This window comes from Pseudomonas sp. H1_D04, assembly GCF_054683855.1.
Genome location: NZ_CP162826.1, coordinates 4,961,532 through 5,190,429 on the forward strand (window position 1 = coordinate 4,961,532; position 228,898 = coordinate 5,190,429).

The window sequence follows — 228,898 nt, forward strand, 5'->3', positions numbered from 1 at the left end:
CAGCATCAGCGCCGGCAGTGACGATGCCAATGACACCCTGCAACGCGCGTCCTGGTTTGACACCGCGACCTATCCGGTCGGGGTGTATGAATCCACTGGGGTCAAGGCGCTGGGGGATAACCGCTTCAGGATCAGCGGCAACCTGACCATCAAGGGCACCACACGCCCGGTTGATGTAAAGGTGGTGCTCAAGGAGCTGGATGGCATTGGCGTGTTCGACGGCGAATTCATCCTCAATCGCGGCGATTTCAAGATCGGTGAGGGTGAATGGGCCGGCAATAGCGTGGTTTCCAACGACATCCATATCAAATTCAAGATGGTCGCACCGCAGCGTTAGCGGGCGAACTTCTTCGCACCGGCCACGCAGCCGATCACCGCCACCGTCACCAGCACCATGCCGAGACTGACCTGTTCATGCAGCAGGCCCGCCGCCAGCGCCAGGCCGAAGAACGGTTGCAGCAACTGCAACTGGCCGACGGCCGCGATGCCACCTTGAGCCAGCCCGCGATACCAGAACACAAAGCCGATCAACATGCTGAACAGCGCCACATAGCCCAGGCTCAGCCAGGCTGTCAGGCTGATGCCGGCAAAGTTTGGCGGAGCAAGGAGCAGGCCTAACGGCAGCACCACCGGCAGCGACACCACCAGCGCCCAGCAGATCACCTGCCAGCCGCCCAGGCTGCGCGACAGTTTCGCGCCCTCGGCATAGCCCAAGCCGCACACCAACACCGCCAGGAGCATCAGCAAATCGCCGGCCGGTGCGGCGCTCACGCCCTGGGCGAAGGCATAACCCATCACCAGGGCACTGCCCAGAATCGAAAACACCCAGAACACCGGTCGCGGCCGCTCGCCGCCGCGCAGTACGCCAAACACCGCCGTGGCCAGGGGGAGCAGGCCGATAAACACAATGGAATGGGCGGAGGTTACGTATTGCAGGGCCAGCGCGGTGAGCAGGGGGAAGCCGATTACCACGCCGAGGGAGACGATCAGCAGGGGCACCCATTGAGTGCGCGCGGGGCGTTTTTCCTTGAACAGCCACAGCAGAAGCAGCCCCAATGCGGCAGCGATGGCGGCGCGAATCATCGTCAGAAACACCGGATCGAATTCCATGACCGCCAAGCGCGTAGCGGGCAGTGAGCCGCTGAAAATCACCACGCCGATAAAGCCATTGATCCAACCCTGAGTGCTGTTGTCCAGGGCGTTGAGGGGAGACGTACGTTCCATGGGGGCTGTCCCGAAAAAGAGGAGTTGCGTGGTGCCCATCCTAGGATCGAGAATCAAGACAATCAAAAAATTGTCATGGATACATCGCCAATGCCCCGCGCCCGTTACAAGTCACTGGTCGACACCTTTGCCGAAGACATTCGCAGCGGAAGACTGCCCCCTGGTATGCGATTGCCTACCCATCGCCAATTGGCCGCGGATCATGGCTTGGCGCTGGTCACCGCCAGTCGGGTGTATGCCGAGCTGGAGGCCATGGGTCTGGTCAGCGGAGAAACCGGGCGCGGCACCTTCGTGCGCGAGATTGCGTTGCCGCCAGGGCAGGGCAGTGGGCAGATGACCATCGCGGCGGGCATGCTCGACCTCAACTTCAATTACCCTTCGTTGCCGGGTCAGGCGGACTTGCTGCGCACTGCGTTGCGCCAATTGGCGCTGTCCGGTGACCTCGAAGCGCTGCTGCGTTATCAGCCCCACGCCGGCCGCCTGCATGAGCGCGCCACCATTGCCCGCCACCTGCTGAGCCGAGGGCTGACGGTGCAGGCCGAGCAGGTGTTGGTGGTCAGCGGCGCCCAACATGGGTTGGCGGTGGCGATGATGGCGTTGCTCAAGCCGGGGGAGGTGATCGCGGTGGACGCGTTGACCTATTCGGGGTTCAAGGTGTTGGCAGAGACCCTGCATCTGGAAGTCGTCGCGATTCCCGTCACCGCCAGCGGCCCGGACCTGGAATATCTGCATAGCGTGTGTCGCAAGCGTCCGGTTCGCGCGGTTTACAGCATGCCGACCCTGCACAATCCGCTGGGCTGGGTGATGGGCATGGCGCAGCGCGAGCAACTGGTCGCCATCGCCCGCCAGCACAACCTGATGATCATTGAAGACGCGGCCTACGCGTTTTTAGTTGAGGACGCGCCACCGCCCCTGGCGAGCCTGGCACCGGAACGTACGGTGTATGTGGGTGGGTTGTCGAAGAGTGTCGCCACAGGGCTGCGCGTGGGATTTGTCGCGGCGCCTGTCGCGTGGATGAAGGCGTTGGAGCGCACCATCATGGCGACCACCTGGAACGTGCCCGGGGTGATGAGCGCGATTGCCGTGGCCTGGATCGAGGACGGCACCGTTGCCCACTTGGAAGCACAAAAGCGCCAGGATGCCCGGGCTCGGCAAGCCTTGGCTGCGCAGGTGTTGAAGGGGGTGGCCCACACCAGCCACCCGTCATCGTATTTTTTGTGGCTCCCGCTGGCGGAAGATGCCCGCGCCGATCAAGTCGCCATGGCCTTGCAGCGCGAGGGCGTTTCAGTGTCCACCGCTGAGCCCTTTGCCGTTTCGGCCCAGGTGCCCCATGCGCTACGCCTGGCGTTGGGGTCGGTGGACATGCCGTCGCTGCGCGAGGCGTTGCTCAAGGTGCGCAACGTGGTGGCGTGGTGAGCCACCGCTAGCCATCAGAATTTAAAGGCCTGGCGACCGATCAGCAGCCAGTGGCCTTTCTGCTTTTGCCAGACCTGGAAGTTTTCGATGTCGGTAGGCACTTCGACGCCACTGTTCACCGCCTGTGCGTGAAAGTGGTTGCGCACCAGTGCCGTGTCGCCTTGCAGAGTGATGGTTTGTTTTTGCATTTCCAGAGTCTTGAAGCCGCTGCGACCGGTCTCGATATCGGCGATGAATTCCTGTTTGTTCTGAATTTTGCCGCTGGAGTGGCCGTAGGTGAGTTGCTCGGCGGTGAGGGCCTGGAGCTGCTTGATGTCTTTGTGCAGCATGGCTTGGGTCAGGTGATCGACCGCTTGGGCTACGTCGTTGTCGGCGGGGGCTGCGGCCACGTAGCCGCTGAACAGGCACAGAAAACCGATCAGCACTTTGACGTTTTGCATGGGTGTTTCCTTATTGTTGTTGGGGTGTGTACGACAGCTATAGTCGTCGTACAACCATGCAATATTTGCCGGGTCTAAGGAAAGTAAAATTTTGAAATACCCTGACAAGTTTGGTGTTTGTAGGTTTTAGCGCCTTATACGATGTCCCAACACGCGGGGTACTCGTACACGGCAGGTTTTGGCACTTCCTGGGTAGCTGGCACATCGCTATGCTAACGCCGACCCAACACCTGCCCGAGTGACAAAATGGATTTTGACTGGCACAGCGACCCCATCACCCGCGCCACCCCGGTGACCGCACACTACAAAAACACCCAGAACGTGCGGCGCTTCATGCGTGAGCACTGCGGGCCGACCTTCACGTTCGATCGTCCCTTCATGGCCTGGATTCGCAACGATATCCCCAAGACCCTGGGCGACGTGGTGGATGAATGGCAGCGCTTGAACCATGACACCCGCCCATGATCACCCAGGGACTGGTGGTACTGATCAACTACGGCATTCACCTGGCGTCCGGCCTGTGGTTCGCCTTCACCCCCAAATCGCTGCCAGGTGCCGCTGTGTGCTGCCGGCATTTGTCGTTAAAACAAAGCCGGTAACTGACACGATGAGGATCAAAATGTGGGAGGGGACTTGCTCCCGATGGCGGTGGTTCAGTTTGAACAGCTTTGCCTGATACACCGCCATCGGGAGCAAGCCCCCTCCCACAGGGTGAATCGTTAGTTTGTGATCAGTGGCGGGGTGCGCGGGGGAATCAATCGCTTGCTGCCGGTCGCTTCATACGCCGCCGCCAACCGCAGCAATGCCGAGTCATCATAAGCGCGCCCGGCAAATGTCAGCCCTACCGGCATGCCGATGTCCGCCATCACGCCCATCGGCACGGTGACGGTTGGCACGCCCAGGTGGCGGATGGCGAGGTTGCCGTTGGCCACCCAGATACCATTGCTCCAGGCGATATCGGCGCTGGCTTCGTTTACATCGGCATCCGCCGGCCCTACATCGGCGACGGTGGGGAACAGCACAGCGTCGAGGCCGAGTGTTTCCATCCAGTCTTCCAGGTCGATCCGCCGGGTTTGCTCCAGGCCGCGCAGGCCATCGGGCACGGTGCTGATTTCATTCCAGGGCGTGATGCCGCGCTGGGCCATGCGCACGTATTCGTCCATGCCGGCGGCGAGGTCGTCTTCACGGTTGGGCAGGGTGCCGGGGTCGTGGGGGAAGATTTTCGGGCCGTCCACATCCGCCAGGCGGTTGAGGGTTGGGTCGTTGTTGGCGCGCAGGAAATCATCGAAAGCCCAGGCGGACAGTTCCCATAACTCGTCGTGCAGGAATTCCTTGGACACCAAACCTCGGGTGAACACCGTCGGCGCGCCGGGGCGATCGCCTTCGCAGTTGGACACCAGGGGGAAATCCACTTCGATGACTTCGGCGCCAGCCGCTTCCAGCGCCTTGCGGGCGTCTTTCCACAGGTCGATCACGCTGGCGCGGGTGTTGATCTGTTGCCCGGTCGGGCCGCCGATGCCGGGTTTTTCGCTGGTGCCGGCGTCGGGGTCGGCATTGATGTACATGCGCGGTACACCCAGGCGTTTGCCCGCGAGGGATTCAGCCGTCGCAGCCAGCTCAGCGTAAGACGCCGGGCGCACCGAGGCGACGCTGGGGATCGGCACCCAGGGTTGCAGGCGCCATAGGTCGCCACGGGTGTCGGGGTCTTCGGCGACCACCACATCGAGGACTTCCAGCAGGTCGGCCATGGTGCGGGCGTATGGCACCACCACGTCCATGGTTGGCGTCAGCGGCCAGTTGCCGCGCACCGAAATCACCCCACGGGAGGGGGTGTAGGCGCACAGGCCATTGTTGGACGCCGGACCGCGTCCGCTGGACCAGGTTTCTTCTGCAAGGCCGAATGCCGCGAAACTGGCGGCGGTTGCAGTACCCGCGCCGTTGGACGAGCCGGAGGCGAACGGTGCGGTGAGGTAGTCAGCGTTATAGGGGCTTTCGGCGCGGCCATATACGCCACGCTGCATGCCGCCATTGGCCATCGGCGGCATATTGGTCTTGCCCAGGCAAATGGCGCCACCGGCGCGCAGGCGTTCGATGGTGAACGCGTCGCGCTGGGCGGTCAGTTTGGCAAATGCCGGGCTGCCGGAGGCCGCAGTCAGGCCTTTGACCAGGTAACTGTCCTTGGCGGTGTAGGGAATGCCATCCAATGGCCCAAGCGTTTCGCCCTTGGCCCGGCGTGCATCGGACGCCTCGGCTTCTTTGAGCGCTTGTGGGTTGCGCACCACCACAGCGTTAAGCGCGGTGGCGGTCTGCGGGCCGTCGTACGCGTCGATCCGTGCGAGGTAAGCCTGGACCAATTCAACGGCAGTGGTCTGGCCGGATTCAAGCGCCGCGCGCAATTGGGCAATGGAGACTTCGGTAACTTGCATGACGTTTTCTTCGCCGCCTTCAGATGGAGGTATGGCCGCAGTCTACGTACAGATATTTCACAAAACCAGCGCCGAATAGTCCGCGAAGGCAGCGCGCATCACCTGCCAGGTCGCCTCGTCAGCCGGAATCAGATGCTCGATGCGCAGCGAGGTGAGGGTGATGTCCTGGGGCATGCCGAACGTGGTGAAGGTCGACAGAAAGTTCAGCTCGCCTTCGAGTGAGCGGATGCGCGTGAGCACCAGCGGCGGCATTTCGGTGGGTAATTGGGTGTGAGTCGGCGCTGGCAAACTCGCCATCAGCGCAGCCAATGCCGGATTGTCCAGCGCCTCGCGGGTTGCCCGTTGCCAGGCCAGGGTGCGGATCTCTTCGGCGTTGATCAGGTGATCGCCCAGGCCACCGGTTTGCAGCAGGGTGGTCAGCAGGTTCAAGCCATCGGCTGCATCTGCTTTGATGCCCACCCGTTCAAACAGCAGGCCGGTACTGACATTCGCCGCCAGCACTTGCCACTCGCTGCCCAGCAGAATCGCAGGCGCGGGGTTGTTGGCATGCAGCACATGGTTGACCGCTTCGCGAACCGCGGCCATGGCCGGTGAGGCAAGCGGGGTCGCGGTGTAGCGCGGGGCGTAACCGGCGGCGAGGAACACGCGGTTGGATTGCTCCAGCGGTGTCTCCAGCGCCGTCAACAGGTTGTGTAGTGTCCCCGGGCTAGGTGTGGCGCGACCGGTTTCGAGGCAACTGAGATGACGCTGAGAAATCCCGGTGATCAGGGCGAGGTCCAGTTGGCTCAACTTGGCCTGTCGGCGCAGTTGGCGCAGGTGTTCACCGGCGCTAGCAGGGTTTTCCATGACGTGTTCATGACCTCCGAGGTCATTGCGAGGGGCCAAACCTTATCACTAAGGTGGGCCTCGATCACCTCAAGGACGACACCATGCACAGACCTTATATTGCCCTGGCCGGCTTGCTCGGTTTTTCGCTGTACACCCTGGTTACGATGCTGACTGCCGAGCAATCGCTGCTGGCCTTTGGGCGCGAGCTGATGTCTCGACCGGACACCGCGCAAGTGGTGATCGACCTTTACCTGATGGCGGTATTGGCGTGTGTATGGATGTATCGGGATGCGCGCGGGCGAGGGCGGTCAGTGCGTTCGGTGGTGCCGTACTTTTTATTGACGGCGGTGTTTGTGTCAGTGGGGCCGCTGCTCTATATCGTGGTGCAGGGAGTCAGGGATGAATGACCTCCTGAGAGTCTATGCCCTGTGTGTACTGGTGCTATGCCTGAAGATGTTTGCGGTTTCCTGCTACCAAGGGTATTTCCGCATTCGAGGCCTGGCATTCACCAACGCTGAAGATGCGGCTTTCTTTAAGCGCGCCAGGCATTCGATAGAGCTGCCACCGGTTGGCCGAGCGAGCAGAGCGTGGGCCAATGATCTGGAAAACATCCCCATGTTTTTTGTGCTGGGAGGGCTGTGTGTTGCGCTGGAGGCGCCCGCTGTGGCGAGTGCGTGGTTGTTTGGCGGTTTTACCCTGGCCCGTCTGGCGCATACGGTGACGTATCTGGCGGGTTGGCAACCTTGGCGAACGCTGGCGTATGGGGTCGGGGTGATCTGTTTGCTCGGGCTTGGCGCGATGACTTGTTGCAGGCTTGTCTGAAATTCAGCGGCATCCCGCTTACTTCTGTAGTGAGCGAGCTTGCCTCGCGCGGGGCAAGCCCGCTCACCACAAAAGCGCCTCACTGACTCAAGCCCATCGCCTGCCTTTGGTTGTCTTGATACGCCGTGACCTGTGACTGGCCTTGAAGTCTTATGGGGTCGGGGTGATCTGCTTGCTCGGGCTTGGCGCGATGACTTGTTGCAGGCTTGTCTGAAATTCAGTGGCATCCCGCTCACTTCTGTAGTGAGCGAGCTTGCCTCGCGCGGGGCAAGCCCGCTCACCACAAAAGCTCGTCACTGACTCAAACCCATCGCCTGCCTTTGGTTGTCTTGATACGCCGTCACCTGTAACTGGCCTTGAAGTCGTATGGGGTCGGGGTGATCTGCTTGCTCGGGCTTGGCGCGATGACTTGTTGCAGGCTTGTCTGAAATTCAGCGGCATCCCGCTTACTTCTGTAGTGAGCGAGCTTGCCTCGCGCGGGGCAAGCCCGCTCACCACAAAAGCTCGTCACTGACTCAAACCCATCGCCTGCCTTTGGTTGTCTTGATACGCCGTGATCTGTAACTGGCCTTGAAGTCGTATGGGGTCGGGGTGATCTGTTTGCTCGGGCTTGGCGCTATGACTTGTTGCAGGCTTGTCTGAAATTCAGCGGCATCCCGCTTACTTCTGTAGTGAGCGAGCTTGCCTCGCGCGGGGCAAGCCCGCTCACCACAAAAGGGCCTTACTGACTCAAACCCATCGCCTGCCTTTGGTTGTCTTGATACGCCGTGACGTGTAACTGGCCTTGAAGTCTGCGGCGCCACCGGCGTACTGCTCACACCGAAGCGTTGGAGTCGGTCAGGACGGGCCGGAGTGTGGGGGTTAGTTACGATCTCTAACCGTAGGGCGTGGCGCCCCTGCGATCCACCAACCGGATACTGTCCCGCCCACCCCGCTTGGACTCATACAGCGTGGTATCCCCTTGCTCAATCAACGCCGCCAGGCTCTCCGGCGGCTGATCGAACAGGTTGGCGCCAATGCTCAGGGTCACCGGTTGCGGGGTGCTGAAGCTCTGCGAGGCCAGTTGCTGAAACTGGTCGCGCAGGCTGCTGCCCAGTTCGACGATCTGCTCAGCCGACGTGGGATTGAGCAGGATCACAAACTCATCGCCGCCCAGCCGTGCTGCCAGTGCGCCTCGGGGCACGACGGCGCGGATCATTTCGCTCAATGCGATCAACAGGCGGTCGCCGGCGGTGTGGCCGTGGAGGTCGTTGACGCCTTTGAAGTTGTCGATGTCGATCAGCAGCAGGGCGCCGGGTTGGGTCGAAGATACCTGGGCCAGCAGGCGAGGGGCGCGCAGGTCGAGGGCGCGACGGTTGTAGAGGGCGGTGAGTGGATCGCGGGCGGCGAGGCGGGCGATCTGTTGTTCGCGGCGGTAGCGTTCGGAACCCGTCATGGACAAGGCAATCAGCATGATTGCCATGGCGCCTTCCACCAGGGAGATCTGGATGATCTCGCCCTTGAAGGCGGCGAGGTCGATCAGGGTGCCGGGAATGACCACCGACAGCGTTTTGGCCACGTAAAAGGTCCCGTGGAGCAGCAGCACGAAACGCAACTGCACCGCGCCGACGCTCAGGGACCGGCCATGGGGCCGCAGCAGGAAACTGGCGCGCAGGGTGGGCAGGGCGACCAACAGCGATTGCACCGCCAGCATGGCTTTGGACCAAGATTGGTCCGTTGGCAGCGCGAGCATGGCGAACCAGATCACGGGCATCAGGGCCCAGGCGCGTGACACGCGTACTTGGGTAAACCGCGCCACGCCGAGCAGAAACAGGAAGTGTGCGGTCACCAGCAAACCGTTGGCGAACCAGATACCGATGACTAAAAAGCCATTAATGCGCAGCAGGGCCAGGAGCGAACCGATGGTGATGGTGGCGAAACCGCTGCTCCACAACAGCAGCGAGGGTTCGCGCACGCTGCGCCATTCGACCAGCAGGTAAAGGGCGGCAGCGGCTGCCAAGGCAACGGTGAGTGCCAAAATCGTGGGAGGGTCGAGCGTCATTTCTTGCTGGGTCTGCCTGGTGTGCGTTTAAACCGGGATTGTAAGCGCACACGCAGGTTTTTCAGAGCATTCTGTGTAGTGGCACACAGCCAGCCGATGATCGGCGGGTCAAACGCCTTTGGTCGACGGCAGCAGAATCGTCAGGATACCCACCAGCGGCAGGAACGAGCACAGTTTGTAGACGTACTCAATGCCGTGGTTATCCGCGAGCAAACCGAGCAACGCCGCGCCAATCCCGCTGAAACCGAACATCAGGCCAAAGAACACACCCGCGATCATCCCGACATTGCCCGGCACCAGTTCTTGGGCAAACACGACAATGGCCGAGAACGCCGAAGCCAGGATAAAGCCAATCACCACACTGAGTACGGCGGTCCAGAACAGATCGACGTAGGGCAGGGCCAGGGTGAAGGGCGCGGCGCCGAGGATGGAGAACCAGATGACTTTCTTGCGGCCGATTTTGTCGCCGATCGGGCCGCCCGCGAAGGTGCCCACGGCCACCGCACCGAGGAACAGGAACAGGTACATCTGGGAACTCGATACCGACAGGTGGAATTTTTCAATCAGGTAAAACGTGAAGTAGCTGGTCAGGCTGGTCATGTAGAAGTACTTGGAGAACACCAGCACTGCCAGCACCACCAGGGCAAACGTCACGCGGCCTTTGGACAAGCCGTGGGTGGCTTTGCCGCCTTGCTTGAGCTTGAACAGCGCGAGGTGGTTGCGGTACCAGCGGCTCAAGCCATACAGCACCAGGATCGCGAACACCGCGAACAGACCGAACCAGGCGATATTGCCCTGGCCGTAGGGAATGATGATCGCCGCTGCCAGCAACGGGCCGAAGGCGCTGCCGGTGTTGCCACCGACCTGGAAGGTCGATTGCGCAAGGCCGTAGCGTCCGCCGGAAGCCAGGCGCGCCACGCGGGAGGTTTCCGGGTGGAAGGTCGATGAGCCTACGCCCACCAGACCCGCCGCCAGCAGGATCGCCGGGAAGCTGCCGACAAACGCCAGCATCAGGATGCCGATCAATGTGCACACCATGCCGGCCGGCAGCAGCCAAGGCTTGGGATGACGATCAGTGTGGTAGCCGATCCACGGTTGCAGCAGCGAGGCGGTCAGTTGGAAGGTCAGGGTGATCAGCCCCACCTGGGCAAACGTCAGTCCGTAATTGGCCTTGAGCATGGGGTAGATCGACGGCAGCACGGCCTGGATCAGGTCATTGATCAGGTGCGCCAAAGCGCAGGCACCGAGGATACGCATAACTAATGGGCTTGCTTGGGGCGCACTGGTAGCAGTGGCGGGTGACGCGGTGAGTGTCGACATGCAGGCATTCCATACAAGGCAGCGAACAGGGGCCGCCAATACGTGGCTGGCGGCCCATTTCAAATTGTGTCGGGCTTTATGCTAGATTCAGTAAAAATGTCTGTCTCACGAAATTCGGGCAGTAACTGTCGCAAAAAGGGCTAAATGATCAAGTCACTGGATAAATTCCTGCAGGAGATCGACGAAGGCGAGTGGGCCGTGATCAGTTCGGCCACCGACTATCCTGAAAACTGGGTGATCCCCGACCACAGCCACGAGAAGCATCAACTGCTCTACGCGACCGAAGGAGTCATGGTAGTGCATTCGGCGCAGAACCAATGGACAGTGCCGCCCAATCGCGGCTTCTGGATGCCCTGCGGGCACGTGCATTCCCTGCGCTGCGTAGGGCCGCTGAAAATGCGCAGCGTGTTTGTGCGCCCCGACAGCTTCCCCAATCTGCCCACCGAAACCAAGGCTGTGAGCATCTCGCCGCTGCTGAGCGAGCTGATCAAGGCCTCGGTCAGCCTCAAGCCGCCTTATGCCGAAGACTCGCGGGATGCGCGGATCATGCACCTGATCCTCGACGAACTGGCCATCCTGCCCGCGTTGCCGTTATCTCTGCCACAGCCTGCCGACCCGCGTATCCAGCGGATCTGCCTGGCGCTGCAACAGAATCCGGGCGATGCCTCGACAGTGGCGCACTGGAGCGAGCGCCTGGGCCTGGATCAGAAAACCATCCAGCGCCTGTTTCGCAAGGAAACCGCCATGACCTTCGGCCAATGGCGCCAACAGGCGCGGTTGCTACTGGCCCTGGAGCGCATGGCGATGGGGGAAAAGATCATCGACGTGGCGTTGGAGCTGGGCTACGAAAGCCCCAGCGCCTTCACCAGCATGTTCAAGAAACAGTTCGGCAAGACGCCGAGCCTGTTTTTCAAACCGGGCCCAGCAGCCGGTTGAACGCGTCGATATCCAGCGGGCGGCTGAGGAAGTAGCCCTGGCCTTCATCACAGGCCACGGCCTTGAGCATCGCCAGGTGCTCGGCGGTTTCGATGCCTTCGGCGGTCACCGTGAGTGCCAGGGCACGTCCCAGGCCGACGATGGCATGGATGATGGCTTGGTCGTCCTCGCTGTCTTCCAGTCGGGTCAGAAAGCTGCGGTCTATTTTCAAGCCATCGAACGGGAACGCGCGCAGGTAGCTCAGTGACGAATACCCGGTGCCAAAGTCGTCCATGGCGATGCGGATGCCCAGTTGTTTGAGGGCGCGCATCACGTCCAGCGCACCGACGGCGTCTTCGAGCATGACGCTTTCGGTGATTTCCAGTTCCACCCGCGCCGGTTCGATACCCGAGGCCTGTAACGCGTGACGCACGCGCTCCATCAGGTTGCCGCGCTTGAACTCGGTCGGCGACAGGTTGACCGACACAAACAACGCATCCGGCCACTGGGCGGCACAGGCACAGGCGGTTTCCAGCACCCAGTCACTCAGCGACAGGATCAGGCCGGACTCTTCGGCAATCGGGATAAAGGTGTCCGGCGCAATCAGGCCGCGCTCCGGGTGTTGCCAGCGCACCAGCGCTTCGGCGCCGACCATCTGCCCGTCGGCTATGCGGTAACGCGGCTGAAAGTGCAGGCGCAATTCCCCATGTTTGATCCCATAGCGCAGGTCGCTTTCCAGGCGTCGACGCTCGATGATTCGTGCATTCATCTCGCCGGAGTAGAAGCGCCAGGTATTGCGCCCGGCGGACTTGGCCTCGTACAGCGCGATGTCCGCGTAGCGCAGCATTTCGGTGACGTTGCCGGCGTCGTTGGGCGCCAGCGCAATACCGATGCTGGCGCTGATAAACACTTCCTGCTCATCGATCCGGATCGCGCGCTCAAGGGAGACGATCAAGCGTTTGCAAAAGTTTTCGACGTCGTCCTGGGTGCCGGCATCGCTGAGGATCAGCACAAATTCATCGCCGCCAACCCGCGCCACCAGGTCACCGTGACGCACGCAGTCGGTCAGGCGGCTCGACACTTCATTGAGCACCCGGTCGCCGGCGGCATGCCCGAGCAAGTCATTGACCGGTTTGAATCGGTCCAGGTCCAGGCTGAGCATGACCAAGGGTTGCTCAAGGAGGGGCAGCGTCTTGAGCTTGGTGTCCAGGAAGGCTTGCAGACGCGTGCGATTGGGCAACCCGGTCAGGGCGTCATGCTGGGACAAAAATTCAATGCGTCTGCGCGCCTCGACTTCTTCAGTCACGTCGGTGGCGGTGCCGCGAAACCCGCCGCACGGCATTTTCCGCGCCGATAGCCGGGTGGTGCGCTCTTGCCCTTGGGCATCCACATATAGGCATTGCACGCTGAGGTCCGGGCGTCGGCCGGGCGTGCACAACCACTGTGACAACAACCCGTCTTCGGTGCCCAGCAGGTCATTCATGGCCGCGCCGATCCAGGCGTCGCGGGTCAACCCGGTTACGCTTTCGAAACGCTCCGAGAGGTAGGTAAAGCGCCAATCGCCGTTGATCTCCCAGACCCAGTCGGAACTGGCTTCTACCACATCGCGAAAGCGCGCTTCGCTGGTGGCCAAGGCGTTCTGGCTGGTTTGCAGCGAGCTATGACTGGCATCCAGCGCCAGGGCGGCGGCTGTGCTGCGGCGCAAGATCATCCACGTCATCAGGCACACCAGCAGCGCGGCCAGGCCCAGCAAGGGCAGGCCGACGCCAATGAGGCGTCGGCCGGGCTGTTCCGGCTGCCAGTACAGGCTACCGGCGCTGCCGTTGTCGCCGAGGGGTAAAAACACGCCCTTGGCGATGTCTTCAGGGGTGGCGATGTGCAGGTTGCCCACGCCGAAGTCATCGCCGATCCGGCCCAATTTGGCGCTGTCGAGGATGTCGACAAAGACCAGCACCGAGGCTGGCCTACCGTCTGCAACCACCGTGGGGTCGGTGCCCGGCGTAATGGCTGCGGCAGCCACCAGTGCGGGGCTGCCGCGTACGTTGATGAACGTGCTCACCGGGGTTTCGTTGTCTACGCCGGCGCGGGCCTGTTCGAGCAGTTGGGTGAGGGGCTGATCGAGCCATTCGCTGAGCTCAAAGGTTTGCAGTTCGCCTTCGACCACGGTGTACACCGTGCGATTGGCATCGTTGACCACAAACAGGCCCTGAAAACCGAAGTCTTGGAACAGTGTGGGCCCGATATTGCCGCGCTCGAAGGCCCAATCCTTGTCCACCTGTACATGCAGGTGCTTGTAGGCATCGCTCCAGAACGCGTAGTCCTTGACCGTCACCCGCATGGCTTTTTCCATGGACTGTATGGCTTTGCGGGTATGGAACGCGCTTTCGGCCTGCTCGGTGCGGTCCAGGTCATGGGCGATGTAAAGCAGTGAGTAAGCCGCTGCCGCAAACACAACGGCCAGCAAGGCCATGAAATTGAACAGTGACGTGCGTGCCAGTGACAGGCTGGTGCGGGTGGACAGCGAGCGGACGATTGGAGCGAGAGAGTTGGGCATTATTTAGCGCAGGGCCTCGCTGCAAGTCAGGGGTATGACAAGTTATCGGCGGCCCTTGGAAAAGATTGAGTGCGTCAGGCTGTGCTCAAGTGTTGTGCGCGAACACTGACGCAGCGTGTTGCCCACGCAAGCAACGCCGCCCCGCACAGCAGCGCCGCACTCAACTCAAACGTCGCCCGATAGCCACTGAAGTCAAACACCACACCGCCCACCGTGGCGCCTGAAGCAATCGCCAACTGGATGATCGCGACCATCAGGCCGCCCCCTGCTTCGGCATCCTTGGGCAGGGTGTTGGCCAGCCACGTCCACCAACCCACGGGGGCGGCGGTCGCGACCAGGCCCCAGAGCCCCAGCAACAGGGTTGTCATCGCCGTCGAGCTGCCGAAGGCGACCAAGGCCAGGGCGATCAACGCCATCAGCAGTGGGATGGCAATCAGCGTGGGATACAGGCTGCGCTTCAAAAAACGCTCGATCAGGAACGTGCCCGCCAGACCGGCCATGCCCAGTACCAGCAGCATCAGCGACAACAGGGACACGCTGACCTGGGTGACGGTTTCCAGGAACGGTCGCAGGTAGGTGAACAGCATGAATTGACCCATGAAAAACACACTGACCGCCAGCATGCCCATGATCACAGGCGGCTGTTTCATCAGGCGCAGCACGTTGGTGGTCTTTGCCTCGCCCTGCGACTTGATCGACGGCAGGCTGATCAGCAGCCACACCACGGCGATCACCGCCACCGGCACCACGCAGAAAAACGCGCCACGCCAGCCGATCATTCCGCCCAGAAAACTGCCCAGTGGTGCAGCAATCACCGTGGCCAGAGCGTTGCCACCGTTGACCACGGCCAGGGCACGCGGCACTTGGTCGTCCGGTACCAGGCGCATGGCGGTGGCGGCCGACAGTGACCAGAACCCGCCGATGGCAACGCCGATCAGCGCTCGCCCCAACATGAAGACCATGTAGTTCGGCGCAAAGGCCACGACCGTTCCGGACACGATCATCAGCAGTGTCAGTGCCACCAGCAGGCGCTTGCGATCCACCCGCGCCGCCACGGCGGCAATCACCAGGCTGGTGAGCAAGGCAAACAGCCCTGACACCGAAATGCCCTGGCCGGCCTGGCCTTGAGTGATGTTGAGGTCGGCCGCCAGTGGCGTCAGCAGGCTGACCGGCATGAACTCCGAGGCGACTAATGTAAAGGCCGCCAGGGACATAGCGAACACCGCGCCCCAGCGCGGTGCATTCGGGTTTTTGGTCATCACTTGAGGTTGTTCTTGAAGAAGGTGGTGAGGTGGGCAAACGGAATCAGATTGACCCGGTCGTACAGGTCCACATGCCCCGCGTTCGGGATGATGAGCAATTCCTTCGGTTCGGCCGCACGCTGGTAGGCGTCTTCGCTGAACTCGCGGGAGTGCGCGTTGGCCCCGCTGATCAGCAGCAGCGGACGCGGAGAGATCGTCTCGATGTCGTTGAACGGGTAGAAGTTCATGAACTTCACGTTGCTGGTCAGCGTCGGCATGGTGGTGGTCTGCGGCGACGCACCGGCAGGCGTGACCTGGCCACGTGGCGTGCGGTAGAAGTCAAAGAACTCGTCCCCCACCGGGTTGCCCGTCAGCTTGAGCGGCGTGCCGCTGGTGTAGAGGGTCTCGCCGCCCTGGAATTCCACATAGCGCTGGTTGGCCGCTTGCAGCAGGATATGCCGGCGTTGTTCCAGGGTGACGCCGTGCTTGAGGCCGTTGCGGTTGGCCGCGCCCATGTCGTACATGCTGACGGTGGCGATGGCCTTGAGGCGGGGGTCGATCTTCGCCGCCGCGATGACGAAGCTGCCGCTGCCACAGATACCGATCACGCCAATGCGTTCACGGTCGACCATCTGCCGGGTGCCGAGGAAGTCCACGGCGGCGCTGAAGTCCTCGGTGTAGAGGTCGGGCAGCACCGCGTTGCGCGGTGTACCGGCGCTGTCGCCCCAGAACGACAGGTCCAGAGAGAGTGTGACGAAGCCCTGTTCGGCCATTTTGGTGGCGTACAGGTTCGCGCTCTGTTCTTTGACGGCACCCATCGGGTGACCGACGATAATCGCGGGGCTTTTAGCACCCGAGCTCAGGTTTTTCGGCACGAACAGGTTGCCGGCAACCTGCAGGCCGTATTGGTTGTTGAAGGTGACCTTTTCGACCGTCACCTTGTCGCTTGTGTAGAAGTTGTCAGCACTGTTGGACATATCGGCTCCCAGAGCAGTTAAAGACGTCACCAGCAAACCAAGGGCAAGCAAGAGGCGTTTCATGGGCGGATCCTTGAAAGGGTTGGTCCGCACATTTTCCCGGTGTGGCGGTGGCATCTGTAGTGCGTTCCGCTGGATTACTTGCCTGATGCTCTGAGTCTGGTGGTTTACGGGGGACGCCATGGACTGCGCGGGGTAGAGTTCGCGGATCAACAAAAAGGGCAGGTTATGAAGAACAATCTGGACGCGCTGGTCCACGCCATTGCATCGCGCATCGCTGCGCCTGGGGACTGCCCCATGCCGATCCCGGGCCTGGGGTTCTATCGGCGTGAGCAGCCGTGCACGCCGGTGGTGTGCATGGTCGAACCGAGCATTGTGCTGGTGGCCCAGGGGCAGAAGCAGCTGTGGGTGGGCGGCGAGGGGTATCCGTATGACACGTCACGCTTCCTGGTGACATCGCTGGACATTCCTGCCAATTCCGAAGTGCTGCAGGCGAGCCCCACGCGGCCGTGCCTGGGGCTGACCTTTAAGCTGGACCTGCGCATATTGGCCGAGCTGATCGCCCAGAGTGAGCTGCCGCCCAAGCGCGAGCGTTCAGTGCTCAAGGGGGTCGGCATCGGGGTTGTCACCGACGGCATGCTGGCGTCGTTTGCGCGGCTGGTGGCGTTGCTCGATGAGCCCGAGGCGATCCCGGTACTCGCACCACTGATCCAGCGCGAGATCCACTACCGCTTATTGCAAAGCGACCAGGCTGGACGACTGCGGCAGATTTGTTCAGTGGACGGGCAGGGCTACCGTATCGCCAAGGCGATTGACTGGCTCAAACTCAATTACGACGCAGTGCTGCGCGTGGAAGACTTGGCGGCGCGGGTGCAGATGAGCGCGGCCACGTTCCATCATCACTTTCGCCAACTCACGGCGATGAGTCCGTTGCAGTATCAGAAGTGGCTGCGTTTGAACGAGGCGCGCCGGTTGATGCTTAACGAGCATCAGGATGTCTCCAGCGCGGCGTTCAAAGTGGGCTATGAAAGCCCGTCGCAGTTCAGCCGCGAATACAGCCGGCTGTTTGGCGTGCCGCCCAAGCGCGACATCGCCGGGTTACGCGGCAAGCCGAAATTTAACGATCACTCTGTGTCAAGTTAGCGAAAAAGATGCAGCCAATCAGTCGGGCAAACAGGCTCAGGGTTTCCGGCAGGTTGGGGTCGTCAAACAGCATCGCTTGTGAATCCAAGGCACACAGCGCGCCGAACAGGCGGCCATCAGGCAGGAAAATCGGCGCGCCGGCGTAGCTTTCGATAGCGAACTGCTTGACTACCGGGCGTGAAGCGAAGCGGCCGCTTGCGCTGACCTGCGGGATGAACAAGGTCTGTGGATTAATGCAGAACTCGCTGCACAGTGTGGTTTCCAGGGTAAGCACGTCATCCACATTGATCCCCATTTCCATAGGGTCGTGGACCGAGCAGACCACCCATTCCAGGTCGGTGAACTTGGCGATGCCGGCAAAGCGCATCCCGGTCAGGCGGGTGACCAACTGCAGAATGCTGGTGGTGGCTTCTATTTCGGCGATGGCGGCGCGTTCGTCTGCGCTCAGTAGCGAATGTGCTGCGGTGAAGCTGGGAAGCATGCTGAGCTCTCCAAAGGCGTGGTGGCCGGGGCCACCACGCACGGTCAAGTCTTAATTAATTCGCGGGTGCTGTTGCACCAGATTCTGGCGCTTAGCTTCCAATTCCGCAATTTCGGCGTCGATGTCTTCGATCTTCTGCTCGATATTGTCGTGGTGTTCCTGCAGCAACTCCTTGGCTTCTTCCATGTCCGAAGCTGCCGGCGCCGCGCCACGCAGAGGCTTGTTGGCAGTTTCCTTCATCGTCAGGCCGGTGATCAAACCGACCACGGCAAACACCATCAGGTAGTAGGCGGGCATGAACAGGTCGTTGGTGCTTTCCACCAGCCACGCCACGGCCGTCGGTGTTACACCGGCGATCAGTACCGAGACGTTGAACGCACTGGCCAGCGCGCTATAGCGCAGGTGAGTGGGGAACATCGCTGGCAAGGTCGAAGCCATCACGCCGATGAAGAAGTTCAGGATCACAGCGAGGATCAAGAGGCCGGCGAAGATCAGGCCGATCTTGCCGCTGGTGATCAGCATGAACGCCGGTATCGATAGAAACAGCAAGCCAACACTGCCCGCGATGATGAAAGGCTTGCGGCCGATCTTGTCACTGATAAAGCCAATGAACGGTTGCACGAACAGCATGCCGACCATGATCGCGATGATGATCAGCACGCCGCTGTTTTCTTTGTAATGCAGGTTGTGGGACAGGTAGCTCGGCATGTAGGTGAGCAGCATGTAGTACGTCACGTTGGTGGCCGCGACGATACCGATGCAGGTCAGCAGGCTGCGCCAATGCTTGGTGGCGACTTCCTTGAAGGAGACCTTGGGACCGTGGGTCAGGCCTTCGCGGTCGCCTTGTTCGAGCTTGTCCATGTGTTGCTGGAACGCGGGGGTTTCTTCCAGCGCATGGCGCAGATACAGGCCAATGATGCCCAGAGGCAGAGCCAGGAAGAACGGCAGGCGCCAGCCCCACGATTCGAATTCAGCTTCGCCAAGCACGCTGGAGATCAATACCACTACGCCGGCACCGAGCACAAAACCGGCAATCGAGCCGAAGTCCAGCCAGCTACCGAGGAAGCCGCGCTTGCGGTCCGGGGCGTATTCGGCGACGAAGATCGACGCGCCGGTGTATTCACCACCCACCGAGAAACCCTGGGCCATCTTGCACAGCAGCAGCAGGATCGGCGCCCAGATGCCAATGGACGCATAGCCGGGAATCAGGCCGATGGCAAAGGTGCTCAGGGACATGATCACAATGGTGGCGGCGAGGACTTTCTGCCGTCCGTATTTATCGCCCAGCGCGCCGAAGAACAGGCCACCCAGCGGACGAATCAGGAAAGGCACGGAGAACGTACCCAGCGCGGCGATCATTTGTACGCTGGGGGAGGCGTCCGGGAAGAACACTTTACCGAGCACATAGGCGACAAACCCGTAGACACCGAAGTCGAACCATTCCATGGCATTGCCAAGGGCGGCGGCGGTAATTGCTTTGCGCACCTTGGCATCGTCGACGATGGTGATGTCCTTCAACCCGATGGGTTTGACGCTTTTTCTACGTAATTTCATGCGAACCACTCTAAAACAGAACAGGGGTGGTGCTATCACTGCGATAGCACCGCTCTGTCACTTCAGATACAAGCGGACACGAAAAAATTCACCCGTTGCTGTACTTTTTCTCGACTGGCAGCAGATCTACCTGTGAAAAGCGCTATTTCACGACCCCGCTACCCCTGTAGTGAGCGGGCTTGCCCCGCGCTGGGCTGCGAAGCAGCCCCAAAACCACACAACCTGGTTTGTTTGGAAAACCGGGTTGGCGTTGATGGAGCTGCTTCGCAGCCCAGCGCGGGCGGTGCGACGATTCGACAAGCCCGCTCACCACAAAAAAGAGCGACATCCTTGAGAGAACCACCCCAATGCCCACCTCACGCCTGATCTACCGCCCACCAACACTCGAGGATCTGCCGCGATTGTTCTCGATCTTCGGCGACCCACAGACCAACCGGTTCAATCCTTCCGGTCCCTTGGCAAGCCTTGCCGATGCGCGGCGGCTGCTCGACCACTGGCTCGCACAATGGGCGCGCGACGGTTATGGCTGGTGGGCGATTGCCCGGCGTGAATCCCCAGAGCACCTTATCGGCTTTGGCGGTATCGCACCGCTCAACTACCTCACTGAGCGGCGCATCAACCTCGGCTACCGTTTTGCCGTGGAGGCCTGGGGGCAGGGCTATGCCACCGAGCTTGCCCGCGATGCGCTGGTGCTGGCGTTTGAAACCCTGAACCTGCCCGAAGTGTTCGGGCTGGTCCGGCCCGATCACGCCGCCTCGATCCGCGTGTTGGAAAAGGTGGGCCTGCAGCACATTGGCGTCCTCGATGATGTGCCCGGTCAGGCACCGAGTCTGGTGTTACGCATTTGTCATCCTACAACTACCTCTCTCTGAAACTTCTCGTAACTACGTAGTCCCTAGACAGGCGGCAATCTTTCAGATTGACACCGCTCATGGGTCTCGATATAAAAGTCGCAGTTGTACGACGACATATGACGTTACATATGTCCTACCTAACAAAAATAAAAAGTGATGCCATGAATCTGAACGAGCCCATCAGCGCCCAGCGCGTTGGCCAGGCGGTAGGCAACTATCGCTGGACCATCTGTGCGATGTTGTTTTTCGCCACCACCGTCAACTACCTCGACCGCCAGGTGCTCAGCCTGTTGGCACCGCAGTTGTCCACGCAATTTGGCTGGAGCAATACCGATTACGCCAACATCGCGGCGGTGTTCCAGTTCGTGTATGCGATTTCCATGCTGTTTGCTGGGCGCTTTGTCGACAAGATCGGCACCAAGGCCGCTTACGTGGTCGCCATCGCCATTTGGTCCACCGGCGCCGTCATGCATGCGTTCTCGGTGCAGATGGGCGAGGGCATTGCCGCTGTCAGCAGTGCGATTGGGCTGGCGGTGATTCCGGTATCGATTGCCGGGTTCATGCTCTCCCGAGCGGTGCTGGCGATTGGCGAGGCGGGTAATTTCCCGATCGCGATCAAAGCCACTGCCGAATACTTCCCCAAGAAAGAGCGCTCCTTCGCGACCGGCATCTTCAACTCCGGCGCCAACGTCGGCGCGATCCTGGCGCCGATCTGCGTGCCGCTGATTGCTGGCATGTGGGGTTGGGAAGCCGCGTTCATGGTGATCGGCATGCTCGGTTTCCTGTGGGTAGCGGTGTGGGCAGCGGTGTATGAAAAACCCGAGCAGCAAAAACGCCTGTCGGCCGAAGAACTGGCCTATATCCGCAGTGACCAGACCGTACAGCCGTTCACCAAAGCCCCGTCTGGCGCGCCCGAAAAGAAAGTCTCCTGGTTCAAGTTGCTGACCTACCGCCAGACCTGGGCCTTTGCCTTTGGCAAGTTCATGACTGACGGCGTGTGGTGGTTCTTCCTGTTCTGGCTGCCGACTTACCTGTCCGCGCAATACGGCATGAAAGGCGCCGATATCGTGATGCCGCTGGCGGTGCTGTACAGCATGACCATGGTCGGCAGCATCGGCGGCGGCTGGTTCCCCAGCTACTTTATGGCGCGCGGCGATGCCCCGTACGACGGCCGCATGAAAGCCATGCTGGTGATCGCGCTGTTCCCGTTGGTCGTGTTGTTGGCGCAGCCCCTGGGCTATATCAGCTTCTGGGTGCCGGTATTGCTGATCGGCGTGGGCGCGTCTGCGCACCAGGCGTGGTCGTGCAACATCTTCACTACCGTGTCCGACATGTTCCCGCAGAAAACCGTGGCCTCGGTGGTCGGTATCGGTGGCATGGCCGGTGGGATCGGCGGCGTGGTGATGACCAAGATCGGCGGATGGGTGTTTGACTATTACAAGTCAATCAACGACATCCACACCGGCTACATGATCATGTTTGCTATCTGCGCCCTGGCCTACCTGGTGGCGTGGAGCGTGATGAAGACCTTGGTACCGCGTCACAAGGAAATCACCGACCTGTGAAAACCACAGGTCGCGAGGTGCACTTGCGCCTCACACCCGTTCAGCACCCCCGCAGGTGCTGGCGGGGTCTGCCCTGGTCAGGATGATCCGCACCGCCATCACCACACCGGTTAGCACAGCGGCCAAGCCTGCGGTTTCCATCGGCGTTGGCCAGCGCCCGTGAAACCCCAGGCCGAGCAGGGTGGCGAAGAGTGATTCAAGTGCGATCAATTGGCCGCTCAATACCATAGGCAAGCGCTGTGTTGCGGCGTTCCAGGCCCAGGCGCCGACCACGGTCGACATCAGCGCGATGGTCAGGCTCCAGGCATACAGCGGCCCAGCGCGGGAGAGCTCAAGGCCCAACGTCGGAAGCTTGAGCAGGCCGAAGCTCTGTATCAGCGGCAGCAACCCCAGTGTGGCGGTGCCTGCACCGAGCAGCATCAACGCGCTCCAGAGTCCAATGCTCGACGCGGGAAGGTGCATCAATTGCTTTTGATTGATCACGCTGAAGCCCATCCACAAGCCAACCGCGCTCAGCGAAAACAGCAGCCCCAACCACCAGGAAGCAAGGCTCAATGAAGGCTGGTGCAGGCTGCTCAGATTGGCCAACAACAGCCCCACGGTCAGGCACGTCAACGGCATCGCCAGCCTGCGCCACTGCACGGTTTTGTCCCTGGCGTTGCCGAGCAGAGCCAGCAACACGGGGACCATCCCCACCAGCGTCGGCGTCAGCACCGGGCCGCCGAACATGACTCCCGCAGCGATGCACGCGCCGTATCCCAGGCAGCCCAAGGCGCCGAGGGCTGCGGCGAGGCAGAGCTGGCCAGGCCGCAACAAACGCAGGTGCGCCCGCCACAGAATCACGCCCAATACACCCAGCGCGCCCGCGATCAAAAAACGCACCACCATCAGGTCGTAGAGGGTGTATTCGCCACTGACGTAAGGCGTGATGAAGTTCAGCGCCCAGCCCAGGGTCGAGATGACCGCCAGGGTTACGCCAACAAATATCGAGCTCTGCGGTAAGGTCATCAGGGTTATCCATCAGGCGAGAGATCCATGGTGCCTAGCCGCGAGGCTGTGCTACAAACGAGTTCTCGGCCCTGAATGCATAACTTCAGATTATGAATACGCTCGGTAAAACCTTGCCGCCTCTTGCCAGCTTGTTGCCCTTTGAAGCAGCAGCGCGCCTGTGCAGCTTCTCCAGGGCGGCGGATGAATTGCACATCACACAGGCGGCTGTCAGCCGACAGATTCGTGGGCTTGAAGACAACCTCGGGGTGAAGCTGTTTTACCGGCGCAACCGCGCGGTATCCCTTACGCAAGAAGGGGGTGACCTGGCGCGGGTGGTTAGCGACGCATTGCACAGCATCGCTGACAGCGCAGCCCTCTTGCGCGCCGCGCAACGCAGCGACCGGGTGGTGCTGCTCTGCCAACTGTGCGAGGCGTTCTATTGGTTGATGCCGCGTCTGTCGAGTTTCCACCAGCAATACCCGCATCTCGATATCCAGGTCGTGACCTCAACCCGGCCGCTGACGGAGTTCAATGCGCACTTCGACGTTGCTCTGCAAAGTTCGCGGCGACCCAGTGGCCCACATCCCTTGATGTTCACCGCTGCTGACGAAGTGTTCCCGGTGTGCAGTCCGGGCTACTTCGATGCGCGACAACCGCTGTCGCTCACCGAATTACAGTCGGCCACTTTTTTGCACCACAGCTCCCAGCCTCCGCACTTGATGGAGTGGGACAGTTGGTTGCAGGTATTCGGGCAGACAGTGGCCGTCAATGCGCGCAGTGCCACATTCGACAGTTATCCATTGATGTTGCAGGCAGCGGTGGAAGGGCATGGAGTTGCCATGGGCTGGCGCCGTACGGCAAGCAGGCTGATCGAGAGTGGGGCGCTGGTCAGGCCCTGTGTGGAGAGCGTGCATTTACCCGAGGCGATTTCGATTTATCGTCATCAAGGCGCGGGCGACCGCCCAGAGATCGCGGCGTTGTTGGGCTGGTTGCAGGAGCAATTAAAGGGCGACAGCTGACGGCTGATCAGCTGTCGCACACTCAATGCGCTGTTATTGGTTACGCGTCACGCGCCACACCGTGTTGGCCAAGTCATCCGCAATGATCAGCGCACCTTTGGGGTCCACCGTCACGCCCACCGGGCGGCCACGGGTCTTGCCGTCGTCGCCACGGAAGCCGGTGGCGAAGTCAACCGGCTCACCCGCCGGTTTGCCATTGCTGAACGGCACAAAGATCACCTTGTAGCCCACCGGATTCTCACGGTTCCAACTGCCGTGCTCGCCGACGAACACGCCGTCGGCGAATTTTTCGCCCATGGCCGGGATGGAAAAGTCCACACCAAGTGCCGCCACGTGAGAGCCCAAGCTGTAATCCGGCTTGATCGCAGCAGCGACTTTGGCTGGGTTCTGTGGTTGCGCGCGCGGGTCGACGTTCTGGCCCCAGTAGCTGTAGGGCCAACCGTAGAAGGCACCTTCACGCACCGACGTCAGGTAGTCCGGCACGAGGTCGGGGCCGAGTTCATCGCGTTCATTGACCACTGTCCACAGTTGCCCGGAGTCGGGTTGAATGGTCAGCGCCGTGGGATTGCGCAGCCCGGTCGCGTAGGGCTTGTGCGCGCCGGTGGCGGCGTCGATCTGCCAGACCATGGCGCGGTCGATCTCCACTTCCATGCCGCGTTCGGTGACGTTGCTGTTGGAGCCGATGCCCACGTACAGCTGGCGCCCGTCGGCACTCACGGCCAGGGACTTGGTCCAGTGGTGGTTGATCTGTGCCGGCAGGTCGGTGACTTTGACCGGCGCACCGCTGGCCTTGGTCTGGCCGTCGGTGTAGTCGAAACGCACCAGCGCATCCTGATTGGCGACGTAGAGCTTGCCGTCCGCAAATGCCAGGCCATAGGGCGCGTTGAGGTTGTCGGCGAACACGGTTTTCAGCTCGTAGGTGCCGTCACCGTCGGCATCGCGCAGCAGGGTCAGGCGGTTGCCGCTCTTGACCTTGGTGTTGCCCTCGGCCTTGATCAGGCTGGCGATCACATCCTTGGGCTTGAGCTTGGCCGCACTGCCGCCACGGCCTTCGGCGACGAGGATGTCACCGTTGGGCAGCACCAGGGTCTGGCGCGGGATGGCCAGGTCGGTGGCGATGGCCGTGACGCTGTAGCCTTCGGGCACTTTGGGTTTCTGATCGCCCCATGGCGCGGGCTCGGCGATCTTCATGCTCGGCAGCAGGCTGCTTTGTTGTTCCGGCAATTTGGGATCAGGGCCGCGGGCCTGGGTTTTATCGCCTTCGCCACCGCAGGCGCTTAACAGCAGGGTGGCACTCAACAGGGTCAATGTGCTGGAGGTTTTCATTTCACACCTCCCGAACGCAGGCCGGTCCAGGTCGCTGCGAGCGTCAGCAGCATCACGATCGCCGACAACACCAGGCCGGTCGGCATGGAGGCGTAAGCGTCCTTGGCGTGTTGGAACGCGTTGACCAGACCGAGTATCCAGGTGGCCAACAACAGCAGGACATACCGAGTAGGTTGCCCGGCCTTACGCTCGGCGCGCAGCAGGTTGACCAGTGCAAACAGCAGCGCAAAACCACCGAATACCAACGCACCGGCGATCAGCCAGGAGGCGAAGTTCGCCCACTGGATCTGGTAGGTCTGGGTGTAGGCGATGTCACTGAGCAACGCGCCAAGAAACAGCGGCACGGTGCCGGCGAGCAAGGTCGCATGCAGCGGACCTGGCGTGGGGCGATAGGTGGAGAGGGTAGTCATGGGGGGGCGGCTCCTTTTTATCCAACGCCCCTGGGCGGGGCAGCGCATAGGAAATGAGCGCGGCGCTTGTCGGAAAGTTCAGGTTGATTGGTGTCTAAATATTATGAGCCCGCTGCCAGAGCCCATGCATAAGGCCGTATCATCGTGTACTTTCCTTTCGCCAGGCGCCTCTATGACACACCCTCGCATTGGCTTCGCATGCCAGTACAAGCACCCCGAACGCCTATTGTCGCCCAGCGCCCTCAAGCTGATCGAAGGCCCGTTCAACCCCCGCACGACCACCTTGCGCTGGATGGACGGGGTTACGCCGCAGGTCGCCCGCGAAAAATTGGTCGAAGTGGTCACCCATAATCTGGCAGCGCAATTGCGCCTGTTGGCCTATGTCGCCCAACTGCCGCCAACCTTGCGCATGCTGCGCTTGAGCAGCGACCTGCTGCCGTTCTACAGCCATCCGAAAGTCGCCGACGTCTATAAAGATCCCGCCATCGAGCGCCAATTGATTGAAGGTTTCGCCGCCATCGGCGAGCTGGCGCGTGCCTCGGATATTCGGCTGTCGTTCCACCCTGGCCAATACTGCGTGCTCGGTTCGGAAAACCCCGGCGTGGTTGAAAACAGCCTCGCCGAATTCGAATACCACGCCGACATGATCCGCATGATGGGCTACGGGCGGCAGTTCCAGGACCTCAAGTGCAACGTGCACATCGCCGGACGCCTGGGCGTTGAGGGCACTCGCGCGGTGTGGTCGCGCTTGTCTGAGGTGGCGCGCAACTGCATCACCTTCGAGAACGATGAAAAGACCTACGGGCTCGACCACTGCCTGCAAGTCGCCGATCTGGCGCCGGTGGTGCTCGATATTCACCACTGCTGGATCAACGAAAACGAGTACATCGATCCCAGCAGCGAACGCGTCACTCGCGTGATCGACAGCTGGCGCGGCGTGCGGCCGACCATGCATTACTCCCAGCCCCAGGAAGTCCTCCAGGAACTGGGCTTCGACGCCGAGCACAAGTTGGAAATGGACGCGCTGTTGCAGGTGGTCTCCAAGCGTGACCTGTATGCCCACAGCGCGCAGATGTGGAACCGCTGGACCAACAACTACGCGCTGCAGTTTCTGGAGCGCTTCGACATCATGTTGGAATCCAAGGACAAAAACGTGGCAGCGCTGGCGTTTTATGAGCACTGGAAGAGACAGTCGTGATGATGTCGAACAGCTCGGGTATTGACCCGGATGGCTATATCCTAAGCGTCCCCCACAACCCTATGCAGCCTGAGTTCCAGGCATTGCTTGAGGATGTCTGCGCTTCGCTGTCGCCGGATGATTTGGGGCTGGACAGTCTCTATCTGTACGGCAGTGTCGCAAGGGGAGACGCCACGCCCGGTGTCTCTGACCTGGACCTCACGCTGGTGCTGCGCGAACCGCCCACCGCGCCGCTGCTGGCGCGTCTGGAAGCGATTCGCCGGGCGTTGGAGCAACGGCACCCGCAAGTCATTAAGGTCGATTTTGACATCGGCAGTCGTGGGCAAGTGTTAGCGGCTGACAACAGCAACAGTTGGGGCTTCTGGCTCAAGCACCATTGCCGCTGCCTGTGGGGCAATGATCTTTCCCTGCATTTCGAGCGGTTTCGGCCGTCCCGCGACATTGCCGTGGCGTTGAATGCCGACTTTGAACACGTGCTGGCCGGCTACCTCACGCGTATTGCGCAAGCCGCTACCCAGCAGGACCGATTGCGCTTGCAGCGTGAGGCGTCGCGCAAGGTTGTGCGTGCCACGCATGTGTTGCGCTCGGAAGATGCGACAACGTGGCCACAGACACTCGAAGAGCATGTTGCACTGTTCGTCAGACGTTATCCGACGATGATCACGCAGGTGGCGTTCTTTCTGTTTGAAGCGCGAAATCCTGAAGCCGAAGTCGACAACTTCACGATCCGGCTGCAGACATTTCTGGGTTGGATGGCCTCGCAACAGCAATAAAGGTGTTGGCCGTGAGGCCGCCACTGCAGCATGGCCATCTCCACACTTTCTAAAGACCAACACATGACCCAGTAGTGAGCGGGCTTGCCCCGCGCTGGGCTGCGAAGCAGCCCCAAAACCTGGCAACGCGGTTTTACTAAGAAATCACGGCGGTCTTAGTGGGGCCGCTCCGCAGCCCAGCGCGGGGCAAGCCCGCTCACCACAAGAGCGTCGTTTTGTCAGGTTATGTATTCACCACAGATGTGTAGATGCCCACGGCCATTGCAGCATGGCCATCTCCATACTTCCTAAGACCAACACATAACCCTGTGGTGAGCGGGCTCGTCCCGCGCTGGGCTGCGAAGCAGCCCCAAAACCTGCCAACGCGGTTTTACTAAGAAATCACGGCGGTCTTAGTGGGGCCGCTCCGCAGCCCAGCGCGGGGCAAGCCCGCTCACCACAAGAGCGTCGTTTTCTCAGGTTATGTATTCACCACAGATGTGTAGATGCCCACGGCCATTGCAGCATGGCCATCTCCACACTTCCTAAAGGCTGACAGATAACACTTTGTGGTGAGCGGGCTTGCCCCGCGCTGGGCTGCGAAGCAGCCCCAAAACCTGGCAACGCGGTTTTACTGGGCCAACGCGGTGGTCTTATTGGGGCCGCTCCGCAGCCCAGCGCGGGGCAAGCCCGCTCACCACAATAGCGTCGTTTTCTCAGGTTATGTCTTCACCACAGATGTGTAGATGCCCACGGCCATTGCAGCATGGCCATCTCCATACTTCCTAAAGGCTGACACATAACACTTTGTGGTGAGCGGGCTTGCCCCGCGCTGGGCTGCGAAGCAGCCCCAAAACCTGCCAACGCGGTTTTACTGGGCCAACGCGGTGGTCTTATTGGGGCCGCTTCGCAGCCCAGCGCGGGGCAAGCCCGCTCACCACAAGAGCGTCGTTTTGTCAGGTTATGTCTTCACCACAGATGTGTAGATGCCTACGGCCATTGCAGCATGGCCATCTCCATACTTCCTAAGACCAACACATAACCCTGTGGTGAGCGGGCTTGCCCCGCGCTGGGCTGCGAAGCAGCCCCAAAACCTGGCAACGCGGTTTTACTGGGCCAACGCGGTGGTCTTATTGGGGCCGCTTCGCAGCCCAGCGCGGGGCAAGCCCGCTCACCACAATAGCGTCGTTTTCTCAGGTTATGTCTTCACCACAGATGTGTAGATGCCCACGGCCATTGCAGCATGGCCATCTCCATACTTCCTAAGACCAACACATAATCCTGTGGTGAGCGGGCTTGCCCCGCGCTGGGCTGCGGTTGATCAATGTGCTTGCCAAGCCTCAGGACTTGAAGCGTCCCACCAAGCCATTGAGCTCATCCGACAAATTCGACAAGCGCCCCGAGTCGTCCTGCGCTGAGTTGGCCAGGCTTTCCACCAGGCGCGCTTCGTCGTAGATCTGCTGGATATGCCGGTTGATTTCTTCGGCCACGCTGTGTTGTTCCTCGGCGGCGGCGGAGATTTGCAGGTTCTGATCGCGGATCTCGTTGACCGACAACTGGATGCCTTCAAAGCTGTCCCGCGCGCTTTCAATGGACGACACACTGGCCCGTGACAGGTCTAGGCAACTGCCCATTTTTTGCGTGACTTCCTGGGTCTTGTTTTCCAGGGTGCCCAGCAGGTTTTCGATTTCGCCGGTGGAGTCGGAGGTGCGCTTGGCCAGCGCCCGTACTTCATCGGCCACTACCGCAAAACCACGGCCCTGATCACCGGCGCGGGCTGCTTCGATGGCGGCGTTGAGCGCCAGCAGGTTGGTCTGTTCGGCAATCGCGCGGATGGTGCCGATGATCTGGTTGATGCTGCGGCTGCCGGCTTCGAGTTCGACCATGGCGTCGGACGACTCGGTCAGACGGCGGCCTAGGCGGTTGACGTTATCGGTGGTGACTTCGATCTGTTGCTTGCCCTCGGCCACACGGCGATGGCCGTTCTCCGCCGACTCTGCCGCGCTGCTGCAGGAGCGCGCGACTTCGTTAGCGGTGGCGACCATTTCGTTGAATGCAGTGGACACCAGTTCCACGGCCTCGCGCTGGCGCCCGGCGGCTTCGTTCATGTTGTGCGCCACTTCGCTGTTGACCTTGGAGGCGTTGTGCAAATTGGCCGAGGCCGCGCCGATGTGCTGGATCAATTGGCGGATGGCGGCGAGGAACTTGTTGAACCAGCCAGCGAGTTCAGCGGTTTCATCCTTGCCCTGCACGTGCAGTTCGTGGCGCAGGTCGCCTTCACCCTCGGCAATCGACTGCAAACCGGTACTGACCTGGCCGATGGGCTTGACGATCACTTTGGAAAACGCCGCCGCGAGCACGCCGAAGATCAGCACCAGCACGCCGACGATGACGGCGGTGAGGTAGGTCATGCGCGTGGCTTCGGCCATGACTTCGCGGTGTTCGATCAGGCCGATATAGCGCCAGCCCAGGCCGGGGGAGGTCCACACGTTGGCCATGTAGCGCACGCCGTTGATTTCCACTTCGGTAGAACCCTGGGGTGTCTCGGCCAAGTGCGCATAGGCGGCACCCAGCTCCTTGAGCGGCTTGAAGCTGTGGGCGGCGTCGCGCGGGTCGACCAGCACCACACCGTCCTCGATCAGCATTACGTAGCCGCTTTCGCCGAGCTTGATGCTCTTGACCAACTCGGTGAGGTTCTTCAGCGACACGCTGACCACGAACACACCCTTGGCCTTGCCGGCGTTATCCAGCAATGCCCGCGCGGTGCCCACCAGGGCCACGTCGTCTTTGTCGTAATAGTACGCCGGGGTGCGCACGGTCTTGCCGGGGCTGGCCATCGCGGCCTTGTACCAGGGGCGTGTGCGTGGATCGTATTTAGCCAGTTGTGGATCATCGGGCCATTTGACGTAGGTGCCGTCTTCCAGGCCGATGGACAGGATGGCCGCCGCCGGATGGGTGGCGCCAAACCGGGCGAATCGGTCGATCACCTCTTGCGCGGCCGCAGGCATCGGTTGGCTGGCGGCGTCGGCGGGTTGGTAATTCTTGAGGGTGTTGACGGAGGTGTATACAGGATCCGTGGCCATTTGATCGACGTTCTGCAGCGTGCCGTCGAAGAACTGACGGATATTGCCATCGATCTGGCGGATTTCGCGGGTGCTACCGTCGATGAATTGATCGACCGCCTGGGTCCGCGTGTTCATGACAGAGATCACCGCCACCAGGCTGACCGGGATAAACGCGACAGAGACAAACGCCAGTACAAGCTTATTTTTTATTTTCATCGAGACGACCATCAGCACGGAGGGTGGTGAAACCGTCGCATTCTGCACCCGCAGCGCGGCGATTTGCTATCACCGCTGTTTCGGCTAGATTCCGGCAAATCTTTAGGGTTTTTTGTACACAATACAATCGGCGATTGTTCTGTATCCAATCAGTAGACATCACGCAGATAACGCTTCTGCTCACTCAGTTGGCGCCAGTACTCCACGGCGTCCTCTACGCCCAGTCCGCCGTGGGTATTTGCGACCTGGCGCAGTGCTTGGTCAACGTCCTTGGCCATATGGCTGGCATCCCCGCAGATGTACAGCTTGGCGCCGTCCTGCAACCAGCGCCACAGCTCGGCGCCGTGTTCGCGGATGCGGTCCTGCACGTAGATCTTCTGCGCTTGGTCGCGGGAAAACGCCAGGCTCAGATGAGTGAGTAGGCCGTCGCGCTGCATGCCTTGCAGTTCGTCCTGGTAATAAAAATCGCTGGCGGCGTACTGCTCGCCAAAAAACAGCCAGTTACGCCCCTGATGCCCCAGGGCCCGACGCTCCTGCAAGAACGCACGGAACGGCGCCACACCGGTGCCGGGACCGATCATGATCATCGGCACGTCACCGTCGTTGGGCGTGCGGAAGTGTTTGGACGGCTGCACAAACACCGGCACTTCGCCGTCGCCGACGCGGTCGGCGAGGAAGGTGGAGGACACGCCTTTGCGCTTGCCATAACGCACGGCGGCCACCGTCAGGTGCACTTCGTGGGGATGGGCCTTGGCACTGGAGGCAATCGAATACAGACGCGGTTGCAGACGTTTGAGGGTGCCCAGTAGCTCGTCCGCCGAGCAGTCGATGGGATATTGCTGCAGCACATCCGTGAGCTGTCGGCCCCATAGCCAGTCTTTGAGTTCAGCCTTGCGCTCGGGCCGCAGCAGTTGTTCCAGGCCCGGATTGGCACTGCGCTCGGCAATAAAGGCCAGGGTCTCGCTGCCAGGACGGGCGATCTCGAAGTGCTGGGTCAGCGCCTGTTGCAGCGATACCTCACCAAAGGTGTCGATGTTTACCGAGGCGCTGGCGCTCAGGTGGGTCAGCTCCAGCAGTTCGCTCACCAGTTCCGGGCAGTTGCGCGGCCGCACACCGAGGGCGTCTCCGGCTTCGTAGGTCAGGCCGGAGTCCGCCAGGTCCAGGGCGAATTGGCGAGTTTCCTTGTGGGCGTTCTGGGGGTTCAGGTGCCGGTTGAGCAGCAGGCGTGATTGATGCAGTTTGGTTTTGCCGGCGGGTGTGGCGGCCAGTGTGACGGGCTTTGCCGGGTTGAGGGTTTGCTGCAACTTCGTCAGCCAGGCATCGGCGCGTTCTTCGAATTCGGTATCGCAGTCGACGCGTTCCAGCAGGCGTGTGGCACCCAGTTCCACTAGGCGCTGGTCAAGCCTTTTGCCGTGCTTGCAAAACTGGTCGTAATTCGGATCACCCAGGGCCAGTACGGCAAAGCGCAGGGACTCCAGGCGCGTGTCGACGGTGCTGAGGCTGTGCCAGAAACCTTCGCCATTGTCCGGTGGGTCGCCGTCGCCAAAGGTGCTGCTGATCAGCGCCAGGTTCCGGGTACTCGCCAGTTTGCTCGTCGGGAAGTCCGCCATGGCGCTCAGCTCCACGCTGATGCCCGCTTCGCGCAGGCGTTTGGTGAAGCGCTCGGCCAGGGCTTCGGCGTTGCCGGTCTGCGAGGCCCACAACAGGGTGACGTCCGGGGAGGGGAGCGGTGCAGCGCCTGTGCGACTGAACAAACCACCGAGCAACCCGTCCAGCCACAAGCGGGTGTCCTGGGCCAATGGCGCGCTTGCCGGCATCACCGGGACGCCAGCGTCCTGCCGCGTGGTGCTGGAGTGCAGGCCACTGAGGAAGCCGGCGAGGTAGGTGCGTTCACTGTCGCTCAGTGACGGCGCCGGCCTGTTACGGATACCGGTGAGATCAGCGAAGGCGTCAAGGCGCGACATGGTGAGGTCCTCCGGAAGGTCATGGGAAGTGGGCGCCGGTTGGTCGAGGAATTGATGGTCGATCAGCTCGACTCGGGCCAGCGCGACCGCGCAGCACTTGAACTCGGGCTGCAGGGAAATCGGGTCGACGGCATCGTTGGTCACCGCATTGATCGCCAAGTGCTCGCCAAACACATCGTTCCAGTGGAAGGGCGCAAAGCAGTTGCCGGGCCGCACGCGGTCAGTGATCACCGCAGGCAGCACGGCACGCCCACGCAAGGAGCGCACCTCCACCGGATCCTTGGCCGTGATGCCGAGGCGCGCGGCATCGTCGGGATGGATCTCCACGAACGGGCCGGGGTTGAGTTTGTTCAGGGTGGCGACTTTGCCGGTCTTGGTCAGGGTGTGCCACTGGTGCTGCAGGCGGCCGGTGTTGAGCACGAAAGGGAAGCGGTCGTCGGGCATTTCCGCAGGCGGCATATGGGGGCGCGGAAAGAATTGGCCTTTGCCGCTGTCGGTGGCGAATCTGAGCGTGCCGGTATTCAGGTAGCGGATCGGGTTTCGGTCTGCGCCGTCGGCTGAAGGGCAAGGCCATTGCAACGGTTGTTCACGCAGGCGCGCATGGCTGGCGCCGCGCATGTCATAGCCGGTCTTGGGGTTCCAGGCGCGTTTGATTTCTTCGAACACGTCGGCTGCGCTGGCATACGTGAACGCGTCGGCAAAGCCCATTTCACAGGCGACACGGGCGATGATCTTCCAGTCCGGCAAGGTTTCACCGGGTGCATCGACGGCCTTTTGCATCAGGGTCAGGTTGCGCTCGGAATTAATCATCACCCCTTCGGCCTCGGCCCACAGCGCGCCGGGCAGCAGGATGTCGGCGTAGCGGTTGGTCTCGGTGTCGAGGTAGGCGTCCTGGGTGATCACCAGTTCTGCTGTGCGCAAACCGTCGATAGCGGTTTGGCGATTGGGCACGCTGGCCACCGGGTTGGTGCAGATGATCCAGCAGGCTTTGATCTGACCGGCGGCCATCTGTTCGAACATCGCCACGGTGCCGTTGCCGGCTTCGCGCGGCAGGTGGCCAGGCGGGATTTGCCAGAGGTCTTCGATAAATGTGCGGTCGGCGTCGACCATGACCGAGCGCTGTCCTGGCAGGCCCGGGCCCATGTAGCCCATTTCGCGGCCGCCCATGGCATTGGGTTGGCCGGTGAGGGAAAACGGCCCGCTGCCCGGGCGGCAAATCGCGCCGGTGGCCAGGTGCAGGTTGCACAAGGCGTTGGTGTTCCAGGTGCCATGGGTGCTTTGGTTGAGGCCCATGGTCCAGCAGCTCATCCACTCGGCGGCCTGGCCGATCCAGTCGGCGGCTTGGCGGATATCCGCTTCGGCCAAACCCGTGATGGCAGCGACGCTGTGGGGCGGGTAGTCCTCAAGAAAACCGGGCATAACCTCCCAACCTTCGGTGAACGTGGCGATAAAGCCGGGGTCGGTGTGGCCGTTTTTCACCAGCAGGTGCAGCAGGCCATTGAGCAGCGCGAGGTCGGTGCCGGGTTTGATCGGCAGGTACAGATCAGCTTTGTCGGCGGTGGCGCTGCGCCGGGGGTCGACCACGATCAGCTTCGCCCCGGCCTTGACCCGGTCCATCATGCGCAGGAACAAAATCGGATGACAGTCAGCCATATTGGCGCCGATCACGAAGAACAGGTCGGCGCGGTCAAAGTCTTCATAGGAACCCGGTGGCCCGTCGGAACCGAGGGACAGCTTGTAGCCGCTGCCGGCACTGGCCATGCACAACCGCGAGTTGGATTCGATATTGCTGGTGCGCACAAACCCCTTGGCCAATTTGTTGATCAGGTACTGCGCCTCCAGGGACATTTGTCCGGACACGTAGAACGCCAACGCATCGGGGCCGTCACGGTCGAGGATATGGCGCAAACGGCCGGCGGTTTCGCTGATGGCGGTGTCCATGGCGACCCGCACCGGGTCGTGATCGCGCTGCTCACGCAGGTAAGCGTTTTCCATGCGCCCGGACTCGGCGATGGCTTGGCCGCACGTAGTGCCTTTGGTGCACAGGCGGCCAACGTTGGTGGGGTGGGCCTTGTCGCCGATCACCTTGACCACCTTATTGTTTTCCACTTGCATCACGATGCCGCAGCCGACGCCACAATAAGGACACACGCTACGTACGCTTTGGTTTGCCATCCGTCACCCTCTAAACTTTTTTACCCGCCAACAAAAAAAGCGCCCTGCAACCCTCCGTTTGGAAACGGGGGTTGCACGGCGCCTTTGTCGTGAATGGGCAATCAGCGTTGACTGCTTTATGCAGGTGTTCCTAGCAAGTCACGCGCCAGGTTTTTTCGAACGCTGCAATGGGTGCTTTTTTGTGAAGAACCGGGTTGTTCTGGTGACCTGGCTGTTGGGGTGTGCGGGCTAGTCGAATCGTCGCACCGGCCGCGCTGGGCTGCGAAGCAGCCCCAACACTCATCAGCCAGGAAATTGATGATGCAAGTGCGCCTTTTTGATGCAACACGCACCAGTTGGATGCGCAATCCACGCTGTCCAGGCAACGCGACGGGACTGCAGCGGCGCCACGTACGGCTCCGCGGCCGATTGGCACAGAGCCTGCAAGCTCCCCGTCAACCCCACTCGGTCAACGACGATCGACAGGCCATTGAGGTCATGGGCATAAAGCGATGGATCCGGCGAAGTCGTCCGAACAGATCCCGCATAAGAACAGGCAAAGACGCCTGGAACCGCAAGGTTTCAGGCGTTTTTTTTTGCTTTTTAAACCGTGATGAATGTTGTCAGGTGCTGATATGAACAAACCGATGAAAACCCTGATCGTCGTTGGCAATGGCATGGTCGGTCACCATTGTGTGGCGCAACTGATCGAGCGCGGCGCGCTGCAACACTACCACCTGCATGTGTTCAGCGAAGAGCCGATGCGCGCCTATGACCGTGTGCACCTGTCCGAGTATTTCACGGGCCGCGATGCCGAATCGTTGGCACTCTCCGAGGCGTCGCTGTACCAGACGCCGGGAGTGACGTTGCACCTGGGCGTGCCGGTGCTGGAGATCGACCGCGTTCGCCGTGAGGTGATCACGGCTCAGGGCTGCGTGGCCTACGACACATTGGTCCTGGCCACCGGCTCCTATCCGTTCGTGCCGCCGATCGAAGGCGCCGAAGGGGATTCGCGGTTGGTGTATCGCACCTTGCACGACCTTGATGCCATCCGTGCAGCGGCAGCCAATGCCCGACGTGGTGTGGTGGTGGGCGGTGGCCTGCTGGGCCTGGAAGCCGCCAACGCCCTGAAAAGCTTGGGGCTGGAAGCCCATGTGGTGGAGTTCGCACCGCGCTTGATGCCAGTGCAGTTGGATGATTTCGGCGGTCTGGCGCTCAAGGCCCAGATCGAACGGCTGGGCGTCGGTGTGCACCTGTCCCGTGCCACGCAGTCGATCAGTGCGGGCGAGCAGTACCGCTATCGCATGAACTTTGCCAACGACGAATTCCTCGAAACCGACCTTATCGTGTTCTCCGCCGGCATCCGCGCACAGGACGCCCTGGCGCGCCAGGCTGGCCTGGAGATTGGTCCGCGTGGCGGGGTGGTGATCAACGATGAGTGCTTGAGTTGCGATCCGCACATCTACGCGATTGGCGAGTGCGCGTCGTGGAACGGCAGCCTGTTCGGCCTGGTCGCGCCGGGGTACCAGATGGCCCGCGGGGTAGCCGCGCTGTTATGCGGGCAGGTCGCCGAGCCCTTTGTCGGTGCCGACATGTCCACCAAGCTCAAACTGCTCGGCGTGGACGTGGGTTCCATCGGCGACGCCCATGCCCACACGCCGGGTGCGCGCAGCTATCAGTTCATCGACGAGGCCAGCGCCAGTTACCGGCGCCTGGTGGTGGACGCATCGGGCAAGCATGTGATCGGCGCAGTGCTGGTTGGCGACAACAGCTACTACGACACGTTGCTGCAATACATGCAGAACGCGATTGCACTGCCTGCGGAACCGGCCAGCCTGATCCTGCCGTCGTCCGCCGGTGCACCGACTCTCGGCCCAGGCGCTTTGCCGGAGTCGGCCACGGTGTGTTCCTGCCACAACGTGACCAAAGGCGCGATTTGCTCGGCCATCGACGGCGGCTGCAGCGACCTCGGCCTGCTCAAATCCCAGACCAAGGCTTGCACCGGTTGCGGCGGTTGCGCGGGCTTGCTCAAGCAAGTGTTTGAACACGAGTTGATTGCCCGTGGCGTCAGCGTCGACAAGAGCCTGTGCGAACACTTCGCCTACACCCGTCAGGAGCTCTATGCCCTGGTGCGTGTGGAAGGGGTGACCACCTTCGAAGAACTGCTGGCCAAACACGGCCGTGGCCACACCGGTTGCGACGTGTGCAAACCGGCGGTCGGTTCGATCCTGGCGTCGTGCTGGAACCAGCCAATCATGGACGCCTCGTTGGTGCCGTTGCAGGACACCAACGACACGTTCATGGCCAACATGCAGAAGAACGGCACCTACTCGGTGGTGCCACGGATTCCCGGTGGTGAAATCACGGCCGACAAGCTGATCGTAATCGGTGAAGTGGCGAAGAAATACGACCTCTACACCAAGATCACCGGCGGCCAGCGCATCGACTTGTTTGGCGCGCAGTTGCATGAGCTGCCGGATATCTGGGCCGAGCTGATCGCCGCTGGCTTTGAGACCGGGCACGCGTATGGCAAATCCACGCGTACGGTGAAGTCCTGCGTGGGCAGCACTTGGTGCCGCTACGGCGTGCAGGACAGCGTGAAAATGGCGCTGCTGATCGAGGATCGCTACAAGGGCTTGCGTTCGCCGCACAAACTCAAGTTCGCGGTGTCCGGCTGCACCCGTGAATGCGCCGAAGCCCAGAGCAAGGACGTGGGCGTGATCGCCACCGAGAAGGGCTGGAACCTTTACATCGCGGGCAACGGCGGCATGCGTCCGCGCCATGCCGAACTGTTCGCTACTGACCTCGACGACGCCACGTTGATCCAGTACATCGACCGCTTCCTCATGTTCTACATCCGCACCGCCGACAAACTGCAACGCACCTCTGTGTGGCGCGAAAGCCTGGAAGGTGGCCTGGATTTCCTCAAAGACGTAATCCTGCACGACAGCCTCGGCCTGGGCGCGGAGCTGGAAGCGCAGATGCAGCTGGTCGTCGACCGCTACGAATGCGAGTGGGCCAACGCCCTCAAAGATCCGGAAAAACTCAAGCGCTTCCGCACCTTCGTCAACGACAAACGCCCCGACCCGGACATCCACTTTGTCCAGGAACGCGGCCAGCGCCGGCCGATCATGGCCACCGAACTCAACCTGATTCCCGTCATCGAGGAGATTGCCTGATGAGCCAGCCTGACACTCAGCACCACCTGTCCACCTGGAAAGGGGTGTGCAGTGAGCAAGACCTGGTGAGCAACTCCGGCGTAGTGGTGTGGTTGGACGGCGCTCAAGTGGCGCTGTTCTACCTGCCGGGTGCGCAGGAACAGACGCTGTTCGCCATCGACAACCATGACCCCGAGTCGGGGGCGAATGTAATTGGCCGTGGATTGGTCGGCAGTATCAAGGGCGATTTGGTGGTGGCTGCGCCGATCTATAAGCAGCATTACCGCTTGCAGGACGGCCAGTGCCTGGAGTCGCCGCACCAGCGATTGCAGGTGTGGCCTGTGCGATTGAATAAGGGCGTGGTGGAACTCGCAGTGAGCTGATTCACCTCGGCCAAAATGTGGGAGGGGGCTTGCTCCCGATGGCGGTGTGTCAGTCAACGTCTGTATGGCTGAACCATTGCTATCGGGAGCAAGCCCCCTCCCACATAAAAAACTGCATCGCAGTGGAGAAATCTTACTGCTCTAGTTGCTGCAATCACGCTGCGTAATGCCTTTCTCCCTCGCGTACTAGGACGGCCAGTGCCTGGAGGCGCCACACCAGCGATTCAAGTGTGGCCGGTGCGATTGAATGAGGGCGTGGTGGAACTCGCAGTGAGCTGATCGACCTCGGTCCAAGTGTGGGAGGGGGCTTGCTCCCGATGGCGGTGTGTCAGTCGACATCGGTATGGCTGAACCACCGCCATCGGGAGCAAGCCCCCTCCCACATAAAACTGCATTGCGGTGGAGAAATCTTACTGCTTTTTGCTGCAATCACGCGGCGTAATGCCTTTCTCCTTTGCGTACTAGGACGACCAGTGCCTGGAGGCGCCGAACCAGCGATTGCAGGTGTGGCCGGTGCGATTGAATAAGGGCGTGGTGGAACTCGCAGTGAGCTGATCGACCTCGGTCCAAGTGTGGGAGGGGGCTTGCTCCCGATGGCGGTGTGTCAGTCAACATCGGTATGGCTGAACCACCGCCATCGGGAGCAAGCCCCCTCCCACATAAAACCGCATTGCGGTGGAGAAATCCTACTGCTCTTTGCTGCAATCACGGGGGGAAATGCCTTTCTCCCTCGCGTACTAGGACGGCCAGTGCCTGGAGGCGCCACACCAGCGATTGCAGGTGTGGCCGGTGCGATTGAATGAGGGCGTGGTGGAACTCGCAGTGAGCTGATACACCTCGGTCAAAATGTGGGAGGGGGCTTGCTCCCGATGGCGGTGTGTCAGTCAATATCGGTATGGCTGAACCACTGCTATCGGGAGCAAGCCCCCTCCCACATAAAACCGCATTGCGGTGGAGAAATCCTACTGCTCTTTGCTGCAATCACGCGGCGTAATGCCTTTCTCCTTCGCGTACTGCGCCGCCGAGGCTTCGATGATCGGCCGCAGCAGCGCGCGGTCGGCTTGTACCCAATCGCTGATCAGGTTCCAGCGCTGGCCATCCCACTGCTGGAAGCGCACCGCGCCGCCGCCTTCATGGTCGGCGCAGGACAGTTTTAGCGGTTGCACCAGGCCTTTTGCGCCCAGGGCCTGAAGACGTGCATCGTCCAAGTTCAGGTGTTCGAAACCCCAGCGCACTTGTTCGCCAGTGAGGGGCTGGTGGCCGTATTTTTCCTGGGCCAGGCGCACGGCTTCGACGTTGAGAATGCCGTTCACCACACCGAGGTTGTAGTACACCGTGCCGAAGCGCTTCGGATCGGCCAGGTTGCCTTTGCCCGCGTCCACCACGCTTTGCTTGATGCCTTGCAGCACTGGGAAATCGGTGCCGGACGGGTGGGTGGTGATGGAGATAAAACCCTTGGCTGCGTTGCCGGCCGGCAACACGTCTTCTTCCGAGTTGCTCCAGATATTGCCGATGATGTGATCAGCCGGGTAACCGACTTTTTGCGCAGATTTGAGCGCCACCGGGTTCATCACGCCCCAGCCGCGCAGGATCACCCAGTCCGGCTTGAGACGGCGAATGTTCAGCCACTGCGATTGTTGCTCGTTGCCAGGGTGTGGCACTTCCAGCAGGGTCAATTCGAAGCCGGCATTTTTGGCCAGGGTTTCCAGTACCCCGTTGGTTTCCTTGCCGTAGGGCGAGCCGTGGTAGAGCACGGCGATTTTCTTGCCCTTGAGTTTGTCAGCGCCGCCTTCGCGCTGGCCGATGTAGTTGATGATCGCCGAGACTTCCGAATACGGGTTGAGCTGCAACGGGAACACGTAGGGGAAGACGCTGCCGTCGGTGGAGTCGGTGCGCCCGTGGTTGATGGTGATCAGCGGTAGTTTGTCGGCGGTCGAGCGATCCAGCGTGGCGTAGGCGATGCCCACCGACAGCGGGTTGGTGGCTGCTGCGGGCGCACCGTTGAGACCGCCCTTGAGGCGCTCGTAGCATTCGACGCCTTTTTCCACCACGTACTCGGTCTCGCATTCGCTCCAGGTCAACTTGACGCCGTTCACGCCGCCGTTGGCGTTGATGTATTGCAGGTAGTCGATAAACCCACCGAAGAAGCCGGTGCCACCGGCGGCATAGGGCCCAACCCGATAGCTTTGCAACGGAAAGTATTGTTCGTTGGCGGCCTGGACGGTGCCCGTGAGCGTGGCGGTGATCAAGGCCAGGCCCAAGGCCAGGCGGCGCAGCGGTGCGGGGTGTCTCATGGAGGCAGTTCCTCGGGGTTCAGCTCGGGGGTTAGTAAGTTAGTAACGCAGCGGCCATACCCTGGCCCGTTGACGAAAGCGCTGCCACAGTCGGGCCAGCCCCTCCGGTTCCTTGATCAGGAAGGTGATGATCAGTGCACCGAACAGCATCTTCTGAAGGTTTTCCAGCTGGCCGGCGTCCATCAATCCGGCCGGCAGCAACGCGAAGAGGTTGCCCAGCAGGATCGGGAACAACACGATGAAGGCCGCGCCGAGGACGTTGCCGAGCACACTGCCCAGGCCGCCGATAATGATGATGAAGAGCACCTGAAATGAGCGGCTCAGGTCGAAGCCGTGAGGCTCCACCGTGCCCAGGTAGGCGAAGGCCCAAAGCGACCCCGCGACACCCAGGTAGAAGCCGCTGATGGCAAACGCCAGCAGCTTGGCCTTGAGCAGCCGAATGCCGATCACGGCGGCGGCGGTGTCCATGTCGCGCACGGCCATCCAGTTGCGGCCCAGCTCACTGCGCACCAGGTTTTTACCGAGCCAGAACAGCGCCACGACCACGCTGAGGGTCAGCAAGTAGCGGCCACATGGCGAGCTGAAATCAACCCCGGCGATCAGCAATGGCGGCGAGGTGATGACCCCGGATGCGTTGTCGTTGGTAAACCAACTGAAGCGGGTCAGCACCCACTCCACCACGAACTGGGCGGCCAGGGTCGCTACCAACAGGTAAAAGCCCTTGATGCGCAGGCTCGGCAGACCGAAGAACACCGCCACCAGCGCAGCGATCACGCCGCCCAGGCCAAAGCTCACCAGCAACGGCAAACCGGGTACGCGCAATTGCAGGTTGTAGGCGGCAAATGCGCCCACCGCCATGAACGCCGCCGAGCCCAGAGAGAGTTGCCCGGCGTAGCCAGTCAGCAGGTTCAGGCCGAGGCCGGCCAGGGACAGCACCAGCAGCGGCACGAGGATCGCGCTGAACCAGTAGTCGTTGCCCAACCACGGCATCACCACAAAGGCAAAGCCCAGCAGTAGCCACAGCGCGATGCGGTCCTGGCGCAGGCGAAAGGTGCGGCGCTCGGCCGCGTAGGAGGTGCTGATTTGACCGACTTCTTGATACAGCATGCAGGCATTTCCTCAAAAAACGATCAGACCCGTTCGATGGCGCGCTCGCCGAACAACCCGGCAGGGCGCACCAGCAAGAACAGCAAGGCAAGGACGTAAGGCACCCAGTTTTCAATGCCGCTGCCGATGATCGGGCCGAGGTAGATCTCGGCGATTTTTTCGCTCGCGCCGATGATCAAGCCGCCGACAATCGCGCCGCCGATGGACGAGAAACCGCCGATGATCAGCACCGGCAGCGCCTTGAGCACCACCAGCGAGAGCGAGAACTGCACCCCCAGGCGTGCGCCCCAGAGCAACCCGGCCACCAGGCCGACGAACCCCGCCACGGCCCACACCAGGGCCCAGATGCGCGGCAGGCGAATGCCCACCGCCATGGACGCCAGCGGGTCGTCTGCGACTGCACGCAGCGACAGGCCGATACGGGTTTTGTTGAACAGCAATGACAGGGCGAGCACCAACGCGGCGGCGGTGCCGGCAGCGAACAGGTCGAACTGCGAGAGCAGCATGCCGCGGATTTCCAGCGGCTCGTCGGCAATGCCCAAATCCAGGCCATGCACCTGCGCACCCCAGAGGAATTGCGCGAAGCCTTCGATCATGTAGGACAGCCCAAGGGTGGCCATGAACAGGATGATCGGCGGGCGATTGACCAGGGGCCGCAGCACCACTTTCTCGATCAGCAGCGCAAGCACCACCATGCTCACCAGGGTCAGCAAAAACGCGAAGACAAACGGAAAGCCGCGCTCCAGCAGGCTGACAAAGGTCAGCGCGGCGAACAGCACCATGGCGCCCTGGGCGAAGTTGAAGACGCCCGAGGCTTTGTAGATCAGCACAAAACCGATCGCCACCAGGGAATACATCACGCCCGCCAACAGGCCGCCGATCAGCACCTCAAAGAAAAATTCCATGCTCAAGTTCCCAGATAGGCGGCGATGACATCGGGGTTGGCGCGCACTTGCTCGGGTGTGCCGTCGCCGATCTTGCGGCCGTAGTCGAGCACCACTACGTGGTCGCACAAGCCCATGACCACACCGATATCGTGCTCGATCAGCACCACGGTGGTGCCGAACTCGCGGTTGATGTCGCGGATGAATTGGCTCATCTGGGCTTTCTCCTGAGCGTTCATACCGGCCATGGGCTCATCCAGCAGCAACAGGGTCGGCTCGGACGCCAGGGCGCGGGCCAGTTCGACACGCTTTTGCAGGCCATAGGGCAGGGTGCCCACCAGCACGTGTCGCCAGGGATGGATCTGCAAAAACGCGATGACTTTTTCGGCGTGCAGGCGGTGCGCGTCCTCCTCGCGCGGGGCTCGGCCCAGGCGCAGCATCTGCTCGATCCAGCTGCTGCGGCGCTTGAGGTTGCGCCCGGTGAGCACGTTGTCGAGCACGCTCATGCCCTTGAACAGCGCGATGTTCTGGAAGGTTCGCGCAATCCCGCCTTCGGCCGCCTGATGCGCGCGCATGCGCCGTCGGGTGTGGCCGGCGTAGTGGATGCTGCCGCTTTGGGGGTGGTAAACGCCGTTGATCACATTGAGCAGCGAACTCTTGCCGGCGCCGTTAGGGCCGATCAGCCCGCAGATGTCCCCGGCCTTGACGTCGAAACTGATGGAGGTGATGGCCTTGATGCCCTTGAACGACAGGGTAATGTCATCGAGCCGCAGTAAGACCGCTTGAGTGGTTGCATGCATGGTGGGGCTCGTCAGACAGCGTGAGGCAGTCGTTGGTCGGCGGGTTGGTGTTGGGGCGCTGGCTCTTGCCAACGGCCGGGATCGATGCCCAGGGCGGTAAAGAACGCCGCACTGTCCGGGCTCAACGCTGGCCCTACCAGCAAGGGCACGCGCAAGCGGCTCATGCCCAGCACATCGAGCAATGGTCGACGCACCAGCCAGTGGCCCAGCCAGCGGCGAATGATCGATGGGGTTGGCTGCATCGCCCAGCGGTACAGGCGATGACTGAATGTGCCCGGCAGCGGCAGGCGCTCACGTGCCCACTGTTCCAGACGGCCGTAGGATTCACGGGTGCCCAGCACCAAGGTTGGGCCTAGCTCGCGGCGGTCGGTGTCACGGGTGGCCAGGGCTTCGGGGAAGTTCAGGCGAAAACCAGCGTGCAGCCAGGGCGCCAGCAAGTAGCGCGCCTGCCCGCTGGCGGCGAAAACCCGCGCGGCCAGGGCTTCCTCATTGGCGTCGAGGTGTTCGCGGGCCACCAAAGTGCGCGCGTCCATGAGCAACTGCCCGTGGGTCAACTGCACGCGGGTATCGGCGTGGAACACAAAGGCGAGGGCGGTTGACTGAGTGGCGCACGCCGGGGCAGGGAGGTCCGTGCGCAAGTCCGCATAAGCGACCAAGTGGGGGCCTTTGTGTTGATCCAGACCGCGCCCATCGAGGTACACCACCACACCGGGCCCACTGATTGACGGAATCGCCTCGGCGTTTTCGGCGAGAACAAATGTCGGCCGCAGTTGCACCAGCAGCGCACGATTGTCGCGCTCGGGATCGAGCAGCGTGACGCTCCCCCCCAACCACTGCGCGGCCAGTGCCAGCAGCAAGGCTTCGGGGCGCGCCTGACTGATGATCAGCAGATCATCGTCAGGCCCGAAGTCGCGCTGGTGAAGGGCTGCGGCGAGTTGGCGTATGTCGTCTGCCAGCTCGCTCCAACGTCGCTCTTGCCAGATGCCCAGGCGCTTGTAACGCAAGGCAATCGCCGACCCTCGGGTGTGGGCTTGATGCAGCAGCGCCTGGGGCAGTGTCTGGGGCATGGGTGTGTCCTTTGGGTCGATGCAAAGGTGATTGCACGCGCCATGCCAGGGGGATAAATGCTTTTATTTCAAAGGGATACGTTTAATTTTAAAAGGGAGAGCCTGTTTGGATTCAGCACAAGCTGTGCAACTGCTGTTGGTGGGGCAACAGGCGTTTCCTCAGGTGGCCTGTCAGGTAACTCCCTTGGACTGTTCCCGTTGCTGAAAAGCAGGGGGCAAGCGTTAAAATGCCGCCCGCATCTTGCCCCCATCAAGGACCCTACATGCCACTGATCACGGAACGCGTAGCCCTGGCCCGCATCGGCGCCAATGAGAAGGTTATCTGCCGCATGGCCTCGGGCTGGGCGGTGATGGGGGATGTGCAGTTTCTGCCGGGCTACTGCCTGCTGCTGCCCGATCCGGTGGTCGCGAGTTTGAACGACCTGGATACCGAAGCCCGCGCGACTTACCTGCTGGACATGGCGCGCCTCGGTGATGCGGTGTTGCACGCCACCGACGCCCAGCGCATGAATTACGAAATCCTGGGCAACTCCGAGCCTGAGTTGCACTGCCATATATTCCCGCGCTACGCCTCGGAACCCGACGACAAGCGCCGGATGCCGGCATGGTTTTATGACTGGAAGAATGCTGTTCCTTATGCCGAAGAGGTGCATGGGGATTTGCGCAAGGCCATCGAGCGGTTGCTGCGTCAACCCAGTTGAGAGGCGAGAGCGTGCAGCCGCATTGGCGTCAACTTTTATTAACTTTCGCGTGAAGAGTGCAGTTAGAAATATGAATCTACTCGATCCGTTGACTGGAACAGAAGCGTTGACTCAATCGGGGAGACCCATAGAGCCTGGGTTTCTAACGGCTTTCTGGGGCTGGGGCTTTTCAGCATTGGATAACCCCCTGCTACGAGGTTATCTGGCAGAGTTTTTGGTGTACCGGGCGCTGTTCAACATGCCTAGCCCCGATTTCCAGGTACCCACATCGCATTTTTCAACCAAGATGGAAGGCGATGTTCATGACCTCGTGTTTTTCATGAATGATGAAAAATTCACTATTCAAGTTAAATCGAAAGACTCCTATAGCAAATCTCAGGTGTTCGATACCTCCTTCGCTGAAGGATTCGATTGTGTCTCCAATAGTCCGCTGCCCGCTGAGCATTGGTCAGACTTTTACATCTTCGCTTATCTGGCATTGGATAATAAAAAGTGTCAGGAGAACGAGCGTCTTCATGATAAGTGGAACCCCAATCCATCTCGTGCACTGCCGAGGGAGAAAGCGCGGTTCAAGCTCAATAAGCAGGCGTTGGTGAAATCGGTGTTGGAACTCGATAACTGGAGCTTCTACATTCTTGACCGAGAGCAATTACGTGGGCAGAAAAGCATCAACTTGAACAAGCTGCGCAGTAAGGTCAATAAGGGGGAAGCTGTGTGGGTACAGCATGGCGGTATTGCAGATGCGTTGGTGGATTTCGCCCTCGAACGGCACGCTAAACGCTGCGATGAAATGCTTTAGGTTCCCTTCGCTCGTGGGGTACGTCACATAGCCGCCAGCGAAACCGCTACACTGCCGCCCCCGAATTTCAGCAAGGATGCTTTGAATGCGTTCGCTCGTCAGCGCTGTGCTCCTCTCCATGACCCTGGCGGCCCCGGCCATGGCCGAGCCTCGTTCGTTCTCGGTCAATGACCCGAGCGGCAAATACCTGGTCGAAGTGTTGTTCCCGCAGGTGCCGCAGGACTTGCAGTACCTGGCGCGAGCCCTGATCACGATACGCGACGTAACTACCCTCGAAATCCTCCAGCAATTGCAGACTCCGGACGCCCAGGTGCCGCTGGACCAGAATGGTAAAACCGTCGACTGGCGTTTGATGGGCGAGAACGGCGTGGTCTACTTTGCCGACATCAATCAGGATGGCCGCCAGGACTTGGCGATCCGCAATGGCACCGGCGCGGATAAAGACTTCCAGTCCAGTTACGATGTGTACCTGCAAGACCCGCACAAGACGCAGTGGGTGCTCAACGGCCCCCTGACCGATCTTGCGAACGAAACCTCCGGCGGTATGTTCTCAGTCAATCCCAAGGACGGCGTTATCCATTCGCAGACCGACCAGGGTTGCTGCTGGACCCGCGCCAGCCGCTATCAGATGCGCGACGGTGAGTTGGTGAGACTCAGCGCGTACACCCAGGCCCAAGTGCCTGCGACGGACGATGACGCCAACAACAGCATGCCCAGCGGCTACATGCTGCGCACCACCGGTGAGTGGAAGGACGGCCAGTGGCTGGAAACCCCAAGGCTCGAAGGGCCGGTCAATGAGGATCCTGAGTTCCTGGCCGGCACCCTCAACGGCAAGATCCCGGTGCAACTCTGGTACCAGCAACAGGGCGCGGTGTTGATTGGTGAATTGCGCTACACCAAAAGCGGCAGCGGCAAGCCGATCAAGCTGGTAGGCGAGTTGGGTGAATACGGCGAGCAGTCGTTTGTCTATCTGCACGAATATGCCGACGATGGTCATCAAACCGGCATCTGGCGCATCACTCGGGAAACCGTCGAGCCCTATGCTTACTCCGGCACGTGGGTCAGTGGCGCCCAGGGTGACAAGCCGGAGTTGCAAATCCAACTGCATCGCGAGGACCGTGAGCCTGAGTACAAGAAACTCGGTGACGTTGCCCGCGATCAGCGTGACGGTCACTACCAGATGCGCAACGACTTCCTCGACCGTGACGGCGACCTGGACCTGAAGATCCTCCCCGACCGCGATGCCCAGGGCCGTGAAGTGGCGGAGTTCACCGTAACGCTCAAGGAAACCGGTACCGACAAGGTCATCGTCAGCGCGCACCACAGCGTGCCGATGGAAACCGAGAACCTGATTATCGTGCGCGAGCCGTTGGCGACCCGGCGCGCCGGCCCGTATCACATTCAACTGGTGAAGGGTTTTGCGGTGATCAACCACAACTCGGCGCCGGACTTTCCGGATTACTTCACGGGGATGTATCGCAAGCAATAGCGCAGATGCTGAGCCAGCCGCTTAACATCGATGGGTGATTTGAATGCCGGAAACTACCCAGCGAACAACCTAAAGCAGTGCCGCCCGACAAGCGAGCGGCCTTGCCGTGCGCGCGGGTCAGTCGGTGGCTTCAACCCATTCGCAGTTTATGAGCGGCGTTCCATCCCCGACGCGCATGTAATAGGCGTCTGGAACCGCGATCCGTTCATGGGAGGTGCCCACCGGCCCGTCGTGGTAATCGGTGAACAACTGCCCACCGGTAATCTCCCAGCGCACGGAGTACCCCTGCGTTGACCGATAAAGCCAGAGGCGCGGCGCCGCGCGGCAGGACAGGTAGTTGCCGTCCTGAAGCTGAAGCTGCATGCGGTTGCCGTCGCTGGAGACATTTTTGAACTTGGCTTTGTCGCCGTTGGACGGCGTTGCGCTGATGTAGTCCCAAAAGCTCCAGCTGGCCTGGTTGCCTACGAAATAGGCAAAACTATCCTGCACCTTGCCGTTGTCATCGACGTATTGAAGCTTGAGGTAGTACCACTTGTTTTCTGGTAAAGCCTGGCTGCCGCTGCGAGGGGGCAGCGGCCCGCCCTTGGGTTCGAAAGGTTTGTCGTCCTTGGAGGGGCTGATTGAGTCGCTCATGGGTTCATCCTTTAGAAGAGAAAGTCGAAATGAAAACTCGCCCGGGCCAAAGCCATAATGCGGATAGGTAATGCAGGGGAGGAACGCGGGAATACATCAGGTTGCGCCTTGCGCACAACGGCTTGGGACTGTGCTACGACATTGGGACGATCACCCGTTTGCGTTACGGCTTGTCCTTCTCTCATCCATGATTTCAGCAACCGATGGCTCAAGCCATCGAGGCGTTTTGCAAGGTTAGGTCATGACGGCGGATTCGTCGAAAAAAAAACTGCGGCATGGCGCCCGCCAGGCTCAATGACTGGCGCCATGCAGCGGCTGATCAGCGGTTAAAGCGTTCTACCAACGCATATTGAGTGGCCGCCGTATTGGTCAGCTGCTTGCTAAGGTCGGTGGATTGATGGGCTTGTATCGACGTCTGGTCAGCCAGCTCCGCGATAGTGGTGATGTTGCGGCTGATCTCCTCGGCGACCGCGCTTTGTTCCTCAGTGGCGGCGGCGATCTGGGTGGTCATTTCGGTGATATGAGACACCGCTTCGCTGATGCCGACCAACGCCTGGTCTGCTTCCAGCACCCAGGCTACGCCTTCCTGCGCCTGGCGTTGGCCGTTTTCCATGCTTTGCACGGCATTGTTGGACGATGCCTGCAACTGAGTGATCAGCGCATGGATTTGAGTGGTGGATTGGGAGGTACGCTGCGCGAGTTGGCGCACTTCATCGGCCACCACGGCAAACCCGCGGCCTTGCTCACCGGCGCGGGCCGCTTCGATGGCGGCGTTGAGGGCGAGCAGGTTGGTTTGATCGGCGATGCCTTTGATCACGTCCACCACGCTGCCGATTTCGTCACTGTCCTTGGCCAACTGCGCCACGGTGGTGCCGGTTTCGCCCACGACGGCGGACAAGCGCTCAATGGCCAGGCGGGTATCACGCGCGACTTCACGGCCACGTCCGGTCAGCACGTTGGCCTGCTGGGTGGCGTCGGCGGTGCGCTGCACATGGCTGGCGACTTCCTGAGTGGTCGCAGCCATCTGGTTGACGGCCGCCGAGACCTGCTCGGTTTCAACGCGTTGGCGATCCAGGCCTTTGGAGCTGGCGGTGGCCAACTGATCCGATTGCCCGGCCAGGGCGCTGAGTTGTTCGGCACTGTCCTGCAAGCGTGTGAGGCAGGTTTTCAGGCGCGAGTTTTGGCTGAGGAACGCGGTTTCCAGGCGTGCCTGGGGGCCGCTGGCGTCGCTGTACATCTGGGCAATCAAGGCATCCGACGTCGAGGGCTCGACACCCGCCAGCAGGCGCAAGGTGCTGCCTTGGCGTACGCGTGAGCAGAGCATACCCACCGGCACGGCAACGGCCACGGCCACCGCAATGGCGATCGGTGCACTGAGGAAAAGTCCGGCAATGCTGCCGGCGATACCGGTGGCCACGTACGGAACGGCACTCAACGCCGCGGGCAGCCAAGTGTCCTTGATTAGCGCGCTGGATTTGCCTTGGCTGAGGCGGCGATACAGCACCTGCGCCCGGCGGATTTCATCGGCGCTGGGCTTGACCCTCACCGATTCAAAGCCAACGACTTCGCGGCCGTGGAAGATCGGTGTGACGTAGGCGTTAACCCAGTAATGGTCGCCGTTTTTCGAGCGGTTCTTGACGATGCCCATCCACGGCAGGCCTTGCTTGAGCGCACGCCACATATGGGCAAACACGGCCGGTGGGACATCGGGGTGACGCACGATGTTCTGCGGCGCGCCGATCAGATCGGCCCGTTCAAAACCGCTGATTTCGACAAAGGCGTCGTTGCAGTAAGTGATGCCCCCGTGAATATCGGTGGCGGAGATAAGTTTTTGCGAAGGCGCGAGTGAAATCTCACGTTGTGTTACTGGCTGGTTGTTGCGCATTCCGGCTACTCCCTGGTTGCACACAGTGCATCGGCGCCAACGTGCAGAAGATTAATTCACATCGGCTATTTCGCCAGCCATTGGTCAAAAGCCTGAAACTTATCGATTAAAAACCTCATAATGGCGGCCATTTTTGTTTAGCCCGTAATTCTGGTGTGCCCCCATGGAAATCAAGGTCAACTTTCTCGACAACCTCCGGCTTGAAGCCAAGTTCGATGACTTCACGGTGATTGCCGACCAACCTATTCGCTATAAGGGCGATGGTTCGGCACCGGGGCCCTTCGACTACTTCCTGGCATCGTCGGCGCTGTGCGCGGCGTACTTTGTGAAGCTGTACTGCCAGACCCGCAACATCCCCACCGACAATATCCGCCTGTCCCAGAACAACATCGTCGACCCGGAAAACCGCTATAACCAGATCTTCAAGATCCAGGTCGAGTTGCCCGCGGATATCTCCGATAAGGACCGCCAGGGCATCCTGCGCTCCATCGACCGTTGCACGGTGAAAAAAGTGGTGCAGGCCGGTCCCGAATTTGTGATCGAAGAGGTGGAAAATCTCGACGCCGACGCCCAGGCCTTGTTGATGCCCAGCAGCCTGTCGGAGCAGGGCACCTACATCGCGGGCAAGGACCTGCCGCTGGAACAGACCATCGCCAACATGTCCGGGATCCTTGCCGGCCTGGGCATGAAGATCGAGATCGCCTCGTGGCGCAATATCGTGCCCAACGTGTGGTCGCTGCATATCCGCGATGCGCACTCGCCAATGTGTTTCACCAACGGCAAGGGCGCGACCAAAGAGGGCGCGCTGGCGTCGGCATTGGGCGAATTCATCGAGCGGCTCAACTGCAACTTCTTCTACAACGACCAATTCTGGGGTGAAGAACTGGCCAACGCGCCGTTCGTGCATTACCCGGACGAGCGTTGGTTCCAGCCAGGCCCCAACGACGAGCTGCCGACTGAAATCCTCGACGCTTATTGCCGCAAGGTTTACGACCGCGAAGGCGAGCTGCGCGGTTCGCATCTGTTCGACACCAACTCCGGCAACGAAGCGCGCGGCATTGTTTCGCTGCCGTTCGTGCGCCAGTCCGATGGCGAGGTGGTGTACTTCCCGTCCAACCTGATCGAAAACCTCTACCTCAGCAACGGCATGAGCGCGGGCAACACCCTGGCTGAAGCCCAGGTTCAGTGCCTTTCGGAGATTTTCGAGCGCGCGGTCAAGCGTGAAATCATCGAAGGTGAATTTGCCCTGCCGGACGTGCCGGCTGAGGTGCTCGCCAAATACCCAAGCATTGTGGCGGGCATCGAAGGCCTGGAAGCCCAGGGCTTCCCGGTGCTGGTCAAGGATGCATCCCTGGGCGGCGAATTCCCGGTGATGTGTGTGACCCTGATGAACCCGCGCACCGGCGGGGTATTCGCCTCCTTCGGTGCCCACCCGAGCCTGGAAGTGGCGCTGGAGCGCAGCCTCACCGAATTACTGCAAGGCCGCAGTTTCGAGGGTTTGAACGACTTGCCGCAGCCGACCTTCGAAGGCCAGGCGGTGACGGAGCCGAACAACTTCGTCGAGCACTTCATCGACTCCAGCGGTGTGGTGTCGTGGCGATTCTTCAGCGCGCAGTCGGACTACGAGTTTGTCGAGTGGGACTTCTCCGGTGAAGGCGAAGACTCCAACGTCCAAGAGGCTGCGACCTTGTTCGGCATCCTGGAAGGCATGGGCAAAGAAGCCTATATGGCGGTGTACGAGCACCTCGGCGCCACCGCTTGCCGCATCCTGGTGCCGGATTACTCGGAAATCTACCCGGTGGACGACCTGATCTGGGACAACACCAACAAAGCGCTGTTCTTCCGCGAGGATATTCTCAACCTGCATCGCCTGGACACGGAAGAATTGCAGGCATTGGTCGAGCGCCTGATCGAAAGCGAGCTGGACGATTACACCGACATCACCACCTTGATCGGCATCGAGTTCGACGACAACACGGTATGGGGCCAACTGACCATCCTGGAGTTGAAGCTGCTGATTTTCCTGGCCTTGCAGCAATATGAAGAGGCCAAGGAGTGCGTGGAGATGTTCCTGCAGTACAACGACAACACCGCCGAGCGCGGCCTGTTCTACCAGGCGTTGAACGGTGTGCTGGAGATGGAACTGGACGACGACTTGGACTTGGCGGATTACGAAGCCAACTTCCGCCGCATGTTTGGTAATGAGCGAATGGATGCGGTGATCGGCTCGGTCGATGGCAGTGTGCGGTTCTATGGGTTGACGCCGACCAGCATCAAGCTGGAAGGCTTGGACCGGCATTTGCGTTTGATTGACAGCTACAAGAAGCTGCATTCAGCGCGTGCCAACATCGTCCAGGTGTAACGCATACCCAATGTGGGAGGGGGCTTGCTCCCGATGGCGGTGGTTCAGACAAATATTCAGTGCCTGACACGCCGCTATCGGGAGCAAGCCCCCTCCCACGTTTGATCTTTGTTTTTTGGGGGGGTTATATACGGGCCAAGGCTTGCGCCAGGTCCGCTCGTAGATCCTCCACATCCTCAACCCCCACCGACAACCGCACCAACCCGTCGCCAATCCCCAGCTGCGCCCGCGTCGCCGCCGGGATGCTGGCATGGGTCATGATCGCCGGATGTTCGATCAGGCTTTCCACACCTCCCAGGCTTTCGGCCAGGGCGAAGATGTTCACGTGTTCCAGAAAGCGGGTGGCGCCCGCCAGGTCGCTGTTCAAATCCACTGAAATCATCCCACCAAACCCGCGCATTTGCCGGCGTGCCAGTTCGTGCTGCGGGTGGGATGCCAGGCCTGGGTAATAGACCCGCGCCACTTGCGGTTGTTGCTCCAGCCAGGTGGCCAGGTCCAGCGCGTTGCTGCAATGACGCTCCATGCGCAGGGCCAACGTTTTCACGCCGCGCAGGGTCAGGAACGCGTCGAAGGGCCCGGCGATGGCGCCCACTGAGTTCTGCAGGAAACCCAGGCGATCAGCCAATTCGGGGTTGTCACCGACAATGGCGATACCGCCGATCACATCGGAATGGCCGTTGAGGTATTTAGTGGTGGAGTGCACCACTACATCCACGCCCAGCTCCAGCGGGCGCTGGATCCAGGGGCTGGCGAAGGTGTTGTCAGCCACGCAGATGATCCCGCGATTGCGGCAGATACCTGCGATGGCGGCCAAGTCGGTGAGGCTGAGCAGCGGGTTGCTCGGGGTTTCGACCCAGACCATGCGAGTATCGTCCTGCAAGGATGCTTCAAACGCCGTTACATCACTCAAATCGACAAAGCTGAAACGATGCCCGGCGCTGCGTTGGCGCACCTTGTCGAACAGCCGAAAGGTGCCGCCATAGAGGTCGTTACCGGAAACGATATGGGCGCCCGCATCCAGCAGCTCCAGCACCGTGGAAATCGCCGCGAGCCCGGATGCAAAGGCAAACGCCTGGCTACCGCCTTCAAGGTCGGCCACGCAACGCTCCAGAGCAAACCGCGTGGGGTTGTGGGAGCGGCCGTAGTCGAAGCCCTTGTGCACGCCGGGGCTGTCTTGCAGGTAGGTGGAGTTGGCGTAGATCGGCGGCATCAGCGCGCCAGTGGTTGGGTCTGGGAACTGCCCGGCGTGGATCACACGGGTGGCAAACGCACTTTTATCAGGCTGGCTCATGCAAGGGATCTCCGCAGGTGGTTGAGCAGGTCGACGCGGGTGATCAGGCCATAAAAGCCTCCTGCATCGGCAATGATGGCGACCAAGCCGCGATCCAGTTCAGTTTGCAATTCGGCCAGGCTGGCGCTGGGGGACAGGGTTTGCAGGTTGTCGGTCATGGCGCTGGCGACGATCATCGTGAAGTGCGCGGCATCGTGGTGCAGGCCCAGCAGGATGTCGGATTCGTCGATCACGCCCACCAGTTCGCGGCCGTTGACCAACACCGGCAGTTGCGACACGTCGGCCAGACGCATGCGCTGGAAGGCGGTGAGCAGGGTGTCGTCGGGGCTCACGCTGATCACGCGGCCGTCTTCGAAGCGGCGGGCGATCAGGTCGCGCAGGTCACCGTAGTGTTTGTAATGCAGCAACCCCGCGTCGGTCATCCACTGGTCGTTGTAGACCTTCGACAGATAGCGCGTGCCGGTGTCGCACACAAAGCTAACCACGCGCTTGGGCGTGGTTTGTTCGCGGCAATAGCGCAAGGCAGCGGCGAGCAGGGTGCCGGTGGAGGACCCGCCGAGAATGCCCTCGGCCTTGAGCAGTTGGCGCGCGTGGTCGAAGCTCTCTTCATCGCTGATGGAATAGGCGTGGCGCACGCTGGACAGGTCGGCAATCGACGGGATGAAGTCCTCGCCAATGCCTTCCACGGCCCACGAGCCGGGTGTTATCAACTGGCCGCTGCGGCTGTATTCAGCCATTACCGAACCCACCGGATCGGCCAGTACCATTTCCAGCTCCGGTTGCACGCGCTTGAAGAATCGGGTCAGGCCGGTGAGTGTGCCTGCCGAACCGACGCCGACCACAATGGCATCCAGGTCATGCTGGGTTTGCGCCCAGATCTCCGGCGCGGTGCTGGTCTCGTGAGCCTGGGGATTGGCCGGGTTGTTGAACTGGTCGGCGAAGAATGAGCCGGGAATCTCCTGGGCCAGGCGCGCAGCCATGTCCTGGTAATACTCGGGGTGGCCCTTGCCCACATCGGAGCGGGTGATATGCACCTCGGCGCCCATGGCCTTAAGGTGCAGCACTTTCTCCGTGGACATTTTGTCGGGTACCACCAGCACCACCCGATAACCCTTGGCCCTGCCCACCAGCGCCAGACCCAGGCCGGTGTTGCCCGCGGTGGCCTCGATGATGGTGCCGCCGGGACGCAGGCGGCCGTCACGCTCGGCGGCGTCGATCATGGCCAGGCCGATGCGGTCCTTGATGGAACCGCCGGGGTTTTGGGATTCCAGCTTGAGGAACAGCGTGCAGGGGCCGGTATCGAAACGGCTGACCCGTACCAACGGCGTGTTGCCGATCAGTTCGAGTACGGCGGGGCGTGAGAGTGTAGGCATGGCGTCACCTGGGTGCGCAGAGGAGACATGAAACACTAGGTCGGTATTGGGTGAGTCGCAACCGGGCCGTCGGCTCGCTGTCTTTTTTGGCGCATGGGCCGACGCGACAATTGCGCCTGACGCTGCCAGGCGGAGCGCATTGAAGCCCTGGATAGCCTCGCCAGTTGCCGCCTCAGCCCTTTATCGCTGCCTCAATCGCCGCAATGTCGATTTTGGTCATGGTCATCATCGCCTCGAACGCGCGCTTGGCGATGGCTGGATCAGGGTTAGTCACCGCCTCCGTCAACACGCGCGGCGAGATCTGCCACGACAGGCCCCACTTGTCCTTGCACCAGCCGCAGGCGCTCGGCTGGCCGCCGTTGTCGATGATTGCGTTCCAGTACCGGTCGGTTTCGGCTTGGTCATCGGTGGCCACTTGGAAGGAAAACGCCTCGGTGTGGGGAAAGATCGGGCCGCCGTTCAGGCCGATGCAGGGGATGCCGAGTACCGTGAATTCGACGGTCAAGACGTCGCCCCGCTTGCCGGACGGGTAATCCGCTGGTGCACGATGCACGGCGTTCACCGCACTGTCGGGAAAGGTGTTGGCGTAGAACTTGGCCGCCTCTTCGGCGCTCCCGTTGTACCAGAGGCAGAGGGTGTTTTTGTGGGTCATGAGCAGTCTCCACGCAGTCAAGGGTCTGTGGAGTTTAGCTGCGTTTCAATGGCGGCTTTATCAAGTCGAGACGGTTGAGGTCGGCGTTATAGGCTCGATACAGGTCGGCCAATTCGTGGTGGGTCATCAGCGTTCACTTCTACCCGTTGAGTTCTGCGCTGACCTCATCCGCCCACATCGTGCCCGGCACGGCGGCGGCAGGATCGATGCATTGGATCTCGGGTAAACAGCGCGCCATCGTGTTGTCTCGCAGATGTGCCTGGAACACGCACAAGCTGCGGGCGAACTGGGGCAGCGAGGTATTGATGAGTACGCGCGCGTGATGGGCGTCGTGATTGAAATAGACAATCGTCCCACTGTGTCGATCAAGCGCGATGACGTCCCCGGAGCCGGTGTGACCCAAAGGGTAATAGTGGTTGGCGATGCCGAATATTGCCAATCTGCGTTGTGCTTCGGCTTGGCTGTAGGCCTCGAAACTCAGAAAGGGCGCGGCGTCGCGCGGCAGGCTGTGCTTGAGGAGGAATTCCGCGTCTGGCGCGGGGAGGGTGGCCAGGTCAGTGGGGTTGAAGGTGATGAATTCGTCAAAGCCGAGGTCCAGGCCGGGCGGGTCGGGTGGCAGTACCGAGATGAAATGTGTTTTGAAGTCGAAGTCGGTCATAGTCGTTCGCCGCGTTATGTGAAGGGGGGCGGGATGCTGACATAGAAACACTGCAGGGCCTGGGGTAGAACCCGTTCACAGCCTCAAGGTTAATCCAGCTAATGCCGCAGCAATGGTTGCCGCAGCATGAGTGCGAGGAGTTTTAGTTACTCGACTTATCTGGCAGTGGCGCCGTATGAATTTCGTCATACATAGCGGTTGCCACTGAAGCAGCATAAACAATGTATTTCAGATCGCTCGCGTCACTCTTGACTTCATAAATTTCACACAGAAGACTTCTTTTGTCCTTGGGTAACTTCACAGGCGACCAAGATGAAGGGCTCTTGAAGTTATACTCAGGGCCTTTGTATGTTAGGGACCTGATGCCAACAACCATGCGCTTATAGTGTTGCCTATCAGGTCTTTTAGAGTTTTCATAGCTGCCTTTAAATGTTCCTAGAGAGCCTGAGACAACATCTACGCACGCTTTGTCTAGCTCGGTCTCATAATCAGCAGCCGCATAGGTTCCAACGGTCCCATGATTGGAATAGAATTTTGCACGTGGCGACAACTTTTCTTCTGGGTATTTGGCGGTGTATTCATCACCCTCGAAGTAATATTCGATATACCCTCGCGAAATATCTACCCTGCTATATTTCTTTCTCTTTTCTATGATGTCATTGAAAGAGTACCAGCGCTGCTCGATTAGTTTGTGCTCGACTTCCAGCCCGCCCGCAAATACCTTCAAGGAAAGCGCGGAGCCAAATAAGATAGATGCAATCAAAAGATTTTTCATGAATTGACCTGAAGTATGATTTTTATTTTATTTAAATAGGTCTGCTGATGTTGCGCGTTGATTAATTCCGCGAACCTTTTCAGCTTCGGCTTGTGTCTTCTGTTGAATAGTGCAAGTGATTGCCGCACCTACAATTGTCAAGCTTGTTGCCATATCAAAGCCAAGCTGGATGTTACTGAACCATGTGCTCATTTGACTTCCTTGAGTTTTATTTGATTTCCTTGAACATCACTTTTTGTAGCCGTTTACGCCGTAACAACGGACTCCAGCTCAAATTTCACGCCGCATAAGCGGCGTTGTCGTGCTTTTTTAATCGTGCTCTCGCTCTGAGCGGGCACGCCGCCGGTAATTTGCTGCGTGAGCATAAAGGCGATGCCGGGTCGCAACAACCGTCCGTCGCGACCCACACCGCCAACGCCCGGTATCTGAACCTGTCCGCAGGCGCTGTGCAGCACCACTACGAGACCAAACCCGCAGCGCACTGACCTGGCGCCATGAGTTGCGCGAGGAATAGCTGCGTTCGGTGGTCAACTACGTGGCGGATGTTGCTGGCAAAACCAGCTTCGGCAGTAACGGCCCATCGGCGATCAAGGACACCTGCGTGCTCGGTCTGGGCGTGACGTGGGGGTGCGATGCGGGCCACTTAAACTGCGTGGCCTGCACTCGTGGTGCAGCGATCACTCACTGATCCGACCAAACCGCCAGTTCATAACCATCCGGATCAATGAAGTGGAACCTGCGCCCACCGGGGAACGCAAACGTCTCGCGGCTTATCACAGCGCCTGCCGCCGTGATTCGTTGGTGCGCCCCTTCGAGGTCATTCGCAAACAAAATCACCAACGGCCCCCCTGGCCGAACGGGTTCTCCCGTGGTGAACCCGCCCGTCAGCCGCCCATCGCTGAACTCGGTGTAGGTGGGCCCGTAGTCCACGAATGTCCAGCCGAAAACGGCGCCGTAGAAGGCTTTGCTGCGGTGGATGTCGCCCACGTTGAATTCTATGTTGTCGATCTGACGGTCTTGACCACGAACGCTCATGGTTGCCTCCTTGGCGGATGATTGAGGCGCGAGTGTAACGGTTCTGACGACGGACTGAGTTACCATGCCGCCGCGAAATTCCCGCCGACCGCTCTGGCTACCTATGTCCTCCAACGCGCTGTACACCGATCTTTCCATCTACTACGACCTGATGTGCGCCGACATCGACTATCGCGCACAGAGTCACAGCGTTCGCCGGTTGCACCAACTGTTCGGCAATAACGGGCGTCGGCACTTGGACCTGGCCTGCGGCACCGGGCCCCATGTGCGTCATTTCCTCGACTTTGGCTACCACAGCGCCGGCCTGGACATCAGCCAACCGATGCTGGACCTCGCCCAACTGCGCTGCCCGGAGGCGCGGTTCAGCCGCCAGGACATGGCGGGTTTCCAGGTGGACGACGTGCAAGATCTGATCACCTGCTTTCTCTACTCGACCCATTACAACGCCAGCCTGGCCAAACTGCGCATGTGCCTGACCAGCGTGCACGAGGCACTCGCTGAAAATGGCGTGTTCTGTTTCAACGCGGTGGACAAGCTGCACATCGACAACCGTTTGCTGGTACGCCATAGCGTTGAGTTTGAAGGCAGCCACTTCACCTTCGGTTCCGGCTGGCACTACAGCGAGGAGGGCGAGCAGCAGGCGCTGCGCCTGAGTATCGAGAAGACCACCGCGGGTGTGACTGAGGCTTGGCAGGACGAACACCCGATGGTCGCCTTCAGTTTCACCGAGTTGCAGCAGTTGTTGACGCCACAGTTCGAGGTGCACATCTTCGAGCATGACTACGAATGCATCACGTCCTGGGAGGGCACGAGCGGGAATGCTTTGTTTGTCTGCGTGAAGCGCTGATACCTGCTTTACCCAGTTTCCTGTGGGAGATGTCGAGCTTTAGCGAGGCTTCGAAGGCGGCGGTACAGGCGAAGTATTCTTACCTGACCCACCGCATTCGTGGGCATTACGTCATGTAGCACTAACGCGAGAGCACCGCCGCTGAGCCTTTTTCCTCAGCGCCCACGTCATGCAGGGAGATCCTCGATGTCTCCGGCAACGCCAACCCGCCTGCCAGCGCCAGCAACGCTACGGCTATCAGATAAAACGCGGGTGACAGGTTGCTGCCGGTGGTGCTGATCAACCATGTCGCCATCAGCGGCGCGGTACCCCCGAAGATCGTATAGGCCATGTTGTAAGTGATTGCCGAGGCGGTATACCGCGTCCGAGTCGGGAAGGTCTCCGACAGCAACGCCGCCGTGACCACCCCACATAACACCGCACCTACCGCGAGCAGCATCACCCCCACGATCGAGGCCGCGAACGAACCTGAACTGGCCATCAGGAACGACGGATACACCACCACCATCAGCAACACACAGGCGGTCATTACCGTGACCCGACGCCCCACCCTATCCGAATACAGCCCCGCCAGCGGGCAGATGGCCGCGGCGAAAATCAGCGCGATCAACGACACCAGCAACGCCGCCGCCCGACTCAGCCCACCTGCCACCTGCAGGTATGTCGCGAAGTAGGTGGTGAACATATAAAACGAGAGCGCCGTCAGCGACACAAACGCGCCCAGGCAGCAAATCGCCGCACCATGGTTGCGCAAGGTTTCCTTGAGCGGAGAGTGGGCGACCGCGTGTTCCTGCTTCACGGCCTGGAAGGCGGGTGTCTCATCCAGTTTCCAGCGCAGATACAGCCCGACCAGACCCAGCGGTGCGGCGATCAGGAACGGCAGGCGCCAGCCCCAACTGCCCATCGCCTCGGCGGACAGCGACGCCTCAAGGGCGTAGGCCACCACTGCGGCAGCGGCGAACGCGGAGAACGTCGACACCGGCACGAAGCTGCCGTACCAGGCGCGTTTGTTGCTCGGCGCGTGCTCCATCAGATAGGCGCAGGCACCGGCATATTCGCCCCCGGCGGAGAAGCCTTGGGCGCAGCGAATCAGCGACAACAGAATCGGCGCTGTCACGCCGATGGCGGCATAAGTGGGCAGCAGGCCGATCAAGGTGGTCGCACCGGCCATCAGCAAAATCGTCATGGCCAGGGTACGCTTGCGGCCGATGCGGTCGCCGAGCATGCCAAAGAAAATCCCGCCCAACGGCCGAAAGGCGAAGGCCACGGCAAACACTGCGAAGGTCTTGAGCAGTGCTGCGCTGGCATCGCCACTGGGGAAGAATTGTTGCGCGATGGTGGTGGCAAGAAAGCCATAGACGGCGAAGTCGAACCACTCGACGAAGTTACCGATGCCGGCGGCGATGATGACCTTTCGCAGGGTTTGGGGGCTGACCTGTTCGGTGGATGAGCTCGTCATAAGGGAAGGCCTCGGAATGCGCAGGGGGATGCCTGATTATCCGAGGCGGAGGCCAGACGGCGGGGTTCAAAAGAGTCCTCCGCGTAGTCAGCAGCGACTTTCTGCAAGGGCTAGAGGCTCGCTTCAGGCCTTGGCGGATCGCTGGGCGGACGTGCGATACGTCAGCAGCACAATTCCTGTCACCACGATGACGCCGCCAGTCACCTGACCGGCGCTGAGCATCTGATCGAGCACGAGCCAGCCCATCAGCAACGTCGCCAGCGGCTCAATGTTCATCACCGGCGCATTTCGCGGCATATCCAGGCGCGGCACCGACATGAACAGCACGATAAAACCGGTGCCGTAGAGCACAACCAACGTGGCCAGCGCCAGCCAACCGGTCAGACTGGCCGGTGGGTTCAGGCCGTCGGCAAGGGCGCCACTCCAGCCCGCAAGGTTGACGCTGCTGAACACAATGAAGATTGTCAGCAGACTGCGCACCGAACCCCGTACCTGGGACAACTTGTGATCGGTGATCCACAGCGCGCAAGCGAATACAAAGGCGGCGCAGAAGGCGAGGGTGACGCCGAGCAGCCATTGCGGGCCGATGTCGGCGTCGGCTGAAAGGCGAGTGGGCACGTCCAGCACGAACACCAGACCCACCAGAATCAAACCCATCAGCAAGGCGGTGCGCGCCGTCGGACGTGGGCCGCCTAGTGCCCAGGTCAGCAGCGCCAGCAAAATCGGGAAAACGTTGGCCACCAGCAACGCCAGCGCTACCGGTACGCGGGCTACGGCGGAATAGAGGCACAGGCTTTGCGCGGTGATGAGCAGGCCCAGCAGTAACTGCCAGCGCCATGCACCCGAAGGCAGGCGCAGGCTTTGCCGTTGCCAGAGTACCAGCGCGCCCAGCACCAACAACGTACCGCCGGAGCGCAGCAGAATAGCGAGGAGAACACCGGCGCCGTCGTCGAAGGCCACGCGAGCGGCGATGTGGTTGCCGGCGAAGGCGCAGCCCATGCAGAGCAGGATCAACACGGCGATGTGGCGGGGGAAAAGATTGGGGGCAGGGGGCGTCATGATAAGGGCTCGGGCAGTGGCTTCCATCGTCGAGGATGGCAAATTATTTTTAGGTTGTCGTACAACGTTGTGGCGGATTTGTAGCGTGTTTGGGGCGAATGGGCAAGGGAGGTTTTTTGTGGGATGACTGCGGGCTATGTTTCTTATGGGCTTAACAAGATTGTTTAGGTGATTGCGTTGAGGTAGAGATAGACAGGGCTGAGCAGGAGAGGTCGTATGACTATTGAGGGCCTATAGTGTAATTCGCCATGCGCGACCATGAGGCCCGTTTAATATCGTTCGGGTTCTGGCAAGCGGTCGCGCAGTGCAGAGGTGCAATGTCTCACTGGAGCGTAGCTAATCGGTCCAACGCACAATTTCGGTCCATTTTCGGCTCATCGGCCATGGGGACGCGCGCGCCCGAATCGACATTGAATATGTCAATGTGACAACCGCTCAGCGCGCCCGGGCTGTCGACAATTCCTCCTTTGATCACGTAACGCGCGCCGGGCGCAAATTCGCTGACAAACGCTATGCTGCACGAGCGATTGGCATTGGCCGCACCGCGCATCACCAAGTGCAGCGGCTTGCCGGCTTCAATCGGAAAGAAGCCCTCCGGCGTCGATACGTTCTTATAAACGGAAACCAACTGCCCTCCCTGCGCAATCGCCACGGTTCTGCCGTATTTGCAGGCCATTGGAGGCGCCTCGACCAGGGACACGCTGTTTCGATAATTCTCCATCGACACCAACTCGCTACGGATAAGCGCCTGAGGCGCCCCCGCAGGCACAAGGTATTTCGGCGCTGGGGCGCAGCCTGCAAGCAGCAGAAGTGAACACAGGTAGAGAGGCTTCATAATTTCCTTATCAAGGTCGGTAAAGGGCGGCCTCAACTAGCCTGATGAATCAGAATGGGTCAAGCAGTAAGTGAGAAGGACAGATACCTGACCCGGTTTGAAATAAAGGTGAATCGCCCTTGGTTTATTGAATAGGCGCAACGGTTGCTCTTGGCCGAGGCTGTGTAAAAACGTTTTTCTACGCGATAGGCACTCAAAACTGGGCTGAAAATCGCGCTTTTGTGCGAAATTCACATCTGCTGATGTGCCGATAAATTTCGGATTTAACGTAGATGCGCACACTTCAATTTTGGCTAAGCGGATTTACACACTCTGGTCCAGAAGTGGACTCTCAAATTTGTCTACGGTATCTGGGCCGCTTCAATGGCTCCCCAGGATAAAAGTTGGAGCACAAAATATGCCCGTCGCACCCAATCAGAATTCCCCAATCATTTTGGTCCTGGCTCAACAGAGCGACTTGGATAATCTTGTAGCCATTCGAATTGAGGCCATGCGCGAAAGTCTGGAGCGTGTTGGTCGATTTGATCCAGTCCGCGCGCGCGAGCGGTTTCTTAGCGGCTTTGAGGCTCGCAACACACGCTACATCGAGGCGTCTGGAGAGAGGGTTGGTTTCGTCGTGATCAAGCATCAACACAATGAACTCTTGCTCGACCACTTGTATGTGAGACCGAGCGCGCAAGGATCAGGGGTAGGGTCTGCTGTTCTCACTCAGATTTTCAAAGAGGCGGATGCGGCTGCGCTCCCTATTAAAGTGGGTGCTCTCAAAGAAAGCGCTTCGAATCGCTTTTATATCCGCCATGGCTTCCAATTCATCGGAAGCAGTGAGTTCGACAATTACTATATTCGACAGAGTGTTCCGGCGATCGGCCCAGATTGCTAGCTGGATGCGATGCACCTCGACGTGCGCTTTGACACACTCTGGACCATAAGCAGACGCTCGTGATCTGCTGCCTTTCATGATGGGCAGAGCTAGACCAATACCGACTGATAATCACCGCCGGTGTTCAAACCAATACTGAAGTCATTTCTGGACGGTAAACGCAGTAACTGCCGAGCAGAGTTCTGAAAACACCCAATGGTCTATCCTTCAAGACTTGACGCAAATTGATCAGGGCCCTGATGTATGAACGCTCTCTGGATCGCATTGGCCATTTTTGGGTGCCTGGTTGCTTCCTCGCTTCTCATGATGTTTTGGTACCCAAGACTGGCATCCCACCACAGGGATGACGACACCAACACCGTAATTCGTCTAGTCGCCAATATTTTTGTGGTTATGACATCGCTGGTCTTTGGCTTGATGATTAATTCTGCCAAAAACACCTTCGAGTCCATTGATGCAAACTTCCATGGGTACGCAACCAGCATGATCATTTTTGATCGGACACTGCGGGGCTATGGCGATGCGGCACAAGACACGCGCAATCGTCTGATCACCTATCTTGAGCGCGCTATCGAGACCCCTTATCGAGGAGACGAAGCGCTGCAGCATCGAAACAGCGAGGCGGCTAAATACCTGGATGACATAGGCAAGTCATTGGCTGTTATCAAGCCCCCGGACCGCTACCACGAAACGATGCTTCAGGATATTCGTCAGCAATATCATTCGCTCATCGAGCAACGCTGGAGGATCGTCGAGCAGTCGGAGGGAGCGATTCCTGGCCCCCTTATTGGGATGCTTGTTGCTTGGTTGACGCTCATTTTCGCTAGTTTTGGATACCGCGCACCCCGTAATTCGATGGTGATAGGAATGTTCATCGTCTCGTCATTGCTTATTGCGGCTTCCGTATACCTTGTGTTGGACATGGACGTGCCATTTCACGGTCCTATCCAAATATCCGACGAACCCCTGCGCAGGGCGCTCGCCGTAATGCAGCTATAGGGGAGCATGACGGGCAGCGTTTTGAGTAGTGGCCTCGGAGCGGGATATATCGATGTCTGCTTTTGGCCGATCGTTGCATTTCGCGAGCGGCAGCTTTGGGTCGGAAGCCGCGCCTTATGAACGACGGATTTCGGCCATACGCGGGCAGTCACTTTTGTTCGCCATCAAGCGATGGACAGCTCCTCGCTTACCTCAGTTTGAACGCGGGTTTATCGCCGAATTGGCGCATTGCTACACCGACAATATGGACTCATGAAGTCCATGGAATTTTGAGGGTCTCCGGCTCAACATTGACGCCGGTTCAACAGGGAGGCTGCAATGGATCTGAAGTTCAGTCACGTAGATGTATTGGTCAATAATCTCGAAGAAGCCTGTGCTTACTACGCACAGATACTTAATGCCAGGATATCCAAAACGCTCGTTTGGGAACGAGGTGGCCTGCATGTGCGCTACGCGATAGCGCTGATCGGTCAAGAGCGTTTCATGTTGGTACAGCCATTGGCGGGGAATCTGAGGGAGCTATTAGACTCCGCCGGAGAAGGGATGATTTATCGCCACTGCTATTCGACGCCGGACATCGAGAAGACCTACGACGAACTGATGGTCGCCGGTGTTCAGCCACAAGACGAAAACGGAAAGCCATTGGCCCGCGCGAACCTGCAATCCCCATCGGGGACACGCATTATCTGGTTGCCCAAGCGCTTTGGGCACTTCTCCATCGAAATCCTGGAAGACAAGGCGTTAGAGGCATTTGTAGAGGATGCATTTTCCTGAGTTATGCGGCGATGAAGGTCTGCTTGCGGCCAGAAGCTGCCACTCAAAGCGACTCGATAACTCCCACCCAAGCGTGCATCATCATGCGCACCACGATCCCGCCCTGGCAGCGAAGCCGTAGGTGCAGAACCTGCCCGCTCACAAAAACAAGCATTTTGAAATGGAAGTCATCTCATGTTCGAACGTAACAAACTGGTTCCGGAGTTAATGGTCACCAACCTGGATAGCAGCCTGGCTTTTTGGGTTTCTCTTCTGGGGTTCAAAGTAGCTTATCAACGTTCGGATGACGGATTTGCGTACCTTGATTTGAATGGTGCTCAAGTAATGCTTGAGCAGATTGATCCGGACGCGGGTCAATGGCTGACTGCGCCATTGACCAAACCGTTTGGAAGAGGCATCAACCTACAGATTGATGTTGAGGCTGTGGCACCCATCATCCAAAAACTTGTTCAGGCTGGATTTCCACTTTATCGAGAATGCAAAGACACATGGTATCGGGCTGACAAAATAGAAGTAGGTCAGCGCGAATTCATCGTCCAGGATCCCGATGGTTATCTCGTAAGGTTGGTAGAGCGGTTGGGTGAGAGACCGGCTTGCTCAATCTGAACCTAAGCCAAGCCGACCGTCAGCTTTGGGTCGATAGCTGCCGGTGGCGACTGGCAGTCATCGGCCATTAGCGGCCATTCGCTTGATTGAGTTTCAACCGCTTTCAGCTAGGACTAAGGCGACGTAATGAAACCCAATTGAGGATCAAGTGACGTTGTTAGGAAGGAGTGTTGCCCGGACGGTTACAGCCTTGGAGCCAGATTTCACCATAAAACCACTAATCCTCTGGCAGCAGTGATTCAAATGCACTTTTAAGGCAAATTAAGTCATTTTCAGACCTACCTAGCCCACTCCTCACTCTTTAAAGTGCACCGATCATTCAACTATCGGTGTTTTTTATGAATCTATGGTTTCGGCTTCTGTTCATGCTACTCCGCCGACCGTGGCGCAACCCCGCAAAAGCTCTGGGGTCAACCGTCATCCGAATGCGCGTATGGCCTCTAGATCTTGACTTCAATCGACACGTCACCAATGGCCGATACTTCACACTCGCCGATGTCGGACGTATGGATTTCGTTCTGCGCAGTGGTGCGTATCGAGTGGCTATTAGAACGAAAGCGCTACCAATCGTAGGGGACACCTGGGGTAAATTTCGTCGTGAGCTTAGGCTGTTTGAAACGTTTGAAGTCCACACCAGAATGCTGGGCTGGGACGACAAATGGAGCTTTATGGAACATCGGTTTCTGAGCAAAGGACGGGTGATCGGAGTTGTAGTAATGCGGGGTCTATTTCGCTCATCTAAAGGGATTATTCCACCAGGCGAATTTGTTCGGGAGTTGGGACTACCCGAAAAGTCGCCAGCGATGCCGCAATGGCTGACATCGTGGTCGGCTAGCTGCGATGCGATGAGTGGCCAACTCAGAGAAGAAGAAAGCATCAGCGATCAGCAGTCCAGCTAACCTGCTGATGTTAAGAGCCCCTACTCATTGGTATACGCTCCTATGTCCTAAACCGAGGTCCGTCAGGAGATGAATTCCGCTATAGACACCATTGAGTGGCCGCTTCTGGCCGAAAGCAGTCTTTCATGAACCACTGCAAGCCCCCAGGCGTGCTCCTCTATTCGCAAGCACAAGCTATGGCCAACGTTAAGCATTGCCACTGTCTGCAAAAGGGTGCGGTATTTCGACCGATTGGTGCGACCGTAAATCTGACGCGCATTTCGAACAGTTAGGAGGCCGAGACCTTGGTTTTCAGCAGACGCTTAAAAGCCCGCCAGGGCAGCCTTCTCTGTAGGAGGCTATTGGGCCTATGGCTCGTTATAGGGCTCGATAAAATGTAATTGAGTTAAATATAAAGCGGTTCCTGTTTTAACTATAGAGTTTGAATTAAATATCCACCCTAGAATAGAAATCCATTCATATAGGTGCGTTTAGATGGTGCGGTAGTTCGATTGGATTGTTTGAGTTTCAATTTAGTACTTTAGTACCGTAACCCGATTTAAGCCTTGAATTACTGCCATCTGACGCCGCATAGTGTCAATGCGCCATATCTCTGGCTGCGCCGTGAGAATACTAAAAAATCGGAGAGTCAGCATGTTAAATTCCTTGTCGGTGCGGAAGAGGTTGTTGTTAAGCTTTGGCTTGATGGTAATGATTATTTTTATGATCTCTGCATTTTCTGTCACTAGCTTAAATGGATCAAATCTACGCTTCTCAAGTTATGTTGATGGTTTGAATAAGCGCATGGGCCTGATGAATGATCTATTGCTCGCTGCGCAGCAACGTGCGATCTCAGCACGAAACCTCGTGCTGGTTACCTCGGCAGCTGACAGACAGGCCGAGGCCGATACCGTAAATATCGAACATCAGAAGGTTAAAAGTATTTTGTCAGCGTTAGTGGCTGGAGTCGCTGCATTGCCTCCATCCGCTGATGGTAATAACGCTCGGAGCTTAGTTGCTAACATTGAGGAGATTGAGAAAGCGTATGGTCCGATTGCTTTGGAAATCACGCGGTTAGCCGTTACTGGCGATGCAAAAGCGGCTATTGATATGATGAACAACCAATGCTTGCCACTCCTAAAGAAACTGGTGGCTAGCGTTACAACTTACAAGAGTTTTAACTCAGGTCTAGCGCTGGCTAGCATTAGTGATGCGCAGAACGATTATAAAGACACCCGTAATCTTCTGATGTTTTTCTGCGCAGTAGCAATTGTCATCGGGGTAGTACTGACTACTCTAATAGTTCGTGGCTTATCACGTGCTCTTGGTGCAGAGCCTACTGTCTTGTCCACCATCGCTCAGCGCGTTGCCAGTGGTGACTTGCGCCCGATTCTTGAAGCGAAAATGTCAGCGGCCGGCAGTGTGCTGTACTCCTTGGGTGAAATGCAGTCACGCCTGAGCCTGCTTATTAGTCAGGTTAATACTTCATCGGGCGTAATTTCTGATGCCGCCGTTGACCTTTCCGCAGCGACAGAGCAGACCCGCATCGGCGTAGGTAATCAGAGAACTGAAATCGACCAAGTCGCCACTGCGATTCACGAAATGGTAGCAACCACCCTCGAAGTTGCACGCAACTCTGAGGAAGCAGCCCATGCGGCGCTCACCGCTAACCTCCAAGCGCAGACCGGCGGAACCATGGCAAAAGAAGCAATAACCCAAATAAAACGTCTCGCATCTGAAGTATCAAAATCTGCCGCAGCCATGGCACAACTCAGGATAGAGAGCCTGAATATAGGCGGGGTATTGCAGGTCATAACGTCTGTCGCCGATCAAACCAACTTGTTGGCGTTAAATGCCGCTATTGAGGCTGCTAGGGCGGGCGATGCTGGTCGAGGATTTGCGGTGGTGGCCGATGAGGTGAGAACGCTCGCCAAACGAACTCAGGGCGCAACCCTGGAAATTGGAGCGCTGACTGCCAATCTGCAAAAAATAGCCGAAGAAGCTGCTGGGATGATGGAAGTCTGCCGCGGTTTGACGGATGAAACGGTAATACAGGTTTCAAACACTGGGGGCTCGGTTGAAACCATCGTGGAGATGATTGACAACATCCAGCAGATGGTCAGACAAATCGCTACTGCAGGTGAGGAACAAAGTTGCGTCGCGGAAGAAATTAACCGGAGTGTTACGTCGGTTCGCAATATTGCGGATGATTCAGCTTTATCGTGCGAGCGAACTGCCCGTTCAAGTACTAACTTGGCCGAGCTCGGAGCCGTGCTACAGCAGCAAATAGGTAACTTTAAGGTTTGACGAGTTTATTGAGATTGCGTCTATGAATTGAGGGGCACTTGAGTTGAGCCACACTCAGCATTACGGTCAATAATCAGCGCAAGCACCTACATCAGAACGACCTGTATAGCTTCTCGACCTCGTATTCTCTCTTTAGAACTGGGTACGCAAGCGGCGGAACTCGAACCGCTGCTATTGGCCTGAAGTTATCTCTCACGACGTATTTCAAATAGGCCCAAGCGCGCGATCAACACAACGCCGAGGCCTTTCGAAGATCACCACCTCACGGATGAAACCGGCGCCCCAACGCGTCTAACCGCACCGCAATCGGCGGCAGTTGTTCGCTGCTCCTGGCCAGCATCTCTACATCCTGTGCCGTGCTCTGCGCGATGCCCTGCACCGACTGCAAGCGCCCGACGATCTCCAGGTTTGCTGAGGTCTGTTCCCGCGTAGTGCTGACGATCCGCCCGTTCAGCGCATCGATTTGGGTGATGTCATTGCCTACTGCCTTTAGCATTTGCACCGCGACCTGGCTGTCTTCCACGCAACGTTCTACGCCTTGGCGGCTGTCCTGCATGGCTTCGACGGCTTCGCGGCTGCCTTGCTGCAAGCCTTCGATGATGGTTTTGATTTCCTGGGTGGAAACCGCTGTGCGTTGCGCCAGGTTGCGCACTTCGTCGGCGACGACGGCGAAGCCGCGGCCTTGCTCACCGGCGCGGGCGGCTTCGATGGCGGCGTTGAGGGCGAGGAGGTTGGTTTGGTTGGCGATGCTGCTGATGACGTCGAGCACCGAGCCGATCTGTTCGGCCTGCACGGCCAAGCCTTGAACGGTCTGATGGGTGTCGGTGAGGCGTGTGGCCAGTTGGGTGATTTCGTGTTGGGCGCGGCCGACGCTTTCCTGGCCGCGCAGGATTTGTTGGCTGGCGACGTCGGCGTGCGCGACCGCTTCCTCGACGTGCACCGTAATGTTGCCCATGGCGTGTTCCATGCGCTGCATGGAGTCAGTCATTTGTGCGATTTCGGCCAGTTGGTGGCGTGCGCCTTTTTCCAGGGTGCCGCTGGCGTGGGCCAGTTCTTGTCCGAGTTGGCCGAGGCCGTGGGAGTCGCGGGAGACGCCGTCAATGAGCCCGGTGATCTGTTGCAGGAAGTGGTCGAAGCGCTTGGCCAGGGACATATGCGCCTTGCCTTCACCTTGTGCGGTTTCCACGGTGAGCTGGGTGGTGACAGCGAGCATTTTTTCGAGCATTTCCTGGCTCTCGACGGCTTCGGCCTGGCTGTGCACGGCGAGGTAGAGCAGGGCGACTGTTTCCATCACCACGTAGAAAGCATGCACAAACACCATGGTCCAGCCGCCGTGGTGTTCCATCACGAAGACCGGGAAGCCTTGATGCTGTAAGGCATGGAAGACCACGTGGTGCACGGCGATGGTGAGTGCGGCCACGAGGATCGGCAGCCAGTCGCGGTAAAACGTCAGCACCGCCAGCAGGGCGAAAATTCCGAAGTGGGCTTCGATCACGCCTTGTGCCTGGTTGATATGCAGCGCGGCCATGACCATCAGACCAGCGCCCAGTGCGCAGCGCATCACGCGCGTGCCGCCGATGGCGCGGTAGAGCGCGGTGAGCAGCAGGCTTGTGCCGCCACCGACTACGATTGCTTGGATCAAGGTGTCGTGCCAGAACGCCAGGCCTACGGAGAACAGCGTCATCAGCCAGATCAACGCCAGCATGATGCGGTCGGCTTTGCGGTAGTGCTCTAGAAAACGCGTGCGGACGGGCATTCACTCTTACTCCCTGTGGTGTGGCCAGGAACAAAGCATGCGGCGTGCCACGATGGCGCGCTGCTACAGAGCAAAGCAGGTATCAGGATTTTTGCAGGTACGGGGAAAGCAAAAGCTTATCGGCAGTAGGGGAGAGAGCTTTAAGCGCCACTGCCAGGAGGAAAGGCTGCCCGAGCGGGCAGCCTTGATGACGATCAGAAGGTGTATTTGGCCGTCAGCATCATGTTGCGTGGGGTGCCGTAGCTGTCGCCGCCGTAGTCCACGGAGTTGGCGATGGTTGAGTAGTAGCTGCGGTCGAAGATGTTGTTGGCGTTGAGCTGCAGGTCCAGGTTGTCGTTGACCCTGTAGCCGGCCATCAAGTCGGTGACGGCGTAGGCGCCTTGTTGCAGGCGGTAGGTGCTGCCGTCAGCCAGCTTGACGTCGTTGTACATGCGGCTCTGCCAGGAGATGTTGCCGCCCACCCGGAATTTCTCCAGCGCGCCCTGGAGGTTGTAGCGGGTGGTCAGTTTGAACAAGTGCTCCGGGGTGTCGGTGTCGTACTGCTTGTTGACAAGCTGCGGGTTGGCTTCGTCCTTGATGGTGTGGGTGCGCGCGTAGGTGTAGCCACCGCCGACCTGCCAGTTCTCGGTGAGGGCGCCTTGCAGTTCGAAGTCGATACCCTGGCTGCGAATCTCGCCGGAGGCTTCATAGCACTCGGTCTGCGGGCAGTTTTGCACGGTCACTTTGGTGGCACGATTTTCCTGATCGACGCGGAACAGTGCGACGCTGGCATTCAGCGCGCCGCCCAGGTATTCGCCTTTAACGCCGACCTCGTAGTTTTTGCCGACAATCGGCTTGACCGGGGTCGCCGAACTATCTTTGGCGGTTTGCGGCGTGAAAATGTCGCTGTAGCTGACGTAGACCGAGTGATGGTCATCCAGCTCGTAGATCAAACCCGCGTAGCGCGTCAGGTTGCGGGTGACTTTGTAGTCGCCGCTGTTGCTGCCATGGGCATCGTAGTCATACCAGTCCAGGCGCCCGCCGAGGATCAGCTTGAGCGGGTCGGCCAGGCTCAGGCGCGTGGTCAGGTAGAAGCCGTCCTGGGTGGTGATTTCACGGGTGTCGGTGGTGTGGACGAAGTCCGGTTTGCCTGCGGTAATCGGCCAATTGGTGTCGTACGGGCTGTAGTCGTGGCTGGTCATGTCGTAAATGCGGCGGCTGGCACCGACCACCAGCTCATGGGTGCGCCCGAACGCCTGGAACGGGCCGCTGACGAAGGCGTCGACGCCAGCCTGATTTTCGTCATAGGCGGCCTGGTAGACGGTTCGCGCCAGTGATTTGTCAGCAGCCCAGCGCGATTGATACGAGCCCGAGAACAAGGCTTTCTGCTCGGCGTAGTTGGCGTTGACCTGCAGCTTCCAGTCGTTGGCCAGTTGCTGGCGCAGTTCGGCGAAGACCGTGTTGATCTCCTGGTCCTTGTTCTCCCAGTCGGTGCCGGGGTTGTAGGAGCGGGGCAGGTCGAGGTGATGGCCATCCTGACCGATCATTGAGGAACCCCAGAAGTAATTGGTCTTGTCCTTCTGGTTTGAGTAGCCGAGGGTCAGGGTGGTGTCTTCACCCAAGTCAGCTTCGGTGACGGCATAGAACAGGCCGTGATACTCCTCGGCGTTGTCGATGAAGCTATTGGCGTCGCGGTAGGAGGTGACCACCCGGCCGCGCCAGGTGCCACTGTCATTGAGCGGGCTGGAGGCGTCGAGTTCGCCACGGTAGTCGTCCCAGCTGCCAGCGGCGCCGGTCAGGGTGACTTTCTGCTCGTCCAGGGGCCGCTTGCGGATCAGGTTGATGGCGGCCGACGGGTTGCCCGCGCCGGTCACCAGGCCGGTCGCGCCGCGCACCACTTCAACGCGGTCGAACATCGCCAGGTTGGGCTGCGCGCCGACTGAAACGCCGTTATAGCCGCTCGGAATACCGTCATACATCAGGTTGTCGATGTCGAAACCGCGCGAGGTATAGGACTGCCTGCCCGGTCCGTTGGAGTAATTCAGGAACAACCCGGGCGTTGCGTTGACCACGTCGTTGATGCTGGTCATTGCCTGGTCATCCATGCGCTGGCGCGTAATCACGGTGACGGCTTGTGGCGTTTCACGCAGGGTGAGTGGCAACTTGGTCGCGGTCTTCATCGCGCCGGTGGTGTAGGACTGCGTGCCCTCAGTGGTTTCGCCCAACTGCTGCTCGCCGGAGATTTGGGTGGCGCCCAGTTCCAGGGTGGTGACCGGTGCTTCGGCGTCGGCGGCGAAGGCCGCGTGCGAGGTGGCGAGACAGACCGCCAACGCGATCAAACTGGGTGTAAAACCTTTACCGCCGGGCTGGTGCACAGGCATCGAACGAGCTCTCCCCTAACTGCCTTTCCCTGGCGAATAATAAAAGTGTTGATAATTATTCGCATCATTGTGACAGATTGATTCTGTAGGAAAAAGCCATAGGGATGAATTAGTTAACGATTTTTTCACATCTGCATGGCAGGCCTTTAGCCAGCACCTGCCGTTTTCGAGCGTTCATGGACGGTGTTCAATCGCGCTTCGGAATCGCCACCCGGCTTGTCGCTTTCACTTCGCGCAGCGCCAGGCTCGACTGGATCGACGCGATCCCCAATTGTCGCCTCAGGACGCTCTCTACAAACTCGCTGTAGCTGTCGAGATCTTCCGCCAGCACCTGCAACAGATAATCCGCATCCCCGGTGATTTTGTGGCACGACAGCACCTGAGGCAGTTCCTTGACCACCGCTTCGAAGGCGTCCGGCGCGTGGTCGGTGTGGATGGCAAAGCGCACATGCACAAACGCCATGATGTCCAGGCCGAGCAGCTTGCGATCCAGATTGGCCTGGTAGTCCTTGATCACGCCTTCTTCTTCCAGACGCTTGCGGCGGCGCCAGCACGGCGTGAGGCTCAGGGCCAGACGCTCGCTGAGTTGGGCGTTGGAAATACTCGCGTCTTCCTGCAGCAAGGCGAGGATGGCGAGATCGGTGTCGTCAAGAACGACCTGCTTGGTTTTATTTTTCATATTCGCCTGTAATAGGGGTAAAAAAACCCGATAAAACTAACAGCGCAAGAACTAAAAGCAAAGAAAGCCCCGCACCGCCAGAACAAAATAGACCCTGTCTTTTACTGGCGGATTTATACACATGCTGACTGTTTTTAGCGATGCCCACCGTTTGCACCATGGCACCGAATTGAAGGATGGCGTACTCAAGCCATCGTTCGAGCAACCGAGCCGCGCCGACACCGTGCGTGACCGCGTCCAGCACGTCGGGCTCGGCGATATCATCGTGCCGCGCGCCTTTGACCGCGCCTGTTACGTCAATGCCCACAGCGAGCGCTACGTCTCTTTCCTTGAAACCGCATGGGCCGAATGGACCGCCATCGGCCGCAGCCATGACGCGCTGCCGCTGGTGTGGCCGGTGCGCGATCTGGCCAATGAACAGGTGCCGGATTTCATCGACGGCAAGCTGGGGTTCTATGCCATGGACGCCGGTTCGCCGATTACCGCGACCACGTGGCAGGCGGTGAAGACCAGCGCGGACATTGCACTCACTGGCCTCGCGCTCATCGATGAGGGCCACAACAGCGCCTTTGCCCTGTGCCGCCCACCCGGCCACCATGCCGCCCGCGAATACATGGGCGGTTATTGCTACCTCAACAACGCCGCGATTGCCGCACAACAGGCCATCACTCAAGGCGCCAAACGCGTTGCGGTACTGGACGTGGATTTCCACCATGGCAACGGCACACAGAACATTTTCTACGACCGCTCGGATGTGCTGTTTATCTCCCTGCATGGCGAGCCCGCCGTGTCCTACCCGTACTTTTCCGGCGCCAACAGCGAGCGCGGCAAGGGTGCAGGGGAGGGCTTCAACCTGAATTATCCGTTGCCGAAAAACACCACCTGGGATCACTACAAAATTGCCCTCGCCGACGCGTGCCAGCGGCTCAAACACTTCGCCCCTGAAGTACTGGTGATTTCCCTCGGCGTCGACACGTTCAAGGACGACCCCATCAGCCACTTCCTCCTCGACAGCGAAGACTTCCTCGGTATGGGCGAGATCATCGCCAGCGTGGGCGTGCCGACGTTGTTCGTGATGGAAGGGGGCTACATGGTCGATGAGATCGGCATCAATGCCGTCAACGTGTTGCACGGTTTCGAAAGCAAAACCGCCTGACCCCCTAATAACAACGACCGCCCAACTTTTTTCTGCCAAAACTCAAAAACATAACAAGAGGTTTTGTGATGAAAACAACTACGTCCGGGCTTTGCGAAAAGCCTGCGTTGCAACGCACCCTGAGCAACCGTCATATCCAGCTGATGGCCATGGGCGGTGCGATCGGCACCGGCCTGTTCATGGGCTCCGGCAAGATCATTGCGCTGTCCGGCACCTCGATCATCCTGATCTACATGATCATCGGGCTGTTTGTGTATTTCGTGATGCGCGCCATGGGCGAGCTGCTGCTGTCCAACCTCAACTTCAAGAGCTTTGCCGATTTTGCCGGCGCCTACCTGGGGCCGCGCGCCGCGTTTTTTCTCGGCTGGTCGTACTGGCTGAGCTGGAGCGTGGCGGTGGTGGGGGATGCGGTGGTGGTCGGCGGGTTTTTCCAGTACTGGTTCCCGGACCTGCCGGCGTGGATGCCGGCGGTGGGCATGCTGTTAACGTTGTTCGCGTTGAATGCGCTGACTGTCCGGTTGTTCGGCGAAGTGGAGTTCTGGTTCGCAATCATCAAGATCATCGCCGTGGTGACCCTGATCGGGGTGAGCGTGGTGCTGATCGCTGGCTCGTTTGTCTCACCCACCGGCGTCACTGCATCGCTGTCGCATTTGCTGGACAAGCAGGCGGCATTTCCCAACGGCCTGTTCGGCTTTTTTGCCGGGTTCCAGATGGCGATTTTTTCCTTTGCCGGCACCGAGCTGATCGGCACCGCCGCGGCCGAAACCCGTGCGCCGGAGAAGACGTTGCCCAAGGCAATCAATTCGATTCCGTTGCGCATCATTCTGTTCTACGTGCTGGCCCTGGCGTGCATCATCGCCGTGACCTCGTGGCAGCAGGTGTCGCCGAGCAAAAGCCCGTTTGTGGAGCTGTTCCTGGTGGCGGGGTTTCCTGCGGCTGCGGGCATCGTCAATTTCGTGGTACTCACCTCGGCGGCGTCCTCGGCCAACAGCGGGGTGTTTTCCGCCAGCCGCATGTTGTTCGGGTTGGCCGATCTGGGGGATGCGCCAGGTGTTTTCCGACGCTTGTCCAACAGCAGCGTTCCGTTGTTCAGCCTGGCCTTCACCACGGTATTGATGCTGCTCGGCCTGGTGTTGCTGTTTGTGGTGCCGGAGGTGATGACCGCCTTCACCATTGTGTCGACGGTCTCGGCGATCCTGGTGATTTTTACGTGGTCGACGATTCTCGCGTCGTACATCGCTTACCGTAAAAAACGCCCGGACCTGCACGCCAAGTCCACTTACAAGATGCCCGGCGGTGTGCCGATGGCTTGGTTTTCCCTGGGTTTCCTTGCGTTCGTGCTCTGCCTGCTGGCGTTGCGGCCAGACACACGCCTGGCCCTATATGTGATGCCGGTCTGGTTTATCTGGCTGGCGGTTGCCTACCAGATCAGAACGCCATTCTCAGGCCAACCGTACCTTGGCGGCCGTTGAAGGTGTTGCTGTCCAGGTTGCGGTTGTAGCCCACCTCGCTGTAAACGCTGATGTCTTGGGTGACCTTCAACGTTGCACCGACGCTGAGGTCCAGGGTGGTGGACTTCTGCTCGGTGTCGATGTCGGTGACATCGGCAAAGGTCACGGTGTTCTGTCCGGCGCGGGTGTGCCAGACATTCGCCCGTACATAAGGCACCAGTGGCATGCCACGCACTTGGTAGTCGCCGCGCAGGCGGATTCCCAGGCGCGTGGTCAGGTGGGTATCGGCGTTATAGGACACGTCGGAAACCCCGTCGTTTTGGCTATTCAACGTGGTCTTGCTGACGATCACTTGTGCCTGGGGTTCCGCGACCCAGTTGGTCGTCACCGGGATCGGCCAGCCGACTTCGGCGGAGGCTGTGACGTTGTGCCCGCGGGTTTTCATCTTCACACCACGGTCCGACTCGTTGTTGCCATTGAAGCGTGTGCCCATTAACACCAGGTCAAGGTAGGCCTGGTTGGCGCCGATCAGCGTCCAGTACACGCCCAGGCTGTCACCGCGCAAGGTGGTTTTGCCGGCGTTCTTGTCCTCCCGGCCGCCGTTGAAGCCTTTGACTGTGCCCCGCAAACGGCTATGGCCGACGAAAAACCCCAAGCGTTGCTGGCCATCGCCCATGGCGCTGGCATAGAGATCGCTGCCCACCTGGAAGCCCGTTACCGAACTGTCCAGCGTCGGGCTCACCGTGCCGGCGAAACTCTGGCGACTGCTGTTGCCGTAGACCCGACCCCACCCGGCCGATAAAGCGCCGGCCTGCTGTTGCTGGCTCTGGTCACCCATGCGCTGGTGAAAGGAGCCGAGCATGCCTTGCACGATTTGCTGGGCGGCGGGAAACAGCGCGGCGTAGAGCGGCACTTCCGGGCGGTAGATGGGAATCGGCTCTGTCCCAGGGTTGGGCGGCAGCGGTGGTTCATCGGGAATGGGGACAGGCAACGGCACGATAATGACCGGGTTCGGCGGCACCACCGGGATGGTCGAACGCAGGTAGTAGTTTTCGGCGGTGCCGGCGGTGACGCCACCCTTGAACAGGTAATAGTCGAACGCGCCGGCAGACACCGGCGCGCCAAGGGTAAAGGCAGTGCCGCTGCCGGTGGCGCCGTTGAGCGCCTGCACCACCTGGATACCATCTTGCAGCGTAGCGGCGCCTGCGCCGCCGAGGTTAGTGACGCGAATGCTCGTACTCCCCTGGATGGTCCCCTGGCTGATTACCAGTTTGTCGCTGGGCGAACCGTCGCCACCCAATACACTTTGCAGCGCGAGTTGGCCGCCGCTGGCGTTGTAGTTGCCATTGACCGTCAGGGTATCGCTGGTGCCGGAGCTGCCCGTGGTCATGTCGATCAGGCCGCTGTTGTTCAGGGTCGTCAGTTGGCCGGCGGTAAACGGGTTGATGATCCCTGTACTGACCCGCAATGCCGAGCTGCCATTTACGTTCATGGTGCCGGTCCCGGTAGCGGCATCCCCCAGTGTGAAGGTGCCGCCGAGGGACAGGCTCGAATTGTTGTCCAGGTTGACGATTTCCCAGTTCTGATAACGTTGCGGTGTGCTGACCTGGCTGTTGTCGAACGTCAGGGTATCGTTCTCCGTTCCGCCGTCCACAACGGGAGTAGGGGCGACAATGGCTTCGGTCAGGTTTTTCAGCAGCGCCGTGTCGTTATCGCCGGCCAGCAGTACTGCCGAGTCGAGTTGGCCCGCGCCGTTCCACTCGAACTGGTCATTCCCCGCGCTCATGCGAATTTCCCCGGCAATCCTGCCACCCTTGATGACGATGATGTCGGCCCCGCCGCTGACGCTGAGGTTACCGCCAATGAAACTGGTGCCCGATACCAGGATCGTGTCGTCGCCAAAGCCGGTGACGAAGTTGCCGACAACGGTGCCGCCGCGCATATCAAACAGGTTGTTGTCGAGTTTCATGTCGACGCGTCCGATGCTGCCGCCGGTCATCAATCCGTGGTCGCCATCTTCAAAGGCGCCTGTGATGGTACCGCCGCTCATGGCGAAGTCGTCGATGCCATCCCCTTGGGCAAGGGATGTGATCGTGCCGCCGCTCATGGAGAATTTGTCCAATCCGGCGCCCTGGAAAATTCCACCGGCCGTACCGCCGCTGATTTGCACTACATCGGCACCGGAGCCCTGCAAGATCACACTGTTGACCGCCCCCTGGAACAGGCGAAAGATATTCGCGCCATCGCCCATGTTGACCCCACTGGTGCCGATGACCGCATCCGCGGTGTTCATCTCGATGAGGTCATTGCCCGCGCCATAACCGACGCCCAACACGCTGCCGTTGCCGGAGGGAAATATCAGACTGTTGTTACCTTGCGCATCAATGAGGTTGCCGCCCGCGCCGCTGGTGCAGGTCACCACATCGTCACCTGGCGTGATGGTGAAGGTGCACGCCTGAGCAGTGCTTGAACAGCTCAACAGCCATGCTGCTGACGCCATAATCAGGCTGGCGCCGGTCCGTTGGGGAAGTCGTTTGCTCATGATCCGTCCTCGCTCAATGCGACCTGACTCCACGGTGCCTGATGACAGGCACGGTTAAGGACCATGGCAACAACGAACGCGATACGGATCAGGGAATACGAGTTACCTGCTTCGAAAACACCCGCCAATGCAAAGGGTTGGCATGGCTTTCTCGACTGCACCTCACCTGTGCAGCACGTTTTGAACCTTAGACGCACATCCCTCGCGTCGCTACTGTGAGAAATAACAGGTACGGACGAGTCGGCGGCTATGCGAAGACGATCTCGTAAGGCTCGCGCATGCGATCCAACAACACCTGCGCCAGCATCGGCGCCAGACCGATCTGCGGGTCACCCACCAATTGACTCGCATAGGCATGGACCGCGTGGAGTTTGCGCGCAACGCTCCATGTGTCCAGGCGCACCTTGCGCGCCCGTTGCCAGGGGATGATTGCACCCTCGCGCGCGGGCCAGTGCCAGGCCCAGATCGGCAGTTCATACAGCTGCGCACCGACGAGATTGCACGCCTTCGCACTGGCGCGGCCCACCGCTTCGTGGTCGGGGTTGCCGTCGTTGCGCCACGTGGTGAACACCACATCGCCCGCTTGCAAATAGCGCGCGATGAATTGGCTCAGTTGCGGCTCACGGGCCGACAGGGCGTTGTCGCAAAAGCCGCCGCGAATCCATTTCAGGCTATGCATGGGCATGCCCAGGCGACGCAGCGCTTCGGCGCTTTCCTGGGGCCGCACGACGCTTAAGCGGCTGGCCGGCCACCGATGTGAGCCAGGATGGCTGGCGCTGCCGTCGGTGATGGAGATCAGTTGCAGGGGATATTCAAGGGTGCTGAGCAGTTGCAGCATGCCGCCGCACGCCAACACTTCGTCGCCCGGATGGGGCGCGATGACCACCACCCGTGCACCGGCCGGGACCAGCGATGTCGCAGAGATAGGGGCTATTTGCGCCAGCTGCGGCGCAGTGTTCCAGATTTGCGCGGGGCCGCGACGGCCTTCACTGAGGGAGGCAGACTTCATGAGCGTTACATCCTTGTGGATTGGTGCTGGGTCGTGCCCCGTTGACGGGACGACTCTATTTATTCACCACAGACTCCGCCGTGATGGGTGCGTGGCCATTCAACCCTGAATGACCAGCAAGGCGTCTTCAGCATAGACAAGGATTCGCCGCTTTTACATTCTGTAATATGGATTTTTTCACGACGCCGGCATCAGGCTCTTCAAATAATCGCCAAACCCGCCTTGGGCGCGGGATTCCAAGCGCGCACTGGTGATCACTTGCGGGGTATTGCTCCAGGCGATAGAGGCGCCACAGCGTTCCAGGTTGCGCACCAATTGCACGTCCTCATGGCAGGCCAAGGGTTCGAAGCCGCCTGCGCGAATGTAAGCACCCGCGCTCACCCCCAGATTGGCGCCGTGGATGTGCCGGTGCCCGTCCTGCGCCTGATAACCCTGGAGGTAGCGGATCTGCGCGGCCGGGTCGAAGCCCTCGCTCCACGCGTCCACCGTCACCGTGCCGCATACCGCATCGGCGTTCAGCGCCAACTGCGCTACCAGCCAGTCAGGCGCGACGCGGCTGTCGGCGTCGGTGCAGGAAATCCAGCGTGCGCCCTGATTGAGCAGATGCCGCGCACCCAGCCCGCGCACATGCCCAACATTGCGCGCCTGTACTTCGAAGTGCTGCACCGGGTAGCTCTGGACGATGGCTGCGCTGTCATCGCTGCAACTGTCGAGCACCAGCAGGATCTGCACCGCTTCGCCTTGCAGGCCAGGGTGGCGGGCCGCGATCAACGCGGCGTCCAGGCAGTCGGGTAACAGCGCTTGTTCGTTATGCACCGGGATCAGAACGCCGATCATCGCAGGCCCTCATGGCGAGCGACCGAGGTGCCATCGCGGCACCACAGGTCGAGGAGAAAATCCTGTTCGTGGTAGCTGGCGATGCGCGGCATTGCCAGTCGTTCATGGAGCAGGGCATGTACCTGCTCAGATGTCTGCGGACAGCCTTCAATCGGTACGCGCCAGTGGCACGCCAGCAGTTGGCCGTCGTCGGTCAGGCTGGCGAGGGCGCGGTCGATCACGCGGCCTAAATCGTCTGCGTCGAGGTAGTAACACAGCTCGCTGAGCACGATCAGCTCGAAGCGCTCGGTCGGCCATTGTTCCGGCAGGCGGCTCTGTTGCACCTCGGCATGGGGGAACCCCAACAAACGGCTGCGCGCCAGGCTGACGGCAGCGGCGGCGGTGTCACAGCACAGCAGGCGATCACAGCGAGGCGCCAGTTCGAAACTCAGCTCGCCATTGGCACAGCCCGGCTCAAAAATGGCGGCATAGCGCGGACGCGTCAGCACAGCAAGGGTCAATGCGCGTTTGCGTCGCTCATACCAGCGTTGACGAAACGCCCAAGGGTCATCATTTTCGGCGAACAGTTGGTCGAAATACGGCGTAGCCACACTCATACGAATACCACTTCAAACGGTTGCAGCAAGCGCTCCACCACATAGGGCGCGAGCACCGGGGGCAGGCCGATTTGCGGGTCACCTTCCAATTGGCTGGCGAACGCGTGAATAGCGTGGCGCTTACGGGCCACCGACTCGCAGCTCAGAGGGATTTTGCGCGCGCGGTGCCACGGCACTTGGCTGTCTTCGGCGGTTGCCCAGTGCCACGTCCACACCGGCAGCTCGTACAGCGTAGCGCCCACCGCTTGGGCGGCCTTGGCACTGGCGCGGCCTACGGCTTCGTGGTCGCAGTGGCCGTCTTCTCGCCACGTGGTAAACAGCACATCCGTGGGCTTGAGGTAGCGTTGGATAAAGGCGCTCAATTCGTCCTCTCGCGCCGCTACCTTGCTGTCGGTAAACCCGGCGCGCAGCCATTTCAAACTGTGCAATGGCAAACCCAGCCGATGCAGGGCTTGCGCTGATTCCTGGGGCCGCACCACGCTCAGGCGCTCTACCGGCCAGCGCCGAGAGCCGGGGTGACTGGCGCTGCCGTCGGTCACCGAAATCAGCTGTATGGGCCGACCGAGCGCCGCCAGACCTTGCAACAGACCACCGCAGCCCAGCACTTCATCATCCGGATGGGGCGCGATGATCACGGCGCGATGCCCTTCAGGTACTAACTGTTCGACGCTGATCTGCGGCAACTCGGCCATCCGCGGCGAGGCCTGCCAGTGATGCAGTGGGGTGCCTTGGCCGACAATCGGGTTGGGTTTCATAACTGCCACCTCCCTGTGGGTTCGCCTGCGATCAGCTCACCCAGGCCGGCCAAGTCACGTTCGGCGTGACTCTGGCGCAGGTACACCGGCAAATCCGCCATCAACTGCGCAAAGTGCGGGTCCTTGCAATAGGGGCCTGCACCGACGGCACGTCCCACGTGGTGCATCACTTGCTCGACCGTGTCTTCAATGCAAGCCCGCGTCTGCTGGGCCAGCACTCGGGCATCAGCCTTAGGTTCAAGGTCGATGTGCTCGGCGCTGGCGCGCAGAACGCAGGCGGCCCCGTTCAGCGCACTGTCCACTGAACCCAAGTGGGCGAGGGCATGGGGTTCAGGGCGTTTGGCGCATTGCTCACGCAAGACTTCCGCCAGGCGTTGCGCGGCGCCATACCAGCACGCCGCAATACCAATCCCGCCTTGCCAGAAGCCGGGGCGGGTGAGGTACTCACCGGGGTGGCCGACGGCAATCCCGCGCACCCCCTCGAAGACCACTTCAACGCTGCCCGTCGCCGCCATGCCGACCGCGTGCCAGCCGTCCTTCGTCACAGTTACGCCCGGCTGCTGCATCTCGACCGCGACCAGTTGCTGCCGCTCTTCTTCATCCCAGGCCGTCAGCAACCCATGGCTGACCACGGCCGCGCCGGAACACCAGGCTTTACGACCGTCCACCATCAGTCGATGGCCGTCGCGCCGCACGCGTACCTTGGCACTCGGCGGTTCGGCGGCCCACATGCCCCACGTGCTACCCAAGGGCGGCAGGGGGCTGTCCAGTTCTGCAATGATCGCCAACGCGTCGGTATGACCCTCAAACAACTTGCACAGGCGCAAGTCATGCCCGGCGACCTGGGCCAGGCGACTGAAGCGTGCCAAGGTCTGCCCGCTGCCGGGCAGCGGCAGTTGGTCAAGGCCTTCTTCCTGAAGCGCCTTCAGGGCATCCCCCAGGGCTTGCGTGTCCGCATAACCCCGGTAGCCTTGAAGGAATCCGTGTAAAGCCATCTCACACCTCGTCTTCGCGCTGCAGTTCAAACAACAACAGCGAGCGGCCGGTCACCGCGTATTCATGTTCAAAATCAAAGCGTTCCTGACCGCGTACTGCGGTGTCATTGGTATCGAGCATGCAGGTCCAGAACTCACCCTCGGGCACTGGCGGCAGGCGGAAATTGACCATGTCGTGGTGCGCGTTGACCACCAGCAACAAGGTCGCATCGGCACCGGCGCGACGAATCCCGGTTTCCTGGGCGCGGCCGTCCATCAACATGCCGAGGCAGCGACCGTGGCTGTCTTCCCACTGTTCGGTGGTCATTTCGTTGCCGTCGGGTGCGAGCCAGGTTACGTCCTTCACGCCGATGTCTTCGTTATAGTCGCCGACCAGGAAGCGTCCACGCCGCAGGATCGGGTAGGCCAAGCGTAGCTTGATCAATCGTTTCACGAACTTGAGCAGCGACTTGCCGTCATCGTCCAATTCCCAGTTGACCCAGCCGATCTCGCTGTCCTGGCAATAGGCATTGTTGTTGCCGTGCTGAGTGCGGGCGAATTCGTCACCGGCGACGATCATCGGCGTACCTTGGGCCAGCAGCAGGGTGGCGAAGAAGTTACGCATCTGGCGCAGGCGCAGCGCGTTGATTTCCGGGTCGTCGGTGGGGCCTTCAACGCCGTGGTTCCAGGACAGGTTGTTGTTGCTGCCGTCCTGGTTGTTCTCGTCGTTGTCTTCGTTGTGCTTGTCGTTGTACGAGACGAGATCATGCAGGGTGAAACCGTCGTGGGCGGTGATGAAATTCACCGAGCTGTACGGGCGGCGACCGCGATGATTGAACATCTCGCCCGAGGCGGTCATGCGCCCGGCGAAGTCCGCGAGCTGGCCGTCGTCGCCTTTCCAGAATGCGCGCACGGTGTCGCGGAAGCGGTCGTTCCATTCCACCCAGCCCGGTGGGAAATTGCCCACTTGATAGCCGCCCGGGCCGCAGTCCCAAGGCTCGGCGATCAGTTTGAGCTGACGCAGTACGGGGTCCTGGCGGCAGGCCACGAGGAAACTGTGGCGCTCGTCGAAACCATCGCGATAGCGGCCAAGGATCGTTGCCAGGTCGAAGCGGAAACCGTCGACATGCATCTCGTTGGCCCAGTACCGCAAGGAGTCAGTGACCATTTGCAGCACGCACGGGTGACTCAGGTCCAGGGTGTTACCGGTGCCGGAATCGTTGATGTAGAAGCGCTTGTCGTCAGGCATCAAGCGGTAGTACGAGGCATTGTCGATGCCGCGCATGGACAGGGTCGGACCGCGCTCGTTGCCTTCGGCGGTGTGGTTGTAGACCACGTCGAGGATCACTTCCAGCTTCTGTTCGTGCAGGTGCGCGACCATCTCCTTGAACTCGGCGATCTTGCCGCTGGCCAGGTAGCGCGGGTCGGGGGCAAAGAACGCGATGCTGTTGTAGCCCCAGTAGTTGGTCATGCCTTTTTCCAGCAGGTGCTGGTCGTTGACGAAGGCGTGCACCGGCAGCAGCTCCACCGACGAAATACCCAACTGGCGAATGTGCTTGAGCACATCGTCTTCCATCAACCCGGCGCACGTGCCGCGCACGGATTCACCCACCGAGGGGTGACGCATGCTGATGCCGCGCAGGTGGGTTTCATAAATGATCGTACGGTCCCATGGCACCCGCACCGGCTGGTCGTTACCCCAGGTGTGTGCCGGATCGATGACCTTGCACTTAGGCACGAACGGCGCGCTGTCACGCTCGTCGAAACTGAGGTCGTCGTCGGGATGGCCGATGGTGTAGCCGAACAGTGCTTCGGACCATTTGAGCTCACCTACCAGCTGTTTGGCGTAGGGGTCGATCAGCAATTTGTGGTGGTTGAAACGATGACCATTGGCCGGATCGTAGGCGCCGTATACCCGATAACCGTAAATCAGTCCTGGATGGGCATCGGGCAAGTAACCGTGGAAGATTTCGTCGGTGTATTCCGGCAGCTCGATGCGCTCCAGCTCTACTTCGCCGGCGTCGTCGAACAGGCACAGTTCCACCTTGGTGGCGTTGGCCGAAAACAGCGCAAAGTTGACACCCAGGCCGTCCCAGGTGGCACCGAGCGGGAAGGGCAAACCTTCGCGAATCCGCGACGGTTCATGTTCCTGCGTCGCTTGGTTTTTGTCGGGTTTGCTCATTCAAGTTGCTCCTGCAAGGGTCTTTTTCAGGCCGAACGCCGCCAGGCTGACGAACGTTCAGCTCACAATCAGTGTGATGAAGTAACCGCCTGCCGAACGCGTCGGCAGGCGGTTGATAGGATTAAGGCTTTGGCTTTTTCGGAGCCGAGGGCTTTTTCGCCGCAGGAGGTGTCGGCTTGCTGGCAACCGGAGCCGGCGGTTTGGCTTTGGCGGGCGGCTTGGGCGCGGCCTTCGGCTTGGCGCCAGCCTTGGGTTTACTCGGCGTCAGCGCTTCGGCTTCGGCCAGCTTGCGCGCCATCTCCCAGTGGCGCGCATCTTCACCATGGGGCTTACCTTCAGACTCCCAGATCTGATGCGCCAGTTCGCGTATGCGTTTGTCTTCAGTACTCATCACAATGCTCCTCACAGAAAATTTTCAGCTTTCTTGATCATCAGGATTGATAAAGACATTGACCGGGAAATCCCCCAGGGCAGTGCTGATCAACAGCTCCTTGTCTGGTGTGACTGCGCCTGTATGAAAAAGTCCCTTCCAGTTTTGAGTTGGTGCGGCGAACGGTAATTTCAGCCGCGTATCGCCCCAAACCTGCGCATTGATCTGGGGATACACACCGTTCTCCAGCAAGTGATGTGACCAGCGTGGAACCACTACCAGCAGGCGTTTGCCCTGGTGTTCGCGACAGAATGCGACCACCCGCTCGGCATGCTGGCCGACCACTTCCAGCGGTGTGTAAGTACCGTTGCGAAACAGCTCAGGCTGGGCCTTGCGCAAGGCCAGCACCTGGGCAATCACCGCCTGTTTGATGCGCCCGTCACGCCAGTTGAACAACAGTTCGCCGATGTCCGTTGGGGTCTCGAGTGCCCGTTGTCGTGCACTGAAATCCACCGGACGACGGTTGTCCGGATCCACCAGGCTGAAGTCCCAGAACTCAGCGCCCTGGTACAGGTCTGGTACACCCGGCACAGTGATGCGAAGCAAGGATTGCGCCAGCCCGTTGAGCGCCCCGGCCGGGGCAATCGCCTGGGCAGCCGCCGCAATTGCGGTGCGCAACGTGCGACCTTCTTCACTGAGCAATAGACGCGACAGAAACGCTTCCACGCCTTGTTCGTAGGCGTCGTTGGGCGCACTCCAACTGCTGTTCAATTTGGCTTCGCGCAGGGCCTTTTGTTGCCACTGCCAGAGGCGTTGTTGATAGCCGTCGAAGTCATCACCCTGGTCCAGCGGCCAACTGCCCAGCAGCACTTGGTAGAGGATCAGCTCATCACCGGCCGACGGCGTGTCGGCATCGCTGCGTAACGGTGCTGCCAGGGTGCGCCACTGCTCAACCTGTTCCACGTACCAGTCGGCGCACTCGCTGAGCACTGCCAGTCGAGCGCGGGTGTCTTCGCCGCGTTTGTGGTCGTGGGTGGCGGTGGCCAGCAGGTTATCCGGGAAGGCTTCCAAGCGCTGTTGGTTGATCGAATGGAATTCGGTCAACGGTGCGCTGAACTGCTCAGTACTGAAGCCCACATCATTACGCGACAGCAGCACCGCTGAGCGATAGAACGCGGTGTCTTCCACGGCTTTGGCGGCCGCGGGCGAGGTCAGTTGCTGGAAGCGTACGCAGGCATGCTTGAGGATCTTGCGCTCACGGCCCACCGGACGTTGGCGCCAAGGCTGGCCGCCGAGGGATTTTTCGAGGTGATCCAGCACCGGCCAGTCGCCCTCGCTCAAGGTGGTGCGGGCACCGTCCATGGCCTGCTGGAACACCGCGTCGTCGGCGGCGCTGCGGCCCAAGGCGCTGATGTAAGTGCGGTACACCGGGAAGTGCACGATCAGCTCCTGCAGGGCGCGGCGAATCGCGCCCAGGGTCAGGTCGCGGGTCATCACATCGTCGCGGGCCACTTGCAGGAGCGCTTGGGCGACGCTTTCAAAGTCCCCGCCCAACGAGCCGTTGAGGATCTGCTGGCGGGCCAGACGGGCTTCTTCGATAAACGCTGAGGGCCGTTCGGTATGGCGTGTCCACAGCTCGGCCAGCGGTGCAAAGCCGTCCGGCTGGTGTTGCAGCAAGGACAGTTGGTCCATGAATTCATAGCCGGTGGTGCCGTCCACACACCAATCCTCACGCAGGGTTTCGCCTTCACCGAGGATCTTCTCGACAAAGATCGGCAAGTGCCGCCCAGGTGCCAGGGCGTCCACTCGGCGACGCAGCTTGCGGCAATAACCCCGCGGGTCGGCCAGGCCGTCGATATGGTCGATACGCAACCCATCCACCAAACCTTCGCTGATCAGTTCGAAAATCTTGCCGTGGGTGGCCTCAAACACCGCCGTGCGTTCTACGCGCAGGCCACCCAGCTCATTGACGTCGAAGAAGCGCCGCCAGTTGATATCGTCTGCCGCCGTGCGCCAACTCGCCAGGCGGTAGGCCTGTTGTTCGAGCAACTGATGCAGGCGATTGAAACCCTCGGGTTGGCGCCCATCGAACTGGATCAAGCGGTCTTCGATAGCCGCCAGGACTTCAGTCGCCCGCTCGGCCAGCGCCTGCTTGAGCCAGGCGGCTTCGGCGTAGGTGTCGTCCTGATAGGCGAGGGCGGCGAAACGGTCAGCCAGGGGTTTGAGCGTTTCATCGCTGCCCAGGATCAACGCGTAATCCCGTGGGCATATCGGGAAGCGATGCTCGTAATGCTCGACATAAAATGCGCCGTGGACCGCATCGAAATGCAATGTCAGGGTGCCGGTCTGTAACGCTTCGCCGTAGTCGCTGCCCAGAAACGGCATCAACAGTTGACCCTTGAGCAGCGGGTCGGGCGAGTGCCACTGGATGTCGAAGAACTCGCTGTACGGGCTCAGGCGGCCCCACTCCAGCAGGTCCAGCCACCACGGGTTATCGGCACCGCCAACGGCCATATGGTTGGAGACGATATCGAGGATCAGCCCCATGTCGTGTTCACGCAGGGCGGCGACCAGGCGGCGCAAGGCGGGTTCACCGCCCAGTTCCGGGTTGACGCGGGTCGGGTCGACCACGTCGTAACCGTGCATGGACCCGGCGCGGGCGCTGAGCAGGGGCGAGGCGTAAAGATGGCTGATGCCTAACTCGGCGAAATACGGCACCAGCGGCACCGCATCGTCCAACGTAAAGCCTTTATGAAATTGAAGGCGCTGGGTGGCGCGCAGGGGCAGTGTCTTCATCGGTCACGCTCATAGGCCTGGTTGCGCGCGACGGCCAATAGTTCAAGGCGGCGCGCGGCTCCGGCATTGTCCAGCAAACTTGAAGCCTCACCCGCCAGGCGTCGGCGCCAATTGGGATGGGTATCGGTGGTGCCGGGCAGGTTGGCTTGTTCTTCGACGCCCAGGGCGTCTTCCAGTGGCAACAGCACCAACGGCGCACGGGTATGGCCGAGGTAGCGCACGCTGGCGTCGATCATGTGGTCGGTTTCGTTACGGATCTCGTCAACGAAGTTCTGCGGGTCCTGGCTCAAGGCCTGGCGCAGGGCCTGGCGTTCGCGCAGGCGGTGTTCGCTCCATTGCTCCACGGTGGGCGCATCGATCAGGCCGAGTTGGATGTTCCAATCGATGTCGCGGCTGTGCCACCAACCATTGAGCGTGGGCAAATCGTGGGTGCTGGTAGTGGCCAGGGCGTTGTTCGGCCAGTCGAGAATCTGCGTGAACTGACCATCGTGGCCTTGCTCGAAGAGCAGCACACGCATCCCCAGAATAGAGCGGCTACTGAGTTTTTCGCGCAGGCCGTCGGGCACAGTGCCGAGGTCTTCACCGAGGACGATGGCTTGATGGCGGTGAGATTCCAGCGCCAACAGACGCAACAGGTCGTCCACCGGGTAATACAGGTAAGCGCCTTCGCGAGGGGATGCGTCCATGGGGATGACCCACAGGCGTTGCAGGCCCATCACATGGTCGATGCGTAAACCACCGGCATGGGCGAAGTTGGCGCGCAGCATCTCGATAAATGCGCGGAACCCATTGCGCTGGAGGCCTTCCGGCGAGAACGCGGAAATGCCCCAGCCCTGGCCCGCACGGTTGAGGATGTCCGGCGGCGCGCCCACGGTCAGGTTGGCCAGCAGTTCATCTTGGCGGCTCCAGGCCTGGCTGCCACCGCCGTCAGCTCCCACCGCCAGGTCGGCGATCAAGCCAACGCCCATGCCACTGCCCTTGGCGGCTTGTTGCGCGCGCTCAAGGCAGCGGGCGATCAGCCATTGGGTGAAGGCGAAGTAGCCGATCTCTTCTCGGTTGTCCTCGGCGAACTTCGCCAGCGCCGGGCTCTGCGGGGTACGCCACTCCTGCGGCCAGTGGCGCCAGTCGAGCGCTTCGCCGGCAGCCGCGCGCACAGCTTGCACCGCTTCAAAGCGACAGTGATTTTCCAGGGCTTCACCGCCGGCCTGGCGGAAACTCAGGAAGTCGGCATGTTGCGGATGCTGGCCGTGGCGGAAGTCTTCGTACAGCGCGCGCAACAGGCGTTGCTTGGCTTTGGCGGCGGCGGGCCAGTCGATCAGGGTGTGTTGTTCCAGAGCGTGCAGCTCATTCTCCAGACCAAGGGCGTCGATGGCGTTGCGCACTTCACGTTCGCCAAGGATGCAGCCGGGCGAGGCATACAAGCTGTTGAGGAACAAACGGCTGGACGGCGAATAGGGGCTGTAGCGCCCTGTGTCGGCGCTGAACATCGCGTGCATCGGGCTGATTGCCAGGGCATCGGCGCCGCGCTCGGCGGCAGAACGGGCCAGGTGTTCCAGGGCCAGGGTGTCGCCGAAGCCCCCATCGCCCAGACGGCGCAGCGAGTACAGCTGCGCACTCAGGCCCCAGGCGCGGGCGGGCTGGCTGTCGACCGAGTCGGCGACGCTGTAGCAGTGAGTGGGGGCGACGGCCAGCGTGAAGGTCTGGTCGTTAATGTGCACCTGGTGGTAGCCCAGGGCGATGATGCCCGGCAGCACGGCGGCGCCGTCCAGGCGCAGGTCCAGGGTTTCGCCGTCTTCCAGGCTGACACGGCACAGGGTGTCGGGTTCGAAGTAGTGCGCCAAGTCAAGGCCGTCGCCGCTGTCGACCGTCATCAAGGGCGGCAGGTGTTTGTCTTGTTGCGCCCGCTCCAGTTCCAGCAGGCTGGTATTGATCTCTGCGTCGCTGTCGGCCGGGTGACCAAGGCCTTTGAGGACAGCGCGCAGGGCATCGGGTGTCACGTGTTGCGGGCGGCCGTTGGCGTCGATCCAATCGACGGCCAGGCCTGCGCGGCTGGCGAGGATTTCCAGGTTCGCTTCACTCAAGGGTGTTCTCCAACAGGGGAAAGGCTGACGCGCGCGCTGTACGGCGGCAGTTGCGCGCCTTGCTCAGCAGGCGTGGCAAAAAGTAGGTGCTCCGGCGCCGGATGATTCACGGGCGTGGCACTGAGGTTCAGGTCGATCTGCAACAGGCTGCCATTGCCCAACCGCCAGCGGGCTGTCACAGCGCCGTCCGCCAGCACTTGGGCGCCCAGCGCCACACTGCCGGGCAAGTGCGGCACGAGGTGGCGATGGCGCAGGCTCAGCAGTTGGCGGTAGAACTGCGCCTGTTCGCTGTCGGTAAATGTCGGGTTTGATTGCTGGAAGGTAGGCAGGGCGTTGGGGTCAGGGATGCGTTCGCGTCGCTCGGGATCCTGGAATGCGGCGAAGTCGGCAAACTCGTTGCGCCGGCCTTCACGTACCGCTTCGGCCAGTTCGCCGTGGTGGTCGGTGAAAAATAGGAAGGGCTCTTTGGCGTTGACTTCATCGCCCATGAACATCAGCGGGATCATCGGCGACAGCAGCAGCAACGTGGTCGCGGCCTTGAGTGCCTGAGGCGAGCACAGTTGATGCAGGCGCTCGCCCAAGGCGCGGTTGCCGATCTGGTCGTGGTTCTGCAAAAACAGCACAAAGGCACTGGGTGGAAGGTGCGCGCTGGGTTCGCCACGGGTGTGGCCATGGCGTGTGGTCTCGCCTTGGTAGATGAACCCTTCGCCCAGGCAGCGCGCCAGCTTGGCTGTGGTGTCTGCTTCGAAGTCGCTGTAATAGGCGTCGGTTTCACCGGTGAGCAGCACGTGCAGCGCGTTATGGCCGTCGTCATTCCACTGTGCATCGAAATCATGCTCCAGCAGACTGGCCTGGTTGAATTCGTTCTCCAGCACCAGCCAAACGTGGCGACCGGTGTCGACCTGCTGGCGCACACGCTGTGCCAGTTGTTGCAGGAAACCGGGATTGTCGATGGCGTGCACGGCATCCAGGCGCAGGCCGTCGAAGCGGTACTCCATCAGCCACATCAGTGCGTTGTCGAGGAAAAAGTGGCGCACCTCGCGGCGCTCGAAATCGATCCCCGCGCCCCAGGGGGTGTGCACGTCTTCGCGAAAGAAGCCTTGGGCGTATTGACCCAAGTAGTTGCCGTCAGGACCGAAGTGGTTGTAGACCACGTCGAGGATCACGGCCAGGCCGTGCTCGTGAGCGCTGTCGATCAAGTGCTTGAGCTGCTCAGGCGTGCCGTACGAGGAATGGGGCGCGTAGGGTAGAACCCCGTCGTAGCCCCAGTTGCGTTCGCCGGGGAACTGCGCCAAGGGCATCAACTCAATGGCCGTGACGCCCAGCTCGGCCAGGCGTGGCAGGTGTTTCTCCACGCCGGCGTAGCCCCCCATTGCGCCGACATGCAGCTCGTAGATCACCGCCTCATGCCACGGGCGACCTTGCCATTGGCTGTGCCGCCATTTATAGGCGAGTGGGTCAACCACCCGGCTCCAACCGTGCACATCGCACGCTTGGGCCCGGGATGCGGGGTCGGGCACGTCTTTTTCCCCGTCGATGTTGTAGCGGTAGCGCGTGCCCGCCGGGCACTTTATTTCTACTTCAAACCAGCCCTCTGCCTGCGGCAGCATGGCAACTGATTTGCCGTCTTCCAATTCAACGCTGACATAAAACGCGTCTGGCGCCCACAAGGCAAAACGCGTGTGTTGCGCGTCCAGCATGATTGCGCCGTGGGGCCAGGTTTCTAGAGTCCGTAACGGCATCTATAGAGGCCTCCCTTGATTACTTGACTGATTTCCCCAGGGCCTTGGCCACAAGTTGTTCGTAGAGTTCGGCGTAGGGTTCGACTGCCTGGCACCAATTGAACGGTTGGGTCATGGCACGGCAACGCATGGCGTTGAGCAGGCCTGGGAAAGCGAAGACCTTGAACGCGCGGCTCAGGGCTTCTTCATAACTTTCCACCGTGGATTCATTGAACAGGAACCCGGTGACGCCATTTTCGATAGTGTCTGCCAGCCCGCCGGTATTGCGTGCCACCGGCAGTGAGCCGAAGCGCTGGGCGTACATCTGGCTCAGGCCGCAGGGCTCGTAGCGCGATGGCATCAGCAGGAAGTCGCTGCCGGCAAACATGCGGCGCGCGTCGGTTTCGTTGAAGCCGATGCGCACGCCGACTTGGCCCGGGAAGCGCAGGGCCAGTTCACGCATGGCCTGTTCTTCTTCCGGTTCGCCGCGCCCGATGATTGCGATCTGGCCGCCGTTCTCAACGATGAAGCCAGCCACCGCTTCGGTCAGGTCCAGGCCTTTTTGGTAGACAAGACGCGAGACCACGGCGAACAGCGGGCCGGTGGAATCGTGCAGACCGAACAATTCGCGCACGTGGGCGGCATTGATTGCCTTGCCTTCCCAGTCGCCGATATTGAAGTTGTGCGTCAGGTGCTCGTCGGTGGAGGTTTCCCAGCTTTCATCAATACCGTTGGGGATACCACTGAGCAGGCCTTGCTGGGTCTTGGCGGCGAGAAAACCGTCGAGGCCGCAGCCAAATTCCGGGGTAGTGATTTCCTGTGCGTAGGTAGCGCTCACCGTGGTGATATGGCTGGAATAAGCCATGCCGGCCTTGAGGAACGACATCTTGCCGTAGAACTCCATGCCTTCCTGCTGCAGGGCGTGGGGCGGGATACCCAGCTCTGGCGTCGAGGCCAGGCTGACCACACCTTGATAGGCCAAGTTATGAATGGTGAACAGGGTCGGCGTACGTGACCCACGCCAGTGCATATACGCCGGGGCCAGGCCAGCAGGCCAGTCGTGGGCGTGCACCAAGTCCGGGCACCAGTGAATCTGCGCGAGGTTGGCGGCGATGTCGGCGGCGGCCAGGCCCAGGCGGGCGAAGCGGATATGGTTGTCCGGCCAGTCGCGGCCGTTGTTGGCACCGTAAGGCGTGCCTTCACGCTCGTAGAGCTCGGGGCAGATCAACACATAAATGACAAGGCCGTCCTTGAGGTCCATACGCCCGATCTTGCATGGCGGCAGCGCGGCGTGGCCGCCCAGTTCACCGATGATGTGGATCGGGTTGTCGCTTTCCATGACCTGCGGGTAGCCGGGGATCAACACGCGCACATCATGCAGGTGAGCCATGGCACGGGGCAGGGCCGCGGAGACGTCGCCCAGGCCACCGGTTTTCACCAGGTCAGCAAACTCGGACGTGACAAACAGCACTTTCTTTCGATTCGGGTTGTGACTCACGATCGGCCGCACAGAGCTTGGCAGGTCGGCCAACGACGTAGGCCCCCCTGCAGGCTGACTGAAACGCTCTCCCTGAGTATCTACTGCGGCACTGATCATAATGCACTCCCATTTTGTTGGTCGGCTAATGGCCCGCTGCCACTAGCTCCGATTGGCCGCATCCTGCGGCCAGGCGCACAAGCACTGTACAAACTGGCAAGGCGTATGCCAGTTGCACGGATTGCGAAAAAAGATTGGATGGACGGGCATGTGCTGTGAAGCGTGTGTGCTCGCCTTACCTTAAAACTGGACCAATGGCAGAGTCGGAAAGTTTAGATTTTTTGCGGGGTTTTTGTTTTGGAACGGACCCATCGGTCATCAGTCTAGGACAGATCCTCATAGCCTGTGGGGTTTCTGGGAAGATTTTGTAGGACAAAAAACTTTTAACCTGAGAGTCAGTGGTTATTAGCCAATTGTTTGTGGGGCAGTGGTGTATTTCGAGGTAATGCAGTTTGACCTGGGTTTTGTAGTGAGCAGGCTTGCCCTGCGCTGGGCTGCGAAGCAGCCCCATTAGGGGCACCGCTTATGTACCTGGTGCATCAAGGTGAACCATTTGGGAGCGCTTCGCACTCCGTCGCAGGGCAAGCCTGCTCACCACAGAGGTTGTAGCGTCCGTGGGCAGGAGGTTGTGAGCTTATTTCTGAGCAAACCTCTCACCACACAATTGTTTGCGACTGTGGAGTAAGGGCTGAGCTGCATTTTGTAGTGAGCAGGCTTGCCCTGCGCTGGGCTGCGAAGCGGCCCCATTAGGAGCACCGCCTATGTACCTGATGCAGCAAGGCTAGCCATTTGGGAGCGCTTCGCACTCCGGCGCAGGGCAAGCCTGCTCACCACAGGGGTTGTGGCGCCCGTGGGCAGGAGGTTGTGAGCTTATTTCTGAGCAAACCTCTCACCACAGCGTTGTTTGCGACTGTGGAGTGGGGCTGAGCCGTATTTTGTAGTGAGCAGGCTTGCCCTGCGCTGGGCTGCGAAGCGGCCCCACTGGGAGCACCGCCTATGTACCTGATGCAGCAAGGCTAGCCATTTGGGAGCGCTTCGCACTCCGGCGCAGGGCAAGCCTGCTCACCACAGGGGTTGTGGCGCCCGTGGGCAGGAGGTTGTGAGCTTATTTCTGAGCAAACCTCTCACCACAGCGTTGTTTGCGACTGTGGAGTGGGGCTGAGCCGTATTTTGTAGTGAGCAGGCTTGCCCTGCGCTGGGCTGCGAAGCAGCCCCATCAGGAGCACCGCCTATGTACCTGATACAGCAAGGCGAGCCATTGGGGAGCGCTTCGCACTCCGGCGCAGGGCAAGCCTGCTCACCACAGAGGTTGTGGCGCCTGTGGGCAGGAGGTTGTGAGCTTATTTCTGAGCAAACCTCTCACCACAGCGTTGTTCGCGACTGTGGAGTGGGGTTGAGCCGCATTTTGTAGTGAGCAGGCTTGCCCTGCGCTGGGCTGCGAAGCGGCCGCATTAGGGGCACCGCCTATGTACCTGATACAGCAAGGCGAGCCATTGGGGAGCGCTTCGCACTCCGTCGCAGGGCAAGCCTGCTCACCACAGGGGTTGTGGCGGCCGTGGACAGGAGGATGTGAGCTTATTTTCTGAGCAAACCTCTCACCACAGGGGCGGCGTGCGCCTCTGCGGTGAGAGGCGCCCCGTATTGGTGCGTCAGCCAATCGGCCGGATGAGCGCGTTGTTCGCCCAGGCTTGGATATCCTCGATCATCTGCTGGTAGAACTGCCGATAATTCTGCTCGCTCACATAGCCTACATGGGGCGTGGCCAGCACATTGGGCAAGTGGCGGAACGGATGATCCAGCGGCAACGGCTCCTCGGCATACACATCCAGTGCAGCCCCCGCCAGGCGACCACGGCTCAATGCCTCAACCAATGCCTGCTCATCCACAATCGGCCCACGCGCGGTATTCACCAGACGCGCCGTCGGTTTCATCCAGCCCAGCGCCTCGGCATCCACCATGCCGCGGGTGCGGTCGCTGAGTACCAGGTGGATGGTCAGGATATCGGCCTGTTTGAACAGGTCTTCCTTGCTGACCCAGGTCACACCGGCTTGCGTCGCACGCTCCGGCGTGAGGTTTTCACTCCAGGCAATCACGCGCATGCCGAAGACTTGGGCAAATTGCGCGACCTTCTGGCCGATGCTGCCCAGACCAAGGATGCCCAGCGTCTTCCCGTACAGGTCGCCGCCAAGGCCAACCTGCCAGTGCCCGGCGCGCACGGAGTTGGCCTCGGCCAGCAGGTTGCGGGTGGAGGCCATGATCAACGCCCACGTCAATTCCGGCGCGGCCTGTTTATAGCTGTCGGTGCCGCAGACGTGAATGCCCAGGGCCTTGGCGGCGGGAATATCGATGGCCGCGTTGCGCATGCCGCCGGTCACCAGCAACTTGAGGTTGGGCAGCCCCTGCAACAGCGCGGCGTCGAATGGGGTGCGCTCACGCATCACGCAAATCACCTCGAACGGCTGCAGACGTTCGATCATTACGGCGGTATCGGCCGGGTAATCGTGCAGGAAGTGCACCTGGCCGACCGACTCCAGCACCGACCAATCCACCACGTCACGGGCCACATTCTGCCAATCATCAATGACTGCGATCTGTACCGACATTCACGAGTGCCTCGAAAAAGGTTGGATTAAAGCGCGTTCAAACCCTGCAACAGCGCCTGGTGAAACTTCGCCGGTTCTTCCATCTGCGGCGCGTGGCCCAGGCCGGGAAACTCCACCAGCGTTGCGTGGGGGATCAGCTTGGCCACGGTTTTGCCCAACACCGCATAGTTGCCGAGCTTAGCTTTGACCTCGGGCGGCGCGACGTCCTTGCCGATGGCGGTGTTGTCGGAGGTGCCGATCAGCAAGAGGGTAGGCATCTGCAGGTTCTTGAATTCGTAGTACACCGGCTGGGTGAGGATCATGTCGTAAATCAACGCCGAGTTCCATGCGACCCGCGTATGCCCCGGGCCGTTGCTCAGGCCGGCATACATATCCACCCACCGCTCGTATTCCGGCTTCCAGCGGCCGACGTAGTACGTGTTGAGCTGGTATTGGCGAATCCCATCGGCGCTGACTTTCAGTTCACGGGCATACCACTGGTCGACGCTGAGCGCAGGCACGCCCAGGGCTTTCCAGTCTTCCAGGCCGATGGGGTTGACCAGCGCCAACTGCTCAGTCTGCTCGGGGTACATCAGCGCGTAACGCGTGGCGAGCATGCCGCCGGTGGAGTGGCCGAGCAGGGTGACCTTTTGAATGCCGAGCTTTTCCAGCAGTTGGTGGGTGTTGAGGGCCAACTGCTGGAAGCTGTACTGGTAGTGCTCGGGTTTGCTGGAGCTGCAAAAACCGACCTGGTCCGGTGCGATCACTCGGTAACCGGCATCACTCAGGGCCATGATCGAGCTTTCCCACGTTGCACCACAGAAATTTTTGCCGTGCATCAGCACGACGGCGCGACCATTGGCGGTGCCTTTGGCCGGCACGTCCATGTAGCCCATTTGCAGGGATTCGCCTTGGGATTGGAATTGGAAATGTTCAAGGGGGTAGGGGTACTGGAAACCTTGCAGCTCGGGACCGTAGGTGGCCGCGAGCGCAGGCGCTGTGCTGGCCGTCAGCAGGCCGGCGATGCAAAAAGCGCGGAATAGAGGCATGGGCGGGGCTCCAGGAAGGGTGTCCGGATGCTCTTTGCGAGGGATTAAGTGGGGATTAACACCCATTGCAAGGTCACGGCGGCCAGCACGGCATAGCGCAGGCCTTTAGCCAGGGTCACCAGCAGCAGAAACCGCCACAAGGGCTCACGCATTACCCCGGCCACCAACGTCAGCGGGTCGCCAATGATCGGCACCCAACTGAGCAGCAGCGTCCAGTGTCCCCAGCGCTGGTAATGGGTGCGCGCTTTTTCCAGTTGCCTGTCGCTGACCGGAAACCAGCGCCGACCCTTGAAGTGCTCCACCCAGCGGCCCAGCCACCAGTTGACCAGCGACCCGAGAACATTGCCCAGGGTCGCGATACCCAGCAGCCACCACAGGCCGTAATGCCCGCTGACCAGCAGGCCCACCAGCACCGCTTCCGATTGCAATGGGAGTAAGGTCGCCGCACCAAAGGCGGCGACGAACAGCCCGAGGTAACCCATCAGCATCGATCAGTGCGCCGGGTACTCAGCCACCACGACATCGTTGCCGTCTCGGGTCAGCCCGATGACTTGATAGGCCTCGCTGCGCCCGTCCATTTCCATGCCGGGCGAACCCATCGGCATGCCCGGTGCGGCAATGCCCAGCAGGTCGTCGCGCTTGCGCAAAGCCAGCACTTGATCGGCGGGCACGTGGCCCTCGACGAATTTGCCGTCGATCACGCCGGTGTGGCAGGAGCCCAGGCGCGGGGCCACGCCCAGGCGTTGCTTGACGGCACTCATGTCGGCTTCGACATGGTCGTTGACCTTGAAGCCGTTGCTTTCCAGGTGGCTGATCCACTTTTTGCAGCAGCCGCAGTTGGCGTCACGGTGCACGTCGATGGGGATGAGGTCAGCGGCCTGGGCCAGGGTGGTGGTGAAGAGGGCTGAAAGCAGGGCCAATCGCAATGGGGTTTTCATCAGGTTTTCGTCCAAGACCAGGCAGTAAGCCGGGCATTCTCCGCGCTTTTTTGAAGGGGACGCCGTTGTAATGTTTCAAAGTTATACAAGATTGGCGTTTTCAAGGCGGTGCCTGAGCTGGTCCAGCGCAATCGCTGATAGTTCGATCATGCGTTCGTGCAGGCTGGCCAACTGCAATTCGGTTTCATAGGTCAGCACACGCTTGAACAGCGTGCCGTCGTGAAAGGGCAGCAGGAAATAGTGGATGGAACCATCGACGGCGAGGGACGTGAACACCGTCTTGAACTCGTCGGGACGACGGGCGATCTGCACGCGGTAGCTCATGGGCATGCGTACACCCAGCAGGTCGATCATTTCGGTAAAGCGTGCACCGGCGGGGAGCGATCCGGTGGTGCCGGTGTCGGCCCCGAGGGATGTGGGGTGCCATTCATGCCAGCGATCCGGTTGGGTCACGTAGTCGTAAACAGCGTCAATGGGGGCTTGGATAAAGCGTTCCTGACTGATCCGCTCCAAGCGGAACGACTGCTCGACAGCGCGCATGGCACACCTCCTGTGTGGCGGGGCTTAACACTTGGAGCTGTCAGAATAGTCCGACTCCCGCGCTTTGCACGGGAGCCTTCAGAGAATTGATCAGCGCACTTTGAAGCGGCCCATCAAGGCGATCACCCGGCCATTGGCATCCAGCAGGCTCTGGGTATTGGTTTCGGTGGCATGGCCGCTTTGTACCAACTCTTCGACCATGTGTCGGATTTGCACCATGCTGCGGTTGATCTCCTCGGTCACCGCGCTTTGCTGCTCGGCGGCTGTGGCGATCTGCGTGCTGAGGTTGTTGATATGGCTCACGGAACCCGCCATTTCATCCAGCCCGGTGTTGACTCGCGCCGTGGCATCCGCTGCCGATTGGCAGCTGGCCTGGGTATTTTCCATGGCCGCGACCGAGGAGCTCACCCCGGCAGTCAGGCGTGCCAGCATCTCGTTGATCTGCGAGGTGCTTGCCTGAGTGCGCGCAGCCAAGGCGCGCACTTCGTCGGCAACCACTGCAAAGCCTCGACCTTGCTCACCGGCCCGCGCCGCTTCAATGGCGGCGTTGAGGGCCAACAGGTTGGTCTGGCCAGCAATGGCGCCGATCACCCCGAGGGTCTCGGTGATGCGTGCGGCGTCCTGGCGCATGTTTTCCACGGTGTGGGTGGCGCTGGCAACTTCGCCGATCAAGGCGCTGACACTGGTGGATGCTTCCCCAACGACCACGCGGGAGCGATCGGCGTGCTCATTGGCGCGCTGAGTGAACGAGGCGGTTTCGGCCGCGTTTTGCGCGACGTTGTCGGCGGTGGAGCTCATCTCGGTGATGGCGGTGACGGTCTGGTCGGTTTCCGAGGCGTGACGCACCAGGATCTGGTTGGTGTGGGCCGAGGTCCGTTGCAATTGCTCAAGGCCTGACGACATCGCGCCAGTGGCCTGGGTGACTTCGCCGATCATGTTTTGCAGGTAGACGATGAAGTGGTTCACCGAGTGACCGATGGCGCCGAGTTCGTCTTCGGCGCGGATGGTGATACGTCGCGTGAGGTCGGCATCGCCAGCGGACAGCGCGTCGATATTGGTTTTGAGGATCTTCATGCGCTGCACCAGTTGGCGGATCGCATACGCCGCCAGCAGCACCAGCAGCAACACCATTGGGATTTGCAACAGCGCCAGACTGCCGAGCACGTCATCGCGCTGGGCAGTGATCAGTGAAGTGGGCAGGGCGGTGGCAAGGAACCAAGGCGTGCCTTCGATGGGGCGCAGATAGAAGGTGCTGGCCACGCCGCCATTGTCGAATTCGCTGCGTTGCAGTGCCTGGTCGCGATGGGCCAGGGCTTTGCTGACCTGGGTGGCAAATGCCGAGGTGGAGGTCAGTTCGCTGATGTTCTTCAACACCACGGGGCTGCTCAGGCGCGAGCTGTTGCTGATGATCTTGCCATCGCCCTCGACGATCAGCATTTGCCCGCCGATGTCTTTTTCCTTGCTGGCCACCAGGTCATTGAAGAAACCCAGGGTCACGTCGATGGTGGCCACGCCATAGGCGGCGCCGTCACGCTGGATCGCCATGGCGCAGTTGGTGCGCGGCTCCTGGCTGGCGTCGTCTTTGTAGGCAGCCGCCCAGGCGCATTGCCCGCGCGGCGAAGCGAGGCCGCCTTTGTACCAGCTCTGGTCGTAATAGTTGGGCGCGGGGTCGCTGTTCCAGAACGTGTTCACCGCCAGCTTGCCCGACGCATCGCGGTGCCAGAACGTGCTGTGCTTGTTGCGGCCCGGCGTGCGCTGGTTGGGCAGCGGCCAGATACCACCACCAAATACCTTCAGTTCACCATATTGGTCGACCAGGCCTGGCAGGACCTTGTCGATGGCATCGCTGTCGAGCAGTGGAATAGTTTGGGTGATGGTGCGTTGCTGGGCCTGAACCTTGTTCAGTTCGCCCTGAATTTGTTCTGCCACCTCACTGATGCGGTTGAGCACCACCTGTTCTTCGGTCTGTCGCAGCTTGGGTGCGACCAACTGGCCGATACCCACGACGGTCAACACGAATAGCACCAGGACGAACAGCACCAGAAACAGGGTATAGCGGGCTTGGATAGAGCGCATTGGGGGCATGGGGTCGTCCTTACGAAGCGTTTATTATCGACGCGGCTTTTTTAGAGCTTCGTTGGGCTATCGGCTTGGCAACGCTTAGCTTTAGGTACGCTCGTGCAAATAAAGTGAAGGGCTAAACGGTTGGGATTGGCAATTCAACTGGGAGCCCATGGACAGTTGTCTCGGTAAACCGTGCCGATAATGGGTTGAGCGGCGCGCCCCACCCGGCGCGGGGTTGCAGCGCTAGGGGTGGGCCATGCGCTGTGACCGCTAGTGTGCCGGGTGGGATTTGGGTTTACGGCTTGATGTAAATCTGTAGATCGCCGGGGATACCGCCGCTGCCGACCGGTTTGGTGGGATCCTGTGGATGGCCCAGTACTCTGGTTCCGAAGTGGTTCGTGGCGCTGGGCCTGTCAAACACACCAATGCCGATGCTGCCGGTCAACTCAGCGAGGCCGGGCACACCTTCGGAGGTGTTCATATGTGAATGCCCAACCAATGCAGCCCACTTATCAGCACCTGAGGTGGCCTGGATGGTTTCAGCGGCGTAATAGTTGAACTCTTCAAGCCGCGTGATCGACGCGGAGCCAGTAGTGGTCGGCTTCTTTAAGCCGCGTAGGTCTTTGTGGCGGGTGAGGTAGTAGTGATCAAGAGGCAAGACCTCTATGCCGTTATCCTCCAGCTTTTTGCGTAACTCTTGGAATGTCGGGCCGCTTCGAAGCTGCTTGCTTTGACCAAGGATGCCAATTCCGTCGTCGACAAGCCCTTGGGGCATATCTATCAACCCCTCGAAGTAAACTCTTTTAACGCCCTCGTTTTTTAGTGTGGCGACGTTATCGAACAGCGCCCGGAAGCTTGCCATCTGCTTGTGGGACTCTCCAAATACCACGCCTTGCGAGGCTTTCAACGCTGTTTCGATCAGGTCAGGGACAGGGACGTTGCCGGCGATGTGCGGGATGGTCGGTCGCGTCGGGAGGCCCGCCTGCTGGATGGCGTCAAAATAGTCCTTCATTTCATCTTTGAACTTTTGAATGGTCGCCATCTTGGTGTCGGGTTTGAAATGATCCGGTTCCAGTTTCCCGCGCATACTTTCTGCGTAGTCGCCGACGGGCAACGGCTTTCTGACTCGCACTGGGCGCGCGATGGAGGCCATAGGGTTGTATCGATGACGGTGTTGTGCAGGGGAAGGGGAGTGGGTATGGGGGGAGCCGGGTGCCAAGGTGTCGAGCGGGTTGAAGTCTGCCAAAGGCGTGCCGTAGGGCTTCATCGCCGCGGGGTCGTAGGCATACCGTTGTCCGTTGGACAGGATGGTGTCGGCCCGGAAGGTCTGGTCGGCGATCTTGAAGGTGCCGTGAGTAATGGGCCCATGCTCGTTGGCGATGCCCCTTGCCATATTAAAGGCCCCACTGGTTTTCTTGATGGTGTCGATGCCTTTGCCGATCAGCTTGGCGCCTCCCTGCACCAGATCACCCATCCCGCTCGCTGGGTTGAGCTCACCGATGAGCGTGGTTCCCAGAATTTTTGCCACCCGAACCGCCTTGGTTGTCGCGCTGAAGCCCTTGACCGCGACGTTCCCAATTTTCGCTGCTGCACCTGCGCCGGCAGTGACGAATCCGAAAATATCCATCCCCAGATCGACAACGCCATCCAGGACGTTGTCGTTCTTGAAGTTGACGATGGCCGATCTCAAAGGAATCAGATCGAGAAAGAAATCCGCCAGTTTCTCCTCGACGTCCATCTGTTGATCGTAGGTGGTGGTTCCCCTGGCCTGCTTGACCACGTCCTTGTTATCAATATCCAGGTGTTCGATAAACGCATCGGCAATGGATTGCGTTCGGTTGCTTGAAAAGCTGTAGGGAACGGGCAGTGGATTCCCCGCAGTGTTATTTGGCTGCCAAACGGTGTCATCGGCGTTGGTTGGGAGGAACTGCTCTATTGGATAGACGAGGTTTGACTCGCGATCACGTTCTTTGGTCAATACGGTGCCTGGGACCGTGGTGATGGAACCCTGCTTAAGGTCGATCGCGTAAACCGTTTCGCCGCTGCCCCCGGTGGCTTTAACCAGCAGTTGTTCGTTTTTCTCTACAAGGGTTCTGCCAGTGAACCCCATACCCAACTGGTACGTATTGTTTTGATAGAACTCCAGCTTCCCAAATTCCAGGTTTTGCCTGTCTGCCAGCGGGAGCTGAGCGATCAAGTGTTTGACCGTCGTACCAATGCCTTGTTTGCGTGAGTTGATTGCTTGGGAAAGTTGAGAATTAAAGACGGCGTTTACATCGAATGCCAGGGACTTACCTTCCAGTGCGTCAAGGATGCGCGGGTCTTTGGTTTCCCACGAAAACTGATCCAGCCCGCTCATGGCGATATCCAAGAGCGAATGGTGGCCTGCTGGCGCTCGATTGGGGTCGTAGAGCGGTTGCGCGTAGGGTTGGCTGGTGTCCTTGACCGTTAGCAGCTTCTCTTCAAACGGGACATCCTCGCCAAAACGTTCTTTTAGTTTAGCCAACGCGATGTCTTTACGGCTGGGCATGTCGGTTTGGATCTGGCCGGTGGCTTCTAGCCGTAAATTCGCTTGTTGATTGAAAGCGGTTTTGACCTTGTCGATGTCGGCATCGTTGTACCGATCGGCTTCGGCCTGGCTGATAACGCCGTTTACGACGCCCCAGACCCGCAGGGCCGCACTCTGCGCTTTTTGGGTGATGGACAGGTCTTGCAGGCTGGCGCCTTCAGCGGCAGACATGACCTGGGCAAAGGTCATGTTCGGCACCTTTCCCGGTGTTTGCGCTTCTATCGTCGCGGCGGCGATCGACAGGTTGAGCCACGCGGTGCTGCCATACGTCACGCTGGCCGGCAGGTCCTTGATCAGTAATTCGGGGGCTTTCCTTGCCAGAAGCACGTACGCGCCAACGTTGGCCATTGCGGCGGATGTTTTGCGTTTTTTTATCAGGTGTTGGCTCAGGCTGGTCACCACGGCCGACGCGGGTTTGCCCCAGTGGGCTTCTTGTGCGAGGTTGAAACTGGCGATTGCGCTGGGGTGGGCGTGGTTAATCGATTCTGGATCCAGCGCCAGGTTGATAGCGGTCAGCGTGTATTCGTTGACGCTGGTGTCAGTTGCAACGCCGTTCAATTTGGTCTGAATGGCTTGCCCCAGCGCCTGTGCCCGTGGGGTGGTCAGGATAGCGACCAAGGCTTTCGCCGGATCGGTGGCGGCTTCGCCGGAAGGTGGCTGGTTGCTGTTCAGGTATTCCAAAACGCCAAGGCTTACGCCTATCTGCGCTGGGTTCGGATGCTGCGCCACGTAGTGCCTCAGCGTACCAAGTAGCGCCTCTTCGTTGCGCATGCTCATTGGTATCGGCCAGGACAGCCCACCGCCTAAATTGCCCAGTGGATGCTCTAACGCCCGGTTGAACACGGCGTCTGCCAAGGCAATCAGGCCGAAATGGTTATTGGGGAGCATCAGGTTGTTGGACGTGATGTAGGCGTCGAGCGTGACGGCCGCGTCTGCTTCTATCGGGTAGGACGAACCCGGTTGAATATCCATCGGCGTCGCCTTCAACGCGGCGAGGATCGCTTGCGGTGTGGCATTCACACCTAAGCGTGTTGCCGTTTCGCTGAGTTTTTGTCCTAGGTTCCTGAGGTTCTGGTTGTCCGCCATCATCTGTTTCAAGCCAGTGCTGGCACGTGAGAGGCGGGGGGAGGACGCAGCGGTTTGGAGGTTTGCTGAAGGATTGCTGACGTGTAAACCAGGCGATTGATTATTGATAGGCGGGGGCGGTAGGTGAGGCTGAGATGGGGGTTGAGTGGGTGTGTGAACATTCAACATGGGGTGGGCACCTTTTCAGACAAGCTGTAATAAGCGTCTTTCATGAGGAGGTTCCCTTTTCCTCAGACGTCCCCGATTGGGTGTAGAAAACACCCTGCGAGGTTCCTTGCGGAAATACCGAGGTCTGTAAAATTAAGTGTTGGCAACGGCGTGAAAAGTCTTTTATGAAACCGGTAAATCAGCCCTGTGTCTCGCTGTGATGGCTCAGATTGCCGTAAGGCGTTTGCAGGTCAATCCGGCGCAGGGCGAGCCAAAGCTTTTCATCGCCTGTAATATGAGCGCCTGTCGGCCCGGCCTATGCCTGCCCCAGGGCCGGTGTTGGCAGGGAAGGCTTCAAACAATGGATACACTCTTCAAGTTCAGGAACTTGTCATGACCCAAAAGCAACGTTTGAAATATTCACTTCTGATTGCCCTGGCTGTATTGGGGACGATGTTTGGCCTGTCCTACTTGCAGAACACCGGGGTCATCAGTGAGAAAACGTTCCAGACCATCGCCATTGCCGTCGCGGTGATCGTGGTGGTGATCAACGGCGTCATGCGTCGCAAGGTCAAGCTCTGAGCGTGAAGGCATGGGCATGAAGCTCTGACTTCAGGCGCGTCCTTCGAGCACCTTGGCAGCCTCTTCGTGGAGGCTGTAACTCTTATCGGCATTGAGGGTGATCACGCCCTCGCTGCACAGGCGCTTGAGCACTTCGCGCACGCTGAGAAACGACAGCGGGATGCCAAGGTTCAGCAAGTGGCTGTGCACGCCGCGCACCCCGAGGGTGCGCTGGCTGTCGGCAGCTGTGAGCAGCGCGTCGATGACCTTCAGCCGAATCAGGCTGGTGCGCAAACCGAAACACTTAAGTAAGTGGCGAATACGCTGGTTGCCATGCTGTTCGGGCGCTTTGCCGAACACTTGCGTGCCGCCGCCAAAGTTGGCGTCGGCAACCGATGAATGTCCGTCCGTGGGCACTTGCGGGTTGTACATGCAAAAAACTCCTTATCAGAGCCTGATCAGGAAAATGATGGCGCTCTTACTAATAAGACGAACGAGCGAGCGAAATCATGAAGTGTTGGATGTAGAAATTTCGTCAGTGTCGGTTTTGTCACAACCAACGTCCTTCAGATAAAGCGGCCGCGTCGCTAAATTTCTCCCGGTTTTGTGCGTTCTTACGGTGGGGTAACTGCCCCCGGTGAGGGTGTTCAATTTGACTGTGGAGTCTGCGTGATTATTTCCAACGGGTTGTCCAGGATGGGTGTGGCAGGGCTATTGCTGGGGTTGAGCCTGGCCGCATCGGCGCGCGAGCAGGTGGCGCAGGCATCGGCAGATATCCGCCGTACCAGTTATGGGGTGCCGCATATTCGTGCCAACGATGAGCGTGGCCTGGGGTTCGGCATTGGTTATGCCTATGCCCAGGACAACCTGTGCCTGCTGGCCAATGAGGTGGTCACGGTAAATGGCGAGCGGGCAAAGTTTTTCGGCCCCGATCAGTCAACCCTGGAAGAGCGCAACAATCTGGCCAGTGATGTGTTCTTTACCTGGCTGAATACGCCAGAGACGGTGGCGGCCTTTTGGACAGCCCAGAGCCCCGAGATAAAAGACCGTATCGAAGGTTACGTCGCTGGCTACAACCGTTACTTGAAAGAGCAGGGCGCTCCCGCGCAGTGCCAGGCGGCATGGGTACGCCCGTTGGTCGCTGAAGACGTGGTGAAATTGACCCGCAGGCTGCTGGTGGAAGGCGGTGTCGGCCAATTCGCCGAAGCGCTGGTTGGCGCGGCGCCGCCTCAAGCCACTGCCAGCGTGCAGCCCAACGCCAGGGCATTTGAATTGGCTGCGGCCAACCAGCAGCGTTTCACCCTTGATCGTGGCAGCAACGCGGTGGCTGTGGGCCGTGAGCGCTCGTTCAATGGGCGTGGGATGTTGCTGGCCAACCCGCACTTTCCGTGGGTGGGTGGCATGCGCTTCTATGAGATGCACCTGACCATTCCAGGCCAATTGGACGTGATGGGCGCCGCGTTGCCGGGCTTGCCAGTGGTCAACATTGGCTTTAACCAGCATGTGGCATGGACCCATACGGTCGACACGTCCAAGCATTTCACCTTGTACCGCCTCACCCTGGATCCGAAGGACTCGACGCGCTATATGCTCGATGGCAAGTCCGTCCCCCTGGAAAAAACCTCGGTGACGGTGCAGGTCAAGCAAGCGGACGGCAGTGTTAAACCCGTGGTTCATCCGGTCTATAGCTCTCAGTTCGGCCCCGTCGTGCAATGGCCTGGCAAACTGGACTGGGACAGCCATTACGCGTTCAGCCTGCGCGACGCCAACCTTGGCAACGATCGCGTCCTGCAACAGTGGTACGCGATGAACCGCGCCGGCAGCCTCAACGAGCTGCAAACTTCGGTGCACACCCTGCAAGGCATCCCATGGGTCAACACCCTGGCCGCCGACGATCAGGGTCAGAGCCTGTACATGAATCTCTCGGTGGTGCCCAACGTCAGCGCGGCCAAGCTTGCCCAGTGCAGCGATCCACGTGCCGGCCTGCAAATGATCATGCTCGACGGCGCCCACAGCGCCTGCGCCTGGGACGTCGACCCACGCTCAGCCCAGCCCGGCATCTTTCCGGCTGACCAACTGCCGCAACTGGAGCGCACTGACTATGTGCAGCACTCCAACGATTCGGCCTGGATGGTCAACCCCAAGGCGCCGCTGGCAGGTTTCTCACCGGTGATCAGCCAGGACAACATCGGCCTGGGCCCGCGAGCGCGGTTTGCCTTGCAGCGCCTGCAATCCCTGGATAAGCAACCGATCAGCGCTGCCGACTTGCAAAACATGGTGATGGACAACGAGGTGTACCTGGCCGGCCAGGTCATGCCGGATTTGCTGGCGTTCTGCGCCAAACACCTCGGCACCGATGCGGCGGCACTGAAGCCGCTGTGCACCAGCCTCAAAGACTGGGACCGGCACGCCAACCTCGACAGCGGCCTGGGTCTGGTGCACTTCATCAACCTGGTGGAACAGCTGGAGCAAATCCCTGATGCCTGGCGCGTTGCCTTCGACCCGGCCCAACCCCTGACCACACCGCGCGGCCTGGCCATCGACCGTGCCCCGGTCGCCAAGGCCCTGCGCGAAGCCATGCTGGCCTCTGCCGCCGACGTCGCCAAGCTCGGCCTCAAGCCCGGCAGCAAATGGGGCGGTGTCCAAGTCTCCGGCCAAACCCCGATCCACGGCGGCCCACAGGAACTGGGGATCTACAACGCCATGCAAACCGTGCCCCGTGCCGATGGCAAGCGCGAAGTAGTCAGCGGCAGCAGCTACCTGCAAATCGTCACCTTCGACGACCAAGGCCCACACGCCCAGGGCGTACTGGCATTCTCCCTGTCCAGCAACCCCGCATCGAAATACGCCAAGGACCAGACCCAAGCGTTCTCCGAGAAAAAACTGCGCTCACTGCCGTTCACCGACGCCCAGATCAAGGCCGACCCGCAATACCAGTCGCAGCGCATCAAGGAGTAGGGCAGGCACGCAACCCCTTGATGCCAATGCGAAATATTTTTGAAATCAAGGGGTTGCAGGCATTGGCAAATGAGTACATAATGGCGCCCATCGAACGCAACGAAGAATTAAAAACTTCAATGTATTCAATGTATTCAATGAGTTAGAGTAGAGGCATGGCTTTGTAGCCCACTCAAGTTTTTATGCGGTGAATGTCAGCAACCAGGGCATTGATCGTTTGAGGCCGAGTAGCAAAATGGTTATGCAGTGGATTGCAAATCCACCTACGCCGGTTCGATTCCGACCTCGGCCTCCACTCTTGAAAACCCCGTAGATTAACGTCTACGGGGTTTTTTATTGTTTGGTGAAAAGTTGGAGTCGTTCACTCGGTTAAAATCATTCTTTGCCCAGTCAGGAGTCTTCTTATGAAATGGATCAGATACTTCAACAGCGCCGCTGAGCGATACGGCAGCAGATTCTCAAACCTGCAAATCCGCCTCTTGGCTGCATTCCTGCTGGTCGTTCACTGTTTGATGCTTTGGGCTATTCCCAGCTACACGTCGACGTTTCTCGGCGCGTTTGCAGCCACGCTTGGCGCGCTGACGGTGTTCCGGCCAGACCCGCCGCGTTGATTCATGACCGGTTGATGCGCAGCCCCTTAACCTCATCCGCATACGCCGCTAGTTTTGCCTGTTGATTTGCCAACAGTGCGCACATTCTCATCAATGCTGCCGCCTCATCCGGCGTTCTGCCTTTGGACGCCAGGGTGGTCAACTCCATGACTGACCATCCAATAACAGCCGCGGCATCTTCAAGGTCGTAGAACAATTCCTGCTGGGCGGTTCTGGGCCCGTCGAGGCCCTGTATCAAGTCTTCCATTTATTTCTCCGTTTGGTGCCGATTCAGCTCAAGGCCCATGACAACCATCCCGACTTCCGCCAAATCCGTATCGAAGGGGATTTCACCGATCTGCCGGAACCCAAACGCTTCGTAAAACCGTCGGGCGTTTGAATTGCTCTTGAGCACATCCAGCCACAGTAAGTGCTCTCCACGCTGCACTGCCTGATCGCAGATAAACTGCAAAAGTTGCTTGCCGTAGCCAAGTCCGGCCGCGGTTTTGAGGAAATAGATCTTTTGCAGCTCTGCGCCCAGCTCACCGGTGATTGGCGTTGGTGTTGACCAGTTGACCTTGGAAAACCCAATGGGTGTGCCCCGTTCATCTGAGGCGATAAGCCATGACTGACGCTTGGGCAGGTCGAGTGATCGGCTCAACGCGTCGCGTGAGAAATCCTGATCCAGGAAATCCCGCATGCCATCAGGGGACCACAAGGTCGAGAAATGCTGTTGATAGGTCTCGCAGCCCAATGCTCGTAGGCTATCGAGATCGGCTTCAGTCGCCGCACGAATATTGATCATCTAAATCGCCCCGGTTAACTCAAACCACTGCTCATACGTGTATCCACTACAACACAAACCCTACCAAGACGTTACACGAAAGCCGTGACGGACTTCATTTACAGCGGTCTTACTTTACGTACACCAAACCTTGTAAAGCAGAGAGCGTTGTCATGAAGTTGAATTACCTTACCAAGGCGGCTGTTGTTGTCGCGCTGTTGTCCTCCTTGTCGGGCTGCTGGATGTTTATGCCTCCGGGCGGTGGTGGTGGCGGCGGCCATGGCGGTGGTGGTCATGGTCAAGGCGGCGGCCCTGGCGGCGGTGGTGGTCAGCGTTAACCGTTAGTCAACGAGAGCAGGTCATGAACAATGACCTGCCTTTTTTTTGCCTGGAATAAATCGCGGACAAAGAAAAGCCCGCGATGGGGAGTGCGGGCTAAAAGGGATGTTCATTAGGAGCTGGGCCTACCCTATTCGGTCGTCTGTGAAAGGTTTGTGAAAAGTGTACGCCTCAATCCGCGCATGGCTGTATGGGGCAGTGGAGGCCATAACCCACTACTGTCGCCTGCATACAACCCCTGTTTGGATGCTGCCTCATGTTCATGTCCACCAGCCTGCTCTCAGCCTTTGTGCTGTTCGCTTTCGTGTCCTCGATCACCCCTGGGCCCAATAACACCATGTTGCTCGCCTCGGGGGTTAACTTCGGGTTTCGCCGCTCGATGCCCCATGCGCTGGGGATCAGTATCGGCTTCATGCTGCTGGTGATTTCGGTCGGCCTGGGATTGGGCGAAGTGTTCAAGGTGTTTCCTTGGGCCTACACCGTATTGCGCTATGTCGGCGCCGCGTACCTGTTGTACCTGGCGTGGAAGATTGCGACGGCAGGCGGCATGTCCGACAGCAGTGACGAACACGGCAAGCCCATGACATTCCTCGGCGCCGCTGCGTTTCAGTGGGTGAACCCCAAGGCGTGGATCATGGCGCTGGGAGCCATCACCACGTACACGCCGGCCGAGGGTTATGTCACCAACGTGCTGGTGATTGCGTTGGTGTTTGCGGTAGTGAACCTGCCCAGCGTGTGCGTGTGGGTGGGCTGTGGTAGCGGCCTGCGCAATGTGTTGCGTGAGCCGCGTTGGCTGAGGCTGTTCAACTGGTCCATGGCCGCGTTGCTGGTGCTGTCGCTGTACCCGATGTTGTTTGCCAGTTAAGCGCTAGACCGGTGAGATCGTCGCCAGCAGGCCGATGCCGATGGTCAGCACTAAAAAACCGAACAGGAAAATCGCCATCTTGGTCATAAGGCCTCCGAAGGGAAGGGAATAAGGATTGGGGGTATTGTCCGCCTTGAGCGCATTTCAATACAGGCGCAGATAACAAAGAAAAAACCGTATCAGATGGGCCTTGTACTGTTCTGCCACGGGCTTCCGGGGGCTGTGCTTTTTACAAGATCAGCGCCTGAGACAGCCAACGCATTTCCCCCTAAGATGGCGCCCACGGCATCAACAATAACAGTGGGCCAACCCTCGATGGAAAGACGTCAATTCAGCGGCGGCATGAAAGGCAAGAACCTGCGCTACCTCAATGAAACCCCGCAACCGGCATCGGTCACCCGTGTCGGCTTCCTGTTGCTCGAACACTTCTCCCTGCCGGCATTCACCCAGACCCTCGACACCTTCGTCACCGCCAACCTGCTGCGTCCCGATCTGTTCGCTTCGCGCACGTTTGGTTGGGGCGACGGCGAAGTGATCAGCGACCTGGGCCTGGTCATCCGCCCCGATGCGTGCCTTGATGCTGCTGCGCTGCATGATTTGGACTTGCTGGTGATCTGCGGCGGTTTTCGCACCGAACTCAAGGCCGGCGAGGATTTCATCCAACTGCTGCGCAGCGCTGGCGAGCGCGGAGTGCACCTCGCGGGGTTGTGGAACGGCGCTTGGTTTCTTGGCCGCGCAGGGCTGTTGCAGGGCTACCGTTGCGCCATCCACCCCGAACACCGCCCGGCGCTGGCGGAAGTGTCCAAAGCCACCGACGTCACCAGTGAACCCTACGTGATCGACCGCGACCGCCTGACCGCCTCCAGCCCTTCAGGCGCGTTCCATATGGCGTTGGACTGGATCAAGAGCCTGCACGGTAAGGCTCTGGTCGAAGGTATCGAAGACATCCTGGCGTTCGAGGAGTCCCGCTACCGGCGTATCAAACCCACTGAAAATGTCAGCGTCAGCGCGCCGTTGCGTGAAGTGGTGAAGCTGATGGACGCCAACCTTGAAGAGCCTTTGGAACTGGACCAGCTCGCCGTCTACGCGGGTCGTTCCCGCCGCCAGCTTGAGCGGTTGTTCAAGGAACAGCTGGGCACCACGCCGCAGCGCTACTACATGGAATTGCGAGTGACGGAAGCGCGTCGGTTGTTGCAGCACACCGAGTTGTCACAAGTGGAAGTGCTGGTGGCGTGCGGATTTGTGTCGCCGAGCCATTTCAGCAAGTGCTACAGCTCGTATTTCGGCTATCGCCCCTCGAAGGAGAAGCGGTTGGTCAAATAGCCGACGCCGATCCGTTGTGGGAGCGGCCGCTCTGTTCAGAATCGATCCTGTCGATCCACGGCGTAATGACGGCTATTGCAATGCAACGAATGGGCTCCGTACCCCTCATATGTCTACGAGTAACGTTTCACGACGACAGGTACCGAGCTTATGACCGCTGCTGAAAACAACCATGTGAACTGGCTGGTAGAACAATCGATGCTGCATGCGGCCCGCCAGCGCGCCAAGCTCTATTCGGGGCAGGGCCGGTTGTGGCAGCAGCCCTTTGCACAGACACGGCCGCGGGACGCCACGGCGCTCTCGTCGGTGTGGTTCACCGCCTATCCGGCCTCGATCGTGACCCGTGAGGGCGGTACGGTGCTGGAGGCGCTGGGGGATGAAACCCTATGGCATACCTTGTCGAAGATCGGCATCCAAGGCATTCATAACGGGCCGCTGAAAAAGTCCGGTGGCCTGAGCGGCACACGGCACACGCCGACCATCGACGGCAACTTCGACCGCATCAGCTTCGAGATCGACCCGCAGTTGGGCACTGAGGCGCAGTTGCAGGCGTTGACGCGCATGGCGGCGGCGCACAACGCGGTGATCATTGACGATGTGATCCCGTCCCACACCGGCAAGGGCGCGGATTTCCGCCTGGCCGAAATGGCGTACGAGGATTACCCCGGCCTCTACCACATGGTGGAAATTCGTGAGGAAGACTGGCCGTTGCTGCCCGACGTGGCCGAGGGCCGCGATGCGCAGAACCTTAGCCCGCTGCAAGTGGACGCCCTGCGCGACAAGCACTACATCGTCGGCCAGTTGCAGCGGGTGATCTTCTTTGAGCCTGGCGTGAAGGAAACCGACTGGAGCACCACGCCCGTGGTCATCGGCGTGGATGGCAAGCCGCGTCGCTGGGTGTACCTGCATTACTTCAAGGAAGGTCAGCCGTCACTCAACTGGCTGGACCCGACCTTCGCCGCGCAGCAGATGATCATCGGCGACGCCCTGCACGCCATCGACGTGATGGGTGCCAAGATCCTGCGCCTGGACGCCAACGGCTTCCTTGGTGTGGAACGAAAGCTCGATGGCACGGCCTGGTCGGAAAGCCATCCCCTGTCGATCACCGGCAACCAACTGCTCGGCGGGGCGATTCGCAAGGCGGGAGGGTTCAGTTTTCAGGAACTGAACCTCACCGTCGACGATATCGCCTCCATGTCCCACGGCGGCGCCGACCTGTCCTATGACTTCATCACCCGTCCCGCGTACCAGCATGCACTGCTGATGGGCGATGCCGATTTCCTGCGCCTGATGCTGCGTGAAATGCACCGTCAAGGCATCGACCCTGGCTCGCTGATCCATGCCTTGCAGAATCACGACGAGTTGACCCTTGAACTGGTGCACTTCTGGACCCTGCACGCCAACGACAGCTTCCTCTACCAGGGCCAGACCTTCCCCGGCAATATCCTGCGCGAGCACATTCGCGAACAGATGTACGAACGCCTGACGGGCGAGCATGCGCCGTACAACCTTAAGTTCGTCACCAATGGCGTGTCCTGCACCACGGCGAGCATCATCACGGCGGCGCTGGGCATTCGTGACCTGGACGCGATTACGCCTGCGGATATCGAACAGATCCGCCAGATCCATTTACTGCTGGTGATGTACAACGCCATGCAGCCAGGGGTGTTTGCCTTGTCCGGCTGGGATTTGGTCGGGGCGCTGCCGTTGGCGGCCGACGACGTTGAGCACTTGATGCAGGACGGCGACACCCGCTGGATTCATCGCGGCGCCTACGACCTGGTAGACCTGAACCCGGACGCAGAATTGTCGGCCGGCCAGATGCCGCGCTCGAAAAGCCTGTACGGCAGCCTGAACAGCCAGTTGCTGGACCCCGAATCATTTGCCTCGCAGCTGCAAAAAATCTTAGCCGTACGCCGCGCCTACGACATCGCCGCCAGCCGTCAGATCCTGGTGCCAGACGTGGAAAACCCGGCGCTGCTGATCATGGTTCACGACTTGCCGGCCGGGAAGGGCACGCAAATCACCGCGCTGAACTTCGGCGCGACGCCGATCACCGAAACCCTCAACCTGCCGGGTATCGCGGCGGGGATGGTGGTGGACATCATCAACGAACGGGTTGAAGGGGATCTGACGGCGGAGGGTGAGTTCACCATTACCCTGGATGCGTACGAGGGCCTGGCGTTGCGGGTTATCAGCAGCACGCCGATGTAACCCCAATCCTCCAAGCACCAAATGTGGGAGGGGGCTTGCCCCCGACCCCCGATAGCAGTGGGTCAGTTAATAAATCAGTGACTGACACACCGCTATCCGGGGCAAGTCGAATCGTCGCACCGCCCCTCCCACATTTGAACCCGCAGTGTTTTCAGGCATGTGGCCGCTTTTCAGCCAACTGAAACCGATACCCCACCCCATACAACGACTCAATCGGCGTTTCCCCAGGGCACACCTGTTCCAGCTTTCGCCGCAGGTTGCGGATATGGCTGTCCACCGTGCGGTCGGTCACCACGCGGTGGTCGGAATAGATGTGATCCAACAATTGGTCGCGGGAAAATACGCGGCCGGCGGCGCGGGCGAAGGTGTTGAGCAGGCGCAATTCAAGGGGCGTGAGGTCCAGCGTGATGCCGTCCAGCGAGGCCTGGTAGCGAGCCTCGTCGATCAGCAGGCGTGGCGCGCTGGTGTCCAGCAACTGCGGGCTGCGGCGCAGGATGGCCTTGACCCGCGCCACCACTTCACGGGGGCTGAAGGGCTTGCAGATGTAATCGTCGGCGCCCAGTTCCAGGCCGAGCAGGCGGTCCACTTCTTCGACGCGGGCGGTGATCATGATGATCGGCACCGCGCTGAAACCACGCAGGTCCTGGCACAGCTGCATGCCGTCCCGACCGGGCAGCATCAGGTCAAGCAGGACCAATTTGGGTTCGTGGGCGCGCACGGCGGGCACCACGTGCAGGCCATTGTCCAGGCACAGGGTGGTGTAGCCGGCCGCCTCGAGGTAGTCCCGCATCAGGGCGGCGAGCTTGGGCTCGTCTTCGACGATCAGGATCGGCTGTTCATCGTTCATGGTTCACAGGCTCCGGGGCAGGCGCAGGATCAGCCACAGTCCGCCATGGGGCGAGTGGTCGGCAACCAGGCTGCCATCGTGGGCGTTGGCGATGCTGCGGCAGATTGCCAGGCCCAGGCCAGCGCCGCCATGCTCGCGATTGCGCGATGACTCGCCGCGATAGAACCGCTCGAACAAGCGCGGCAACTGGGTTGCGGATACGCCCGGCCCGGAGTCGAGAAAGTCGATACGCACCGTGTCGCGGTCGACACCGACACTGATGCGCAACGTGCCGTTGACGTCGGTGTAGCGCACGGCATTTTCCAGCAGGTTGGAAAACAATTGCTGCAAGCGACTGGCATCCGCCAGCAACTCCACGGGCTGGCGCGGCAACTCTAGGTCGACCTGCAACTGGCGGGCGGTGAAGCGGTCCCGGTACATCGCCAGGCTGTTTTCGAGCAGGTCGTTCAGCAGGCATGGGGCCTTGCGGTAGGTCAGGGCACCTACGTCCGCCAGCGACAGTTCATACAGGTCATCCACCAGCTTGCTGAGCATGCTGACTTCGCCTTGCAGCGACTTCATTGAGCTTTGGTCAAGGCTGCGCACACCGTCCTCGATCGCCTCCAGTTCGCCACGCAGTACCGACAGCGGGGTGCGCAGTTCATGGGAGACATCGGCCATAAATTCTCGGCGCATTTTCTCGTTGCGCTCCAAGGTGTAGGCCAATTGGTTGAAGTCGCGGGACAGTTGGCCGACTTCGTCGTCGGAGGCCACGGCCACGCGACTGCCGTAATCGCCGCTGGCCAGACGGTGGGTGGCGGCGGCCACGCGCTTGACCGGCTCCAGCAGTGTGCGGGCGATCCACCAGGCTATCAGCATCGCCAGCAGCAACGAGAACACGCCCATCACCAGGCTGGTGCGCAGTTGGTACTGCTGGAAGCGTTCGCCGCCGGCTTCGGTCACGCTCTGGAATGGCGTGACGGCCAGCCAGCCGACGGTTTCACTGTTCACCACCACGGGCTGTACCAGCGCATCTTCGCCAATGGCCGGGTAACCGGTGACGCGTTTCTTGTCTTTATCGAGGAGGGCGATGCGAAACAGTGCACCGGTCAAGTCCGAGGCCAGCGGGGGGCGCAAATCATCCGTCGCACGCGCGGCATCCGGGTCGGGCCGCATGACGTCAAACCAGCGATCCGGCCGATTGCGCAGAAAGTCCCAATTGCCCTCACGTTGGTAAGCCGTGGCCAGGCGCGGCACCACCTGGGCCATGCGCTCCATTGCCTGCTCATTGATAAAGCCCAAAAACCCCCGACCAAAACTCCAACTGGTGGCCAGGCCCATGCTCAGGATGACCAGCAACACACCGGCCAGCACCGCGACAAACAACTTGGTGGAGATACTCAACTTCATGAATGGGGGCCGTAACAAAAGGGACGCGTCCATTTAGGCCCCCACGGACGAAAGATTCAACCCAGGTCGGCAATCTTCAATTTTCCTGCACATTTGCCTTGCAGCATGAGGGTAAGGCTTGCACCACCCCGTCTTGCAGAGGCAACTATGTTGACCAAATTCTTCGCCAAATACCTGGTAACCGCCGCGGTTCTCCTGTCCCTCATCATTCTGGTGCTGCTCGGCGGCTGCTCGGCTGGCGACCCCGCGCCCGAAGTCGCTGCCCCCAAAGTCTCGGTGATCACCGTGGAACCCAAGAGCCAGGTGCGGACCACTGAACTGGCCGGGCGTACCCAGGCCTTTATGGTCGCCGAGATTCGCCCGCAGGTCGGCGGGATCGTGCAACAGCGCCTGTTTGTCGAAGGCGCCGAGGTGAAAGCCGGGCAGGCGCTGTACCAACTGGATGCGGCACCGTACAAGGCGGCGCTGGCTGAGGCCCAGGCGAGCCTGGCCAAGGCGCGCGCCACGTTGAAGTCGGCACAGACCACCGCCGCGCGTAACGCCCAGTTGGTGAAGATCGACGCCATCAGCCAGCAAACCAACGAGGACTCACAGGCCACCCTGCTGACCGCCGCCGCTGACGTGCAGGTGGCCCAGGCCGACCTCGACACCGCCCGCATCAACCTGGCGTATACCCGCATCACGTCGCCGGTCGCGGGGCGCATTGAAACGTCTACCGTGACACCCGGTGCGCTGGTGGTGGCCAACCAGGACACCGCACTCACGACCGTGCAGCAACTCGACCCGATCTATGTGGATGTGACCCAGTCCACCACCGAATTGCTGGCCCTCAAGCGCGACCTGGCTAGTGGCGTGTTGCAGGCCAACGGTGACGGCGAGGCCCGCATCAGCCTCAAGCTGGATGACGGCAGCGCCTACAACCACGACGGCCGCCTCAAGTTCAGCGGGGTCAGCGTCAACCAGGGCACCGGCACCGTGACCTTGCGCGCGGTATTCGACAACCCGGAGCATTTGCTGATGCCCGGCATGTACGTGCGCGGCGTGTTGGAGCAGGCCCGCGATGACCAGGCGATCCTGATCCCGCAAAAAGCCGTGAGCCGCAGCGCCAGCGGCGTGACCTCGGTGTTGCTGGTGGTTGACGGCAAGGTCGAGCAACGCGTGCTCACCGTTGACCGCGCCGTGGGCAACCAGTGGTGGGTGACCGCCGGTTTGAAGGCCGGTGACCAGGTGATCGTCGAGGGTGGGCAAAAAGTCCGCATCGGCGCCGTGGTCCAGACCCAGGCCGCAGATGCCGGCGCCCTGGCGCAGGAGGGTTGAACATGGCGCGTTTCTTTATTGATCGACCGATTTTCGCCTGGGTCATCGCCATCGTCATCATGCTCGGCGGTGCGTTATCCATCAGCCAGTTGCCGCTGGAGCAGTACCCGGACATCGCGCCGCCCACCGTGCGTATTTCCGCCACCTACACCGGCGCGTCGGCCAAGACCGTCGAAGACTCGGTGACCCAGGTCATCGAGCAGCAAATGAAAGGCCTGGACAATCTGACCTACATGTCCGCCTCCAGCAGTTCGGCGGGCAGCGCCAGTATCAGCCTGACCTTTGGCGCCGGCACCGACCCGGATGTGGCGCAGATGCAGGTGCAGAACAAGCTGCAACAGGCCGAGTCGCGCTTGCCGCAGTCGGTGCAGAGCGAAGGCCTGACCGTGACCAAGGGTGGCTCGGACTTTTTGATGATTGCCGCCCTGGCGTCGGATAATCCCAGCGTCACCGGCACCCAGATTGGTGACTACATCTCCAGCACCTTGCTCGATTCCATCAGCCGTATCGACGGCGTGGGCGACGTACAGACCCTCGGTTCTGGCTACGCCATGCGCATCTGGCTGGACCCGGCGCTACTGGAAAAATACGCGCTGATGCCGTCGGATGTGAGTTCTGCGCTGGAGGCGCAAAACACCGAAGTGTCAGCCGGCCAACTCGGCGCATTGCCGGCGGTGAAGGGGCAGCAACTCAATGCCACCATCAGCGCGCGCAGCAAACTGCAAACGGCCGAAGCGTTCCGCAACGTGGTGATCAAGTCCAGCAGCGACGGCGCGGTAGTACTGCTCGGCGACGTGGCGACCGTGGAGTTGGGCAGCGAGAGCTATGACATCAACTCGGCCCTCAACGGCAAGCCGGCCGCCGCCATGGGCGTGCAACTGGCGGCGGGCGCCAATGCGCTGGACGTGGGCGAGGCAGTCAAGGCCAAGCTCAAGGAGCTGGCGCCGTTTTACCCCACTGAAATGCAATTGAAGAACGTGATCGCCTACGACACCACGCCCTTTGTGAGCCTGTCCATCGAGGAAGTGGTCAAGTCCCTGGGCGAGGCCATCGTGCTGGTGGTGCTGATCATGTTCCTGTTCCTGCAAAACCTGCGCGCTACGCTGATCCCGGCGATCACGGTGCCGGTGGTTCTGTTGGGCACGTTTGGCGTGTTGGCGTTGTTCGGGTACTCGATCAATACCCTGACCATGTTTGCCATGGTCCTGGCCATTGGGTTGCTGGTCGACGATGCGATTGTGGTGGTGGAAAACGTCGAACGGGTGATGGCCGAGCAGGGCTTGTCGGCCCTGGCGGCCACGCGGCAATCGATGGATGAAATCACCAGCGCGTTGGTCGGCATCGCCCTGGTGTTGAGTGCGGTGTTTATTCCCATGGCGTTTTTTGGGGGCTCCACCGGGATTATCTATCGGCAGTTTTCGGTGACCATCGTCTCGGCCATGGTGCTTTCGGTGGTGGTCGCAATGACTCTCACGCCAGCACTGTGCGCCACGCTGCTCAAGCCAGGGCACGCCGTTCAACGGGGCTTTTTCGGCTGGTTCAATCGTTCCTTTGATCGTTGCTCCCGCGCGTATGAAGCGTTGGTTGGCGGTGTCCTGCAACGCTCACGCCGCAGCCTGGTGGTGTACGCGCTGATCGCCGCAGCCATGGCAGCGGGTTACGCCAGCTTGCCCACCTCGTTCCTGCCGGATGAGGATCAGGGCATTCTCATGGCGCAAATCCAGCTGCCGGTAGGGGCCACCGACAGCCGTACCCAGGCGGTGTTGCACCAGTTCGAGCAGTACATGCTCAAGCAGCCGGAAGTCGAGGCGATGATCAGCATCAGCGGCCTGGGCATGGGCGGCAACAGCCAGAACACCGCGCGCGCGTTTATCCGCTTGAAGGACTGGAGTGAGCGCTCAGACGATGCCGCCACGATTGCCCAACGCGCCACGTTGGCACTGGCAAGCATTGGCGATGCCGATGTGTTCGTGATGCAACCGCCCGCCGTGCGCGGCCTGGGCCAGAGTTCAGGGTTTGATTTGCAGCTCAAGGACCTCGCCGGTCTTGGCCACGATGCGTTGGTGGCGGCGCGCGAGCAGTTTATTGCGCTGGCCAGGCAAGACCCGCGCCTGCTGGGCGTACGCAGCAATGGCCTGGACGACGCACCGCAACTCAAAATCAGCATCGATGACCGCAAGGCGGGGGCCTTGAGCCTGAGCACCAGCGACATCAACAGCACCTTGTCCACGGCGTTGGGCGGCACGTATGTGAACGACTTCCTCAACCAGGGCCGCGTGAAGAAGGTCTACGTGCAGGGCGACGCCAGCACCCGCATGCAAGCGGCCGATCTGGATCACTGGTTCGTGCGCAACAGCAACGGTGAAATGGTGCCGTTTTCGTCATTTGCCAGCAGTGCCTGGAGCTATGGCTCGCCTTTGCTGGAGCGCTACAACGGCACATCCTCCCTGGAAGTTGTAGGCGACCCGGCGCCCGGCGTGAGCTCCGGCGCTGCGATGGACGCGGTGGAAGCGATTTCCCGGCAACTACCCGATGGCATCGGCTACGAGTGGACCGGCCAGTCCTACCAACTGCGTCTTTCCGGCTCCCAGGCGCCGTTGCTGTATGCGGTGTCCATCCTGTTTGTATTCCTGTGCCTGGCCGCGCTGTACGAGAGCTGGTCGGTGCCGTTCTCGGTGATTCTGGTGGTGCCGCTGGGCATCGTTGGCGCGGTGTTGGCCACGCGATTGACCGGGTTGAGCAATGACGTGTACTTCCAGGTCGGCCTGCTGACCACCGTTGGGCTGGCGGCGAAAAACGCGATCCTGATCGTCGAATTTGCCAAGCACCTGCAAGAGCAGGGCAACAGCCTGCGCGAGGCGACGCTGATCGCCGTGCGCCAGCGCTTGCGGCCGATCCTGATGACCTCGCTGGCCTTCATGTTCGGCGTGCTGCCCCTGGCCGTGAGCAGTGGCGCAGGTTCCGCCGGGCGTCGCGCCATCGGTACCGGTGTGCTGGGCGGCATGTTCAGCGCCACGGTGCTGGGGATCTTCTTTGTACCGCTGTTTTTTGTGTTGATCCGCCGCCGCTTTGGCCGTGTCAGCACGACGCCCACTGTCGAAAAAGGTGACGCATGATCCGCTTTCTCTGTCCGTTAGTGGCCGCCTTGGTCCTGAGCGGCTGCATCAACCTGGCGCCGCACTATCAACAGCCTGAAGCCCCGGTGCCTGGCGAATGGCAAGCGGGCGTACAGGGTGAGGTGCCGGCCGACATCCAGTGGCAGCAGTTCTTTACCGACCGCCGCTTGGCACAACTGCAAACCCTGGCGCTGGCCAATAACCGCGACCTGCGCCTGGCCAACCTGAATATCGAGAAGGCCCAGGCGCAATACCGTATTCAGCGCGCCGCGGCGTTCCCTACCATCGACGCCAGCGTCAGCGGTACTCACAGCCGCACGCCGGGTTCGCTGTCCAGCAGCGGCACGGCCGTCACCAGCCACGACTACAGTGCCCAACTGGGGCTGAGCAGCTATGAAGTTGACGTGTTCGGCCGCGTGCAGAACCTGCAGGACGAAGCGCTGGAAGACTACCTGGCGCTGACCGAAACCCGGCGCAGCACGCAAATCAGTCTGGTGGCCGAAGTGGCCACCGCCTGGCTGACCCTGGCCGCCGACAACGAGCACCTGCAACTGGCCGAGGAAACCCTGGCCAGCCAGCAATCCACCTACGAACTGACCCAGCGCAGCCACGCCCTGTGTGGTTCCACGGCGTTGGCTGTGGCCCAGGCGCAAACCACCGTCGAGTCAGCGCGGGTCGATGTGGCCGAGTATCAGAGCCAGATTCTCCAGGACCGCAACGCCTTGCGCCTGCTGGTTGGCAGCGACATTCCCGACGCCCTGCTGCCCGACACCCATCTGCAATCGGCGGCGGCGTTGGTGCAGGTGCCGGCCGAGCTGCCATCGAGCCTGTTGCAGCGACGCCCCGATGTACTCGCGGCGGAGCACAGCCTCAAGTCCGCGAATATCGACATTGGCGCGGCCCGTGCGGCGTTTTTCCCCAGCATCAGCCTCACCGCGAATGCGGGCTCCGCCAGTTCGTCACTGTCCAGCCTGTTCAAGGCCGGCAGCGGCGCCTGGACCTTCGCCCCGAGCATCAGCCTGCCGATCTTCGATTCCGGCAGCAACCGCGCGACCCTGGATGCGGCCAAGGTCGAGAAAGAGATCCAGGTGCAGACCTACCAGCAAACCCTGCAAACCGCATTCAAGGAAGTCGCCGATGCCCTGGCCGTGCGCAGCACCCTGGACCAACGCCTCACCGCCCAGCAAGCGCTGACCGATGCCAGCCAGAAGAGCTACGACTTGTCCGACGCGCTCTACCGCGCCGGCTCGCAAAGCTACCTCGAAGCCCTGGACTCCCAGCGCTCGCTGTACAGCGCCCAGCAGGACCTGATCACCCTGCGCCTGGCGGAGCAGAGTAATCGGGTGAGTTTGTATAAGGTGATGGGGGGAGGGTGGCAGTAGGTTAACGCTACAGGGCGGCGGATTGCGCCGCCTGCAACACCCGCAACACATTCCCACTCCAGATATTCGCGATCTGCGCCTCGCTATACCCGGCATCCAACAACCGCTGGGTAATTACCGGCAACTGGCTGACATCTTCCAGCCCGGTCACGCCACCGCCGCCATCCCAGTCGGCGCCTATGCCGACGTGATCGGGGCCGGCCACTTCGAGCAAATGCAGCAGGTGCTTCATGAACACATCGAGGCTCGCCTTGGGTTGGGCGAAGCGTTGGTTGAGGGTGTCGCGTTCTTGGTAGAGCGCCTTGATCTGTTCTGGACTCAGGGCGGCAAGGTTGTGAAAGCGTGCACCGAGGGCGGCCATGGCTTTGTTGCGTTCCGGGTTGGGCGTGAGAGGGATCAGGTAGTCGCTGTAGGCGTTGACTTGGATGACACCGCCCTTGGCCGCCAGTTGGCGCACGCGGTTGTCGTCGAGGTTGCGCGGGTGCGGGTTGACCGCGCGGCTGCTGGAGTGGGAGGCGATCAGTGGGGCGCTGGACAACGCCAGCATCTGGTCGAACACCGCGTCGCTGGCGTGGGACACGTCCAGCAGGATGCCCAGGCGGTTGGCTCGCTGCACCAGGTCGCGGCCCTTGGGGCTCAGGCCTTTCCATTCCGGCAGGGCGGTGGCCGAGTCGGCCAGGTCGTTGTTCATGAAATGCACCAGGCCGAGCATGCGCAGGCCTTGGCGGTAGTAGGTGTTGAGCAAATCGGGATCGGAGCTCAGCGGGTCGGCATTTTCCATGCTGATAAACACCACGCGCTTGCCTTGGGCGGCGATGCGCCGGGCGTCGTCGGCGGTGAGGGCCAGGGCAAAGCTGTCGGGGTTGCGGTCGATGACGTCGCGGATGCGCGTGAGGGTGGCCAGGCCATACGCGCTGGCGTAGGCACGGCCTTCCTCGGTGCGTGGGCCCTGAGGGGTGTAGACCGCAAAAAAGCCACCATCCAGGCCGCCTTCGCGCATGCGCGGCAGGTCGACCTGGCTGCCGTCCTGTTCGTAGTCGTGGCGCTCCAGGATGTTCCAACCAGGGCGGGTCAGGGTCAGTGGTGTGTCGAGGTGGCTGTCCAGCACCAGCAGGCGCTGGTGCAGGGCGAGGGTCGTGGGACTCACTTGCGCGTGGGCCAGAAACGGCAACAAGGCGAGGATCAGCAGGCGCTTGGTCATGTTCAAAACTCCATGCTCAAGGTGCTTTGGAAGGTGCGCGGCGAACCCGGTCGGAACACGGCGGGGCCGCTGGTGCTGGTGAGGATGTAGCCCAGGTAGTCCTTGTCGAACAGGTTGTCGACGTTAAAGCGCAACTTGACGTTTTTCAGCGGGCCGTAATGCACGCGCTCGCCGCCCAGGTCCAGGTAGGCGTTGTACAGGGTGTAACCGGGCACCGATTCACTGTTGGTGAAGTTGCTGTAGCGCTCGCCGATGTAGCGCGCCGAAAAGTTAAGCAACGCCCACGGTGCCAGCTCGTAAGTAACCCCGGCCTGTGCCAGCCAGCGGGGGCTGTCGGGCACGTCATTGTCACGGATCGACAGGCCGGCGGCATCGTTCTGGAAGGTGGATTTGTTGTAGGTCAGGTTGCCGTTGAGCACCACCTTGTCGGCCAGGATCGGTGGTTTCCATTGACCGCTCAGCTCCGTGCCGTACGCCTGCACCTTGCCGACGTTCTGGTAGTAGGTTTCCACCTGGCTGCTGCCGGGCACCGCCGAGGCAAAGGCTTGCAGGCGGTTGTCGAAGTCGGTGCGGTACAGCGCCCAGGCGGCGTTGAAGGTCGGACGGTTGATGCGATAGCCCACCTCGTAGTTCTTCGCCCGTTCGGCATCCGGCGGCGGTGCGCTGGGGCTGGCAGCGCGGAAAATGTCGTCGGCGCCACGGGGCAGGGCCATGTTTTCCGAGTAAGAGGCGAACACTTGGGTGTCGTCGGTGAGGTTGTAGACCAGCCCGGCCTGGGGCAGGAAGGCGTCGTTCCATTGGGTACTGAGGCGCGGTTGGCGATTGTTGATGTAGTCACCGGCGTTGCGATAGCCCTCGATGCGGTACTTGAGGTTCAAGCTCTTGAAGCCGAATTGCAGGCGCAGGCGATCATCGAGCAGGGTCCAGGTGTCCTTGAGGTGGTACTGCAACGAATTGCGCGTGGAGCTGAAATCCCCTTGCAGGTGCACCGGTTCATTGAACAGCGGCTCGCCAGCCGGGCTGCCATCGGTGAGGTTGTAGCGGCCTTGCTGGCGGTTGAACACATCGGTCTCGGCCCACAGCCCGGTGTCGATCTGGTGTTGACCCACTTCCCATTGCAGCCCGGTACGCCCCCCGAACCGGTGCCCGCTCAGGGACGACAGCCCGTATTGCACGCCTTTGGGGGCGAACAGACCGTCCACATTGCTTTCGGCATTGTGCAGCGCCAGGGAGGTGGCGTAGGCCTCGGGCGACACGCCAAAGCCCTTCTTGGCTTCGTAGTAAAGGGTGGTGTAGTTGAGCAGGTCCGGGCGGATCTCGAACTGGCCGCCGAGGCTGTACAAGGTGTCGCGCCGCTGGTTCACCGCCTGTTTGTAGAACTGGTTGTAGCCGGTGTTGCTGTAGCGCACACCCGGCACGCTTTCGGGTAGATCGGGAAGGCTGTCCAGGTAGGCGAAGTAACGGCCCGAACGCCCGAAGGGGTCGTTGGCACTACCGTCGTACTGGGCGATGCTGACGTAGGGCGAGTCATAGTCGTAGAACGAGTTGTGCACCGCGCGCAGCCACACTTCATCGCGATCACCGAAGCGATAACGCACTTTGGCCTCCAAGTGTTCGCGATCGATGGTGCCGGGGCCGCGCCACAAGTCACCGTCGATTTTTGAACGGCTGAAATACGCTGACAGGCCTTGGTATTCGCCGCTTTGCAACTTGACGAAACTGCGCCGCAGACTGTCGCTGCCCAAGGTATAGGACAGGCTCACGCCAGGCTTCACCGTGGGGTTGCTGGTCTGGTAATCCACATACGGACCCAGTGACGCATAGCCCGATTGCGACACATCCCCGGCCCCGGTAGAGGCCGTGACCCGTTCGGTGTTTTCGTTGTCGACGTAGCGATAGATCGGGCTGCCGCCAAACTGGTCGGTACGGCCCAACGGCACGCCGTCGATGGAAAAACCGATCTGCTGCAAATTGAACGCCCGCACGAACACCGAGTTGCCGAACTCATACAAGCCCAGCGCATCGTTGACCTGCACGTTGAAGCCCGGCAGCGCTTCGAGCATTTTCAGCCCCGAGGTGCCCGCCGGCGCCGACAGCAGCGCCTGGTGCGAGATGCTCAGGGTGTTGCTGATCTTGTCTTCGCCGATGGCGGCGCTGGCTTCGGTGACGCGTGCGCCGACCACCTCGACCTTGCTCAGTTGCGGTTCGGTGGAGCTGGCGGTTTGCGCGGCCCACGTGGAGTCGGCCAGCAGCAGGCTGGCGAGCAGGGTTTTACGGTACTGAGCAATCATTGTTCGTCCTTGGTTGGAATGTTAGAGCCCGGCGTGGGCCTGGGCGAGGAAGTCGGGCCGGGCCCACTCATGCACGCTGAAGTCGTTCTGCAAGAAACCGCGCTGCACCAGGAAATCCTTTTTCAGCTCCAGCGCGGCGAGGTTCTGCGGGCCCAGTTGCGGTACAAAATCCAGCTCGGCGATGGCCTGGCGGATAAACCCGGCATCCGGCAGGAACGTCACGCGGGTGAACAACTCAGCGGCGGCCTCGCGGTGCTGGTTGATCCAGCGCCCCGCGCGGATCGCCGCACGCAGGAACGCCACGACTACCTGCGGGTGTTGTTCGGCAAAGGCGCGGTTGACGGTGGTGGCGTAGGGGCCGTTATGGTTTTTCAGGGTCCAGTCGGGGTAGCGCTCCAGGTCTTCGATCACCGTGAATTCACCGCTGGCGAGCAACGCCGGCACGTGCCCGGCGGCGATATGCACCGCCTCCACACGGCCTTCAGCCAATGCACGGACTTCCTGGCCCGGCTTGCCGTGCAGGCCGTGCAATTGCGCCCAGAACGCCGATGGCCGTGCGGCCGGCTGCAAAGTGTGGGGATCGCCTTCATCCTCCAGCTCGATCAGCCGCACCTGGGACGGTTCCAGCCCGGCCAGTTGCAGCGCATTGAACAGGCCATGCTCGGCCAGCGCCTTGAGCACATCCACCCGCGCCTTGTTACGGCTGACCGGGACGCCGATGCGTTTGCCGAATAGGTCCGCGACCTGGCGGATACGCCCGTCGGCGCGTACCAGAATCTGCCCGGCGCGTTGGCTCGCGGTGGTGGCCACCAGCAGCGTGTCGGCCTGGTCCGCACGGGCCCACAGGGCGGGCACGGCGCCGCCGTCACGAATCAACCGCGACTCGCCATGGGTGAAGTGCGGCAGCCAGCCCTGGTTATCGGGCAGCGAGCGCAGGTAGACCGCTTCGGCACCGACGCGCTGGTACTCCTCATCCAGCCAGCCGAGCTCCACGGCGATGTTGGACGCGACCAGCAGCGGGCAAATGCTGTAGTGGGTGGGCAGTGTTTGGCTCATGGCAGACTCCTTGGGGCAGGTGGGGTGACAGTCAGGCGTTCAAGGCCTTGTTGCAGGTCGGCGATCAGGTCTTCGACGGCTTCAAGGCCCACGTGCAGGCGCAGCAACACGCCGGGTTCAATCTGGGCCGAAGGGTGGCGTTGCTGCTGGCGGATCAGGCTTTCGAAACCGCCCCAACTGGCGCCCATGGCGAACAGCCGAAGGCTTTCCAGAAAGCTTTTGGTTTGCGGTTCTGAGATGGGTTTAAGCACCACGCCGAACAGGCCGGTGGAGCCGAGAAAGTCGCGTTTGAACACGTCGTGTCCCGTCGCGCCCGGTAAGGCCGGATGCAGCACTTGGGCGACTTGCGGACGCTGTAGCAACCACTGCGCAACGGTCAGTGCCGAGCGCTCGTGCTGGCGCAGGCGCACGCCGAGGGTGCGCAGGCCACGCAGGCCCAGGTAGGCGTCGTCGGCACTGGCGATATAGCCCAGCTGACGCACGGTGTCGCGCACGCCGGGGTAAAGCGCTTGCGTGGTGACGATCACGCCGAGCATCGCGTCGCTGTGGCCCACCAGGTACTTGGTGGCGGCATGGATCGAGATATCCACGCCGTGTTCAAACGCCTTGAAAAACAGCGGCGTGGCCCAGGTGTTATCGAGCATCAGCAGCGCGCCATGGGCGTGGGCCGCGTGGGCGAGGGCGGGAATATCCTGCACTTCGAACGTGCTTGAACCGGGCGCTTCGGCATACACCAGGCGTGTATTCGGGCGCAGCAAACCGGCGATATCCGCGCCGAGCATCGGCACGAAATAGCTGGCCTGGATGCCATAGCGCGGCAGGATTTGGTCGAACACCTGGCGCGCATGCCAGTAGCAGTTGTCGGTGACCAGAATATGGTCGCCGGCCCGCGCCACGGCCAACACCGCACCGACAATCGCCGCCAGGCCGCTGGGCATGATCAGCCCTCGGAAACCGCCCTCCAATTCGGCCACGGCGTCTTCGAACGCGGCGGTGGTGGGGTTGCCGTTGCGTCCGTAGATATGCCCGCGGTAGTGCGGGTCGTCGGCCTGCTGGAGGTGGTTTGTCAGGGTGCTGGTGTCGGGCCAGATAAAGGTCGAGCTGCGATACACCGGGGTGTTGACGGTACCGGCATGGTTGGCCGGATCACGGCCGAGGTGGGTCAACAGGGTGTCGTCGCGCATGGTCGTGGTACTCGTCGAAAGGCTCATTGGCGTTCCAGCCGTTTGGCCCAGCGTGAAAGGGGATAGATGTAGAGAAAGAACGCGATAAACACCACGCCATAGGCGGGCAGCAGCAGGTCGCTGCGCAATTGGCTGGAGAGGTGCGATTGCAGGGTGGTCATCAGCTCTTCCACCCCCAGCAGATTGGCCAGGGAAGTGGACATGGTCACCGCGCAATACAGGTTCATCCACGGCGCTACCAGGCTTGGCAGGGTCTGCGGAATGATCACGTAGCGCAGGGCCTGGCCGTGGCGTAGCCCCAAGGCCTGGGCGGCCTCCCACTGGCCCGACGGCACCGCGTACACGCCGCCGCGCACAATCTCCGAGACGTAGCCGATGGCGGGCAACGCCAGGCCAAGCGCGACTTTCAGCCAGTCCGGCAACTGCCACCAGCGCCCGGCCCACTGCACTTCGTAAGGCAGCAAGTAGGCCACGTAAAACATCACCACCAGCCAGGGCAGGTTGCGCAGCAAACGGCTCAGATGTCCGGCACCACGGCGCAGAGCCGGGCGAGCACTGACTTGCAGGCTGCCAAGCAGGACGCCGAAGACCGTCGCCACCAACATGGCGGTGACGCCCATCAGGATATTCAGGCCAAAGCCTTGCAGCAGCGCCGGGGCCCACTGCCACAGCAGCATCAGTGGCGAAGGTTCAGGCAGCATTCGGCAACTCCTGGCCCGGCAGGCGCAGGTGATACTCCAGGCGGCGCAACAGCCAACTGCTGAGGCCGATCAACAACAGCCAGACCAGCAACAGCACTTGCATCATCTCGGCGACGTTGAAGTTATCCGACCAGATTCGGTTGCTCGCATAGAGCAACTCCGGCACCGCGATCGCATAGGCGATGGAGGTGGACTTGATGGTCTGCACCACCGTATTGCCCATCGCGGGCAGGCTATTGCGCAGCGCCAGCGGCAGCACGATATGGCGCAGCACGGTGCGCTCCTGCATACCCAGAGCGGCGGCCGCCTGGAGGGTGGCGCGTGGCACCCCATCAATCCCGGCGCGCAGGTTCACTGCCTGGAACGCGCCGCTGTGCAGTGCGATCACAATGATCGCCCACTGCGTGCCGTTGAGCAGGCGCACCCCGTCCACCAACGGCAGTAACGCACCGACGCCGAAGTAGAAAAAGAACAACTGCACCAACAGCGGCGTGTTGCGAAACAACGCCACGTACGCGCCGCTGATCCCGCGCCACAGACCTTGGCGCGAACCCAGGCCGGCGGCGCCGACGACACCGATCAACAGCGACAGCGCGATACTTGCCAGTGACAACAGCAAGGTCAGGCCCAGGCCCAGCAGAAAACGCTGACGGTCTATCGGGTCCCAGACGATGCTCAGCGACAGGCCATGCTGCTCCAGCCACAGGCGCAGGCTGACCTCACTCATGGCGTGCCTGCGCATGCTGCTGCGCGACCCAGGCATTCGGCGCCAGACCGTAACGCTGCTCCAACGTGATGATCAGACCCTTGGCATGCCAGCCTTCGACAATGTTCGACACCGCCGCCAACAACTCCGGCTGGCCCTTGCGCAGGGCAATCCCCCACGGCGCCGGTGCCTGCCCCGGCAGCTTGACCTCGTAGTCGGCCCACTCAGGTTGACGGGCGAGGGCGCTGTACAACGCATCATCCCCCATCGCCCCCAGGCAACGACTGTCAGCCACCGCCTTGCGCACCTCGGCGGTGCCGTTAAACGACGCGAACTGCACGCCGTAGCGGCTTTCGAATGGCCGCACCCACACACTTGTGGCCGGCGCGCAGAGCGTCTTGCCGCGCAGACTTTCCCAATCGGGCACCGCCGTACTTTTCGGCGCAAACACCGTGGCCGCCGAGCTATAAAACCCCGGACTGGCAAAATCCACCTCCCGACGCCGGGCTGGCGTGTCCAACAAGGACGTCACCAACACCTCGCAACGTCCCTGATCGAGAAACAACAAACGATTGAGCGGATTGACCTGCACCAACGACAACTTCAACGGTTGACCGACCCGAGCAGACAACTGCTGCTGCAGATCAACAATCAAATCCATGATCAACCCACTGGGCTTGCCCTGGGCATCCAGCATCTTGAACGGAGGAAACTCATCACTGGTGCAGACATTGAGCGTGCCACGGGATTGAGCCCGTTCGAGCAAAACCTCGGCGTGAGCCGAAAGCACACTGAAAGCAAGCACCGCCGCAACCATCACTCCGGCCGGCCGAAAGCCCGCAAAGCGATGCTTTTGATCCGGCTTTTGACCTGGCTTTTGATCTACAGCGCCCCGTCGACCACGCTGGCCGGAGTGAGGGCATGCCGAGCCTAGGCGAGGCACCGAGTGGTGGGGCGAGAGCCTTTTGCTTACTTTTGGGCTCTTCCAAAAGTGAGCCGCTGTAAGAGCGGAACCCAAAGCCGCCGTTACCGCAGCAACGGAAATGCACACCGATAACCCACGACCGAAAGCAAGTCGAATCGTCGCACCACCCCTCCCCAACCCAGACCGTGCCGTGTCAGTCGCAACACCGCTCATGTCGCACTCCACCCCAACCGCGACCGCTGCGCCGCGCCACTGGGAAACGGCTGCGGAGTACCGAGTTGCTGCGCCAAAAACGTCAAATACGCCGCCTCCTCCAAATTGATCAACAACCGCGTAACCGCCAACACCCCCCGCTCGGACCAGGCAAACGGACCATGATTAGCCAGCAACGCCGCCGGCGCCCGCGGATGCTCGCGCAACGCCGCCACCACCGGCTCCGGCGCATACCGCGGCCCCCACGCCGTCAGTGGCACCTCCTGGTCCTCATCCAGAATCCCCAACAACTGAGAGGCATGGGCCCGTAAAGGCCGGCCCGCAATCGCAAACGCCGTCAGATACGGCGAGTGCGTATGAATCACCGCATTCACCTGGCCCCGCTCGCGATAAATCGCCACATGCAGTGCCGCCACCTCTTTGAGGTTGTCAGTCAGGCTGCCCTGGCTGCGCTGCAACTCGAAATCCACAATCGCCGCCACACCGCTGTCAGCCCCGCTCAACGAGGCAATCACCAGCCGCTCTTCGCCGGGAACACGCAGGCTGATATTTCCCGCCTCATTCCCCGACAGCACCTGATGCTTGATCAGCAACTGCTTGGCCAGTGCAAAGTCATGCTCGAACTCTTGGGTAAAACGCACAGGATCAAAGCTCATGGGAACTCCTTAATGAGGGTCAGAAGCGGTAGTCGGCTTTCACGTAGTAGAAGGCGCCTTCGGCACCGGCCGGGGAGATGCTCTGGTAGGCCACGCGCCCACCGACAAAGCGGTTGGCCACGTCGATCTTGTCGGGGTAGCTGTCAAAAATGTTGTTGCCGCCCAGGGTCAGGGTGAGGGCCTGGCTGATGTCGTAGGACACGCTGGCATTGCTTACCCACTGCGCGGAAAACGTCTGGTCGCGGGCTTCGCCGAGGTTGGAATCGAGGGTGTAGGTGCCATAGCGGATCGTGTTGAAACTCGCCTGCCACGCGCCTTTACGCCAGTCGGCCCCCAGGATCAGCTTGGTATTGGGCGAGGCACTTTCCACGTAGCTGAGGGCTTCGCGGTTGATCAACGTGATGCCGGTGCCGGCGAGGGGGCCGGGGTTGTCCTTGATATCGGTGACCTGGGTCTTGCTGTAGTTGAACGCGCCGTTGAGGGTCAGTTGGCTGGCGTCGTCCAGGTCCAGACGATAGTGGGCGGCCACATCGACGCCGCTGGTCTTGGTGTCCAGGGCGTTGGTGAAAAAGCTCACGCCGGAGTAGTTGCCATAGCCTTGGCTGGCGAGGATCTGGCTGACCTGGGTGCCACTGAGGGTTTCCGACAGGGCGATACGGTCCTGAATGCGTATGTGATACGCGTCGACGCTAACGCTCGCGCGCTCCAGCGGCTGCCACACCACACCGAGGGACAGGCTGGTGGATTTTTCCGGCTTCAGGTCACTGGCGCCCAACGCCCGGGCTACCGGCGTGTTCACGCTGACGGTGCCGACCTGATAGGCCGTGGGGTCGCCGGCCTTGAATTCGGTCTGGGTCGCCGAGGTGCCGATCTGGCCCAACGTCGGCGCGCGGTAACCGCTGCTTACCGTCGAGCGCAGGCCCCACTGCGGGGTGAGGTCGTAGCGTACGGAAAACTTGCCGGTGGTCGTGGTGCCAAAATCATCGTAGTGCTCGCTGCGCCCGGCCAGGCCCAGTTGCAGTTTGTCGGTGACCTGCTGCTCCAGGCCCAGGTAGCCGCCGAACACATGGCGTGCATAGCGGCCTTCGTCACTGTCCTGGGTGCCGGGAAAACCCTGGGCACCGCCGGCACGGGTGGGCAGAACAGTTCCGTGTGTCCAGGAAGCAAGGTCGCCGGCGATCACTTCATAGGCTTCGTTACGCCACGCCAAGCCACTGGAAAACACCAGCGGGCCCGTGCCCCAGCCCACCTTGAATTCCTTCACATGGTCCAGACCGACGTTGGTTTGCTCGTTGATCAGCGCGCCGGCGTTGAAGCTGGTGGGGCTGGCAGGTCCGAGGCTGGCGTTAAGCGAATCACTGAGGTGGTAGTCGATGCGATTGCGGCCGTAGTTGGCGCTGAGATCGAAGCTGCCCAGGCTGTCATCGCGCAATTTCACCCCACCAGTGACCGACGCATCCCGCGAACGTACATCAAGCAGGGGCAGGAATCCGTTGGGGTACACGGCCACCAGGTTGTTAGCGTCGATAGGCCGGCGAAAGGTGGCCTGGGATTCACCGGTGCGGTCCTGGTAAGTGGCGAAACCATAGAGGTCGACCGCATCGTTGAGTGACAGGCCGGTGTTGAGCGCCAGGTTCCAATCCTCAAGCCCCGGAGAACCGTAGCGCCAATGACGGTCGGCATCCGCTTCGCGGGCATCTGCAGTGGGGTAGAACTGCCGGCCATCGGTGCCGCCGGTGGAAGTGCGCTCGCTGCGCAGGCCCTCGCCGCTGAGGGTGAGGAAGCCGTCGCCGGGCAAGGTGAAACCGGTCCAGCCACCGACCGAGCGGCGAAAACCATCGCCCTTGGTGTATTGGCCAAAGGTGCTTTGCACCGCGCCGCCGTGATCCTGCTCCTTGAGCACGATATTGATCACCCCGGCAATTGCGTCGGAGCCGTATTGGGCCGAGGCGCCATCGCGCAGCACTTCGATATGGTCGACGGCGCTGACCGGAATCGTCGACAAGTCCACCGCCTGGGAACCCCGGCCCAAGGTGGCTTTGGTGTTGACGAATGCCGAGGCGTGTCGACGCTTGCCATTGACCAGCACCAGCACTTGATCAGACGCCAAGCCGCGCAGCGACACCGGTCGCTGCGACGACACGCCATCGGTGCCGTTGACTTGCGGGTAGTTCACTGACGGCACCAGGGTTTCCAGGGCCTTGGCCAGGTTATCGGTGCCGCTGCGCTCCAGTTGTTCGTTGCTGATCACATCCACCGGTGCCGCACTTTGCAGGGCGGTGACATCGCTACGGCGGGTGCCGATCACTTCAACCGACTTAAGGCGTGGCGCGGCAGGTTCGCTGCTGATCGCGGCTGCGGGTGTGCTGGTGTCCGTCAGGCGATGGATCAACACGGCGCCGCTGGCGGTCTGGCTGAAGCCCAGTTGTGAACCACTCAAGGCGATCCCCAGCGCCTGCTCCTGGCTCAAGCGGCCCTGGATCGAACGACTTGCGCGGCCTTCAACCAGCGGCGGATCAAAAGCGATGGAATGGCCGCTTTGCTGGGAAATGCTCAGCAGCACTTCATCCAGGGGCCCGGCGGGAATATTGAACTCAATGATCTTGCGTACGGCGGCCGCATCGTTTTGCGCCAGCACCAGGCTTGGCAGCGCCAGGCCGCCCAGGGCCAATGCGCACGCCAGGGGCGCCAGGGTGAATCCTGTTTTCAACATGCCAATCTGCTCCGGGTCGTGATGTTCTTTACGACCTTGAGCAACTTCATGGGCTTTTTTTTCACTGCTAAGTTAGAACACTTAGTTCGGTCTCTAGATCATTTAGTTGCGCTTATAAGCTTCGATCAAACTGATCTAAGTGTGCAGTGAAAATATAAGGGAGTATCTGCACAAGGGTACTGACAGCCAGATCGGGTTGTCCGCGCAAAGCTCACAAGTCATGGACTTGTACAGCGGTCTGCACGCTTACGGAAAAGCTCATCAGGAGACAGATGCCCATGTCTGAATTGTCCGTTCTAAATCCAGCCAGCCCAGCGCCGGCGATCCATTGCGAAAACACTGTGCCGCGTAGCATGGTGCACCGTGCTGCTGTCAGCGAAGTCTTCCTGACGGGCGCGGAGTTGGTAAAAGAGGGGCACTTCCGCTGCAGCGCCCAACTACCGCGTACCCACAGTTACTTCAGTGAACATACGCATCGCTCGGCCCACTACGACATGTTGTTATTGCTGGAAGTGTTCCGCCAGGCGTCGATCTATATCTCTCATGCGTTCTTGGATGTGAGTGCCCAGGACAAGTTTATTTACCTGGACAGTGTCACTCGCGTCACCGAGCGCAGTTTGCTGGTGGTGGGGGATCGCCCGGCGTCGGCACAGATCGATGTGTTTGTGGTGGACGAATACCTGCGCCATGGCGAGCGCAGTGGCGTGACCCTGAACATGTCCCTGAGCATCAATGGCGAAGTCGCCGCACGGCATGAGCGCATGAGCATCCGTTGGATGAGCGGCGCTGCGTGGAACAAGATGCGCGCCCGTGGCCTGGCGGCGATTCCCGCCGACGCGGACCCGTTGGCGCAACTGCCGCCACCGTTGAGCCCGTCGGCGGTAGGGCGCCATTGGCTGAACAACGTGGTGCTGGGCAAGGACGTGGAGCAGGGCGCCGACCGCCTGGTGGCGCCGCTGATTGTGGACCTTAACAACCCGGCGATCTTCGACCATCCCCTCGACCATATCCCCGGCATGCTGCTGCTCGAAGGTTTCCGGCAAGCGGCCTTGGTGGTGGCGGATCGGCAATTGCAGGCCGCCCCTGATCAGTGGCTGTTGTCCAGTTGCCATGTGGTGTTCACCCGCTTCGGCGAGTTCGGTTTGCCGACACGTGTGCGTGCCGATCTCAATGCCCTGGCAATCGATGAACACGGGCGCATCACTCTGGCCCTGGACGTGGAGCAGGGCGGCGTGGTGATTGCTACAGCCGAGCTTGAGTTGTTGCCCGTGGCGGCCAGCCAGCCGTTGGCCTTGGTTGCGGGGGGTGCGATGAGCGATTTGAAGTTTATCTGGTTCGATTTCGGGGGCGTGCTGTCGCCGCCGATCCCCGCGTTGTTCGAGCAGTATCAGGTCAAGACCGGCTTGGCCCCGCGCGTGCTGCAACAGGCCATGAGTGATGTGGCCGAGGAGCTGGGCGTGCCGATGCTGGCGCCGGTGGAGAGCGCTTTGCTCACCGAAAAGGAGTGGGGCCAACGCCTGGAATTGGCATTGCGGCGCCGCGACCCGCAGATTGATTTGTCCCGTGCGCGCCTGCAAACCTTTGGCGAGCATTGGTTCGCCGGAGTGCCGGCCAATGCGCCGTTGGTGGCCGCGGTGCGTGCGCTCAAGCGTGCTGGATTGCGTGTGGGCATCCTCACCAACAACGTGATGGAGTGGGAGCAGCACTGGCGGGCGATGGTGGGTTTGGACGAGGTGGTCGACCTGATCGTCGATTCCAGCCGGGAAGGCACCCGCAAGCCGGAAGCAGCGTTCTTCGAGGTCGCCACCGCACGTTCAGGCGTCAGCGCGGCTGACAGTTTGTTGATCGATGACGTGGCCGAAAACATCGACGCCGCCGCCGCGCTGGGCTGGCAAGTGCTGCACTTTATCGACAACCACCAGGCCCTTACCCAGTTGCAGCGCCTGACTGGTGTGAACCTGTTGCAACCTGTCGGGGAGCCTGCCTGATGAATATCGCCGTCGTCACCACCCCGCCAGTCACCGTGGCGCGTATCCCCAACCTGGATGCGCCGCCAGCCTATCAACCCGCCAGCCCCGCCAATGGCTTGCCCAGGATCCTCTTGCCCAGCGGCCACTTGGCGTATCACCTAACCCGCTATGAACACGTGCAGGCGTTGCTGCTGGACAACCGCGCCATTCGCGCTCCGTGCAACGAAGAAGACGGTGCGAGTTTTCTGCCCACCATCACGCCGCCAGAGTTACTGCTTAACAACGACATTCCCGATCACGGCCGCCTGCGTAAAGTGGTCGCGCGGGATTTCAGCCCCAGTGGGGTGGCGTTGCTGGCGGAAAAAGTGCAGCAGGCGACCCATGAGCGCCTGGATGTATTACAGCGCCAGGCCCCCGGTGCAGACCTGTTTGCCCAGGTGCTTGATCACATTCCTGCGACGGTGGACTGCCAACTCCTCGGCATTCCCCTGAGTGACCGTGAATACTATCGGCCGCTCAGCCATACGGTGCAGGTCGCGTCGGACGCAGATGTGCCTGAGCTGCTGAACCAATTCTGGGGCGTCTACAACTACCTCACCGACCTGGTGACGGGCGCGCGCCCTACCTATCCCGATGGGCTGATCCAGCGTTTCGTCGCCACCCGCAACGACAGTGAACCGCCACTCAACGACAAGGAGTTGGTGGGCATCCTGCTCGGCGTGCTGATCGGCGGCGACCAGAACATTCTTACCGTGCTCACCAAGGCGGTGTACACCCTGTTGGCCGCGCCCGAGCTGTGGCAGCAGTTGGTGGACGACCCTGCGCTGATCCCGAATGCTGTCGAAGAGCTGCTGCGCGTGATCCCTCTGGGCACCATCTCGACCTTCCCGCGCCTGGCCAGTGTCGACCTTGACGGGCCGTGGGGGTTGATCCCCGAGGGCAGCTTCATCTACGCCGATGCATTTGCAGCCAACCGTGACCCAGCGGTGTTTCCTGAACCTTTGGCGATTCGCTTGGACCGTAACGACGCGCGGCATTTGCAGTTCGGCTACGGCATGCACAACTGCATGGGCGCGGCCCTCGCGCGCCTGGAAATCACCACGGTGTTGCAGATTCTGGTGCAGCGCTTTCCCAACTTGCGCCTGGCGGTGCCGGCGGACCAGGTGCCCTGGGTCGACGGCATCATCCTGCGCCGACCGGTGCGTTTGCCGGTGCACGGTTTCACTTCAACCTGACCCTGGAAGGACCCATGAAAAACTCGTTTGCCGACACGGCTCTACTCTCGATCATCCTGCTGGCGATCTTCGTTGTGCCCAGCTCCATCTCCGGCACGGCCCTCGCGTTGCCGGCCATCGGCGCCGATATCCAGGCGCCGTTGACCAGCCTGCAATGGGTAGTCAACGCCTTCAACCTGGCGTTTGCCTGCTTCACCCTGGCCTGGGGCGCGCTGGCTGATCGGCTCGGGCGCAAGCGCTGTTTTGTCGCCGGTGCGTCGCTGTATGTGGTGGCCTCGGTGCTGTCGGCGGTGGCCGACAGCGCGTGGTTGCTGGACGCGGCACGGGGGCTGGCGGGGATTGGTGCGGCGGCGATTTTCTCGTGCGGCATTGCCATCCTCTCCACCCACTTCAGTGGGCCGGCGCGGTTACGTGCATTTGCCTTGTTCGGCACTGTTGCGGGGCTGGGTGTGAGCCTGGGGCCGACCTTGTCCGGCTTACTGCTGGACAGCGTCGGCTGGCGCGCGATTTTCTGGGCGCACGCAGTCACCTTGGTCATTGTGCTGTTGGGCACCCCGTTGATCACGCGGGACGGCGAACTGGCAGAACGCACTGCACGCTTTGATGTGCCGGGCGCGACGTTATTTGTGCTGGCCTTGTTGGCGCTGATGGTTGCCATCGTGCAGGGCTCGCAGTGGGGCTGGAGCAGCCCGGGCGTGCTGGGCCTGGTCGCGGTCGCGGCGGTGTTGCTGGCGGTATTTACCTGGCAGGAACGCCGCCATCGCCAGCCGATGCTGGACCTGTCGCTGCTGGCAAGCGGGCCTTTTGTCGGCCTGGCGTTAGTCACCGTGGCGGCATCGTTTGGCTTTGTGACGCTGCTGACGTACTTGCCGAGCTACTTGTTCGGCGTACTGCAATTGAGCGCGACCCACGCAGGCCTGGCGATGTTGCTGCTGACGGTGCCAATGCTGTTCTGCCCGATTCTGGCCGGCAAGTGGGCGGCGCGTGGGGTGTCGGCGATCGGCATTCTCAAGGTCAGCCTAATTGCGTTGCTGGTGGGCGTCGTGTCGTTGGCGCTGGTCAGCCAGGTTGGCGTGGCGTTGTGGCAACTGGCAGTGCCGTTGCTGCTGGTGGGCATTGGCATGGGATTGTCGGCCGGGCTGGTGGATGGTCTGGCGCTCAAGACCGTGCCCGAGCAGAAAGCCGGGATGGCTGCCGGTTTGCTTAACACCTTCCGCCTGGGCAGCGAGGCGATTGCTGTGGCGTTGTATGGTTCGTTGCTGGCCACCCTGCTGGACAGCCAATTGCGCACAACGTTGAGCCGCCTGGCGCCCGATCCCTCGACCCTGCAACGCTGGATCGATGACGTGGCCGCCGGCAATCTCACCGGGTCGTTGCAAGCCCTGAGTACGGAACAGGCCGGCACGGTGCACAGCCTGTTTATCGGCGGCTATGACAGTGCGTTCCACGGCGTGCTCTGGGCGTTGGCCGCGATCCTGCTGGTGCTGACCGCAGTGGTCGCCTGGCTGGTGCGCCCGCTGCGTGAACAGGAGCGAACGGAGGCGCAATTAGCCGCTAACTGAGTGACTCACCACACCGCCTGCGGCGCTCGCAGGCGGTGCTTTTGCGTGCCTGCAGGGATGCCAAGGGTTATGCAGAAAATGCAGCTTATTGGATGTTTTTATTCTTTTATCCGGTGATGCTCGCTGGGGCAAACTGGACTCACCTGCCTGGATGCAGGTCTACCTCAAACCGACAGGCCCACCACCACTTGTCCGCTGGCGTGTGCAGTCCATGAAGACTATGGACCTATGGACCCGAATGCCTTGCTCAAGAGCCGCCTCATCGGCCAGATTTTCCAACAGCACTACAGCTGGTTGTGCGCACGCTTGTCGTACCGCACCGGTTGCAGCCACAGCGCCGAGGACATCGCCGCCGAGACCTTTCTCAAGGTGTGGATGCTGCCCGATCCCACGGCCATTCGCGAACCGCGCGCGCTGCTCACCACCATCGCCCAGCGCCTGATGTACGAGGGCTGGCGCCGTCGCGATCTGGAAAAAGCCTACCTGCAAATCCTCGCCGAAGTGCCTGAACACGTGCACCCGTCGCCCCAGGAACAGTTGATCCTGATCGAAAGCCTGCTGGCCATCGACCGGCTGCTGGATGGCCTTTCAGGGCAAGCCAAGGCGGTGTTCGTGCACAGCCAGTTGGACGGCATGACCTACGCGCAGATCAGTGAACGGCTCGGCCTGTCGCTGGGGCGCATCCACCAATTGATGACCCAGGCCCTGCGCGCCTGTTACCTAGGGTTGAACGAGTGAGCAAACGAGCGTTGAACGACCCGGTGGCCGAGGAGGCCATTGGTTGGCTGGTGCAGATCCAGTCCGGAGATTTCAGTGTCGAACAGCAAGCGGCGCTGGAGGCGTGGCGTGGCACTTCGGCCCATCATCGTCAGGTCTACGCGCAACTGATCGCAGGGCTGGATCAACTCAAGGCTTCGCCATGGCGTGGACGCTCCAGCTCGCAACTGTTGCGCAGCCTGGAACAGCCCAACAGTCGCCGCGCGTTTCTGCGCACCAGCTTGTGTGCGCTGGGGCTGGCGGCGGGTGTGGGTTGGGTGACGCGCTTTGAACCGGGCGGGCAGTCATACGCCACCGCCACGGGCGAGCGGCGCACCTGGCAGTTGCCCGACGGCTCGACGCTCAAACTCAATGCCCGCAGCCAGGTGATCGCGACGCTCGCCGACGGGCAGCCCAGCCTGGAGCTGCGTGCAGGCGAGATATTAGTGAATGCCTCGCGACCGTTGCAGGTCAGTAGCCGTGCTGGACGTATCACTGGCGCCAGCGGTCGCTTGATGCTGAGCGAGCAGGGTGCGGCCTTGCGTCTGGTCACCCTCGACAGCGATGTGGTGTTGCATCTCGAAGGCGGTACGCAGCAGCGCGTGGCGATGCATCAGAGCACGGTGTTTGATCATCAGCGGATTCTCACTCAGGTGCCGATGGCGACCAGTGAGACCGCTTGGTTGGAGGGTTGGTTGGTGGTGCGTAATCAGACATTGGCGAGCGTGGTGGATGCGATTCGGCCCTATCGCAATGGCATCGTACGGCTGGACTCGGCAGTGGCCGGGTTGCGGGTGACAGGGCGGTTTCCGTTGGATGATGCGCAGCAGACGTTGGAGGCGCTGGAACAGAGTTTGCCGATCAGGGTCAGGCAGTGGGGGGGAATGGTTGTGTTGATTGGGGGGAGGGTTTAGGCGGGTTGGGTACATATCCGTTGCTGCGGTAACGGCTGCCTAGGGCTCCGCCCTTACAGTGGGTCAGTCACTGTTGCATTGACTGACCCACTGCTATCACCAATAAGCGCGTCAGAACTTGCCATCCACGCCGATGCGGAAGGTGTCGTTTCGTTCGTCGCTACCCAGGGCGGTCTTGTAGGAGACGCCCATTTGCCACGATCGGCCCAGGTTGAAGTCCAGCCCGAGGTCCAGATTGGCGAAGTTGCTGTCCAGTGGGTCAGGCTTGAGGCGATAGAGCACGCCGTCGGAGCCTTGGTCGGTGTAGCGCATTTTGTAGTCACTGCTGCCACTGAAATTGTGGCCCCAGGCCAAGCCGATCTTGGGGGTCATGACACCGAGTCGGGTAGCTACGTCGTAGCCTGTGCGCAGGCCGATGAACGAGGTGAAGTTCTGTTGGCGTTGCTCGTCGTAAGACAATCCATAGATCCCGCCACCGCTTTCGCGGAAGGCGTCCATGCGCGTGGTGCTGGCGTTCAGGCGCCCGTAAGGCGTGAGCGACAGCGGGCCCTGGCGGTATTCGTAGCTGGTGGTCAGCGAGGCGAATAGCTGGTCGGCATCACGGGAGCCCTTGGCGTATTGCGCATCGCTGCCGGTGATGTAGCGCCGTGAATCGAAGCTGATGCGGTTGTAGCCGAGCAAGCCATCGACGAATACCTTGGGTGCCAGGTTGAGGCTCAGGTAGGTGGCAATGCCGAGTGCGTCGGCGTCGCTGCGGGTCTTGTTGTTGCCGATGTCGCTGCGGTCGTTGCCATAGCCGAAGCCAATGCCGGCAATCGCGTTGGGCGACAGTCGATAGTCGACACCGGCGCTCAGGCCAAAGGTGGTGAAGCTGTTGTCTTTCGCGCCGCGGGCATGGGTCGAGCCGTTATTGATAAAACCGTCGCTCCAGTAGGCAATGGCATCTTCTTTACAACCATCTTCGACTTGGGCAGCGGTCTGTCTTTTCTCTTCGTCGGTGCTGTTGGCCGAGCCGCCCATCTGTTTCTGTACGGCACTGGCGATGGCCTGCATGGGCACGTTTTCACCGTCTTTGCGCACGCTGGCATTAAACGAATTGCGGTTGCAGGACACTTGGTGCAACTGCTCCAGGCGGCGGTTGAAGTTGTCCATCTGGGTGCTGGCAAAGCGTTCTGCCGCGCGGGTCTGTGCGTTGAGCAGGCCGATGACTTCGGCATCCTTGGTCGGGTCAGGACGGGGCGCGATGATAAAGCTCACCGAGCTGTTGGCCAGGGAACCGCTGCCGTTTTGCAGGCTGAAGCGCACGACGGCCGTACCGGCAAACGCCGCCGATGGCACGAAACGCATGGAGAACCGGCTGACCATAAATGCCCGGCCAGCGGAAGCCGGGGTGACTGTGCCCAGGTTGGCCTGGGTGAACGGGCCACCGGTGGCGCCTTGGGTCAGGTCCACTTCGGCGCTTTCCCCGACGCTCAGGATTTGGCTGGAGGCCGGCACGGTGATCGGTACGGCGGCAATGTTGATCGAGTAAGCCTGTGTTCCGCTGGCGCCGTTGGCGTCGGTGACGGTGAGTGTGAAGTTGGCGGTCTGGTTGGTAGTGGGCGTACCGCTGATCGCCCCGGTGGCGGCGTTCAGGCTCATGCCGGTCGGCAGGCTGCCGCTGGTAACGCTGTAGGTGTAAGGCGCGGTCCCGCCCGATGCGCTGACCGCGGCGCTGTAGGGGCTGCCCGTTGTGCCGGCCCCCAGGGACGCCGGGCTCACCAGTAGGGTCGGCGCGCTGACAGTCAGGGTCACAGTGGCGGGGCTGGACGTGCCGCTGGCGTTACTGGCGGTGTAGGTGAAACTGTCCGCGCCGGAGTAACCCGCGCTCGGCGTGTACGTGATGCTGAGACCACTGGCAACGGCGCTGCCATGTGCGGCGGCGCTCGCGATGGCCACGTTGGTGGCGCTGCCGCCACTGAGGTTCAGGGTGATCGAATTGGCGCTGCTGTTGGCCGCGACGGTGGCGCTGACGGCTGACGCCACAGGCAGTGCCACGCTGACGGTGCCGGAGAAGGTGATTGACCCGGTTGCGCCGTTGCTGTCGGTGACAGTGACCGTCGAGCTGTAAGCGCCTGGCGCCGACGGGGTGCCGCTGATGATCCCGGTCGATGGGCTCAAGGTCAGGCCGCTGGGCAGATTGCTCGCGCTGAAGGCGTACGGCGCACTACCACCGCTGGCACTCAAGGTCGTGCTGTACGCACTGCCGACAGTGAAAGCGCCCAGCGTCGCTGGCGTGATTACCAGCGTAGGCGCCGTCACGGTGATGGTCACGGTAGCGGGGCTTGATGTGCCGCTGGCGTTGGTGGCGGTGTAGGTGAAGCTGTCCGCGCCGGAGTAACCCGCAGTCGGGGTGTAGGTGATGCTGGTGCCACTGGCGGTGGCGGTGCCATGGGCGGCAGCACTGGCGACGGCCACGCTGATAGCGGCACCACCGCTGAGGTTGAGAGTAATCGGGTTGGCGCTGCTGTTGGCCGCGACGGTGGCGCTCACTGCTGAAGCGACCGGCAGTGCCACGCTGACGGTGCCGGAGAAGGTGATTGACCCGGTTGCGCCGTTGCTGTCGGTGACGGTGATCGTCGAGCTGTAAGCACCTGGCGCCGACGGGGTGCCGCTGATGATCCCGGTCGATGGGCTCAAGGTCAGGCCGCTGGGCAGGTTGCTCGCGCTGAAGGCGTACGGCGCACTACCACCGCTGGCACTCAAGGTCGTGCTGTACGCACTGCCGACAGTGAAAGCGCCCAGTGTCGCCGGCGTGATCACCAGCGTTGGCGCTGTGACCGTAATCGTTACGGTAGCGGGGCTCGATGTGCCGCTGGCATTGGTGGCGGTGTAGGTGAAACTGTCCGCGCCGGAGTAACCCGCAGTCGGCGTGTAGGTGATGGTGGTGCCACTGGCAGTTGCGGTGCCATGGGCGGCAGCACTCGCGACGGCCACGCTGGTAGCGGCACCGCCGCTGAGGTTTAGAGTGATCGGGTTGGCGCTGCTATTGGCCGCGACGGTGGCGCTGACGGCTGACGCGACAGGCAGTGCCACGCTGACGGTGCCGGAGAAGGTGATTGACCCGGTTGCGCCGTTGCTGTCGGTGACAGTCGCCGTGAAGCTATACGCTCCAGCCACAGTGGGGGTTCCGCTGATCTGGCCGGTTGATGTGTTCAAGCTCAGACCGCTGGGCAGGCTGTTGACGTTGAAGGTGTACGGCGCGTCGCCCCCGCTTGCGCTCAGGGTCGCGTTGAAGGCGCTGCCGACGGTAAAAGTGCCCAGTGTCGCCGGTGTGATCACCAGCGTTGGCGCTGTGACCGTAATCGTTACGGTGGCGGGGCTCGAAGTGCCGGCGGCATTGGTTGCGGTGTAGGTGAAACTGTCCGTGCCGGAGTAACCCGCAGTCGGGGTGTAGGTGATGCTGGTGCCACTGGCAGTGGCGGTGCCATGGGCGGCAGCACTGGCGACGGCCACGCTGGTAGCGGCACCGCCGCTGAGGTTAAGAGTGATCGGGTTGGCGCTGCTATTGGCCGCGACGGTGGCGCTGACGGCTGACGCCACAGGCAGTGCCGCGCTGACGGTGCCGGAGTAAGTGATCGACCCGGTTGCGCCGTTGCTGTCGGTGACAGTCGCCGTGAAGCTATACGCTCCAGCCACAGTGGGGGTTCCGCTGATCTGGCCGGTTGATGTGTTCAAGCTCAGACCGCTGGGCAGGCTGTTGACGTTGAAGGTGTACGGCGCGTCGCCGCCGCTTGCGCTCAGGGTCGCGTTGAAGGCGCTGCCGACGGTAAAAGTGCCCAGTGTCGCCGGTGTGATCACCAGCGTTGGCGCTGTGACCGTAATCGTTACGGTGGCGGGGCTCGAAGTGCCGGCGGCATTGGTTGCGGTGTAGGTGAAACTGTCCGTGCCGGAGTAACCCGCAGTCGGCGTGTAGGTGATGGTGGTGCCACTGGCAGTGGCGGTGCCATGGGCGGCAGCAATCGCGACGGCCACGCTGGTAGCGGCACCGCCGCTGAGGCTGAGGGTGATCGGGTTGGCGCTGCTATTGGCCGCCACGGTTGCGCTGACTGCTCCAGCGACGGGCAGGGCCTGGTTGATGGTGACGGAGTAGGAACGTGAGGCCGTCGCGGGGCCGTTTCCGCTGCTGGAGTCGGAAGCGGTCACTGTAAAGTTATAGGTGCCTGCGCTGCTGGGCGTACCGGTCAAACTGCCAGAAGAAACAGCCAGGCTGAGGCCGGTTGGGAGGGTGCCACTGGTGATCGCGTAGGTATATGGGGCTGTGCCGCCCGTTGTGTTGAGCGACTGGCTATAGGCCGTATTGACCGTGCCATTTGGCAGTGACGCCGGGCTGATGACAAGCGTTGGCGCACTGACGGTGAGGGTGACGGTGGCCGGGCTTGAGGTCCCGCTGGCATTGGTCGCGGTATAGGTAAAGCTGTCCGAACCGAAGAACCCCGCAGTCGGGGTGTACGTGATACTGGTGCCGCTGGCGGTGGCGGTGCCATGTGCGGCGCCGCTGGCAACCGCCACACTGGTGGCCGCCCCCCCGCTGAGGTTGAGGGTGATCGGGTTGGCGCTGCTACCACTGGCAACCGTCGCACTCACCGGGCCGACGGTAGGCGCCGGTACGGCATAGGTGAAGCCGTTGGTGAGGGTCGCGGTTCCGTTTGAGGTCGTGACGACCACGTTTACCGGGCCTGCGGCATGCGCGGGGGTGACGGAGGTAATGCTGGTGCCGCTATTAACGACGCTACTGGCCGTCGAGCCGCCAATGGTGACGCCGGTGACGTTGACGAAGTTGGTGCCCGTCAAGGTAACCGAGGTGCCACCCGCCGTGCTGCCGGTATTAGGGCTCACTGACGTCAAGGTCGGGGCCGAGCCGCTGGTGACGACCAGGGTATAGGTGGCGACTCCGGTCTGGGATTGGTTGTCGTTGAGTGAAACCTTGAAGGTGTAGGTCCCGGCTGTGGTCGGTGCGCCGTGCAGTAGTGTCGTGGTGCTTCCGAATGACGGGTCCAGGGTCAATCCCGCTGGCAGGCACGGGGAGCCGTCGTACGCTGGGTCAGTGATGTCACACTCAAACCACTGATCGATGGGGAAGTTGTCGATGGTCCCCGACAGGGTAATGCTCATCGACTGATTCACCGCGACCGAAGGCAACGTGCTGCCCGACGCAGGGCTGGTGATGACCGGTGCGGCCAATACCTGGCTGGCCAGGGGCAGCGCTATTAGCAGCAACGCGGCTGACGCCAGCCTGCGGGTCAGTCTGGCGGCACGGGTCGAAAGTCTTGTGATCATGTTTAGGCATCCTGCCGTATGCGCCGCTAGGGGCGGTGTCCAACGAAAATGTCGATGAGTGGCTGACAGCGTGGTTTAAACAGTCTTTGCTGCCTTTTCTAATCTGAATCCAGGCGCGGGGGCCTGTGCATGTGAAGGTAAAGGCCGGTTTCTTCGCCGGGTTGGAAACCGAGGCGTTGGTACAGGCGACGTGCCGGGCTGCCTTGCTCGACGCTCAGGCGGCATGGCTGTCGACGCGCATCGGCCTCAGACAGAACGGCCTGCAACAGGCCCGTGCCTATGCCCTGGCCATGCCAGGCCGGCAACAGCGCAATGTCGACAATTCGCACGTCTTCATCGCTGTGCAACACGCACAGGCGTCCGATGGGCGCTGCTGCCTGCTCAATGATCAGGAACTGTGCCGATGGGTAATGCTTTTCATAGTGCTGGCGTTGCAACTCGGCCTGGGAATGCAGAAACGCGCGACGCTGGACGTCACTCCAGCCCGGTACGGCGCTGACCTCGGCCCAGCGGCGGGTAACGAAGAGCTCCCGCAGAAAGCCCAGGTCATGGGCCGTTTGTGGACGCAACTGCGCGCTGATCGTCATGGCCTGATGGGGGTACTCGCCATTGATGCAGATGCAATAGGCCAACGTCAGGAACGGTTGCAGTGTGCTGCGCGGCACGCTGCTGCCGGGAGCAAGCTGTCCGGCCTGGCTCACAGTGGTGGGCGCCAGGGTCGGGCCTCCGGCAACGGGTTGGGTGGCGTTGTACAGGAGGACGTTACGCGGTTGGGACAGATAGCTTGTGGAAGTGGGTGTGTCCACCGCCGCTGCGGTATCGCCACCCACTTTCACCTGTACCGCATGGGTATGGCCGGCCATGTTGGCGGGTTGCAGGGTGACCTGGTCCTCGCCCACGGCAGTGCCGGTCGGTCGAGGGGTGAGTCCCGGGCCATTGCCCGCGCCCATGGCTGCGCGCCCGTTAAGGTTGGGCAGCTTGAAATTTTGCCCAGGCGTGCCGCCATAGAGATTGCCGATGATGGAGTACAGCGCGGGCGCCTGTTGAACCGTTAACGTCGACCCATCGCAATAGGCCCAGTCTTGCGGAGCGAAAGTAAAGGGAAACAGCCTGATTTCACCGGTAAAAGCGTCCATGAGCGGTCATCCTGAAATAAAAGACTTACGGGCGTGATGGGTAGATCCCTGCCAGACAGATGATGTAGTTGACGGCCAGGGACCCCATGAGGTTGGTGTGGGGCGCACCCACTGCCGGGCCTAGCGCCGTGTCGAGAAAATTCGGGTTCAGGTTGACCGTCGCCGAGGTGCCGGTTGCAGTGCTATAGAGGCCTTTGATGGCGCCAAGCGGGCTGAATTGGCCGAAGGTCTGGCTAGCCGACGCAGGAGGCGAGGGCACGGGCGTCGTTGAGGTCGCCATCGTGCTGCTGACCACAAAGGCATGGGTGTGCGCCGGAGTGTTCGCCGACACCAGGGCGACCGTTTCCACGCCGGTGGTTTGCGCCAATAGCCGAGGGCTCAACCCGGTGCCGGTGCCTTGCCCGATGGGCAAACGACCCCGATAGTCCGGCAGGCCGAAGGTGGTCACTCCGTCACCGCCATACCGCGTGCCCAATAGGGTAAACAGTGCTTGATTGGCGTTGACGGATAGCAGCGAGCCATTGCACAGCGCCCAGTCTTGAGGCGCATAGTCGCCGGCAAACATGCGGATTTCTCCGATATAGGCTTCAGACATTTCAGTTTCCTTACACGAGAGTCTGTCAATGGGTCGCTACGGGCGCGGCGGATAAATCCCGGAGATGGCGATGCAGAAACAGCCAACAATCGACGGCTGCATATTGGCCACTGGCGTACCGGGGGCAGCCACCACGGTGGCGCTGTTCAGGGAGACGGGCGTCGAGCCTGCGGCTGTCACGTAGACCGGCCGGGACTGTAGCTGAGCAGCATTGGCACTGACGGCCGGAATGCCACCCGCAGGCCCGGTGTTGGCGCCGATGGCATCGGAGACATGGGTACCGTGTGTATGGGTGACAAGCGCAGTGGCGCCGAGGGTGACTGTTTCACTGCCTCCCACGCTGCCTAAAGCATGAACGCCAAGGGCCGGGGAGACGGAAGCTACCGCGTTCTGACCCAGCGCTGTACGACCGCGCAGGTCGGGCAGACCAAAGGTTGTCCTGCCATCGCCGCCGTAGAGATTGCCCAGTAACGAGGCCAACGCTACGTAGTTATTGAAGGGAAGAATTTGACCTTCGCAGGCCAACCAGCCGGAAGGTGCCCAGCCCCATGGGAACAGCCGAATTTCGCCGACAAAGGGATCCATCATTTTCCTCCTTGGAAAAATCACAAGCGTCATGCTTGCGCATCTGCATCACCGGGGTGATGGCATATTGCTTACAATATCCACAAGTTGATTTCATACGCAAACACTATTTTCCGGCGCCAGGGAACCGAAGTGTCAAAGCGTTGTCGCGCCCCGCAATGCCCCTACCGGCCGGTGCGCAGTAGGGGCCGAATTCGCTTTGCCGCGCCAGATTTTCAATAGGCTGCGGTATAAATCGCCAACGCGTCCTCCTCAAGCACGGGCCTTGGATTGTTCACCAGCAGTCGCTGTTGTTGCATCGCACTGCGGGCCAGCTCCGGCAGGCTTTCCAAAGTGACTCCGGCGTCTCTCAAGCGCAAAGGCAGCCCGACCGCTTCATGAATCCTGCGCAGTTCTTCAATCAGTTGTGCGGCGCCATCTCCTGGCAGCAGACGCTCACCCAGTACGCACGGCGCCAGTTCGGCGTAGAGCGCATGGGCGTGGGACAGATTGAAGGTCAGCACCGGGTTGAGAACCAGTGCGTTGGACAGCCCGTGGGGCAGGTGGAATGTGATGCCCAGCGGGTAAGCCAATGCATGCACCGCCGCGACCGGCGCGTTGGCGAAAGCCTGGCCGGCCAGGCAAGCGCCCAGCAGCATGGCCTGGCGCGCTTCAAGGTCCTGCGGCGCGCGCACGGCTTGCTCAAGATTGGCGCTGAGCAGGCGCAGGGCTTCGCGGGCCAGCAGGTCCGAGATCGGGTTTTTACGCAACTTGCTGGTGTAGGCCTCGATGGCGTGCACCATCGCGTCGATGCCGGTGGCAGCGGTGACCGGGCCGGGCAGGCCGACGGTCAGTTGTGCGTCAAGGATCGCCAGGTCCGGCAGCAGTTGCTGGGACACCACGCCGGATTTACCAGTGGCGGTAGTGACGATGGAAATCGGCGTGACTTCAGAACCGGTCCCGGCCGTGGTCGGCACTTGGATCAACGGCAGACGCGCGCCGTTGGCCTGATTGACGCCGTAGATGTCGCTCAAGCCCTGGCGTTGCTCGGGGTGTGCCAGGTAGGCGACCAGCTTGGCGGTGTCCATGGAGCTGCCGCCGCCGAAGCCGACGATCAGGTCCGCACCGATTGCACGTGCTTGTTCAGTGGCCGCCAGCACCAGCTCTTCGGCCGGGTCGGCGAGGACGTCGCTGTACACCTGCAGGTTGATCCCCGCAGCGGTGAAACCGGGCCAGACTGAATCCAGCAGGTTGTGGCGCAGGATGCCTGCGTCGGTGACCAGTAATACGTTGCGTGCACCACGGGCGGCGCACTGTTCGGCCAATTGGGCGGCGGCGCCGCTGGCGCAGATCAGGTGCGCGGTGGTGCTGAAGTTGAATGCTTGCATGAATAACCTCTGCTTATTCTGATTGAGGGGCAGGCCGGCATCGATGATCGTCTGGGCCACCGCTTCCATGCTGGTGCGGCTGGCCATGGCATCGCGTTGCAGGCGCCGGTGAGCGTCGTTTTCGCCGATGCGATGGCGGGCCATGAGCAGGGCCTTGGCCATGGAGATCTTCGACACCGCCGGTTGCCGGGTCTGTAATTTGCGCAGTTGCGCCAGCATGTCGATGCGCGCACGCCAGGCAGCGCGGGCCATCAGTAATTGGGTCAACAAGCCAAAGGGTCGCAGTGGGCGCTCGATCACGGCTGCCGGCTGGGTTTCCAGCACCAGTTGCAACATCGACGGGTTTTCATAGCCCACCACGGCAATGATCGGCGGCGCCTGTTCGCTCAAGCCTTCCACCAGCGCCTGGGTATTCAGGCGCTGGCTGAGTTCCACGGCGAGCAGGACCACATCGGTGTGCTCCGGCAAATGCGCAGGCACCGGCCAGCATTGCTCAACGATGCAACCGATGCGCTGCAACTGGTCCAGCACCACGCGGGCCTCGGCATCTACCGGGTGAATCACCAGCACGCGCAGGCCCTTGAGTTCGCGCAACAGCGAAGGTGCCTGGGTCATCTCGCACTCCCACTGTTCATGGCTGCACATCCAGCTGGTAATCGACCATGTAAGGGCTGGGTTTCACCGGCTGCTCGCTCTGCACCACCAGCTCGAAACGGCGTTGGTGGTCGAGACGCGCAATACGAGGCCACAGCCAAGTGTGCTGGGTGTCCGGGTCGATCTGCACGCGGCCCTGGGGCGCGTCGAACTGCGCACCGGCCAAGGCCTTGCGCAGCGCTTCGATGGACGAACCCTCAGCACGCCGCGCTGCCTCGGCGAACAGATGCACCTGGAAGTAGGCCGCCTCACCGCCCGCCGTCAGCGGCGCCGTGTCACCGAAGCGCGCTCGGTAACGTGCGACGAACGCCTGGCTGGCAGGCGTCGCCAGGGTGGAGAACCACGGCGCCGCCGACACATGCCCTTCGGCCTCTTCATCGCTCATGTGCAACACGTCGACCTCGTTGGTCGCGAGGCTGACGATGGGCATGCACGCCGGGTCGAAACCGGCCTGTCGGTACGCGCGGTGCAGGGCCGGAATATCGCTGCCGACGATGGTCGAGTAGATCGCATCCGGTGCCGTGGCCCGCGCCCGTTGCATCACCCGTTCGAAGTCCTCGGCGGTGGCGTGGAACGGCAAGTAGATCTCGTCCACCACTTCGCCACCGGCCTGTTCGAACAGTTCGCGCAGGATGCGGTTGGACTCGAACGGGTACACGTAGGAGCCACCGACAAACAGCACGCGGTTGCCGAAATGCGCCAGTACGTACTGCGCCAGTTGGACTGAGTTCTGGTTCGGTGCGGAGCCGGTGTAGTAACACCAGGGCGAGTATTCAAACCCTTCGTAGAGGGTCGGGTAGAACAGCAGTCGGCGGCGGCTCTCGACCACCGGCAACACCACTTTGCGGGTGCTCGACATGTGGGTGCCGAACAACACCTGCACCTGGTGCTCGTCACACAGGCGCAGGGCGCTGTCGCGGTAGTCCGACGGTTCCGCGCCGGGATGGCCGTCCACTGGCACCAGTGGCCGTCCGTGGATGCCGCCAGCGTCGTTGACCTCGGCGATCGCCAGGTGGGTGGCATTGGCCTGGGTGGTTTCCGAGGCAGCGGTAAGGCTGCTCTCGGAAAACAGCAGGCCGACTTTGTAGTCAGAGGCGCTCATGAAATCAGGCTTTCCCAGTCGATATGTTGTTCAAAGGCGTGCGCGACCTGGTACAGCGTGGCTTCGTCGTAGTCCCGCGCCACCAGCATCATGCCCACTGGCAGGCCACTGGCAAGCCCACACGGGAGTGACAGGGCAGGGTGGCCGGTAACGTCGAAGGGCGCGGTGTTCGCGTTCATTTCCAGGGCCCGTTGCACCCACTCGCTGGGTGAGGCGTCTGCTGCCGGCAATATTGGCGCCTTGAGCGGTACGGTGGGCATCAGCAGCACATCGAAGTCCTGCAATTGCTGGTCGTAGGCCGCACGTAATTGCCGTGCAGCATTCTGAGCCTTGGCGTAGTACTGGCCGCCAAAACGCGTGTACGCGTATTCACCGGCCAGCAGGCAGGTTTTCAGGTCGTGCGGGAATTGCCCAGCCTGGGTCTGCCAGTCTTGCTGTGCGTTCATAAGGCTCTCTACGTACAGGCCTTTCCAATTCGAGCCGTAATTGTAGCCGCGCAGCAATTGGGTGGTGCCTTCCACCGCGATGGGTGTCCAGATGGCGTGGCCCAGGGCGTGCAGCGGTATCGAGATGTCCTCCACCCGTGCCCCTAGGTCTACGAACAACGCAGCGGCACGGCGTACCGCCGCGTCCACATCGGCCTCGGAGTTGGCATGCCCGAACCCCTCGCGCACCACACCGATCCGCAGGCCCTTGCAGCCTTTGCCGAGGGCCTGGGTATAAGCTTCGGTCGGCACCACGCGGTCCTGCCTGGGGTCGAGGCCATCGGCGCCAGCCAGCACTTCCAAGAGCAGCGCGTTGTCGGCGAGGTTGGCACTCATGATGCCGGCGTGGTCCAGAGTCATCTCGATGGGCATGATCCCGGTGTAGGGGATCAACCCATGGGTCGGCTTCATGCCGTAGATACCGGAGTAGGCCGCCGGAATGCGGACCGAACCGCCCTGGTCAGTGCCGATGCCCAGGTCCACTTCGCCAGCCGCGATCAGCGCCGCGCAGCCCGACGACGAACCGCCGGTGGAATGCCCCGGATTACGCGGGTTGTGCACTGCGCCGGTGGCGTTGGTATGGCTGCTGCCCGACACACAAAAGAACTCGCAATGGGCCTTGCCCAGAATCTGTCCGGCAGCGTCCAACACACGTGTCGCGACGGTGGCGTCAATGTCCGGCACGTAGCCCTGCAGGGTCGATGCACCGTTCATCATTGGCACGCCGGCCAGGCAGATATTGTCCTTGAGTGCCACGCGCTTGCCGGCCAACTTGCCCGTTGGCGCCCCCTGAATCTCGGTGCGTACGTACCAGGCGTTGTAAGGGTTGTGCTGCGGCACCTGGCCAGGGCCGCGAGGGTAACGGGGGGGCGATGGCGAGGTTGCGATCCCGTCAAGACGGTCGTAGTCCTGCCACACGGCTTCGAGAATGTTCGCGTATTCGTGCAGCAGCGGCTCGGCCATTTGCAGGCCAAGGCTGTGGCCGACTTCGGTGAGATCGGCCAGGGTAGGACGTTGAATAGACATGGCAGGTTCCTTATGCATGAAAGCCCATGAAGCGCTCAGCGATGGCCTCGGCGCTGGTGTGGGCCGGGTCGACCTCGTCCACCAGTTGGCCGTTCTCGATGATCAGAATGCGGTCGGACAGGGCACTGAGAAATTCGATGTCCTGTTCCACCAGGATCACCGCCAGATTCTGTTCCATACGCAGGCGCTGCAGGGTTTCAATGATTTCGTCGCAGATCGATGGCTGGATGCCCTCGGTGGGCTCGTCCAGCAGGATGATTTTCGGGTTGCCGCACAGGCAGCGAGCGAGGGCCAGCAGTTGTTGCTCTCCGCCGGACAGCGCGCCACCGGGCTGGTCGAGTAAGCGGTGCAGGCGCGGGAAGTACGCGAGGATGCGTTCGATGGTGGCGTCGGCTGCGGCGAAGTCCTTCACGCAGCCCATGCGCAGGTTTTCCCGCACGCTCAGGTACGGGAATATCTGCCGGCCCTGGGGCACATAGCCGATGCCGGCGCGGGCGCGTTGGTGGGCGGCGGCTTTGCTTAAGTCTTCTCCGGCAAAATGCAGGCTGCCGGCCATGGCGGGGATTTCGCCCATCAAGGCGCGCAACAGGGTGGTCTTGCCCATGCCATTGCGACCCAGTACACCGACGCAGGTGTTGGCGGCACAGCTCAAGCGGATGTCACGCAACACGGGAATACGCCCATAACCGGCGGATAGACCGATGACTTCAAGCATGTTTGATCTCCTGCTTGCCCAAGTACGCTTCGCGCACGGCCGGGTCCTGGGTCACTTCGGCAAAGCTGCCTTGGGCGAGGATTGCGCCTTGGTTGAACACGGTGACGGTGCCTGCGATCAGGCGGATGAACTCCATGTCGTGCTCGACCACCACCACGGTGCTGTGGGCGTTGATTTCTTTGATCAGCGCGGCGGTCTTGCGCACTTCCTGGTAGGTCATGCCGGCGGCGGGTTCGTCCAGTAATACCAACTCCGGGCGCGAGGCGAGGATCATGCCCAACTCCACCCATTGGCGTTGGCCGTGGGCCAGGTCGCCCACCAGGCGTGCGCGCAAGTCGACCAGGCCGATGCGTTCCAGGGTCTGCTCGGCAGTGGCGCGGGCTTCGTTTGGCGCTTGTCGGCGACTGGCGGCCAAGCGCAGGTTTTCCAGCACATCCAGGCCGTCGAAGACGCTGGGGGCCTGGGTTTTGATGCCGATGCCGAGCCGGGCGACATGGTGCGGCGCCAGCCCTGAAATGCGCTGGCCCTTGAAGTGGCATACGCCGCGCGTGGGTTTGAGTTGGCCGCTGAGCATCTTGAAGAAGGTGCTTTTGCCGGCGCCATTGGGGCCGATCAGGCAACGCAGCTCGCCGCTGTCGAGGGTGAAATCAACGGCTTTGACCGCGTGAACGCCGCCGAAGCTGACGCCCAGGCCTTGGGTTTGCAACAGGCTCATAGTGCGCGCTCCTGTGCAGGTGTCGGTTGCGGGCGACGTTGGAAAACACGCGCTACCCAACCGGTCAAGGTCGGCAGCAAGCCACGGGGCAGCAACATGACGAACACCAGCAGAATCAGGCCGAGCACAAAGCCGCTGTCCACATGCTGCTGTTCACCGAGGCGCGCCATCAGCGCCTGGATGCCGATGCACGCCAGGATCGGCCCGAACAAGGTGCCACGGCCACCGACGATGACCCAGATTATGATCTGCGCCGATTGCGCCAATCCGAACACACCTGGGCTGACAAACGCGCCCCAGTTGGCGAACAGGCAACCCGCGAGCCCGGCGATGCCGCCACCCAGGCTGAAGACGATCAACTTGTGCAGGCGCGTGTCATAGCCCAGCAAACCGGCGCGCTGTTCGTTCTCACGAATGGCCACCACCACTTTGCCGAAGCGGCTGGCGAGCAGCCCGCGCAGCCCCAGGTAACAGAGTATCAGCGCGGCGCCGATTACCTGGAACAGGGTTTCCGGTTCGAGCACACGCTCAGGGTTGAACGGCATGTTGAGGGTGGGAATCGCCGGAATGCCGTTGAAACCGCCGAGCAGTGCGCTGCCGATGTGGTATTCGGAGCCCGAGGTGGAGTTCATCACGTTGAACAGAATCAGCGTGACCGCCAGCGTAATCACCCCCAGGTACACGTCGCTGATGCCGCCGTAGAACATGAAGTAACCCATGGCGGCGGCGACCAGGGCGGGCACTGCGATGGCCAGCAGCACCGGCCAGGTGCTGTCGCCGATGTTCAGCACACCGATGGCATAGGCATAGGCGCCCAGGCCAAAAAACGCCGCCTGGCCAAAGCACAGGATGCCGCCGAAGCCCCAGATAAACGCCAGGCTCAGGGCCAGCAGCGCCATCACCAAGTAGATGGTCAAGGACAGCAGGGTAAACAGATCCAGCCACTGTGGCAGGACCGCCACCAGCAGCGCAGCCACGACGCAGCCGAGCACCGGTAATAGGGTGCGGGTATCAACAGGCATCAGAACGCCCTCCGAAAGAATCGACCGGTAATGCCCTGGGGCAGTACGCGAATCAGCACAATGGCCGCCAGCAGCAACGCCACTTCACCAAACACCGGAGTGCTGAAGAACGTCACCACCTGGCTGATCACGCCGAAGCCACCGGCTGCGGTGAGGGTGCCGGTGATCACTGCACTGCCGCCGCCGATCACGGTGATGAAAGCCTTGGCGATGTAGCTGGCGCCGAGGGTTGGAATCACCCCGGTAAGCGGCGCCAGCACGGCACCGCCCAAGCCCGCGAGCGCCGCGCCCAGGCCAAAGGTCAGGCTGTAGATCCGTCCGGGATTGGCCCCGAGTGCAGCGGCCATCTTGGCGTTTTGCATGGTGGCGCGGGCGCACAGGCCGAAGTGGGTAAACCGCAGCAGCGCCCACATGCCCAGCAGCACGGCGACCGCCACGGCGATCACAAACAGGCCGTAGCCGCTGGTTTGATAAGCGCCCACGGTGATGCCCGGCAAGGGCGAGCTGATGCCCACTGTCGTGTTGCCGAACAGCATGGTGGCGGCGCCGGTCAGTGCCAGGCTCAGGCCCCAAGTGGCGAGCATAGTGTCGATCATGCGGCCATACAGGTGTCGCACCAGCAGGCGTTCCACCAGCATGCCGAACAGGCCCACGCTCAAGGGCGCCAGCACCAGGATCGAAATCCAGATCGGTACGTGCAGGTTGTGGGTGGCGAGCACGGCGACGTAACCGCCGAGCATCATGAATTCACCGTGGGCGAGGTTGATGATTTTCATCATTCCGAACACCACCGCCAGGCCAATGCTCAGCAGCACCAGCGTGGCGATGGCGCCCACGATTTGCAGGGAAAAAATGGCAGCCCAATCCATGTCGGCCTCCTTACAGCGCGATGCTGTATTGTTTGGCGTCGCGCGGGTTCTTCACCAGGTCGCACACGGCGGCGGTGTCGGACGGCGCTTGCTGGGCAAAGCTTTCGACCACCTCCAGGCGGCGGTCGCGGACTTCGGCGATGTGCACGTCGAGCACACAGTGGTGGGTCGCCGGGTCGATGCTGACCTTGCCGCTGGGCAGGTCCAGGCTGATGCCTTTTTCCAGGGCCTGGGTCACGGCCATGCGCTCCACCGTACCTGCCTGGCGCACGCCTTCGGCCCACAGCATCATGCCCTGGTAAGCGCCCATGGCCAGTTCGGTGATGTACGGATAGTCCGCGCCGAAGCGCTTATGGAAGCGCTCGACGAACGCCTGGTTCTGCGACGTGGCCAGTTCCTGCACATAGTTCTGGCAGATCAGGATGCCGTTGCATTCTTCCGGCGACAGCACGATGTGCTCGTTACCGCCGGCGAAGGTGGTGGAGGCAATCGGCAGCTTGCCGGTCATGCCTGCGGCTTTCCACTGGCGATAGAACGACATGTGCGCGCCGCCCACCAGCGCCGACCAGACGAAGTCCGGCTTGGCTTCCTGGATCTTCGAGATCGTCGCGCCGAAGTTGGTCACGTCCAGTGGGAAGAACTCGATGCCGACGCTTTCGCCGCCCGCTTGCTCGACGTACTTCTTGACCCAGGCGGTGACGATCTGCCCGTAGTTGTAGTCCGCCGCGACGATGTAGACCTTCTTGCCCCACTTCTTGGTGACATGGGACACCAGCTTCTCCACGGTCTGGCCGGGTGTGACACCGGTGCCGAAGAAGTTGCGGTCACACACGCCGCCTTCGTATTGGTTGTTGTAGAAATACAGGGTCTTGTAGCGGTCCAGCACCGGACGCACCACTTCCCGCGACGCCGACGTGATACCGGCGTGCACCACCGCCGCGCGATCCTTGAGCGCGGCCTGTTGGGCGTATTGCGCGTAAAGCTGCATGTTCGACTGGGTGTCGTACTTGATCAGGTTGAGCGGGCGGCCGAGCAAGCCGCCGGCGCTGTTGAGTTCTTCGACAGCGAAGGTCAGCGCATCGACGATGGGTTTGCCGTAGATGTCGAGGCCGCCGGAGTTGTCATACAGCGAGGCGATATTGATCGCGTCGTCGGCAGCAAACGCCGAGAAACTCTTGAGGCTCAACGTGGACACAGCAGCCGCGGAAATCGCAGATGCACGCAGGAAAGCACGACGATTCATAGCCATTCGGAAGACTCCTGAAACCCGGACTCCCTATCCACTGCAGTCCGAAGCACGCCAGGAAAAGCGCCGGGCATGACGGTTTGCAATGAAGGAAAGAAGGTCTGGGAAGAAATGCAGGCGGGGAAGGAGGGCCTGATTTCACATACCGACGGCGCTGTCGGCTGGATATGTGATTCGCTTCACTTGGAGACACCAGCCGCATCGTTGAGGCTGGGTCGCCCACCCTGAGAGGATGGGGGAAACGAGTGCCGCATGGCGCGGCGATAGCTTAAAAGCAAGCTTCAGGCCATAAACGCTATGTTTATGATTTTAAAGGAAACCAGGGTGTATGGCGACGCTGGTCACGCTCCGAAAAATGTCACCTGGGTAGAAACGACGCACCGTGTGCGTGCGTTTGGAACAGGTGCGCGGTTGCTTTATGCCGTGTTAACGGCGCCTCAAGAGCCAAGCCCACGCTTGCATGATGCAAATACGGTCAGTGTTCAATCTGTCGTCGCGTGAGCACGGGAGAACGGCCGAGGCGATGATCTCAGGCTACGGCTTCAGTTTTAACGGGTGAACGCTTCATGCGTTTTGCATAAAAAACTTTGATCGTTTTTGAAAGGGTTTTTTCAATCAGGAAGTATGAAGCGATGGATAGCGAAATTAAAAAGATGACAAAGACTGAAAAATTAAACGTACTGGATTCAGAAAGAAACTGAGTCGGCAGCATTTGGAAAGCAAGGTGAGCCGGCGCTTGCAGTATGTAAAGCGAATAGCTGGATTCTCCGAGTATGACAAGCACGGGTATGAAGGGGGCTTTTTTTAGTAAGTTGTTTGCTATGGCACAAAAGTAAATCGCTGGGGCAAACAGGATAGCTGTGAAACTACTTCCGTACGCTAAGTGCGCGCCGATGGCATCATCTATTTTTGGGCCGTAATCAATTATCTTGCCGATAATGGCGAACAACACGATGCTGAGAACGAGCGCTGTCTTCTCCCCGACGACGTTGCGCAATACGCCTGCTTTGAACATGAGCCCGGCAGTGAACCCAAGGACAAAGCTGCACAGGTGTGAAGGTGGAAAATAATTGATCAGCGAGTGCAGGCGCGGACTGGTATTGCCATAGGGGTCTGTACGGCTGTAGTAGCTGAGCACGACTTGGCTGAAAACCCAAAGGAGTAGCGAGGACGCCAGCCACACCTTGAGGCGTACGTCTTTTTTTGTATTGCTGACAAAAATCAGCAATGGGCAAATCAAATAGAAAAACATCTCAACTGAAACAGACCAGCCAGGGTAATTTAAAGTCGTTGCGTATTTTGGGAACCACGCTTGAATAAGGGCGGCGGATATAAAAAATTTGCCGTTTAGTGAACTGCTTGTTATTGCCATGTAAGCCAGTAGCGCTATTAGATAAATGGGCAATATCCTAGCGGCTCTGTTTACATAGAATTGTGAGGTCGGAATGTTCTTTTTTGTATTCGATAGGGCGAGCACAAAGCCTGACAGTACGAAAAAGAAAGTGACCATGATCGGCCCGCAATTCAGTATCGTTGGCAAGCTTGCGTAAATTTGCGTTTCTTTTCCGTAATGGAAAAGAACCACTACGATGGCTGCAACAAAGCGCAGAAATGTTAAAGACTCTAGCCGCTCTACGGGCAATTTTGCATTTCCCAAGGACTCATCAATTGTGTTGCAGGCATGCATTTTTTGTTCGGGCACGATTCCTTTGCCTCTTGAGATGTCGCGTGAATAGTTGGCTTTTATCTAGCTGGCACGAGAAAACCGGTACCACGCCGACTATTAGCCGGTGATGGCTGCTGGGTTCTCCCTGATAGGTGGGCGCGCAGACGGGTGACCAAAGCCACATTTCGACAATTCGCTTTGTAGGAAGGTTCGTTGCGGGCAGTCAGATTGTTGTGCGCGTACGGCAGTCGCGGTTTGGAGGCCGAGCTTGAGCCCGAAGAGGATCTGGCGACTTTCTGACGGGCAAAAAAAAGCCCGCTTGTGGGCGGGCCTAAAGGGAATTCTTCAAAGGAGTAGGGTGATTTAGCACCCTGTCCTGTAAATGCCAGGTGAAAAGGATGTCGCAAAAGCAGAAAGCCACGCACGTAGCGGGCTCTAAATACCTGGGGAAGTTGTAATCGTCAGGATTCCCGACTCAATAGATGGCGCTCCGAAGGGCAGATACAAGAAGCTCAGCGCGAAGATCGTCCAGCAAACGCCAACGATCAGTGCGAACGGACCCACTACTTTCAGTCGAATCCTCCCGTGACTGGCCAAAACTTCGCCATTAATGGCTTATGGCCGCCATTGGTCGGCAATAACGAGATCATGCCGAACGCGCCCGGCAACCTAATACATACTGCCTCATCTCACCATTAGGGGCCCTCGATGAGAGAGGCACAGCGAAGACTAGCCATGACAGCCTGGCGCGACCTGTTTACACAGGCCGTAAGTCAAACGGACGCAGAGGTTAAGTATTTTGGATTGCTGCGGCGGGCTGACGCGATGGAGCTTGCCGAACTCATCACCAGCGATGAGTGGAGAAAGCTGGTGCAGCAGGCGGGAGCAATGCTTTCCAGCACCGCAGAGTGTATGGGCGGACCTGGCTAGGGCAGAGACTTGGTTGCTTCGGTTTCTTCGTCTATCGCCATGCTGGTGGTGGCGGGATCCCCTCGCAGGTACGGAGTCGCCACAGAAGCTTTGCAAGGGTTAAGTAGCACGGCTCATATTGGCATTGCGGGTTTTGCGCGTAACTCTCCCCAAGTGCACAAGTAACGCGAAACGCACACGAACCCCTGAGCCCGGCCAAGAGCCGGGTTTTCCGTTCTTGGGCCAGTACACCCCATCAAAAAAACCTTAAGCCAAGCGAGGTTGTGTTTAGACGCTATGTTATGATGTCATTATGACTTCATTGATGATGGCAGGAGCCTGCGGTGTTGGAACTTAAATTTATTGGCGCCCTAATTGATGGCGCTTACGATCATATTTGGCTGGTTTTCGTCGCTTTCTTGATCAGCTTTGCCATCTTGAGGTGGCGGAAAATTAACTATTTTGTTGAATCAGCATCTCTTTGGACGCTAGTCGGCCTCTTGGCGCTCTTTGCAATTGTGCCGACTGGCCTCTATGCATTGTTTACTCCTACCGTTGCTCAGCAGGGCTTTGATGAGGTCAAGAACCTTCCTAACTACACGGCGCTCCTCACTGCGGATGTCATTTTAGTTTTCCTCGGTTTTATTGGCGGCTCCAGGTTGGCCTGATCAAAATCTTCAAATTCAGTTTCGATAGAAGCCCCGGCATATGCCGGGGCTTTTTCGTTTTGGGTCCCACCACGCCCTTCGCTATGGCTGGGAGTGCTGCTGGGGCCGGCTATTTTATTTCAAACAGGCCCCACGGAGTCGAGTGCACGGAGTATCGACAGCGCCGGCTCGACAAGATCGACAGGCTTGAATTGCTGATAGCGGGCCTCGTTGGGGCTGTGATCGCCAGCGGGTGGCACAGGGACGATGTGAGCGACCGGCGTGCCTGGGTAACGCGGACACCTCCAGAGGCAGGCGACTCACCAACGAACTACAGCGTGAGCTCGACCCTATCTACCGTCCAGGCTTCAACTGCAGCAAGGCCGAAGTGATGCTGCGGAATCTGTGTCAGCCGGCTTTGAGAGCAGGGCAGCGAGTAGATCGTAAATCGCATGGCTGATTCTCCGTAGATCTATCAGCGCAGTAGGCAGTGCGGTGAGGGTTTTGATTCAGATTGGCAGGACGCCGGGATGGGTGAGTTGCGAAGCAGTGTCAAAAATTGTGGAGCACAAAAGATAAGGGCCTGCATGACGTTAATCATGCAAGCCCTTGATATCTATGGTGCCCGAACCCGGAATCGAACCGGGACGCCCTTACGAGCGGGGGATTTTAAGTCCCATGCGTCTACCAGTTTCGCCATTCGGGCGGTAGCGCGGTGTAGCAGGGTTGGGAATATATAGATCAAGGCGCGTATGCGCAAGGCCGTAACGCACCTTTGTTGGGCATCGAGCAAGATGAAAAAGCTCGAAAGATCAGTGGGCTACAGGGGTTTTAAAAGAGAGTCCAGTAGGTTTCTGCTGCCCGAACACAAGAATCACAGATGGGCGTCATGAATCTTCAGCAGAAAGGCAGAGCGATCGCAAACAAGCCCCGGTTTAGCCGGGGCTTGCGTGTGCAGGCCTATACGAAAGGCTGGCCGCTGAACCCTCTGGGCAAACGCTGCAACCCTGGCAGGTCGGTGAGACGTTGGGTCCAGGCGCTGCGCCAGTCAGTGGCGGTGGGGGACTTGGCTTTGCGCGAAGCACGCCGAGCGGAATTGCGTTGGGTGCGGCGGGCTTCCTTGTAGGCCTCAGTGTTGCGGCAGGTACGGCACTTGACCCGGTTCAGCTCAGCGCTGGAGGGGAGGTTGGTACCGTGGTGGCCGCAAGCCAGATGCCCGGCGACCTTGAAGTGAATGACCATGTAAGCGTCTCCTTCTTATGGGGTGCACCCATCGGTAAACCCACGACGGGTGCGAAGAGGGCGGGCGCAGAAAGATCCCGGCACCTGTCATTACGACCTCACAGTTGCCTAGGCGTTCGTTTATGGCTCTAGCCTGCTCAGCAGCGCGCTGCCGTCAGTCGATCAGTGCCAGCAGGTCCGTGTCGCCGACATCCACTCCGGCCTGGGTCAGCAAGGTGGTCGCCTGGCCCCGGTGGTGGGTCTGATGATTGAAAAAGTGCAATAGCAGGCTGGAAAAGGGCTTGTCGGCGGCGGCGCCACGCATGTTGTGGTAATGCAAGCGCAGGTCGAGATCGGGCTCGCGCAGGGTCTTGGTCCAATCGATGATCAGTTGGTCCAGCCAGGTACGACGGGCAGCCAGCGCGCTAAGGTCGGCAAAGGCCAGATGCTTGAGGTCGACGGGCATGGCAATGGCTTCCAGTGGGGCCAGCGCTGTAAAGCCTGCCGGGTGCTGGGCGAAGCGTTTGAGCCAGACCGTGTCTCCCTGCGCCAGGTGGTTGAGTGTGCCGAGTATCGAGCCGAAAAAAGCATGACGGTCCGTGCGTAATTGCGCATCCGAAAGCCTGGCGGCGGCGTCATAGACTTTGCGATTCATCCACTGGTTGTAGGTCGCCATCAGCGCAATCTGCTCGATTCGGTTCACGGGTTTCCCTGCTTGAATACGCGCCCGCTCGGCGGTCATGGAGTTTCGACAGCGGCGGACTATGGTTGTTGAACGCCAATTCTACGCGCGCAAGGGTGACACCATGAACACAAGCGACCTACTCGAACAACTGCTGCGCGCCGGGCAGTCCGGCGGTGGCGCTGCGGGCGGCGGCCTGGGCGGGCTGCTCGGCGGTTTGCTCAAGGGCACCAGCACCGGCAATGCTTCGGCCGGTGGCGGTCTGGGTGGATTGTTAGGAGGCCTCGGCGGCATGCTCGGTGGCGGTGCGGCGACACGTTCTGCACAGGGCCGCTCCGGCGGGATGAATTACGCGGCGTTGGCGTCGTTGGGGATGATGGCGTTCAAGGCGTATCAGGCATGGCAGAGTCAGCAGGCCTCCAAACCGCAATCGTCCTTTCAGACAGTCGACCAGCTGGGTGGCCCTGAAGCCGAGGCCCACAGCCATGCGGTGTTGCGTGCCTTGATTGCCGCGGCGAAGGCCGACGGTCGGATCGATGACGCAGAGCAGCAAATGATCTCCACTGAACTGGGCAAGCACACCGACGACCCGCAACTTCAGCAGTGGCTCGACGCCGAAGTCGCCAAGCCCTTGGATGCTGCGGATTTTGCCGAATTCGCACATGACCCGGCGATAGCGGCCGAGGTGTACCTGGCCAGTGTGATGCTGGTGGATGATCAGCAGAACGCAGAGCGCAATTATCTGGATGAGCTGGCGGCTACGCTGAGCATTGATCCTCAAATGCAGCTGCAACTTGAGCAGCAGCTTAAAAGCCCAGCGTAGGCAGCGCCTGCCGCATTGGCCTTCGACACGACGGCGATAAGCAAAACAACGCTCAGGGCCAGGCCGATAAAGATCAGATTGCGCCGCAGCGCACGGCGTTTGGCCGGCGGCAACAGCAGCAGGCTGTGGCGAACATCGCGGCGGTGACGCGCGCGGTATTTGGCAAACCCGTCAGGGCGCTTTGGGGTGTGTGGGTTGTGCATGACGCACCTCGCTTGGGTTCAGTTTTCTACGGTAAGCACCGAAATGCCGCTGGCTCGGGCCTGGCAGACCAGCTCCGATGTGTCATCACCGCCTGGCAAGGCGATGACCACGTCGGGGCGGCTGTCGGTCAGCATGAAGTGGTTGCGTTGGCGTTCTGCCTGCTTGCCGTGGCGTTGCCAATTGGGTGGGTAACGCACCACGTCGATACCGATTTCACGGGCCCATTCTTCGATGTCGCTGCCGAGAAACTGGTTGCCGCCGTGGATCAGTACCTGCACCGGGCGCAGGCGATGGTAGGCGTCCAGCACCTGGCGAGACTTTTTGGTGTCGGCGTAATGACGACCTGCACAGATCAAGATGCGCATAGTCCGATTCCTTGTAAGACACGGTGGCGGCCCAGCGACCGCCACCGTTTAAACGGCAGGGGTGATCAGTACCACTGCTTGAAGCGGCGGATGTAGATCGTTTTTATCAGTTGGGCCACGCAGCAGTAGCTGAGCAAGGTGCCCACCAGCCATGGGAAGTACGCCAGTGGCAGTGGCTGCAAGCCCACCAGGGTGCCCAGGGGCGAGAACGGCACGTAGATCCCCAGTACGATCACCAAGCAGGTCATCATCAGCACCGGCCATGCGGCCGTGCTCTGGAAGAACGGGATCTTGCGGGTGCGCAGCATATGCACCACCAGGGTTTGCGACAGCAGTCCTTCGATAAACCAGCCGGACTGGAACAGCGTCTGCATCTCGACGCTGTTGGCGGCAAACACGTACCACATCAGCGCAAAGGTAGTGATGTCGAAAATCGACGATGTCGGCCCGATCCACAGCATGAAACGGCCGATGTTTTTCGCGTCCCACTTGCGTGGCTTGGCCAGGTATTCCTTGTCCATCTTGTCCCACGGCAACGCCAGCTGGGAGATGTCATACATCAGGTTTTGCAGCAGCAAGTGGATCGCCAGCATCGGCATGAACGGGATAAACGCACTGGCCACCAAGACTGAGAACACGTTGCCGAAATTGGAGCTGGCGGTCATGTTCAGGTACTTCATGATATTGCCGAAGGTTTCGCGGCCCTTGAGCACGCCTTCCTCCAGCACCATCAGGCTTTTTTCCAGCAGGATGATGTCCGCCGACTCCTTGGCGATGTCGGTGCCACTGTCCACCGAGATGCCCACGTCGGCATCGCGCAGGGCAGGGGCATCGTTGATGCCGTCCCCGAGGAAGCCCACCGTATGGCCGTTGGCTTGCAGGGCCTTGAGCACACGGGATTTCTGCAACGGCGTGAGTTTGGCGAATACCGTGCGTTCCTCCACTCGGCGCGCGAGGGTGACGTCGTCCATCAATTCGATTTCAACGCCCAGCAGCGGTTGGCCGGGCTCAAGGCCGACCTGACGGCAGATCTTGCTGGTGACGACCGCGTTGTCGCCGGTCAGCACTTTGACCGCCACGCCGATCTGTTGCAGTGCGGCAATCGCAGGGCCGGCGGTTTCCTTCGGTGGATCGAGGAAGGTTAGAAAACCGTGGATCACCAGGTTGCGCTCATCGACGGTGGTGTACTGCTTGCGTGCCAACGCCTTGGGGATCGTGCGAGTCGCCACCACCAGCACGCGAAAGCCGTCTTCGTTGTAATCGTTGGCAATTGACAGCAGTTGCTCGCGACGGCGCTCATCCAACGGCACCGCGGCGCCAGCGTCCATTACATGGGTGGAAATACCCAGCATCTCTTCCACGGCGCCTTTGCACACCAGCAGATGGTCGTCGGCCGCGTCCCTGACCACGATGGACAGGCGGCGGCGTACAAAGTCGAAGGGCAACTCATCGACCTTGCTGTAGGCAAACGGCACTTGGAATGTCGGGTTCTGTTGCGAAAACTGCACCACCGCCTGGTCCATCAGGTTCTTCATGCCGCTCTGGTGGTAGCTGTTGAGCCAAGCCAGGGACAGCACGGCATCATCACGCTGGCCTAAGGCGTTGACGTGATGTTCGAGGATGATTCTGTCCTGGGTCAGGGTGCCGGTCTTGTCGGTGCACAACACGTCCATGGAGCCGAAGTTTTGGATCGCGTTGAGGCGCTTGACCACCACTTTGCGCTTGGCCATGGCCGTGGCGCCCTTGGCCAGGTTGGCGCTGACGATCATCGGCAGCATTTCCGGGGTGAGGCCCACGGCAACCGCCAGCGCAAACAGGAAGGCATCGCCCCAGTCACCCTTGGAGAAGCCGTTGAGGAAGAACACGATGGGCACCATCACCAGCATGAAGCGGATGAGCAGCCAACTGACACTGTTGACCCCACGGTCGAACGCGGTCTGCACTCGCGAGCCGACAATCGCCTTGGCCAGGGAGCCAAAGTAGGTGCGCGGTCCGGTGGCCACCACCACGGCGGTGGCCCGGCCGCTGACCACGTTGGTGCCCATAAAGCAGATATTGGGCAGGTCCAACAGGTTGCCTTGATCGGCGATCACCGGCCCTGCGGTTTTTTGCGTAACGTCGCCCAGGGTGTCGTACTTCTCCACTGGCAAGGCTTCGCCGGTGAGCACGGCCTGGCTGATAAACAGGTCTCGGGATTCGATCAGGCGGATGTCGGCGGGGATCATGTCCCCGGCCGACAGTTGCACGATATCGCCCGCCACCAGCTCGCGCATCGGTACTTCGCGCAGGGTCGGTTGGCTGCCCACTTGCTCACGGCGCAGCACGGTGGCGGTGGTGCGCACCATGGCCTTCAAGGCCTCGGCGGATTTTGCCGAGCGGTGCTCTTGCCAGAAGCGCAATAGGCTGCTGAGCAGGACCATGGTCATGATGATGATGACTTTGGTCGGGTCAGCGTCTTCGCCTTCCTGCATCGGCAGCCAGCAATCGGTAAAGAAGCTGATGGCGCCCAGGGTCAGCAGCACGTAGATGAACGGGTTGTTCAGTGCGTGCAGGAACTGGATGAGGGCGTGCGGCGGCTTTTCATGGGCGACTTCGTTAGCGCCTTCCCGTTGCAGACGTGCAGAGGCGTCCAATTCGGTCAGGCCATCCTGGGTGGCGCGTACGTTGGCCAGGGTGGCTTGCAGGCCGTTTTGGGCTTCGCGGGCGGCACGCATCGACAGTTTGGTGCCTTCGCAGGTGCTCTTTTTCTTGCTCAGTGGCGTGTTTTTTACGGCGCTCATTGTTTGTACTCCTGTCGCCAATTCTCGACAAAACATACCCGGTACTTACCTGAATACAGGCGAGCAAAAGCATGCCGAGCCGCGGACTTCGCGATCGGTTTTATTAAAGTGTTCACATAACTTCTATAAGGCCCGCCAACAGCGCGTTAGTTAACTAACGTGCAGCGGGCTACGACTGGATGCGTTCATAAAGAACTCCAGGGAATAAATAAGAAAGTTGCTGTTTTCAGCCAGGTCAGGCGGCGCGAGCGCTCACATACAGACCGAGCATCAAGCCAGCGTGAGCCAGGCTGGAAACCTTCGGTCTCTGCGGGTCTTGAGGGTCGGCATGTTCCCAGTGCTGCATCAACTGGCCGCTTTGCGGGCAGATACGCCAGTGCGCCAGCGGTCGGGCTGGATGCACTTGAGGGGAGGGTGCAACAAAGGTCGACCGGGCAGGGCAAAAGCCTGCGGGTGCTCGGCCTGGCTTGGCGCGCAGGGCTGCGGCCAGCGTGCGTACATCGGGTAAAACAAGGAGTTGGAAGGTCATAACACACCTCGGGACCGGACGGGCATCCGGTGAGGCAGTTACGGTGGAGCATCAAGCTCTAGCGCAGCTTACCGGACCGGGGAGACGAGTCCTGTCATATTCTGGGTTTGGCGCCCGACGCCCGCAAATGCGGTGCTCGGACAGCGACTAGATACTGTGTCCATTGGCTTCTTTTGTGAGGTTTAAAAAAGGCCCCAGTTGCGGGCAGGGGCAATCTACTCAGACAGTTACAAAATGTCAACGCATGATTAATTAAACTGACCAGTGTTCAGACTTCATTCAGACAAAACGCGTTGGAAGTTGTTGGCTATATAACTTCATATACCGTGCGCGGCGAGAATCGCCAGATATATCAATACCAGCCCGCAGGCGCCATAACTGATGCGTTGCCACAGGGGCGAAGCGTTTTTGCGTAACAGGTTAACCAGCGCCGCGATCAGAAAGCAGGACAACACCGATGCCAGCATGAAGCCTGCAAAAAACATCAAGGTTTGCCCGTGGCTGGGCGTGGCGCCGACAATGCCAGACAAGGCACTGCCCAATGCCCCCCAGTAAACAATGTTCTTCGGATTGGCCAACGAGATCGCCGCGCCCACCGCCAAGGCATTCTGCCCGGAGCTCGCCGGAGCGCTGCCGGCTTCAGGCAACTGCCAGGCGTCGATCAGGCTACGCACGCCGAGCCACGCCAGGTACAGCGCGCAGACAATGGTCAGCGGCACACGCACGGCGTCGTGCTGGATCAGCAGGGCAATGCCGGTCAGGCCGATCACGGCCCAGACGGCGTCACCGACCAGTGAGCCGATCTGCACCATCAGCGCGGGAGTAAAGCCATGGAGCAAGCCGCGCCGTAAGGTCTCCGCCAGCACGGCGCCAGGGGAGAGGCAAAACACAAACCCGAATACCAGCGCGTAGAAAAAGATCGTCAACATGCCCGCGTTCCTTCAATTGATGGGGGCAGTGTGAGGCGCAGGTTGGAGGGTGTCTTGAACCAGATTGCGCAGTTCAACGTTTCACGACGCTCTGGTAACGACCCGGGGTCATGCCGTAAGCCGCGCGAAAATGCCGATTGAGGTGGCTCTGGTCGGCAAACCCGAGGTCATGGGCGACGTCCGAGGCTGGCGCGCCCATGCGCAACAAACCCTTGGCGCGACGGGTGCGCAGTTGCATGGCCCACTGCCGAGGACTGAGCCCGGTGGCTTTCTGAAAGGCGCGCAGCAGGTGGAACTTGGACAGCCCCAACTCATCGCCGAGGTGGTCCAACGGCAGCGATTGATGCAGGTGCGCCGCCAGCAACTCCTGGGCGCGGCTGACCATGGGGTTAGCCGTGGCAGGGGTGCTGGGCAGACGCACGCCGCTGATCGCGACCACCTCTCCCAGCAGCGACACCAAGGCGTCTTCGTTCAGCTCGCGAACCAAGGCGTCGGCGCTCAATGCGCCTTTCACCGCCGCCGCCAGGCGTTGCGCGAGCAGCGGTTGAAAACATAACGGGCGATCAAACTCCAGGTGCGCCAAGCCCAAGTCCGCGGCCAATTGATCCGCCGTGACGTAGAGGCTGACGAACTGCCAAGGCGCGCCATCCGCCGCACCGCCGCCTTGAATCTGCCCTGGGTTGTACAGCGTAATGCTGCCCGGCCCCGCGTCGAATTCCCTGCGGTCCAGCCAGACTTTCTCCTCGCCCACCAGGTTCACGCCGATCACACACTCGTCGTGGCTATGGCGAGCGAACGTCAAACCGGTGCAAACCGTGCTGCTGACTTCGTAGTTGCCAAGCCAGGCGTGTTGCAGGGCTTTCATCGGCATTCTCCGTCAGATACTCAGACGCAGGGCGAGGGCGGCGAGGGTGACCAGCAGCACCGGCAAGGTCAGCACAATCCCGACCTTGAAGTAGTAACCCCAAGTGATGGAGATGCCTTTGCGCGCCAGGATATGCAACCACAGCAATGTGGCCAAGCTACCGATGGGGGTGATTTTCGGGCCCAGGTCGCTGCCGATGACGTTGGCGTAGATCATCGCATCCTTAACCACGCCCACGGCATGGCTGTGCTCAATGGACAACGCGCCGATCAGCACTGTGGGCAGGTTGTTCATGACTGACGACAGCAAGGCCGTCAGCACACCGGTGCCCATGGCCGCGCCCCACACGCCGTACTCGGCGAAGGTGTCGAGCCAGGTGGCGAGGTAATCCGTGAGGCCAGCATTACGCAGGCCGTAGACCACCAGGTACATGCCCAAGGAAAAGATCACGATCTGCCACGGCGCTTCCTTCATCACTTTGCGCGTGGAGATCTTATGGCCCTTGGCGGCGATGACCAGTAAGAGCACGGCACACACGGCGGAAATCGCACTGATGGGAATGCCCAGTGGCTCAAGCGCGAAACAGCCGATCAGCAGGATGCCCAGCACCCACCAGCCAGCGCGGAAGGTGGCACGGTCGTGGACGGCACTGGCGGGGTCGGCCAGGTCGGCGGGGTCGTAGGTTTGCGGGATGTCGCGGCGGAAGAACCACAGCAACACCGCCAGCGTGGCCGCGACGCTGACGAAGTTGACCGGAACCATCACCGCCGCATATTCGTTGAAGCCGATCTTGAAGTAGTCCGCCGAGACGATGTTCACCAGGTTCGATACCACGAGTGGCAGGCTTGCAGTGTCGGCGATAAAGCCTGCACCCATGACGAACGCCAGGGTCGCCGCCGGCGAGAAACGCAGGGCCAGCAGCATCGACATGACAATCGGAGTAAGGATCAGTGCCGCGCCGTCATTGGCGAACAGCGCCGACACCAGCGCACCGAGCAGCACCATATAGGCAAACAAGCGACGGCCGCGTCCACGGCCCCAACGCGCCACATGCAGCGCGGTCCAGGCGAAGAAACCGGCTTCATCCAGCAACAGGCTGATGATGATCAGCGCGACAAACGTGCCGGTGGCGTTCCAGATGATGTGCCATACCACGGGGATGTCCGAAAGGCTGACCGCGCCGCAGGCGAGGGCCAGGATCGCGCCCAAGGTGGCGCTCCAGCCGACGCCAAGCCCCTTGGGCTGCCAGATAACCAGGACGATGGTGGCGATAAAAATAGCAACGGCGACAAGCATGAATTAACGCTCCGGTGGCTCAGCGGCAGGTGCTGGCCCGTTGTGGTCTGCAACCATGGCGGGTTGTATGAAGGGGGTTAGGGAATATACGTATTTCCCGATATTTCAGCCAAACCTTGTTTCAATTGACGTGGATCAAACACCGACAAATCAACCACAAGTGATTGAAATTAAAATGAAACACGAATGTCCTAAAGTGCCCGCCCATTGCTGAAGAAGGAAGACCCCGCGTGACCCGTGCCACTCGTAACCTGCGCAAGACCCTGGATTCCGTCGCGGAAAATAACGAAACCGCGGCGTTTGACCTGATGCGCGCCGTCGAAAAGCTCGGCGATGAAGTGCTGCGTCAGCGCTTGCTCAATACGATTCATCGTCTGAACCAGGACGCCTACGAATTGCGTGAAGCTCGCGACTCGGTGGAGCAGGTCTCTGTAAAGCTCGCTTGAGCAAGATCGTTCAAGACAACTCCCTGATTACGCTGGCATGCTTGTCGACTGTCTGTCGATGAGCCGTCTCCATGCCTACTGCCTTACCTCATTACGCCTTCGCTCGCGGCGCCATCGCCGTTATTCCCTTGTCCCTGGCGTGTGCCCCTTGGGGGCTGCTGGCCGGCTCCATGGCCATCGATGCGCAATTCACCCCGCTGCAGGCCCAAGGCCTTTCCGCCATTGTGTTCGCCGGTGCTGCGCAACTGGTTGCCATCGGGATGGTCAAGAGTGGCGCCAGCCTGATTTCCATCGTGCTGACCACCTTGCTGCTGACGTCCCAGCATTTGCTGTACGGCATGCATATGCGCCCCACGTTGTCGGCACTTAATAGCCGTTGGCGCATGAGCCTGGGGTTTCTACTGACCGATGAGTTCTTCGCACTGGTCAGCCACTATGATCGCCAGACCTTCAATCGCTGGTATGCCTTGGGCGTCGGCCTGACGTTTTATATCGCCTGGAACCTGTTCACCCTGGCCGGTATCGTGTTGGGCAAAAGCATTCCCGGTCTTGATCAACTGGGCCTGGAATTTTCCATTGCCGCGACGTTTATCGCTCTGATCACCCCCGTTGTGCGGGATGTGCCGACCGTGGTCTGCGTGGCGGTGTCGCTGCTGTGTTCGGTGTGGCTGAGTTTCCTGCACTGGGAGTCAGCAGTGGTGGTGTCCGGCGTGCTGGGCATGAGTGCAGGGTTTGTCTGCAAGCGATTGGGAGTAGGGCAGCGATGATTTACCTGATGATTGTGGGTATGGGCCTGGTGGTATTTCTCAACCGCTACCTGTTTATCGAACCGCGCCTGCCGGTGCGCCTCAACCGTGGCGCTCGGGAGTTTCTCGGGTTTGCCGTGCCGGGGATGCTGACAGCGATTTGCGGGCCAATTATTTTTCTCGCTGACCATCAGCTCAACCTGAGTCCGGCCAATCCCTATTTGCTGGCGGGTATCAGTGCGGTCGCGTTGATGTTCTGGACGCGCAATGTGCTGCTTACGGTGCTGCTGAGCATGGCGTTGTTCTATCTGTTCCGTTGGTGGCTCTGACGCGCAGGCAAAAAAAAAGCCCGCGGGAGGGCGGGCAGAAGGGAGACTTCTAAAAATGAGCCAAGCCACTATAGATGGCACGCTCCTGCGTCACAGTGAAACAAAGTTCATCCAGGCGTCAGTCAGCTGCGCGGCAATGCTACAGTCGCGTTTTTTTTCATGGAGGCGATGGCATGCACAAGGTGGTAATGGGCGCATTGGTATTGGCAGCACTGACCGGCTGCGCAGGTTCGAAGATGAACGAAGCCCGTTCGGGAGCCCCCTACAAGACTCTGGCATCGGACAAGGCCACCCTGGTGGTTGCCGAGTGCATCCAGTTTGGCTGGCAGGATGAAAGCGTGTTTGGCGTCGATGCCGGCGGCTTCAAAGAGCCGAACGGGGCGGGTGGTTTCACCGTCTACACCACCGGTGGCGATTACTTCGTCGACGTGCAAAGTGCGGGTGCCGGATCGTCCGTCAAATACTACGCCGCCGAGGATGAGATGCCTGCCAAGCGTCGTTTGGCCGCGCTGGCGACTTGTCTGTAGTCCCTTGCCTTAGTCTGTTTAGGAAACGCCCGGCGGGACAGCCGCCGGACATTCGCTTATCATTCTCACTGCTCGCCCGGCTTGATGGCTCTTTACCAGTACAAGGACGTCGAGGCCAAATTGTCGGGCGAGCATCTTTTCCCCCTTATCGCGGCATGAAACCCAAGTGCCAGCGACGAGGGATCTTCAGTGACACCACTCCCAACACCCCAGCCAACACAGCGCTGACCAGCAACGCCTTCAGGCCCATCTGCTGCTCCAGCAACGCGCCGATCACGGCCCCCACAAACATGCCGCCCCACGGGATCAACTGCACCCGCCAGCCATTGCGACGCTCGCCCAGCATCCAACGCCCCAGGCCACGGCCAAAACGAGACAACGCACCCGTGACGTAGGTAAGGCCTACGGGCAAACCGTTGACCTCTTCGACGGCCGCATTAAGCATGCCCATTGCAATGATCGCTGCCAGCAACGCGGGCAAGGTATCGTCTGACGGCCACAGCGCGCCTGCGCACAACAACGCAGCAATACACAGCAGCAAAGGCAGTGCATGCCGCTTGCCAAAACGACTCACTACTACGCCCAATGCGTTGCCGACCACGAAGGTGGCGACCAGCAATAACAATCGCGCCGTCAGCCCCAAGTCCCCGGCACTGATTGCCACCGCAAGGCGCGTAGTGTTGCCGCTCATGAACGAAACGAAGTCGCCGCTGGCCATAAAACCGATGGCGTCGGTCATGCCCGCCAGCACCGAAAGACTGGCCACCAGCATCATGCCGACCCGGCCGCGCCAACGCTGTCGATGGGCAAGTGCAGCATTGACGTAAGGCTTTCGGGACGAAGGCAGCATAGGACCGGGCTCCACGGTGAGATTATCCGGCCACTACGGTAGGGCGCTTTGACCACGCATGCAATGACCTCAGACAGCTTCCAGGCGCCAGCCCTCCTGCGTCCAGTTCAAGCGGTGCGTCGGCCCGATCGCCTGCACAAACGCCTCATCATGAGACACCACCACCATCGCTCCGCTAAACCCTTGCAGCGCCTGCTCAAAAGCCCTCACTGATTCCAGGTCCAAGTGATTGGTAGGCTCGTCGAGCAGCAACAGTTGCGCGGGCACGTGGCGCCACAGGGCAATCGCCATCGCGGCTTTCAAACGTTCGCCGCCGCTGAGTTGCACCGCGGGTTGTGTCACGCGCAGGGCGTCCAGTTGCAGCAAGGCCAGGCGCGCACGCAACTCGGCTTCGGTTAGCGGTGTACCGAGCAGGTTGAGCTGTTCGATGATCGAGCGCTGGTTGTCCAGCAGGGTGAGATGCTGATCAATGTAGGCACTGGGCACGTGCACGCTGCATTGCCCCGTGACCGTTTGCCATTGGCCAGCCAACAGCTTGAGCAGCGTGGACTTGCCGCAACCGTTCGGCCCATGCACCGCGACACGTACCGGGCCTGTTAGGTGCATGTTGACGCACCTCGCGGGCAGCCACGGCAGTTGGGCATCGATTAAGGTCGCGACTGTGCGCCCGCTGGGCACCGTCGACGCCGGTAATGCGAGCAACGTTGTCGACTCATCCTGTACCCGCTCGTAAGCCTGGCGCACCTGGCTGTCCAGATCTTCTTTGCGGTGCCGATGGGCGCTGCGTACGGTGCTGACGATTTGTGTGGCCGCGCCTTTCCAGCGTGCCTTGGTGAATCGGTCAATGTTGGCGACTTGCGCCTGCTTGCGGGAGTGGGCTGCGTTGCGTTGGAGGCTGTCGTGGTCCTTTTGCAGGCGCTTGCGTTCGCGGCTGCGCTCCAGGCGTGCGTGCTCCAATGCGGCGACAGCGGCCTGCTGTTGGTTGTCTCGTTGCACGCGATAGGCATCGTAATTACCGCCATACACCCGCACGCCGAGGGGCGACAGCTCGATGATGCGCCCCAGGCTATTGAGCAACTGCCGATCATGGCTGACCACCACCAGGCCGCCACGCCAATCAGCCAGGACCCGCAGCAGCCACGAGCGGCCTGCGCTGTCGAGGTGGTTGGTGGGCTCATCAAGCACCAGCAACTGCGGCGCAGACAACAGCGCACCGATCACCACAACCCGCGCCAGTTGGCCACCGCTGAGTTGCTCGGCAGGCGTGCTGGCACTCAGCTGTGACAACCCCGCTGTATCCAAAGCGCTGCGTAAGCGGTCGGCGAGGTCCCAGCGTTCATTGATCAATGCCAGATCTTCCACGCTGGCGGTGCCTTGGGCCATGCGCTCCAGCGCCGCCAAGGCGTCTGCGATTCCCGTGAGTTGGGCGACGGTATCCCCCGGTTCGACGACAACCGCCTGTGGCACATATGCCACGTTTGGCGGGCGATCCAGCGCGCCGGAGGAGGGTGAAAGCAACCCGGCGATCAGCTTGGCGAGAACACTTTTGCCCCGGCCATTGCGCCCCACAATCCCGGTGGGCGTAAGGTCGATGGACAGCGTGAGGTCTTCCAGCAGGGTTTCGCCGTTGGCGAATTGGAAAGACAGGTGTTGCAGGGAAACCAACGCGGGCAGCCGGTTGACGTGAGTCATCAGCACCTCCAAAGCAATGTCGAACAGGCCAACAAGCACGCCAGGCGGCTCGTTGCAGGTACATTCTGGAAGGCTTAGTGGTTCACGTCGGCGGTCATCCCATAGGGCAGAAAGGAGGCAGAGCCTAACTCGCCTTGGCGAGCTGTTCAAGGAACATGGCCAGTGCGACTTCCTCAGCCTTGAGCCCTTTGCGCACCCGAGGCTTGGGTAAGGTGTGCAGTTCGCCCAGGCTGAAATGCTCCAGCACTGCCGGATGGATATAGCACTTGCGGCACACTGCCGGTGTATTCCCCAACTGCCGGGCCACGTCCTTGACCATGGCGACCACATGCCGTTTGGCGTCGGATTCCGGCTGCCATTCCAACTCACGCAACACGGCGAGCGCCATGGCGGTGCCGGCCCAGGTGCGATAGTCCTTGGCGGTGAAGTCGGCGCCGGTGAGGCTGTGCAGGTACGCATTTACATCATGGGAACTGACGGTGCGCCGCTCGCCGTCTTCGTCCAGATACTGAAACAGATCCTGCCCGGGCAATTCCATGCAGCGCTTGACCACGTTCGCCAAGCGTCGATCCTTGACGCTGACCTGATGCTCCACGCCGCTTTTGCCGCGAAACTGGAACTGAATCTCGCTGCCCTTGACGTCCACATGGCGGTTACGCAGCGTGGTCAAACCGTAGGACTTGTTGTCGCGTGCGTACTGGGTATTGCCGACTCGGATCAAGGTGGCGTCCAGCAGCATCACCACCGTGGCCAGCACTTTTTCTCGGGTGAAACCGGGTTCGGCCAGTTGCGCTTCCAGCTGCTTGCGCAGCTTGGGCAGTGCGCTACCGAACGCTTGCAGGCGTGAGTATTTGTCGGTGTCGCGCACTTCGCGCCAGCGTGGGTGGTAGCGGTATTGCTTGCGTCCACGGGCGTCGCGTCCGGTGGCTTGCAGATGGCCCCGCGGGTCGGCGCAGATCCACACGTCGGTGTAGGCGGGCGGGACGGCGAGGGCGTTCAGACGTTTGATTTCGTCCTTGTCTGTGATGCGCTCAGCCTTGGCATTGAAATACTGGAACTTGCCGCGCACATGTTTGCGGCGAACGCCGGGCTGGGTGTCGTCAACGTAATGCAGGTCGCGGGGCAGGTCGGCGGGGATCGCGGAGTCAGGCATAGCGGGTTCCTTGGCAACAAATCAGGCCGGTATGTCTGATTGACCACAGCGTTTTGCGGTCGTGCCAAATGGTTACGCCAGTACCGCGACTGCCTTGATTTGTGCCCACAGCGTCTGGCCAGGATGCAGGTGCAACTGGTCGCGGGAGAAGCGGGTGATGCGCGCCAGCAGGGGCGTGCCCTCGGCTTCCAAGCGTACAAGCACGTGGGCGCTGTTGTCTGCGGGTATTTCCTGGATGACCGTTACCGGCAAGCGGTTGAGGATGCTGCTCGGTTCCGATCCTTGCAGGCTGAGGCTGACGTCTCGCGCCTGCACCTTGACCCGCAGCGCTTTGCCCACGGCCAGCGGTGCATGGGCCACGCGCATGGACAGGGCGCTGTCGGGCAGATGCAGCGTCAGCAACTGATAGTCCGCGTCATAGGCACTGACGGTGCCGTTGATCACCACGCCGGCATCGTCGCCCCGCGCCAACGGCAGGTCGAGCCGCGCCAGGGTTTCGCCGATCGGGCCGCTGGCCAACGCCTTGCCGTCACTGAGCAGGACGATGTGGTCGGCCAGGCGCGCGACTTCATCCTGGGCATGGCTGACGTACAGCACCGGTATGTCCAGTTCGTCGTGCAGGCGTTCCAGGTACGGCAGGATTTCATTTTTTCGCTGGCTGTCGAGGGCGGCCAACGGTTCATCCATCAACAGCAGTTTCGGGCTGGTGAGCAAGGCGCGGGCGATGCCGATGCGCTGGCGTTCACCGCCGGACAAGTGCTGGGGGGTTCGCTCAAGGAGGTGACCGATCCCCAACAGCTCCGTGGCCTGGGCCATGTCCACCCGGCGCTGCTGGCGGGGAATGCGTTTGAGACCAAACTCCAGATTGGCCCGCACCGACAAGTGCGGGAACAGGCTGGCCTCCTGAAACACATAACCCAGCGCGCGTTTATGGGGCGGCACGAACAACCCGCTGCGGCTGTCTTGCCAGACGTCATCGTTCACCTGGATAAAACCGTCGGCGGCGCGCTCCAGCCCGGCGATGCAGCGCAGGCAGGTGGTCTTGCCGGAGCCGGAATGCCCGTACAGCGCGGTGACACCACGCCCTGGAAGATGGAGGTCCACCTCCAGGGCAAAGCCGGAATAGTTGAGTTGCAGGCGTACATCAATCATCGACATCAGCTCCAGCCCATCTTGGTTTTACGGCTGGAGTAGAGCGCCAGCAACACGAGGAACGCGAACACCACCATGGCTCCGGCCAACCAATGGGCCTGGGCGTATTCCATGGCTTCAACATGGTCGTAGATCTGCACCGAGACCACGCGGGTCTTGTCCGGGATATTGCCGCCGATCATCAGCACCACGCCAAACTCACCGACAGTGTGGGCGAATCCGAGGATCGAGGCAGTGATAAACCCCGGGCGCGCCAGGGGCAGGATGACCGTAAAGAATGTATCCCATGGATTGGCGCGCAAGGTCGCGGCCACTTCCAATGGGCGAGTGCCGATCGCGGAGAAGGCGTTTTGCAACGGCTGCACCACGAACGGCATGGAATAGATCACCGAACCAATGACGAGCCCGGCGAAACTGAAGGTGAGGGTGCCCAGGCCGAGCCATTGGGTGAACTGGCCGAAGTAGCCATGGGGGCCCATGGTCAGCAGCAGGTAAAAGCCGATTACCGTGGGAGGCAATACCAGCGGCAGGGCCACTATCGCGCCGATGGGACCGCGCCACCAGGAGCGGGTGCGGGACAGCCACAGGGCAATTGGAGTGCCGATGACCAACAGGATCACGGTGGTCAGTGACGCCAGTTTGATGGTCAACCAGATAGCGGAAAAATCGGCACTCGATAGGGGCATTTATTTGGCCAGCTCGTAACCGTAGGACTTAATGACGGCAGCGGCTTTCGGCCCTTTGAGGTACTCGACCAGCGCTTTGGCAGCGGCGCTGTCTTTGCCTTTGTTGAGGATCACCGCGTCTTGTTTGATCGGGTCGTGCATGGCTGCGGGGACAATCCACGCCGAACCGCTGGTGACTTTGCCGTCTTTATAGATCTGCGACAAGGCGACAAAACCCAGCTCTGCGTTGCCGGTGGACACGAACTGGAATGCCTGGGTGATGTTCTGGCCTTCGACGAGCTTGTCCTTGACCTTCTCGGTCAGGCCTTCTTTCGCCAGTACTTGGGTCGCGGCCAGGCCGTAAGGTGCGGCTTTTGGGTTGGCGATGGACAGGTGCTTGAAGTCGTTTTTCTTCAGGACTTCACCCTTGGCGTCCACATAGCCGTCTTTGGCCGACCACAGCGCGAGGGTGCCCACGGCGTAGGTGAAGCGCGTGCCTTTGACGGTGTCGCCTTCGCTTTCGAGTTTTTGCGGGGTGGTGTCGTCGGCGCTGAGGAACACTTCAAACGGGGCACCGTTCTTGATCTGGGTGTAGAACTGCCCGGTCGCGCCGTAGGCAGCGACCAGCTTGTGGCCGGTGTCTTTTTCGAAGTCGGCGGCAATAGCCTGGATCGGCGCGGTGAAGTTGGCGGCGACGGCCACTTGCACCTCATCAGCGTGGGCGGAGCCGAAAGAGAATGCAGCGACCAGCAAGGCAAGGCGTGAGGCGTGAATCATCATGAAGCAGCTCCTTGGGATGTACGGCTTGTTCTAGGGAGAAGGGCTAACCGCTATGTATTGGAATATATAGCGGTTAGCCATCGCCGGTACAGCGCAAAGTTGCCACCTATTTCTGGGCTATTTAAGTTTGGCCAGCGTTTGTTCGGCCAGTTCGCGGGTCAGGTCGTAGGTCGTCATGTCTTTGCCAAGGCGCAGTGCCTGGCCTGACCACAGGTTGCTGAAACCCGCTTCATCCTTGGCCTTGAGGGGCATCAAAGCGCCGCCAGCACGCGGAAATGCGGGTGCTGCCGGGTTGATTGCACCCAGTTCACGCATCACCCGGTTGACGATGCCCCGCGCCGGACGGCCGGTGAACAGGTTGGTCAGCGCAGTTTCGCTGGCCTGTGCGTGACGCAGTGCGCGGTGATGGGACGCGCTGACCGTCGCTTCAGGCGTGAATAAATACGCGGTGCCGATTTGTACCGCGCTCGCCCCCAAGGCAAACGCCGCGACAATACCCCGTGCATCGCCAACACCACCGGCGGCAATCACTGGCACCTTCACGGCGTCGACGATCTGGGGTAAGAGGGCGAACAGACCTATCTGCGTGTTGAGGTCATCACTGAGGAATAATCCTCTATGCCCGCCAGCCTCGCTGCCCATGGCGATAACTGCGTCGCAACCGTGCTGTTCAAGCCAAACGGCCTCTTCCACTGTGGTGGCCGACGACAACACCCGGGCGCCGGTGGCTTTTACCCGGTCCAACAAGGATGTTTCCGGCAGGCCGAAGTGGAAACTGACGACTTCGGGTCGGAATTCTTCCACTACCCGGCAGGCAGCGTCATTGAACGGGGCGCGGTCACTGACAGGGGTAGGCGCCTCAAAGTCAGCGCCCAATTCACGGTAGTAAGGCTCCAGCAACGCCTTCCAGCGGCGATCCCGCGCTTCATCTGCTTCGGGCGGCTGGTGGCAGAAGAAGTTGACGTTGATAGGGCGGGCGCTGGCGTGGCGAATAGTGATCAGCGCCTCGCGCAATTGCTCGATAGTCAGTGTCGCCGCAGGCATTGAGCCGAGTGCACCGGCTTGGCAGGCCGCAATGACCATTGCAGCGGTAGTGGCACCGGCCATGGGCGCCTGAATGATGGGCAGGTCGATGCCCAATAGGTCGAGAATGCGCGTGTCTGGCCAGTTGCTCATGGGGTGCGTCTCCAGCGATCGTCGGACTTTTCGCTGTTTTAGCAGGGCATCCGCCGTGCGGCCAGTCCGTTTTATTCACTGGACGACGTTGCGTTTTCGTGCGGGTTTAGTGGTCGCGTTCACGGTCGAGCAATTGCTGCTTGCGCTCAACGCCCCAGCGATAGCCGGACAGATCACCATTGCTGCGTACCACGCGGTGACACGGAATCGCGACCGCCAAACGGTTAGCGCCGCAGGCCTGGGCTACAGCCCGGAACGACTTGGGCGCGCCAATGCGCTCGGCAATTTGCCCATAGCTCGCGGTGTCGCCTACCGGTATATCGCGCAACGCCTGCCAGACCCGTTGCTGGAATGCGGTGCCGCGCAGGTCCAACGGCAAATCCAGCCCGAGGGCGGGTGCCTCGATGAAACCTACGACGTGTGCGATCAGCTGTTCGAAGTTGTGGTCGGCTCCCACCAGGTCAGCGTTGGGAAACTGGTCTTGCAGGTCACGCACCAGTTGGTCCGGCTCATCCCCTAGCAGGATCGCGCACACCCCGCGGCTGCTCTGGGCCACCAGAATCGAACCCAGTGAACATTCTCCGACAGCAAACAGGATTGCACTGTTGGTGCCGCCGGCCTTGTAGTCACTGGGTTTCATCCCCAGCAACTGGTCGGCTGATTCATAAAAGCGGCTATTAGAGTTGAAGCCAGCGTCGTACAAGGCATTGGTCACCGTCTGTTTTGCCTTGAGTCCGTTGCGCACTTTTTGTGAGCGATGTGCGCTGGCGTAGCCCTTCGGCGTCAAGCCGGTGACGGCTTTGAAGATCCGATGGAAATGGAAAGGGCTCAGCCCGGCGAGGGTGGCGAGGGTGTTGAGGTTGGGTGGGATATCTGCCTGCTCGATATGCCGGCAGGCGTCGGCCACCCGTTGTGCGTCTTGCGCGGCCCGTTGAGTCTGATCACCGGCGGCGCGTTTGCTGGGACGATAACCGGCTGCTTCGGCCTGCGCGGGTGTGTCGAAGAATTCGATATTTTCCGGGCGCGGCAAGCGCGAGACGCTGCTGGGACGGCAATACACGCCGGTGGTTTTCACACCGTAGACGAACAGCGTGTCGGCCTTGGAATCACGGGCGAGTATCGCCGCCCAGCGCGGATCTTGTTCGGTAGTCATGTTCGGCACTCTTGACGGATCCCGGCCAGATTAGCCGTGCCGCGCCGGTCAGGCACTCCGAAGCTTGCGCTCAAATTAGCCAGCGGTGCGAAAAGTCAGGTTGATGCGTTGCGGGCCCATGATCGGGTGCACGCCTTCCTTGATCGGCATCACACCATGAAAACGCAGGCGATCAACGCCGCCCCAGACAACCACGTCGCCATGGAACAGCGAGACCTTTTGGGTTTTGTCACTGCGCTGGTGTCCACCAAAAGGAAAATCGCCGGTAACCCCAGCGAAACCGACACCACGGGCGCGCTGTACTGACGTTCATTCTTGTCTTGATGCAGCGACATTTTGGCGCCTGGTACGTAGCGGTTGATCAGGCAAGCGTCGGGCGCGAAGTCGATAAACCCGGCGTCTGCCGCCGCCAGGACGGCAAGTTGTCGCAAAACATCGGGCAGTGCCGGCCACGGTTGTTGACTGCGCGGATCCAGCGGGCTGTAGCGGTAACCGCTGGTGTCGGTGGTCCAACCCAGGGCGCCGCAACTGCTCAGCGCCGCGGACATGGTGAAACCACCAGGGGTGACCATTTGCCGAAACGGGGATTGAGCCAGCACGCGCCGCAACTCGGGCAGAAGCCGCTCAATCCACGGCAGGGCGAAGCCCCGTAATACGTAGGACTGTTCACCAATTTGCTCGCGCCCTGCGGGTTGTTGCAAGGCGTCATCGGCGAAAAGGTCGGCTGTGGGGCCGGGCATGTTCTTACAGCGCCTTGCTCACGTTGATGTCGGTGATCACATCACTGGCATCATGGATTTTCGCCAAAGCCTGCAAGGCCTCTTCCACGCTGTTGGTCGTCAGTTGGGCGAACTCAAAACGGCGTTCGCCGTTGAGTTTGTACTTGATTACGTATTTGGTGGTGGTCACGGTGATTTCCTGTGGCGTGTTCGAATCAGCTCAGCTTGGTGCTGGTGCGACGTACAATGCGAATCTTGTGGGACAGCGCGGGTTTGCGCGTAACGCTGATGGCGCGGCGGGTCACTACATCCAGGGTAATGTTCCAAAATCCGGTGCTGGGAGCAGTGATCTTGGCGGGAAACTTGTCGAACGCGCCGCCGTGGTAAGTGTGACGGCCGCCATTTTTAAAGCTGCGAAAATTCGCATCGCTCATCAGGCGGATATTGCAAGTCTGCGAGCATTCGATGACGACGATATCTCCCTCATTGAGGTGCTCGCGCTGGTGAATGAATTTCATGAGGGTGTCTCCAGAAGGGCTTTTTCTGAAAAATCAGAACGATACGTAGGTTAAGATGGAGTTTATCAGCCCCAGCGCGTTTATTATCGGCCTGTCTTCAACGTCGTCGACAATTTAAAACAGTTATTTACCGAGTAATCAGGGATAAATCCTACGTGGGCGGGAGAAAATTACCATCCCGGCTGTCGTAGGGTCTTTAAGTGGAGATTTTGTATGAAGTGGAGTGTGTTGGTTCTGGCCTTGGCGATAGGTGGGTGTGCTTCGGTTGCAGATATCAAGCAGACCCCACCGACGCTGGCGGTCATTTCGGGGAAGAAACCCCAGGAATACGCCGCGTGTGTGGTTCGGAAACTATCTACTACCCGCCGGCCGCCCCAGATCGAGCCGCATAAGGACGGTGGCGTGCAGGTGATCGTTCCACAGAAGTTCTCGGCCGATCCTTCGGCGATTTTCGAAATTGACGAGCGTTCCAGTGGTAGCAGCATCAAGCTGTACGAGAGCATGTCCAACGTGCCGATCCGCCCGGGCGACGTAAAGAAGGCCGGGGAAGAATGCATTTCTGGCTGATGCCGTTGTGGAAAAATCAGATATGAAGCGTGAACACGTCCAAGCCCGGCAGGCCGAGGGGCAAATCTCGGCGACCCATGTCATCCAGAATCCTGCCGACCTTGGCGAATGGATCGTGTTCTTCAAGAAAAGCGGGGGCGCAGTTATTTCCTGGTCGATGATCAGGATGAGGTCGAATCCTTTGCCAGCCTTGATGAGCTGACCGAGATCCTAAGGGAGCTGGGCATCAAGTTTGCCGAGATCCACTTGTAGCCTGCAGTTACTTGCAGACCACCACCACACTGCGGTTTTTAAAATTGCCGACGTCCTGGCCCAAGGTCTTGTCGCTTTCCTTCAAGGATGGCGTGCCCTCTGTGCCGACGATGCGATAGCCGGTGCCTGCGCAGGAGGCGTCGGCTTTTTCGTAGCAGCTGGCCCAAGAGTTGGCTTCGCCGGAGCAGTCGATGGTCAGGCCTTGCTCGCCGTTTTTTAGGTAGACATCGGAAGTGGTGGTGCAGCCGGCAAGCGCCAGTACCGCAGTCAGTGCCAGAAGTTTGTTCATGAGTGTTCGTCGTCGAGGGTGTGGGAAGGGCGCTGACACTGTCGTGGGGCGTTTTCGGCAGATTATAGCGAACTGCCATCTAGGTACAGATAAACACAAAAAAAGCCCCTTAAATCGGGGGCTTTTTGCGTAGGCCTGTAGGCTTACTTGGTCTTCGGTCGTTTGCTCGACGCGTGGCCCGCTTCATCCACAAACACTTCGGCTACGGCAATCGCCATGCTCTCGGTCTCGAAAACGCCCGCGACGCTGTCGCCGTGGAAGTTGATCAGGTGCCAGCCGTCTGCTCGCTTGGTGATCAGGTAGCCGTTCACGCCTTTGGGTTCTGACATCTATTAACAATCTCGTGGTCTGGTTCAAGGTCATCATGATAGCGCCAAATGCCGAGCAGCCGCGCAAGTTATTCCAAGGCAGTGTTCCGGCCTTGAAAGCGTGCTAAAAGGGTTTACGCTCTTTTAAACAGGGGCGCGGGGGCATTTTTTGCCGTGGCGGTGCAAACGTTCTTCGTAAGATAAGTGGAACTTACGCCGACATTTTTTCTCTATGTTGACATCGCAACGCCAGCAGGACCCATTGTAAGGTGACTGCGGCGTGATTAGACTGCGCCGAATTCCGTACGCACAGCCCTTTGTAAGGACTTATATGATCAAGAAATGCTTGTTCCCAGCAGCCGGTTACGGCACTCGCTTCTTGCCAGCGACCAAGGCCATGCCTAAAGAGATGCTGCCGGTGGTAAACAAGCCACTGATTCAGTACGGCGTCGAAGAGGCATTGGATGCCGGTCTGAACGAAATCTCCATCGTTACCGGTCGTGGTAAGCGCGCCCTGGAAGACCACTTCGACATCAGCTACGAGCTGGAAAACCAAATCAAGGGCACCGACAAGGAAAAATACCTGGTCGGTATCCGCAAGCTGCTGGACGAGTGCTCGTTCTCCTACACCCGTCAGACCCAGATGAAAGGCCTTGGCCACGCCATCCTGACCGGTCGCCCGCTTATCGGTGACGAACCGTTCGCCGTGGTGCTCGCGGACGACCTGTGTGTGAACCTGGAAGGCGACGGCGTACTGACCCAAATGGTCAAGCTGTACCAGAAATACCGTTGCACCATCGTTGCGGTTCAAGAAGTTGATCCTCAAGAGACCAACAAGTACGGCGTGATCGCCGGTGACGACATTGGTGATGGCCTGATCCGCGTACGCGACATGGTTGAGAAGCCGGCGCCTGAAGATGCACCGTCGAACCTGGCGATCATCGGTCGTTACATCCTGACTCCGGACATCTTCAAGCTGATCGAAGAAACCGAGCCAGGCAAGGGTGGTGAAATCCAAATCACCGACGCCCTGTTGAAGCAGGCCAAAGACGGTTGCGTGATCGCGTACAAGTTCAAGGGTCGTCGTTTTGACTGCGGTGGCGCCGAAGGCTACATCGAAGCAACCAACTTCTGCTACGAGCACTTCTACAAGACTGGCAAGGCTTACTGATTCACGCTTGCCCGCTGCTAAAAAGCCACCTTCGGGTGGCTTTTTCGTTTTTCAGCCCCATGTAAGTCGGTATGCTGATGTCCTGCCGAGGAGAGTGAAATGGCCTACGATTTTGATCTGTATGTAATTGGCGCCGGTTCCGGCGGTGTTCGTGCGGCGCGCTTTGCTGCGGGCTTTGGCGCCAAGGTGGCCGTGGCGGAAAGCCGCTATTTGGGCGGCACCTGCGTTAACGTAGGCTGCGTACCTAAGAAGCTGTTGGTGTACGGCGCGCATTTTGCCGAAGACTTCGAGCAGGCCAGTGGCTTTGGCTGGTCCCTTGGGGAGGCGAATTTTGATTGGGCGACGCTGATCGCCAACAAGGATCGCGAGATCAACCGCCTCAATAGCATCTACCGCAACTTGCTGGTCAACAGTGGCGTGACCCTGCATGAAGGGCATGCGCGCTTGGTTGATCCGCATCAAGTGGAGATCAATGGCGAGCGTTTCACCGCCAAACACATCCTGATCGCAACTGGCGGCTGGCCGCAGATTCCGGATATTCCAGGGCGTGAGCACGCCATCGGCTCCAACGAGGCGTTCTTCCTTAAAGAGCTGCCCAAGCGCGTGCTGGTGGTTGGTGGTGGTTATATCGCCGTTGAGTTCGCGGGTATTTTCCATGGGCTGGGTGCTAAGACGTCGCTGCTGTATCGCGGCGATCTGTTCCTGCGTGGTTTTGATGGTGCGGTGCGCAAGCACCTGCAGGAAGAGCTGACCAAGCGTGGCCTGGACCTGCAATTCAATGCCGATATCGAACGCATTGAAAAACAAGCCGACGGTAGCCTTAAGGCCACCCTGAAGGATGGTCGTGTACTGGAAGCCGATTGCGTCTTCTACGCCACGGGCCGGCGTCCGATGCTGGATAACCTGGGGCTGGAAAACACAGGCGTCAAGTTGGATGAGCGCGGCTTTGTTCAGGTCAATGACCTGTACGAAACTACCGAAGCATCAATTCTGGCTATCGGTGATGTGATCGGTCGCGTGCAGCTGACGCCGGTGGCGTTGGCTGAAGGCATGGCCGTGGCGCGTCGTCTGTTCAAGCCTGAGCAATATCGCCCGGTGGATTACGCAATGATTCCGACAGCGGTATTCAGCTTGCCGAATATCGGCACTGTCGGCTTGACGGAAGAAGAGGCGAAAAAGAACGGCCATAAGGTGCAGATCTTCGAAAGCCGTTTCCGGCCAATGAAGTTGACCCTGACGGATTGCCAGGAGAAAACCCTGATGAAATTGGTGGTTGATGCCGACACCGACAAGGTGCTGGGTTGCCATATGGTCGGCCCGGACGCCGGTGAGATCGTCCAGGGCCTTGCGATTGCGCTCAAGGCCGGCGCCACCAAGCGTCACTTCGATGAAACCATCGGCGTGCACCCTACGGCGGCGGAAGAGTTCGTCACCATGCGCACGCCTGTGGCGGACTGATCAGGCTTTAGGTGTTGCCTCTGGCGCCGTTGCAACGACGGCCGCCAGTCGCAATGCCTCGATACTGGCCTGAGCCTTGATAAGGTCCAGTTCCAGGGTCTTGTTGGCGTGCTGGTGTTCGGTCAGCGCTTCCTGGCGTGACTGGCTTTCCAGCACGGCTACCCGCAGACGCTCTTGAAGCAGGGCGCGCTCGCTATCTATCTGGCTCATCTGTTCGCTCAGCTTCGCCTGCTGCGCTTGATCTTTGCGGGCTTGCTCCTGCAGCGTCGTCAATTCCTTCGCCGTCACCCGATGTTCGATCAGTAGGCGCTCGTTGTCGCGATGCAGTTGAGTGATCTCATCCTGGCGCACCATAGCGCTTTGTTGGGCCTGGCGCAGTTCCGCCTGTACCTGCTGCAACTGGCCTTCATGGCGCCGCTGCTCCTGCTCGCGTTGCTCCTTGATCGCATTGCGGTAGTGCTCCAGCGCGTCGCGGGCGTGAAGGTGCTTTTCTTCCAGTGAGCGAATCTGTTCGTCCTTATCGCTAATCCTCAGCTCGTAATCACTGCACGCCTGGCTAAGCCCTGCATTACGGGTTTGCTCGGTCTGAAGACTAGTACTAGCTGTTTGCAGCGCAGCGCTTTCTTCTGCCAGCGCCGCGGCCTGAATATCGAATTGCTGCTTGAGTTGGCCGTGGGCCTCTTGAAGCGCGTCGAGCTCAGCAAGCAGGGCAGCTTTCTGCTGTTCGAACTGCGCCAAGGCCAGGTCAATCGGCTCTTGAGCCTTCTCTTTTAAGCGCTGAGCCAGTCGCGAAACCAGTTCACCCAGCTCGTCGTCAATCGGCGCTTCGGTGATGGTTAGGCGACTTTCGCTGTCGTCCAGCTCCTTCAGGTAGCGATGGATCGTGGTTTTCGAACCGGTATTGCCCATTTCGATGCGTACTGCGTCGATGCTTGGGTTCTCGCCGCGGGCAAGGATCGCCAGGCGTGCCGTTTGAACTACTGCTTTATTTATGCCGCCGCGAGCCATGGGGTCTCCGTCGATTTAGTATTATGGTACATGGTATGTATATACGTACTATATCATCAATATGAAGTCCTTAAAAATCAAGCTTTCTCAGGTGGGATATTGGCGTATTATCCCGCGTCATAAGCGCTTCACGCGCAGAAACGCATGCCCGCAGTACGAATAGGCCTCCTATGAGCGATCTTGATCGTTATCTCAACGCTGCCACCCGCGACAACACACGCCGTAGCTACCGCGCGGCGATTGAGCACTTTGAAGTCAGCTGGGGCGGGTTTCTGCCGGCCACCAGTGACAGCGTGGCGCGCTATCTGGCGGCCCATGCGGGCGTGCTTGCGGTTAACACACTGAAGCTGAGGCTGTCGGCGCTTGCGCAATGGCACACCAGCCAGGGGTTCCCCGACCCGACCAAAGCCCCCGTGGTGCGCAAAGTGCTCAAGGGGATTCGCGCCGTGCACCCTGTGCAGGAGAAGCAGGCCGAGCCATTGCAGCTCAAGCATTTGGAGCAGGTGGTTGCATCGCTTGATGCTGAAGCGCGGGAGGCAGCCCACGCACACGATCAGCCGCGCTTGCTGCGTGCCAAGCGCGACACCGCGTTAATCCTGCTCGGCTTCTGGCGTGGCTTTCGTAGCGATGAGTTGTGTCGACTGAGCATTGAACATGTTCAGGCCACACCCGGAACCGGCATCAGCCTGTACCTTCCGCGCAGCAAAAGTGACCGCGACAACCTCGGCAAAACCTATCACACGCCTGCGCTGCTGCGCCTGTGCCCAGTCCAGGCCTACAGCGAATGGCTTAGCGCAGCGGCGCTGGTGCGCGGTCCGGTATTCCGGGGCATCGACCGTTGGGGCAACCTGGGCGAGGAGGGCTTGCACCCCAACAGCGTGATCCCGTTGTTGCGTCAGGCGCTGGAGCGCGCAGGCATCGCCGCCGAGCAGTACACCAGCCATTCCCTGCGTCGGGGCTTTGCCACCTGGGCCCATCGCAGCGGCTGGGATTTAAAGTCGTTGATGAGTTACGTCGGCTGGAACGACATGAAATCCGCCATGCGCTATGTTGAAGCGACGCCCTTTCTCGGCATGACATTGGCCACTCAACCGCTGCTTTGAGATTTCTTCTATTAATACAGTCTCCTGATAGGGAAAACCAATCGTCAGCATCAGGTTTGCCAATGAGCCAGCGTCGGAAAGAGTGGGTAGGATTCACCCCATCAACTTCTTAACCCCTGACGGAGAGTCAACGATGCCTATCATCAACAGCCAAGTAAAACCGTTCAAAGCTACCGCGTTCAAAAACGGCAACTTCGTAGACGTGTCTGATGCTGACCTGAAAGGTAAGTGGTCGGTGTTCTTCTTCTACCCAGCCGACTTCACCTTCGTTTGCCCAACCGAGCTGGAAGACCTGGCTGACAACCACGCCGAATTCCAGAAACTGGGCGTCGAAATCTACAGCGTTTCCACCGACACCCATTTTGCCCACGCTGCCTGGCACAACACCTCGCCAGCCATCGGCAAGATCCAATACACCATGATCGGCGACCCAACCCTGACCATCTCCCGCAACTTCGACGTGCTGATCGAAGAAGCTGGCCTGGCAGATCGCGGTACGTTCGTGATCAACCCAGAAGGTCAGATCAAGATCGTTGAACTGAACGACGGCGGTGTTGGCCGTGACGCTTCCGAGCTGCTGCGCAAAATCAAAGCTGCCCAGTACGTCGCTGCCCACCCAGGCGAAGTGTGCCCAGCCAAGTGGAAAGAAGGCGAGGCCACCTTGGCTCCGTCCCTGGACCTGGTCGGCAAGATCTAAGTCTATGAAGCATCAAGGGCGGGTTTCCGCACCTACCAAGTAAGCTGCAACCGCCCTCAAAAACGCCCGGGCGAGATTCGCTCGGGCGTTTTTTTATACCCAGAATTAAAGGAAATCGCCCGTATGTTGGACGCCAATCTTAAAGCTCAGTTGAAGTCATACCTGGAACGGGTCACCCAGCCGATCGAGATCGTCGCCTCCCTCGATGACGGCGCGAAATCCCAGGAAATGCTTGCCCTTCTGCAGGACGTAACCAGCCTCACCACGCTGATCGCCCTGAAAACCGATGGCGATGACGCGCGCAAACCGTCGTTCTCCATCAACCGCCCAGGTGCCGATATCAGCCTGCGTTTCGCCGGCATCCCTATGGGCCATGAATTTACTTCGCTGGTGTTGGCCCTGCTGCAAGTCGGTGGCCACCCGTCGAAGGCCAGTGTCGAAGTGATTGAACAGATTCGCGCCCTTAAAGGTAAGTTCAGCTTCGAGACTTACTTCTCGCTGTCGTGCCAGAACTGCCCGGACGTGGTCCAGGCGCTGAACCTGATGGCCGTTCTCAACCCGAACATCCGTCACGTCGCCATCGACGGTGCGCTGTTCCAGGCTGAAGTCGACGAGCGCCAGATCATGGCGGTGCCAAGTGTGTACCTCAATGGCGTGAACTTCGGCCAGGGCCGCATGGGCCTGGAAGAAATTCTCGCCAAGCTCGACACCAGCGGTATTGAAAAAGCCGCCGAAAAAATCAGCGCCAAAGACGCCTTTGACGTACTCGTCGTCGGCGGTGGTCCAGCCGGTTCAGCGGCCGCGATCTATGCTGCGCGTAAAGGCATCCGCACCGGTGTTGCCGCCGAGCGTTTTGGTGGTCAGGTGCTGGACACCATGTCCATCGAGAACTTCATCTCGGTACAGGAAACCGAGGGGCCGAAACTGGCCAGCGCACTGGAGGCTCATGTGCGTCAGTACGACGTGGATATCATGAACCTGCAACGTGCCAGCAGCCTGGTCCCGGCGAAAAACCCTGGTGACTTGCACGAGATTCGTTTTGAAAGCGGCGCGACGCTCAAGTCCAAGACCGTGATTTTGGCCACTGGCGCCCGCTGGCGTGAAATGGGCGTGCCAGGCGAGCAGGAATACAAAGCCAAAGGCGTATGCTTCTGCCCGCATTGCGATGGTCCGTTGTTCAAAGGCAAGCGTGTGGCAGTGATCGGCGGCGGTAACTCCGGCGTGGAAGCAGCCATCGACTTGGCGGGCATCGTGAGCCACGTAACCTTGCTGGAGTTCGATAGCAAGCTGCGCGCCGATGCGGTGTTGCAGCGCAAGCTGTACAGCCTGCCGAATGTTGACGTGATCACCAGTGCGCTGACCAGTGAAGTCAAAGGCGATGGCCAGAAAGTCACGGGCTTGGCATACAAGGATCGTGACAGCGGCGAGTTCAAGACCATCGACTTGGAAGGTATCTTCGTGCAGATCGGCCTGCTGCCTAATACCGACTGGCTCAAAGGCACCGTAGAGTTGACCCCGCGTGGCGAAATCATCGTTGATGCGCGTGGTGAAACTTCACTGCCCGGTGTGTTTGCCGCGGGTGATGTGACGACCGTGCCGTACAAGCAGATCGTGATTGCAGTAGGCGAGGGCGCCAAGGCTTCCCTGAGTGCTTTTGATCACCTGATCCGCACCTCCGCGCCAGCGTAACTACCCAGCTGCAAATGAAAAACCCCATGATCACTCATGGGGTTTTTTCGTTACAGCGGCGTGGGCTGGATAATCTCAACCCAGTACGCATCCGGGTCCTTGATGAACGCCAGGCTCTTCATGCGGCCATCGGTCAGGCGCTTCTGGAAATCGCAGCCCAGGGCTTCGAAGCGTTCACACGCAGCGACGATATCCGGCACCGCGATGCAGATATGGCCAAAACCACGCGGGTCGGTGTTGCCATTGTGGTAGGCGAAGTCGGCGTCGTTTTCGGTGCCGTGGTTGTGGGTCAGCTCCAGAATGCCAGGGATCGACTTCATCCACTGGGTGCGCGCGGCGGCGTCGGCCGGGATCTGGGATTTGTCCACCAGGGCCAGGAAATAGAGGCTGAATTCAGCCTCGGGGAAATCACGCTTTTCAACCAGCGAAAAACCCAGTACGCGGGTGTAGAAGTCCAGGGACTTGGTGATGTCCTTGACCCGCAACATGGTGTGGTTGAACACGAAGTTCGCGGTGGCGGTGTCAGGTTGGGCGGTGACGCCCGGGAAAGTGTTCAGTTCGTGCAGGCTCATGGGCCCTCCAGAAAAAAATGGGGCAAACGCGGCTCCAGGTGAGAGGAGCGTTCCCTTGGCTTGCGGCTGGCATCCGTGCAGCCGGGCCATGATACGCAAGGCCCGCCTGCTGCGCCAAATGAAAAAGGTCACGCGGGTCTTGCGATCAGCGGGTAGCGGGCCTCACACTTTGTCGCATGAACCTTGGGTATCTTTCGCATGACCGAACGTCGTAAACCGCTGTTGAGTGCTGTATGCCTGCTGTTGGCCAGTCCTTTCGTTTCGGCGGCGGATCCGGAAATCCACTGGCCCAGCGGCTGGCAAGTCGAGGAGGTGGTGCGTGATGGTGAAACGCCGGCAACGCCACAGCCGGTTTCGCGTCAGCGTGCAATCAAGAACGATGAAAACGGCAACACGCTGATGGTGATGGAGTTGACGGCAACGCCGACTGAGGCGGGCCATAACGTTAATCTTCAGGGGGTATTGCTGGAAATGCGCAAGTCCATCCAGAAAGATTTTGCCCAGAGCGGTTACCAAAGTGTCTGCAGCAAAATGCACTCGACAACATTGAGTCGGCTTGAGGCGATGGAAACTACCTGTGTGATTACCGAGAATGGACGGCACGTGCTTTCACAAACATTGGTGGGAGCTGTTGATACCGATAAAGCGTATGTTTTCTCATACGCGGGTCAAGCCGATGCTTACGAGGCGAGTAAGGATGAAGTCCGTTCGGTGCGCGACAGCCTCAAACTTTAAGTGCGTGTTGCGCGTCGAATTTGAACAAAATGAAATGTTATTTAAGTTCGGTTTCGAACCCTTGAATAAAAAAGCCCCGCTGACGCGGGGCTCTTTATTAGTGCGGTGTAATCAGCCGCGAAGCCAGGAATCTACAGTGGCGGCGCCATACTGTTCTTTCCATGCTTTGAGGCCGCGGTGGTTGCCGCCTTTGGTTTCGATAAGCTCGCCGGTGTGCGGGTTGTGGTAGACCTTGACCACGCGTGCACGGCGTTGTTTTGGTGCGTTGGCAGCAGCAGCGCTGGTCTTGCCCGGGTTTGGATCAAGGATCAGGATGATGTCACGCAGGCCTTTGCCGTAGGTTTTCATCAGCCCTTGAAGTTTTTCTTCGAATTCGATTTCTTTCTTCAGGCCAGCATCGTTCTTCAGGGATTCCAGCTGGGCAAGCTGCTCTTGAAGGGCTTTTTCTGCTGCGCGAAATTCGGCGAGTCTGGACAAAATCTGTACTCCAATAGTGTTGTTGGCTGATATCAACTGCAGACAAAGCTATTAGCCAATAGCGTTAAGGCGACTCAAAGAGGACGTCGTCCTGCGAGTTCTGCACAGGCAAGAAAAATTGTAGTAGTTAATCCGCTACGAGTAAATCATGTCTTTTGTCTTACTAACATTATTTCAACGCCGCTAATACGTGGCTATTCAATGGCTGGTCAGGTTTTTAATGAATTCATCGCTGGGTAGTGGCTTTCCAAACAGATAGCCCTGCAGGAAATCCACGCCGTGAGCAGCCAGGTATTCGCATTGTTCGACCGTTTCCACACCTTCAGCAACGACACCCAGATCCAGTTTGCCGGACAACTCTATGATGCTGTCCAGGATATGCCTCGACAGTGCGTCTGCACCGATCATGGCGACAAAACTCTGGTCGATCTTCAAGTAGTCCACATTGAAGTTGCGCAAGTAACCCAGGCTTGAGTGGCCGGTACCAAAGTCATCGATGGCAATCATGACGCCCAGTTGGTGCAAGGCGTCGAACAGCTGACGGGTGATATCGGTGGGCTCGATCAGCTCGCGCTCGGTCAACTCCAGCACCAAGGTCACCTGGCCCGGTATGAAGGCGGCGAGAAACTCACGGCAATCGTCCACCAGCGTCAGGTCGAGGCAATGGCGGGCGGTGATATTCACGCCGATGTGGAACCCCGGGCAAAACCGTGCCGCATGGGGAGCCAGTTGTACGGCGGTCTGGCGCAGCAGGGCGCGGGTCATCGGCACGATCAGGCCGGAATGTTCGGCCAGCGGGATAAATAGATCAGGCCGTACCAAGCCTTCCTTGGGATGCTGCCAGCGCATGAGCACTTCACAGCCGGCCCATTCGCGGGTTTCGCCGCGTACCACCGGCTGAAAATACGGAATGAACTCATCGGCGCCCAACGCCCGTCGCAGTTCATGGGTCGGTGCCGAGGAGCGTTTTTGCAGCCAATGCGCGAGTAGGCCTGCCATTGCGCCAAAGAACACCACTAGGCTGAACATCGCACGATAGCGCGCCTGCATGTAACGCCAGACCTCGCCGTCCGGCATGCCGGCGTCGACGCTGTAACCATAGCGTTGCGAGGCCAAGTGATGATGGGCTACGGCAAATTTCGGCACTTCCGTGGTATGAACACTGCCGTCGGCAGCCAGCCAGTTGGGCCCCACTTGCAGGACCAACTGTGCATAGCGGCTGATCAGGCGCAAGGCGTTGGTCAGGTGATAGCCGTCAATTGAAGCAAACGCGCCTTGGTCTCCGTCGACCAGTCGGTACACCAGCAGCGCAGTGTCCGGCGTCACCGGGTTGCCATTCATCAACCAAAGCCGACCGTCCACATAGTCGTCGGGGTTTACGGGCGACTCATAGTTGCTGCCGAACAGTGAGCTGCAATAGATATTCTTCTGCCAGGACAAGGTCGTGGCGCGCACGAACGGGCGCCTTGTGACCTGCTCGCGCAACGCCAATTGGGTGCCGTTATCGCAGGGCTGGCCTGCCAGCGGCAGCAGGGCCTGGGCGGCGAGGGCGGTGTTATCGAGCATCAGGTCGAACTGGCGCACCGCTTCCTCGGCGGTTTGCGCCGTGCTTTGCTCAAGGGTTCTTTCTGCTTGCCAATACAGGATGGCCAAGCCGAGCAGGATCGGCAGCAGACCGCAGAGGGCGCTGATCGAGTAGCGGACGATTGGCTCTCGCGGGCCTTTGACGGTGAGGGGCATGAGTTGTGCGGCCTGTTGCGGAGTAGGGGATGCGCCGGCAGGCCGGTCAGTATTATTTCGATAATAGATGGCTCGGTGGACAATTGCTTGCCCTACCACCGCGTTGCGCAATCTCGATGAACGCCAGCGTCGCGGGTGATGACTGGCGCCGATCAAGCACTGCCAAGCCAATCTGGCGCGGTACACGAGGGGATAACGGTCGTTTCACATAGCGCGGGTCGTCCAGCGGTGGCAACGACGCCTCGGCCACGATGCTCAAACCGTCCCCGCGACTGACGGCTTCCAGAGTGCTCAGCAGTTGGGCGCAGCGATACCGCACCTTGGGCCGTAATTGGGCCGCACCGAACAGTCGGGACACCAGTTCCGACGATCCTGCCTCGGTGAGAATAAAAGGGTCGTCACACAGCTCCTGAAGAGTCAGGGCATCGCGAGCGGCCAGTGGGTGCTCCGTGGGCAACAACGCGACCATTTGGTCGTCAAACAAGGCGAAGGTGTCGAAGCGCTCCTGCTCCAAGACCACAAAGCCTACATCGATCCGCCGCTCATCCAGCCACTGCAACACTTGCCGGTCAGGGCCTTCATCTACGTGGACCTCAATGCCCGGGTAGGCTGCACGAAACTGGCTGAGGATACCGGGCAGCAGGCGAATCGACGCAGTTGGCCCAAACGAGCCGACGCGCAGGGTGCCGCGCTTCATGCCACGGGCATCTGCTGCTTCCTGTTGCAGCGTGTTGGCCAGGCCGAGCATGGCACGGGCGCGTCCAAGCAATTGCTGGCCGATCTCGCTCGGCTCCACCAGGTTTTGATGGCGCCGGAACAGCTCGACACCGAGCTCTTGCTCCAACGCTTTGATCGCATGGGACACCGCCGACTGGCTGATGCCGAGCCGGTGCGCTGCGCTGGTAAAGCCTTGTAGTTCGGCCACCAATGAGAAAATTTCCAGTTGGGTCAAGGTCATGAGCGAATACTCATTTTACGATGATTGATCATTATCAGAAGAATACTCCAGATCTTCTGTCACTTGAGCCAACCCAATGAGCCCCGCTTCGGATCGCCTGACCTATTGCAAACTCGCCGCCGTCACCATGATCTGGGGCGGCACCTTTATCGCTGGTCGTTACCTGGCCGATCAGCTCAATCCGCTGCTGGCCGCGAGCCTGCGTTTTATCCTGGCGAGCCTGGCGTTGTTGCTGTTCATGGCCTTCGCACGCATCCCACTGGCTCGCCCGAGTCTTCGGCAACTTGCGCAATTGGCGGCGCTGGGGTTCTTCGGGATTTTCATCTACAACCTGTGCTTCTTTTATGGGCTGCAGTACATCAATGCGTCGCGGGCGTCATTGATCGTAGCGTTGAACCCGGCGGTGATTGGCCTGGCGTCGTGGTTGTTGTTCAAAGAGCACCTGAATCGCACCAAGGTGATGGGGATTGCATTGTGCGTGGCTGGCGCAGTCGCTGTGATTGTCAGTCGCAACCCTCAGCTGATGCAGGCAGGCGCCCATAGTTGGCGGGGTGACTTGCTGATCCTTGGTTGTGTGGCGGCGTGGGGCGTTTATTCGCTGGCTTCCCGCGGGCTGAACGCAAGCCTGGGGCCATTGCAGACCGTGACATGGTCGGTATTGCTGGGAACCCTGATGTTGACCGCAACCACAGCGCTGTCAGGAAACTTCACGGTCAAAGAGGTCGCAAGCCTTGGGCCTTCGCAGCTGCTGAGCCTGCTGTATTTGGGTGTGCTCGGCTCGGCGCTGGCTTATATCGGTTACTACGACGGCATCCGGCGGATCGGCACGACACGTTCCGGTGTATTTATCGCGCTTAACCCGCTGACCGCAGTGATCTGCGGCGCCTTATTGCTGGGTGAAGCGTTGACCTTGCCCATGCTGATAGGCGGTGCCTTCATTTTGGCTGGCATTTACCTGTGTAACAAACCCCTTGCACGGGCAAGGGCAATAGGGATTTGATGAAGAGTACGGACAAACATCTTTACGCTGTGTAGAATCGATTTACGCATACAAGAATATGGACTTGCGCTCACGCAAGCCTCAGCCGTCAGAGACTGATGTAACCATGAAGCGACTCGGCTCCCCCCTCATCTTTGGTGACTTCCTCGCCCGCAGCGTGCGAGGCCTGTCCTGCGCGCCTCCCTCCCACCTCATCCTTGCTTGCAAATAACCCCTTGCTACCTACAAGAATGATGAGGCACCGACCATGACCGTCCAACACGAAAACCCAATGGGCCTGATGGGCTTTGAATTTATTGAATTCGCATCGCCGACCCCGGGCACTCTGGAGCCGATCTTCGAGATCATGGGCTTCAGCAAAGTCGCGACCCACCGCTCCAAGAACGTGCACCTGTACCGCCAGGGCGAGATCAATCTGATCCTCAACAACGAACCCAACAGCATCGCCTCGTATTTCGCGGCCGAGCATGGCCCGTCAGTCTGCGGCATGGCGTTCCGCGTCAAGGACTCGCAACAAGCCTATACCCGCGCACTGGAGTTGGGCGCTCAACCAATCCATATCGAAACCGGGCCGATGGAGCTGAACCTGCCGGCAATCAAAGGCATCGGCGGCGCGCCGTTGTACTTGATCGACCGGTTTGGTGAAGGCAGCTCGATCTATGACATCGACTTCGTCTACCTCGACGGCGTGGAGCGCAACCCACAAGGCGCAGGCCTGAAGGTCATCGACCATCTGACTCATAACGTCTATCGCGGGCGCATGGCTTACTGGGCGAACTTCTACGAGAAGCTGTTCAACTTCCGTGAGGCGCGTTACTTCGATATCAAGGGCGAATACACCGGCTTGACCTCCAAGGCCATGAGCGCGCCGGACGGCATGATCCGCATCCCGCTGAACGAGGAGTCGTCCAAGGGCGCCGGGCAGATCGAAGAGTTCCTGATGCAGTTCAACGGCGAAGGCATCCAGCACGTTGCGTTCCTCACCGACGACCTGGTCAAAACCTGGGACGCGCTGAAGAAGATCGGCATGCGCTTCATGACCGCGCCGCCGGACACCTACTATGAAATGCTCGAAGGCCGCCTGCCGAATCACGGTGAACCGGTGGATCAGTTGCAGGCTCGTGGCATCCTGTTGGACGGCTCATCCATCGAAGGTGACAAGCGCCTGCTGCTGCAAATCTTCTCGGAAACCCTGATGGGCCCGGTGTTTTTCGAGTTCATCCAGCGCAAAGGCGATGATGGGTTTGGCGAGGGCAACTTCAAGGCGTTGTTTGAGTCGATCGAGCGCGATCAAGTCCGCCGTGGCGTATTGACCGCCGACTAGCCATCCAAAGCCTGTCAGGCTTTTCGGGCAATTCAAGAACATGCTCCGTATCGAAAGGTACGGAGCTTTTTTTTTGCCTGCCAAACACGTCAGAAAGGTTTTGCAACAGACAACTCCTTGGGGCTGTGGAACAAAATTTTACGAGACTCCACCCATGGACGTCGCAAGAGCTGATCCTCTCCTGCGTCATAAGTGTGCGTTTCGCGACCCCTAATTTTAAGGAAAGACTGATTATGACAAAACACACTCTGGCGGCTGCAGTGCTGGCTTTGTGCGGCTTCGCTGCCAGCTCCGCTTATGCAGCAGACGGTACCATCACGATCACCGGCTCGGTCAGTGGCACTACCTGCACCATCAGCGGCGGCACCGGAGCCTCGCCAGGTTCAGGTGCCAACTTCCCGGTCGTTCTTGATCGCGTGCAAACCTCGGCCCTCAAGGCCGCAGGCGATACGGCCGGCAGCAAGCGCTACTTTGTCTATGTGGGCGGCTCGGGCGGATGCCCGAACGGTACCAAGGTCGCCGTACGTTACGAGCCGACCAGCCCTGGCATCAACCCGGCAACCGGCAACCTGCGTAATACCGCCACTGCAACACCCGCCTCGCGGGTGGAGGTACAAATTCTCGATGGCGCTTCCAACACGCCAATGGACTTGCGCGTAGGTAATAACTCAACCGTTGCCACCGTGACCAATGGTCTGGCGACCTTACCGTTCTACGCACGCTACATCGCCAATGGCGGAGCGGCAGGCGCGGGCAATGTCACCAGCAGCGTGCAGTACTCGGTCACCTTTCCTTGATGCAGCCGCGCTGATAACCATTGCGTTTGTTGCCTGAGATCCTCGCTCGACCTTGCGGTCGGGCGCAGGACAACTGTTTTCAAGGATTACCCGATGCAGGATTTAATGATGTTCTTAAGTCATCGCGTGGTGTCCGTCGCGCTGAGTCTGGCCTTGTGCATAGCCTCGCATGCGGCGCACGCGGGGGTAGTTATCGACGGTACGCGACAGATTTACCCCGAGCAGCGACGCGAGGTCACCATACGAGTGACCAATGATGACAAACACGCACCCCGTCTGGTCCAGGCGTGGCTGGACGCAGGTGATGCCGAGGCAGCGCCGACACTGAGCGATGTGCCTTTCGTGCTGTCTCCCCCGGTATTTCGCCTGGACGCCGGCAAAAGCCAGTTCATGCGCTTGTCCTACACCAAGGCACCGCTGCCTGCGGATAGAGAGTCGCTGTTTTGGTTGAACGTACTTGAAGTGCCGGGCGCCACCAATGAGTTTGATCCCACCCTCGAAGACAGCCAGCGGAATCACTTCAAGTTTGCGTTCCGTATCCGCACCAAGGTGTTTTTTCGCCCGGCGCAGTTATCTGGAACACCCGAGGAGGCGCCAGGGCTGTTGCGCTGGTCCCTGGAGCATGTCGCCCAAGACACCGTGATACAGGTGCACAACCCTTCGGCTTATCACGTCACCTTCAACGACATTTACCTGCTTATGGGCTCCCATCCCGACGCGAAAAAATTGTCACTGCCCGAAGCGATGGTGGAACCGGGAGGCACGTTGAAGTTGCCGGTGCCGAACGCCGCGAAGGTAATACCCGCCGATGCGCGGGTGAATTTCACCTACATCAACGATTTCGGCAGCTTTTCATCGGCGCAGCCTGCTGTATTGCATCGCTGAACGCGTCCCCGGAACGTTGCTGATCGCAAGCAAACGTACATTTCTCAGCGTCCACTGAAGTCATAACTATGCCTAGTCACATCCAAGTACGGGTGCATCGTTGCGCCCCGATTTTGCCATTCCAGCATCGAAAGATGATGTTGGGCGGTTTGATGAGTGCGGCCGTAATCGCAAGCGATTCCGCGCTTGCGTCTGAGTTGAGCTTTGATCTGAACGCATTCTCCAGCGGCCTGGCATCGTCGGTTGACATGTCACGGTTCAATACCGGCAACCAGATGAGTCCTGGCCTATATCGCATAGATATCGTGGTCAACGGCCAGGCTTTGGGGCGCAGGGAGGTGGAGTTCGTCGCGGCCCACGCAAAGATCGGTGCGCAGCCGTGTCTGAGTCGCGAAGTATTGGAAAAAATCGGTATCGCGATGGATAAAGTCGATACCGATACCCGTGGGCGCGAGCTCGCGAACCCTGCCGCAGCCGGCCAGTATTGCGGTGACCTGGGGCAGTGGATTCCGATGGCGTCCAGCTCGTTCGATCCGGGCGCCCTTGAGTTAGCCGCCAGCGTGCCGCAGGCCTACATGAACCGGTCCATGCGCGGCTACATTGACCCCGAGTTGTTGGATGAGGGCATTACCGCCGGGCTGCTCAATTACAACTTCAGTACCAATGCGGTCACTGCTGGTGAAGGCGACGGTCGCACTTACCTGGGCCTCAATGCGGGGGTTAATCTGGGCGCCTGGCGCTTGCGGCACCAAGGTGCCCAAGCCTGGAGCAACCGCACAGGGTTTGAGACTTATCAGAACACGTCCACTTACGTGCAGCGCAGCATCATCCCCTGGCAATCACAACTCACTATTGGAGACACCTTCAGCAACGGACAGATTGTCGACGGGGTACGGGTGCGAGGCGTAAGCCTGGCAACCGACGACCGCATGCGTCCGCAGACGCAGCAAGGCTATGCACCGCAGGTACGCGGTGTCGCCGACAGTAATGCAACGGTCACCGTCAGCCAGAACGGGTACACCATTTATGAGAAGACAGTCGCGCCTGGCCCTTTTGTCATCAGTGATTTGCATGCCACGGGTTATGGCGGTGATTTGATCGTCAGCGTGACGGAAGTCGACGGGCGTCGAAACACCTTCGTCGTGCCGTACTCGGTGGCCCCGGAATTACTGCGGGCCGACACGACAAAATACAGCGCCACCTTGGGTGAGGTGCAGCAAAAGGGCATCGATGCCAAGGGCGCAAACGTCTTTCAAGGCACTCTGCAACACGGCTTGACCGATGACTTGACGGTGTATGGCGGCGGCAGTCTTACCAACGGTTATGAGCAGGGCAAGATCGGCATTGCATTGAATACGTCCATCGGTGCTTTCTCGCTGGACGGCGCCACCTCGCATACCAAGGTAGCTGATCATGGACGCCTGTCCGGCCAAAGCCTGGGCGTGGGCTACAACAAAAGTCTACCCGCCTCGGGTACGCATTTTGCGCTGGGTGCATACCGGTTCTCTACAGAGGGTTACCTGAACCTTCCGGATGCACTGAATGTGCGTGAAATCGCTCGCCAGTCCGGTGATGTCAACGGTTATGCCCGGCAAAAAAGTCGGCTCGACCTGACCATCAGCCAGCAGTTGGGCATAGGCACCTTGAGCCTGTACGGCAGCTCTGTCGACTATTGGGGCGGGCAGGAAGGGCGCCAGGTCTCATTCACCGCCAGTTACGGCTCGACCTGGAACAAGGTCAACTGGAACCTCTCGGCGCAGCGCTCAAGGGTCCAGGACACGCGACAACTGACTCAAAGCGAGCTCAGTGACGATGTGTTTTTCGGGCGTATCGGCCAACCCGGGCGCATCGATAACCGCTACATGCTGACGTTATCGATGCCGCTGGGGAGCGAACCGAGGTCGCCGACCATCAATACTTCGCTGTCTCGGGACAGTGGCGATACACGGGGCAGCCAGCAGCAAGTGGGCATCAACGGCTTCCTGGGCGAGAACGCCGAGTTCGACTACGGTTTTTCCGCCAGCCGCGCGACCAGTGATCAATCGAGTTCCAGGCAACTTAACACCCACGCAGGGTACCGCACCGGTTCTGCCAGCGTGCGTGCAGGCTATGGTCAGAGCCGCGATAGATCCCAGCTTTCATTTGGCGCCGATGGCGGCATCGTCGCTCACGCTGGCGGCGTGACGTTTTCGCAAAGCCTGGGAGAGGCCTCTGCGCTGGTTCATGTGCCGGATGCCGAAGGCGCAGTGTTGGGCCACGACGGTGTTACACGCATCAATAGCAGCGGGTATGCCGTGGTTCCGTCACTCAGGGCATTCCAAAACAATACGGTGAGTGTTGATCCACAAGGCATGTCCATGGACGTGGAGCTTCAAGAGTCGAGCCTGGATATCGTTCCAACCCTCGGTGCAGTGCAATTGGTGGAGTTCAAGACCGTCAGCGGGCGGGCGGTGATCGTCCAGGCCAAACAGCAGAATGGCACGCCGCTGCCATTTGCGGCTCAGGTTCTGGACCAGCAAGGCCGGGAAGTCGGCGTAGTGGGCCAAGCCAGCAAAGCTTTTGTGCGCGATATCCCGGCTGCCGGCACGTTGATCGTCAAATGGGGTGAAAAAATTTCTGAACGATGCGACGTCCACTACCAGATGGCTGCGCATGCCGCGAACAGCCGCCAGCAAGACGTCGACTATCTCCAAGGGTTGTGCGTGCCCAGCTCGGTTCGCCAAGTAGCCGGCAGTATTGAACGGCACCCGTGAATATTCGGTGCCACATCTGTGGGGCACCAGCAGAGGACTTTTGTATGAACTTATCTTGGCTTGCTGCCTCGACGTTGGGCGGCTGGATGCTAGCGATGCAAGCGCATGCTTTTTCAGGTGGGGATTGTTATCCGCAAGGGGCAACGGCGATCAACATTGCCCCCATCATCCCCCCGACCAACCCTCAGGTCGGGCAAGTGATCGGTTTGGCGGGAGGCTATCCCTTTAATGCACCGGCAAGTGTCATGCAGTGCCGTTACGACTTCTGGAGCGATTTCCACTGGGTAACTGCGACGATCAACGCGGTCAACTCCAGCTCCACTGGCAGGACATTCAACGCCAACGGTGTGTCCATGCCAGTGTTCGCCACAGGCGTGCCCGGGGTTGGGTTTGCAATGATGGCCCGCGACCCGAATCATGGCTTCGCCGCTGTCGGTCAATCGGCAGCATCACTGCTCAGGGTGAAGTATCCCAAGCCAGTTGTCTGGGGCCTGCAGGGACGGCTTTACCTGGTGGCCACGGGAGGGGCGATTTCTCCTGGGACTGTGCCCACACGCACTGTCGCGCATTACAGGGTGCAAAATACCAATACCTCAGCCCCTGGGTATCATCCGGTCAATATGCAGGCGCTGGTCATTAGCCCACCGCTAAAGCCGACATGCCGGGTTTCGACGCCCTCCATTGCGATGTCTTTGGGAAGCGTACCGGTTACGGCGTTCCGTGGCGTCGGCAGTCATGCCGGCAGCGTAACCCGCAATATCACGCTCTTGTGCGAAGGCGGCACCGGAGGCACGCGTGATGTGTTTATCACCGTCACTGACCATACCACCCGCTCGAATCGCAGCGATGTGCTGTCCCTGACCGCAAGTTCCCAGGCCAAGGGCGTGGCCCTGCAGTTGGTACGCGGCGGCAATATTCTGGTTCGTTACGGTGCGGACTCCTCAAGCGTGGGCAACCCTAATCAATGGCTGGTGGGGACGACGGGCAATGGCACGGTGCAAATTCCGCTGACTGCGCGCTATATCCAGACACAACAGACGATCGCGCCTGGCAGCGCAAATGGTGTGGCGACGTTCACGATGAGTTACCGATGAGCCGGACGTTCCTGCGACGGCTCAACGTGATAGGGCTGCTGATGGCGCTGCAGGCACCTCTGGTCCAAGGCGAAATCGTCATCGACCGTACCCGTGTGATCTATCCGGCTCAAGCCCGCGAAGTAACGGTCAACCTTACCAATGAAACGGATGGCCCGCGGCTGGTCCAGGTATGGATCGACGCCAACGATAGCGAGGCGTCACCTGAAAACAGTGATGTGCCGTTCACTGTCACTCAACCGATTTTCCGCATGGAGGCCGGCAGTGGACGAGCGCTGCGCGTGCTCTATCAATCGTCTTCACACACGAACGAGGACCGGGAATCAGTGTATTGGCTCAACGTGCTTGCGATCAGGCCGACAGGCGAGCCCGCTGTGCAAAATAACCAAGTGAATCTGGCATTTCGTACGCGGGTTAAATTGTTCTTGCGGCCGAACCAACTAGCGGGGACGGCGGCAAGCTCGATTAATGACTTGAAATGGCAACTAGTTACCGGGGATGAGTCGACGCTACACGTGAATAACCCCGGCGATTACCACGTCACGCTGTCCGGCATCGTTGTGACACGCGAGGGCGTTGAATACCACAGCGAAGACCCGCCGATGATCGCACCACGATCCACCGCCGTCGTGACGATGCCAAGGCTGCCGCACGGCGCGGCGGGCAGCGCTACACTGCGCTTCACTACACTTGACGATCAAGGTGCAACCCAAACGCATTCGGCGCTGTTGGGCAATACCAAGTAAAGACGGTTCAAGCCCTGCGCTGGCGTACCAGGTGCTTGAACCCTTCGAACACCAGCACCATGACTGCGATCCAAATCGGGATATAGGTCAGCCATTCGCCCGCCTTGATGCCTTCACCCAGCAGCAAGGCTACGAACAGCAAGAGCACCGGCTCGACATAGCTGAGCAGCCCGAACAGGCTGAACGACAGTAATCGGCTGGCAATGATGTAGCTCACCAATGCAGAGGCGCTGATCAGACCCAGCATGGGAATCAATGCGTAAAGCTTTGGGTGCACATCCATCACCGCAAAACCTTGCTCGCCGCTTTGCACGAACCACCAAGCCACCGGCAGCATCAGCGCCATATCCAGCCAGAGCCCACCCAAGTTATCGGTCTTAAGGTATTTGCGCACGATGAAGTAAAGCGGATAGCCAATGATCACCACCAGCGTTGCCCACGAAAACCCACCGGCTTGGTACAACTCGTTGAGTACCCCAAGGCCGGCAAAGAACACTGCGATCTTTTGCAGATAGGACAGCTGCTCACCCCATACCAGCCGTCCGGTGAGCACCATGGTCAATGGCAGCAGAAAGTAACCCACCGAAACATCCAGGCTGCGGCCGTTCAGTGGTGCCCACATGAACAACCACAGCTGCACGCCCAGCAAGGCCGAAGACAACACGACGCCTGCGATCAATCGAGGCTTTGCCGCCAGAACCTGCAGCAATTCCCAAACACGCCGCCATTCCCCGCTGACGATCATGAACACCGTCATGCACGGCACAGTCAGCAGCATGCGCCAGCCGAAAATCTCCAGACCGCTCAACGGCGTGAGCAACGATGTGAAGTAATACATCACGGCAAACAACACCGAGGCCGAGACCGATAACACAACACCTTTAGACACGCTGTCCTCGCGAAAACCGATTTGTACAAGAGAGGCGGGCATTATGGTGCTTGCGGCGTGAAACGGCTGCTCTGTTTTGGGGCGATTGGTGGGAAATTTTCTCACGCCATAAAATTTCTGCTATCCCGGTGGCGAGCGGGCTTGCCCGTGTTGGGCTGCGATGCAGCCCCGCAACCTCTTTCGGTCAACACCCGCTGCCGCTCGCCCCAACAGCACTCGACTACGAGCGAGCGACGCGCCCCGAGACATAGTGGCTAACATCATTGAACCCTGGGGTGGACGAGTGCCCCGATGTCACCAATGAATCGATAAACGCTTCATCCTCAGCCGTGATCTTGACGTCCAGCGCGCCGGTGTAGGCATCCCACTGGGCCTCGGTACGCGGTCCGACAATCGCCGAACTCACCGCTGAGTTGTTCAATACCCAGGCGATGGCAAACTCGACGATCCCCACACCACGTCCCTGGGTATATTGCTGAATTTGCTGGGCAATGCGCAGCGATTCCACGCGCCATTCGGTTTCCAGGATCCGTTTATCCTGGCGTGCGGCGCGGCTGCCCGGTTCTGGCGTGACATCCGGCGCGTATTTACCGCTGAGCACGCCTCGGGCCAGCGGGCTGTAAGGCACCACGCCCAGGCCATAGGCGGCAGCGGCGGTAATCTGCTCCGCTTCAGCCTGACGGTTGACGATGTTGTACAGCGGTTGGCTGATCACCGGCCTGTCCACGCCCAAGCGCTCGGCCACGCGGATCACTTCGGCAATGCGCCAACCGCGGTAGTTGGATAAGCCCCAGTAGCGGATCTTGCCCTGGCGGATCAAGTCGCCAATCGCAGAAATCGTGACCTCCAGAGGGGTCGAGTGGTCTTCGCGGTGCAGGTAGTAGATGTCGAGGTAATCGGTGTCGAGTCGGGTCAGGCTGGCGTCGAGCGCATTGAAAATCCGTTTGCGACTCAAGCCACTGCGGTTGGGCAAACCGTCCGGTGGACCGAAACCGACTTTGCTCGCCACCACCCAATCCTGGCGGTGTCGGGCAATGGCTTCGCCGACGAGTTCCTCGGAGCGTCCGCCGGTGTATACGTCGGCCGTGTCGATAAAATTGATGCCCTGATCCCAGGCCTTATCGATGATGCGCAGCGAGTCCTCGGTATTGGTCTGCTCGCCAAACATCATGGTGCCCAGCGTCAAGGCGCTGACCTTCAAACCGGACTGGCCCAATGTGCGGTAAATCATGCAAAGCTCCTTGCGGCTGTGAGACGTCGTCCATGCAATACCAGACTCAGAGGCTCTGGAACAAGCCCTGAGCGTGTTTCTTCATTCGCTCAGCAACGCATGGCAGCGCACTTGGAGAAACCGATGCAGCACTTTTACCCGCTCCGGCACTTGCAGGCGGTGCGGGCACATCAGGTTGAATGGCGTCGGTTCGCCTTGCCAATCCGGCAACAAGTGCACCAGGCGGCCGGCCTTCAGATCCCGGGCGATATCCAGGTTGGCTTTATAAGCGATGCCGTGACCGGCCAAAGCCCAGCGCCGCACAATTTCACCGTCGTCGCTCAGGTAATCGCCTGTCACGTTGACTTCCTGCAGCTCGCTGCCCTGGCGAAAGAACCACGTACTGTTGGCGCGCCCCTGGCGCATGTACCGCAGTGTGTTGTGTTGCGCCAACTGCGCGGGCGTCGCGGGTGTGCCGTGACGCGCGAGGTACTCGGGGCTGGCACATGCAATGCGCTGGTGACCGGGCACGACCGGCAGTGCCACCAGACTGGAGTCACGGGGTACGCCGAAGCGCAGGGCGATATCGACGGTGTCGCGGAAAAGGTCAGCATTGCTGTCGTTGAGCAGCAATTGCAGGCGGATATTCGGGTGTTCCGCCTTGAATTCGTCGAGCCAGCCCAAGACGACATTGCGTCCAAAATCCGACGGCGCGGCCAATTGCAGCAATCCGGTCAACCCCTGGCTGTGCTGCTTGAGGGCTTGTTCACCTTCGGCCAATGCGGCCAGGGCTTCGCGCACGCTGTCCAGGTAGCGCTTGCCTTCCTCGGTCAGGCGCATGCTGCGGGTAGAGCGCGCGAGCAGGCGAATGCCCAGCCGTGTTTCCAGACGCTTGAGGGCGATGCTGGCCGCAGCAGGCGTCAACCCCAGGCCGCGCGCGGCGGCGGACAAACTGCCCGTGTCGGCGGTGCGCACAAAAACTTCAAGGTCTAGGATTGAGCTCATTTGTAAAAATCCTTTAAAGAACTTGTCGTTTTACCGGGATTTTTCGTCGATTGCCAAGCTGGGAAGATGAACGCTCACTTTCTGACCCAGGACATCTCCCCATGACATCTTCCCTCAACGGTAAAACGGTCGTCGTGATCGGCGGCAGCAGTGGCATTGGCGCGGCGGTGGCCAAGGCCGCCGCTGCACGCGGTGCTCAGGTGGTGTTGGCGGGGCGGCGCCTATCGTCGGGCCGCGACAACGGCCTACGCAGCGAGCCAGTGGATGTCACCGACCCCGATTCCCTGCAACGTCTGTTCGAAACCGTTGGGCGTTTTGACCATTTGGTGTACACCTCCGGCCCCTCGGTGCGCGCCAAGACCTTGATCGAAACCGATCTGGACGAGGCCCAGGACAACTTCAACGTGAAACTCTGGGGCGCGTTGCGGGCGATCCAGCAGGCGCTTCCTTTCCTAGATGAGCGCGGGAGTATCAGTCTGACCTCCGGGCAACTGGGCCGTAAGTTGGCGCCGGGCCAGTTCATCAAAGTTGGTATCAACGCGGCCACTGAAGCCCTGGGCAAGCAGTTGGCAAAGGAGTTGGCGCCGCGACGCGTCAACGTGGTGAGTCCCGGTGTGATTGATACCCCGGCGTATGCAGGGTTGGCCGAGGACCAGCGCCTGGCGATGTTTGCCAAGGCTGGTGGCGCGTTGCCGGTGGGGCGCGTGGGGCAGGCAGAGGAAGTGGCGGCGGGGTATGTGCTGGCCATGGAAAATGGCTACATGACCGGTGCTGTCATTGATATCGACGGCGGCGGACTGCTGTAAACGCGGACGAGATGTGGGAGGGGCTTGCCCCTCCCACATGGACGCCGTCAAGCCTTGAGGGTGCGCGTCATCCGCAACGCCAACACACTACCGGCCACAATCACCGCCGCCAGTAGGTACAACGCAATATCGGTGGACCCCGTCGCATCCTTTACAAAGCCCACGATGTACGGGCTGAGAAAGCCCGCCATCTGGCCCATGGAGTTGATCAACGCCAAACCACCCGCCGCCGCGCCCGCGCTGAGCATCGCAGTCGGCACTGGCCAGAACATCGGCAGACCGGTGAGGGCACCCATGGTGGCGATCGTCAGGCCCAGAATCGCAATCGCTGGGGTCGTGGCGAAATTCACCGCAATCACCAGACCAATCGCGCCCATCAACATAGGCACCACCAAGTGCCAGCGACGCTCTTTGCGCAAGTCTGCGGAGCGGCCCACCAGCAGCATAAAGACCGCCGCCAGCAAATACGGGATCGCACTGAGCCAGCCGATCACCAAGTTATCGCTGAACCCCAGGTTCTTGATGATCGACGGCAGCCAGAAGTTGATCGCGTACACACCACTCTGGATGCAAAAGTAGATCAGGCCGAATGCCCAGATCGCTGGGTTCTTGAACACTTCGGCGAGGGAATCGGTGGTGGTTTTCGGCTTGTTGGCCAGGTCCGTCGCCTGGTCGGCTTCCAGTACCGCACGCTCGTGGGGTTTGAGCCACTTGGCGTGGGCAAACGTGTCACTGAGCAGGAAGTAGGCGAGGGCGCCGAGGATTACGGTGGGGATGCCTTGCAGCAGAAACATCCACTGCCAACCCGCCAAACCGCCTTGGCCGGCGGCGAAGTGGTTGAGGATCCAGCCGGAGAACGGGCTGCCGAGCAAGCCGGACACCGGTATCGCCGACATGAACAGCGCCATGATCCGTCCACGGCGGAACGTTGGGAACCACTGCGACAGGTACAGCACCACGCCAGGGAAGAAGCCGGCTTCGGCGGCGCCCGTGAACAGGCGCAAGGTGTAGAAATGCGTCGGCGTGGTGACGAACAGCAGGCACGTGGACAAGGTGCCCCACACGATCATCATCAACGCGATCCAGCGCCGTGGACCGAACTTGGTCAGCGCCAGGTTGCTCGGTACGCCGCACAGCACGTAGCCAATGAAGAAAATCCCGGCCCCCAGGCCGTACACGGTTTCACTGAATTTCAGCGCATCAAGCATCTGCAACTTGGCAAAGCCAACGTTGACCCGGTCAAGGTAGTTGAACAGATAGCAGATGAAAATGAAGGGGATCAGGCGCAGGGTAATGCGCTTGTAGATGGCGTTTTTATCGTCATCGGTGGCCAGTGTGGCAGCGGCGCTCTGTGACATGGCGTTCTCTCTTTATTATGATTTTTCGCGATGCGAGGGTAACGTTGATCGCTCAACGAGTCTCGGCCACGGGGCGGGGTGCTGTCTTTGTGCTCGCGCACAGTGATGGAAACTTTGCGCTGTGCCGATGAACAACCATGCTTTTTTAGGAATTTAGACTCATGTTCGAGTTGGATCATGACTTGGCACAGGACATCGTCGATCGGACCATGGCGATTTTGCCCTACAACGTCAATGTCATGGACAGCCAGGGACTGATTCTCGGCAGTGGTGAGTCCGAGCGCATCAACACTCGCCATGAAGGTGCGCAACTGGTGCTGGCCAATGGTCGCGTGGTGGAAATCGACGGCCAGACCGCCAAACACCTCAAGGGCGTACAGCCGGGTATCAACCTGCCGCTGATGCACGATCAGCGTCTGATCGGCGTGCTGGGCATCACCGGCGAACCTGAACTGCTGCGCACCTACGCTGAACTGGTGCGTATGACCGCAGAAATGTTGGTCAGCCATCGCCATCAGCAAGCCGAGCAGCAATGGCGACGCCAGCGTTGCGACGATCTATTGGCGTTGCTCCTCGCCGAAACTGGTGATTCGCCGCGCCTGGTCGACGAAGCTCAGCAACTGGGACTCAAGCCGCAGCTGGCGCGCACGCCGTACCTTTTCGAACTGGGGCCGGGCCAGTCGGCGGAGGCATTAAGCGCATGGCTGACGTCGCGCTATCCGGACAGTTGGTGCGTCAGCTCGGCGCAGTTCTCGTTGTTATGGTGCCGGCCCGCGGCGGTGCAAGTGGATAATCCACGCCTGCTGGAAAAGCTCGAAGGCCAAGGTTGGAATGTGCTGCGCGTAGCCGTCGGCGGGCAAGCGGAAGGACTGGCCGGGCTGCGCCGTTGCTATCGGCGCGTGGGTGACTTACTGGCCTACGGTCGCGATGTACTGCCGCACTCACGGCTGCTGACCCTCAACCGTTATCGCCTGCCGGTGATGCTCTGGCGCCATCGCAACGACGACGCCCTCGATGAACTGCTCAACCCCCTGCGCAAAGTGCTCGCCAAGGACAACAACGGCCAATTGCTGGCCACGCTGCGCAGCTGGTGCGAGCACGATGGTCAAAGCCAGGCCTGCGCCGACGCGCTGGGCATCCACCGCAACAGTCTGCGCTACCGCATGGAGCGCATCGCTGAACTCAGTGGCGTCGACCCGCTGACTCTAGACGGCATGCTCGCCCTGTACCTGGGCGTCCAGCTGTTGCCCCAGGCTTTGTCGGAATGAACAACAAACCTCACCCGCACTTGTGCATCGGACCGGCGTCATTCCCGGTGCCAACTGGCAGCATGGGCGTCATAAAAACCGGAGAAAGCCCATGAAAATCATCATCGCCCCCGACTCGTTCAAGGACAGCCTGAGTGCCGAAGGCGTTGCCCAGGCCATTGCCCAAGGCTTGGCTGAGGTCTGGCCGGACGCGCAGTTGATCCAGTGCCCGATGGCGGACGGCGGTGAAGGAACGGTGGACTCGGTACTCGCAGCCTGCAACGGCGAGCTGCGCCGCCAGGCGGTTCGCGGACCGTTGGGCGCGACGGTTGACGCGCGCTGGGGCTGGTTGGCCGACAGCCACACGGCGATCATCGAAATGGCCGAGGCCAGCGGCTTGCAATTGGTCCCACCAGGACAGCGCGATGCGTGTATCAGCAGCACTTACGGTACCGGCGAGCTGATCCGCGCCGCCCTGGATGCCGGCGCACAGCGCATCATCCTGGCGATTGGGGGCAGTGCCACCAACGATGGAGGCGCGGGGGCGATGCAGGCGCTTGGCGTGCACTTGTTTGATGCCCACTCCCAAGTGCTGGCGCCGGGCGGTTTGGCCTTAGCTGGCCTGGCCCATATCAGCCTTGAGCGGCTTGATCCGCGCCTGTCTGAGGTGCGCTTTGAAATCGCGGCCGACGTCAACAATCCCCTGTGTGGCCCCCACGGTGCCTCAGCCATTTTTGGCCCGCAGAAAGGTGCCAGTCCCGCACACGTCCAACAACTGGACGCGGCCCTCAGCCACTTCGCCGATCACTGCGCCAAGGTCTTGCCCAAGGACGTGCGCGACGAACCCGGCAGCGGCGCCGCCGGCGGCCTGGGCTTCGCCGCCAAGGCCTTTCTCGGTGCACAGTTTCGAGCCGGCGTGGAAGTCGTCGCCGAATTGGTTGGCCTGGACGCCGTCGTACGCGACGCTGACCTGGTCATCACCGGCGAGGGCCGCTTCGACGCCCAGACCCTGCGCGGCAAAACCCCTTTTGGCGTCGCTCGTATCGCCCAGCAGCACGGCGTGCCCGTGATCGTCATCGCAGGCACCCTGGGCGACGGCTACGAGCAAATGTACGCCCACGGCGTCGACGCAGCCTTCGCCTTGCCGAACGGGCCGATGAGCCTGGAACAGGCGTGCAGTGAGGCCCCGCGCTTATTGCGCGAGCGGGCGGCGGACATTGCGCGGGTGTGGCGCGTGGCGGCCAAGCACTGACGCCACCTCTCGAACATGGGACAATCCGCGCCTTTTTTCGACACGGAGAGTCCCCATGCTGCGCCCCGCACTCCTGGCCTTGCTGTTGACCAGCACTGCCACCTTCGCTCAAACCAACACTGAAACCGTTCCCTTGCTCCGGGAAATCAAGAATTGGGTCACGGGTTGCGACAACCTGCGTAATTGCCATGCCCTCAGCGCACCCAGTGGCGTCGATGAGGAGGACTACAGCTCGCTGACTTTGCATATCTGGCATCAGGCCGGGCCTGAAGGTTACCTGCGTTTGCGCTTCGACCACCGCGGTGAGGCGCTCGACCTGTCGACCCTGCTGTTGGACGGTCAGCCGCTGGGGCTGGAGTTGACGCAGGGTCTGCACGTTGAACTGGACGATCAGGGCGGTGATCCCGAGGTGCAGTCCTATGGCGTGATCGAGGAGGCAGTGGCGCGGCGTTGGTTGCAGCGTTTGCGTAACGGCCAGCGCCTGCAATTGCCGGGGGATGAGCAGGCGCATGTGTCGCTGAGTGGGTTGAGCGCTTCGCTGCTGTTGATGGATGCGGTGCAGGGGCGGGTGGATAACGTCACTGCCTTGGCCCGCCCAGGTAAGGGCGCGGCCAGCGCCGTGCTTGCACGTTTGCCGACACCGGTGCTGCGCAAATTCCCAGGAGCACCGATGTTGACTGCGCAGGAGCAGGCCGGCCTGATAGCGGCCGCGTTGCACACCGTCACGCCCGAGGACAACGGCACCGGCAGCGCACCCGAGGCGAACGCTGGTGCCCTCACGGCGCAGCAGGCGATGACCGTGGTGCGTTATGACTGCGCGGCCTACAACTGTGAATACGATGTGGTCAGCCGCCAGCGCCAGGCGCCGTATGCCGAAACCCCGATGCAGCTTGAGCCCTTGCCATTAGGGATCGAGCCACTGCAAGGCTCTGTGGGATATGACGCAGCCAGTGGCACCTTGAGTTATTTCTACAAGCTCCGGGGAATTGGCGATTGTGGCGCGGGCGCCGTCTGGGTGTTTGACGGCAAGGGTTTCCAGCTCAGTGAATTGCTGTCCATGCCGCGCTGCACTGGGGTGGGTTACGGTGATTGGCCGGCGTTGTGGTCGACGGCGCCTGCGCCCTAGCCATCGGGCGGGCAGGGCCTCTACACTGGCTGGCCACGTGTCTTTCAAAGGATGAAACACCATGCACACACCTGAACCCCATATCGTGATCCAGCGCTTTACCGAGGCCCATCTTGAGGGCGTCGCAGCGCTCTATAACGAACCGGCGGTGTGTCGACAGGTGCTGCAAATGCCTTACCAATCGGTGGAGGCCTGGCGCAACAAGCTGGTGATGGACAACGAGCGTCGGCTGCAACTGGTGGCGGTGCACGGCGGTGAGGTGATCGGTCAACTCGGCCTGGAACAGTACCTGCGCGTGCGCCAGGCCCATGTGGGTTCGTTCGGCATGGGCGTTGCGCCGGCCTGGCAGGGCAAGGGGGTGGGGTCGCGTCTGTTGAGCGCTGCGCTGGACGTGGCTGACAACTGGATGAATCTTCACCGCGTGGAGTTAAAGGTGTACGCCGACAACGAAGCCGCGCAACACCTGTACCGTAAATTCGGTTTCGAGGTGGAAGGTCTGCTGCGCGATTACGCCCTGCGTGACGGTGTGTTTGTCGACACCGTCAGCATGGCCCGCCTGCGTCAGCGGGGTTAACCCAGAGCAAACGCCACCGCAGCCTGCGCATGCAGCTCGGTGGTGTCCAGCAGCGTCAGGTCGCTGTGTTCGGGCTTGATCAACAGGCCTATTTCCGTGCAACCAAGAATGATTGCCTGGGCGCCACGGGCGGCCAGGGATTTGATCACCCGTTGATAGATCTGGCGTGAAGTGTCGCTGATCACGCCCACACACAACTCTTCGTAGATGATGCGGTGCACGTCCTTACGTTCATCCGTGTCCGGCACCAACACCGTCAGGCCGTGATCGGCCAGGCGGGACGTGAGAAAGTCCTGCTCCATGGTGAATGCGGTGCCCAACAAACCGACCGTCAGCGTGCCGGCCTCCACTGCGGCCAAACCGGCTGCATCGGCGATGTGCAGGAACGGAATCGACACCGCCGCTTCGATACGCGGCGCCACTTTATGCATGGTGTTGGTACACAGCACCACACACTCGGCGCCGCCAGCCTGCAGGCGGCGTGCAGCATCTTCGAGGATCTGCGCGGTGTCATCCCAACGCCCCGCATGCTGGGCCTGTTCCACCGGGCCGAAATCCACGCTGTACATCAACAGTTGCGCCGAGCGTAGCGGGCCCAGCTGGTCGCGCACGCGCTGGTTGATGATGCGGTAATACTCGGCGCTGGACTCCCAGCTCATGCCGCCGATAAGGCCGATGGTGCGCATGTGATGTTCCTGACAATTGATGTGACTTCACCTTACCCACTGGCCAACCAATAGTCATACGCAGTTGCCAGCCAAATGACCGGTGCAGTTTTAAGGCGTACGGCGAACCGCCGCATCTGCCATGATCAGTCTTCGCAACCTGGCTCACCCAAGGAAATCCGCAATGGACGATGTACAACAACTGGGCGAGATGCTTCGTCATTACGCCGACAGCGAAGCCCACAAAAAACAGCAATTCGACGTACAGTCAGCCCGCTGGGCGCAAAAGCTCGGCGAGTTGTTCGGGCAGATTGAGCTGTGGCTGGAACCGGTCAAAACCGTCGGGCTGCTGGAAGTCAATCGTGAAGCCTATGTGGCCAGCGGCCCGAGCGTGCCGGTGGAGACGTCCACCTTCAAGACTGAGAAGCTCATTGTGCAGATCACCGGCAAAACCGTGGAGTTCGTGCCGGATGTGATGGGGGCGGGCGGTTCGATTTCCGTCGCGGTGATGGGCTTGACCGCAGCCCGCCATGGCAGCGTCTCGCTGGTGCTGGCGGCCGACAAGAACGACTGGCTGTGGAAGAAAACCAATGGCCTGAAAGACCCCGACACCTTCGGCTTCGACGCCAACTTCCTGGCTTCGCAATTACAAAGCCTGATCCCGCGCGATCGCGCTTGAGTCGTCAGCTTTGACGCCGATCCCAGGCCTGGCAAATGCCCGAGGCTAAATAAGGCGTATTCCCCAGGATTGGCTATACCTACAGCTCACTGTTTCGATGATGACCGCCAAGGAGTTCGATGATGAAACTAAGGCTAATGATCGGCGCGCTGTGTATCGCCACGCTGGGGATGACCGGTTGCGCCAGCAAGGTCACGCAACCGGATGAGTATTCGGGCTTTCTGTCCGACTACAGCCAACTCAAACAAGCCCAGTCGCCGTCGGGCGCCGTGGTGATGCGCTGGGTCGATCCCAAGCTGGACCTGAGCCGCTACAACGCGGCGTACATCGAACCGACTCAGTTCTACCCCAAACCCCACGCCACCGCGAAAATCCCCGAGAGCACCCTCAACGGTATCAACGCCTACTACAACCAAGCGCTCAAGCGTGAGCTGGCCAAGTCACTGCCCCTGGCCAGCGCGCCCGGCCCTGGCGTGATCGTGGTGCGCGCGGCAATCACCGCCGTCAGCAGCAAGACCGAGGGCCTGAAACCCTATGAATTCGTCCCGGTGGCCCTGGTGGCAGCGGCGGTGAGTACCGGTACCGGCATCCGTGACCAGGAAACCACTTTGGGGACCGAAGCGCAGTTCCTCGACGGGGCCACTGGCAAGGTGATCGCCCAGGTGGTGCGCAAAGGCACCGGCAAGCCGTTGGACAATGCTGCCCAGGTAATGAAGGCCGATGACGTCAAAAGCGTGATCGATGGCTGGGCGTCGGACCTGCATCAGTCCTATGTAAAGCTCAGAAACCACTAGAACGCATTCCTGGCCAGGCGGTTGTAATAGCTGAGCAGGGCGTCGTAGCGGCGGGTGACGCGGTAATAGTCGTCACTCAACTGCTGCGGCGCGGCGTGGCCCTGCCAGTCCTGGTGCAGGGTGGTCAACGCCTTGAAGTATTCATCGGCAGGCGCCTTGATGTTGTACCAGAGGTAAATCGCCTCATCGTCCAGCCTTCTGCTGGGCATGGCATTGAGAAAGACTCTGCTGTCCTCGGCGGCCTTGCGTACCCCCTCGGTCAAGTCAGCCACGCGCTGCGGGGTCAGGTTGGCGTCGCGCACGCCTTGCTCGATCTGGTTCACCGCCTGGCGCGCCGCGATCATGTAGTTGAGCAAGTGCCACTGCATGTCTCGGCCAAAGCGCGCTTCCAGCAACGCCAGTTGCGCGGGACGCACACTCAGGTCTTCATCCGCCAACTGTTGGCGCAGAGAAGTGGACGCTGCCAGGTATTTTTCGACGACCTGATCGTAGGCCAGCAGCAATTGCTTGCCAGCGGCCTCTGACGCTATTTCCTGCGTTGTCGGCGCCAGGCTGCGCGCCTGCACGCGAGTAACCCCATCGGCCAGTGCCGTGACGTTGTACAACGCTTGCGCGTAGGCACCGGCGGCGGCGAGCAAGTTGCTGTCGGGCGCCTGGCGTTCCAGTTTCACCGTGTACTGCTGCGAACATACCGACCGCTGGATAAGGTACGGCTCGGGCTCATTGCGGTCGCCATAGGTATCGAGGGTGGGCTTGTCGGGCTCCACTTCGGGAATGGGGTAATACGCGAGGCGCGTATCCCGGTCGACGCGGTTCACGCAATCAATGATCGGTGCCAGGGCACTGGCTCTGGCAGTGTAGGGACTGTCGCGCTGGTCCAGCCACAGTTGCACTTTTTGCAACGGTCTGGTGGCGCTGGCCACCCCGAGCAGGCCAAGGCCCAAGGCGATGCTTATGGGTAACAACCATTTTGGATTCATGGCTTGCCCTCCTGGCCGTACCACTGCACTTGGGTGGCGGGCGCCTGGCACTCAACCACGCTACGTGGCATGCGGCTGCACAGGCGTTCGGTCCACTGCTGCAGACCTTGGTTGCGGGTAACCAGGTGCTGGTTGTCGAGCATCTTCAGCCCGGCATAGAGCGCGACCGCGCCAACAAGACAAAGCGCGCCGCCCAGGACGGCCCAGCGTGGATGCCGGGCGGTCCACGGGGTGTGGTGATTCATGAATGGCCGCTTGATCAAACCCACCAGCGCCAGTGCGACCGCCAGGGTCAAACTGGCGAACGGGCTGAACACATAACCCAACGCTGCGGCCAGAATGAGACCCGGTACCAGGTCACGTATCGGCAGCAACGGCAAGTGGGTCGGGCTGAGCCAGCGGGGCAAGCGTTGGCTGAGCTGTTCATCCAGCACGCGGTAATGGTGGGCCAGCGGTCGCCAGGCCTGCCAGGCTATGCCCGCACACACCACGGCGCCGATCGACCACAGAATGCCCTGGCCCAGGGTCGGTATTACTTTGCCGGCCAAGGCTTCGGCCTTTACCAGCACACCCACCAGGCAACTGAGCACCAGCGCAACGATCCACGGCCAGGTGTCCATGGAAGCCTCCCAGCCCTGCCAGAAATACACGGTGCCACCGGGCATGCCTTCGGCAACGCTGACGTGGTCGGCATAAATATCGGCACTCAACGTCTTGCAGGCCTTCCAGTCGTCTTCGTCGAAGCGCTGGGCAAAAGCACGGCGCTGGCCAAGGCTCATGGGTGCCAGTAGCAAGCGCGCGGCACGCTGTTGCGGGCTGTCGGGCGGTTGTGCGGCCAATGCACGTTGGTGCGCCATAAAAGCAGGACCTTCTTGGCGCTTCAACATCTGCGCCCAGTCTCCAGCGGGGCACCCATGATCTGCGCCACCGTGCCAGTTTTGTCCGGCGCAAACCGCTTTGAATACAGTGCTCGACCAGTAATGATGGTTGGCAAGCAGTCTGGCCAACCATTCGTTGAACCACTCGGCATGGGGATGATTGTTCACCCAGGCATGCGCGTTGGGTGTAGCGGCGTAGGCCGCCAGGAACGCAGCGTCGTCTTGCTGGCCAAGGGCTTGGTGCAAGGGGGTCTGCAATTGGGTCCGTTGCTGGAACTCCAGGGCGCTGATTAACGCGCTGGGCAGTTCCAGGCGTTGCCAGGCAGTCAGCCAGTTGAAGGTTTCGAAGGCCCACCGGGTGTCTTCGGCATTCAGATCGCCTTCGATGCAGCGCTGTAACAGGTGGACTTCCAGCAACAGCGCGGTGCCATCGGCCATGGCCGCTTCGTAATGCTGAGCGAGGGTTTGGTCGGGCGTCTCGACCAGCACGTCATCAGCGACCTGCTCGTCCGGGTTCCACGCCAGTGCAGCCTCGTAGGCTTCGCGCAGGCGCTGAAAGCCTTGCGGGTCATCGTCCGGGCGGGTCTGTTTCAGCAAGGCGGCATATTGGCGCTTGATCGTACGGCTATCGGCATCCGGCGTCAGGCCGAGGACATTCCAGCAAGTCATGTGCGGTACAGCTCCCTAGACAATCGCAGGCGCCATGCCTGTTTTACGGCGTGATATTCCAACGGTATGGGGCAGGGCGCGCCCGGTCCAGCGCTGTTGCGACCGGGCGCGAGGTGTCACTTAAGCGGTGTCAGTGGCGGTAGCTTCCATTGACCGGAACCTACCTCAGGCTTGGGCAGGTAGATGCGCAGCACAGCGAAGAATGGGCCGGGTGGAGCCGGCAACCAGTTGCTCTGTTCGGCTTTCGGTGGCTCATGGTGCTGTAGCGCCAGGGTCACGCCGCCATCGGCGTCGCGCTTGAGATCAGGCAACATGTGCGAGTTGATCAGGTAGCGTTTCTTGTGGTTGGGCACCAGCAACTTGGTCTTTGCGTCGTACAGGGTCAGGGACCAGAACGCATCGGCTGGCGGCAGTTGGTCCTTGGCGAAATGCACGGTGTAACTGTGGCGCGCACCGTTGGCAGGCTTGCCTTCGCTGTCGACGACGTACTCGAGGTAAGCGGCCTCGTCACTGGAGTTGCCGAAGATCCCCAGGTCCGCACCGGCGTAGCGGTACAGGTAGTTGTTTTGCAGATGGTCGCGACTGCCGAACAAATCACCGCTGGACACTTGATGCGTGTCGATCCTGTCTTTTTTGAACGCTGCAAATTCAGCGCGGGCATCGCTGATGCCATCTTCCAGGGCTTTGCGCTGCTCGGCGGTCAACTGGTTGAGCGCGAAGGGTGCGCCGGGGGCGATGCCGATCCTGGCAAAACGCGCGAGCAGCTCTTTTTCACTGTCCTGAGGGGCGGCGAAGGAGAGCATGAGGTTCAGGTAGCGGAACAGCTGCGGGCCTTCGACCATGGTCGCCGTAGGCTTGGGCCATTCGACCTTCGGCGCCTTGGCCGGCGCGGCTTGTTTCACATAGCTGCTCAGGGACTGGACTTTGTAGCCGTTCTGGATCTGCTTGACCTTGTTCAGGTCTTTTTCATCGAACAGCTGCGTGCGGTACAGGGCGTAGGCGATGTTGCTTTCGCTGTACACCACGCGGTCAACGTCCACCGGCTGCTGACCTTTCCAGTCCGGGCCGGCGATCATGTAGTGGCCGCCGTTGTTGCCGGTGCTGCGGGTGCCCAGGTAGGCGAAGTTTTGCGTGTAGAGGTCGATCAACTGCACCGAGTAGTAACGGTTGTCTTCGATCTTCGGCAACGTCAGCACCAGCGGCTCGCTGCGCAGGTCCATCCATACAAACGAGTAGGCCGTGTCGGAACTCGGGGTCAGGGACGCCGTGTCTTTGGGCGTAAACACCTGGGCGGTGTTGCCTATCCGGTTGAACGGCGCCTTGAAGTTGGCACCGCCTTTATCAACGGCCTGGGTGTAAAGCGTCTTGTACATCTGCACGACCGGGTAGCCATACAGATACGCTTCCTTGGCGATAGCCCGCGCTTCGCTCGGGGTCGCGGTGAAATCGGCCAAGGCGCCGGTACTCATGAGTATCGAGAGGCTCGCCAACAGCAGGCGCGTCGGTTGTTTGATCATGTTGTTGCGTCTCTTAATGAGCAGGGGTGATGTCTTCCAGTTTTCAGCTTTTATCGACGTTGGCCTCGGTCGGCGCATACAACCGTAAAAAGCTGAACCCGTGTTTGCCGGACGAAGTTTGCACCCAGTTGCGCTCGAAGTCTTTTGGCGCGTGCGTTGAGGGGCACGATCGCGCTAGCGTCCTATTGAATGAGTAACGGGGCAGGGCGGCGACGAGTGTCAAACGTTGGGCAGCATCGCTTTGACTTTGTCACGCAGTTGATCGATGGAAAACGGCTTGGCAATCACCTGCATGCCGTCAGGCACATCGATGTTTTCGGCATAGCCGCTGGCGAACAGGATGGGCAGGGAGGGGCGCAACTCACGCACTTTGGTTGCCAGTTGCTTGCCGTCCATATCGGGCAAGCCAACGTCGGTCATCATCAGGTCAATCACCTGGTCAGTATCTTTAACCTGTTCCAAGGCCTTTTCAGCGTCGCCTGCTTCAAGCACCTTGAACTCCAACTCCTCAAGCACATCGACGATCAGCATGCGCACGATGGCGTCGTCTTCAACGACAAGGATGGTGGAGATGACTGTGGACATAATATGGAATTCCCAAAAAAGGCGAGGTTTACCGGCTGCCGTTCTGACAGGCCTCTTCCTTGAGTAAGCGCGGCCTGTAGACAAGTTCCCGCAAGCGGTAAAAACAATGCAATACAAAAGGCTAGGGAGAATAGCTTGTTCCGCTGTAGGAATCTGTACAAAACAGCTTTAGAAAAATGGTCTTGCCCGCCAGTTTGGGGCAAACTCCCGGTTTTTCCGTATTTGGCCAAGGCATGCCCATGACTCCTGCGTCGTCCGTCGATGAAAAGAGCTTTCGTAACCTCCTGAGCCGGAACGTGGCATTGCCCCTGGGTGTGGGTGTGCTGAGCGCCGTGTTTTTCGTCTGCCTGATTACCTATTTGCTAACGGTGATCAAGTGGGTTGAGCACACCGATCGGGTAATCAATAACCTTAACGAGTCGTCCAAGCTCACCGTGGACTTGGAAACCGGCATGCGTGGTTTCCTGATTACCGGCGATGAGCATTTCCTCGACCCATACGAAGTGGCTAAGCCGCGCATCATTGCCGACCTGCGCAATTTGCAGGAACTGGTGGCCGATAACCCGCAGCAGGTCGACCGCCTCAAACGCCTTGAGGCCATGCAGGACGAGTGGAATAAATACGCCCAGTCGATGATCGATATGCAGCGCCAGAGCGGTGATTACCGCAGCGCGGTCAAGGCTGGCCGCGGCAAGCGCCTCACCGATGAGATTCGCAAGGAGTACGACGATGCGGTGGCGATGGAGCAACAGCTTCGCCTCACTCGCAATGAGGACGTGACGCGCACCACGGTGATCAGTGTCACCTTGTACCTGGTGTTCGTACTCGGTTTGAGTGGCTTTCTGGCGTATATCGGCCGGAAGAATTTACTTGCTCTATCACAGAGTTACGCCGCAACCCTCGCGTCTCAGCAGAAGATTGCACGGCGCCTCGAACAGCAGGCTTGGTTGCGCAACGGGCAAACCGAGCTGGCCGAACAAGTGCTGGGCCAACTGACCCTGAACATGCTGGGGCGCAATATCCTGCAATTTTTCGCCCAGTACATGGGCTCGGCGGTTGCGGCGCTGTATGTACGCGAAGAGCACGGCGGCCTCAAGCGGGTCGCCACTTATGGCTTCTCCCGTGACCAGGAGCAACTGGAACAATCGATCTACAGTGACGAAGGCATCGTTGGGCAGGCTGCCCAGCTGGATCGCCTGATTCGCCTGGACGATGTGCCAGTGGACTACTTTAAAGTCAGTTCCGGCCTTGGCGAAGGCGCCACCCGCAGCGTGCTTGTGATGCCGACCAGCGATGATGACCGCGTCAACGGGGTAGTCGAACTCGGCTTCCTGCGCCCGCTGGAGGACCGTGACGTTGAGTTGCTGGAACTCATCGGCGGCAACATCGGCACCTCCATCGAAGCCGCGCGCTATCGTCAGCGTTTGCAGGAAGTGCTGGCCGAAACCCAGCAGCTCAACGAAGAGCTGCAAGTGCAGCAGGAAGAGCTCAAGACCGCCAACGAAGAGTTGGAAGAGCAGTCACGCATCCTCAAGGAATCCCAGGCCCACCTGGAGACCCAACAAGCAGAGCTGGAGCAGACTAACGAACAATTGGCGGAGCAGGCCCAGACCCTGGCCGAACAGCGCGACGCCATGGACCGCAAGAACATCCAGCTCAATCAGGCTCAGGTAGAACTGGAAGACCGCGCCGAAGAGTTGCAGCGGTCCAGCAAGTACAAGTCCGAATTCCTCGCCAACATGTCCCACGAACTGCGCACGCCGCTGAACAGCTCGTTGATTCTGGCCAAATTGCTGGCGGAAAACCCCCAGGACAACCTCAGTGCCGAACAGGTCAAGTTCGCCGAATCGATCTATTCGGCCGGTAATGACCTGCTCAACCTGATCAACGACATCCTGGATATTTCCAAGGTGGAAGCCGGCAAACTGGAAGTGCGCCCGGAAAACTCCAGCGTGACGCGTCTTGTGGACGGTCTGCGCGGGATGTTCGAGCCGCTGGCCGCCGACCGCAAGTTGGGGTTCCAGGTGGAGATCCAGCCAGGTGCGCCGATCATGCTGTACACCGACCGCCAGCGCCTGGAGCAGATCCTCAAGAACCTGCTGTCTAACGCGGTCAAGTTCACTGAACAGGGCCAGGTCAGCCTATCGGTATCAAGCGCATCGGAAGGGGGCATTGCCTTTACCGTGCGCGATTCCGGGATCGGCATTGCTCCGGACCAGCAGGAAAGCATCTTCGAAGCCTTCCGCCAGGCCGATGGCACCACCAACCGGCGTTACGGCGGCACCGGCCTGGGCCTGTCGATCTCCCGGGACCTGGCGGCCTTGCTGGGTGGCTACATCAGCGTAACCAGTGAACCGGGCAAGGGCAGCGTTTTCACGCTGGTATTGCCGGAGCAGTACGTGGAGCGCGCCGAAGACGCGCCGCCGATCGAGCAGCCGCGCCAGGCCGTCGTAGTGCCGGCACCAACACCGATCAAAGTGTCGCCGTTACCGGTGACCGACACTAAACTCATCCCGCGCTTTGCCGACGACCGCGACAAGGCACCGTTCACCACGCGCTGCATCCTGGTGGTAGAAGACGAGCCTAACTTCGCGCGCATCCTGTTCGACCTGGCCCACGAGCTGGGCTACCAATGCCTGGTCGCCCACGGTGCGGATGAGGGTTATAGCCTGGCTGAGGAATACATCCCCGATGCAATCCTGCTGGACATGCGCCTGCCGGACCATTCCGGCTTGACCGTGTTGCAACGCCTCAAGGAGCACGCCAGTACCCGTCATATCCCGGTGCATGTGATATCCGTCGAAGACCGAGTCGAAGCTGCCATGCACATGGGCGCCATCGGGTATGCGGTGAAACCCACCACCCGCGAGGAGCTCAAGGACGTATTTGCGCGCCTGGAAGCCAAGCTGACCCAAAAGGTCAAGCGCGTATTGCTGGTGGAAGACGACGACCTGCAACGCGATAGCATTGCCCGCCTGATCGGCGACGATGACATCGAAATTACCGATGTCGGTTACGCCCAGGCCGCGTTGGAGCTGCTGCGCACCAACGTCTACGATTGCATGATCATCGACCTCAAGCTGCCTGACATGCTCGGCAACGAGCTGCTTAAGCGCATGGCCACCGAGGACATTTGCTCGTTCCCGCCAGTGATTGTCTACACCGGGCGCAACCTCACCCGTGATGAAGAAGCCGAGCTGCGCAAGTACTCGCGCTCAATCATCATCAAGGGCGCCCGTTCGCCGGAGCGCCTGCTGGACGAAGTCACACTCTTTCTGCACAAAGTCGAATCCCAGCTGTCCCATGACCGCCAGAAGATGCTCAAGACTGCCCGCAGCCGCGACAAGGTCTTCGAGGGGCGCAAGATCCTGTTGGTGGACGACGATGTGCGCAACATCTTCGCCCTCACCAGCGCCCTGGAGCATAAAGGTGCCGTGGTGGTGATCGGGCGTAACGGCCGTGAAGCCATCGAGAAACTCAATGAAGTCGACGATATCGACCTGGTGCTGATGGACGTGATGATGCCGGAGATGGACGGTTACGAAGCCACCGCCCTGATCCGCCAGGACCCGCGCTGGAAGAAGCTGCCTATTATTGCGGTGACGGCCAAGGCCATGAAGGACGATCAGGAGCGCTGCCTCGCGGCGGGTTCCAACGATTACTTGGCAAAGCCGATCGATCTGGACCGTCTGTTCTCACTGATTCGCGTATGGCTACCCAAGATGGAACGCATTTAAGTGGAGCACGTTTTTTTGGACAAGAGCAGCGACATTGAGCTGCGCCTGCTGATTGAGGCGATATACCTCAAGTACAGCTATGACTTTCGCGACTACTCGGGTGCGTCGGTCAAACGCCGTGTGGCTCACGCCCTGCGCCAGTTCGACTGCGCGACCATTTCGGCGTTGCAGGAACGGGTGCTGCATGATCCAGCGGCTTTCATGCAATTGCTGCAATTTCTCACGATCCCGGTGAGCGAGATGTTTCGCGACCCGTCGCACTTCCTGGCGATCCGCCAGGAAGTCGTGCCGCTGCTCAAAACCTATCCGTCGATCAAGATCTGGATCGCCGGCTGCAGCACAGGGGAGGAGGTGTACTCCATGGCGATCCTGCTGCGCGAAGAAGGGCTGCTGGAGCGCACGATCATCTATGCCACGGACATCAATCCTGCCTCGCTCGATAAAGCCAAGCAGGGCATCTTTTCCCTGGAGAACGTGCGCGCCTACACCGCCAACTATCAGCAGGCAGGTGGGCAGCGTTCATTTGCCGACTACTACACGGCGGCTTACGATTACGCGATCTTCGACAAGACGCTGCGCGAGAACGTGACCTTTGCTGATCACAGCCTGGCGACCGATAGCGTGTTCTCAGAAACTCAATTAATTTCATGCCGTAACGTACTGATTTATTTCAATAAAAAGTTGCAAGACAGGGCGTTTGGGTTGTTTCATGAGTCGCTGTGCCATCGCGGCTTCCTGGTGCTGGGCAGTAAGGAAACCCTGGATTTTTCTGCCTACAGCAAGCAGTTCGAAGCCTTGGTCAAGCAAGAGCGGATCTACCGGAAATCATGAACGACGCGCAAGCCAGCCCGATTCGCGGGATTGAAGCCATCGTCGTCGGCGCGTCTGCCGGCGGTGTGGAGGCGTTGCTGCATATTTTTGGCGAGCTGCCTGCGGGCTTTGGATTGCCGATCATTGCCGTGCTGCACCTGCCAGATGAGCGCCGCAGCCAGCTGGCCGAGGTATTTGCGCGGCGCTTGCGTATCCCGGTCCTTGAAGCTCGTGACAAAGAAATTATTGCAGCGGGCTCCCTGTATTTCGCCGGTCCCGGCTATCACCTGTCGGTGGAGCATGACCGCAGCCTGTCCCTGAGCCAGGAGGATCGCGTGCATCATTCCCGGCCCGCCATCGATTACCTGTTCGCGTCCGCGGCTGATGTCTATGGCAAAAACTTGCTGGCTATTCTGCTGACCGGCGCCAACCAGGACGGCGCGAAAGGGTTGGCCCATGTCAAGCGCTCGGGGGGGATCACCGTCGTGCAAGACCCCGCCGAGGCGCGTATTTCGGTGATGCCGCTAGCGGCCCTGGCCTTGCATACACCTGACCATATTCTCACGCTGAGCCAAATTGGCTCGTTGCTGGCTTTGCTGGAATCCTCCCCATGTTAAGTACCTTCCAGGCCAAACTGCTGATCGTCGACGATCTGCCGGAGAACCTGCTGGCTCTCGAAGCGCTGATCAAACGCGAGGATCGCCAGGTCTTCAAAGCGTTGAGCGCCGACGAGGCCTTGTCCCTGTTACTGGAACACGAATTCGCCATGGCGATTCTCGACGTGCAGATGCCCGGCATGAACGGTTTTGAATTGGCCGAACTGATGAGAGGCACCGAAAAAACCAAGAACATCCCGATCGTGTTCGTCAGTGCCGCCGGCCGCGAACTCAACTACGCCTTCAAGGGCTACGAGAGCGGCGCGGTGGACTTCCTGCATAAACCGCTGGATATCCACGCGGTGAAGAGCAAGGTCAATGTCTTCGTCGACTTGTACCGCCAAAGCAAGGCCATGAAGCAACAGGTTGAAGCGTTGGAGCGCAGCCGCCGCGAGCAGGAGCAGTTGCTGAACCGCCTGCAGGCCACCCAGGCCGAGTTGGAACAGGCTGTGCGCATGCGTGATGACTTTATGTCGATTGTCGCCCATGAGGTGCGTACGCCCCTTAACGGGCTGATCCTGGAGACACAGCTACGCAAGATGCACCTGGCCCGGGATAACGCCGCCGCGTTCACCCTGGACAAGATGCACGCGATGGTTGACCGCGATGAGCGGCAGATCAAAAGCTTGATTCGCCTGATTGAAGACATGCTTGATGTGTCGCGCATTCGCACCGGCAAGCTGTCGATCCGCCCCGCAAGGTTTGACCTCGCGCAACTGGTCAGCAACCTGGTGGAGAACTTCGCGCCACAAGTGGCAGCCGCCGACTCGTCGATGCAACTGGTTGTGCAAGGGCCCGTCGAAGGGAACTGGGATGAGTTCCGCATTGAGCAGGTAGTCACCAACCTGCTGACCAACGCCTTGCGCTACGGGGCCAAAAGCCCGGTGGAGGTGCAGGTGTACAGCGAGCATGGCGAAGCTCGGGTCGAAGTGCGCGACCACGGTATCGGCATCAGTGCAGAGAACCAGAAGCGTATTTTCCAGCAGTTCGAGCGCGTGTCTGCCAGCCAAGTGGCGGCGGGCCTGGGCCTTGGGCTGTTTATTTCCGAGCAGATCGTTGCGGCCCATGGCGGCACCATCGAGGTCGAAAGCCAGATAGGCGAGGGCGCGCTGTTTCGGGTGTGTCTGCCCCTTGAAACGTCAGCGTGAAATCAATCGTCACTTCGACGCAACCTCTGCGTGACCCCATGGTCGTACTTGCAGCAATTGACCGAACGAAGGCTTCCCATGAGTGAAGATGCACAAGATGTCGTACTGATCGTCGAGGACGACGAATCCATTATGTTTGTGCTGGGTGAATACCTGGCAGGCCTGGGTTATCGGGTCCTGAAGGCGATCGACGGCAAGCAAGCGTTCGAGATTCTGGCGACCAAGCCGCACTTGGACCTGATGGTCACCGACTACCGTCTGCCGGGCGGGATTTCCGGGGTACAGATCGCAGAACCGGCGATCCAGTTGCGACCGGAATTGAAGGTCATTTTTATCAGCGGTTACCCGCAGGAAATTCTCGAATGCAACAGCCCGATCACGCGCAATGCGCCGATCCTGGCCAAGCCGTTTGACCTGGATACCCTGCACGAGCATATCCAACGCTTGCTGGCGTGAAAAAGTGGCGCGTGGGCGCCACTCAATTCAATCGTTAACGTTTTAACCTTTGAACATTGGCGTTGAGTGTACTGGCTGGCGTGTACGCGAACTGCCAACCGCGTTTTCCGTCAATACCATTGAGGAAGGCCTGCAAACCTTTGTCGTTGCTCAGTGGATAGACCGTCATACCGCCGCTAATTACCGGGAGGTTGCCATTTTTGATCATGGCCATATCCAGATCCGGACTATTAGTGTTGAAAAGGTACAACTGATTGTCTTTGGTTTTTTGGATGTAGACGGTGTGCGCGAACGCTTCGCCCTCATTGGTATGCTTGAAATTCAATAGCCCGGACTCTGTAATGTCAGCGCTGTTGAACACCGTTTGGAGGTTATCTGTTTTGATTCCCATCAGGTCCAGGTAATGCGGCGAATAGTTTGTGCCGCCGCTGCGGTCTGTAGCCTTTATGACAGCATCGTACACTTCAGATGAAAGGCTTTTTTCAGCCTGCCCCACCCGCATAGACGCCTCGTAACAAACCAGGCCCTGATTACCCGGCGCTTTGTGCAGTATTTCCAAGTTCTGTATCAACTGAGTGTTAGACAGTTTTTGGGGGCCGGACGGAGTGAGGGGGGCGCTGTACAAGCTGTTGACGTCCAGATTGAAAACGCTGTTTTTTTGCTGCCAGTCATCCGTGTGATCAAAGACCTTGAATTCCAACTTTGTTGGGTCGGTGCTATGGGTTTTATAGGGGGGCTGAAGTTTCTTGTCACGCGTCAGTTTTTCTAAGCCTTTTTGCATCGCCTCTGCGCTTGAGAAGTTGGCGAGACCATGGTTGGGATCATAAAAGTAATACGTTTTATACCCGCCATCGACTTTTACTCCCGCGGCCATCGCATGGCCTGGAGAGTCGATCATTAATGATTTCGAAACCGTCGAATTGGACAGCTCCCTGACCATGTCTTGAATGGAAACCTGACGGGTGGGCTGTCCTGCATGGAAGGCACTTTGGCCACCCGTTTTGCTTTGGATTTTACTGAGCTTGGCGACAAAATCCCTGGAGGCCGGATCTAAAGCAAAGGCCGCGGCGGTGTACATATTCTTGATTAACACTTGCTCCTTGCCTTGCGCCATCGCCGTTGCCATGGCACGTGCGAGAGCCGCGCACTGACCATCAGACAATTGTCCGGTTTGGGTGAGGTAAATGATTTGGGGCATAGGCGTAACGTCTCCGAAGCGCGGCTCAATGTTGCCTATAAATCGCGCCGATGTGTTTTTACCGAACTGATAGGCCATGTCGTCATATTTTTTGACCAACATACCGACCTGTTCTGATGTCAGGGTTTTACTGGCGCCAAGCTTCATTAAGTCAGCCAATGACATCTTATTGGAGTAGCCACTGATCTTCCGCGGGTCTCCGTAAATATAGCCGCGGTCAAACGCCTCTTTATCTGGCCCTTCTCGATGGGTTCTAACGGATTTCTTCCAGTCGCCGACCACCGCGCCACTTATTCTTTTTGCAGGGTCCGTTGCTGTCGCAAAACTTCCCAAATCATTGCTGTGTACCGAAGGCAGGAAGTCTTTTATGGCAGGGCCGTAGGGTTGCCCGGTTGCCGGGTTGAAGGCGTGCCACTTTCCATCGAGAAGGGTTGCCGGTGCTTCAATGAACTCGTTGTTGACCTTGAATGTTCCCACCGAGGCCGCGTCGAAACGTTTACTGGCGGACACCAGGTCATAACTGCCAGCAGAATGAGTCAGTGTTCTAAAACCCTTTAGTACTGATGTGGAACCAGTTTTCGCGAGGTAAAAGGCCCCCTTGGCGAGGTCCGTTGCGCCGTCGAAGGGATTAAGACTTCCTATGGCTGTGCGCCCGACAATCTTAGCGCCGTGGAGCAGCTTGCTGAGTGCGGAAGCGCCGGACATCATTGCTTTGGCGCCCTTTGCCGCCGCACCGGCCCCGGCGATAAAACCAAACACATCCAGTGTCAGATCCAAAACGCCTTCAGCGTAATCACCGTTTTGAAAGTTGAAAATCGCCGACCTTAATGGGATCAGATTCAACATGAACTCACGCACCTTTTTGTGAAAAGGCTCCTCAGTGTCAAAGGTCGTTTGTTGTTGGGCCTCCATTGTGAGTGCTTTGATATTGATGTGTTTGATAAACGC

192 protein-coding genes, 2 tRNA genes and 8 pseudogenes (2 of these 202 only partly in view) are annotated in these 228,898 nt (G+C 60.3%); 78 read left to right on the plus strand and 124 right to left on the minus strand.

Annotation, left to right across the window (positions count from 1 at the left end; translation table 11 throughout):
* Positions 1 to 337: the 3' portion of a YceI family protein gene (locus tag AB4N82_RS22935; RefSeq protein WP_032887173.1), read on the plus strand. Its footprint begins 221 nt before the window's first position; only the last 337 of its 558 coding nucleotides appear in the window; its start codon lies off the left edge, out of view; the stop codon is at positions 335 to 337.
* Here AB4N82_RS22935 and AB4N82_RS22940 read toward each other — a convergent pair.
* Positions 334 to 1,224: a DMT family transporter gene (locus AB4N82_RS22940; protein ID WP_122765391.1), complete on the minus strand. Its 891-nt coding sequence runs from the start codon at positions 1,222 to 1,224 to the stop codon at positions 334 to 336. The two genes, AB4N82_RS22935 and AB4N82_RS22940, sit on opposite strands and share 4 nt — an antisense overlap.
* A 90-nt stretch (positions 1,225 to 1,314) precedes the next feature.
* Between AB4N82_RS22940 and AB4N82_RS22945 the strand changes: the two genes are divergently transcribed.
* Complete coding sequence (locus AB4N82_RS22945; RefSeq protein WP_122765390.1) at positions 1,315 to 2,640, plus strand: aminotransferase-like domain-containing protein; 1,326 nt, start codon at positions 1,315 to 1,317, stop codon at positions 2,638 to 2,640.
* Positions 2,641 to 2,654: 14 nt separating this feature from the next.
* Here the strand turns inward: AB4N82_RS22945 and AB4N82_RS22950 are convergent, their stop codons facing one another.
* On the minus strand, positions 2,655 to 3,080 hold the full coding sequence (locus AB4N82_RS22950) for a nuclear transport factor 2 family protein (protein WP_032887170.1): 426 nt from the start codon (positions 3,078 to 3,080) through the stop codon (positions 2,655 to 2,657).
* A gap of 246 nt (positions 3,081 to 3,326) precedes the next feature.
* Here AB4N82_RS22950 and AB4N82_RS22955 point away from each other — a divergent pair, with 246 nt between their 5' ends.
* Positions 3,327 to 3,545: a DUF6434 domain-containing protein gene (locus AB4N82_RS22955; protein WP_122765389.1), complete on the plus strand. Its 219-nt coding sequence runs from the start codon at positions 3,327 to 3,329 to the stop codon at positions 3,543 to 3,545.
* Positions 3,542 to 3,679 carry a hypothetical protein gene (locus tag AB4N82_RS22960; protein WP_181643302.1) on the plus strand — a complete coding sequence of 46 codons (138 nt, stop codon included), beginning with the start codon at positions 3,542 to 3,544 and terminating at the stop codon, positions 3,677 to 3,679. The genes AB4N82_RS22955 and AB4N82_RS22960 overlap by 4 nt, the downstream gene beginning before the upstream one ends.
* A gap of 120 nt (positions 3,680 to 3,799) precedes the next feature.
* On the opposite strand, the gene AB4N82_RS22965 is transcribed toward AB4N82_RS22960, so the two are convergent.
* Complete coding sequence (locus AB4N82_RS22965) at positions 3,800 to 5,506, minus strand: amidase (RefSeq protein WP_122765388.1); 1,707 nt, start codon at positions 5,504 to 5,506, stop codon at positions 3,800 to 3,802.
* Between the two features lie 57 nt (positions 5,507 to 5,563).
* Positions 5,564 to 6,352 (minus strand): helix-turn-helix domain-containing protein, encoded by a 789-nt coding sequence (locus AB4N82_RS22970; protein ID WP_122765387.1) that lies wholly within the window; start codon positions 6,350 to 6,352, stop codon positions 5,564 to 5,566.
* An 83-nt stretch (positions 6,353 to 6,435) separates the two neighbouring features.
* Here AB4N82_RS22970 and AB4N82_RS22975 point away from each other — a divergent pair, with 83 nt between their 5' ends.
* Positions 6,436 to 6,741: a DUF2834 domain-containing protein gene (locus AB4N82_RS22975; RefSeq protein ID WP_095184604.1), complete on the plus strand. Its 306-nt coding sequence runs from the start codon at positions 6,436 to 6,438 to the stop codon at positions 6,739 to 6,741.
* The gene (locus AB4N82_RS22980; protein ID WP_122765386.1) at positions 6,734 to 7,156 is read left to right on the plus strand and encodes an MAPEG family protein; all 423 of its coding nucleotides are present in this window, start codon (positions 6,734 to 6,736) and stop codon (positions 7,154 to 7,156) included. Before AB4N82_RS22975 ends, AB4N82_RS22980 begins: the two co-directional genes overlap by 8 nt.
* 874 nt (positions 7,157 to 8,030) lie before the next feature.
* Here the strand turns inward: AB4N82_RS22980 and AB4N82_RS22985 are convergent.
* Together AB4N82_RS22985 and AB4N82_RS22990 are read right to left on the minus strand one after the other, a co-directional pair.
* On the minus strand, positions 8,031 to 9,197 hold the full coding sequence (locus AB4N82_RS22985) for a GGDEF domain-containing protein (protein WP_095184606.1): 1,167 nt from the start codon (positions 9,195 to 9,197) through the stop codon (positions 8,031 to 8,033).
* 108 nt (positions 9,198 to 9,305) lie between these two features.
* Positions 9,306 to 10,517 carry an MFS transporter gene (locus AB4N82_RS22990; protein WP_095184607.1) on the minus strand — a complete coding sequence of 404 codons (1,212 nt, stop codon included), beginning with the start codon at positions 10,515 to 10,517 and terminating at the stop codon, positions 9,306 to 9,308.
* A 144-nt stretch (positions 10,518 to 10,661) separates the two neighbouring features.
* Between AB4N82_RS22990 and AB4N82_RS22995 the strand changes: the two genes are divergently transcribed.
* A complete protein-coding gene (locus tag AB4N82_RS22995; protein WP_032885323.1) occupies positions 10,662 to 11,453 on the plus strand; it encodes an AraC family transcriptional regulator in 792 nt (263 codons plus the stop codon).
* Here AB4N82_RS22995 and AB4N82_RS23000 read toward each other — a convergent pair.
* The 3 genes from AB4N82_RS23000 to AB4N82_RS23010 form a co-directional block, all read right to left on the minus strand.
* Complete coding sequence (locus tag AB4N82_RS23000) at positions 11,428 to 13,986, minus strand: EAL domain-containing protein (protein ID WP_122765243.1); 2,559 nt, start codon at positions 13,984 to 13,986, stop codon at positions 11,428 to 11,430. The genes AB4N82_RS22995 and AB4N82_RS23000 overlap by 26 nt on opposite strands.
* A gap of 74 nt (positions 13,987 to 14,060) precedes the next feature.
* Positions 14,061 to 15,245, minus strand: coding sequence for an MFS transporter (locus AB4N82_RS23005; protein ID WP_122765242.1), 1,185 nt, complete (start codon positions 15,243 to 15,245; stop codon positions 14,061 to 14,063).
* Positions 15,245 to 16,267, minus strand: coding sequence for an alpha/beta hydrolase (locus tag AB4N82_RS23010; RefSeq protein WP_095184610.1), 1,023 nt, complete (start codon positions 16,265 to 16,267; stop codon positions 15,245 to 15,247). Before AB4N82_RS23010 ends, AB4N82_RS23005 begins: the two co-directional genes overlap by 1 nt.
* Positions 16,268 to 16,432: 165 nt before the next feature.
* Here AB4N82_RS23010 and AB4N82_RS23015 point away from each other — a divergent pair, with 165 nt between their 5' ends.
* A complete protein-coding gene (locus AB4N82_RS23015; RefSeq protein WP_095184611.1) occupies positions 16,433 to 17,347 on the plus strand; it encodes an AraC family transcriptional regulator in 915 nt (304 codons plus the stop codon).
* Here the strand turns inward: AB4N82_RS23015 and AB4N82_RS23020 are convergent.
* Positions 17,322 to 17,828 (minus strand): GAF domain-containing protein, encoded by a 507-nt coding sequence (locus tag AB4N82_RS23020; protein WP_122754317.1) that lies wholly within the window; start codon positions 17,826 to 17,828, stop codon positions 17,322 to 17,324. The two genes, AB4N82_RS23015 and AB4N82_RS23020, sit on opposite strands and share 26 nt — an antisense overlap.
* Positions 17,829 to 17,879: 51 nt before the next feature.
* On the minus strand, positions 17,880 to 19,382 hold the full coding sequence (gene proP, locus AB4N82_RS23025; protein ID WP_032885317.1) for a glycine betaine/L-proline transporter ProP: 1,503 nt from the start codon (positions 19,380 to 19,382) through the stop codon (positions 17,880 to 17,882).
* 347 nt (positions 19,383 to 19,729) lie between these two features.
* Between proP and AB4N82_RS23030 the strand changes: the two genes are divergently transcribed.
* Together AB4N82_RS23030 and AB4N82_RS23035 are read left to right on the plus strand one after the other, a co-directional pair.
* Positions 19,730 to 20,254, plus strand: coding sequence for a GNAT family N-acetyltransferase (locus tag AB4N82_RS23030; protein WP_122765241.1), 525 nt, complete (start codon positions 19,730 to 19,732; stop codon positions 20,252 to 20,254).
* A 143-nt stretch (positions 20,255 to 20,397) separates the two neighbouring features.
* On the plus strand, positions 20,398 to 21,801 hold the full coding sequence (locus tag AB4N82_RS23035) for an MFS transporter (protein ID WP_032885315.1): 1,404 nt from the start codon (positions 20,398 to 20,400) through the stop codon (positions 21,799 to 21,801).
* A gap of 30 nt (positions 21,802 to 21,831) precedes the next feature.
* On the opposite strand, the gene AB4N82_RS23040 is transcribed toward AB4N82_RS23035, so the two are convergent.
* On the minus strand, positions 21,832 to 22,809 hold the full coding sequence (locus AB4N82_RS23040; RefSeq protein ID WP_122765240.1) for a DMT family transporter: 978 nt from the start codon (positions 22,807 to 22,809) through the stop codon (positions 21,832 to 21,834).
* Positions 22,810 to 22,901: 92 nt separating this feature from the next.
* Between AB4N82_RS23040 and AB4N82_RS23045 the strand changes: the two genes are divergently transcribed.
* Positions 22,902 to 23,810, plus strand: coding sequence for a LysR substrate-binding domain-containing protein (locus AB4N82_RS23045; protein WP_122765239.1), 909 nt, complete (start codon positions 22,902 to 22,904; stop codon positions 23,808 to 23,810).
* A 33-nt stretch (positions 23,811 to 23,843) separates the two neighbouring features.
* Here AB4N82_RS23045 and AB4N82_RS23050 read toward each other — a convergent pair whose 3' ends face one another.
* Positions 23,844 to 25,136 (minus strand): PQQ-dependent sugar dehydrogenase, encoded by a 1,293-nt coding sequence (locus AB4N82_RS23050; protein WP_122765238.1) that lies wholly within the window; start codon positions 25,134 to 25,136, stop codon positions 23,844 to 23,846.
* A complete protein-coding gene (locus tag AB4N82_RS23055; protein ID WP_032885312.1) occupies positions 25,133 to 25,546 on the minus strand; it encodes a DUF2231 domain-containing protein in 414 nt (137 codons plus the stop codon). The genes AB4N82_RS23050 and AB4N82_RS23055 overlap by 4 nt, the downstream gene beginning before the upstream one ends.
* A 172-nt stretch (positions 25,547 to 25,718) precedes the next feature.
* On the opposite strand from AB4N82_RS23055, the gene AB4N82_RS23060 reads away from it, so the two are divergent.
* Positions 25,719 to 26,744 (plus strand): UV damage endonuclease UvsE, encoded by a 1,026-nt coding sequence (locus AB4N82_RS23060; RefSeq protein ID WP_032885311.1) that lies wholly within the window; start codon positions 25,719 to 25,721, stop codon positions 26,742 to 26,744.
* 2 nt (positions 26,745 to 26,746) lie between these two features.
* Complete coding sequence (locus AB4N82_RS23065) at positions 26,747 to 27,517, plus strand: nucleotidyltransferase domain-containing protein (RefSeq protein ID WP_442117547.1); 771 nt, start codon at positions 26,747 to 26,749, stop codon at positions 27,515 to 27,517.
* Positions 27,518 to 28,836: 1,319 nt separating this feature from the next.
* On the opposite strand, the gene AB4N82_RS23070 is transcribed toward AB4N82_RS23065, so the two are convergent.
* The 3 genes and pseudogenes from AB4N82_RS23070 to AB4N82_RS23080 all read right to left on the minus strand — a co-directional run bounded on the left by AB4N82_RS23070 (position 28,837) and on the right by AB4N82_RS23080 (position 34,916).
* Positions 28,837 to 29,604, minus strand: coding sequence for a methyl-accepting chemotaxis protein (locus AB4N82_RS23070; protein ID WP_371260683.1), 768 nt, complete (start codon positions 29,602 to 29,604; stop codon positions 28,837 to 28,839).
* An 87-nt stretch (positions 29,605 to 29,691) separates the two neighbouring features.
* A pseudogene (locus AB4N82_RS23075) lies at positions 29,692 to 30,789 on the minus strand (cache domain-containing protein); the annotation flags it as partial.
* 137 nt (positions 30,790 to 30,926) lie between these two features.
* Positions 30,927 to 34,916 carry a molybdopterin-dependent oxidoreductase gene (locus AB4N82_RS23080; protein WP_122765236.1) on the minus strand — a complete coding sequence of 1,330 codons (3,990 nt, stop codon included), beginning with the start codon at positions 34,914 to 34,916 and terminating at the stop codon, positions 30,927 to 30,929.
* A 614-nt stretch (positions 34,917 to 35,530) separates the two neighbouring features.
* Between AB4N82_RS23080 and nirB the strand changes: the two genes are divergently transcribed.
* Positions 35,531 to 38,074, plus strand: a complete 2,544-nt coding sequence (gene nirB, locus AB4N82_RS23085; protein ID WP_122757592.1) for a nitrite reductase large subunit NirB — start codon at positions 35,531 to 35,533, stop codon at positions 38,072 to 38,074.
* Entirely contained in the window at positions 38,074 to 38,436 is a 363-nt protein-coding gene (gene nirD / locus AB4N82_RS23090) for a nitrite reductase small subunit NirD (protein ID WP_122765235.1), read from the plus strand. Before nirB ends, nirD begins: the two co-directional genes overlap by 1 nt.
* A gap of 962 nt (positions 38,437 to 39,398) precedes the next feature.
* Here nirD and AB4N82_RS23095 read toward each other — a convergent pair.
* The 5 genes from AB4N82_RS23095 to AB4N82_RS23115 are packed head-to-tail and all read right to left on the minus strand — an operon-like array spanning position 39,399 to position 44,588.
* Positions 39,399 to 40,730, minus strand: a complete 1,332-nt coding sequence (locus tag AB4N82_RS23095; RefSeq protein WP_122681101.1) for an ABC transporter substrate-binding protein — start codon at positions 40,728 to 40,730, stop codon at positions 39,399 to 39,401.
* A gap of 39 nt (positions 40,731 to 40,769) precedes the next feature.
* A complete protein-coding gene (locus AB4N82_RS23100; RefSeq protein ID WP_095184622.1) occupies positions 40,770 to 41,837 on the minus strand; it encodes a branched-chain amino acid ABC transporter permease in 1,068 nt (355 codons plus the stop codon).
* 23 nt (positions 41,838 to 41,860) lie between these two features.
* Positions 41,861 to 42,742, minus strand: a complete 882-nt coding sequence (locus AB4N82_RS23105; protein ID WP_032885303.1) for a branched-chain amino acid ABC transporter permease — start codon at positions 42,740 to 42,742, stop codon at positions 41,861 to 41,863.
* Between the two features lie 2 nt (positions 42,743 to 42,744).
* Positions 42,745 to 43,521: an ABC transporter ATP-binding protein gene (locus tag AB4N82_RS23110; RefSeq protein WP_032885302.1), complete on the minus strand. Its 777-nt coding sequence runs from the start codon at positions 43,519 to 43,521 to the stop codon at positions 42,745 to 42,747.
* A gap of 11 nt (positions 43,522 to 43,532) precedes the next feature.
* Positions 43,533 to 44,588: an AMP-binding protein gene (locus tag AB4N82_RS23115; protein ID WP_032885301.1), complete on the minus strand. Its 1,056-nt coding sequence runs from the start codon at positions 44,586 to 44,588 to the stop codon at positions 43,533 to 43,535.
* Between the two features lie 263 nt (positions 44,589 to 44,851).
* Here AB4N82_RS23115 and AB4N82_RS23120 point away from each other — a divergent pair, with 263 nt between their 5' ends.
* The 3 genes from AB4N82_RS23120 to AB4N82_RS23130 all read left to right on the plus strand — a co-directional run bounded on the left by AB4N82_RS23120 (position 44,852) and on the right by AB4N82_RS23130 (position 47,577).
* Entirely contained in the window at positions 44,852 to 45,289 is a 438-nt protein-coding gene (locus AB4N82_RS23120; RefSeq protein ID WP_032885300.1) for an HIT family protein, read from the plus strand.
* A gap of 70 nt (positions 45,290 to 45,359) precedes the next feature.
* The gene (locus AB4N82_RS23125) at positions 45,360 to 46,088 is read left to right on the plus strand and encodes a hypothetical protein (RefSeq protein ID WP_122753487.1); all 729 of its coding nucleotides are present in this window, start codon (positions 45,360 to 45,362) and stop codon (positions 46,086 to 46,088) included.
* 85 nt (positions 46,089 to 46,173) lie between these two features.
* Positions 46,174 to 47,577 (plus strand): XAC2610-related protein, encoded by a 1,404-nt coding sequence (locus AB4N82_RS23130; protein ID WP_122765231.1) that lies wholly within the window; start codon positions 46,174 to 46,176, stop codon positions 47,575 to 47,577.
* Positions 47,578 to 47,694: 117 nt separating this feature from the next.
* On the opposite strand, the gene AB4N82_RS23135 is transcribed toward AB4N82_RS23130, so the two are convergent.
* The 3 genes and pseudogenes from AB4N82_RS23135 to AB4N82_RS23145 form a co-directional block, all read right to left on the minus strand.
* A complete protein-coding gene (locus AB4N82_RS23135) occupies positions 47,695 to 48,210 on the minus strand; it encodes a hypothetical protein (protein WP_095184627.1) in 516 nt (171 codons plus the stop codon).
* Positions 48,211 to 48,529: 319 nt separating this feature from the next.
* Positions 48,530 to 49,474: pseudogene (locus AB4N82_RS23140) on the minus strand (methyl-accepting chemotaxis protein); the annotation flags it as partial.
* A 351-nt stretch (positions 49,475 to 49,825) separates the two neighbouring features.
* Positions 49,826 to 50,095, minus strand: a pseudogene (locus tag AB4N82_RS23145) (PAS domain-containing protein); the annotation flags it as partial.
* A gap of 163 nt (positions 50,096 to 50,258) precedes the next feature.
* Here AB4N82_RS23145 and AB4N82_RS23150 point away from each other — a divergent pair.
* The gene (locus AB4N82_RS23150; protein ID WP_032885296.1) at positions 50,259 to 52,457 is read left to right on the plus strand and encodes an OsmC domain/YcaO domain-containing protein; all 2,199 of its coding nucleotides are present in this window, start codon (positions 50,259 to 50,261) and stop codon (positions 52,455 to 52,457) included.
* A 124-nt stretch (positions 52,458 to 52,581) separates the two neighbouring features.
* Here the strand turns inward: AB4N82_RS23150 and AB4N82_RS23155 are convergent, their stop codons facing one another.
* From AB4N82_RS23155 to AB4N82_RS23185, 7 genes are all read right to left on the minus strand, one after another.
* Positions 52,582 to 53,748: a cystathionine gamma-synthase gene (locus AB4N82_RS23155; RefSeq protein WP_122681096.1), complete on the minus strand. Its 1,167-nt coding sequence runs from the start codon at positions 53,746 to 53,748 to the stop codon at positions 52,582 to 52,584.
* Positions 53,745 to 55,121: a pyridoxal-phosphate dependent enzyme gene (locus AB4N82_RS23160; protein ID WP_122753483.1), complete on the minus strand. Its 1,377-nt coding sequence runs from the start codon at positions 55,119 to 55,121 to the stop codon at positions 53,745 to 53,747. The genes AB4N82_RS23155 and AB4N82_RS23160 overlap by 4 nt, the downstream gene beginning before the upstream one ends.
* 172 nt (positions 55,122 to 55,293) lie before the next feature.
* On the minus strand, positions 55,294 to 55,773 hold the full coding sequence (locus AB4N82_RS23165; RefSeq protein ID WP_095184631.1) for a VOC family protein: 480 nt from the start codon (positions 55,771 to 55,773) through the stop codon (positions 55,294 to 55,296).
* A gap of 139 nt (positions 55,774 to 55,912) precedes the next feature.
* Positions 55,913 to 56,431, minus strand: coding sequence for an SUKH-4 family immunity protein (locus tag AB4N82_RS23170; RefSeq protein WP_122765230.1), 519 nt, complete (start codon positions 56,429 to 56,431; stop codon positions 55,913 to 55,915).
* Between the two features lie 142 nt (positions 56,432 to 56,573).
* The gene (locus AB4N82_RS23175; protein ID WP_122765229.1) at positions 56,574 to 57,206 is read right to left on the minus strand and encodes a hypothetical protein; all 633 of its coding nucleotides are present in this window, start codon (positions 57,204 to 57,206) and stop codon (positions 56,574 to 56,576) included.
* A gap of 27 nt (positions 57,207 to 57,233) precedes the next feature.
* The gene (locus AB4N82_RS23180; RefSeq protein ID WP_163034959.1) at positions 57,234 to 57,398 is read right to left on the minus strand and encodes a hypothetical protein; all 165 of its coding nucleotides are present in this window, start codon (positions 57,396 to 57,398) and stop codon (positions 57,234 to 57,236) included.
* A 489-nt stretch (positions 57,399 to 57,887) separates the two neighbouring features.
* On the minus strand, positions 57,888 to 58,241 hold the full coding sequence (locus AB4N82_RS23185) for a VOC family protein (RefSeq protein ID WP_032885286.1): 354 nt from the start codon (positions 58,239 to 58,241) through the stop codon (positions 57,888 to 57,890).
* A gap of 103 nt (positions 58,242 to 58,344) precedes the next feature.
* On the opposite strand from AB4N82_RS23185, the gene AB4N82_RS23190 reads away from it, so the two are divergent.
* Positions 58,345 to 59,088, plus strand: coding sequence for a class I SAM-dependent DNA methyltransferase (locus AB4N82_RS23190; protein WP_163034960.1), 744 nt, complete (start codon positions 58,345 to 58,347; stop codon positions 59,086 to 59,088).
* A gap of 121 nt (positions 59,089 to 59,209) precedes the next feature.
* Here AB4N82_RS23190 and AB4N82_RS23195 read toward each other — a convergent pair whose 3' ends face one another.
* The 3 genes from AB4N82_RS23195 to AB4N82_RS23205 all read right to left on the minus strand — a co-directional run bounded on the left by AB4N82_RS23195 (position 59,210) and on the right by AB4N82_RS23205 (position 62,441).
* Complete coding sequence (locus AB4N82_RS23195; RefSeq protein ID WP_032885283.1) at positions 59,210 to 60,547, minus strand: MFS transporter; 1,338 nt, start codon at positions 60,545 to 60,547, stop codon at positions 59,210 to 59,212.
* A gap of 123 nt (positions 60,548 to 60,670) precedes the next feature.
* Positions 60,671 to 61,606 carry an EamA family transporter gene (locus AB4N82_RS23200; protein WP_122757567.1) on the minus strand — a complete coding sequence of 312 codons (936 nt, stop codon included), beginning with the start codon at positions 61,604 to 61,606 and terminating at the stop codon, positions 60,671 to 60,673.
* A gap of 322 nt (positions 61,607 to 61,928) precedes the next feature.
* Positions 61,929 to 62,441 (minus strand): hypothetical protein, encoded by a 513-nt coding sequence (locus AB4N82_RS23205; protein ID WP_163034961.1) that lies wholly within the window; start codon positions 62,439 to 62,441, stop codon positions 61,929 to 61,931.
* A 397-nt stretch (positions 62,442 to 62,838) separates the two neighbouring features.
* On the opposite strand from AB4N82_RS23205, the gene AB4N82_RS23210 reads away from it, so the two are divergent.
* The 6 genes from AB4N82_RS23210 (at position 62,839) to AB4N82_RS23235 (ending at position 68,885) form a co-directional block, all read left to right on the plus strand.
* Entirely contained in the window at positions 62,839 to 63,321 is a 483-nt protein-coding gene (locus AB4N82_RS23210) for a GNAT family N-acetyltransferase (RefSeq protein WP_099602349.1), read from the plus strand.
* Positions 63,322 to 63,564: 243 nt separating this feature from the next.
* Complete coding sequence (locus tag AB4N82_RS23215; protein ID WP_095184640.1) at positions 63,565 to 64,320, plus strand: bestrophin-like domain; 756 nt, start codon at positions 63,565 to 63,567, stop codon at positions 64,318 to 64,320.
* Between the two features lie 318 nt (positions 64,321 to 64,638).
* Complete coding sequence (locus AB4N82_RS23220) at positions 64,639 to 65,094, plus strand: VOC family protein (RefSeq protein WP_339481517.1); 456 nt, start codon at positions 64,639 to 64,641, stop codon at positions 65,092 to 65,094.
* A 174-nt stretch (positions 65,095 to 65,268) separates the two neighbouring features.
* The gene (locus tag AB4N82_RS23225; RefSeq protein WP_032885277.1) at positions 65,269 to 65,700 is read left to right on the plus strand and encodes a bleomycin resistance protein; all 432 of its coding nucleotides are present in this window, start codon (positions 65,269 to 65,271) and stop codon (positions 65,698 to 65,700) included.
* A 338-nt stretch (positions 65,701 to 66,038) separates the two neighbouring features.
* On the plus strand, positions 66,039 to 66,599 hold the full coding sequence (locus tag AB4N82_RS23230) for a thioesterase family protein (protein ID WP_122765227.1): 561 nt from the start codon (positions 66,039 to 66,041) through the stop codon (positions 66,597 to 66,599).
* 633 nt (positions 66,600 to 67,232) lie between these two features.
* Positions 67,233 to 68,885: a methyl-accepting chemotaxis protein gene (locus AB4N82_RS23235; protein ID WP_460103188.1), complete on the plus strand. Its 1,653-nt coding sequence runs from the start codon at positions 67,233 to 67,235 to the stop codon at positions 68,883 to 68,885.
* Positions 68,886 to 69,147: 262 nt separating this feature from the next.
* Here AB4N82_RS23235 and AB4N82_RS23240 read toward each other — a convergent pair whose 3' ends face one another.
* The 3 genes from AB4N82_RS23240 to AB4N82_RS23250 form a co-directional block, all read right to left on the minus strand.
* Positions 69,148 to 70,641 carry a methyl-accepting chemotaxis protein gene (locus AB4N82_RS23240; RefSeq protein WP_122765225.1) on the minus strand — a complete coding sequence of 498 codons (1,494 nt, stop codon included), beginning with the start codon at positions 70,639 to 70,641 and terminating at the stop codon, positions 69,148 to 69,150.
* A 194-nt stretch (positions 70,642 to 70,835) separates the two neighbouring features.
* On the minus strand, positions 70,836 to 73,001 hold the full coding sequence (locus AB4N82_RS23245) for a TonB-dependent siderophore receptor (RefSeq protein ID WP_122757551.1): 2,166 nt from the start codon (positions 72,999 to 73,001) through the stop codon (positions 70,836 to 70,838).
* A 187-nt stretch (positions 73,002 to 73,188) separates the two neighbouring features.
* Positions 73,189 to 73,680, minus strand: coding sequence for an Lrp/AsnC family transcriptional regulator (locus AB4N82_RS23250; protein WP_032885271.1), 492 nt, complete (start codon positions 73,678 to 73,680; stop codon positions 73,189 to 73,191).
* A 121-nt stretch (positions 73,681 to 73,801) separates the two neighbouring features.
* On the opposite strand from AB4N82_RS23250, the gene AB4N82_RS23255 reads away from it, so the two are divergent.
* Both AB4N82_RS23255 and AB4N82_RS23260 read left to right on the plus strand, forming a co-directional pair.
* On the plus strand, positions 73,802 to 74,836 hold the full coding sequence (locus AB4N82_RS23255) for a histone deacetylase family protein (protein WP_095184652.1): 1,035 nt from the start codon (positions 73,802 to 73,804) through the stop codon (positions 74,834 to 74,836).
* 68 nt (positions 74,837 to 74,904) lie between these two features.
* Entirely contained in the window at positions 74,905 to 76,308 is a 1,404-nt protein-coding gene (locus tag AB4N82_RS23260; protein ID WP_460103193.1) for an amino acid permease, read from the plus strand.
* On the opposite strand, the gene AB4N82_RS23265 is transcribed toward AB4N82_RS23260, so the two are convergent.
* From AB4N82_RS23265 to AB4N82_RS23360, 20 genes and pseudogenes are all read right to left on the minus strand, one after another.
* Positions 76,265 to 78,829 carry an autotransporter family protein gene (locus AB4N82_RS23265; protein ID WP_460103196.1) on the minus strand — a complete coding sequence of 855 codons (2,565 nt, stop codon included), beginning with the start codon at positions 78,827 to 78,829 and terminating at the stop codon, positions 76,265 to 76,267. The two genes, AB4N82_RS23260 and AB4N82_RS23265, sit on opposite strands and share 44 nt — an antisense overlap.
* 247 nt (positions 78,830 to 79,076) lie before the next feature.
* Positions 79,077 to 79,838 carry a PIG-L deacetylase family protein gene (locus tag AB4N82_RS23270; protein WP_032885266.1) on the minus strand — a complete coding sequence of 254 codons (762 nt, stop codon included), beginning with the start codon at positions 79,836 to 79,838 and terminating at the stop codon, positions 79,077 to 79,079.
* Between the two features lie 177 nt (positions 79,839 to 80,015).
* A complete protein-coding gene (locus AB4N82_RS23275) occupies positions 80,016 to 80,675 on the minus strand; it encodes a glycosyltransferase family 2 protein (RefSeq protein WP_095184653.1) in 660 nt (219 codons plus the stop codon).
* The gene (locus AB4N82_RS23280; RefSeq protein ID WP_122765222.1) at positions 80,672 to 81,271 is read right to left on the minus strand and encodes an SAM-dependent methyltransferase; all 600 of its coding nucleotides are present in this window, start codon (positions 81,269 to 81,271) and stop codon (positions 80,672 to 80,674) included. The genes AB4N82_RS23275 and AB4N82_RS23280 overlap by 4 nt, the downstream gene beginning before the upstream one ends.
* The gene (locus tag AB4N82_RS23285) at positions 81,268 to 82,026 is read right to left on the minus strand and encodes a PIG-L deacetylase family protein (RefSeq protein ID WP_032885263.1); all 759 of its coding nucleotides are present in this window, start codon (positions 82,024 to 82,026) and stop codon (positions 81,268 to 81,270) included. Before AB4N82_RS23285 ends, AB4N82_RS23280 begins: the two co-directional genes overlap by 4 nt.
* Complete coding sequence (locus tag AB4N82_RS23290; protein WP_122765221.1) at positions 82,023 to 83,021, minus strand: acyl-CoA dehydrogenase family protein; 999 nt, start codon at positions 83,019 to 83,021, stop codon at positions 82,023 to 82,025. Before AB4N82_RS23290 ends, AB4N82_RS23285 begins: the two co-directional genes overlap by 4 nt.
* Position 83,022: 1 nt before the next feature.
* Positions 83,023 to 85,182, minus strand: a complete 2,160-nt coding sequence (gene glgX, locus AB4N82_RS23295; RefSeq protein ID WP_032885261.1) for a glycogen debranching protein GlgX — start codon at positions 85,180 to 85,182, stop codon at positions 83,023 to 83,025.
* A gap of 121 nt (positions 85,183 to 85,303) precedes the next feature.
* Complete coding sequence (locus AB4N82_RS23300) at positions 85,304 to 85,573, minus strand: DUF2934 domain-containing protein (protein ID WP_095184657.1); 270 nt, start codon at positions 85,571 to 85,573, stop codon at positions 85,304 to 85,306.
* A 24-nt stretch (positions 85,574 to 85,597) separates the two neighbouring features.
* A complete protein-coding gene (locus tag AB4N82_RS23305; RefSeq protein ID WP_460103204.1) occupies positions 85,598 to 88,348 on the minus strand; it encodes a malto-oligosyltrehalose synthase in 2,751 nt (916 codons plus the stop codon).
* Positions 88,345 to 90,429 carry a 4-alpha-glucanotransferase gene (gene malQ, locus AB4N82_RS23310; protein WP_122765219.1) on the minus strand — a complete coding sequence of 695 codons (2,085 nt, stop codon included), beginning with the start codon at positions 90,427 to 90,429 and terminating at the stop codon, positions 88,345 to 88,347. The genes AB4N82_RS23305 and malQ overlap by 4 nt, the downstream gene beginning before the upstream one ends.
* Positions 90,426 to 92,171: a malto-oligosyltrehalose trehalohydrolase gene (gene treZ, locus AB4N82_RS23315; RefSeq protein WP_460103207.1), complete on the minus strand. Its 1,746-nt coding sequence runs from the start codon at positions 92,169 to 92,171 to the stop codon at positions 90,426 to 90,428. The genes malQ and treZ overlap by 4 nt, the downstream gene beginning before the upstream one ends.
* Before the next feature lie 19 nt (positions 92,172 to 92,190).
* Positions 92,191 to 93,747, minus strand: coding sequence for a glycogen synthase GlgA (gene glgA, locus AB4N82_RS23320; protein WP_081797612.1), 1,557 nt, complete (start codon positions 93,745 to 93,747; stop codon positions 92,191 to 92,193).
* Positions 93,748 to 95,336: 1,589 nt separating this feature from the next.
* The gene (locus AB4N82_RS23325) at positions 95,337 to 96,290 is read right to left on the minus strand and encodes a D-2-hydroxyacid dehydrogenase family protein (protein WP_122765218.1); all 954 of its coding nucleotides are present in this window, start codon (positions 96,288 to 96,290) and stop codon (positions 95,337 to 95,339) included.
* 26 nt (positions 96,291 to 96,316) lie between these two features.
* Positions 96,317 to 97,318: an alpha/beta fold hydrolase gene (locus AB4N82_RS23330; protein WP_122765217.1), complete on the minus strand. Its 1,002-nt coding sequence runs from the start codon at positions 97,316 to 97,318 to the stop codon at positions 96,317 to 96,319.
* A gap of 44 nt (positions 97,319 to 97,362) precedes the next feature.
* Positions 97,363 to 97,806: a YqaA family protein gene (locus tag AB4N82_RS23335; protein WP_122765216.1), complete on the minus strand. Its 444-nt coding sequence runs from the start codon at positions 97,804 to 97,806 to the stop codon at positions 97,363 to 97,365.
* Between the two features lie 3 nt (positions 97,807 to 97,809).
* Entirely contained in the window at positions 97,810 to 98,256 is a 447-nt protein-coding gene (locus AB4N82_RS23340) for a DUF411 domain-containing protein (protein ID WP_122765215.1), read from the minus strand.
* Between the two features lie 81 nt (positions 98,257 to 98,337).
* Positions 98,338 to 98,796, minus strand: coding sequence for an SRPBCC family protein (locus tag AB4N82_RS23345; protein WP_122765214.1), 459 nt, complete (start codon positions 98,794 to 98,796; stop codon positions 98,338 to 98,340).
* A 90-nt stretch (positions 98,797 to 98,886) separates the two neighbouring features.
* The gene (locus AB4N82_RS23350) at positions 98,887 to 99,732 is read right to left on the minus strand and encodes a methyl-accepting chemotaxis protein (protein WP_401381643.1); all 846 of its coding nucleotides are present in this window, start codon (positions 99,730 to 99,732) and stop codon (positions 98,887 to 98,889) included.
* 15 nt (positions 99,733 to 99,747) lie between these two features.
* A pseudogene (locus tag AB4N82_RS23355) lies at positions 99,748 to 100,881 on the minus strand (HAMP domain-containing protein); the annotation flags it as partial.
* A gap of 274 nt (positions 100,882 to 101,155) precedes the next feature.
* On the minus strand, positions 101,156 to 104,518 hold the full coding sequence (locus tag AB4N82_RS23360) for a membrane-targeted effector domain-containing toxin (RefSeq protein WP_163034963.1): 3,363 nt from the start codon (positions 104,516 to 104,518) through the stop codon (positions 101,156 to 101,158).
* A gap of 537 nt (positions 104,519 to 105,055) precedes the next feature.
* Between AB4N82_RS23360 and AB4N82_RS23365 the strand changes: the two genes are divergently transcribed.
* The gene (locus tag AB4N82_RS23365) at positions 105,056 to 105,244 is read left to right on the plus strand and encodes a hypothetical protein (RefSeq protein ID WP_032885243.1); all 189 of its coding nucleotides are present in this window, start codon (positions 105,056 to 105,058) and stop codon (positions 105,242 to 105,244) included.
* Between the two features lie 30 nt (positions 105,245 to 105,274).
* On the opposite strand, the gene AB4N82_RS23370 is transcribed toward AB4N82_RS23365, so the two are convergent.
* Entirely contained in the window at positions 105,275 to 105,655 is a 381-nt protein-coding gene (locus AB4N82_RS23370; protein WP_032885241.1) for a hypothetical protein, read from the minus strand.
* A gap of 237 nt (positions 105,656 to 105,892) precedes the next feature.
* On the opposite strand from AB4N82_RS23370, the gene pvdQ reads away from it, so the two are divergent.
* From pvdQ to AB4N82_RS23385, 3 genes are all read left to right on the plus strand, one after another.
* Positions 105,893 to 108,181 carry a bifunctional acylase PvdQ gene (gene pvdQ, locus AB4N82_RS23375; RefSeq protein ID WP_122765212.1) on the plus strand — a complete coding sequence of 763 codons (2,289 nt, stop codon included), beginning with the start codon at positions 105,893 to 105,895 and terminating at the stop codon, positions 108,179 to 108,181.
* A gap of 221 nt (positions 108,182 to 108,402) precedes the next feature.
* Positions 108,403 to 108,476, plus strand: a tRNA-Cys gene (locus AB4N82_RS23380).
* Positions 108,477 to 108,585: 109 nt separating this feature from the next.
* Positions 108,586 to 108,792: a hypothetical protein gene (locus AB4N82_RS23385; protein ID WP_099602557.1), complete on the plus strand. Its 207-nt coding sequence runs from the start codon at positions 108,586 to 108,588 to the stop codon at positions 108,790 to 108,792.
* A 1-nt stretch (position 108,793) separates the two neighbouring features.
* Here AB4N82_RS23385 and AB4N82_RS23390 read toward each other — a convergent pair whose 3' ends face one another.
* The gene (locus AB4N82_RS23390; protein WP_032885235.1) at positions 108,794 to 109,039 is read right to left on the minus strand and encodes a hypothetical protein; all 246 of its coding nucleotides are present in this window, start codon (positions 109,037 to 109,039) and stop codon (positions 108,794 to 108,796) included.
* On the minus strand, positions 109,040 to 109,576 hold the full coding sequence (locus AB4N82_RS23395) for a GNAT family N-acetyltransferase (protein ID WP_122680931.1): 537 nt from the start codon (positions 109,574 to 109,576) through the stop codon (positions 109,040 to 109,042).
* 152 nt (positions 109,577 to 109,728) lie between these two features.
* Between AB4N82_RS23395 and AB4N82_RS23400 the strand changes: the two genes are divergently transcribed.
* From AB4N82_RS23400 to treS, 4 genes are all read left to right on the plus strand, one after another.
* Positions 109,729 to 109,893: a hypothetical protein gene (locus AB4N82_RS23400; RefSeq protein ID WP_163034964.1), complete on the plus strand. Its 165-nt coding sequence runs from the start codon at positions 109,729 to 109,731 to the stop codon at positions 109,891 to 109,893.
* Between the two features lie 257 nt (positions 109,894 to 110,150).
* Positions 110,151 to 110,759, plus strand: a complete 609-nt coding sequence (locus tag AB4N82_RS23405) for a LysE family translocator (RefSeq protein WP_095184677.1) — start codon at positions 110,151 to 110,153, stop codon at positions 110,757 to 110,759.
* A 342-nt stretch (positions 110,760 to 111,101) separates the two neighbouring features.
* Positions 111,102 to 112,082: a GlxA family transcriptional regulator gene (locus AB4N82_RS23410; protein WP_095184678.1), complete on the plus strand. Its 981-nt coding sequence runs from the start codon at positions 111,102 to 111,104 to the stop codon at positions 112,080 to 112,082.
* A gap of 150 nt (positions 112,083 to 112,232) precedes the next feature.
* Positions 112,233 to 114,296, plus strand: a complete 2,064-nt coding sequence (gene treS / locus AB4N82_RS23415; RefSeq protein ID WP_122765211.1) for a maltose alpha-D-glucosyltransferase — start codon at positions 112,233 to 112,235, stop codon at positions 114,294 to 114,296.
* Between the two features lie 151 nt (positions 114,297 to 114,447).
* On the opposite strand, the gene AB4N82_RS23420 is transcribed toward treS, so the two are convergent.
* Together AB4N82_RS23420 and AB4N82_RS23425 are read right to left on the minus strand one after the other, a co-directional pair.
* A complete protein-coding gene (locus AB4N82_RS23420) occupies positions 114,448 to 115,143 on the minus strand; it encodes a response regulator (RefSeq protein ID WP_122765210.1) in 696 nt (231 codons plus the stop codon).
* A 3-nt stretch (positions 115,144 to 115,146) separates the two neighbouring features.
* Positions 115,147 to 116,532, minus strand: coding sequence for an ATP-binding protein (locus AB4N82_RS23425; RefSeq protein WP_122765209.1), 1,386 nt, complete (start codon positions 116,530 to 116,532; stop codon positions 115,147 to 115,149).
* A 147-nt stretch (positions 116,533 to 116,679) separates the two neighbouring features.
* Between AB4N82_RS23425 and AB4N82_RS23430 the strand changes: the two genes are divergently transcribed.
* The 3 genes from AB4N82_RS23430 to AB4N82_RS23440 are packed head-to-tail and all read left to right on the plus strand — an operon-like array spanning position 116,680 to position 122,347.
* The gene (locus tag AB4N82_RS23430; RefSeq protein WP_122680934.1) at positions 116,680 to 117,849 is read left to right on the plus strand and encodes an efflux RND transporter periplasmic adaptor subunit; all 1,170 of its coding nucleotides are present in this window, start codon (positions 116,680 to 116,682) and stop codon (positions 117,847 to 117,849) included.
* Positions 117,850 to 117,851: 2 nt separating this feature from the next.
* Positions 117,852 to 120,965, plus strand: a complete 3,114-nt coding sequence (locus tag AB4N82_RS23435) for an efflux RND transporter permease subunit (RefSeq protein WP_122765208.1) — start codon at positions 117,852 to 117,854, stop codon at positions 120,963 to 120,965.
* The gene (locus AB4N82_RS23440) at positions 120,962 to 122,347 is read left to right on the plus strand and encodes an efflux transporter outer membrane subunit (RefSeq protein ID WP_460103223.1); all 1,386 of its coding nucleotides are present in this window, start codon (positions 120,962 to 120,964) and stop codon (positions 122,345 to 122,347) included. Before AB4N82_RS23435 ends, AB4N82_RS23440 begins: the two co-directional genes overlap by 4 nt.
* A gap of 7 nt (positions 122,348 to 122,354) precedes the next feature.
* On the opposite strand, the gene AB4N82_RS23445 is transcribed toward AB4N82_RS23440, so the two are convergent.
* The 9 genes from AB4N82_RS23445 to AB4N82_RS23485 all read right to left on the minus strand — a co-directional run bounded on the left by AB4N82_RS23445 (position 122,355) and on the right by AB4N82_RS23485 (position 133,993).
* Positions 122,355 to 123,548 (minus strand): dipeptidase, encoded by a 1,194-nt coding sequence (locus AB4N82_RS23445; RefSeq protein WP_122765206.1) that lies wholly within the window; start codon positions 123,546 to 123,548, stop codon positions 122,355 to 122,357.
* Positions 123,549 to 123,550: 2 nt separating this feature from the next.
* Positions 123,551 to 125,839, minus strand: a complete 2,289-nt coding sequence (locus tag AB4N82_RS23450) for a TonB-dependent receptor (protein ID WP_122765205.1) — start codon at positions 125,837 to 125,839, stop codon at positions 123,551 to 123,553.
* Positions 125,840 to 125,860: 21 nt separating this feature from the next.
* Entirely contained in the window at positions 125,861 to 126,895 is a 1,035-nt protein-coding gene (locus tag AB4N82_RS23455; RefSeq protein ID WP_099602545.1) for an ABC transporter substrate-binding protein, read from the minus strand.
* On the minus strand, positions 126,892 to 128,106 hold the full coding sequence (gene metC / locus AB4N82_RS23460; protein ID WP_241089563.1) for a cystathionine beta-lyase: 1,215 nt from the start codon (positions 128,104 to 128,106) through the stop codon (positions 126,892 to 126,894). The genes AB4N82_RS23455 and metC overlap by 4 nt, the downstream gene beginning before the upstream one ends.
* Entirely contained in the window at positions 128,103 to 128,780 is a 678-nt protein-coding gene (locus AB4N82_RS23465; RefSeq protein ID WP_122753438.1) for an amino acid ABC transporter permease, read from the minus strand. Before AB4N82_RS23465 ends, metC begins: the two co-directional genes overlap by 4 nt.
* Complete coding sequence (locus AB4N82_RS23470; RefSeq protein ID WP_206073158.1) at positions 128,770 to 129,507, minus strand: amino acid ABC transporter permease; 738 nt, start codon at positions 129,505 to 129,507, stop codon at positions 128,770 to 128,772. Before AB4N82_RS23470 ends, AB4N82_RS23465 begins: the two co-directional genes overlap by 11 nt.
* Positions 129,500 to 130,291 carry a transporter substrate-binding domain-containing protein gene (locus AB4N82_RS23475; protein ID WP_155989940.1) on the minus strand — a complete coding sequence of 264 codons (792 nt, stop codon included), beginning with the start codon at positions 130,289 to 130,291 and terminating at the stop codon, positions 129,500 to 129,502. The genes AB4N82_RS23470 and AB4N82_RS23475 overlap by 8 nt, the downstream gene beginning before the upstream one ends.
* A gap of 329 nt (positions 130,292 to 130,620) precedes the next feature.
* Positions 130,621 to 131,280: a class II aldolase/adducin family protein gene (locus AB4N82_RS23480; protein ID WP_095184690.1), complete on the minus strand. Its 660-nt coding sequence runs from the start codon at positions 131,278 to 131,280 to the stop codon at positions 130,621 to 130,623.
* Between the two features lie 19 nt (positions 131,281 to 131,299).
* Positions 131,300 to 133,993, minus strand: a complete 2,694-nt coding sequence (locus AB4N82_RS23485; RefSeq protein WP_122765203.1) for a TonB-dependent receptor domain-containing protein — start codon at positions 133,991 to 133,993, stop codon at positions 131,300 to 131,302.
* A 278-nt stretch (positions 133,994 to 134,271) separates the two neighbouring features.
* On the opposite strand from AB4N82_RS23485, the gene AB4N82_RS23490 reads away from it, so the two are divergent.
* The 5 genes from AB4N82_RS23490 (at position 134,272) to AB4N82_RS23510 (ending at position 140,430) form a co-directional block, all read left to right on the plus strand.
* Entirely contained in the window at positions 134,272 to 135,981 is a 1,710-nt protein-coding gene (locus AB4N82_RS23490) for a ScbA/BarX family gamma-butyrolactone biosynthesis protein (RefSeq protein ID WP_460103232.1), read from the plus strand.
* The gene (locus AB4N82_RS23495) at positions 135,981 to 137,198 is read left to right on the plus strand and encodes a cytochrome P450 (RefSeq protein ID WP_122765200.1); all 1,218 of its coding nucleotides are present in this window, start codon (positions 135,981 to 135,983) and stop codon (positions 137,196 to 137,198) included. Before AB4N82_RS23490 ends, AB4N82_RS23495 begins: the two co-directional genes overlap by 1 nt.
* 14 nt (positions 137,199 to 137,212) lie before the next feature.
* Positions 137,213 to 138,760, plus strand: a complete 1,548-nt coding sequence (locus AB4N82_RS23500) for an MFS transporter (RefSeq protein ID WP_095184695.1) — start codon at positions 137,213 to 137,215, stop codon at positions 138,758 to 138,760.
* A gap of 228 nt (positions 138,761 to 138,988) precedes the next feature.
* A complete protein-coding gene (locus tag AB4N82_RS23505; RefSeq protein WP_032885202.1) occupies positions 138,989 to 139,498 on the plus strand; it encodes a sigma-70 family RNA polymerase sigma factor in 510 nt (169 codons plus the stop codon).
* Positions 139,495 to 140,430 (plus strand): FecR family protein, encoded by a 936-nt coding sequence (locus AB4N82_RS23510; RefSeq protein WP_122765199.1) that lies wholly within the window; start codon positions 139,495 to 139,497, stop codon positions 140,428 to 140,430. The genes AB4N82_RS23505 and AB4N82_RS23510 overlap by 4 nt, the downstream gene beginning before the upstream one ends.
* A 111-nt stretch (positions 140,431 to 140,541) precedes the next feature.
* On the opposite strand, the gene AB4N82_RS23515 is transcribed toward AB4N82_RS23510, so the two are convergent.
* From AB4N82_RS23515 to AB4N82_RS23580, 14 genes and pseudogenes are all read right to left on the minus strand, one after another.
* Positions 140,542 to 145,749, minus strand: coding sequence for a putative Ig domain-containing protein (locus AB4N82_RS23515; RefSeq protein WP_206073159.1), 5,208 nt, complete (start codon positions 145,747 to 145,749; stop codon positions 140,542 to 140,544).
* 98 nt (positions 145,750 to 145,847) lie between these two features.
* Positions 145,848 to 146,885 (minus strand): GNAT family N-acetyltransferase, encoded by a 1,038-nt coding sequence (locus AB4N82_RS23520; RefSeq protein WP_460103237.1) that lies wholly within the window; start codon positions 146,883 to 146,885, stop codon positions 145,848 to 145,850.
* Positions 146,886 to 146,910: 25 nt separating this feature from the next.
* On the minus strand, positions 146,911 to 147,480 hold the full coding sequence (locus AB4N82_RS23525; protein WP_122765196.1) for a phage tail protein: 570 nt from the start codon (positions 147,478 to 147,480) through the stop codon (positions 146,911 to 146,913).
* Positions 147,481 to 147,516: 36 nt separating this feature from the next.
* Positions 147,517 to 148,098, minus strand: a complete 582-nt coding sequence (locus tag AB4N82_RS23530; protein WP_241089564.1) for a phage tail protein — start codon at positions 148,096 to 148,098, stop codon at positions 147,517 to 147,519.
* 182 nt (positions 148,099 to 148,280) lie between these two features.
* On the minus strand, positions 148,281 to 149,432 hold the full coding sequence (locus tag AB4N82_RS23535; RefSeq protein WP_122765194.1) for an iron-containing alcohol dehydrogenase: 1,152 nt from the start codon (positions 149,430 to 149,432) through the stop codon (positions 148,281 to 148,283).
* Positions 149,433 to 149,486: 54 nt separating this feature from the next.
* A pseudogene (locus tag AB4N82_RS23540) lies at positions 149,487 to 150,077 on the minus strand (ANTAR domain-containing response regulator); the annotation flags it as partial.
* Positions 150,064 to 151,188 (minus strand): transporter substrate-binding domain-containing protein, encoded by a 1,125-nt coding sequence (locus tag AB4N82_RS23545; RefSeq protein ID WP_122765193.1) that lies wholly within the window; start codon positions 151,186 to 151,188, stop codon positions 150,064 to 150,066. The pseudogene AB4N82_RS23540 and the gene AB4N82_RS23545, both read right to left, overlap by 14 nt.
* On the minus strand, positions 151,185 to 152,699 hold the full coding sequence (locus AB4N82_RS23550) for an amidase (RefSeq protein ID WP_122765192.1): 1,515 nt from the start codon (positions 152,697 to 152,699) through the stop codon (positions 151,185 to 151,187). Before AB4N82_RS23550 ends, AB4N82_RS23545 begins: the two co-directional genes overlap by 4 nt.
* Positions 152,700 to 152,709: 10 nt before the next feature.
* The gene (locus AB4N82_RS23555) at positions 152,710 to 153,414 is read right to left on the minus strand and encodes an ABC transporter ATP-binding protein (protein ID WP_122765191.1); all 705 of its coding nucleotides are present in this window, start codon (positions 153,412 to 153,414) and stop codon (positions 152,710 to 152,712) included.
* A complete protein-coding gene (locus tag AB4N82_RS23560) occupies positions 153,407 to 154,129 on the minus strand; it encodes an ATP-binding cassette domain-containing protein (RefSeq protein WP_099602533.1) in 723 nt (240 codons plus the stop codon). Before AB4N82_RS23560 ends, AB4N82_RS23555 begins: the two co-directional genes overlap by 8 nt.
* Positions 154,126 to 155,151: an ABC transporter permease subunit gene (locus tag AB4N82_RS23565; RefSeq protein ID WP_032885733.1), complete on the minus strand. Its 1,026-nt coding sequence runs from the start codon at positions 155,149 to 155,151 to the stop codon at positions 154,126 to 154,128. Before AB4N82_RS23565 ends, AB4N82_RS23560 begins: the two co-directional genes overlap by 4 nt.
* Positions 155,151 to 156,020: an ABC transporter permease subunit gene (locus AB4N82_RS23570; RefSeq protein WP_032885732.1), complete on the minus strand. Its 870-nt coding sequence runs from the start codon at positions 156,018 to 156,020 to the stop codon at positions 155,151 to 155,153. The genes AB4N82_RS23565 and AB4N82_RS23570 overlap by 1 nt, the downstream gene beginning before the upstream one ends.
* 10 nt (positions 156,021 to 156,030) lie before the next feature.
* Positions 156,031 to 157,269, minus strand: a complete 1,239-nt coding sequence (locus AB4N82_RS23575) for an urea ABC transporter substrate-binding protein (RefSeq protein WP_099602532.1) — start codon at positions 157,267 to 157,269, stop codon at positions 156,031 to 156,033.
* 526 nt (positions 157,270 to 157,795) lie between these two features.
* Complete coding sequence (locus tag AB4N82_RS23580) at positions 157,796 to 158,968, minus strand: acyltransferase family protein (RefSeq protein WP_163034966.1); 1,173 nt, start codon at positions 158,966 to 158,968, stop codon at positions 157,796 to 157,798.
* A gap of 699 nt (positions 158,969 to 159,667) precedes the next feature.
* On the opposite strand from AB4N82_RS23580, the gene AB4N82_RS23585 reads away from it, so the two are divergent.
* Positions 159,668 to 159,862 (plus strand): hypothetical protein, encoded by a 195-nt coding sequence (locus AB4N82_RS23585; protein ID WP_095184706.1) that lies wholly within the window; start codon positions 159,668 to 159,670, stop codon positions 159,860 to 159,862.
* 323 nt (positions 159,863 to 160,185) lie between these two features.
* On the plus strand, positions 160,186 to 160,509 hold the full coding sequence (locus AB4N82_RS23590) for a hypothetical protein (protein ID WP_032885727.1): 324 nt from the start codon (positions 160,186 to 160,188) through the stop codon (positions 160,507 to 160,509).
* A 598-nt stretch (positions 160,510 to 161,107) separates the two neighbouring features.
* On the opposite strand, the gene AB4N82_RS23595 is transcribed toward AB4N82_RS23590, so the two are convergent.
* The 3 genes from AB4N82_RS23595 to AB4N82_RS23605 all read right to left on the minus strand — a co-directional run bounded on the left by AB4N82_RS23595 (position 161,108) and on the right by AB4N82_RS23605 (position 162,412).
* Positions 161,108 to 161,194: transfer RNA gene (locus AB4N82_RS23595), tRNA-Leu, on the minus strand.
* 254 nt (positions 161,195 to 161,448) lie between these two features.
* The gene (locus AB4N82_RS23600; RefSeq protein ID WP_122765189.1) at positions 161,449 to 161,730 is read right to left on the minus strand and encodes a hypothetical protein; all 282 of its coding nucleotides are present in this window, start codon (positions 161,728 to 161,730) and stop codon (positions 161,449 to 161,451) included.
* A gap of 154 nt (positions 161,731 to 161,884) precedes the next feature.
* The gene (locus tag AB4N82_RS23605) at positions 161,885 to 162,412 is read right to left on the minus strand and encodes a DinB family protein (protein ID WP_122765251.1); all 528 of its coding nucleotides are present in this window, start codon (positions 162,410 to 162,412) and stop codon (positions 161,885 to 161,887) included.
* 103 nt (positions 162,413 to 162,515) lie between these two features.
* On the opposite strand from AB4N82_RS23605, the gene AB4N82_RS23610 reads away from it, so the two are divergent.
* On the plus strand, positions 162,516 to 163,214 hold the full coding sequence (locus AB4N82_RS23610) for a tellurite resistance TerB family protein (protein WP_122765252.1): 699 nt from the start codon (positions 162,516 to 162,518) through the stop codon (positions 163,212 to 163,214).
* Here AB4N82_RS23610 and AB4N82_RS23615 read toward each other — a convergent pair.
* The 7 genes and pseudogenes from AB4N82_RS23615 to AB4N82_RS23645 form a co-directional block, all read right to left on the minus strand.
* Positions 163,178 to 163,417 (minus strand): annotated as a pseudogene (locus tag AB4N82_RS23615) (hypothetical protein); the annotation flags it as partial. The gene AB4N82_RS23610 and the pseudogene AB4N82_RS23615 sit on opposite strands and share 37 nt — an antisense overlap.
* An 18-nt stretch (positions 163,418 to 163,435) precedes the next feature.
* Positions 163,436 to 163,783 carry an SLOG family protein gene (locus AB4N82_RS23620; protein ID WP_122753426.1) on the minus strand — a complete coding sequence of 116 codons (348 nt, stop codon included), beginning with the start codon at positions 163,781 to 163,783 and terminating at the stop codon, positions 163,436 to 163,438.
* Positions 163,784 to 163,848: 65 nt separating this feature from the next.
* Complete coding sequence (mgtA, locus tag AB4N82_RS23625; protein WP_460103250.1) at positions 163,849 to 166,563, minus strand: magnesium-translocating P-type ATPase; 2,715 nt, start codon at positions 166,561 to 166,563, stop codon at positions 163,849 to 163,851.
* Positions 166,564 to 166,798: 235 nt separating this feature from the next.
* Positions 166,799 to 167,092 carry a hypothetical protein gene (locus AB4N82_RS23630; RefSeq protein WP_081797647.1) on the minus strand — a complete coding sequence of 98 codons (294 nt, stop codon included), beginning with the start codon at positions 167,090 to 167,092 and terminating at the stop codon, positions 166,799 to 166,801.
* 317 nt (positions 167,093 to 167,409) lie between these two features.
* Entirely contained in the window at positions 167,410 to 168,021 is a 612-nt protein-coding gene (locus tag AB4N82_RS23635) for a LysE family transporter (protein ID WP_095184709.1), read from the minus strand.
* A gap of 73 nt (positions 168,022 to 168,094) precedes the next feature.
* The gene (locus AB4N82_RS23640; protein ID WP_122765187.1) at positions 168,095 to 168,886 is read right to left on the minus strand and encodes a helix-turn-helix domain-containing protein; all 792 of its coding nucleotides are present in this window, start codon (positions 168,884 to 168,886) and stop codon (positions 168,095 to 168,097) included.
* 12 nt (positions 168,887 to 168,898) lie between these two features.
* On the minus strand, positions 168,899 to 170,182 hold the full coding sequence (locus tag AB4N82_RS23645) for an arsenic transporter (RefSeq protein ID WP_122765186.1): 1,284 nt from the start codon (positions 170,180 to 170,182) through the stop codon (positions 168,899 to 168,901).
* Between the two features lie 230 nt (positions 170,183 to 170,412).
* On the opposite strand from AB4N82_RS23645, the gene AB4N82_RS23650 reads away from it, so the two are divergent.
* The 4 genes from AB4N82_RS23650 (at position 170,413) to AB4N82_RS23665 (ending at position 172,230) form a co-directional block, all read left to right on the plus strand.
* Positions 170,413 to 170,628, plus strand: a complete 216-nt coding sequence (locus AB4N82_RS23650; RefSeq protein ID WP_003191339.1) for a hypothetical protein — start codon at positions 170,413 to 170,415, stop codon at positions 170,626 to 170,628.
* A gap of 71 nt (positions 170,629 to 170,699) precedes the next feature.
* On the plus strand, positions 170,700 to 171,395 hold the full coding sequence (locus AB4N82_RS23655; RefSeq protein WP_032885718.1) for an AzlC family ABC transporter permease: 696 nt from the start codon (positions 170,700 to 170,702) through the stop codon (positions 171,393 to 171,395).
* Complete coding sequence (locus AB4N82_RS23660) at positions 171,392 to 171,703, plus strand: AzlD domain-containing protein (RefSeq protein WP_095184713.1); 312 nt, start codon at positions 171,392 to 171,394, stop codon at positions 171,701 to 171,703. The genes AB4N82_RS23655 and AB4N82_RS23660 overlap by 4 nt, the downstream gene beginning before the upstream one ends.
* Before the next feature lie 173 nt (positions 171,704 to 171,876).
* Positions 171,877 to 172,230 carry a hypothetical protein gene (locus tag AB4N82_RS23665; protein WP_095184714.1) on the plus strand — a complete coding sequence of 118 codons (354 nt, stop codon included), beginning with the start codon at positions 171,877 to 171,879 and terminating at the stop codon, positions 172,228 to 172,230.
* Positions 172,231 to 172,375: 145 nt separating this feature from the next.
* Here AB4N82_RS23665 and AB4N82_RS23670 read toward each other — a convergent pair whose 3' ends face one another.
* The 11 genes and pseudogenes from AB4N82_RS23670 to AB4N82_RS23720 form a co-directional block, all read right to left on the minus strand.
* Entirely contained in the window at positions 172,376 to 173,080 is a 705-nt protein-coding gene (locus AB4N82_RS23670) for a YoaK family protein (RefSeq protein WP_032885715.1), read from the minus strand.
* A gap of 69 nt (positions 173,081 to 173,149) precedes the next feature.
* The gene (locus AB4N82_RS23675) at positions 173,150 to 174,772 is read right to left on the minus strand and encodes an ABC-F family ATP-binding cassette domain-containing protein (protein ID WP_122753506.1); all 1,623 of its coding nucleotides are present in this window, start codon (positions 174,770 to 174,772) and stop codon (positions 173,150 to 173,152) included.
* A 124-nt stretch (positions 174,773 to 174,896) separates the two neighbouring features.
* Positions 174,897 to 175,925, minus strand: coding sequence for a DNA topoisomerase IB (locus AB4N82_RS23680; protein ID WP_122765185.1), 1,029 nt, complete (start codon positions 175,923 to 175,925; stop codon positions 174,897 to 174,899).
* A gap of 72 nt (positions 175,926 to 175,997) precedes the next feature.
* Positions 175,998 to 177,077 carry a molybdenum ABC transporter ATP-binding protein gene (modC, locus tag AB4N82_RS23685; RefSeq protein WP_122765250.1) on the minus strand — a complete coding sequence of 360 codons (1,080 nt, stop codon included), beginning with the start codon at positions 177,075 to 177,077 and terminating at the stop codon, positions 175,998 to 176,000.
* A gap of 5 nt (positions 177,078 to 177,082) precedes the next feature.
* On the minus strand, positions 177,083 to 177,763 hold the full coding sequence (modB, locus tag AB4N82_RS23690) for a molybdate ABC transporter permease subunit (protein ID WP_032885713.1): 681 nt from the start codon (positions 177,761 to 177,763) through the stop codon (positions 177,083 to 177,085).
* Positions 177,764 to 178,522, minus strand: coding sequence for a molybdate ABC transporter substrate-binding protein (gene modA, locus AB4N82_RS23695; RefSeq protein WP_095184717.1), 759 nt, complete (start codon positions 178,520 to 178,522; stop codon positions 177,764 to 177,766).
* A 117-nt stretch (positions 178,523 to 178,639) separates the two neighbouring features.
* Positions 178,640 to 179,698, minus strand: a complete 1,059-nt coding sequence (locus tag AB4N82_RS23700; RefSeq protein ID WP_122765184.1) for an NAD(P)H-dependent flavin oxidoreductase — start codon at positions 179,696 to 179,698, stop codon at positions 178,640 to 178,642.
* A 106-nt stretch (positions 179,699 to 179,804) separates the two neighbouring features.
* On the minus strand, positions 179,805 to 180,851 hold the full coding sequence (ada, locus tag AB4N82_RS23705; RefSeq protein ID WP_122765183.1) for a bifunctional DNA-binding transcriptional regulator/O6-methylguanine-DNA methyltransferase Ada: 1,047 nt from the start codon (positions 180,849 to 180,851) through the stop codon (positions 179,805 to 179,807).
* 75 nt (positions 180,852 to 180,926) lie between these two features.
* Positions 180,927 to 181,423, minus strand: a pseudogene (gene alkB, locus AB4N82_RS23710) (DNA oxidative demethylase AlkB).
* A 172-nt stretch (positions 181,424 to 181,595) separates the two neighbouring features.
* Positions 181,596 to 181,760, minus strand: a complete 165-nt coding sequence (locus AB4N82_RS23715; RefSeq protein ID WP_095184721.1) for a hypothetical protein — start codon at positions 181,758 to 181,760, stop codon at positions 181,596 to 181,598.
* 25 nt (positions 181,761 to 181,785) lie between these two features.
* Entirely contained in the window at positions 181,786 to 182,088 is a 303-nt protein-coding gene (locus tag AB4N82_RS23720; RefSeq protein ID WP_003173824.1) for a DUF1883 domain-containing protein, read from the minus strand.
* Positions 182,089 to 182,301: 213 nt separating this feature from the next.
* On the opposite strand from AB4N82_RS23720, the gene AB4N82_RS23725 reads away from it, so the two are divergent.
* Positions 182,302 to 182,655 carry a hypothetical protein gene (locus AB4N82_RS23725; RefSeq protein ID WP_032885707.1) on the plus strand — a complete coding sequence of 118 codons (354 nt, stop codon included), beginning with the start codon at positions 182,302 to 182,304 and terminating at the stop codon, positions 182,653 to 182,655.
* A gap of 22 nt (positions 182,656 to 182,677) precedes the next feature.
* Positions 182,678 to 182,907, plus strand: a pseudogene (locus tag AB4N82_RS23730) (hypothetical protein).
* A gap of 7 nt (positions 182,908 to 182,914) precedes the next feature.
* On the opposite strand, the gene AB4N82_RS23735 reads toward AB4N82_RS23730, so the two are convergent.
* Entirely contained in the window at positions 182,915 to 183,196 is a 282-nt protein-coding gene (locus tag AB4N82_RS23735; RefSeq protein WP_032885705.1) for a hypothetical protein, read from the minus strand.
* 143 nt (positions 183,197 to 183,339) lie between these two features.
* Positions 183,340 to 183,525 carry a hypothetical protein gene (locus AB4N82_RS23740; RefSeq protein ID WP_003191311.1) on the minus strand — a complete coding sequence of 62 codons (186 nt, stop codon included), beginning with the start codon at positions 183,523 to 183,525 and terminating at the stop codon, positions 183,340 to 183,342.
* Between the two features lie 310 nt (positions 183,526 to 183,835).
* Here AB4N82_RS23740 and galU point away from each other — a divergent pair, with 310 nt between their 5' ends.
* The gene (galU, locus tag AB4N82_RS23745) at positions 183,836 to 184,675 is read left to right on the plus strand and encodes a UTP--glucose-1-phosphate uridylyltransferase GalU (RefSeq protein ID WP_003212579.1); all 840 of its coding nucleotides are present in this window, start codon (positions 183,836 to 183,838) and stop codon (positions 184,673 to 184,675) included.
* A gap of 99 nt (positions 184,676 to 184,774) precedes the next feature.
* The gene (gene gorA, locus AB4N82_RS23750; protein ID WP_122765181.1) at positions 184,775 to 186,133 is read left to right on the plus strand and encodes a glutathione-disulfide reductase; all 1,359 of its coding nucleotides are present in this window, start codon (positions 184,775 to 184,777) and stop codon (positions 186,131 to 186,133) included.
* Here the strand turns inward: gorA and AB4N82_RS23755 are convergent, their stop codons facing one another.
* On the minus strand, positions 186,134 to 187,141 hold the full coding sequence (locus tag AB4N82_RS23755; RefSeq protein WP_032885703.1) for a DNA-binding protein: 1,008 nt from the start codon (positions 187,139 to 187,141) through the stop codon (positions 186,134 to 186,136).
* Positions 187,142 to 187,311: 170 nt separating this feature from the next.
* On the opposite strand from AB4N82_RS23755, the gene AB4N82_RS23760 reads away from it, so the two are divergent.
* From AB4N82_RS23760 to ahpF, 3 genes are all read left to right on the plus strand, one after another.
* Positions 187,312 to 188,244 (plus strand): site-specific integrase, encoded by a 933-nt coding sequence (locus AB4N82_RS23760; RefSeq protein ID WP_032885702.1) that lies wholly within the window; start codon positions 187,312 to 187,314, stop codon positions 188,242 to 188,244.
* A gap of 133 nt (positions 188,245 to 188,377) precedes the next feature.
* The gene (gene ahpC / locus AB4N82_RS23765; RefSeq protein WP_032885701.1) at positions 188,378 to 188,941 is read left to right on the plus strand and encodes an alkyl hydroperoxide reductase subunit C; all 564 of its coding nucleotides are present in this window, start codon (positions 188,378 to 188,380) and stop codon (positions 188,939 to 188,941) included.
* Between the two features lie 123 nt (positions 188,942 to 189,064).
* Positions 189,065 to 190,630, plus strand: a complete 1,566-nt coding sequence (ahpF, locus tag AB4N82_RS23770) for an alkyl hydroperoxide reductase subunit F (protein WP_122765180.1) — start codon at positions 189,065 to 189,067, stop codon at positions 190,628 to 190,630.
* Positions 190,631 to 190,680: 50 nt separating this feature from the next.
* On the opposite strand, the gene gloA is transcribed toward ahpF, so the two are convergent.
* Positions 190,681 to 191,202 carry a lactoylglutathione lyase gene (gloA, locus tag AB4N82_RS23775; RefSeq protein WP_122765179.1) on the minus strand — a complete coding sequence of 174 codons (522 nt, stop codon included), beginning with the start codon at positions 191,200 to 191,202 and terminating at the stop codon, positions 190,681 to 190,683.
* Between the two features lie 198 nt (positions 191,203 to 191,400).
* Between gloA and AB4N82_RS23780 the strand changes: the two genes are divergently transcribed.
* On the plus strand, positions 191,401 to 191,937 hold the full coding sequence (locus tag AB4N82_RS23780; protein ID WP_122757478.1) for a DUF4946 domain-containing protein: 537 nt from the start codon (positions 191,401 to 191,403) through the stop codon (positions 191,935 to 191,937).
* Positions 191,938 to 192,048: 111 nt separating this feature from the next.
* Here AB4N82_RS23780 and AB4N82_RS23785 read toward each other — a convergent pair whose 3' ends face one another.
* The 3 genes from AB4N82_RS23785 to AB4N82_RS23795 all read right to left on the minus strand — a co-directional run bounded on the left by AB4N82_RS23785 (position 192,049) and on the right by AB4N82_RS23795 (position 195,112).
* Complete coding sequence (locus AB4N82_RS23785; RefSeq protein ID WP_095184729.1) at positions 192,049 to 192,414, minus strand: histone-like nucleoid-structuring protein, MvaT/MvaU family; 366 nt, start codon at positions 192,412 to 192,414, stop codon at positions 192,049 to 192,051.
* Between the two features lie 198 nt (positions 192,415 to 192,612).
* Entirely contained in the window at positions 192,613 to 194,154 is a 1,542-nt protein-coding gene (locus AB4N82_RS23790; protein ID WP_122765178.1) for an EAL domain-containing protein, read from the minus strand.
* Between the two features lie 52 nt (positions 194,155 to 194,206).
* A complete protein-coding gene (locus AB4N82_RS23795; RefSeq protein WP_122765177.1) occupies positions 194,207 to 195,112 on the minus strand; it encodes a LysR family transcriptional regulator in 906 nt (301 codons plus the stop codon).
* A gap of 76 nt (positions 195,113 to 195,188) precedes the next feature.
* Between AB4N82_RS23795 and AB4N82_RS23800 the strand changes: the two genes are divergently transcribed.
* From AB4N82_RS23800 to AB4N82_RS23830, 7 genes are all read left to right on the plus strand, one after another.
* Entirely contained in the window at positions 195,189 to 196,112 is a 924-nt protein-coding gene (locus AB4N82_RS23800; protein ID WP_122765176.1) for a DMT family transporter, read from the plus strand.
* Positions 196,113 to 196,359: 247 nt separating this feature from the next.
* The gene (hppD, locus tag AB4N82_RS23805; RefSeq protein ID WP_032885693.1) at positions 196,360 to 197,436 is read left to right on the plus strand and encodes a 4-hydroxyphenylpyruvate dioxygenase; all 1,077 of its coding nucleotides are present in this window, start codon (positions 196,360 to 196,362) and stop codon (positions 197,434 to 197,436) included.
* A 233-nt stretch (positions 197,437 to 197,669) separates the two neighbouring features.
* Entirely contained in the window at positions 197,670 to 198,233 is a 564-nt protein-coding gene (locus tag AB4N82_RS23810; RefSeq protein ID WP_032885692.1) for a fimbrial protein, read from the plus strand.
* A 93-nt stretch (positions 198,234 to 198,326) separates the two neighbouring features.
* Positions 198,327 to 199,118, plus strand: a complete 792-nt coding sequence (locus tag AB4N82_RS23815) for a fimbrial biogenesis chaperone (RefSeq protein WP_241089474.1) — start codon at positions 198,327 to 198,329, stop codon at positions 199,116 to 199,118.
* 152 nt (positions 199,119 to 199,270) lie between these two features.
* Positions 199,271 to 201,871, plus strand: a complete 2,601-nt coding sequence (locus tag AB4N82_RS23820) for a fimbria/pilus outer membrane usher protein (protein ID WP_460103274.1) — start codon at positions 199,271 to 199,273, stop codon at positions 201,869 to 201,871.
* Positions 201,872 to 201,915: 44 nt separating this feature from the next.
* The gene (locus tag AB4N82_RS23825; protein WP_122680968.1) at positions 201,916 to 202,965 is read left to right on the plus strand and encodes a fimbrial protein; all 1,050 of its coding nucleotides are present in this window, start codon (positions 201,916 to 201,918) and stop codon (positions 202,963 to 202,965) included.
* The gene (locus tag AB4N82_RS23830) at positions 202,962 to 203,711 is read left to right on the plus strand and encodes a fimbrial biogenesis chaperone (RefSeq protein ID WP_122765174.1); all 750 of its coding nucleotides are present in this window, start codon (positions 202,962 to 202,964) and stop codon (positions 203,709 to 203,711) included. The genes AB4N82_RS23825 and AB4N82_RS23830 overlap by 4 nt, the downstream gene beginning before the upstream one ends.
* 7 nt (positions 203,712 to 203,718) lie before the next feature.
* On the opposite strand, the gene rarD is transcribed toward AB4N82_RS23830, so the two are convergent.
* The 3 genes from rarD to AB4N82_RS23845 all read right to left on the minus strand — a co-directional run bounded on the left by rarD (position 203,719) and on the right by AB4N82_RS23845 (position 206,815).
* A complete protein-coding gene (gene rarD, locus AB4N82_RS23835; protein ID WP_032885747.1) occupies positions 203,719 to 204,600 on the minus strand; it encodes an EamA family transporter RarD in 882 nt (293 codons plus the stop codon).
* Positions 204,601 to 204,820: 220 nt separating this feature from the next.
* A complete protein-coding gene (locus tag AB4N82_RS23840) occupies positions 204,821 to 205,831 on the minus strand; it encodes an aldo/keto reductase (protein ID WP_032885691.1) in 1,011 nt (336 codons plus the stop codon).
* 81 nt (positions 205,832 to 205,912) lie between these two features.
* Complete coding sequence (locus tag AB4N82_RS23845; RefSeq protein WP_122765173.1) at positions 205,913 to 206,815, minus strand: LysR family transcriptional regulator; 903 nt, start codon at positions 206,813 to 206,815, stop codon at positions 205,913 to 205,915.
* A gap of 101 nt (positions 206,816 to 206,916) precedes the next feature.
* Between AB4N82_RS23845 and AB4N82_RS23850 the strand changes: the two genes are divergently transcribed.
* Positions 206,917 to 207,621, plus strand: coding sequence for an SDR family oxidoreductase (locus tag AB4N82_RS23850; RefSeq protein WP_099602510.1), 705 nt, complete (start codon positions 206,917 to 206,919; stop codon positions 207,619 to 207,621).
* Between the two features lie 47 nt (positions 207,622 to 207,668).
* Here the strand turns inward: AB4N82_RS23850 and AB4N82_RS23855 are convergent, their stop codons facing one another.
* Positions 207,669 to 208,979 (minus strand): MFS transporter, encoded by a 1,311-nt coding sequence (locus tag AB4N82_RS23855; protein WP_032885688.1) that lies wholly within the window; start codon positions 208,977 to 208,979, stop codon positions 207,669 to 207,671.
* Between the two features lie 161 nt (positions 208,980 to 209,140).
* Here AB4N82_RS23855 and AB4N82_RS23860 point away from each other — a divergent pair, with 161 nt between their 5' ends.
* The 4 genes from AB4N82_RS23860 to AB4N82_RS23875 all read left to right on the plus strand — a co-directional run bounded on the left by AB4N82_RS23860 (position 209,141) and on the right by AB4N82_RS23875 (position 213,178).
* Positions 209,141 to 210,247 (plus strand): sugar diacid recognition domain-containing protein, encoded by a 1,107-nt coding sequence (locus tag AB4N82_RS23860; RefSeq protein ID WP_032885687.1) that lies wholly within the window; start codon positions 209,141 to 209,143, stop codon positions 210,245 to 210,247.
* Positions 210,248 to 210,338: 91 nt separating this feature from the next.
* Positions 210,339 to 211,478, plus strand: coding sequence for a glycerate kinase (locus tag AB4N82_RS23865; protein ID WP_099602508.1), 1,140 nt, complete (start codon positions 210,339 to 210,341; stop codon positions 211,476 to 211,478).
* 55 nt (positions 211,479 to 211,533) lie between these two features.
* Positions 211,534 to 212,604 (plus strand): DUF1176 domain-containing protein, encoded by a 1,071-nt coding sequence (locus tag AB4N82_RS23870; RefSeq protein WP_122765172.1) that lies wholly within the window; start codon positions 211,534 to 211,536, stop codon positions 212,602 to 212,604.
* Positions 212,605 to 212,665: 61 nt separating this feature from the next.
* Entirely contained in the window at positions 212,666 to 213,178 is a 513-nt protein-coding gene (locus AB4N82_RS23875) for a GNAT family N-acetyltransferase (RefSeq protein ID WP_122765171.1), read from the plus strand.
* Here the strand turns inward: AB4N82_RS23875 and AB4N82_RS23880 are convergent.
* On the minus strand, positions 213,175 to 213,864 hold the full coding sequence (locus AB4N82_RS23880; RefSeq protein ID WP_122765170.1) for an aspartate/glutamate racemase family protein: 690 nt from the start codon (positions 213,862 to 213,864) through the stop codon (positions 213,175 to 213,177). The genes AB4N82_RS23875 and AB4N82_RS23880 overlap by 4 nt on opposite strands.
* 163 nt (positions 213,865 to 214,027) lie before the next feature.
* Between AB4N82_RS23880 and AB4N82_RS23885 the strand changes: the two genes are divergently transcribed.
* The gene (locus AB4N82_RS23885; RefSeq protein WP_032885682.1) at positions 214,028 to 214,522 is read left to right on the plus strand and encodes a hypothetical protein; all 495 of its coding nucleotides are present in this window, start codon (positions 214,028 to 214,030) and stop codon (positions 214,520 to 214,522) included.
* Between the two features lie 122 nt (positions 214,523 to 214,644).
* The gene (locus tag AB4N82_RS23890; protein WP_032885681.1) at positions 214,645 to 215,316 is read left to right on the plus strand and encodes a DUF3313 domain-containing protein; all 672 of its coding nucleotides are present in this window, start codon (positions 214,645 to 214,647) and stop codon (positions 215,314 to 215,316) included.
* Here the strand turns inward: AB4N82_RS23890 and AB4N82_RS23895 are convergent.
* The 4 genes from AB4N82_RS23895 to AB4N82_RS23910 form a co-directional block, all read right to left on the minus strand.
* Positions 215,313 to 216,296, minus strand: coding sequence for a DUF3829 domain-containing protein (locus AB4N82_RS23895; protein WP_460103283.1), 984 nt, complete (start codon positions 216,294 to 216,296; stop codon positions 215,313 to 215,315). The two genes, AB4N82_RS23890 and AB4N82_RS23895, sit on opposite strands and share 4 nt — an antisense overlap.
* The gene (locus AB4N82_RS23900; protein WP_122765168.1) at positions 216,293 to 217,843 is read right to left on the minus strand and encodes a J domain-containing protein; all 1,551 of its coding nucleotides are present in this window, start codon (positions 217,841 to 217,843) and stop codon (positions 216,293 to 216,295) included. Before AB4N82_RS23900 ends, AB4N82_RS23895 begins: the two co-directional genes overlap by 4 nt.
* Positions 217,844 to 217,959: 116 nt before the next feature.
* Positions 217,960 to 219,360, minus strand: coding sequence for a DUF1254 domain-containing protein (locus tag AB4N82_RS23905; protein WP_460103287.1), 1,401 nt, complete (start codon positions 219,358 to 219,360; stop codon positions 217,960 to 217,962).
* Between the two features lie 219 nt (positions 219,361 to 219,579).
* Positions 219,580 to 219,945, minus strand: coding sequence for a response regulator (locus AB4N82_RS23910; protein ID WP_122680979.1), 366 nt, complete (start codon positions 219,943 to 219,945; stop codon positions 219,580 to 219,582).
* Positions 219,946 to 220,184: 239 nt separating this feature from the next.
* Between AB4N82_RS23910 and AB4N82_RS23915 the strand changes: the two genes are divergently transcribed.
* From AB4N82_RS23915 to AB4N82_RS23935, 5 genes are all read left to right on the plus strand, one after another.
* Positions 220,185 to 223,682 carry a response regulator gene (locus AB4N82_RS23915; RefSeq protein ID WP_122765248.1) on the plus strand — a complete coding sequence of 1,166 codons (3,498 nt, stop codon included), beginning with the start codon at positions 220,185 to 220,187 and terminating at the stop codon, positions 223,680 to 223,682.
* Positions 223,683 to 224,513 carry a CheR family methyltransferase gene (locus AB4N82_RS23920; protein WP_177326419.1) on the plus strand — a complete coding sequence of 277 codons (831 nt, stop codon included), beginning with the start codon at positions 223,683 to 223,685 and terminating at the stop codon, positions 224,511 to 224,513. It abuts the gene before it with no gap.
* Positions 224,510 to 225,109, plus strand: a complete 600-nt coding sequence (locus AB4N82_RS23925; protein WP_099602501.1) for a chemotaxis protein CheB — start codon at positions 224,510 to 224,512, stop codon at positions 225,107 to 225,109. Before AB4N82_RS23920 ends, AB4N82_RS23925 begins: the two co-directional genes overlap by 4 nt.
* The gene (locus AB4N82_RS23930; RefSeq protein WP_095184745.1) at positions 225,103 to 226,296 is read left to right on the plus strand and encodes a hybrid sensor histidine kinase/response regulator; all 1,194 of its coding nucleotides are present in this window, start codon (positions 225,103 to 225,105) and stop codon (positions 226,294 to 226,296) included. Before AB4N82_RS23925 ends, AB4N82_RS23930 begins: the two co-directional genes overlap by 7 nt.
* 78 nt (positions 226,297 to 226,374) lie before the next feature.
* Positions 226,375 to 226,752, plus strand: coding sequence for a response regulator (locus AB4N82_RS23935; RefSeq protein WP_032885674.1), 378 nt, complete (start codon positions 226,375 to 226,377; stop codon positions 226,750 to 226,752).
* A gap of 34 nt (positions 226,753 to 226,786) precedes the next feature.
* On the opposite strand, the gene AB4N82_RS23940 is transcribed toward AB4N82_RS23935, so the two are convergent.
* A protein-coding gene (locus tag AB4N82_RS23940; protein WP_163034967.1) for a hypothetical protein crosses the window boundary here: on the minus strand, positions 226,787 to 228,898 show its end. 2,607 nt of this gene lie beyond the right edge of the window; 2,112 of the gene's 4,719 nt are visible here — the last part of the coding sequence; its start codon lies off the right edge, out of view; its stop codon occupies positions 226,787 to 226,789.

What these genes read in the sequence shown, in the direction of transcription:
- AB4N82_RS22940 (WP_122765391.1), bottom strand. Translation starts at nt 1,224, where the DNA reads ATGGAACGTACGTCTCCCCTCAACGCCCTGGACAACAGCACTCAGGGT.
- AB4N82_RS22945 (WP_122765390.1), top strand. Translation starts at nt 1,315, where the DNA reads ATGCCCCGCGCCCGTTACAAGTCACTGGTCGACACCTTTGCCGAAGAC.
- AB4N82_RS22950 (WP_032887170.1), bottom strand. Translation starts at nt 3,080, where the DNA reads ATGCAAAACGTCAAAGTGCTGATCGGTTTTCTGTGCCTGTTCAGCGGC.
- AB4N82_RS22955 (WP_122765389.1), top strand. Translation starts at nt 3,327, where the DNA reads ATGGATTTTGACTGGCACAGCGACCCCATCACCCGCGCCACCCCGGTG.
- AB4N82_RS22960 (WP_181643302.1), top strand. Translation starts at nt 3,542, where the DNA reads ATGATCACCCAGGGACTGGTGGTACTGATCAACTACGGCATTCACCTG.
- AB4N82_RS22965 (WP_122765388.1), bottom strand. Translation starts at nt 5,506, where the DNA reads ATGCAAGTTACCGAAGTCTCCATTGCCCAATTGCGCGCGGCGCTTGAA.
- AB4N82_RS22970 (WP_122765387.1), bottom strand. Translation starts at nt 6,352, where the DNA reads ATGGAAAACCCTGCTAGCGCCGGTGAACACCTGCGCCAACTGCGCCGA.
- AB4N82_RS22975 (WP_095184604.1), top strand. Translation starts at nt 6,436, where the DNA reads ATGCACAGACCTTATATTGCCCTGGCCGGCTTGCTCGGTTTTTCGCTG.
- AB4N82_RS22980 (WP_122765386.1), top strand. Translation starts at nt 6,734, where the DNA reads ATGAATGACCTCCTGAGAGTCTATGCCCTGTGTGTACTGGTGCTATGC.
- AB4N82_RS22985 (WP_095184606.1), bottom strand. Translation starts at nt 9,197, where the DNA reads ATGACGCTCGACCCTCCCACGATTTTGGCACTCACCGTTGCCTTGGCA.
- AB4N82_RS22990 (WP_095184607.1), bottom strand. Translation starts at nt 10,517, where the DNA reads ATGTCGACACTCACCGCGTCACCCGCCACTGCTACCAGTGCGCCCCAA.
- AB4N82_RS22995 (WP_032885323.1), top strand. Translation starts at nt 10,662, where the DNA reads ATGATCAAGTCACTGGATAAATTCCTGCAGGAGATCGACGAAGGCGAG.
- AB4N82_RS23000 (WP_122765243.1), bottom strand. Translation starts at nt 13,986, where the DNA reads ATGCCCAACTCTCTCGCTCCAATCGTCCGCTCGCTGTCCACCCGCACC.
- AB4N82_RS23005 (WP_122765242.1), bottom strand. Translation starts at nt 15,245, where the DNA reads ATGACCAAAAACCCGAATGCACCGCGCTGGGGCGCGGTGTTCGCTATG.
- AB4N82_RS23010 (WP_095184610.1), bottom strand. Translation starts at nt 16,267, where the DNA reads ATGAAACGCCTCTTGCTTGCCCTTGGTTTGCTGGTGACGTCTTTAACT.
- AB4N82_RS23015 (WP_095184611.1), top strand. Translation starts at nt 16,433, where the DNA reads ATGAAGAACAATCTGGACGCGCTGGTCCACGCCATTGCATCGCGCATC.
- AB4N82_RS23020 (WP_122754317.1), bottom strand. Translation starts at nt 17,828, where the DNA reads ATGCTTCCCAGCTTCACCGCAGCACATTCGCTACTGAGCGCAGACGAA.
- proP (WP_032885317.1), bottom strand. Translation starts at nt 19,382, where the DNA reads ATGAAATTACGTAGAAAAAGCGTCAAACCCATCGGGTTGAAGGACATC.
- AB4N82_RS23030 (WP_122765241.1), top strand. Translation starts at nt 19,730, where the DNA reads ATGCCCACCTCACGCCTGATCTACCGCCCACCAACACTCGAGGATCTG.
- AB4N82_RS23035 (WP_032885315.1), top strand. Translation starts at nt 20,398, where the DNA reads ATGAATCTGAACGAGCCCATCAGCGCCCAGCGCGTTGGCCAGGCGGTA.
- AB4N82_RS23040 (WP_122765240.1), bottom strand. Translation starts at nt 22,809, where the DNA reads ATGACCTTACCGCAGAGCTCGATATTTGTTGGCGTAACCCTGGCGGTC.
- AB4N82_RS23045 (WP_122765239.1), top strand. Translation starts at nt 22,902, where the DNA reads ATGAATACGCTCGGTAAAACCTTGCCGCCTCTTGCCAGCTTGTTGCCC.
- AB4N82_RS23050 (WP_122765238.1), bottom strand. Translation starts at nt 25,136, where the DNA reads ATGAAAACCTCCAGCACATTGACCCTGTTGAGTGCCACCCTGCTGTTA.
- AB4N82_RS23055 (WP_032885312.1), bottom strand. Translation starts at nt 25,546, where the DNA reads ATGACTACCCTCTCCACCTATCGCCCCACGCCAGGTCCGCTGCATGCG.
- AB4N82_RS23060 (WP_032885311.1), top strand. Translation starts at nt 25,719, where the DNA reads ATGACACACCCTCGCATTGGCTTCGCATGCCAGTACAAGCACCCCGAA.
- AB4N82_RS23065 (WP_442117547.1), top strand. Translation starts at nt 26,747, where the DNA reads ATGTCGAACAGCTCGGGTATTGACCCGGATGGCTATATCCTAAGCGTC.
- AB4N82_RS23070 (WP_371260683.1), bottom strand. Translation starts at nt 29,604, where the DNA reads ATGAACGAAGCCGCCGGGCGCCAGCGCGAGGCCGTGGAACTGGTGTCC.
- AB4N82_RS23080 (WP_122765236.1), bottom strand. Translation starts at nt 34,916, where the DNA reads ATGGCAAACCAAAGCGTACGTAGCGTGTGTCCTTATTGTGGCGTCGGC.
- nirB (WP_122757592.1), top strand. Translation starts at nt 35,531, where the DNA reads ATGAACAAACCGATGAAAACCCTGATCGTCGTTGGCAATGGCATGGTC.
- nirD (WP_122765235.1), top strand. Translation starts at nt 38,074, where the DNA reads ATGAGCCAGCCTGACACTCAGCACCACCTGTCCACCTGGAAAGGGGTG.
- AB4N82_RS23095 (WP_122681101.1), bottom strand. Translation starts at nt 40,730, where the DNA reads ATGAGACACCCCGCACCGCTGCGCCGCCTGGCCTTGGGCCTGGCCTTG.
- AB4N82_RS23100 (WP_095184622.1), bottom strand. Translation starts at nt 41,837, where the DNA reads ATGCTGTATCAAGAAGTCGGTCAAATCAGCACCTCCTACGCGGCCGAG.
- AB4N82_RS23105 (WP_032885303.1), bottom strand. Translation starts at nt 42,742, where the DNA reads ATGGAATTTTTCTTTGAGGTGCTGATCGGCGGCCTGTTGGCGGGCGTG.
- AB4N82_RS23110 (WP_032885302.1), bottom strand. Translation starts at nt 43,521, where the DNA reads ATGCATGCAACCACTCAAGCGGTCTTACTGCGGCTCGATGACATTACC.
- AB4N82_RS23115 (WP_032885301.1), bottom strand. Translation starts at nt 44,588, where the DNA reads ATGCCCCAGACACTGCCCCAGGCGCTGCTGCATCAAGCCCACACCCGA.
- AB4N82_RS23120 (WP_032885300.1), top strand. Translation starts at nt 44,852, where the DNA reads ATGCCACTGATCACGGAACGCGTAGCCCTGGCCCGCATCGGCGCCAAT.
- AB4N82_RS23125 (WP_122753487.1), top strand. Translation starts at nt 45,360, where the DNA reads ATGAATCTACTCGATCCGTTGACTGGAACAGAAGCGTTGACTCAATCG.
- AB4N82_RS23130 (WP_122765231.1), top strand. Translation starts at nt 46,174, where the DNA reads ATGCGTTCGCTCGTCAGCGCTGTGCTCCTCTCCATGACCCTGGCGGCC.
- AB4N82_RS23135 (WP_095184627.1), bottom strand. Translation starts at nt 48,210, where the DNA reads ATGAGCGACTCAATCAGCCCCTCCAAGGACGACAAACCTTTCGAACCC.
- AB4N82_RS23150 (WP_032885296.1), top strand. Translation starts at nt 50,259, where the DNA reads ATGGAAATCAAGGTCAACTTTCTCGACAACCTCCGGCTTGAAGCCAAG.
- AB4N82_RS23155 (WP_122681096.1), bottom strand. Translation starts at nt 53,748, where the DNA reads ATGAGCCAGCCTGATAAAAGTGCGTTTGCCACCCGTGTGATCCACGCC.
- AB4N82_RS23160 (WP_122753483.1), bottom strand. Translation starts at nt 55,121, where the DNA reads ATGCCTACACTCTCACGCCCCGCCGTACTCGAACTGATCGGCAACACG.
- AB4N82_RS23165 (WP_095184631.1), bottom strand. Translation starts at nt 55,773, where the DNA reads ATGACCCACAAAAACACCCTCTGCCTCTGGTACAACGGGAGCGCCGAA.
- AB4N82_RS23170 (WP_122765230.1), bottom strand. Translation starts at nt 56,431, where the DNA reads ATGACCGACTTCGACTTCAAAACACATTTCATCTCGGTACTGCCACCC.
- AB4N82_RS23175 (WP_122765229.1), bottom strand. Translation starts at nt 57,206, where the DNA reads ATGAAAAATCTTTTGATTGCATCTATCTTATTTGGCTCCGCGCTTTCC.
- AB4N82_RS23180 (WP_163034959.1), bottom strand. Translation starts at nt 57,398, where the DNA reads ATGAGCACATGGTTCAGTAACATCCAGCTTGGCTTTGATATGGCAACA.
- AB4N82_RS23185 (WP_032885286.1), bottom strand. Translation starts at nt 58,241, where the DNA reads ATGAGCGTTCGTGGTCAAGACCGTCAGATCGACAACATAGAATTCAAC.
- AB4N82_RS23190 (WP_163034960.1), top strand. Translation starts at nt 58,345, where the DNA reads ATGTCCTCCAACGCGCTGTACACCGATCTTTCCATCTACTACGACCTG.
- AB4N82_RS23195 (WP_032885283.1), bottom strand. Translation starts at nt 60,547, where the DNA reads ATGACGAGCTCATCCACCGAACAGGTCAGCCCCCAAACCCTGCGAAAG.
- AB4N82_RS23200 (WP_122757567.1), bottom strand. Translation starts at nt 61,606, where the DNA reads ATGACGCCCCCTGCCCCCAATCTTTTCCCCCGCCACATCGCCGTGTTG.
- AB4N82_RS23205 (WP_163034961.1), bottom strand. Translation starts at nt 62,441, where the DNA reads ATGAAGCCTCTCTACCTGTGTTCACTTCTGCTGCTTGCAGGCTGCGCC.
- AB4N82_RS23210 (WP_099602349.1), top strand. Translation starts at nt 62,839, where the DNA reads ATGCCCGTCGCACCCAATCAGAATTCCCCAATCATTTTGGTCCTGGCT.
- AB4N82_RS23215 (WP_095184640.1), top strand. Translation starts at nt 63,565, where the DNA reads ATGAACGCTCTCTGGATCGCATTGGCCATTTTTGGGTGCCTGGTTGCT.
- AB4N82_RS23220 (WP_339481517.1), top strand. Translation starts at nt 64,639, where the DNA reads ATGGATCTGAAGTTCAGTCACGTAGATGTATTGGTCAATAATCTCGAA.
- AB4N82_RS23225 (WP_032885277.1), top strand. Translation starts at nt 65,269, where the DNA reads ATGTTCGAACGTAACAAACTGGTTCCGGAGTTAATGGTCACCAACCTG.
- AB4N82_RS23230 (WP_122765227.1), top strand. Translation starts at nt 66,039, where the DNA reads ATGAATCTATGGTTTCGGCTTCTGTTCATGCTACTCCGCCGACCGTGG.
- AB4N82_RS23235 (WP_460103188.1), top strand. Translation starts at nt 67,233, where the DNA reads ATGTTAAATTCCTTGTCGGTGCGGAAGAGGTTGTTGTTAAGCTTTGGC.
- AB4N82_RS23240 (WP_122765225.1), bottom strand. Translation starts at nt 70,641, where the DNA reads ATGCCCGTCCGCACGCGTTTTCTAGAGCACTACCGCAAAGCCGACCGC.
- AB4N82_RS23245 (WP_122757551.1), bottom strand. Translation starts at nt 73,001, where the DNA reads ATGCCTGTGCACCAGCCCGGCGGTAAAGGTTTTACACCCAGTTTGATC.
- AB4N82_RS23250 (WP_032885271.1), bottom strand. Translation starts at nt 73,680, where the DNA reads ATGAAAAATAAAACCAAGCAGGTCGTTCTTGACGACACCGATCTCGCC.
- AB4N82_RS23255 (WP_095184652.1), top strand. Translation starts at nt 73,802, where the DNA reads ATGCTGACTGTTTTTAGCGATGCCCACCGTTTGCACCATGGCACCGAA.
- AB4N82_RS23260 (WP_460103193.1), top strand. Translation starts at nt 74,905, where the DNA reads ATGAAAACAACTACGTCCGGGCTTTGCGAAAAGCCTGCGTTGCAACGC.
- AB4N82_RS23265 (WP_460103196.1), bottom strand. Translation starts at nt 78,829, where the DNA reads ATGAGCAAACGACTTCCCCAACGGACCGGCGCCAGCCTGATTATGGCG.
- AB4N82_RS23270 (WP_032885266.1), bottom strand. Translation starts at nt 79,838, where the DNA reads ATGAAGTCTGCCTCCCTCAGTGAAGGCCGTCGCGGCCCCGCGCAAATC.
- AB4N82_RS23275 (WP_095184653.1), bottom strand. Translation starts at nt 80,675, where the DNA reads ATGATCGGCGTTCTGATCCCGGTGCATAACGAACAAGCGCTGTTACCC.
- AB4N82_RS23280 (WP_122765222.1), bottom strand. Translation starts at nt 81,271, where the DNA reads ATGAGTGTGGCTACGCCGTATTTCGACCAACTGTTCGCCGAAAATGAT.
- AB4N82_RS23285 (WP_032885263.1), bottom strand. Translation starts at nt 82,026, where the DNA reads ATGAAACCCAACCCGATTGTCGGCCAAGGCACCCCACTGCATCACTGG.
- AB4N82_RS23290 (WP_122765221.1), bottom strand. Translation starts at nt 83,021, where the DNA reads ATGGCTTTACACGGATTCCTTCAAGGCTACCGGGGTTATGCGGACACG.
- glgX (WP_032885261.1), bottom strand. Translation starts at nt 85,182, where the DNA reads ATGAGCAAACCCGACAAAAACCAAGCGACGCAGGAACATGAACCGTCG.
- AB4N82_RS23300 (WP_095184657.1), bottom strand. Translation starts at nt 85,573, where the DNA reads ATGAGTACTGAAGACAAACGCATACGCGAACTGGCGCATCAGATCTGG.
- AB4N82_RS23305 (WP_460103204.1), bottom strand. Translation starts at nt 88,348, where the DNA reads ATGAAGACACTGCCCCTGCGCGCCACCCAGCGCCTTCAATTTCATAAA.
- treZ (WP_460103207.1), bottom strand. Translation starts at nt 92,171, where the DNA reads ATGCCGTTACGGACTCTAGAAACCTGGCCCCACGGCGCAATCATGCTG.
- glgA (WP_081797612.1), bottom strand. Translation starts at nt 93,747, where the DNA reads ATGATCAGTGCCGCAGTAGATACTCAGGGAGAGCGTTTCAGTCAGCCT.
- AB4N82_RS23325 (WP_122765218.1), bottom strand. Translation starts at nt 96,290, where the DNA reads ATGTCGGTACAGATCGCAGTCATTGATGATTGGCAGAATGTGGCCCGT.
- AB4N82_RS23330 (WP_122765217.1), bottom strand. Translation starts at nt 97,318, where the DNA reads ATGCCTCTATTCCGCGCTTTTTGCATCGCCGGCCTGCTGACGGCCAGC.
- AB4N82_RS23335 (WP_122765216.1), bottom strand. Translation starts at nt 97,806, where the DNA reads ATGCTGATGGGTTACCTCGGGCTGTTCGTCGCCGCCTTTGGTGCGGCG.
- AB4N82_RS23340 (WP_122765215.1), bottom strand. Translation starts at nt 98,256, where the DNA reads ATGAAAACCCCATTGCGATTGGCCCTGCTTTCAGCCCTCTTCACCACC.
- AB4N82_RS23345 (WP_122765214.1), bottom strand. Translation starts at nt 98,796, where the DNA reads ATGCGCGCTGTCGAGCAGTCGTTCCGCTTGGAGCGGATCAGTCAGGAA.
- AB4N82_RS23350 (WP_401381643.1), bottom strand. Translation starts at nt 99,732, where the DNA reads ATGATCGGCGAAGTCACCCAGGCCACTGGCGCGATGTCGTCAGGCCTT.
- AB4N82_RS23360 (WP_163034963.1), bottom strand. Translation starts at nt 104,518, where the DNA reads ATGATGGCGGACAACCAGAACCTCAGGAACCTAGGACAAAAACTCAGC.
- AB4N82_RS23365 (WP_032885243.1), top strand. Translation starts at nt 105,056, where the DNA reads ATGACCCAAAAGCAACGTTTGAAATATTCACTTCTGATTGCCCTGGCT.
- AB4N82_RS23370 (WP_032885241.1), bottom strand. Translation starts at nt 105,655, where the DNA reads ATGTACAACCCGCAAGTGCCCACGGACGGACATTCATCGGTTGCCGAC.
- AB4N82_RS23385 (WP_099602557.1), top strand. Translation starts at nt 108,586, where the DNA reads ATGAAATGGATCAGATACTTCAACAGCGCCGCTGAGCGATACGGCAGC.
- AB4N82_RS23390 (WP_032885235.1), bottom strand. Translation starts at nt 109,039, where the DNA reads ATGGAAGACTTGATACAGGGCCTCGACGGGCCCAGAACCGCCCAGCAG.
- AB4N82_RS23395 (WP_122680931.1), bottom strand. Translation starts at nt 109,576, where the DNA reads ATGATCAATATTCGTGCGGCGACTGAAGCCGATCTCGATAGCCTACGA.
- AB4N82_RS23400 (WP_163034964.1), top strand. Translation starts at nt 109,729, where the DNA reads ATGAAGTTGAATTACCTTACCAAGGCGGCTGTTGTTGTCGCGCTGTTG.
- AB4N82_RS23405 (WP_095184677.1), top strand. Translation starts at nt 110,151, where the DNA reads ATGTTCATGTCCACCAGCCTGCTCTCAGCCTTTGTGCTGTTCGCTTTC.
- AB4N82_RS23410 (WP_095184678.1), top strand. Translation starts at nt 111,102, where the DNA reads ATGAAAGGCAAGAACCTGCGCTACCTCAATGAAACCCCGCAACCGGCA.
- treS (WP_122765211.1), top strand. Translation starts at nt 112,233, where the DNA reads ATGACCGCTGCTGAAAACAACCATGTGAACTGGCTGGTAGAACAATCG.
- AB4N82_RS23420 (WP_122765210.1), bottom strand. Translation starts at nt 115,143, where the DNA reads ATGAACGATGAACAGCCGATCCTGATCGTCGAAGACGAGCCCAAGCTC.
- AB4N82_RS23425 (WP_122765209.1), bottom strand. Translation starts at nt 116,532, where the DNA reads ATGAAGTTGAGTATCTCCACCAAGTTGTTTGTCGCGGTGCTGGCCGGT.
- AB4N82_RS23430 (WP_122680934.1), top strand. Translation starts at nt 116,680, where the DNA reads ATGTTGACCAAATTCTTCGCCAAATACCTGGTAACCGCCGCGGTTCTC.
- AB4N82_RS23435 (WP_122765208.1), top strand. Translation starts at nt 117,852, where the DNA reads ATGGCGCGTTTCTTTATTGATCGACCGATTTTCGCCTGGGTCATCGCC.
- AB4N82_RS23440 (WP_460103223.1), top strand. Translation starts at nt 120,962, where the DNA reads ATGATCCGCTTTCTCTGTCCGTTAGTGGCCGCCTTGGTCCTGAGCGGC.
- AB4N82_RS23445 (WP_122765206.1), bottom strand. Translation starts at nt 123,548, where the DNA reads ATGACCAAGCGCCTGCTGATCCTCGCCTTGTTGCCGTTTCTGGCCCAC.
- AB4N82_RS23450 (WP_122765205.1), bottom strand. Translation starts at nt 125,839, where the DNA reads ATGATTGCTCAGTACCGTAAAACCCTGCTCGCCAGCCTGCTGCTGGCC.
- AB4N82_RS23455 (WP_099602545.1), bottom strand. Translation starts at nt 126,895, where the DNA reads ATGAGCCAAACACTGCCCACCCACTACAGCATTTGCCCGCTGCTGGTC.
- metC (WP_241089563.1), bottom strand. Translation starts at nt 128,106, where the DNA reads ATGAGCCTTTCGACGAGTACCACGACCATGCGCGACGACACCCTGTTG.
- AB4N82_RS23465 (WP_122753438.1), bottom strand. Translation starts at nt 128,780, where the DNA reads ATGCTGCCTGAACCTTCGCCACTGATGCTGCTGTGGCAGTGGGCCCCG.
- AB4N82_RS23470 (WP_206073158.1), bottom strand. Translation starts at nt 129,507, where the DNA reads ATGAGTGAGGTCAGCCTGCGCCTGTGGCTGGAGCAGCATGGCCTGTCG.
- AB4N82_RS23480 (WP_095184690.1), bottom strand. Translation starts at nt 131,280, where the DNA reads ATGAGCTTTGATCCTGTGCGTTTTACCCAAGAGTTCGAGCATGACTTT.
- AB4N82_RS23485 (WP_122765203.1), bottom strand. Translation starts at nt 133,993, where the DNA reads ATGTTGAAAACAGGATTCACCCTGGCGCCCCTGGCGTGCGCATTGGCC.
- AB4N82_RS23490 (WP_460103232.1), top strand. Translation starts at nt 134,272, where the DNA reads ATGTCTGAATTGTCCGTTCTAAATCCAGCCAGCCCAGCGCCGGCGATC.
- AB4N82_RS23495 (WP_122765200.1), top strand. Translation starts at nt 135,981, where the DNA reads ATGAATATCGCCGTCGTCACCACCCCGCCAGTCACCGTGGCGCGTATC.
- AB4N82_RS23500 (WP_095184695.1), top strand. Translation starts at nt 137,213, where the DNA reads ATGAAAAACTCGTTTGCCGACACGGCTCTACTCTCGATCATCCTGCTG.
- AB4N82_RS23505 (WP_032885202.1), top strand. Translation starts at nt 138,989, where the DNA reads ATGGACCCGAATGCCTTGCTCAAGAGCCGCCTCATCGGCCAGATTTTC.
- AB4N82_RS23515 (WP_206073159.1), bottom strand. Translation starts at nt 145,749, where the DNA reads ATGATCACAAGACTTTCGACCCGTGCCGCCAGACTGACCCGCAGGCTG.
- AB4N82_RS23520 (WP_460103237.1), bottom strand. Translation starts at nt 146,885, where the DNA reads ATGGACGCTTTTACCGGTGAAATCAGGCTGTTTCCCTTTACTTTCGCT.
- AB4N82_RS23525 (WP_122765196.1), bottom strand. Translation starts at nt 147,480, where the DNA reads ATGTCTGAAGCCTATATCGGAGAAATCCGCATGTTTGCCGGCGACTAT.
- AB4N82_RS23530 (WP_241089564.1), bottom strand. Translation starts at nt 148,098, where the DNA reads ATGACGCTTGTGATTTTTCCAAGGAGGAAAATGATGGATCCCTTTGTC.
- AB4N82_RS23535 (WP_122765194.1), bottom strand. Translation starts at nt 149,432, where the DNA reads ATGCAAGCATTCAACTTCAGCACCACCGCGCACCTGATCTGCGCCAGC.
- AB4N82_RS23545 (WP_122765193.1), bottom strand. Translation starts at nt 151,188, where the DNA reads ATGAGCGCCTCTGACTACAAAGTCGGCCTGCTGTTTTCCGAGAGCAGC.
- AB4N82_RS23550 (WP_122765192.1), bottom strand. Translation starts at nt 152,699, where the DNA reads ATGTCTATTCAACGTCCTACCCTGGCCGATCTCACCGAAGTCGGCCAC.
- AB4N82_RS23555 (WP_122765191.1), bottom strand. Translation starts at nt 153,414, where the DNA reads ATGCTTGAAGTCATCGGTCTATCCGCCGGTTATGGGCGTATTCCCGTG.
- AB4N82_RS23560 (WP_099602533.1), bottom strand. Translation starts at nt 154,129, where the DNA reads ATGAGCCTGTTGCAAACCCAAGGCCTGGGCGTCAGCTTCGGCGGCGTT.
- AB4N82_RS23565 (WP_032885733.1), bottom strand. Translation starts at nt 155,151, where the DNA reads ATGCCTGTTGATACCCGCACCCTATTACCGGTGCTCGGCTGCGTCGTG.
- AB4N82_RS23570 (WP_032885732.1), bottom strand. Translation starts at nt 156,020, where the DNA reads ATGGATTGGGCTGCCATTTTTTCCCTGCAAATCGTGGGCGCCATCGCC.
- AB4N82_RS23575 (WP_099602532.1), bottom strand. Translation starts at nt 157,269, where the DNA reads ATGGCTATGAATCGTCGTGCTTTCCTGCGTGCATCTGCGATTTCCGCG.
- AB4N82_RS23585 (WP_095184706.1), top strand. Translation starts at nt 159,668, where the DNA reads ATGACAGCCTGGCGCGACCTGTTTACACAGGCCGTAAGTCAAACGGAC.
- AB4N82_RS23600 (WP_122765189.1), bottom strand. Translation starts at nt 161,730, where the DNA reads ATGGTCATTCACTTCAAGGTCGCCGGGCATCTGGCTTGCGGCCACCAC.
- AB4N82_RS23610 (WP_122765252.1), top strand. Translation starts at nt 162,516, where the DNA reads ATGAACACAAGCGACCTACTCGAACAACTGCTGCGCGCCGGGCAGTCC.
- AB4N82_RS23620 (WP_122753426.1), bottom strand. Translation starts at nt 163,783, where the DNA reads ATGCGCATCTTGATCTGTGCAGGTCGTCATTACGCCGACACCAAAAAG.
- mgtA (WP_460103250.1), bottom strand. Translation starts at nt 166,563, where the DNA reads ATGAGCGCCGTAAAAAACACGCCACTGAGCAAGAAAAAGAGCACCTGC.
- AB4N82_RS23630 (WP_081797647.1), bottom strand. Translation starts at nt 167,092, where the DNA reads ATGACCTTCCAACTCCTTGTTTTACCCGATGTACGCACGCTGGCCGCA.
- AB4N82_RS23635 (WP_095184709.1), bottom strand. Translation starts at nt 168,021, where the DNA reads ATGTTGACGATCTTTTTCTACGCGCTGGTATTCGGGTTTGTGTTTTGC.
- AB4N82_RS23640 (WP_122765187.1), bottom strand. Translation starts at nt 168,886, where the DNA reads ATGAAAGCCCTGCAACACGCCTGGCTTGGCAACTACGAAGTCAGCAGC.
- AB4N82_RS23645 (WP_122765186.1), bottom strand. Translation starts at nt 170,182, where the DNA reads ATGCTTGTCGCCGTTGCTATTTTTATCGCCACCATCGTCCTGGTTATC.
- AB4N82_RS23655 (WP_032885718.1), top strand. Translation starts at nt 170,700, where the DNA reads ATGCCTACTGCCTTACCTCATTACGCCTTCGCTCGCGGCGCCATCGCC.
- AB4N82_RS23660 (WP_095184713.1), top strand. Translation starts at nt 171,392, where the DNA reads ATGATTTACCTGATGATTGTGGGTATGGGCCTGGTGGTATTTCTCAAC.
- AB4N82_RS23665 (WP_095184714.1), top strand. Translation starts at nt 171,877, where the DNA reads ATGCACAAGGTGGTAATGGGCGCATTGGTATTGGCAGCACTGACCGGC.
- AB4N82_RS23670 (WP_032885715.1), bottom strand. Translation starts at nt 173,080, where the DNA reads ATGCTGCCTTCGTCCCGAAAGCCTTACGTCAATGCTGCACTTGCCCAT.
- AB4N82_RS23675 (WP_122753506.1), bottom strand. Translation starts at nt 174,772, where the DNA reads ATGACTCACGTCAACCGGCTGCCCGCGTTGGTTTCCCTGCAACACCTG.
- AB4N82_RS23680 (WP_122765185.1), bottom strand. Translation starts at nt 175,925, where the DNA reads ATGCCTGACTCCGCGATCCCCGCCGACCTGCCCCGCGACCTGCATTAC.
- modC (WP_122765250.1), bottom strand. Translation starts at nt 177,077, where the DNA reads ATGATTGATGTACGCCTGCAACTCAACTATTCCGGCTTTGCCCTGGAG.
- modB (WP_032885713.1), bottom strand. Translation starts at nt 177,763, where the DNA reads ATGCCCCTATCGAGTGCCGATTTTTCCGCTATCTGGTTGACCATCAAA.
- modA (WP_095184717.1), bottom strand. Translation starts at nt 178,522, where the DNA reads ATGATGATTCACGCCTCACGCCTTGCCTTGCTGGTCGCTGCATTCTCT.
- AB4N82_RS23700 (WP_122765184.1), bottom strand. Translation starts at nt 179,698, where the DNA reads ATGAGCAACTGGCCAGACACGCGCATTCTCGACCTATTGGGCATCGAC.
- ada (WP_122765183.1), bottom strand. Translation starts at nt 180,851, where the DNA reads ATGACTACCGAACAAGATCCGCGCTGGGCGGCGATACTCGCCCGTGAT.
- AB4N82_RS23720 (WP_003173824.1), bottom strand. Translation starts at nt 182,088, where the DNA reads ATGAAATTCATTCACCAGCGCGAGCACCTCAATGAGGGAGATATCGTC.
- AB4N82_RS23725 (WP_032885707.1), top strand. Translation starts at nt 182,302, where the DNA reads ATGAAGTGGAGTGTGTTGGTTCTGGCCTTGGCGATAGGTGGGTGTGCT.
- AB4N82_RS23735 (WP_032885705.1), bottom strand. Translation starts at nt 183,196, where the DNA reads ATGAACAAACTTCTGGCACTGACTGCGGTACTGGCGCTTGCCGGCTGC.
- AB4N82_RS23740 (WP_003191311.1), bottom strand. Translation starts at nt 183,525, where the DNA reads ATGTCAGAACCCAAAGGCGTGAACGGCTACCTGATCACCAAGCGAGCA.
- galU (WP_003212579.1), top strand. Translation starts at nt 183,836, where the DNA reads ATGATCAAGAAATGCTTGTTCCCAGCAGCCGGTTACGGCACTCGCTTC.
- gorA (WP_122765181.1), top strand. Translation starts at nt 184,775, where the DNA reads ATGGCCTACGATTTTGATCTGTATGTAATTGGCGCCGGTTCCGGCGGT.
- AB4N82_RS23755 (WP_032885703.1), bottom strand. Translation starts at nt 187,141, where the DNA reads ATGGCTCGCGGCGGCATAAATAAAGCAGTAGTTCAAACGGCACGCCTG.
- AB4N82_RS23760 (WP_032885702.1), top strand. Translation starts at nt 187,312, where the DNA reads ATGAGCGATCTTGATCGTTATCTCAACGCTGCCACCCGCGACAACACA.
- ahpC (WP_032885701.1), top strand. Translation starts at nt 188,378, where the DNA reads ATGCCTATCATCAACAGCCAAGTAAAACCGTTCAAAGCTACCGCGTTC.
- ahpF (WP_122765180.1), top strand. Translation starts at nt 189,065, where the DNA reads ATGTTGGACGCCAATCTTAAAGCTCAGTTGAAGTCATACCTGGAACGG.
- gloA (WP_122765179.1), bottom strand. Translation starts at nt 191,202, where the DNA reads ATGAGCCTGCACGAACTGAACACTTTCCCGGGCGTCACCGCCCAACCT.
- AB4N82_RS23780 (WP_122757478.1), top strand. Translation starts at nt 191,401, where the DNA reads ATGACCGAACGTCGTAAACCGCTGTTGAGTGCTGTATGCCTGCTGTTG.
- AB4N82_RS23790 (WP_122765178.1), bottom strand. Translation starts at nt 194,154, where the DNA reads ATGCCCCTCACCGTCAAAGGCCCGCGAGAGCCAATCGTCCGCTACTCG.
- AB4N82_RS23795 (WP_122765177.1), bottom strand. Translation starts at nt 195,112, where the DNA reads ATGACCTTGACCCAACTGGAAATTTTCTCATTGGTGGCCGAACTACAA.
- AB4N82_RS23800 (WP_122765176.1), top strand. Translation starts at nt 195,189, where the DNA reads ATGAGCCCCGCTTCGGATCGCCTGACCTATTGCAAACTCGCCGCCGTC.
- hppD (WP_032885693.1), top strand. Translation starts at nt 196,360, where the DNA reads ATGACCGTCCAACACGAAAACCCAATGGGCCTGATGGGCTTTGAATTT.
- AB4N82_RS23810 (WP_032885692.1), top strand. Translation starts at nt 197,670, where the DNA reads ATGACAAAACACACTCTGGCGGCTGCAGTGCTGGCTTTGTGCGGCTTC.
- AB4N82_RS23815 (WP_241089474.1), top strand. Translation starts at nt 198,327, where the DNA reads ATGCAGGATTTAATGATGTTCTTAAGTCATCGCGTGGTGTCCGTCGCG.
- AB4N82_RS23820 (WP_460103274.1), top strand. Translation starts at nt 199,271, where the DNA reads ATGAGTGCGGCCGTAATCGCAAGCGATTCCGCGCTTGCGTCTGAGTTG.
- AB4N82_RS23825 (WP_122680968.1), top strand. Translation starts at nt 201,916, where the DNA reads ATGAACTTATCTTGGCTTGCTGCCTCGACGTTGGGCGGCTGGATGCTA.
- AB4N82_RS23830 (WP_122765174.1), top strand. Translation starts at nt 202,962, where the DNA reads ATGAGCCGGACGTTCCTGCGACGGCTCAACGTGATAGGGCTGCTGATG.
- AB4N82_RS23840 (WP_032885691.1), bottom strand. Translation starts at nt 205,831, where the DNA reads ATGATTTACCGCACATTGGGCCAGTCCGGTTTGAAGGTCAGCGCCTTG.
- AB4N82_RS23845 (WP_122765173.1), bottom strand. Translation starts at nt 206,815, where the DNA reads ATGAGCTCAATCCTAGACCTTGAAGTTTTTGTGCGCACCGCCGACACG.
- AB4N82_RS23850 (WP_099602510.1), top strand. Translation starts at nt 206,917, where the DNA reads ATGACATCTTCCCTCAACGGTAAAACGGTCGTCGTGATCGGCGGCAGC.
- AB4N82_RS23855 (WP_032885688.1), bottom strand. Translation starts at nt 208,979, where the DNA reads ATGTCACAGAGCGCCGCTGCCACACTGGCCACCGATGACGATAAAAAC.
- AB4N82_RS23860 (WP_032885687.1), top strand. Translation starts at nt 209,141, where the DNA reads ATGTTCGAGTTGGATCATGACTTGGCACAGGACATCGTCGATCGGACC.
- AB4N82_RS23865 (WP_099602508.1), top strand. Translation starts at nt 210,339, where the DNA reads ATGAAAATCATCATCGCCCCCGACTCGTTCAAGGACAGCCTGAGTGCC.
- AB4N82_RS23870 (WP_122765172.1), top strand. Translation starts at nt 211,534, where the DNA reads ATGCTGCGCCCCGCACTCCTGGCCTTGCTGTTGACCAGCACTGCCACC.
- AB4N82_RS23875 (WP_122765171.1), top strand. Translation starts at nt 212,666, where the DNA reads ATGCACACACCTGAACCCCATATCGTGATCCAGCGCTTTACCGAGGCC.
- AB4N82_RS23880 (WP_122765170.1), bottom strand. Translation starts at nt 213,864, where the DNA reads ATGCGCACCATCGGCCTTATCGGCGGCATGAGCTGGGAGTCCAGCGCC.
- AB4N82_RS23885 (WP_032885682.1), top strand. Translation starts at nt 214,028, where the DNA reads ATGGACGATGTACAACAACTGGGCGAGATGCTTCGTCATTACGCCGAC.
- AB4N82_RS23890 (WP_032885681.1), top strand. Translation starts at nt 214,645, where the DNA reads ATGAAACTAAGGCTAATGATCGGCGCGCTGTGTATCGCCACGCTGGGG.
- AB4N82_RS23895 (WP_460103283.1), bottom strand. Translation starts at nt 216,296, where the DNA reads ATGAATCCAAAATGGTTGTTACCCATAAGCATCGCCTTGGGCCTTGGC.
- AB4N82_RS23900 (WP_122765168.1), bottom strand. Translation starts at nt 217,843, where the DNA reads ATGACTTGCTGGAATGTCCTCGGCCTGACGCCGGATGCCGATAGCCGT.
- AB4N82_RS23905 (WP_460103287.1), bottom strand. Translation starts at nt 219,360, where the DNA reads ATGATCAAACAACCGACGCGCCTGCTGTTGGCGAGCCTCTCGATACTC.
- AB4N82_RS23910 (WP_122680979.1), bottom strand. Translation starts at nt 219,945, where the DNA reads ATGTCCACAGTCATCTCCACCATCCTTGTCGTTGAAGACGACGCCATC.
- AB4N82_RS23915 (WP_122765248.1), top strand. Translation starts at nt 220,185, where the DNA reads ATGACTCCTGCGTCGTCCGTCGATGAAAAGAGCTTTCGTAACCTCCTG.
- AB4N82_RS23925 (WP_099602501.1), top strand. Translation starts at nt 224,510, where the DNA reads ATGAACGACGCGCAAGCCAGCCCGATTCGCGGGATTGAAGCCATCGTC.
- AB4N82_RS23930 (WP_095184745.1), top strand. Translation starts at nt 225,103, where the DNA reads ATGTTAAGTACCTTCCAGGCCAAACTGCTGATCGTCGACGATCTGCCG.
- AB4N82_RS23935 (WP_032885674.1), top strand. Translation starts at nt 226,375, where the DNA reads ATGAGTGAAGATGCACAAGATGTCGTACTGATCGTCGAGGACGACGAA.